The following is a 230,686-nucleotide window of genomic DNA, read 5'->3' as shown; positions in this document are numbered from 1 at the left end:
CCGGCACGGACCGAAGGCGGTGCTCGACGACGAGACGTTGGCGATCGTGTTCCCGTCGACCGACCCCTACACGCGCGGCTACGACCTCGACATCGTGCGGGAACTCCGCTCGGCGCTCGGGGCCGAGCGCGTCCTCACCGTCGGCGCGCTGCCCGGCGAGGACGTCGACGGCATCGCGCTGCCGGGCCTCGAGACGATCGACGACGGGTTCCTCGCGCTCGTCGACATCGTCGCGGCGCAGATCCTCGCGTTGTCGTTCGCGCTCCAGGTCGGCACGACGCCGGACAACCCGTTCCCCGGCGGCGGTGTGAACCGCGTCGTGCAGGGCGTGCGCATCCACCCGCTCGCTCCCGTCGCGGACGAGCGCTGACGTGGCCCACTGGCTCGGGGTCGACGGCGGCGGGACCAAGACCGCGTTCGTGCTGCTCGGCGACGACGGCGCGGAGCAGGGCGTCGTCGAGGGATCGAGCAGCTACCACCTCGAACACGGCATGGACCGCGTCGAGCAGGTGCTCGTCGAGGGCGTCGCCGCCGTCACCGCCCAGGCCGGCATCACGCCCGCCGACGTCGACCACGCGTTCTTCGCGCTCCCCGGGCACGGTGAGTCGAGCCACGACACCCCGCTGCTCGACCGGCTCCCCGCGGTCGCGCTCGGACACGACCGCTACCGGTGCGGCAACGACACCGTCGCCGGGTGGGCGGGGTCGCTCGGCGGTGAGGACGGCGTGAACATCGTCGCCGGCACGGGCAGCATCACGTACGGCGAGCGGCGTGGGCACGGCGTCCGCGTGGGCGGATGGGGCGAACTGTTCAGCGACGAGGGCTCGGCGTACTGGATCGGTCTGGAGGCCCTCACCGCGTTCAGCAGGATGAGTGACGGTCGGGCGCCGCGCACCCTCCTGCACGAGCGGATCCGCACGGTCGCCGAGGTCGAGGACGACCTCGACCTCGTCGACGTCGTGTTCCGTCAGTGGGGCCGAAGCCGCGGTCGCATCGCCGCACTCGCACCGACGGTCACGCGAGCGGCGGAGGACGGGGACGCGACCGCCACCGCGATCCTCGACCGAGCGGCGACCGAACTCGTCGAGCTCGTCGAGGCGACGGCGCGGCAGCTCGGCTTCGCCGCGGGGGAGTCCGTGCCCGTCTCGTGGTCGGGCGGGGTGTTCCATGCGGAGGCTGTCCGGTCACGGTTCGCGGCCCTCCTCGACGCGAGCGTGACGGCGTACGACCTCCGTGCGCCCCGGTTCTCGTCCCACGTCGGGGCAGCGCTCTACGCGGCCAAGACCGCCGGCCATCCGCTCGACCCCGCCGCGCTGGCGCGACTGGCCCCCGCGGGCATGCCATCCTGAGAGGCGTTCGAACGCAGCACGGCGCCCATCGCCGACGAAGGAGTCAAGACACGTGATCGCAGGCATCGAGACGGGCGGGACGAAGGTCATCTGCGGGGTGGTCTCCGAGGACGACCCCCAGCGGCTGCTCAGCACGACCCGGATCCCCACGACCACGCCCGACGAGACCACCACCGCGATCAACGCCTTCCTCGACGAGGCCGAGGCGTCGTCGTCCGAGCCGGTCACCGCGCTCGGGGTGGCGTCGTTCGGCCCCGTCAACGTCGACCCCGCCGAGGACCGCTGGGGCTGGGTCACCGGGACGCCCAAGCCGGGATGGGCGGACCAGGACCTGCTCGGACGGATCCCCCTGGCCTCCCGGGTCCCCACCGTGATCATGGCCGACGTGGGCAGCGCGGCCCTCGGCGAAGCGACCTGGGGCGCGGGGCGCGACGTCGACCGCGTCGGGTACGCGACGTTTGGGACCGGCGTGGGCGTCGGCCTCGCGCTCGGCGGCCGACTGCTGCACGGCAACGGCTACCCCGAGATGGGGCACGTCATCGTCCGCAAGCACCCGCAGGACGACTTCGTCGGCAGCTGCCCGTTCCACGGCGACTGCCTCGAGGGGCTCGCGTCCGGGCCGGCCGTGCTCGGCCGATGGGGACACGACGCCTCCTCGTTCACCGACCCCGAGGAGCAGGCCCTCGCCTACGAGATGCTCGGCTCCTACATCGCGCAGCTCGCCCTCACGGCGGCGATCACCGCCGGCGTGCAGCGCTTCGTCGTCGGCGGCGGGGTGCTCAAGTCCCCGGGGCTGTTCGATGCCGTGCGGGCGCAGCTGCCGATCCTGTCCGGTGGGCCCGGCGCGGGGCACGCCGCGTCGCTCGACGCACCGGACTTCCTGGCGCAGCCGGCGCTCGGGGACCACTCGGGCGTGCTCGGGGCCGTCGCGGCGGCGCTGACGCTCGAGCGCTGACCCGATCCCGGGTGACTGAGTGCCTGGACGACGACTGCGCGCCTGGACGACGACTGCGCCGTCGCGACGACAGCGCAGTCATCGTCCACGCGCGCCCTTCCGGAAGCCTCGCGCCCGCCCCAAGCGCGCTACGGCCGGTAGTCGCCCCGTCGTCGGTACAGTGCCGCGGCGGACTCGTCGGCGAACGGCTTCACGCCGTGCATCCCGCCGACCGTCTTCGCGGCGGTGCTGAGCAGCCACGCTGCCGTTCGTGCTGCGATGGTGATGATCCGCATGCTGACTGCTCCCTCGTGGTGATCGCGAGGCTAGCCCCTCCCGCGTGCTCCCGTCACGGTCCATCGCGGGCGTTGAGCCGCAGTACGGACGACGAGCCGCGCCGATGCGCGGCGCACTGTCCGGAACCCGGTTCGGTCGCGGCGTCAGCGCCGCCGGAGCGCCCGCACCGCTGCGACGACGAGGCAGACCACCGCCGCGAGGACGAGCAGGAGCGCCAGGGTCGCCAGCGCGTTGTCGACCTGGACCGCATCGACGAGGGGCGGGCGGCTGGTGTACCGGACGGCACCGCCCTCGCGCGACGCATGGACGCGCAGGACGAGGACCGCGGTGCCCGCGAGGACCAGGAGCACCGCCGCCGCCGCGAGGAGACGGGCCAGCGGGCGTCGACGTCGGGACACCCGACGAGTCAACCAGAGGTCAACGCCTGGGCACGGCCGCGAGCCGCCGGAACCCCTCGTCGAGCGACACCGCGGGCGTCCACCCGAGGTCGGCCCGGGTCCGCCGCTGGTCGAACCAGTGCGAGGTCGACAGCTGCTCGGCCAGGAACCGCGTCATCGGCGGCTCGTCGCGCCCGGGCCGGACGCGCCACAGCGCCTCGACGGCGGACCCCGCGACCCGGGCGAGCCCCGCCGGCACGTGCAGCGTCGGCGCCGGCACGCCCGACGCCCGACAGATCCCCGCCAGGAGTTCCGCCACCGGGCGTGGCTCGCCGTTCGTGACGACGTACGCGTTGCCGTGGACGTCCTCGGCCCGGTCGAGTGCGGCCACCATGGCGCTCGCCGCGTTGTCGACGTACGTCGTGTCGATCAGGGCCGCCCCGGCGTCGAGCAGCGGCAGCCGCCCCGCCCGGGCGCGCTCGACGATCCGGCCGACGAGCTGGGTGTCGCCCGGACCCCACACCAGGTGCGGGCGCACCGCGACGACGGCGAACCCGGGAGCGTCGGCCGCCAGCGCAGCGAGCTCGGCCTGCGCCTTCGTGCGGGCGTAGTCCCCACGTGCGCGGAACGGATCGGCGGGCGCGGCGTCGTCCCCGACGATCGAGGCGCCGGCGTGCGCCACCGAGGGCGAGGACACGAACACGAACCGGGACGCCCCCGCCGAGCGGGCCGCGGCGAGCAACGTCCGCGTCCCCTCGACGTTGACGCGCGCGAAGTCCGCGGGGTCGCCCGCGAGCGACACCTTCGCCGCGAGGTGCACGACCGCGTCGGTGTCGGCGACGGCCGCCTCGGCGTCGGCGGCCGACGTCAGGGAGCCGAGCCGGTCCTCCAGGCCGAGGACGCCGGACGGGCGCCGCTGGAAGGTGTGCACCGTGTGACCGGCGTCGCGGACCGCGGCGGCCACGGCGCGGCCGAGGAACCCGCTCGCGCCCGTCACGAGGACCCTCACGGTCGCACCATCCGGCCCCCCGCGAGCACGCCGGCGGCCCAGCGCGCCACGCGCGTGCGGTCGATCTTCGAGTTGTGTCGGATGTCGGTCGGGAGGCGCGGCACGACCAGCACCGCCGCCACCGGCGCGTCGACGGTCGCCCGGACCCGCTCCGCGAGCGCGGGGTCGGCCAGGTGCGGCCGTCGCGCCGCCGGGGTGGTCTCGACGACGGCCACGACCTGCTGCGTCCCGGCGGGGCCGACGCCGACGACGGCCGCGCGGTCGACCTCCGGCACGGACTCGATGCGCTGCTCCGGTCCGACGGGGGTGACGACGCCCGACGCGGTGGCGACGACGTGGGGGAGCCGCCCCTCGACCCAGAGGCGTCCGTCGGCGTCGAGGTGTCCGACGTCGCCGGTGCGGTGCCAGCGACGGTCCGTGCTCACCTGCCGTCGCGCCGCGAGGTCGGTCAGCCACAGCCGGTCGTAGTGGTCCTTGCCGTGCGGCGCAGCGAGGACGATCTCGCCGGTGACCTCCGGTGTCGTGCCGAGGGGACCCGTCGCCGCGCCGAGGTCGTCGAGGGGTGCGATGCGCACGGCGACACCGGCGGCGGGCCTCCCGACGCACACACCCCCACCGGTCCCGGCCCCGGTCCCCCTTCCGCGAGATCGCAGTCCTTGCCGTTCTGACCCCTGCGACACCGGCGACAACTGCGATCTCGCCGGCGTGTGGGCGGGGCCCACCGCGGCGGCTCGGATGCCCGCGAGGTCGATGTCCGTCATGAGCAGCCCCTCGGTCATGCCGTACGGCGTGTGGGCACTCGCGGCGGGCATCAGCCGGGCGGCCTCGGCGAGGAGCGGTTCGGGCACGGGAGCGCCCGCGGACAGGAACAGGCGGACGCGTCCGAGCGCGGCGTGGTCCTCGGCGGTCAGCGCACCGGCCGTGGCGACGACGTTCGCCAGCGCGGCGGGCGACAGGAACACGACGACGCCCTCGCCGCTGGGCTCGGTCCGGCCGGTCCCTTCGGTCCCCCCGGTTCCTTCCGCCGAGATCGCAGTCGTTGCCGTTCCCGACCCGGTCTGAGCGGCAACGACTGCGATCTCGCGGAGGGGCGGGGCGGCGGCGGCGGCCGCAGCGGCGACCGCGCGAGCCGTCAGGGTGCCGGGCGCCGTGACGTCCATGTCGGGCGTCACCGACCGGGCGCCGAGCGCGGGTCCGAGCAGGGCGAACGGCGCGAACCCCGCCACGAGCCCGGTGCCGACGCCGACGCCGTACTGCGTCGCGAGGGCGTCCCGGACGGCGGCGAGCTGCGCGTGCGTGTAGACGACGCCCTTCGCGGGTCCGGTCGATCCCGAGGTGAACAGCACCGCGGCCGTGTCCGTCGGTGCGGGTGCCGCCGGCAGTGCGACCCCGGCACGGAGCCGGGCCGCGCCCCGCGAAGCGAGCCCCGCCAGCGTGTGCTCGACCCCGAGGGCGACACGGGGTGCCGGGGGGACCGAGGGCGTGGCGATGCGTCGACCCGGCCAGCCGAGCGCGCGGGCGGCGGTGAGCCCGGGGAGCGCGCCGACGAGCCAGTCGGGTCTGGCGCCACGCACCGCCCGCGTGAGCCCGCGGACTCCGAGGCCGGCGTCGGCGACGACGACGACCGCCCCGATGCGGACACAGGCGTAGAGCACGGCGGTCAGGTCGGCGCCCGGCGTCACGAGGAGGGACACGCGGTCGCCGCGCTGCACCCCGGCGTCGGCCAGGCCGGCGGCGATCTCGCGGACGCGACGGCTCAGGAGCCGCCAGCTGACGGAGCGCGGGGGACGGCCGCCGCCGGGCGCCATCTCGACGAGGGCCACGTCGTCGGCGTCGGCGAGTTCGTCGAGGGCCGCCCACACGGGGCGGCTCACGTCGGCATCGGCCCGGAGGCCCGCACCGGCGTCGGTGTCGGCATCGGCATCGGCATCGGCCGGGAGGCCCGCACCGACCTCGGTGGGCACGTGCCCCTCGGGCAGACGGTCGCCGAGCCACGCGAGGACGGCCCCGGCGACGTCGACGTCCTCCGGCAGCAGGTGTCCGGCGCCCTCGAAGCGGTGCACGTCGGCGTGCGGCATCCGCGTCGCCAGGTCGTCGAGGTAGCGCTCGAGGAACACCGGGTCGCGCGGGCCCCACAGCACGAGGGCGGGGACGCCGAGCGCGCGGACGCCCTCGGCGATCCGGTCGAGTTCGACGGCGCTCGGGTGGCGGTCGTCGACGGGGATGTCCGCCACGAACCCGCCGATGCCGCCCCGTCGGTCGGCTCCGCGGTACGGCGAACGGTAGGCGTCGCGCACGGGAGCGGGGAGCGGCGGGTGGGCGATCGCGAGCGTCGTCTCGAGGAACCCGGGTGTCAGGACCGTCGCGCGCCCGAGCACGGACGGCCGCAGGGCGAGCCGGAGCGGCGCGGGGATCGGGGCGTCGGCGGGTTGGTGCACGGCGGTGTTGCACACGACGACGCCGGCGAGCAGATCGGGGTGGTCCACGGCCCAGCCGAGGGACACGACGCCGCCCCAGTCGTGTCCGAGGGTGACGACGGGACCGGTGAGGCCGAGTTCGTCGGTGAGGGCGCCGAGGTCCGCGACGCGCTGCGCGAGTCCGCGGGGCACACCGCTCCGCTCCGAGTACCCCATGTCGAGCTGGTCGACGGCGACCACGCGCCAGGCCGGACCGCCGGCCCGGGCGGTCTCGGTCGCGGCGGTGAGGACGCTGCGCCAGAGGTACGACCAGGTCGGGTTCCCGTGGACGCAGAGGACGGTGCCGACGGGCTCGACCCCGAGCTCGGCGAGCTGTCCCGCGTTGTCGAGCACGTGCCAGGTGCGCGTGGCGGGTGACGGGCCTCCCGGCGCGTGCTCGGGCCCGACCGCGGGGGTCGCGACGAGGCGCGACCAGGCGGGGTCGAGTCCGGGGAGGTGCGGGGGGAGCGCGGCGGGCGCGGTCGCCGCGGCGGCGCGCGGCAGGCCGGACCTCACCAGTCGATCTCCATCATGGCGGTGTTGAGGCCGGAGCCGACGCCGCCGAGCAGGACGCGGTCGCCGCGCCGCACGTTGCCGGCCTGGACCTCTTCGGCCAGGGTGATCGGGATCGACGCCGGACCGACGTTGCCGTACCGCGAGTAGGTCACGGGGACGCGGTCGCGGTCGATGTCGATCGCCTCGACGATCGCCTTCATGTGGATGTCCGACACCTGGTGGAAGATGTAGCGGTCCATGCCGCCCCAACTCCAGTCGCGCTTGGCCTCGTTCCAGGCGGACACGACGAGCTCGACGCCGCCGCGGAGCAGGGCCTTGGCGTCGGTGAACATGCCGTCCACGCTGCCGACGCAGAGGTCGTACCACTGGGTCGCGGCTCGGGTGACGCCGCCGTGGATGCGGTGCCCCTCCGGGTGGACGTCCATCGGGCCGAGCACGGCGGCCGCGGCACCGGACCCGAGGGTGAGGCTCGCGAACTCGCTCATGAAGTCCTTGCGGTTCCGACCGCCCTCGCTCAGTCGCGCGATCGTGTTGAGCTGGACCTGGTCGGCGTCCTCGCCGTCGATGACGACCGCGTACTGGATCTGACCGGAGTCGATCATGCCCGCGGCGACGCTCATCGCGTTGACGAACCCGAGGCACGCGTTCGCGATGTCGAAGTTGATCGCGGACGTCGGCAGCCCGAGCCCGTGGTGCAGGCGGACCGCGACGCTCGGCTCGAGGTGCGGGCGGGTCACCGACGTGTTGATGAGCAGCCCGACCTGGTCCGGGCGGACCCCGGCCTCGGCGAGCGCCCGGCGGGCGGCGTCGATCGCGGCCTCGTCGAAGCTCTGCTCGGGGCCCCAGTTCCGACGCTCCTTGACGCCCGCGACCCGCTCGAGCAGGCCCTTCGGGAGGCGGAGGCGTCGGAGCACGGGGTGGAGGCGCTCCTCGATGTCCGCGGACGTCGTGACGCGATCGGCGATCGTGGTGGCGACGGCGAGCAGGCCGACGTTCTCGTGACGGGTGGTGGCGTTGCCGGGGGCGGGGAGGTCGGCCCGGCGCGTCTCTGGGGTGGCTGCGGGGCGGTCTGTGACGGTTGACACCTCATCAATGATGCACCCCTCCCGCTGGGCGGTGTGCGCGTCGACGGTCGTCACAGCGCGCGGAGCTTCTCCAGGAGGGGACCGGCGGCCTCGTCGAGGAACCGGTCCTGACCCTCGTCGCCGACCTGGACGATCGCGATGTCGGTGAAACCGGCGTCGAGGAACGGCCGCACGCTCTCGGCGAGTCGGTCGAGGTCGGGGCCGCACGCGATCGACTCCGCGACGTCCTCGGGACGCACGAACTGGCTGGCGCTGTCGAACGACGCGGGGGTGGGCAGGTCCGCGTTGACGTGCCAGCCGCCAGCGAACCAGCGGAACAGGTCGTGTGCCCGCGCGACCGCGGCGTCCTCGTCGGGGTCCCAGCAGATCGGGATCTGGCCGATCTTGCGTGACGGGGCGCCCTGGTGGTGCTCGTTCCACCCCTGCACGAGCTCGGGCACGGGATCGGTGGTGATCATGTGGTCGCCGAGGGGCGCGAACCGCTCGATGCCCTTCGCGCCGGACACCGCGACGCCGATCGGGACCCCGCCGTCCGGGACGTCCCAGAGCTTCGCCTGGTCGACGCGGAAGTGCGTGCCCTCCCACGTCACGACGTCACCGGACTCGAGCGCGCGGATGATGTGGATGGCCTCCTCGAGCATGTCCTGTCGTTCGCCGACCGCGGGCCAGCGTTCCCCGACGATGTGCTCGTTGAGGTTCTCGCCGGCACCGAGCCCGAGCGTGAACCGGCCCTCGGACAGGATCTGGAGCGTCGCGGCCTTCTGGGCGACCACGGCCGGGTGGTACCGGATCGTCGGGCAGGTCACGTAGGTCATGAGCTCGACCGTGCTCGTCACCTGCGCCACGGCGCCGAGCACGGTCCAGGCGTAGGGGGCGTGCCCCATGCTCTCGAGCCAGGGGAAGGCGTGGTCGCTCGACACCTCGAAGTCGTACCCGACGTCCTCGGCCTTCTGCGCGTACCGGACGAGTTCGCGGGGGCCGCTCTGCTCGGTCATCAGGGTGTAGCCGAAGTTCGTCATCAGGGTGCTCCTCGTCAAGGGTGTCCGGCTTCCTCGTCTACGCCTCGACGGCCGCGAGCGCGCATCCTGCCGCCGCGGATCGGGTGCCGCGGGTGCTCCGCGGGGCCGGGATCGGGGAAACACCGCCGACACGGCCCGGACACCCCACCGACACGCCGCCCGCGTAGCGTGCAGGGATGAGTGCAGAGCTGACGCTGGGCGCCGAGGAAGAGCTCCACCTCATCGACCTGCAGACAGGGCGGTTGTCCGCCAAGGCCCCCCAGCTCCTCCCGGGCCTGCCGCCCGACCGGTACGGTGCCGAGCTGCAGCGGACGACGATCGAGACGAACGTGCCGGTGGTGCGGGACCTCGCGGACCTCCGGACCGAGATCGTCCGGCTCCGGACGGACCTGACGGCGGCGATCGCCCCGCACGGGCTCGCGATCGGGAGCGTCGGGACGGCACCGCGCTCGGAGTTCGCCGACTTCGAGCTGACGTCGACCGGCCGGTACGGGCGCATGCAGGAGCAGTACCGGATGCTCGTCGACGAGCAGCTCATCTGCGGGCTGCAGATCCACGTCGGCGTGAGCGACCGCGACCTGGCGGTGCAGATCGCCCAGCGGGTCGCCCCCGCGCTGCCGGTGCTGCTCGCCCTGAGCGCGAGCAGCCCGTACTGGAACGGCCAGGACACCGGGTACGCGAGCATCCGCAGCATCATCTGGCAGCGCTGGCCCACCGCGGGGTCGTTCGGCCGGATGACGAGTGCGGCCGAGTACGACCGGATGCTGCAGGACCTCATCGCGAGCGGGGTGATCGCCGACTCCAAGATGGCGTACTTCGACGTCCGGCCGTCCTCGCACGCCCCGACGCTCGAGCTGCGGGTGTGCGACGCGACGCCGATCGTCGACGATGCCGTGCTCATCGCGGGCCTGTTCCGCGCCGCGGTCCGCCACGCCGAGCAGGACATCGAGCGCGGTGACGAGTGGCGCCCCCGCCGGGAACCCCTGCACCGGGCGGCGATGTGGCAGGCGGCCCGTGGCGGCCTGTCGGGCGAGCTCGTCGGGCTCGGCGAACACCCCGAGCGGCTCCCGGCCCACGTGGCGGTGCGGCAGCTCGTCGACCGCCTCCGTCCGCAGCTCGAGGAGCTCGGGGACTGGGGCCTGGTCGGGACGCTCGTCGAGGAGACCCTGGCCCGCGGCAACTCGGCGGACCGGCAGCGCACGGCGTACGCCGAACGCGGGGAGCTCGACGACGTCGTCGACCTGGTGGTCCGCGAGTCCCGGAGCGATCCCGACGTCGGCGCCGACGAGCGCGCGGTCGCCATCCCCGGCTACCACGTGCGCGCTGGCGACGAGGCGGTCGGTCCGGGCGCCTTCCCGCGCCCGGTCTTCCGCGACCTCGCCGGGTACCTCCGTGGGTGGGACGACGACGAGGCGCTCGCCCGGTGCGCCGCTCGCGACGCGTGGACGGAGCGGGAGCAGCTCGGGTTCGTCGTCGGTGGTGCCCGGCAGCCGTTCCACTGCGACCTCGTCCCGCGCATCGTCAACCCGTACGAGTGGGGCCAGCTGCAGCGCGGGCTGACGCAACGGGCACGCGCGATCGAGGCGTTCCTCCAGGACGCGTACGGCGATCGGCGGATCGTCGCCGACGGTGTGCTCCGCGAGTCCGACGTCGTCGGCGCGGCCGGGTGGCGCGATGAGGCCACGCGGCTGCCGGCGGGCACGGTCCGGGCCGCGGTGCAGGGGTTCGACGTCGTCCGCAACGAGTTCGGCGGATGGCGGGTCCTCGAGGACAACGTCCGCTCACCGAGCGGTGTGGCGTACGCGCTCGCGGTGCGGCGGCTCATCGACGACGTCCTGCCGGACGCGCCTCGCCCGACGGGGCTCCGGGACGCACGGAGCGTCCTGCCGCTGCTGCGCGCGACCCTGGCCGCCCCGGCACGCGCCCGCGGCGTCGCGGACCCGACGCTCGCGGTGCTGACGAGCGGGCCGTCGAGCGCGGCCTGGTACGAACACCACACGCTCGCGGACGAGGCCGGCATGCTGCTGCTCACCCCCGACGACGTCGCCGTCCGGGAGGACCGGGTCGTCGAGCGATCGACCGGTCGCGTCGTCGACGCCCTCCTGATCCGCATCGACGGCGAGGTGGTCGACATGACGAACGACGCCGACCCGGACCTCGGCGAGCACGTCGTCGCGGTGGCCGCCGCGGGGGACGTGTTCCTCGCGAACGGCCCGGGCAACGGTCTGGCCGACGACAAGTCGATGTACGTCTCGGTGCCCGACCTCATCTGGTACTACCTCGACGAGCGACCGCTGCTCGAGTCCGTGCCGACGTACCGGACGCGGGACGAGTCGGAGCGTCTCACCGTCCTCGAGCGCGTCGGCGAGCTCGTGACGAAGCCCGTCGACGGCGAGGGCGGCCGCGGTGTGCTCATCGGACCGAGCGCCAGCGCGGAGGAGGTCGCCGACCGGCGGATCGCCATCGCCGCCGCTCCCCAGGCGTGGGTGGCGCAGGAGGTCGTCCAGCTGTCCTCGCACCCGACGCTCACGCCCGCCGGGCTCGAACCCCGGCACGTCGACCTCCGCGCGTTCGTGTACCTCACGGGGACCGGAGCGGACGAGGCGCACCTCGCCGACGTCGCGCTGACCCGGGTGGCGCCCGAGGGCAGCATGGTCGTCAACTCGTCCCGGGGCGGCGGAGCGAAGGACACGTGGATCGTGGGAGGGGACTGACATGTGCGGACTCGCGGGAGAGCTCCGGTTCGACGGCCGTCCGGCGGACGTCGGCGTCGTCGCCACGATGTCCGCCTGCCAGGCCCACCGCGGCCCCGACGGCGACGGGCTGTGGGCACGGGGGCCGGTCGTGCTCGGGCACCGGCGCCTGTCGATCGTCGACCTGTCGTCGGCCGGCGCCCAGCCCATGGTCGACGCGGCGCTCGGGCTCACCATCGTGTTCAACGGGATGGTCTACAACTACCCGCAGCTGCGCGAACAGCTCCGGGCCGCGGGCCACACGTTCGCGTCGACGTCGGACACCGAGGTCGTGCTCAAGGCGTACGCCGAGTGGGGCACCGCGTTCGTGGACCGGTTCCTCGGCATGTTCGCGGTCGCGATCTGGGAACACCGCTCGGGGCGGCTCGTGCTCGCCCGCGACCGGCTCGGCATCAAGCCGATGTACGTGTCGCACACGCGGGACCGCATCCGGTTCGCATCGACGCTGCCGGCGCTCCTCCGCGGCGGCGAGGCCGCCGGCGCGGACACCGACACGTCGATCGACCGAGTCGCCCTCGCCTCGTACATGACGTTCCACTCGGTCGTCCCCGCTCCGCGGACGATCATCGCGGGCATCGAGAAGCTCCCGCCCGCGACCGTCCGGGTGGTCGAGCCGGACGGGTCCGCGCGCGACACCCGGTACTGGGAGCCGTCGTTCACCCGGGACCCCGCACGGGCGGACTGGACGCCGGAGGACTGGCAGGAGGCCCTCGTCGCGCACCTGCGGACCGCCGTCGAACGGCGCATGGTCGCCGACGTCCCGGTGGGCGTGCTCCTCTCGGGTGGGATCGACTCGTCGCTCGTCGTGGCGCTCCTCGCCGAGGCCGGCCAGCACGACCTCGCCACGTACAGCATCGGGTTCGAGTCCGCCGGGGGCGAGTCCGGCGACGAGTTCGCGTACTCGTCCGCCGTCGCGCGGGCGTTCGGAACGGACCACCACCGCATCCCGATCGCCTCGGACGCCCTGCTGCCCGGGATCGACGGCGCGGTCGCCGCGATGAGCGAGCCCATGGTGTCGCACGACTGCGTCGCGTTCTACCTGCTCGGACAGGAGGTCTCGAAGACGATCAAGGTCGTGCAGTCGGGGCAGGGCGCGGACGAGGTCCTCGGCGGGTACGACTGGTACCCGCCGCTCGCCGGGGTCCCGCGGAACGAGGCCGCGGAGGCGTACAAGCGCGTGTTCATGGACCGCCGCTGGCCGGCCCTGCGACGCCTGCTGCGGCCCGAGTGGCTGCCCGACGAGGACACCCCGAGCGCGTTCGTCGACGCCGCGTTCGCCCACCCCGGCGCCGAGGACTCGGTCGACGCCGCGCTTCGCATCGACACGACGGTCATGCTCGTCGACGACCCCGTCAAGCGTGTCGACACCATGACGATGGCGTGGGGCCTCGAGGCGCGGGTCCCGTTCCTCGACCACGAGTTCGTCGAGTTCGCCGCCACGATCCCCACCGAGCTCAAGCTCGCGGACGGCGGCAAGGGTGTCATGAAGCGCGCTGCGCGGGGGATCGTGCCGGACGCCGTGATCGACCGGCCGAAGGGGTACTTCCCGGTGCCGGCGATCCGGCAACTCGAGGGGCCGTACCTCGACCGCGTGCGGGACGCCCTCACCGACCCCGCGGCCCTCGAGCGCGGGATCTTCGACGAGGCGAGCGTCGCGGCGATGCTCGCCGACCCGAACACCACCCGCACGACGCTCGGCTCGAACGCCCTGTGGCAACTCGCGCTGCTCGAGATGTGGCTCCAGACACAGGGGATCCGATGACCGACGTGACCGATCTCGTCGGCGTCGCGCACGCCGTGGCGCTCGGCGACGCCCTGACCGACGCGTGGGGTTCATGGGGTCCGACGATGACCCGTGATGCCCGACGCGTCGCGTTCGTCAGCGACCGGCACGGCACCCCCGAGGTGTTCGTGCAGGACGTCGTGGTCGACGGCCCTCCGCCCGAGGCCCGGCGGATCCCGCTGTCGGACGACCCCGTCGTCGCCGTGACCTGGTCCGCCGACAGCGCGTGGCTCGCGGTCGCGGTGGCCACGGACGGCGGGGTGAAGCAGCAGGTGTGGGTGGTCCGGCCGGACGGCTCCGACGCCCAGCAGATCGCGGGCTCCCGGTACCAGCACGCCGAGCTCGGCCCGTGGAGCCGGAGCGGGCACCGCGTCGTCGTCACGCTGCCCTCGACGGAGCCGGAGCAGCCCGCCCGCGCGTACCTCGTCGACCCGGCGACCGGGCAGCGGGACGACCTGGCGGTGGGGGAGCTCATCCACATCCTCGACCTGTCCGTCGAGGAACGCCTCGTCGTCCTCCGTGACGGTCAGCGGGGCGAGGAGTTCGTGGTGGTGGTCGACCGCCTGACGGACGAGGACCACCCGCTCCTCACACCACCGCACGAGGGCTCCGCCGAGATCGCGCTGCTCCGCCCCGCACCCGCGAGCGGCACCAGTCCGCTCGTCGCCTACATCGCCACCGAGGCCGGACTCCCGCGCCGTCAGCTCCTCGCAATGCCGCTCGGGCCGCACGGATGGCGGGGCGAGGCCAGCGTCCTCGTCGGGCGGGACGACGCCGACCTCGAGTACCTCGACGCGGACGACGCCGGACGCACCTTGCTGCTCGGCTGGAACGTCGCGGGGCGGACGGAACTCGACCTCGTCGACACGGCCACGGCCTCCCGGACGACCGTGCCGGACCTGCCGGGCGCCGTCGTGACCGACCCGGTGCTGAGCCGCGACGGCCGGAGCGTCGTCCTCGCGGTCGAGGGACCGACCCGTCCCCGCGAGCTGTGGCGGCTCGACACCGCCGCACTCACCTGGACCCGGGTGACGGCGGTGCCCGAGCTGCCGGCCGTGCCGCTCGTCGAGCCGACCCTCGAGACCTTCCACGCCCGCGACGGCCTGCCGATCACCGGGTGGCTGTACCGGGTCCCGGCGGCGGCGCGCGACGCCTCCCGGTCCGCCGAGGTCGACGGCGTCCCCCTCGCACCGGCCGGACCCGCGATGCTCCACCTGCACGGCGGACCGGAGTCGCAGGAACGGCCGACGTTCTCACCCCAGCACCAGGCCATGGTCGCCGCGGGCATCACGGTGTTCGCGCCGAACATCCGCGGCTCGAGCGGATCGGGCCGCGAGTTCGTGCACGCCGACGACCGCGAGCGCCGGTGGATGGCGCTCGCCGACGTCGTCGACGCGGCCCGGTTCCTCGCCGACGCGGGCGTGGCGGACCCGGCGCGCATCGCCGTGACGGGCCGGTCGTACGGCGGGTACGCGACCCTCGCCTCCCTGGCGTTCACGCCGGACGTGTTCGCGGCTGGGGTGGACGTGTGCGGCATGTCCGACTTCGCCACGTTCTACCGCGACACGGAGCCGTGGATCGCCTCCGCCGCCGCGACGAAGTACGGCCACCCGGTCGACGACGCCGACCTGCTGCACGCGCTCTCGCCGATGCGGGCCGTCGACGACGTCCGCGCGCCGTTGCTCGTCGTGCACGGCGAACTCGACACGAACGTGCCGATCGGCGAGGCGCACCAGGTCGTCGCCGCGCTGCGGGAGCGGGGCCGCCCGGTGTCGTACCTCGAGCTCGCCGGGGAGGGGCACGAGTACCGGCGGCGGGAGTCGCGACGGACGCTCGTCGCGACGATGGTCCGGTTCCTGGCCGACGTGCTCGGCGCCGGCTGACGCTGTGGCCCACCGCCGCCACCGGTGGTTGGCTGTGAGGGTCGGGTCGGGAGGCCCGGACCGCCGCACCCGGAGCGGGTGCGGCCGACACGACGACCGGGAGGACCAGCACGTGTTCGAGATCGCCGACCGGATCCTCGCCCGACTCGACGCAGGCGAGGCCGTCGCCGTCGCGACCGCCGTGGGCGTGGACGGGAGCGCGCCCCGCGGCGCCGGGACCTCGATGGCCGTCACCGTCGACGGCACCGTGATCGGGAGCATCTCCGGGGGCTGTGTCGAGGGCGCCGTCTACGAGATGTGCGAGCGGGTCCTCGCGTCCGGCGTCGCGGAACTCGAGTCGTTCGGCCACGACGACCACCCGTTCGCGATCGGCCTGGCCTGCGGTGGACGGGTCGAGGTCCTCGCGACCCGGCTCACGCGCGACGACCTGGTCGCCGTCGACGCCCTGCGCCGAGCCGCGGCCGGGCGTCCTGCCCGCGTGACGCGGGTCCTCGAGGGTCCCCGGCTCGGAGCGATCGTGGCCCGGCCGGACGAGTGCTCGGACGTCCGGAGCGCCACCGAGCGCAACGAGCCGGCACCGCGCATGGTCGTCGTCGGCGCGGTCGAGTTCGCGGTCGCACTCACCAACGCGGCGTCGACCCTCGGTTACCGGGTGACGGTCTGCGACCCCCGCCCGGTGTTCGCGACCCCGGAACGGTTCCCCGCCGCGGCCGAGGTGGTGGTCGCCTGGCCTCCGACGTGGCTCGCGTCCGCGGGGCTGGACGCCGACACCGCGGTCGTGGTCGTGAGCCACGACGACCGGTTCGACGCCGAGGTCGTCGCGCTCGCCCTCGAGCGGGGCGCCGGGTACGTCGGGGCCATGGGATCGCGGCGCACGCACGAGCGGCGGATGCAGGAACTCGCAGGGCTGGGCGTGACGGACGTCGCACGACTGCGGTCGCCGATCGGCCTGGACCTCGGTGCGGAGACCCCGGAGGAGGTCGCCGTGTCGATCCTCGCCGAGGTGCTCGCAACGAGGAACGCCACCAGCGCCCGGCCGCTCCGGGAGCGCTCCGGGAACATCCACCCGGCGCGGGCGGCGTCCACCGCGTCCTGACCCGGTCGGCGTCAGGCCCGCGAGGGCAGCGCCCCGACGAGCTTGTCCGGCTGCACGGGCAGGGAGCGGATGCGGACACCGGTTGCGTGCCACACGGCGTTGGTGACGGCGGCCGCGGCCCCGACGATCCCGATCTCGCCGATCCCCTTGCCGCCCATCGGCGCGAGGTGGTCGTCGCGTTCGTCGAGCCACTCGACGTGCAGGTCCTCGACGTCGGCGTTGGCCGCCACGTGGTAGGTCGCCAGGTCGTGGTTGCCGTAGTCCCCGAGCACGGGATCGAGCAGGCCGTGCTCGTGCAGGGCCATCGACAGGCCCATGGTCATGCCGCCGACGAACTGCGATCGGGCGGTGCGGGGATTCATGATCCGTCCCGCCGCGAACACCCCGACCATGCGGGGGACCACGACCTCACCCGAGTCCAGGTCGACCCGCGCCTCGACGAACTGCGCGCCGAACGCCTGACGGACGTACGGGCCCATGGCGGCGACGTCCTCGGTGGTGTCGACCACCACCTCCAGGCCCTCGGGCGGCACCGGCTGACCCTCGTCGAGCAGCGCGGTGAGGTGGCGGCACGCCTTCGTGACGGCCCACCCCCAGGACGCCGTGCCGGACGAGCCGCCCGCGACGGACGCGACGGGCAGGTCGCTGTCCGCGATGCTGATGTCGATCGCCTCGACGGGGACCTCCAGCGCGTCGGCGGCGATCTGCGCCATCACCGTGCGCGCGCCGGTGCCGATGTCCGTCGCGTTGACACCGATCGCGTAGCGTCCGCCGGGCAGCGCCGTCGCCCGGGCACCGCTCTGCTGGGCCATCGCGGGGTACGACGACGCAGCCACACCGGTGCCGACGAGCCATCGGCCCTCGCGTCGAACGCCGGGCCGTGGGTCGCGGCCGTCCCACCCGAACAGCTCGGCGCCCCGGCGCAGGCAGGCGACGAGGTTCCGGCTGCTGAAGGGCTGCCCGGACTCCGGGTCGACCTCCGGGTCGTTGCGCACGCGGAGCTCGACGGGGTCGATCCCCGCGGCGATCGCGAGTTCGTCCATCGCGGACTCGAGTGCGTACATGCCGGGGCACTCGCCCGGGGCCCGCATCCACCGCGGTGTCGGGACGTCGAGGCCTGCGAGGCGGTGCGTGACGAGCATGTTCGGGGCCCCGTACATGTGCCGGGTGACCTCGCCGGTCTGCTCCGCGAACTCCTGGATGCTCGACGTGTGCGAGTACGCCTGGTGCGACACCGCCGTCAGTTGGCCGTCGGTGTCGAGCCCGAGCCGCATGCGCGAGATCGTCGGCGTGCGGTAGCCCGCGATCGCGAACATCATCTGCCGCGTGTAGGCGATCTTGACGGGTCGACCCGTCACCATCGCCGCCATGACGGCGAGCGGGACGTTCGGCCGTGGGGATCCCTTCGACCCGAACCCGCCGCCGACGTGTTCGGCCCGGACGCGTACGGACGAGGGGTCGAGCCCGAACAGCGCGACGATCGTCGACTGGTCGGGGCTCGTGCCCTGCGACGCGTCGACCACGTCCAACCGGCCGTCGTGCCAGTGCGCGGTGGTCGCGTGCGGTTCCATCGGGTTGTTGAAGAGCGCGGGCGTCCGGTACGTCGCGTCGATGCTCGTGGCCGCCGTGGCGAGGGCGGCGTCGACGTCCCCCTCGCTCGAGTCGGTGGCGAACCCCGCGTTCACCTGCTCGGGCGCGTAGAGCTTCGGGTGGTCCTCGGTGAGGACGACGTCCATGCCCTCCTCGGCGTACTCGGGCACGAACCGGGCTGCCGCCTCGCGGGCGGTCTCGAGGGTCTCGGCCACGACGAGGGCGACCACCTGGCCCCGGTACGCGATCCGGTCGGACTGCAGCACGAGCAACTCGGCGTCGTCCGACTCCTGCAGGCGCGGCGCGTCCTCGTGGGTGAGCACCGTGACCACACCGGGCATGGCGCGGACCTCGTCGGCGTTCGTGGCGACGATCCGACCCGTCACGACGGAGGCCTGCACCGGCCAGGCGTAGAGGACGTCGTCCTCCGGCCCCTGCTCGAAGGCGTACCGCGCGATGCCGGTGGTCTTCTCCCGCCCCTCGAGGCGGGCGAGGGGAGCCCCGATCGCGGTCACGCCGCGGCCTCGCCGGTGTCCGCCGCGCGACCGTTCGTCGGGCCGGCGGCGTCGTCGACGCCCGTGAGTTCGGCGAGGACGCCGACGACGAGCCGCCGCAGCAGCGGGACCTTGAACGCGTTCTGGTCGGTCGGGGTCGCGGCGGCCAGCTCGGCGTCGGCAGCCGCGGCGAACGCCGACAGGGTCACGGGGCCGCCCCGCAACGCGTCCTCGGCGGCGGAGGCGCGCCACGGCTTGTGCGACGCGGCACCGAACGCGATCCGGACGTCGCGGACGACGTCGCCGTCGACGTCGATCGCGGCCGCGACGGAGGCGAGTGCGAAGGCGTAGGACCGGCGGTCGCGGGCCTTGCGGTACGTCGAGTGGGCGGCGAACGGCAGCGCGGGGATCGTCACGGCGGTGATGACCGCCCCGATCGGCAGGTTCGTGTCACGCTCCGGCTCGTCGCCGGGGAGCCGGTAGAAGTCGCCGATCCGGAGCGAGGACGGCCCCTCCGTGGTCGTGAAGTGCACGGTCGCGTCGAGTGCGGTGAGCGCCACGGCCATGTCGCCGGGGTGCGTCGCGATGCACGAGTGGGACGTGCCGAGCACGGCGAGTTCGCGCGACAGGCCCTCGATCGCCGGACAGCCCGTGCCCGGCTCGCGCTTGTTGCACGGCTTGCTCACGTCGTTGAAGTACACGCACCGGGTCCGCTGGAGGAGGTTGCCGGCGGTGGTCGCCCGGTTCCGGAGCTGTCCGGACGCCCCGGCGAGGAGTGCGCGGCTCAACACCGGGAAGCGCGTACGGACGGCCGGATGCGCGGCGAGGTCGGCGTTGAGCACGCCCGCGCCGATGGTGAGCGAGCCGTCGGGCTCCTCCACGACGTCCGTCAGACCGAGGTGGGACACGTCGACCAGGCGATCGGGCCGCTCGACGCCGAGCTTCATGAGGTCGACCAGGTTCGTGCCGCCGGCGAGGGGCTTGGCCGTCGGCTCCGCCGCGAGTCGCCGGACCGCGTCGTCGACGTCCGTCGCGCGCTCGTAGTCGAACGTCTTCATCGTGCAGCCCCTGTCGTCTCGTCACGCCGCTGCGTGCCGTCGGTGTCGTCGGTCTCGGTGTGCACGTGCACCGCGTCGGCGGCGTCGGCGTCGTGGACCGCCGCCACGATGTTGACGTACGCACCGCAGCGGCAGATGTTGCCGCTCATCCGTTCCCTGATCTCGGCGTCATCGAGGACGATCTCGTCGGCCGCGAGGTCGGTGGTGACGTGGCTCGGCATCCCCGCACGGGCCTCGCGGAGCGCGCCGATGGTCGAGCAGATCTGGCCCGGCGTGCAGTACCCGCACTGGTACGCGTCGCGCTCGAGGAAGGCCACCTGCACCGGATGGAGATCGTCACCGTCCGCGAGTCCCTCGATGGTCGTCACGGCGCTGCCCTCCGCCGCGACCGCGAGCACGAGGCAGCTGTTCACCCGGCGGCCGTCGAGGAGCACCGTGCACGCGCCGCACTGGCCGTGGTCGCAGCCCTTCTTCGAGCCGATGAGGTCGAGTCGCTCGCGGAGCACGTCGAGCAACGACGTGCGGTTGTCCACCACCAGCGGGCGGTCCTCGCCGTTGATCCGCAGCGTCACCGCCGTCGTGGGTACTGCATCCCGCACCGAAGCGTCCATGGGTGGAACGTACCCATGGTCGGCTGGTGTGTCCGGAGGCAGGAGCGTTCCTGTGGACGGAGTACCGTCGGCTCGTCCCTGAGGAGGAGTCCATGCGCCTGACCGAGCAGCAGCGGTCGTACCTCGACGCCGTGCGTGCCGTGTGCGCCGAGCTCGTCCCGGACGAGGAGGCCCGCCGCCGCCTCTCGCGCGACGACACCGCGCTCAACGCCCCCGAGGCCTTCGCGCTGTTCGCCGACCGGGGTCTGCTCGGGGTGTCGCTGCCCGTGGCCGACGGTGGCGGCGGACGGACGTTCACCGAGGAGTGCCTGCTCCTCGAGGAGACGGCGCGCGCGGGCGTGCCGCTCACGGCCTACTCGACGGCGTTGACCGCCGCGCAGAGCTACCTCAAGTGGGGCGACGCCGACCAGCGCCGGACCATCGTGACCTCGATCGTCTCCGGGCATGCCGAGTCGGTCACGTTCACCGAGCCCGAGGCGGGGTCGGACCTGGCGGCGGCGACGACCCGCGCCTCCCGGGACGGCGACGACTGGGTGCTCGACGGCCGCAAGACGTGGATCTCGTTCGCGCACCTGGCGCGCCACCTGCTCGTGCTCGCCCGGACGGACGACAGCGGTGTCCGGCACGACGGGCTGACGCTGTTCATGGTCCCCGCCGACGCCCCGGGTGTGACGGTGCGCCCGATCGAGACGATGGGCGCCCACATGGTGAACGACGTGTTCCTGTCGGGCGTGCGCGTGCCGTCGTCCGCGGTGGTGGGGACACGCGGTGAGGCGTGGCGACACATCGGCCGCGGCCTGGCGGTCGAGCGCGTCATCATCGCCGCCATGAGCGTCGGGGCGGCCCAGCGGGCGCTCGACCAGCTCGTCGCGCACGTCACGACGCGCGAGCAGTTCGGGGCGCCGCTGTCGCGGAAGCAGGCGGTGCGGCACCGCATCGCCGACCTCGCGTCCGACGTCGCGGTGTGTCGCGCGTACGTGTACGAGATCGCCGACCGTGTCGACGCGGGCGAGGAGGACCGGCTCAACACCGAGGCGTCGATGGCGAAGCTGCGCGCCACCGAGACGTACAAGCACACGACGCTCGAGGCCGTGCAGCTCATGGGTGGATCCGGGTACGGCTCGGCCGCGGGCATGGAGCAGCAGCTGCGGACCGCGGTCGCCACGACGATCTACGGCGGCGCGAACGAGGTGCAGCGCGAGATCATCGGGCGCGGGCTGGGACTCTGACCCGCGTCTCCGCGGCCGGCACGGGCCCTCGACCCGGGATCGGCGTTCGTCCTCGCCGTCCACAGGGCGGGCGTCGGTCGTGCGGTCCACAGGCCCGACCGGGAGGCCCGGAGCGGCTCCGCCACATGGCCAGGCTCGGTCCCATGACCGATCAGAACGCACTCGAAACGCTCCGTGACCGCCCCGTCCACACCGACGCGGACGTGCTCGCACTCGTCCGGGCGCTGCTCCTGCCCGTCGTCCGCCGACAGTGCTGGCTGTTGTTCCTGGGCGAGGACGCCGTGCCGGTGCAGGTGCTCGTGCCCATCGACGACCTCCCCGCCGCTCCCGAGCCCGACGGCGTGGCGCAGTTCGCGCAGGCCATGGGCGAGATCGTGCCCGACGTCGGCGCCACCCAGGTGATCGTGGCGTGGGAACGGCCTGGCTCGTCCGCACCCCGCGATCGCGACCGGGCGTGGGCCGAGGCCGTCACGGTCGCCTTCGCTCGAGCCGCGGTGCCGCTGCGCGCGCAGGTGCTCGTGTCCGACGACGGCGTGGCGCTCCTCCCGGCACTCGGCGCGGTCGCGGCATGACACCCCCGGTGGCGGAAGGCTCCCGGTGGCGGCAGGCTCCCTGCGGCTGCAGGCTGCCGGGTGGCCGCTCCCGGGCGGCGCGAGTAGACGGGGGCACATGGCCAGCACCCGCCCGCAGGGCCTGGTCCCGGTGGTCCCGGGACCCGGTCAGGAGTCCGTCTGGGACTACCCGCGCCCACCGCGGGTCGAGTCGACCGCCGAACACGTCGTGGTCCGGCTCGGCGGCGTCGTCGTCGCCGACACGAGGGATGCCGTCCGCGTGCTCGAGACGAGCCATCCACCCGTGTACTACCTCCCGCTGTCCGGGTTCGCCCCCGGCGCCCTCACCCCGGCGGAGGGCGTGAGCATGTGTGAGTTCAAGGGCCGGGCCGGATACCTCGACCTGCACGGGGGCGGCCGGACGGCGCCACGCGCGGCCTGGCGCTACCCGAGTCCCTGGGCCGGGTACGAGGTCCTCGCCGACCGGGTCGCCGTCTACCCGGGGGCCGTGGACGAATGCGAGGTCGACGGGGAACGGGTGGAGCCACAGCCGGGCGACTTCTACGGTGGCTGGGTGACGTCCCGCGTGGTGGGCCCGTTCAAGGGGGCCCCGGGCACGCTCGGGTGGTGACCGCCGTGGGCTACTGCGGCGCGACCTCGGGGACGTCCTCGCCGGTCAGGCGTTCGACGATCTGCACCGCCCCGGACCAGTACCGGGCGTAGTGGTCCGGGTCGGCGTTCACCTGCACGGCGTGTGCGGCCTGGGTCGGGGTCATCGTCTTCCACCCCGGGATGCTCACGAGCTTCCGGAAGAACATCGTCGCTGCCGTGTACGGGTCCATGCGCTGGGCGTACGTCCCCCACGCGCCGTTGTCCCGCTGCTGGAACAGGCCCCTGCTGTCCGGACCGGCCGCGTCCCCGTGGTCGAGGTCCACGAGCCCTGACTCGCCCATCGCCGTCATCACCCCGACGGCCTGGGTGTGCGGGCCGATGCCGAGCGACTGAGCGGCCTCGATGACGTACGCGGCGTTGACGAGGCGGTCCTGACAGTAGCCCGCGACCGGGCCCCGGGGGACCACCATGCCGCCGACGGTCTTCGCGGGCACCGCGGGGCACGTGATCGCCGTCGCCGTGGTCCCGGCACCGACGAGCCCGTGCAGGGAGTTCACCGCCATGACGACGAGCACCACGATCCCGATCGCCGCCGCGACGACGCCGGCGCCGAAGACCGAGACGACCCCGACGGCCACGCGACGTCCGAACCCGCCCGGGGCAGCGCTGGTGCGCCGCGGTCGTCGGCGCGCCCGCGTCGAGCGGCCCGTGGTCCGGCGACCGCCGGTCGCACCGGCGCGAGCCGTGCTGCCCTGTCCCGTGCTGCGCTCTCCCGTGCTGCGCTGTCCCGTGCTGCGCTGGCCCGTGCTGCGCTGGCCCGTGCTGCGCTGTCCTGTGCGGTCGAGCACGGCGTCGCGGACGGGGCTGGGCGCGGTCGGGATCACGGGGCGGGCGGACCTTCCGGGAGCGGACGCGACGGGGTTCGGTCGCGGGCGGACGGGCATGACAGTAAGTGATCCTCCCGTGCGTCACCCGAAGCGACATGCCCCCGTCCGGGGCGACGTCACGATCGACGTCGGGGCCCACGCGCCCGGTAGCGTTGCCCCGGGAGGCTCGATGGACGACGACGTGCGTGATCGCGCGCTGGGGTCGGTGCTCGCCGCCGCATGCGGTGACGCTCTCGGCGCCGGCTACGAGTTCGGACCGCCGCTCGCCCAGGACGCGCCCGTGCGCATGCGGGGTGGCGGACCCACGGGCACCGCGCCGGGGGAATGGACCGACGACACCGCGATGGGGATCCCCGTGCTCGAGGCCCTCGCGCGCGGCGATCGCCTCGACGACGCCCGGACGCTCGGACGCATCGTGGCGGAGTGGGCCGACTGGGCGCAGGACGCTCCCGACGCCGGTGTCCAGACCCGCGCGGTGTTCGCCGAGCTCGACGCCAACACCGAGGCCGCTGCCCGCGCCGCCGCACTCGCGGTGCACCAGGCGAACGGCCGGTCCGCTGGCAACGGGTCGCTCATGCGGACCGGGCCCGTCGCGCTCGCGTACCTCGGAGACGGCACGAAGCGGGAACTCGCCGCGGCGGCCCGACGGGTCTCGGAACTGACGCACCACGAGGACGACGCCGCTGACGCCTGCGTGCTCTGGACGGCCGCGATCCGCCGCGCGGTCCGGAAGGGCCACGTCGACGTCCGGACGGGGATCCCGCTCCTGCCGCGAGCACGCCGCGCCCGGTGGCTCGCGCTCCTCGACGAGGCCGAGCAGTCGAACCCGGCGGACTTCGCCGACCGGAACGGCTGGGTCGTGGCGGCGCTCCAGGGGGCCGTCTCCGCCGTCACCCGCGGCAGCGACCTCGTCGACGTCCTCGAGCGCGCGGTCCGGGGCGGGAACGACACCGACACCGTCGCGGCGATCGCGGGCAGCCTCGCCGGCGCCCGGTACGGGGCGGGCGCCCTGCCCGACGAGTGGCTCGCGGTGGTGCACGGCTGGCCCGGCAAGCGCATCGACTGGCTCCGGACCCTGACCGCGCGGGCGCTCGCGACCACGCACTGACCGGTTCCCGAGACTCGGTGGACCGGTTCCGGTCGTCGTCCGGTGCCCGCTGCCGGGCCCTGCGACGGTGCCGGCGCGCGGGGTACGGGTCTCGTCCGCCGATCGTCCGACCACTGCCGGAACCCCACGCGCTATGGACGAGCTGTGAGCGGCAGGGTAGGGTCGCACCACCCGAACACGACCCCCGACCCGAAACGGGAGGTTCTGCCCATGCACGACGCCCACCCAGGCGCCGCGATGGTTCCGGACCGCGCTGCCCCGACGCGCACCGGAACCGACGAGGACACCACCATGTCCGAGCGCAGCGCGACCACGCTGTCCTCGACGACCGCCGGCGGCGCGCCTCGATCGTCCGTCGGCGCCGCGCCCGACGACCGACACCCGGCCGTCGCGATCGCGCCGCCGGCCGAGTCCTCGCGGCAGGGCGAGCTCATGCCCGAGCATTCCCTGCTCGAACGCTGGGCCCGCACCGCAGCCAGGTGGCCGGACGAGATCGCGCTGTCCGACGAGCACACGACGGTGACCTACCGGCAGGCCGACGAGATCAGCCGCGCCCTCGGCGCACTCCTCGACGAGCGCCTCCGGCCGGACGACCACAGCGCGGCCGGCGTCGGCCCCGTGCCCGGTGACGGGCCGGTGCCGGTCGGGATCATGGCCAGCCAGACGAGCGGCGGCGTGCTCGGCGTCCTCGGTCTCGCGTTCGCCGGCCGGCTGCTCGTCGTCCTCGACGCCCATCTGCCAGAGGCACGGATCCGGCACGTCATCGCGCTCGCGGGCATCACCGAGATCGTCGCGGACGAGGCGCACCGCGCGCTCGCGGCGACGCTCGTGGCGGGCCCGGCCGCGGTCCTCCCGCTCGACCCGATGCTCGACGAGGCCCAGTCGATCGCCGCAGCGGGCGGGCCGATCCGGGTCGTGCCCGCCGCCCTCGAACGCGGCGGCACGGACGGCTTCAACATCGTGTTCACGTCCGGCTCGACGGGCGCGCCGAAGGGCGTCGTGACGAGCCACCGAGCCATGCTCGCGGACGTCACCGGCTACCGCGAGCGCCTCGGGCTCGCTCCCGGCGAGCGCTCCGCCGTCGTGCTGCCCGTCGGGTTCGCCGCGGGGTTCGCCATGGCGTTCGGCACGATCCACTCGGGTGCCGAGGCGCACCTGCTCGACGCGCGTGACGCCGGGGTGCTCGGACTCGTCGACCGCATCGCGGAGCGCGGCATCACCGTGTTGCAGAGCACCCCGCACCTCGCCCGGACGATCGCCGACGCGCTCGGACCCGACGACGACCGGCTCCGCGGGCTCCGGGTGTTCGCCACCGTCGGTGAGGCCGTGACGGGGACGGACGTCGCGGCGGTACGACCGCTGTTCGGCCCGACGACGTCGTTCTTCAACTTCACCGGGTCGAGCGAGACCGCGTCGCTCGCCTTCAACGAGATCGCGCCGGGCGATCCGGTGCCCGAGGGGAGCATCCCGGCGGGCGAGCCGGCGTTCGACAAGGAGATCCGGATCCTCCGCGAGGACGGCACCACCGCGGCGGTCGGCGAGACCGGGCAGTTGCTGTGCGTGTCCGACGCGGTGACCCCGGGGTACTGGGGCGCGTACGAGCAGACGGCGCTCCGTGCCGGGATCGCCGAGGACGGCCGGGCCACCTGGAAGCAGGGCGACCTCGCGCGGATCGACGAGGACGGCAAACTCACGCTCCTCGGTCGGGCCGACGACGCGGTCAAGGTCCGCGGGTACCTCGTCGAGCCGAGCGAGATCGAGGCCGCCATCCGCCGCATCGACACGGTCCAGGAGGCCGTGGTCACCGCGATCGTGCAACCCGGGGCATCCACGCGCCTCGTCGCCTACGTCGTCGGTCGAGCCGGGCGGCGCACGGCGTCGCCCGCTGCGATCCGACGTGCCCTGCGTGCCGAACTCCCCGCCTACATGGTGCCCGGGACGATCGTGCCGATGGTGGCGCTGCCGCGGAACGAGCGCGGCAAGGTCGACCGCGCCGAGCTCCCGCCGCCCCCGGCCGCCGGGACCGGAGACGACGCCGGTGGGGGCGACGGCGCGGTCGCCACGATGGACGAGACCACCCACGACCAGTGGGAACTCGCCGTCGGGCAGATCTGGGCCGAGGTCCTCGGGCTGCCCGCCGTCGCGCCGGAGGACGACTTCGCGTCGCTCGGCGGGGACTCCCTGGCCGCGGAGGAGATGCTCGCCGCCGTGTCCGACCGGATCGGTGTCGAGGTGCGGTCCGCCGAGATCCTCGAGCATCCGACCCTGGCGGACTTCGCGCGGCGGGTCCGTGCCGGGACCAGAGCCGTGCCGAGCCACCCCGACGTCGTCAAGCTGACGAGTGGCGGCGGTGCGCCCGTGTTCTGCTTCCCCGGTGCCGGCGCCCTCGGCCTGACGTTCGTGCCCCTGGCCCGGCACCTGGCCGACCACGACGTGTACGTGTTCCAGCAGCACGGCCTCGAGCGGCGCAGTCTGCCGGACTGGAGCGTCCCCGCGGCGGCGCGTCGGTTCATCGAACTCATGCGCGTGGTCCAGCCGCACGGCCCGTACCGGCTCATCGGGCACTCGCTCGGCGGCCTGATCGCCCTCGAGATCGCGACGACCCTCGCCGAGAACGGGGAGACCGTCGAGCACGTCGTGCTCCTGGACACCTACCTGCCGCGGAGCACGGCGGAGCAGGGCGCGCTCGAGTTCGCTCGACTGCCGGAGCGCGAGCACGGGTCGCGGGTGCTCAACGCGGTGCGCCGCGGCGCGGAACAACAGCTCCGCAGGGTCCTGCCGGGTGGACTCCCGCAGGTCAAGCGGGTGTCCCGCCGGCTCCGCGCCTACACGGCCGGGGTCGTCCGGTACCGGGGACAGGACCACTTCGACGCGTTCTTCGACCAGGCCTCGGTGATGGTCCGCCGGCACCGGGTGCGCCCGTACGACGGCAGGGTCACGTTCGTGTTCGCCGACGGCAACCCGGACGGGCCGGACTCGTGGCGCCCCTACCTGCGCGGCGAGATGCGGTTCCCCCGGCTCGCGAGCGAACACAGTTCCCTGCTCCGCGAACCCCACGTGACCGAACTCGCGGCGATGCTCCACGACGTCACGGGGATCTGACCGCACGGTCACGGCACCGGCGGCGGGGATACGATCCCGGGCATGGAAAAGCCCGAGGAGCCGTACGACTTCGCCGACCAGAACGCCAAGCTCATCGTCCTCGAGGCGCTGTGCTACGACCTCGACGTCCTCGAACCGTACGCGGGTGCGGCGCACGAGGACGCCGAGGACGAGGACGAGGTCGTCGAGGGCTCCGGGCAGCTCGCCCGCGAGTACTACGAGGACCTCGAGGTCCTGCCCTCGCAGCTCGCGCTGGTGACGCAGCTGACCGTCGACGGGGACCTGCAGATCTACGGCGACGTCGATCCCGACTGGAGCGGGGACGACGACCGCCACGACCCGCTGACCTGGAGCGACATCGTGGAGTTGCCGGCGCTCGAGACCGTGTGGACGTCCGCGCCGTTGCCCGCGCACGTCGACGCCGAGCTCCGGGCCAAGGGCGTGACGATCGAGACCACGTAGGTCGGCGGTGTCGGGGGTGTCCGGCAGGGTGTCGGCATGAGCGGCATCGACACGTGGATCCAGGTCGTCGGGACCGTCGTCGCGCTGCTCGGCGTGGTCGTGTCGTGGGTGTACACCGCGCGGCAGCAGCAGCGTGACGCCCGGACCGCCGAGCGTGCCCGTCGAGCTGCCGAGCAGGACCGGCTCGCCGCCGCCGCGAGCGCCGAACGGGCCGAGCGCACCTCGGCGCTGTCCATCGACACCCTCGAGCGCATCGCCGGCGCGCTCGAACGCCTGGCACGACCGAGCGGGGGTCCGCCGTCCACGCCCGCTCCGTCGGACGCCGGCCGGGAGGCCCGTGCCGCGTCGGTCCCTCCGGCTCCGTCCGTCTCGTGGCGGATCGCGTCGGCGCCGGACGGCGGTGCCGTCCTCCGGAACACCGGCACGGCGAGCGCGTTCGACGTGCGTCTGACGGCGGACCCGACCATGCCGGTCGTCGGGTCCGAGCCGCCGGCGGACCTCGCCGCGGGGGAGTCCCTCGCGTTCCGGGCCGTCCCCGACGCCGCGACGCGGGACCGGACCCTGACGGTGACGTGGCGGGCGACACCGGACGGGCCGACGTCCCGATGGCGGTACCCGTTCCTCCCGGCCGACGGTGCGAGCGGAGGCGACGTGTCCGCGAGCCGTCCCGCGCCCTGATCCGGGCCGGCTCAGCGGACGGCTGCGGAGAACGCGGCGAGCTGGTCCGTGAACTGTCGTGCGCCGCCCTGGGCGGGGTGGCGGACGGCGACCGCGTCGATGCCGGCGGTGGCGAGCGCTCCCTGGGCCTTCCGCCCCACGGCGACGACGTGGTCGATGCGCAGCGCCTCGAGCAGCGCGAGCGTCGCGGGAGCGCCGGCTCGGACCTCGGCCGGTCGGGGCGTCCGGTTCGTGCGTCGGTCGGGCGCGGCGAACGGGTGGTGCGGGTACACCGGCCACGCGACGGGCAGCGGCCCCGCCCAGTCCCGGAGCGCGGCCCAGACCACCCGCGAGGAGGCCTCCCACGGCGCGGTCGGCGCCGGCGGTCGCGCGAAGCCGTCACCCTCGGCGGCCCCGGTCACGATCCCCGGGCGCGCGTCGAGTTCCCGCACGCTGACGAACGGCAGGCCCGTGTTCGTCATGCCCCGCCAGCCGGGGGCCTCGGCGACGAGCAGCACGGTCGATCCGGCGTCGGCGAGCAGCCGCAGGTACCGGTCGAGGTTGCCGCGTCGGAGCGTGCCCTCTGCCGACGCGTCGTACAACGCCTCGGCGTCGTCGGGCACCGGGACCGCGTCGAGCGCCGACCAGAACGCGGCGAGGTCGAGGGGCATGTCCCCATCCTGCCGCTCGCACCATCGGCCGAGCACGACCGTCGCGGTCCTTGACGTCCGACCGCGAGCCCGAATACGGTGCTGCCGCGCGCTGACACGAGCACGACGAACCCGGCCGCACCGCCGCGGCCGAATCCGGAAGGACCCCCGATGCCTCAGGACGACCCCCACGGCCCGGCCGAGACGGAGCACACCCGCGTCGGCGACCAGAGCGTTCGACACCGTCGCGAGTTCGATGCATCCGCGAGCGCGGTGCAACGCGCCCACACCGATCCCGAGCGCTTCGTCCGGTGGATGGGGCCCCACGGCACCACCGTCCGGCTCGACCGGTTCGACGCGGTGACCGGTGGTGCGTTCCGCTACGTCGTCGAGGCGGCGAACGGCGACGGCTGGGCCTTCCGTGGCTCGTACCACGAGGTCGTACCGGGTCGCATCGTCCACACGTGGGAGTACGAGGGCGAGAGCGGGGTGACGCTCGAGACCCTGCGGTTCGTGGACCTCGAGGGCGGGCGATCCGCGCTCGAGATCACCTCGACCCACGCCTCGAAGGAGGCCTGCGACGCCGTCCTCGCGAGCGGGATCGACGCCGGGATGGACGAGGACTTCGAGCGGATCGACGAGCTCCTCGCCGGTCAGGGGTAGCACGGGCCGTCCGCGGTCAGTCCTCGCAGGCCGTGCCGTCGCCGTCGCGGTCGAGCTGGCGCGAGTACCCCGGGTCGCCGACGTGGAGCGGTGCCGCACCGGCTGCCCGGACCGCCGCACAGTTCGCGAAGCTCGGTGCCGGCGTCGGACCGGCAGGTGTCGCAGCCGGCGCTCCGGGAGCCGCAGGAGTCGCCGGAGCCGGGGCGACGGCGGCGCCGCCCGACCCGCTTGCGGCGGCCGTGCCTCCCGGTCGGGCCGAGAACGCCGTGCGGACCGCGGGCTGCATCGGGCAGGTCGCCAGGATCCGGGCGATCGCGTCGTGTTCGGCTGGGGTGACCCAGAGTCCGTACGCGGCCTTCACCGCGACCTGCCGGGCCACGTAGGAGCACCGGAACGCGACGACGTGCGGCAGCCATGTGGCGGCATCACCGGACCCCTTCTGCTCGTTCGACGGCCCGTCGACCGCCAGGAGGTTGCCCGGGTCGTTCGCCAGGTCCTCCCGAGCCTCCTGGTCGAGCTGCTGCGCGCCCGTCTGCCAGGCGTCCTCGAGCGCCACGACGTGGTCGATCTGCACGGCGGCCGAGGTCGTCGCGCCGCGCGTGAACCGGATCGCCGCTCCCGTGTAGGGCGACACGAGGGTGCCGGACAGCACCCGGCAGCCTCCCGGGCGCTCGACGTCCGTGAGATCGCGCGCCAGGACGTCGTCGCGGGTGTCACATCCGTCGTGGTCGCGGTCGAGCCAGGCGGTGCCGAAGTCGCCGACGCGGTCGTACCCGGTCGCCGCGGCGCGGCCCTTGACGGGCAGCGTCGCCAGGAGGGCGGCGGCGGTGCCCGTCGCCGCCGTGGAGGGGGTGTCGGCGGCACCCGGGGCGGTCCCCGCGCTCGCGGCAGCGCTCACGCTCACCGCGCCGGGGCCGGCAGCAGCGGTGCCGGCCCCGCCGATGCCGCCGGTGCCGGAGCCGGGAGGCACGCCGCCGCTCACCGCCGAGCACCCGGTCAGCAGGCACAGGGCCCCGGCGACGAGCGCCGCCCGGACGGCTCGCCGGAGCACGGCGCTCACGCGGACGCGGAGCGCCGGCGCTCCTCGACGCGCGCGATCACCGACCGGTAGGTCTCGACGAGCCCCTCGGCGGACCGCTCCCAGCTGAGCCGCTCCGCGCGCTCCCGCCCCGCCGCGGCGAGCTGGTCCGCGAGCGCCGGATCGGTCAGGACGGTCGCGATGACGCCCGCCCAGACCTCCGGGTCGCGCGACTCCACGACGACGCCGGTCTCACCGTCCACGACCGCCTCGCGCAGGCCACCCGCGGCGGCGGCGACCACGGGCACGCCGGACGCGGAGCCCTCGAGCGCGACGAGACCGTACGTCTCGGAGTGCGACGGCACGAGCACGAGTCCCGCGTTGCGGAACAGCATCGCCAGGTCCGGGCGCGACTGCGGACCGACGAACCGGACCCGGTCCCCGATGCCGAGTCGATCCGCGAGCGCGCGGAGCTCCTCGACGTATCCGGTCGCCTCGCTCGACGCATCGCCCGCGATCACCAGGTCCGGCCGAACGGCCTCGGGAACGGCGGCGACCGCGGCGATCGCCAGGTCGAGGCCCTTGAGGGGCTGCACCCGCGCGGCCGCGACGACGTAGCGGGGGCGGTCGTGGGCGGCGGCGCGGGTCGCGGCGCTCGCCGGACGGAACACGGAGCCGTCGACGCCGGGTGGCACGATGACCACCCGATCCGCTGCGGCGCCGAGCCGGGAGCGGACGGTGTCGGCCTCGGCCTCGCTGATCGCGACGACGGCGTCCGACTCGCGCGCCAGGAACGCCTCGCCCTCCATCCGGCCCGCCGACTCGGGGCGCTCGCCCTCGGACAGCGGAGTCGCTGCGTCGGCGGCGATCGAGTGGAAGGACTGCACGTGGGGGACCCCGCGCTCCCGAGCCACCGGCAGCGCGGCCATGCCCGAGAACCAGTGGTGCGCGTGGAACACGTCGTACGGGCCGAGCTCCGCCAGTCCCGCCCGGAACGGGTCGATGAAGGCGTCGTGTTCGCCCTTCGGGACCGGCTGTGCGGGCCCGGCCGACAGGAACCGGAGGCACACGCCCGCGACGATCTCGACGGAGTCCGGCTGCGTCGGTGACGACCGGCGGGTGACGATCTCGACCCGATGCCCGAGGTCCGCGAGCGCCTCGGCCTGGTGTCGCACGACGACGTTCATCCCACCGACCTCGCCGGAACCGGGCTCGTCCCCGGGGGAGGTGTGCAGCGACACGAGCGCGATCCGGAGCGGGGTGGCGGGGGTGTCGGTCACCGCGTCAGCCTACTGGCGAGCGGCATCACGCCCCGTCCTGCTTCCCACCTCATCGAGATCGCAGTCGTTGCCGCTTCGATCCCCATTGAAGCGACACCGGCTGCGATCTCGTGACCCTCGTACGGGGGGTGGTTGTCCCCCTTTCGCGGGACGACACTTGTCCCGCGCGATGACGAGCATGGGGGTGGTGATGTCCTGGAAGACGATGTCCCGACGGGTGAGGGCGACCGTCGCGACGGCCGGAGCAGCGGTCCTGCTGGTGGTCGGTGCGGGGTGTGCTGCAGCGACGTCCGAGCCGCACGCCGTCGCATCCTCGACAGCGTCCACCGTGCAGCACGAGCACGAGCGCGAACACCGGGTCGCTTCCTCGAGCCCGACGCCGACTCCGATCGTCACGACGAAGCTCGTCACCACGACCGCGGCGATCCCGTTCGCTTCGACGACGCTCGACGACGCGACGCGGGCCAAGGGCACCTCGGTGATCACGACCACGGGCGTCAACGGAGTCCGGACCACGACCTACCGCGTCACGTACACGGACGGCGTCGAGACCGGGCGCGCAGAGGTCAGCCAGGTCGTGACGACACCGCCCGTGACTCAGGTGACCTCCGTGGGCACGTACGTCGCACCGGCACCGGCACCGGCACCGGCACCGGCACCCGCCCCGGCGCAGAGCGCGGTTATCACTCCGGGTGCCTACTGCTCGTCGAGTCAGGTCGGGCAGGTCGCTCAGTCGGCCTCCGGGACGTCGTACCGGTGCGGCGGCCACGGTGCGGACGCTCGAGGTGACTACCACTGGAACACCATCCCCTGACGCCGCCCAGTCAAGGGGGCCGGACTGCCAGACGGGCGGTCGGGCCGCTCCGAAGCCCACCCGCCTCCGGAGCCCACGGAGGTCGCGGTCGTTGCCGCTTCGACCGGACCCGGAGCGACACCTTCTGCGATCTCGCGGGAGGACCGAGCGGACGCGGGGCAGGGCGAGCGGGCCGCGGTCGGCCTGGGGCTGCGCTCAGTCCTGACGCGAGTACCCGTGGAGGTCCTCCTGGGCCCCGTTGACCCACAGTCGCCAGCCGTCGGGCGTGGTCACGAGGACGGTCCGGTTGTATGCCTCGTCGACCACGTCCGCCTCGTACCCGCCGGCGCGGAGACGTGCGGCGAGTGCGTCGAGGTCGCCGCGGTGCTCGAACGACAGCTCGGTGCGGCCGTCCTCCCCGTGGTGCAGGGCCGCGAGGCCGCCGTCGTCCGCGGTGAAGTCCGCCCATCCGCCGCCGTCGGCCGCGATCCGGGGTCGGAGACCCCCCGCACGGAACACGCGTGCGGCGTCCGCGACCGACGACGCGTACCGGATGGGCATGACGCTGGTCGCGCCGCCGGCGGCTGCACGGTCCGCGGTGGTGATGGTAACGGGAGCACCGGCGACGTCGACGGCGAGCAGCTCCCCGCCGGCGGCGAGCGTGGTGGTCCGGACCGCGACTCCGGTGCCCTCGAGCGAGCGCCGCACTGCCGGGAGGTCCGCCACCAGCACCTGCAGATCGACCCGTCCGTCGTCGGCCGACCCGTCATCGAGGCCGCGGATGGCGAGGACCCCGTCGCCGTCGAACTCCGTCCAGTCGCCGTCGACGGGGGCATCGTGCCGTCGGAGCCCGAGCGCCGTCGCGAGGTCGTGCCATGCGGCGGGGTGGGCGGTGTACAGGATGCTGCGGATGGTCGTCATGGCCGTTCCCCCTCCGTCGGGGCGGCCTCGGCACCCGACAGGTACGTGGACATCACGTGTTCGACGAGCGACGAGAGCGAGACCCCCTCGTCGATGGCGCGGTGCTTGAGCTCGCGGACGAGTTCGGCCGGCAGGTACACGTTGAACTGCACCTTGTTCCCGCTGGTGGCTACCATGCTAGCAATCTAGACCGAGACGAGCCGGGTGTCCATGGTGCCGGTCGGGCGACGGCGACCGAGGCCCGCCGGGCGACGGCCCGCCGACTCGATGGAAGCGGTCTGGACGGGCGGGACCGGAGCGACGCCGGTGTGCGGGCCGGTGCCGCGCCTCCCGGCCGGCCGGCGTAGGTTGCACGGATGGCGAGCAACGCGACGGTGCTGACGGTGCCCGGACCGGCCGGTGACCGCGAGGTCCGGATCTCGAGTCCGGAACGCGTGCTGTGGCCGCAGCTCGGGCTGACGAAGCTCGACCTCGCGCACTACCTCGTCACCGTGGGCGACGCGTTCGTGCGCGCGAACGGGGACAGGCCGGTGTCGCTCCAGCGGTTCCCCGAGGGCGTCGACGGCGAGCAGTTCTTCTCGAAGAACCCGCCGAAGGGCGCACCCGCTTTCGTGCGCGCCGTCACCGTGACCTACCCGAGCGCCCGCGCACACCCGCAGATGATCATCGACGAGCCCGCCGCGGCGGTGTGGGCGGCGCAGATGAACACCGTCGTGTTCCACCCGTGGGCGTCACGGGCCGAGCGGAGCGACTTCCCGGACCAGCTGCGGATCGACCTCGACCCGCAGCCGGGCACCGACTTCCACGACGCCGTCCCCGCCGCGCTCGAGCTGCGGAAGGTCCTCGACGAAGCGGGGTTGACCGCGTGGATCAAGACCTCGGGGAACCGCGGCCTGCACGTGTACGCGCCGATCGAGCCCGAGTGGGAGTTCCTCGACGTGCGGCACGCGGTGATCGCCGCCGCCCGCGAGCTCGAACGGCGGATGCCGGAGCAGGTGACGACCGCGTGGTGGAAGGAAGAGCGCGGCGAGCGGATCTTCGTCGACTTCAACCAGGCGAACCGGGATCGGACGATCGCCGGTGCCTACAGCCCCCGAGCACTCCCGCACGCGTCCGTCTCGACCCCGCTCCGATGGGAGGAACTGTCGGAGACCGACCCGCGGACACACACGGTGCGCACGATCCCGGAGCGACTCCGCGCCGTCGGTGACCCGTGGGAGGACATGCACGCGCAGCCCGCCCGCATCGACGCGTTGCTGGCGTGGTGGGAGCGGGACCTCGCTGCCGGTCTGGGCGAGATGCCGTTCCCGCCCGACTACCCGAAGATGCCGGGGGAGCCGCCCCGCGTGCAGCCGTCGCGGGCGCGCAAGCAGCAGGCCTGACGCGCGCCCCGGCCGAGATCGCAGAACGCGCCGCGTCTCCGCGCCGAGAATGCAGAACGCGCCGCTGCACCCGGAGGTGAGCGGCGCGTTGTGCGATCTGGGCTGCGGCCGATCAGTTCCTACAGGCCGAGCGCTGCCTCGTCGCGTGCGGTGCGCCCGTCCTCGGTTCGCTTGGTCTGCGTCGGGAGGCCCGCGCTCGCCGTGTGGAGGCGGGTCAAGCGCGACCACGTCCCGCGGTGCGCGTCGCTGATGCCGTCGATGCCGTTCATGCTGCCATTCCTTCCGTGCCGAAGAGCGTGGTCATGTGCTCGATGAGGTGCTGCTTCGCGAGGTCGAGCGTCGCGAAGTCCCCGACGTAGCGCCCGAAGGTGTCCATCGCGTAGTGGTGCGCGCCGTGCTGGTCGATGGTGCCGCCGAAGTACCCGGCGTGCGTCGCGACCCAGAGGCCCTCGTCCGCGAGGGCCCAGGTGGTCGTCGGTGCCGGAGCGGCGGCGCGCTCGATGAGCGGCGTGACGATGGCGGGGGCGTTCACGCGCCGAGCCCGAGGGTGACGAGCGCGAGGCTCGCGACGGTGACGCTGACGATGCCGGTCACGGTCGCGCTGGCGACGAGTGCGCGCTGGTGCCGCGCCTCCCGGATCTCCGTGAACGGGCTGCGCTGCGCCGTGTGACGGACGGGGAGGAGATGCGTGCTCATGGTGGTCCTGTTCTCGAAGGGCGGTGCCCGGGAACTCGTTCGGTTCGGAGACTATCTCCGACCTGGAACAACTGTGGCACGGAGTTACTAGTTCGCCTAACTATGGAGGAGAACTGTGCGGAATTCGGACAGTCGGTTTGTTTCCCCCGGGGCCAGGCGACTCGGTGGGCCCTGATCGGCGTCCTCGACCCGCTGATCGTCGCATCGCTGGGTGAACCCTGCACCTCCTCATGGGGACAGCCGCGTGAACGGGACAGTCCGGTCGGGAACCGCGGGTCAGGGTGGCCAGGCGACCCAGAGCGCCCAGATCGCGATCGGCTGGACCGCGATGCCGACGACCAACGTCGCCGTCGCGCGACGCGGTGAGGCGGACAGCGCAGGGGTCCCGAGCACCGGGGACAGCGGCAGCAACATGCGGAAGGTGCTCTGCTGCGGCAGGAACACCGCGACCAGGTACGCGACGTACGCGACGACGAACGCCCCGATCCCGACGCCGAGTGCACGACTCCGGAACGCCAGACACCAGCCGACGGCGACGAGGAGCAGTACGACGATCGGCACGCCCCAGCCGCCGACGAGCCGTTCCGCGAACAGGAACCACGGCGTCAGCGGGCGGAACACCGCGGCGGCGTCCCCGATGTAGTCCCGCCACCAGGCGGTCTCCGTGGCCACGTAGCCGTCGCCGCGGCCGGTGACGAGCGTCACGACGACCGGCCACGCGAGTCCTGCCGCCGCGGTCACGAGACCGGACGCGACCACCGCGAGGTGCGTCCGGAGCGGCAGCGGCCGTCGACGCACGAGTGACGCCACCCACACCGCCGCGAGGGCGACCGGCACCGCGAGGGCACCGGGGTGCGTGAACGCCGCGGCCACCGCGAACGGCATCGCCACGAGCGGCCGGCCCCGGAGCACCGCCAGGAGTGCGGCGAACACGAGCGCGAGGAACAGGGACTCGGCGTACGCGACCTGGAACAGGAACCCGAGCGGTCCGAACGCGAAGAACAGCGCGCCCCACATCGCCGGACGGCTGCCGAACCGCTCCGCGAGCAGCCGGTGCAGGACGACCGTGGCCGCGCCGCCCGCCACCACCGACACGGTCACCGCGGCCGGTGCGTATCCGAGCGAGGTCAGCGACATGAGCGCGCGCACCACGGCCGGGTACACCGGGAGGAACGCCCACACGCTCTTCTGCACAGCACCGCCCGTCACGGGCAGGTCCGACGGGTAGCCGTGCAGGGCGATCCGCCGGTACCAGGCGCCGTCCCAGGCCGTGAGGAACCCGCCGAACCCGCCTGGAGCCCGGAGGGTCGCGTGTGCGTCGTGGACGCCGCCGCTCACGATCCAGGCGGTGAGCAGCAGGCCGGTCGCGAGCACCCGCGACACCGCGTAGCCGCCGAGCACGACGAGGGTCGCCGCGCCCGGACGCGGGATCGTGAGCCGTCCGGGCGCGCGGTCGGACCACAGGCCGTCGCGGCCACGCGGACGTCCCCGCTCGACGAGGTCCCAAGCGCCCACGGGATCAGCGCAGCACGCTGCTGAGGTCGTAGGCGATCGGCTGCTCGAGCTGCTCGAAGGTGCAGGACCGCGCGTTCCGGTCGGGCCGCCACCGGTCGAACTGCACCGTGTGGCGGAACCGGTCGCCCTCCATCTGGTCGTACCGCACCTCGACGACGCGCTCCGGCTCGAGCTCGACGAACGAGGTGTCGCGCCCCGAGGCGAACCGGCTGCGTTCGGTGGCGCCGGTGACGGGCCTCCCGTCCGCGTCCCGCCGGACCAGCGGATCCAGTTCGGTGACGAGTTCCCGCCGTCGGGCGTCCGAGAAGGCGGAGACGCCGCCGACCATGCGCAGCTCGCCGTCCGCGTCGTACAGGCCGAGCAGCAGGGACCCCACGCCCTCGCCCGACTTGTGGACGCGGTAGCCGACCACGACGACGTCGGCGGTGCGGTGGTGCTTCGCCTTGAGCATCGTGCGCTTGTTCGGCGCGTACGGCCCGGCGAGGGGCTTCGCGACGACACCGTCGAGTCCCGCCCCCTCGAACTCGACCAGCCAGCGGCGGGCCTCCTCGACGTCGAGCGTGCGCTGGGACACGAACAGCGGGTCCTCGAACGCGCGACCGAGTTCCTCGAGTGCCACGCGGCGCTCGGCGAACGGCAGGTCCCGCAGGTCCCGGTCCTCGAACGCGAGCAGGTCGAACGCCACGAAGGCAGCGGGGGTCTCGACCGAGAGCTTCCGGATCCGGGACGCGGCGGGGTGGATCCGCTGCGTCAGGGCGTCCCAGTCCAGCCGCTCCGCGCCCGGTTCGCCGGTCCGCACGACGATCTCGCCGTCGAGCACGCACGGCCCCGGCAGCTGGTCACGGAACACCGCCACGAGCTCCGGGAAGTACCGGGTGAGCGTCTTCGACCCGCGGCTGCCGATCTCGACGTCCGTGCCGTCGTGGTATACGATCCCGCGGAAGCCGTCCCACTTCGGCTCGTAGCTGAGGCCCCCGGGCACGGCGTCCGCGGCGGGGACGTCCGGGACGGCCTTGGCGAGCATCGGGGCGACGGGGTCCGCGGCGGTGGGGAGGGCCATCGACCCATCCAACGCCCCGCGGCCGGGAGGCTGCCGTCAGCGTCGACGGGCGTCGGCGGCGCTGCTTGCCGTCGACGCCGCTGACGGCCGCGGCGGAGCCGTCAGTCCTGGGAGGACGTCACACCGCGCTGCTCCTCGGCGAGCATCGACACGATCCGGTCGCGCAGCACGTTCTTGCGGACCTTGCCGACCGGGGTCATCGGGAGCTCGTCGATCACCACGAGGCGCTCCGGCAGCTTCTGCACGGCGATCTGCTTGCTCCGGAGGAAGTCGGTCAGGTCGGACAACGAGGGCTCGTCGTGACCGGGGGCGACCACCACGAAGGCGCACGAGCGCTCGCCGAGCCGCGGGTCCGGCATCGCGACGACGGCGACGGTGCGGACCGCGGGGTGCTCGCCGAGCAGGTCCTCGACCTCGCGCGACGAGATGTTGATGCCGCCGCGGATGATGATGTCCTTGATGCGGCCGCTCACCCGCACGAAGCCGTCCGCGTCCATCACGCCGAGATCGCCCGAGCACGAGAACCCGTCGGGCGTGAACAGCGCGGCGGTCTGCTCCGGATCGCGGTAGTACCCGAGCATGTGGGACGGGCCCTGGTACGCGATGTCGCCGCTCGTGCCGGCGGGGACCTCGACGCCGTTCTCGTCGACCACCTTCACGACGGAGTCCGCGAGGGCCCGGCCGTCCGAGAGCACGGACTTCTCGGGGGCGTCCTCGGGTGCGCACAACGCGGTCGTCATGTTCTCGCTCCGCCCGTAGAGGCTGAGGATCTGGCACGACGGGAACATCGCGCGCGCGGACTGCACGACGGCACCCGGGATCGGCGCGCCGGCACACACCCAGTACCGCATCGAGCTGAGGTCGTGGCGCTCCGGGTCGAACGCCTCCATCACGGTCGTCAGGAACGTCGTCGACGTCACGGTGATCGTGCAGCCGTACTCGCGGATGCGCTCGATGCCCTCGTCCGGCGCCCAGACGGGCATGAAGTGGGTGCCGCCCCCCACCATGAGCGGCATGAGGAGGCCCGTGATGAGCCCGGTGGAGTGGCTCACGGGCGACGGGTTGAACATCACGTCGCCCTCGTCGACGTGCAGGCGCTCGTTGAGCAGGCGTGCGGCCGCGTGGATGGTGTTGAAGGTGTGGAAGCAGCCCTTCGGGCGGCTCGTGGTGCCCGAGGTGTAGACGACGAGGCAGCCATCGTCGGGGCCCGCGGTGTCACCGAGCGACGCGTCGAGCTCGTCGAGGTCGCCCTCGGCCGCCAGCGACGCGAGGTCGATCGCGCCGTCGAGCGCGTCCGGGTACTCGGCCCGGGCGACGACGACGTGGTCGAGGGTCGGGATCCGGTCCTTGAGCGCGGTGAACATGGCGAGGTGGTCGAAGCGGTGGAACACGTGCGGGCCGATCACGACCTTCGCCTCGGAGTGCTCGAGGACGTAGCCGACCTCGTCGTGTCGGAAGATCGGCATCGTGGGGACGAGGATCGCGCCGAGCCGCGAGAGCGCGACGACGATCGTGGCGAACTCCGCCCAGTTCGGCATCTGCACGACGACGCGGTCGCCCCGTTCCACGCCGAGGCCGCGCAGGCCGACGGCGAGGCGGATGGCGTCCTCGCGGAGCTGCCCGTACGTCAGCGTGAGCGTGCCGTCGGTGACGAACGTCCGCTCCGGGTGGGCGTCGGCACGGTCGCGGACGATGTCGATGAGGACCCCGTCCTGCCAGTCGCCGTTCGCGTAGTACCGCTCGACCTGCTCCGCCGTGTAGTTCCCGAGGGCGCTGCTCGCTGACATCGTGCTCCTGTTCCAACGTGGTGCCGCTGCTGGTTCGGAGACGGGTCGGGTCCGGATCGGGTTCGCACGGGACGCTCGGTCGTGGTCCGGCTCATCTTCGGCCGTTCGTCAGGCTAACAGCAGGGTGCGCCAATGTCCGACGGCCCTAGACTCGCCTGCGACGCGGGGTGCCTCCATCGAGCGAGGCTGAGAACAGACCCGTCGAACCTGATCTGGTTAGTACTAGCGAAGGGACGTCATCCGTGGCATCTCCATCTGTCCCACTCGACCCGTCGGCGCTCGCAGCGGCGTTGGACGGTCTCCGCGACCGCCCGCCACTCGTGCAGTGCCTGACGAACATCGTCGTCGCACAGTGGACGGCGAACGTGCTGCTCGCGGTCGGCGCCGCGCCCGCCATGGTCGACAACCCGGAGGAGGCCGGGCCGTTCGCCGGGGCCGCGGGCGGCGTGCTCGTGAACCTCGGCACCCCGCAGGAGCCGACCGTCGAGGCGATGACGGCGGCGGTGCTCAGCGCCGCGGAGCACGGGACGCCGTGGGTCCTCGACCCGGTCGCCGCGGGCGGGCTGGGATGGCGCACGGGCGTCGCCATGGACCTGCTCGAGCACCGGCCCTCCATCGTGCGCGGGAACGCATCGGAGATCATGGCGCTCGCGGGCGGCGCGGGCGGCAAGGGCGTGGACGCGACCGACAGCCCGGAGGCGGCGCTCGGGTCGGCGGAGGAGGTCGCCCGCCGCTTCCACACGGTCGTCGCGGTGAGCGGACCCACCGACCACCTCACGGACGGCGACCGGACCGTCCGACTCCGCAACGGGCACCCCTGGATGACGCAGGTCACCGGGGTCGGCTGCGCACTGGGGGCGCTGATGGCCGCGTTCGCGGCGACGGGATCCGAACCGCTGCTCGCCGCGTCCGCGGCGACGGCGGTGCTCACCGTCGCCGCGGAGCAGGCCGCCCCGCTCAGCCGCGGGCCGGGCACCTTCGCCGTGCAGTTGCTCGACCAGCTCGCCTCGATCACGTCGGCCGAGGTCGCGGACCGGGTCCGGCTCGTGTGAGCGGCTCCCGGTCGTCCGACCTGTCCCTCTACCTCGTCACCGACACGCGGATGTGCGGGGTGAGGGGTGTCGCCGACACCGTCCAGGAGGCCGTGGGCGCCGGCGTCACGGCCGTGCAGCTCCGAGACCACGATGCATCCGACGACGAGTTCGTCGCGATGGGCCGCGCGGTCGTCGCCGCCGTCGGCGGGCGGGTCCCCGTGCTCGTCGACGACCGGGTCGCACTCGTGCGCGCCATCGGAGCCGACGGCGCGCACGTGGGGCAGTCCGACCTGCACCCGGTGCTGGCACGACGTCTGCTCGGACCGAGCGCACTCATCGGGCTCTCCGCCCAGACCGTCGCCCACGTGCACGCCGCGGAGGCGATGGGGCCGGGCGTCATCGACTACCTCGGCGTCGGTCCGGTGTGGCCGCAGAGCACCAAGCCGGACGCCGCCGAGCCCTGCGGACTCGACGGATTGCGTGCCGTGGTCGATGCCAGCCCCTGGCCGTGCGTCGCCATCGGCGGTGTCGACGTCGCGCGTGCGCCGTCGGTCCGGGCCAGCGGTGCGGCGGGGATGGCCGTGGTCAGTGCGATCTGCGGCCGCTCCGACGTCGCGGCAGCCACGTCCGCGCTCAGAGCTGCCTGGGGGAGTGGTGCCCGATGAGGCCACCGGTCGCCCTGAGCATCGCCGGCAGTGACCCGTCCGGCGGGGCGGGGATCCAGGCGGACCTGAAGACCTTCAGCGCGCTCGGCGCGTACGGAACGACCGTTCTGACCGCCTTGACCGCGCAGAGCACCACCGGCGTGTACGGCGTGCACGAGGTGCCCTCGTCCTTCGTCGCCGAGCAGCTGCGTGTGCTCACCGACGACGTCCGCGTCGACGCGGTGAAGATCGGCATGCTCGCCACCGCCGGGACCATCGACGTGGTCGCCGCGTTCCTCCGGGTGCCACCGTGCGACGTCGTCGTGCTCGACCCGGTGATGGTCGCCACGAGCGGTGACCTCCTGCTCCGTCCCGACGCGGTCCACGCCATGACGGAGCTCCTGCCGCTCGTCTCGCTCGTCACGCCGAACATCCCGGAGGCCGCGGCGCTGCTCGCGACGGCGCCCGCCACGTCCGTCGACGCGATGCGCGACCAGGCACGCGAACTCGTGCGCCGCGGTGCTCGTCGCGTGCTCCTCAAGGGCGGACACCTCGACACCGGTGACGAGGTGGTCGACGTCCTCGCCGATGCGTCGGGGGTCGAGTGCCTCCGGAGCCCGAGGATCCCGACGGAGAACACCCACGGCACGGGGTGCAGCCTGTCCTCGGCGGTCGCGGCACTGCGGCCGCGACGGGGTTCGTGGGCGGAGGCGGTCCGTGACGGCCGGTCCTGGCTGCAGGACGCGCTCGCGGGCGCCGACGTGCTCGACGTCGGACAGGGCCACGGCCCTGTCCACCACTTCGTGCACCTGTGGGACGAGCGATGAGCTTCACGGACGAGGTCTGGGAGACCGTGGCGCCGATCCGCGATGCGGTGGACGCGCTCCCGTTCCTCGTGGCGCTCGAGCGCGGTTCCCTCCCGAGGGCGACGTTCCTCCACTACCTCGAGCAGGACGCGGCGTACCTGGGGGCGTACGCGAGGGTCCTGGCCGCCGCGGCGACTCGAGCCGACGCCGCCGCTGACCTCGCCTTCTGGAGCAACGCCGCCGCGAACGCGGTCGCCGTCGAGCGGCAGCTGCACGCCTCGCACGGTGTGGACGGCTCCTCGGTGGCCCCGTCACCGACCTGCGTCGCGTACACGTCGTACCTGCTGTCGCTCACGGCGTCGTCGTCGTACCCGGTGATCGTCGCGGGTGTGCTGCCGTGCTTCTGGCTCTACGACGACGTCGGACGCCGGTTGCGGCACCGCGTGGGCGACCTCGACGGCCATCCGTACGGGGACTGGATCGGGACCTACGGGGATCCGGGCTTCGCCGCGGTCACCGCCGAGGCCCGCGACGTGGTCGACCGTGCCGCGGATGCAGCCTCCGCCCACCAGGTCGAGCAGATGCGACAGGCCTTCACCACGGCGTCGCGCTACGAGTGGATGTTCTGGGACGCCGCGTGGCGGCACGAGGTGTGGCCGGTGTGACGGGCGTCGCGGCGGATGGCTGCAGCCGGCGCGGCACCGACGGGGGGCGACTCGTGCGGCGCGGCCGCTCGCGCGCGCCGCGTCAGGTCAGCGGCTCGGTGCGCGCGGCGTCCGCGGCCCTCAGGAAGGCCCTGACCTTGCCCGTACCCGCGTAGTACGGGTCGCCGTCCCCGCGCTCGTGGCGGCGGCGGCTGTACTCGTAGAGCACCGCGAGTTTCCAGTTCGCGAGCACGACGTACCACCGGAGGTGGTCGAGGGGAGCGCCGGTCGCATCGGCGTACCGCGCCACGAGCGTGCGAGCGTCGGGGAACCCGGGCGCACTGCTCGCCGCGCCGAGTTCCTGCACGGGCGTCGACGGGCCCCCGGGCCCGGACCAGGACGCGACGAGGTACCCGAGGTCCACGAGGGGATCGCCGACGGCGGCGAGCTCCCAGTCGAGCACGGCCGCGACCCGCGGGGCGTCCGGCGCGAGCAGCAGGTTCCCGAGTCGGTAGTCGTTGTGCACCAACGCGGCCCCCGACTCGGCCGGCGCGTGCTCGACCAACCACGCGTCGACGTCGGCGAAGGCGTCGGGCGGGGAGCCGTCGGGCTCGGCGACGAGTCGTGCGAGGCGGTCCCGCTGCCGGAGGTTCGCGCCGTCGGGTCGGCCGCGGAGCCCGAGCGTGTCCCACGGCAGGCGGTGCAGCGCGGCCAGCCGGTCCACGAGGTCGTCGGCGAGTGCGGCGCGGGCGGCGGGTGTCGACAGCCCCTCGGGCAGGTCCGTCGTGACCACCGGACCCGCCACGTACGACATGGCGAAGCACGGCACGTCGAGCACCGTGCCGGCGTCGGCCGTCGCGAGCACGCGCGGCACGGGTACCGATCCGCCGGCGTTGCTGCCCACCGCCGCGATCACGCGGGCCTCGCGGAGGACGTCGTTCGCGCCGGGGGGCGTCGGCGGTGGGGGTGGGCGTCGGACCACGACGCGCTGCCCGGCGTCGTCCTCGACGAGCCAGGTGACGTTGGCGTGGCCGTCGCCGATCGGCCGCACCGACACGCGCGAGTCGGTCAGACCGGCGTCGGCGAGCCACCGCCCGAGGGCCGCGGTCGTCGTCGCGTCGACGGCGGTCCCGGTTCCCGCGCCGGTGGTCCCGGCGGTCGCACCGTCGCTCACGCGTCGTCCCCACGCAGGTGGGCGAAGTAGTCCGTCGGCCACTCGACCTCGAACTGCCCAGCGCCCCGCTCGCCGTCGATGCGCGCCACGCACCCGCCCTCGAGCACGGTCGTCCCGGTCCGCTCGTCGGGCAGGTGCAGCACGCCGAAGACGTCGAGGTCGAGCGTCGTCGTGCCGCCCTCGACGTCGTGCAGGACCGCGTGGAGTCGGCGTTGCTCGTACCCAGCGCCGTAGGTCGTGTCGTCCTCGATGCGCGACACGGGCACCGGCCGGCCGTCCCGCAGGACGTACCCGGCGAACCCCCACCGCCCGGCGGCGATCCACGTCCACCCGTTCACCGCGCGCCCGGAGGGCGTGTACGCCACGAGCCACTTCCAGTGCTGGGGCGCACGCCAGTCCCGCAGGCCCCACGAGTGGTCGCGGTGCCCGATCGGCCCGAGCTCGAACGCGTGGTCGTCCGCGCGCACATGGCCACGGACGGCACCGGTCTGCTCGATGCGGTCCTCCGCGAACCAGGACGGCAGGCCGTCGGGGGCGTCGCGGAAGCTGAAGGCCTCGTGCAGGGCCGTGAACGTCAGGTCGAGCTCGATGCGGTCCGTCCGCACGACGACGTCAGCCGTGCGCAGCGGATCCCGGTGCCGGACCGTGAGACCGCCGACGGTGAAGTCGTCGAGGTCCATCGCCTCGGCCACGCGCCCGCCGCCGAACTCGCGCACGGTCGGCGCGGTGTCGCCCCACACCGCCACGTTGTAACCCGCCGCCCCTGTGCCCGTGACGAACAGGTACACCTGCACCGCCAGTCGTTCCTCGGGCAGCACCGTCTGGTAGAAGACGCTGTCCCGCATGCGCGCCCCGGGTGCCGGTCGGTGCCGCAGGTCATCCGTCGGCAGCAACGCTCCGGAGGCCCGGAGCACGTCCGCCCCGTCGCTCGCCGCAGCGCTCACGCCCGGTCCCCGAACGCCTGCCGGACCGCGACCTCGTACGACGGGGTCTCCCCGGCCCTCCCGAGCGATCGCTTGCCGATGCGCGTGCCACGGCGGTCGGGGGCCGCGTACGCCGTGGCGAGTGCGACGGCCTCGGCCTGCAACGCGGCCACGGCGTCGTCGGCGGTCGTGTCGACGATCCGGTCGAGCAGCCCGATCGCCAGGGCTTCGTCCGAACGGACGACCCGACCGGTGAACGCCAGCTCGGCGGCCATGCCGGGGCCGACGACGCGGGGGAGCATCCACGACGTCCCGAGCTCGCCGATCGAGAAGCCGACCTTGACGAACGCCGCGTTGAAGGAGGCACGCCGCACACCGAGCCGCACGTCGGCCGCGAGCGCCAGGGACAGGCCACCGCCGGACGCAGCGCCGTTCACCGCGGCGACGACCGGGAACGGCAGGTCGTGGAGCGCCTGGACGGCCTCGCTCGCGGTGTCCTCGATGTCGAGGAACGCCGGGACCGTCGTCGCGCGCAGGGCCGGGAGCGCGGCGAGGTCGTACCCGGCGCAGAACGCGCGGTCGCCGGCGCCCGTGAGCACGAGCGCGCGCGTGCCGTCGCGCCGCAGGTGCCGCGCGGCCTCCCCGATCTCGCGGAAGACGTCGGCGTCCACGGCGTTCATCCGCGTGGCGTTGTCGATGACCAGGCGGCTGACACCGGCGTCGAGGTGCTCGAGACGGATGCCCTGCCAGGGGTGCGCGTGTCCGGAGCCGGTCGCGCCGCTGCCGGGCGTGCCGTTTCCGTCCGGGACCGTCGGCAGGCCCGTGCTGTCACCAGCGACGGTGCTGCCGGTCGTGCGTTCGGTGGAGTTCGGCGTCATCGGTTCGAGAACGACGCCTGGCGCTTCTCGAGGAACGCCTCGAGCGCTTCCGCCATGTCGGAGGTCCGGGTGAGCAGGGTCTGGCCGCGGTTCTCGAGCTCGAGCGCCGCGTCGTACGACGGGACCTCGAGGTTGGCCTGCATCGCGCGCTTCGACAGTCGGACGCCCGCGGGGGAGTTCGCGGCGATCGTCCGCGCCAGCTCGAGCGCGGCGGCGTCGACGTCCGGCACGACCCGGTTCACGAGACGCAGGGCGGCGGCCTCGTCGGCGTCGACCGCGCGGGCGGTGAACGCGAGGTCCGCCGCGACCGCGGGACCCACCAGCCGGGGGAGCAGCCACGACACGCCGTACTCGCCGGCGGAGGTGCCGAGTGCGGTGAACGACGCCTGGAACACCGCGTCGGGTCCGGCGAGCCGGATGTCGGCGACGAGTGCGAGTGCCAGACCCGTCCCGGCGGCCGGTCCGGCCACGGCGGCGACCACGGGCACGCGGAGGGCGCGGATCGCCGCGAGTGCGTCCGCGGTGCGCTCCTGTCGGTCGAGGTCGTCCGGGACGGTCGCGTCCGTGCGGTCCGCGGACTCGGCGACGTCGTACCCCAGGCTGAACGCGGATCCCGAGGCGCCGATCACCAGGACCCGGACGTCGACGTCGGCACGGACCGCGTCCGCCAGGTCCTCGAGCGCCTGGACCATCGCGACGTCCAGCGCGTTGCCGGCGTCGGGTCGGTCGAGTGTGGCGACGACGACGCCCGGCGCGGGGCGCTCGACGCGGACGGGCGCGGGATCGGATCCAGGGCTGCTCACGGGTCGAGACTAGCCCGGCCACGGGAGGCCCGAACGGGGGCGCGGCGCCCCTGTGGACAGCGGCTTAGGGTGTCCACATGCGCAGACGTCGGGGTGGCATCGTCGGGATCGTGCTCGTGGTGGCGTACGCGGCGCTCCGCTTCGGGTTCCTCGCGTACCGGGAGCACGAGGACGGCATGTCGACCGTCGGGATCGTCGAGAGCCTCCTCGTCATCGCGCTCGGGGTGTTCGTCCTCATCGAGGTGGTCCTCGCCGTGCAGCACGCCCGCACCCGCGCCCGTGAGCGGGTGCTCGCCGAGCGGCACCCCGGTGCGTTCACGGCCCCCGTCCTCGTCAAGCGCGGCACCGCGGCCGAGGTCGACCGCGCCGCGGGCCTCCTCGGCGTGCGACCCGAGCGGCGGGCGCCGCGGAGCGCGGCGGGGACGCTCGTCGCCGACCAGCACGGGATCGGCCTGTACGTCGGTGGCGGGACGCCGACGCTCCTCCTCGGGGTCCCGCGCGCCGCGGTCGGTCAGGTGGGCACGGGGACCACGTCCTCCGCCAACCGCTACGGCGTCGGCACGGTCGAGGCGCTCCGGGTCGTGGTCGACAGCGGCGGACGCTGGACGACCGTGGACCTCCCGGTGTACCGGCGGGTGGTCGGGTTCTCGGTGGCGCTCCACGACGACGCACTGCGCGAGGTCGTCCGCTCGGTCGCCGCGGCGGCGCAGGTGCCGCTCGACGCCCAGGTGCGCGGCTGACCCGTCCTCGAGCCCTGCGTCGAGGCCCGTGTCGCGGCGGCGTCAGGCCGGTCGGATCTCGTCCGACCGCCCGAGCAACCGTGCGTGGAACGCGGTCTGGGCGAGCGCGGACGCGAGCAGGTACCCGGTCATCGACGCGATGCCCCCACGGAACGGCACGTGCGCGGCGACCTCGAACAGCGTGGGACGGTCGAGCGTGTCGAGTGCCGCGGCGACGTGCTCGCCCCGTTCCCGCCGGTGGTCGGCGAGCGTCGCGGCCCGGGCCCGCACGTCGCGGAACCGGTACTCGTGTCCGGGGCACACCTCGAGCTCCGCGAGGTCGGCGAGTCGGTCGAGCGACGCCAGGTAGTCCTCGAGCGGGTTCGTGTCCGTCCGACCCCCGAGCCCCAGCCCGGAGTTGATCCGCGGGAGCACGTGGTCGCCGGTGAACAGGAGTCCGTCCGGCGCGTCGACGAAGCACAGGTGTCCGGTCGTGTGGCCCGGCGTCCACAGGGCCCGGAGTTCGCGCCCCGCGACCGGCAGGACGTCCCCGTCCTCCACGAGCAGGTCCGCCTCGACGTCCGGGAGGCGCCGCCCCGTTCCCCAGGCCCGCACCAGGCCGGCGCGCAGCGGCTCCGGCACGCCCCAGCGTGCGATGTCCTCGTCGTCCCGCCGACGGTCCTCGTCCTGGTGGCGGATCGCTCGCGCCTCCGCCGGGTGCATCGCGACCCGCGCGCCGGAGGCGTTCCGGACGGCCGCCGCCGCGCCGAGGTGGTCGACGTGCAGGTGCGTCACGGCGACGAGTCCGACGTCGTCGAGGGTCCGACCGATCGTGGCGAGGCCGTCCCGGAGCACCGCGAGCGTCGGCTCGGTGCCCCAGCCCGGGTCCACGACGACGAGCGACCCGTCGGCGGCCTCGAGCACGTACGTGAGCGTGGAGTCGGGGATGCCCGCGGCGAACGGGATCGCGAGGGTCCAGACGCCGTCCCGGACCTGCTCGACGGGCGGCAGGGTGCCCGCGGCGAACGCCTCGGCCTGCAGGGTGCTGACGGGGGTGGGCGGACTGGTGGGCGCCGGGGTCGTCACGAGGGCAGCCTAACGACGGGCCGCCGGCGCGATGGCGATCCTCCACAGCCGGCTCGCAGCCGTTCTGATCCACGGCATAGGGATCGCCGAGGAACCATACGCGCTCGCTCGGCATCCTCGACCCATGACCAGTCACCCGGCGACCCTGATCGACCGACCCGACCATCCCGCGGAGAGGAGGACCGCGGAACGACGCAGTGCGATCGTCCGACTCTTCCTCGGCGACCGCGCGGACGCGGCCTGGCTCCGTCCGGCGTTCTGGGCGCTGCTGCTCCTGACCGCCGTCTTGTACTTGTGGGACATCACGGTGTCCGGCTCCGCGAACAGCTTCTACGCCGCGGCGGTGCAGGCGGGCTCCGAGAGCTGGAAGTCCTGGTTCTTCGGGTCGCTCGACACTGCTGACTTCATCACCGTCGACAAGCCCCCTGCGTCCCTGTGGGTGATGGGACTCTCGGCGCGCATCTTCGGCTTCTCGAGCGCGAGCATGCTCGTGCCCGAGGCGCTCATGGCCGTCGCCTCCGTCGCGTTGACCTGGGGGGTGGTCCGTCGGACCCTCGCGCGACTCGGTGGCACGACGGCGAACGTCGGCGCGCTGCTCGCCGGGTTCGTCCTGGCGATGACCCCGGCCGCGGCGCTCATCTTCCGCTTCGACAACCCGGACGCCCTGCTCGTGCTGCTCATGACGGCCGCCGCGTACTGCACCGTCCGGGCCCTGCCCCGCGGGAGCTGGCGGTGGTTCGCGCTCGCCGGCGTCGCGCTCGGGTTCGCGTTCCTGACCAAGATGCTCCAGGGTCTGCTCGTCATGCCGGCCCTCGGACTCGTCTACGTGTTCGCGGCCCAGGCGAGCTGGCGCAAGCGCATCGTCGGCGCCGTCATCGGGATGGTGTCCCTCGTCGTCGCGGCGGGGTGGTGGGTGCTCACGGTGGCCCTCTGGCCAGCCGACGCGCGCCCGTACATCGGCGGATCGACCGACAACACCGTGCTCGACCTCGTGTTCGGCTACAACGGCCTCGGGCGGATCTTCGGCGGTGACGGCAACGGCGGCGGTGGCGGCGGCGGGATGACCGGGGGCGCGGCCGGTTCGTCGTTCGGCGGATCGACGGGCCTCGAGCGGCTGTTCTCGTCCGAGATGGGGCTCGAGATCTCGTGGCTCCTCCCCGCGGCGCTCCTCGCGCTCGTCCTCGGCCTCGTGGCCGCTGGACGGCGTCCTCCGGCCGATCCGGCCCGCGCCGGGCTCGTGCTCTGGGGTGGATGGCTCCTGCTGACCGGGCTCGTGTTCAGCTACATGTCCGGCACGATCCACCCCTACTACACGGTCGCGCTCGCTCCGGCGATCGCGGGTCTGGTGGGCACCGGCGGGGCGATGCTCTGGGCACGTCGCCGGTCGGCGCTCGGGACGCTCGGGCTCGCGGCCATGATCGTGATCACCGCGTCTTGGAGTTGGGCGCTCCTGGGTGAGAACGCGACCTGGGTGCCGTGGCTGCGGTGGGTCGTCCTCGTCGGCGGATTCCTGTCAGCCGGCGCCGTGGCAGTGGGGACCGTGCCGACTCTGCGCCGGCTCGTGGCGGTCGGCGTTCTCGCAGGCACGTTGTTCGGCCTCACCGGCACGACGGCGTACGCCGTGGCGACCACGACGGTCGGCCACACGGGATCGATCCCGATCGTCGGTCCTGCGGGGAGCGGATCCTCGGGGACGGGCGGCGCCGCGGGCGGCATGGGCGGGGGCATGCCCGGTGGTACCGGTGGCCCCGGAGGCTCCTCCAGCGACTCCACCACCGGTTCCGGTGCCGGGACGGGCATGCCGCCCGTTGGGTCCGGAGGATCGGACTCGGACGCGACGACGGGGCAGCCGCCCGCCGGTGCGCCGGGGAGTTCGTCGGGCACGAGCGGCACGAGCGACGGGGGTGGCCGAGCGGCGGATGCCGGCAACATGGGCGGCGGGAGCCAGACCACCTCGACCGCGCTGCAGAAGCTCCTCGAGGCGTCCGACGCCAAGTGGGCGGCGGCCGTGAACGGATCGCAGTCCGCAGCGCAGCTCGAGCTCGACACCGACCAGGCCGTCATGGCCATCGGCGGTTGGTCGAGCGACCCGACACCGACGCTCGCGCAGTTCAAGGCATGGGTGAAGGAGGGCAAGGTCGGCTACTACATCGTCTCGAGCGGCATGGGCGGCGGCATGGGCGGCGGTCCGGGCGGTAGCTCCGCAGCGGACACGAGCGGCAGCGCTGGCGACACGAGCGGCAGCGCTGGCGACACGAGCGGCAGCGCTGGCGACACGAGCGGCAGCGTCGACGGCGATGACGGCGGAGCTGGCGGCGGGATGCCGGGCGGCCAGTCGACCAGCACGGCGAGCGCGATCCAGGCTTGGGTCGAGGCGCATTACACGGCGAAGACGGTCGGGGGCCAGACGGTCTACGACCTCAGCGGCGACTAGGCTCACCGCGATGAGCAGCGCTCCCCTCACGAGGACCGACGGCACGCCCGTCCGGGTGCTCGTCGTGGACGACGAGGTCGCCCTCGCCCAGGCGATCGGCCTCGCGTTCACGGCCGACGGCTGGTCCACGCACGCGGTGCACCGCGGCCGCGACGTCCTGTTCGCAGCCCGGGAGTTCCAGCCGGACGTGGTGGTGCTCGACGTCATGCTGCCCGACATCGACGGCTTCGAGGTCCTGTCCCGGCTCCGGGACGCCCGCGATGACGCCCGCGTGTTGTTCCTCACCGCCAAGGACGCCCACGAGGACCGGATCGCCGGACTCACGGGCGGTGGGGACGACTACCTCACGAAGCCGTTCGGCATCGAGGAGTTGCTGGTCCGTGCGCGGATCCTCGCCCGGACGTCGTCGCGTGTGGTCGCCGACGGGGGGCCGGCTCGGCTCGTCGTCGAGGACCTGGAGCTCGACGAGGACACGCACGCGGTCACCCGCGGTGGCGAGGGCATCGACCTCACGGCGACCGAGTTCGAGCTCCTGCGGTACATGATGCGGAACGCACGACGGGTCCTCACCCGGGATCGCATCCTCACGAACGTCTGGGGGATGGACTTCGGGGCGTCGTCGAACCTCGTGGACATGTACGTGTCGTACCTGCGACGCAAGGTGGACGCCGGGCGCGAGCCGCTCCTCCAGACCGTACGGGGCACCGGGTACGTCCTCCGTCCGCCGACGTGAGGGCGTCCGGGGCCGGGAGTCCGCGGAAGGACCGGACGCACTCGCTGCGGTGGCGGATCGTCCTCATCGTGGCGCTGCTCCTGACGGTCACGAACGTCGTCGTCGGCGTCGTGACCGTCGTGGCGTTCCGTGGGTACCTGTTCGGGCGCCTGGACGACGACCTGACGACCGCGTCCCAGCGCGCGCTCGACGCGCAGAGCGACCTCCCGTCGCCGCCGCCGGACGGGCGCAACCCGCCCCCGGGCGTCACCGGCACCGATCCAGACCACGACTTCATCGGCGCACCAGGCCAGTCCGCGGACACGGTCGTCGCCGTGTCCCGGAAGGGAGCGTTCGTCATCGCCGGGTACACCGACGCGACGGGTGAGCAGCACCGTCTCGGCACCGCTGCGAAGGCGGCGCTCGCTCGGGTGCCGCGTGACGGCGATCCGGTCACGCGCGAGCTCGGCTCCCTCGGTGCCTACCGAGTGCTCGCCACCAGGTCGGACGGCGCGGTGTTCATCACGGCGCTCCCCGTGGGCGGCATCACGGCGGCGATCGCGCGGCTCGTCCTGGTCATCGCGATCGTCGCGGTGCTCGGGGTCGTGGTCGCTGCCTGGGCCGGGGCGATGCTCGTGCGTCGCGCGATGCGTCCGCTCTCGCGAGTCGCCGCCACCGCTTCGGCCGTCACCGCCCTCGATCTCGACAGCGGCGACGAGGGCATCCCCATCCGGGTCTCCGACGAGGACATCGGCGTCAGTCGCGAGGTCCGCCAGGTCGGCACGGCGCTGAACAGCCTGCTCGGGCACGTGTCGGAGGCCCTCGCCGTGCGGGATCGCGCCGAGACCCGCGTGCGCGCGTTCGTGGCGGACGCCTCCCACGAGCTACGGACGCCGCTCGCGACCATCCGGGCGTACGCGGAGCTGACGGGATCTGAACCCGCGTCGCCCGCGGTGCACCGGAACACCGAGCGGATCCGAGCCGAGGCGGTGCGCATGGGTGACCTCGTCGAGGAGCTCTTGCTGCTCGCTCGGCTCGACTCGACCGTGCCGCCCGTCCGGGAGCCCGTCGACCTGTCCGCACTCGCCGTCGAGACGACGATGGACGCCCGTGCGGCCGGGCCGGAGCACCGATGGGCGCTCGACCTCCACGACGAGCCGGTGGTGGTCATCGGCGACCCGGTCCAGCTGCGTCGGGTGGTCGTCAACCTCCTTGCGAACGCGCGGATCCACACGCCAGCGGGGACACACGTCGCGGTCTCGGTGCACCGGGACGAGCGTGACGGAGCCGGTGCCCGCGCTCGGCTCGCCGTCGCGAACGACGGTCCTCCGATCTCAGCGGCGTCCCTGCCGACGCTGTTCGACCGGTTCAGCCGGGGTGACGCCTCGCGGTCGCGGTCGACGGGCACGACGGGGCTCGGTCTGTCGATCGTGCAGGCCGTTGCCCTCGCGCACGGCGGTTCGGTCTCGGTGACGAGTGGCCCGACCCGGACGGAGTTCGTCGTGTCGCTGCCGCTCGACGTCGCCGCCAGCTGAGGTCGCGCCGACCTCCTCGGCGACGCCTCGGTCGTTCTTACGGCGACCACAGGCCCCGGAAGCGCTTCCTCCATCCCCGCTCCGCACGCTGTCTGGCATGAGCGCACCGACGGACACCATCGACATCGACATCGTGGTGCCCTGCTACAACGAGCAGGGCACCCTCGCCGCGCACATCCGGCGGCTCCACAGCTTCCTCAGCGCTGAACCACTCGTGGCCGGGCCGGGACGGACGTGGCGGATCACCATCGCGGACAACGCCTCGACGGACGACACCGCCCGGATCGCGGACGACCTCGCCGCGATCCTGCCGCGGGTCGTCGCCGTGCACCTGCCGCTCAAGGGCCGCGGGCGCGCGCTCAAAGCGGTGTGGTCCGCTTCACCGGCCGAGGTCCTCGTCTACGTCGACGAGGATCTCTCCACCGACCTGGCGGCGCTCGGCCCACTCGTCGCGCCACTGCTGTCGGGCCACTCGGACCTCGCCATCGGAACTCGCTTGGTCGGGTCGTCGCGGGTCGTCCGGGGCGGCAAGCGGGAGTTCATCTCGCGCTCGTACAACGCGTTGCTCCGGACCGCCATGGGGGTGTCGTTCTCCGATGCCCAGTGCGGCTTCAAGGCGATCCGCCGCGACGTCGCTGCGCGTCTGCTGCCCCTCGTCCGTGACGACGCCTGGTTCTTCGACACCGAACTCCTCGTCCTCGCCGAGCACGCGAGACTGCGGATCCACGAGGTCCCCGTGGACTGGGTGGACGACGTCAACTCGTCGGTGGACATCACCGCGACCGCGCGGGAGGACCTCCGTGGAATGCTCCGCGTCGGCCGGGATCTCGCTCGTGGGCGATTGCCGCTCGCCGAGGTGTACGACGCCGTCGGGCGCCATCCGTTCACGACCCCGACGATCGGCTTGTTCGCGCAGGTGCTCCGGTTCGGCGCGGTGGGCGTGGCCTCGACCCTCGCATTCGCCCTGCTCTACGTCGTCCTGCAGCCGGCGCTCGGCGCTCAGGTCGCCGATTTCGTGGCGCTGATGGTCACCGCGATCGGCAACACGACTGTGAACCGCCGGTTCACGTTCGGCGTCCGGGGAGCGGCGGGTGCCGGGCGACACCAGGTACAGGGGCTCGTCGTGTTCGGCGTCGCCTGGCTCATCACCGCCGGGTCGCTGGCCGGACTCCACGCGACGGCCCCGCATGCCGGAAGCGGGACCGAGGTCGTCGTCCTGACGGTCGCGAACCTCGTCGCGACCGGGATGCGGTTCGTGCTGTTCAAGCTCTGGGTGTTCCGAGGGCGGCGCCGACAACCCGCCGATGGAGTCGAGCGCCCCGCGTCCGACGTCGCCACACGTCCGATGAGGGCCGTCGGCGACGAATCCGCGCCAGCCGCCACCTCGTCCGTCCCGTTCCAGCAGGTGCGGCCCTGACGACGTCCGCTCCTCAGGGGCGCTCCCACATCTCGAACATCCGACCACCAGAACCAGGACCAGGCATCATGACGACCACGTCAGCCGGCTCGAGCCGCCCCGCGATCAGCGCCGCCACCGACCGCGCCGCCACCGACCGCACCACCACCGTCTCCCGCGCATCGCGCCGACCCCTCCTCCTCCGAGCATCGGCCTCGGTCGGCGTGCTCGCCCTCGTGGCTGCCCTGACGGCCTGTTCGTCATCGAACGGCACCGACCAGACCGCCACGGGGGCGTCGACCGCGGGTGGCACGAGCGTCGCCGGCCGGGGCATCGGCGGGATGGTCCGCGGGACGATCGCCTCGGTCGGCTCGGGAACGCTCGCGGTCACGACGACGTCGGACACATCCGACACGACGACCCTGACCTACTCGTCCTCGACCACGATCGAACAGCTCGTCGATGCGTCGCTGTCCGACGTCAGCAAGGGCGTCTGCGTGAGCGCGTCATCGATGCCGGCGTCGGGCTCGTCGGGCTCGGGCACCTCCTCCGACACCGTGACCGCGTCGACGGTCACGGTCTCGACCGCGGTCGACGGTGCCTGCACGACCGGCACTGCCCCCGGCGGTGCACCGGGTGGTTCCGCCCCGGGTGGTACCGGGGCGGGCTCAACGGACACAACGGCCCCGAGCGGCGCGCCGACCGGGGGACCGGGAGGAGCGGGCGGACCAGGCGGGGGATCCGGCGGTTCCGGCATGGGCGGTGTGGTCTCGGGCCTCGTCACGAAGGTCTCGGGGTCGACGATCACCGTCCGGACGACGGGCGCGTCCGGTGCATCATCGACGTCGACGATCTCGGTCGACGCGGACACGACCTACATGAGGACGGCGTCGGCGACGTCGTCGGCGTTCGCCGTCGGTGAGTGCGTGCAGGCCTCGTCCTCGTCCTCGTCGTCATCCGGCTCGTCGATCGCCGCGACGACCATCACCGTCTCCGCCGCCAGCTCGGCCGGCTGCACCACGCGACCGGGTGCCGGCTCCGACTCCGGCTCCGGCTCCGGCTCGAGCGACGGCGACTCCTGACGCCGGTCCTCGGTGCAGCGAGGCGGCTCCTGAGGTCCGACCTCAGGCCAGCGTCGACCCGAGTCGGGCGAGCTCGCGCTCGGCGTCCGCGAACTCGGCGCGGGCACGCTCCCGGTACGGCGCGAGCGCGGGGACGGTCTCGGCGAGGGTCGTGCTCGCGGTGACGGTGTGGACGTCCATCCCGAGTGCGGTCCCGAGGATGAGCTCGAGCACGGGCGTTCCGTGGTCCCAGCCCTCGGTCGGGGTCCCCGCGTCGTAGGCGCCACCGCGGGTGACGACCACCACGGCGGGACGCCCGGCGAGCGGGCCGGTCGACCCGGCGTCCGGCACGAGCACCCCGGGCAGGTGCACCCGGTCGATCCAGGTCTTCAGGGTCGACGGCAGCGAGTAGTTGTAGAGCGGCGCCCCGACGAGCAGGACGTCCGCGGCGAGCAGCTCGTCGACGACGGACTGCAGGAGCTCCTGCGATCCGGCGGGGACGTCCGCGCCGGGCCGGCGTTCCGCGGCCGGCCAGTGCAACGCCGATGCCTCGAGGTGGGGGAGCGGGTGCACGTGCAGGTCCCGGTACGTGACGGTGTGGTCGGCACCACGAGCCCGCCAGGCGTCCGCGAACACCGCGGTCAGGGCACGGGACCGCGACGCGGCGAGGTCGGCGGACGAGTCGAGGTGCAGGAGCGTGGGCATGGTCGCCACGCTATCCGGCGGCCGGGTCGGACGGGGGTGGTGTGGTCGGCGCGGACGGACGGAGGACGTACTCGAAGGCGGCGCGAGCGCGGTCGGCGTCCGGCGGCTCGCCCGAGATGAGGTCGGCGTACGAGAACGACTCCGAGATCCGGACGAGCAGCGATGCCACCTCGCGTGCCGACAGTGGCGCGGGATCGAAGCGCGCCGCGGCCGATTCCTCGTCGATCAGGGTGGCGACGACCGCGACGAGCCGGCGCTGCACGTCGCTGTCCGTGGTCGTGAGCAGTCGCAGCGCGCGCGAGGGCTCCCGCGTCAGGAACACGCGGAAGTACGGCGCCTCGATGAGGTCGGCCGTGAACCGGGTCAGCACGCCGACGATCCGGGCGGCACCGGTGGTGGTCACGGCGCGGTCGGCCGCGTCGAGCGTCGGCACGGCCAGGGACCACAGCACCTCGGACAGCAGCTGGTCCCGGTTGCCGACCCAGCGGAACAGGCTCGTGCGGTCGACGCCGAGCTCGGCGGCCAGGCGGCCCATGTCGATCCGCTCGCCGTCCACGAACCGGTGTCGCGCGGAACGGAACGCGCGGAGGGCGTCGGGATGGGCCTCCAGACGGGCGGAGAGGGTGCTCGGGACGAGCGCCGTGCCGTGCTGGCCGAGCCGCGCCTCCCGCATACCGTCCACCACCGGAGCCTACGCGTGTTGCAACGTTCCCCAGAACGATGCACCATGGGGGTCATGTCAACGATGACCCCCGCCGCCGCTGCATCGCTCGACACGACCGAGCGCGTGCAGCGGGCCCACCTCGAGGCCGACTTCTACCGCTTCCAGGACGACCTGACCGACGTCGAGCGCGAACGCGTCCTGGCGCTCCGCGCGTTCATGGAGGACCGGGTCGCGCCGATCGCCGACCGCACGTGGGCGGACGCGGAGTTCCCGACGCACCTCATCCGGCCGCTCGCCGAGACCGGGGTACTCGGATCCGGGATCCCGCTCGTCGCCCGGTTCGAGAACTCGGCGGTGTACCGGGGGTGGGCGGCCCTCGAGATGGGCCGGGTCGACGCGGGCATGGCGACCTTCGTCGGCGTGCAGTCCGGCCTCGCCATGAACGCCATCGCCGTCGCGGGCAGCGAGGACCAGCAGCGCGCGTGGCTGCCGCGCATGGCCACCGGCGAACTCGTCGGTGCGTTCGGCCTGACGGAACCGCTCTCGGGGTCGGACTCGGCCCGCGGTCTCCGCACCACGGCCCGACGCGAGGGCGACACCTGGGTCCTCGACGGCGAGAAGCGTTGGATCGGCAACGCGACGTTCGCCGACGTCGTCGTGATCTGGGCCAAGGACGTGGCCGACGGGCAGGTCAAGGGATTCCTCGTGACCACGGACTCGCCGGGGTTCACCGCCACGAAGATCGAGGACAAGATCTCGCTCCGGACGGTGCAGAACGCCGACATCGTGCTCCGCGACGTGCGTGTCCCCGAGGAGCGGCGGCTGCAGCGTGCCCGGTCGTTCCGGGACACCGCGGCGGTGCTCCGGCTCACCCGGTGCGAGGTCGCGTGGCAGGCGATCGGCATCGCCGTCGGTGCGTACGAGGCCGCCCTCCGGTACGCGCGGGAGCGCGAGCAGTTCGGCAAGCCGATCGCGCGGCACCAGCTGGTGCAGGACCTCCTGGTCCGCTCGGTCGGCAACATCACGGCGTCGATCGCGCTGTGCACCCAGGCGTCGGCGCTGCAGGACCGCGGCGATCACCGCGACGAGTTCTCCGCGCTGGCCAAGGCGTTCGCGACGGCGCGGATGCGCGAGACCGTCGGCTGGTGTCGCGAGGTCCTCGGCGGCAACGGCATCGTCCTGGGCGCGGGCGTCGCGCGGTCCTTCGCCGACGCCGAGGCAATCTACTCGTACGAAGGCACCCGCGAGATGAACACGCTCATCGTGGGACGTGCGATCACGGGGCACGCCGCATTCGTGTGACCGCTGCCGCCCGGCGTCCTCACCCGAGCAGTTCCGGCCGCTCCCAGGCCTCGCCGAGCACGTGCTGGGCGAGGAACGCGAACACCGTCTCGTACCAGACCTTCGCGTGCTGCGGCGTGAGGATCCAGTGGTTCTCGTTCGGGAAGTACAGGAACCGGTGCGGCATGGTGCCGTCGGGGTCGGCGTGGTGCTCGGCCAGCTCCGACCAGAGCCGCAGCCCCTCGCCGATCGGCACGCGGTAGTCCTTGTCGCCGTGGATCACGAGCATCGGTGTCGTGATCGCGTCCACGGACCGGTGCGGGTCGTTCTCGGCCATGCCCTCGGCCGTGAAGATGGACTGCCAGTAGTACGACGCGTCGGTGGTGCCGGCGAACTGGTCGAGCGCCCAGAGACTCGCGTGCGTGACGATCGCGTCGAAGCGGTCGGTGTGCCCGGCGACCCAGTTCGCCATGTAGCCGCCGAAGGAGCCACCCATGGCCGCGGTCCGGGTCTCGTCGACGTCGGGCCGCGCCACGACGGCGTCGGTGATGGCGAGGAGGTCGGTGTAGGGCGCCTGCCCCCAGGCGTTCCAGCCGCGCGCGATGAACTCGAGGCCGTACCCGGTGGACAGCGCCGGGTCGGGCAGCAGGACCGCGTAGCCCCGCGCCGCGGCGACCATCGGACTCCATCGCCAGCTCCAGGCGTTCCAGCTGCTGAGCGGTCCACCGTGGATCCACAGCAGGAACGGCGCGGGCGCGTCCGCAGACGCGCCCGGCGGCAGGACGAGCCAGCCGCGCACGCGCGTGCCGTCCGCGGTCGTCGTCTCGACCTCCTCGACGCGGCCCGGCACCGCGGGCAGTGGCGCGGGGGTCGGCAGGGCGGTCACGGTGCCGTCGGGGTCGATCCGGACCGGGTGCAGCGGCCCCGCCCAGGAGGACCGGAGCGCGACGACGACGCCAGTCGCCCGGTCCACTGCCACGCCGCTGTACGCGTGCTCGTCCGTGGTGCGCTGTTCGACGGCGCTCCCGTCGAGCGGGATCCGGAACACCGGCGCGCGGCCGTCCTGGTCCGCGGTGGCGATGAGGGCGCGGTCGTCGGCGTCGAACACGAACTCGTTCGCCCAACGGTCCCACTCCGTCGCGATGCGTCGGGCGTGGCCGCCGTCGAGGTCGGCCACCCAGATCTCACGGTCGGCGGGCCCGGCCGGGGTGTCCCGCGGGGCGCGCACCCAAGCGATCGTCGTGCCGTCGTGGCTGACGGCCGGCATCTCGTGGAACACGTCCGGCTCGTCGAACAGCGTGGTGCGCTCGCCGGTCTCGGTGTCGATCGCGACGAGCACGGCCCGGGCACCGCGCTGCTCGTGCACCGTGAGGGCCGCCACGAGCGTGCGGCCGTCCGGTGTCAGCGCCTGCCCGGCCGTGTCGGCGGAGCGCCCGGGGAACGGCGTGAGGTCGCGCGGGCGCGGGAGCTCCGCGGGGTACTCGGCGGTGACGGCGACCGGTGCGTCGGCCACCGCGACCTCGTCCGGGGCTGCGGTGCCCGGTGCGACGGGAGCGTCGAGGGTCTCGTGCAGGTCGTCGAGGTCGAGCGCCAACAGGTGCGGCTCGTCGGGTCCGAGGTCGTGGTCCCAGAAGCGGACCGGGTGGGTCTCGTGCAGGATCGCCGCGACGGCGTGCTCCTTCCGGGCCGCGCGGAGTTCGGCGTCGCGTTCGAGCAGGCGCCCCTCGGCGTCGTTCGCACCCGGGAGCAGCCCCGCGCTGATGACCACGGTGTCGGCCTCCCGCGCGGTCGCCGCGATGCCCGCACCACCGGCGAGTCGCGTGACCGCCCGGGCCTCGCCGCCGGCGGCGGGCAGGAGCCACACCTGACCGGCCTCGGTGTCCTTCGCGGCGTCGGCGTCCGGACGGGCGGAGACGAACAGGACGTCGCCGTTCCGGGTGAACGCGACGCCGCCCTCGCCCTTCGCCGAGCGGGTGAGCCGCACCGGCACGCCCTCGCCCGACGTCGGCACGGACCAGATCGAGCGGGTGTACCCGGTCCGGTCGTGGTCGAGCGTGCTCACCGTGAGCGCCACGCGCGTGCCGTCCGGCGACAGCGCGATGCCGTCGACACGGGGGAGCGCCACGAAGGCGTCGAGGTCGGAGAACGGTGTGGCGTCGTCGTCGTTCGGCATCCACCCACGCTATCGGAGGGCGGCGACACGGCCTCGGAGTCGGCCGATCCGACAGAGCGTCAGCCGACCGATCGCTCAGCCGACCCAGAGGTCGCGGACGCGCGCGGCCACGGCAGCCGCCTGCGCCCGACCGGCGTGCGCGGCGGGGGCCCGGGTCGACAGCGCCAGGACGTTCGTGCCGTAGGCGGCCTGGCTCGTGGCGTCCGCGACGACCACCTCGACGGCCGAACCGTCGTGCCGCAGACCGGCCACTGCGCGGTCGAGCCACGGACCGGTCGGGCTCGGGTCCTCCGCACGGCAGGCGATGACGAGCACGCGCTCGTACCCCGCCGCGGCGTCCGCGTTCGTCCCCGAGCGGGCGCCACCGTCGACGTACGGGCGGCCGTCGACGGTCACCGGGGACCACACGAGGGGCACGGAGCAGCTCGCCGCGATCGCGCGGGTCAACGGGACGCCGTCAGCGGCGGTGAGCACCCGGAACGACCCGTCGGTCGCGTCGACGGTGGTGATGCCGAGGGGCGCGTCCGGCCACGTGTCGGCGGGGAACGTCGCGCGGAACGAGGCGATGCGTTCCTCCTGGCTCTGTCCCGACGTCACGGTGCGCGCGAGGCGACCGATGCGGGCGCGAGCGTCCTGGTCGCCCGTGGCGCCCTGGAGCGCGGCCACGAACTGCGCGCCGATCGCGGCCCAGTCGGGCGAGGCCGGTTCCTCGTAGTCCCACGGCACGTCATCGACCTGCTGACCGTAGGCGTCCGCGACGCCACCCGTCCGGAGCAGGGTGCCCACGACGCTGCCGGCGCTCGTCCCGACCACGAGATCGGCGTCGGCGAGCGGGATCCCGGCCTCGAGCAGCCCGCTCAGGAGCCCGAGCTCCCACGCGATGCCGGCGACGCCACCTCCGCCCAGGACGATCGCGGTGTGCTGTGGGCGGTCGGTCAGGTCCGGCAGGTCGGTCACCCCTCTTGCCTACCGCATCGTCCTCGGGGAGTCCGGAGCGTCGACCGGCGGGCGCGTGCCGGAGAGCGTGAGTACGTTCGGCGACACCGGCCCGCGTGGTGCGGGCCCGTCGACACCAGGGAGGAACTCCATGCGTCATCCGGGAACCACGGCGGCGACCACCGCAACGACCCTGCTCCGCGTCGCCCTCGGGGCGGTGCTCGTCGCGCACGGTTCGCAGAAGCTCTTCGGGGCGTTCGGCGGTGGTGGCATCGAGGGCACCGCGCAGGGCATGCACGCGATGGGCTTCCGGCCGGCGAAACCGCACGCCGTGCTCGCTGGGCTCGGTGAGGCGGGGTCGGGAGCGGCCCTCGTGCTGGGGCTCGGGACCCCCGTGGCCGGTGCCGGCGCGGCGACGACCATGGGCACGGCGGCGAGCATCCACGTGCCGAACGGGTTCTTCAACGCCGACGGCGGGTTCGAGTTCCCCGCGTTCCTGGGATTCGCCGCGTCGATGTTCGCGCTCGGTGGGCCGGGAGCGGTCTCCCTCGACCACGCGACCGGGCACGTGTTCGACCGCCCGTGGATGCGCGGCCTGGCCCTGGCAGCCGTCCCGGTCGCGATCGCCGTGCAGGTCACGCGCCGGAAGCGGGCGCTCGCGGCGGACCCGACCGAGCCTCCGGCGGAGAGCACGGCCGAGACGCCGGAGGCGGCGGGGTCCTCGGACCCCGAGGAGGGCTGACCGCGCCCCGCCTCACTCGGGCTGGACGTCGATGAGCACCTTGCCGACCGCGTCGTGCTCGACCGCGTCGTGCGCGTCGGCCGTCCGCTCGAGCGGGAACCGCGTGATCGGGAGGCCGTGCTCCTCGCCGACGGGCAGCGCCCCGTCGCGCAGGGCCGCGGTGACGTCCTCGACCGCCGCGCGGAGCGCCACCTCGCCCATCGTGTAGAGCAGGACGAACTGGTACCGCGCGTTCAGGGCCATGTTCGGCCGGACCTGCAGCGTGGCCTCGTCGCCGCCGTTGTTCGCGTACATCGCGATGACACCGCGGGTGGCGAGCACCTGCGCGTCGAGGTCGGCGTTCTGCGGGATGGCCACCTCCACCACGATGTCGACGCCGTCCGGCGCGAACGCCCGGACCTGGTCCGCGGCGTCGTCGTCGTGGTAGTCGACGGTCGCGTGGGCGCCGGCCGCGGTCGCGAGTGCTGCCTTCGCGGGGCTGCTGATCGTCGAGACGACACGGGCACCGGACCAGGCGGCGAGCTGGATGGCGGCGTGCCCGACGGCACCCGCGCCACCGGCGACGAGCACGGTCCGTCCCGCGAGCGCCCCGTGACCGAGACGCGTCGGCCCGTCCTCGTGCACGGTGAGCGCGCGGTGCGCGGTCAGTGCGGGGACCCCGAGCGACGCGGCCACGTCCCAGTCGACGCCGTCGGGCAACGCCGCGACACGCTCCCGTGGCAGGACGGTGTACTCCTGCGCGGTGCCCGTCGGACGCTGCTGCGCGGAGAGGAAGGTCCAGACACGGTCACCGACCACCAGGCCGTCGACACCGTCGCCGAGGGCGTCGACCACGCCCGCGCCGTCCTGGTTGGGGGTGACCTCGGGGAACGGCAACCGAGACCCGTCCGTGCCGCCGCGCCGCGACTTCCAGTCGGTCGGGTTCACGCCGGAACGGACCACCCGGACGCGGACCTCGCCCGGGCCGGGCTCGGGGACGTCCCGCTCGACGAGCTCGAGGACGGAGGGGTCACCGGTGTGGGTGTAGACGATCGATCGCATACCGGCAGGCAACCACGCGGACGCGCCCGGTGTTCCGGTGGACCCCGGGTCGACCGTCAGCGTTCGTCGTACGCCGCGCGGGCCGCGAGGACGTCGTCCATGTGGCCGGTCGCCCAGTCCTCGAGCCCGGCGAGCACGGTCCGGAGCGACCACCCGGCATCGGTCAGGGCGTACTCGACGTGCGGCGGGATCTCCGGGAACACCGTGCGCGTGACGAGGCCGTCCCGCTCGAGCGCCCGCAGCGTCTGCGTCAGCATCTTCTGCGACACGCCGTCGACCCGCCCCGCGATCGCGGAGTACCGCCGTGGCCCGTCGACGAGCGCCCCGAGCGTGAGGACGGTCCACCGGTCACCGATGCGGTCGAGCAGTTGCCGGGTGGGGCAGTCCCGCGCGTACGGGCTGTACGCCTCGTACCGTGGTGCGTCCGTCGTGGTCATCGTCCCCGCTCCTCGCCGTGCACGCGTGAGGTGCCCGCTTCCCCGAAGAGAGTAACGCCCTGAGGGTGCGGTTCCAGACGGGTACACGACGGACGGGAGGGACGGGGCGGCTCCGCCCGTCCCTCCCGTCCGTCGGCCCCCTAGTGCTGGCCGACGATGGCCGGGAGCGGCAGGTGGTGCCGCAGGCGGACCTCCAGGTGCAGCCCGCCCCGTCGAGCGAGCACGACCGCGATGACCGCGGCGGCGATCGCGGGCACCCCACCCGCGACGACCATGCCGACGTGCGCACCGAAGCGGTCGACGATCTGCCCCATGACCGGCCCGCCGATCGCCTGGCCGCCGAGCAGGACGAGCACGTACAGCGACATCACACGGCCGCGGATCCCGATGTTCGACGACATCTGGACGAGTGAGTTCGACGCCGTCTGGAACAGCAGCTGCGCCATCCCGACCGCGACGAGGATGAGCGCGAACGGCGCGATCATCGGCGCGGCGCCGGCGAGGACGAGGAGCAGCCCCGTGATGCCGACGCCGCCGACGATGGTCCGCAGTCGTACCACCGCACGCCGCGTCGACAGGAGCGCGCCGGTCAGCGCGCCGATCGCGACCATCGAGTTGAACACGCCGTAGCCGCCAGCCCCGACGTGGTAGACGTCCGAGGCGAACGCGGACAGGAGCACCGGCATGGTCAGCGCGAACACCGAGAAGAACGCGACGAGCACCACGGGCACGATGATCGTCGGCTTCCGGATGGCGTAGCGGAGGCCCTCCTGCAGCTGGCCCTTCGACGGCGGCACGGCCGGCATCCGGTGGAGTTCGGAGACGCGGAGGAACCCCAGGGTCACCACGACCGCCGCGCAGGCGATGCCGTTGATGCCGAACGACCAGCCGGCCCCGACCGCGACGAGCAGGATGCCGGAGAGCGCCGGGCCGATCATGCCGCCGAGCTGGAACACCGACGAGTTGACGCTGATCGCGTTCCGGAGGTGCTCCTGTCCGACGATCTCGGTGACGAACACCTGCCGCGCCGGATTGTCGATCACGGTGACGAGCCCGACGACGAACGCGATCACCCAGATGTGCCAGGCCTGCACGACCCCCGCGAGCGTCAGCGCGGCCAGCACGCCGCTGAGCAGCGCGAACGACGCCTGCGTGAGCATCATCAGCGCGCGCTTCGAGTAGCGGTCCACGATGACGCCGCCGAACAGCCCGAACAGGAGCATCGGGGCGAACTGCATCGCGACGGTGATCCCGACGTCGGCCACGGAGTGCGTGAGCTGGAGCACGAGCCAGTCCTGCGCGACGCGCTGCATCCACCCGGCGGTCATCGCGACCAGGTTCGTCGCCGTGAAGAGCCGGAAGTTCGGTACCGACAGGGCGATGAGGGTGTGTCGCCACGGCGGGCGGGTCGCCAGGACGGGGAGCGGCTCCGTCGGCGGGTAGAGGGTGGACGAGGACGAGGGGGCGCTCACGGTTCTGGGGCTCCGGCGATCGGTGGCGAATGCTGTTCATCTTCGAAACTAATCGCCGGCACCCATTGCCGAGGGCTATCGTCCCTATCAATCCATTGCGTTCCGTGATGACCATCGCCGCGACCACCGGGGGAACTGTTGCTCGATCCGATCCTGCTCCGCACGTTCCTGACGCTCGCGGAGACCCTGAGCTTCACGCAGGCCGCGGGCCGGCTCGGCATCAGCCAACCCACGGTCAGCCAGCACGTCCGGAAGCTCGAGACCGCGGTGTCCCGGACCCTCCTCGTCCGGGACACGCGGGGCGTGGCGCTCACGGACAACGGCGACGCCATGGCCGGTTTCGCGCGCACGATCCTCGCCGCACACGGGCAGGCCGATGCGTACTTCTCGGGCCAGGCGAACCGCGGGCGCCTGCGCTTCGGGGCGGCCGACGACCTCGCGATCACCCAGCTGCCCCGCATCCTCCGCGACTTCCGGCGGCTCCACCCGCACATCAACCTCGAGCTCACGGTCAACCAGTCGGGTCCGCTGCTCCGGCGGCTCAAGGCCGGTCAGCTCGACCTCGTGTTCATCAAGCAGACCGCCGGGCAGCCCGCCGAGGGCACGCGCGTCGCGAGCGACCAGATGGTGTGGATGGCCCAGGACGGCATCGCGCTCGAGCCGAACGAACCCGTGCCGCTCATCGCCTACCAGGCGCCGAGCATCAGTCGCCAGATGGCCATCGACGCGCTCGAGGCCGTCGGCCGCACGTGGCGGATCACGTGCAACACGCGCGACGTCAACGGCGTGCTCGCGGCGGTCCGAGCGGGCATCGGGGTGGCGGTGTTCCCGCACTCCCTCATCCCGGCCGATCTCGTCAAGGTGTCCCAGCGGCTGGTGTTGCCGGACCTCCCGGCCGTCGACTACGTCCTCATGGCGAACCCGGCCGCCGGTCGCGGGCCCGTCGACGCGTTGACGAACGCGATCCTCAGCCGCGGCGTGATCCGCGCGGTCTGACCCGCGCGGTCCGGTCGTCCGGTCGGGTCCGCGGCGTCACCAGGTGACGGACGTCGCGCTGCCGGTCCCGGTCATCGTGCCGAGGTCCGGCAGGTGCAGCCCGAGGGTCGGCGCGAGCGCGCTCGCGAGGCCTGCGAGCAGCACGGCGCTGCCAGCGATGCCGAACACGAGTCCGACGAGCGAGAGCAGACGGGTCCACGACGCAGCTGCCCGTGCCCGCAGCACCATCACGGCCAGACCGATCGCGAGGCCGCCGAGCACGAGGGCCACGACGTGCACCTGACCCGCGACGAGCAGGAACCAGGCACCGACCGCGAGCGTCGCGAGGCCGGCGACCACCGCGAGTGCGGCGGCGGTGCCGGGGCTGACGGCCGGGCGTCCGTCCGGCCCGTCGGTCCGGGAGGCCCGTGCCGCGTCGGTCCGGGAGGCCCGCCGCGGGTCGTCGGTCCGGGAGACCCGCCGCGGGTCGTCGGTCCGGGCCCCGGCCCGGCGGGGCGCGCCGGCGTCGGATCCGTGCGGTTCTCGGCTCCCGACGGGGGCTGCGCGGTGGAGGCCGTGCGCTCGCTCGGTCCGGGCGCCGCGGCGACCGGATCGACCACGTCGACCGGCGAGGGACACGGCCGAGGCGGCGGAGCGAGCGAACACGACCGGCTCGTCGTTGCCCTCGCTGCCCCGGTGGTCCGACGTCTGCGCGGCCGTCGCCGCGGGCTGCTCGGCGGCGCCGACGGCCGGAGCAGGCTGCTCCGGGGCGGTGCGTGCGGCGGCCGTCTGCTTCTGGGCGGCGCGCTCTGCCGTCGCGGTCTGCTTCTGGGCGGCGCGCTCTGCGGCGGCGGTCTGCTTCTGGGCGGCGCGCTCTGCGGCGGCCGTCTGCTTCTGCGCGGCGCGCTCTGCGGCCGCGGTCTGCTTCTGCGCTGCCCGTTCCGCTGCCGCGGCCTGCTTCTCGGCAGCGGCGGCACGACGCCGGTCCCGCGCGGTCGGGGCCGGGGGTGCCGGAGCCGGGAAGGGCGACGCCGGAGCGGCGGGGTCGACGGTGTCCGGCGTCACGAGGCTCATCGTCCCGGGCGGGATCGGTGCGGCCTGCGGTGCGGCAGCGCCCGTCGGAGTCGCCCACGCCGGTGCGACCGGCGTCCCCGGGACGGGCCTGGGGGCCCCGACGGGTCGGGGCAGGTCCTCGTCGACGGGGCCTCCGACCACGAGGTACTCGAGCCCGGGCACCGAGAACCGCGGCTGACCCGGCCGGGGTTCGACAGGCCCTTCGGCGGCGTCAGTCGTCCGTCGTTCCGTCGGCTGCGGCGCGACGGCGCTCGGCCCACCCGGGGTCGCCACGATCGGTGACCCGGACGTGGCGGGGCGGACGGCACCCGCGATGCCGACGCCGGGCCTCCCGGGATCCGGGACCGGGACCTGGCCCGGGACGCGACCCGATGCGGTCCGGCCGGTGGGACCGGCGTGCGGCTCGCCGGTGGGGAGCGGGGACGTGACGTGAGCGTCCGCCTCCGATGCGGTTGCGGAGCCGTGCCCGGCAACGGTCGCGGTGAGGGATGCCGCGAGGTCGGGTACGGGCGGCGCGGTCGGGTCGGAGGTGCCCGGACGGACGGTCGCCGCGATCCGCGACGCCGTGCCGGACGCCGCGTGACGGCGGGCCGCCTCGATCGCTCCGGTGTCGACCGTGGGGGAGAGCGGCGCGGGGGGCAGGGGGGCTCGCGCGGTCCGCGGACGACGAAGCGGATCAGCAGGAACCGTGCGCGCGGCGGGAACGGGCGTCGTCGCACCCTCCGTCACGGGGCGTCCGGTCGCCACGGCGGGGCGATCAGCCGCGGCGACGGGCCGTGTGACGCCCGGTTCGGCGGGCGCGGCGGTCTGCGGAGCCGGGACGGGTGCCACGGGCGTCGGTGGTGCGGTCACCCACGCCGGGAGGCCACGCGTCCCGGTCGCTGGCGGAGGGGTCGGCACGTCCGGCGTCGACGCCTGGTCCGGCGTCGCGCCCGGCATGCGGTGCTGGCCCACGCGTGCTCCCTCTCGATGGTCCGTCCTACTGTTCTAGTGCGCGGCGCCCGTTCCCGGACGCCCCAGTGCGGGTGACGCCGGTAGCGTCTGCGGCATGGCAGACATCGAACACCGTCCTCTCGGTCCCTCCGGCCTGGTCGTCTCGACCGTCGGGCTCGGCTGCAACAACTTCGGCAGACCAGGCACCGCCACCGAGACGCAGGAGGGCACGGACGCCGTCGTCCACGCTGCGCTCGACGCCGGAGTCACCCTGTTCGACACCGCGGACATCTACGGCGGCGAGCCCGGCCGGAGCGAGTCGATGATGGGCAGGTCCCTCGCCGGTCGTCGCGACGAGGTCGTGCTCGCGACGAAGTTCGGCAGCGACATGCGCGGTGCGAACGGGCCCGACTGGGGCGTCCGTGGCTCGCGTCGGTACGTCCGGCTCGCCGTCGAGGCGTCGTTGCGTCGACTCGGCACGGACTGGATCGACCTGTACCAGATGCACGTCCCCGACCCGATCACGCCGATCGAGGAGACCCTGTCGGTGCTCGACGACCTCGTGCGCGAGGGCAAGATCCGCTACATCGGGCACTCGAACTTCGCCGGGTGGCAGATCGCCGAGGCCGAGCTCACCGCCTCCATCGCCGGCACCACGTCGTTCGTGTCGGCCCAGAACGAGTACAGCCCGCTCGCTCGTGGTGCCGAGGCCGAGGTCCTGCCGGCGGTGCGGGCGTACGCGCTCGGGTTCCTGCCGTACTTCCCGCTCGCCAACGGCCTGCTCACCGGCAAGTACACCCGACGCGGCGGCGGCCCGGCGGACGCCCGGATCACGAACATCAAGCCGCAGCTGCTCGACGACGCCCCGTGGGACGTCATCGAGGAGTACCAGCGCTTCTGCGAGGCCAGGGGCGTGACCATGCTCCAGGCGACGTTCGCGTGGCTGCTGGCCCAGCCCGGACTCACGAGCGTCATCGCGGGTGCGACCAAGCCGGAGCAGATCGCCCAGAACGTCGACGCCGGTTCCGCCTGGACCCCGTCCGAGGACGACCTCGCCGAGATGACGCTGGTGTTCGAGGGGGTCTGACCCGAGCGCCGGCGTACAGCGGCTGGGCGTTCCTGCGCCGTCCGCGCGTAGCGTCCGGGACATGGCAGGCAACCGCCCCGGACGATCCATCCACGACCTGACCGCGGCCGCGTGGTTCGGCGGCTCCCTCATGGGTGCCATCGGGCTCAACGGCGCCGCGGCCCGAGCCGAGGACCCGGAGGAACGGACCCGTCTCACCACCATCGGGTGGCGGCGCTGGGGGCCGATCCAGACGGGCGCCGTCGTGCTGCACCTGCTCGCCGACCTCGACGTGACCGCGCACAACGCGCCGCGGAGCGCGGTCCAGCACGGCATGCACCGCATCAACACCTACAAGGCCGTCGTGACCCTGGTCGGCGCGGGTGTGACGCTGTGGACGGCCGTCGTCGGCAACCGCTACGGCAAGCTCGTCGAGGCGGACGCGCGCAAGGGGCAGCCGGCGGCCGGGGCCACGGAGCCGGCGCCTGGCACGTCACCCGAGCTCGCGCGCGTGCAGCGGAAGCTCCAGCGCCTGCAGTGGCTCCAGGCGATCTTCGGCGGTTGGATCATCGTGGTCGGTGCCAAGGAGGGCGAGATGCAGCGCCCCCACAACGTCGCGAAGGGCGTGGTGCGCAAGGCGCTCCGCCGCCGCTGACCCGCCCGGCCGCGCCGGGCGGCCCGCCCGGCCGGCCCCGCGCCCCCCTTCGCCGAGATCGCAGAAGATGCCGCTCCGACCCAGGTCAGAGCGGCATCTTCTGCGATCTCGGCGGGTGTGCCGGGGGGTGGGGGCCGCGACCGCCAGTGGCCGCGACCGCCAGCGGCCGCGGCCGCCGGCCCGGACTCACATGTCGCGGTAACGCTTCGCGTCCGCGACCGCCAGCTCGAGGTCGATCGCGGCGTACGGCTTGACGTACCCGGGGGTGTCGCGCTGGATGCGCCAGCCCTCGCTCAGACGTCCGATGTCCACGGCGTCGAACCCGAACTCGTCGATCAGGTCGCCCACGGCCTGCTTCGCCTCGTCGTCGTCACCGGCCACGACGAGGGCACGGCGCCCCTCGGTACCGCGCGGGGTCCCCGCGGTGGTCAGGTCGGCCGCGGCGATGTGGTTGAAGGCCTTGACGACGTGCGACTGCGGCAGGTGGTGCTGGAGCAGTTCCGACACCGTGGTCGTCTCCTCGTCGAGGGCCGCGATCTGCCCGTCCCGCTGCGGGTAGTAGTTGTTCGTGTCGATCACGACCTTGCCGACGAGGGGCTCGACGGGGATGGTCTCGATCGCGGCGAGCGGCGTGGTCACGACGACGACGTCGCCCTTGGTCGCTGCGTCCTCCGGGGTCCCGGCGGTCGCGTGCGGTCCGAGTTCGTCGACGAGGTCCGACAGGGTCTCGGGGCCGCGCGAGTTGCTCATCACGACGTCGTAGCCGTTCTGCACGGCGAGCCGGGCGAGCTGCGAACCGATGTTCCCTGATCCGATGAATCCGATGGTGGTCATGGATCGAGTGTGCTCCGGTCGGACGCGCGATGGTCAGCGCACGTCCGGGCAGCGCGCGGGGGTGGCGGGCAGGATGGCACGATGGCGCACGAGTTCCGCAACGAGACCGACCGCGACCGCTACGCGCTCTACGTGGACGGGGCCCTGGTCAGCGTGCTCGACTACCGGGTAAACGGCGACTCGATCGCGTTCCCGCACACGTACACGGTGCCCGCGCATCGGGGTCACGGCTACGCGGGTGAGCTCGTCGAGCAGGCCGTCGCCGACGTCGAGGCCACGAGCACCCGCCGGATCGTCCCGATGTGCTGGTTCGTCGGTCAGTGGTTCGAGGACCACCCGGACAAGGCCGACCTGCTCTCCCGATGACCCCACGATGTGGACCGCCTGGTGATCCCGGCGCCTCGGCAGTAGTGTCCCGCCGAGGCGGTCGTCCGACGTCGTGACCGCCGGAGAGGACACTCCCGTGCAGCGAATCGTCCCGTTCCTCTGGTTCGACGACCAGGCCGAGGAGGCCGTCACCTTCTACACGGGCCTGTTCCCGGACGCCCGCATCGACTCGATCGGCCGATGGCCGGACGGCACGCCCGACGCGGGCAAGGCGCTGGTGGTCGAGTTCACGCTCTTCGGGCAGCGATGGCGAGCGATGAACGGCGGACCGGGGCACCCGCACTCCGATGCGATCTCGTTCCAGGTCGACTGCGACACGCAGGACGAGGTCGACCGGCTCTGGGACGCGTTCACGAGCGACGGCGGCCACGAGGTGGCGTGCGGGTGGTGCACGGACCGGTGGGGCGTCGCGTGGCAGGTCACGCCCGTCCGACTCGCCGAGCTCCTCGCGGACCCCGTTCCCGGACGGCGGACCCGCGCCATGCTCGCCATGCAGGACATGGTGAAGCTCGACATCGCCGCGCTCGAAGCAGCCGCCGACGGACGCGGAGGCGCGGGGACCGCGGGCTGAACCTCGCTCCGAACCGGGGGTGCTCAGGCAGCGACGACCTGCTCCTCCTCCAGTCGGGAGACCTCGCGTTCGCGGGCGATCCGGGTCCGTCGGGCGACGAGTCCGTGCACGACGAGCACCAGGAGCACGGCGGTGGCCAGCCAGAGCGCCAACACGAGGGCGCTGCGGCCGAGGGATGCCGCGGGGAAGTACTGCAGGTCCTGTGCCGCTTGCAGCCAGGCCGCGCCGCTCCAGAAGGTGTGGAGTCCCGCGAACAGCCCGGGCTGGAACGCCGGCTGGAAGATCCCGCCCGACGACGTGAAGTTGAGCATCACGAACAGCATCGTGAGGATCGGCGTGGTCCACCGGCCGAGCATCGGGTGGAGTCCGACACCGAGCGCGATGATGACGAGGTCGTACATCCAGGCGAACAGGAAGATCGGCCACGCATGGTGCGTGATCACGCCGTAGACGGGACCGGCGATGACGACGCCGATCCCCGCGACGACCCCGGCGGTCGCGACGCCGATGACCGCCGTCCAGAGCAGGCGGAGCCGCCCGGAGAACGCGGCGACCGCGATCGCGCTCGAGTACCCGCCGACGCTGAGTGCGACCAGCAGGAAGAAGAGTCCCTGGCCCGTCGCGTCCTCGTCGTGCACGGCGACGACGTCGACCACGTGGAACGGCAGGTGCTGCTGGTAGGCGATGGGCACGAAGATCCGCTCGGCAGCGGTCGCGGTGGTGTCCGACGCGGCGGTGGACACGTAGAGGGTGGCGCTCGTCGACCCCGGCGCGTACACGGCCGCCAGATCACGGTCGCGGATCGCCGCACGCGCATGCGCGGGGTCCTGCACCACGTGGGCGACGAGCGCGCCGTCGGACCGGTCGGTGACGGTCTGTGCGAACACCTGGGTCGCGGCTCCCGTGCCGACGACCCCGACGGGCAGGTCCTTCGGGGTCGGGGCGTGGAATGCGCCGAGGTAGGCCAGGCCCATCCCCGCGGCGAGGAACAGTGGGACGAGGATGTGGGAGGCGAACGACAGCAGGAGCCGACCGAGCCCGGCGGGACGGAGCATGGACGGCTCGTGCGCGGGCGCGCTGCCGGCGTGGCGGTCGGCGGCGTGACCGGGCGTCGGCCGCTCGGTCAGGCGACGGACGGGTAGCAAGTTGTTCTTTGCAACATCGGACACGTGTTGCACTGTACAACTTCGATCCCCGGTCCGCTAGCGTGTCGCGTACACGACGCGGTGCACCGCGCACGCTGGCACGTTCGCGGAGCGGGTCGCGGCGGACGCGACGACAGGGAGGGACTCGTCGATGGAGCAGGGAACCGATCGGCTTCGTGCCGCCGAGATCACCCGGGCCTACCGGGAACTCGCGCGGATCACCCGGCGCGCCGCGGTCCGCGCCCGAGGTCCCGAAGCCGCGCTCAGCATCGTCGATCACTCGCTGGTCGACTTCGTCGCCCAGCACTACGGGTGTATGGCGATCGACATCGCGCGGTACCTGCGGCTCAACCGGTCGACGATCTCGCGCCAGTTGTCGGGCCTCCTGGCCGCCGGCCTGATCGAGCAGGTCGACGGGGGCACCGGGAACGCGAAGCCGCTCGCGGTGACGGCGGCCGGCGAGGCGGCGCTGGAACGCTCCGTCCGCGTGCACCGCGAGAGCCTGGAGGAACGGCTGGCGTCGTGGTCCGACGACGACGTCGCGCTGCTCGCCGGTCTGCTCGAGCGCCTCAACGCCGCGGAGACCGAGGATCCCGTGCCGGTTCCCGACATCGACGACGACGACCTGCCGGGCGCCGCGGCCCCGATGGAGGCCTGACGTGCCCACCCGCCTCGTGTTCCTGTCCGACACCCACCTGCCCCGGCGCGCGAAGGACCTCCCGCCGGCGCTCTGGGCAGCGATCGAGGACGCCGACCTCGTGGTGCACGCGGGGGACTGGGTGGACCTGGCGACCGTCGACCGGATCGCAGCCCGGGCTCGACGGCTCGTCGCGGTGCGCGGCAACAACGACGTCGAACCGGGGTTCGCGGACCGGCTGCCACTCGTCGCACACGAGCACGTCGAGGGCCTGCGGTTCGCGGTCGTGCACGAGACCGGGGCCGCGGCGGGACGCGACGCCCGGATGGCGCAGCGGTTCCCCGACGTCGACGTCCTCGTGTTCGGGCACTCGCACATCCCCTGGGACTCCACCGCGTCGAGCGGGCTCCGACTGCTCAACCCCGGATCGCCGACGGACCGGCGACGACAGCCCGACCACACGTGGATGACCGCGGTGGTCGACGGTCGCGACCTCGCGGTCGAACTCGTGCGCCTCCCACCGGTCCCGCGGGAGCGCTGAGGCCGCGGCGCGACCCGACTGGCCGTGCGGTGTGCCGACGTGGGACGCTGGGGCGATGACGGACGACCGGCACGACGAGCGCGCGGTGCCCGCGGAGGCCGCGCCGTCCCTCCCGCCGGGGCCGCCGCCCGGCCCCCGGGACCCGGGCGACGCGTGGGCGTACGGGCCGGACGGTCAGAAGGCGTGGGGGCTGTTCGGCGCCGCGGGGCTGCTCGTCGACGACGGTGCGGGCCGCGTCCTGCTGCAGCACCGTGTCGAGTGGAGCCACCACGGCGGGACCTGGGGCATCCCGGGTGGTGCGCGACACCAGGGTGAGGACGCGGTCACCGGAGCGCTCCGCGAGTCCGCGGAGGAAGCCGGTGTCCCCGCCGCCGCGCTCCGGATCCGCCACACCTCCGTGCTCGACCTCGGGTTCTGGACCTACACGACGGTGGTGGCACGCGCCGTCCACCCGTTCCGGGCCGAGGTCGGCGACCGCGAGAGCCTCGCCCTCGACTGGGTGCCGGTCGACGACGTCGAGGGGCTGCCCCTGCACCCCGGGTTCGGCGCGAGCTGGCCGGCCCTCCGCGGTGTGCTCGTGACCGAGCCCGTGGTCGTCGTCGACGCCGCGAACGTCGTCGGCAGCGTGCCGGACGGCTGGTGGCGGGACCGCGCCGGCGCCGCCGAGCGACTCGTGGACGCGATCGGCGCGCTCGCCGCGTCGGGACTGGCCGCTGCGGAACTCGGACTCGGTGCCGGTCGGTGGTGGCCGCGGTGGTCGGTCGTCCTCGAGGGAGATGCGCGTGCCGCCCGGACCGACGGCCCCGAGGTCGAGGTCGTCCGCGCGACCGGCGCGGGTGACGACGCGATCGTCGAGTCCGTGCACCGGGCGATCGCGAGAGCGGCCGGTCCGGTCGTCGTCGTGACGGCCGACCGCGGGCTGCGAGCGCGCGTCGAGGCCCTCGGAGCGTCGGTGACGGGGCCGTCCTGGCTCCGAGCGCTGACCGCTAGCTGATCGCACCGCCCGCGACGGCCAGGTCGGGTGCCGGGTCCAGCGCGGCGCGGACCGCTGCGGCGAGTCCGGTGACGAGCACGTCGAGCGACACCGTCCGGACGGCGTCGTCCGCCTCGCGCAGGGTCTCGGGCGTCGCGGGCACGTGCACGAACCCGGAGCGCACCCCGGCCCCGGCCAACGCCTGCAGCGCGTAGAACACGTGGTTGCACACGTACGCGCCGGCCGTGGCGGACAGCGCGGCCGGTGCGCCCGCCGCGCGTGCGGCGGCGACCATGCGCTTGACCGGGAGCGTCGTGAAGTACGCGGCCGGGCCTCCCGGCAGGACGGGCACGTCCACGGGCTGCGCGCCGTCGGCGTCCGGGATCCGGGCGTCGTCGAGGTTGACGGCGACCCGCTCGGGCGTGATCGCGCTGCGCCCCTCGGCGAGCCCGACCGCGACCACGACGTCCGGCGTCACCCGCTCGACGGCGTCACGGAGTGCGTCGACCGAGCGTCCGAACGCGACGGGCAGCAGGACGGCCTCGACGCGTTCCGGACCCGTCCAGGTCGCGGCGACGCGCTCGACGGCGTCCCAGGACGGGTTGCGGGTCGCGTCCGCGAACGGCTCGAACCCGGTCAGGAGGATCGTGGTCACGCCCGCGACCCTAACCCAGGTGCGCCGTGGGGTCGTCCGGTCCGACGCCCGCGGCCGCGGCGGGCAGGTGGCGGCGCGACGAGACGCCCACGAGCACCCACGCCACGAGACCGAGGCCGACGACCACGAGCAGGATCGCCGTCACCGGCGCGACGGCGGCCACCGCGGCGATCACGGCCGGGGCGAGGAACCCCGCGTACGCGACCGCGTAGAACACGCCGGTGAGGCCCGCGAGGTCCCGACTCGACGCGATCCGCTGCACCTCGAGCAGGCTCGACACCAGGGCGATGCCCATGCCGGCACCGACGACCGCGTTCGCCACGAGCCCGATCCAGACCGAGTCGGCCGCGATCGCGAGCGCGACGACCGCGATGCCGACGGTCATCACGAGCACGGCGACGACGAGCCCGCGCGCGCTCGACACGGAGTGCACCCGTGCGGCGATCGGTTGGACCGCACTCGACACCCCGAGCGCGACGACCGTCGCGGCGGTCGCGAAGACGAGCCCCCAGCGTCCGGTCGCGTCGTGCAACTGGGTGGGCAGGTAGCCGTACGCGATCGCGGCGGACGCGAACACGAGCGGGGCCGACACCATGACCACGCGGACGAAGCGCCGGTGTCCGGCCGACGGCACGCGGAGCTGCCGCCACCAGGGCCCGGTGACGCCGCCGGACGTGTGGGTCTCGGGTGCGCGCAGCACGACGACGAGGAACGGGACCGCGACGGCGATGTGCACGAGGAACGGCAGGACCTCGGGGACCGGGCCCCACTGGGCCATGCAGCCGGCGACGAGTGCGCCGCTGCCGGATCCGAGGGTGAAGGCGAGCGATGCCCGTCGTGCACCCGATCCGGCGTCCGCCGCCGGGTCGTACCGGCCCTGGGACAGTTCCTTCACCCAGCTGTTCCCGACGGCCATGGCGATGCCCACGGTGATCCCGGAGCACAGTCGCCCGGCCGCGAGGTACCCCGCGCCGAACGGACCGAGGGCCAGGAGGCCGCTGCCGACGAGCGCCGCCGTGACCCCGACGAGCATGAGGGGGCGGCGTCCGTGCCGGTCGGAGAGCGACCCGGCGACGAGCAGTGCCGGTGCGAGACCGAGGACGTACACGCCGAGGAACGCGTTGACGAGGAGCGTCGAGTAGTGCGCACGCTCCTGGTACATGAGCAGCAGCGGGCTGAACTGGTTGCCGCCCCACGAGCAGACGAAGACGGCGCCCCACACCGCGAGCCACGGCCGCACCCGTGCTGCCCGCCGGCTCGTGGCACCGGTCCGGCCGGGAGGCCCGGTCCGCTGCAACGGGACCGCTCCCGTCGACGTGTCCACGCTCACAGCGCGCCCCGGTGCCCGGCGACGTGGTCGCGGAGCACCTCGGCGTAGCGGGCGGCGTCGCCGGCGGCGACGGCCCGCGCCAGTGCGCGGTGCTGGTCGAGCGCCGGGTGGAGCTGCTCGGGACGGACCCGGATGAGCTGGTGCCGGAGGCGTTGCTGGCGGTCGTGGAGGAGGCGGGTGAAGTGCACCGCGACGGGGTTCTCCGCGGCCGCGACGACCGCGGTGTGGAACGCGTCGTCGGCGTCGACGAAGCGGTCCACGTCGTGTTCCGCGATCGCGTCGGCCTGGTCGCGCAGGAGGTCGTCGAGCACGGGCACGAGGTCCGGACGCGGGCCACCGCGGAGTGCTCGGGTCGCCGCGGACGCCTCGACCGCTTCCCGCATCTCGAGGACGTCGGCGGACTCGCTCGGGGACATGGGGCGGACGACGGCGCCCTTCCGGGATTCGAGCGTGAGCAGTTGCTCCGCGGCGAGCCGGAGGAACGCCTCGTGCACCGGGGTCCGGCTGATGCCGAGCTCCTGGCAGACGACCCCCTCGCTGAGGAGGGCACCGCCAGGGAGTTCACCGCGGATGATCCGCTGCTTCGTGTGCTCGTAGGCGCGCTCCGCGGACGACATGTGTCGATCGTACGTCTTGCATGCAAGTGTCCGTGCAGCTTGTCCGAGGAGCATGTGAACATCGCGTTTCCGGCCCGGACTCCCGAGGTGCCACCGCGTAGATTGACGGGACGGCGTCGACGGCGACGTCCGACTGGAGGGACCGCCATGGAGAGGATCACGCGAGCCGAGGACCGTGTCCACCGCCCCGCTGGGCCCTGGACACCGACCGTGCACCGGCTGCTCGCACACCTCCACGAGCGCGGGTTCGTGGAGGCGCCGGAGCCGATCGCGCTCGGTGCGGCGCTCGAGACCGTGTCGTTCATCCCCGGTCTCGCGGGTGAGTACCCCTGGACCGACGACGTCGCGTCCGAGGCCGCGCTCGTCACCGCGGCCCGGCTGCTGCGCAACTACCACGACGCCGCTGCCACCTACGCGGTGGCGGCGGACGACGTGTGGTCCCAAGCCGACCGTGCTCCTGTCGAGACGATCTGCCACGGCGACTTCGCCCCGTACAACTGCGTGTTCGACGGCCGGGCCGCGGTCGGGATCATCGACTTCGACACGGCCCACCCCGGGCCGCGGGTGTGGGACGTCGCGTCGGCGGTCTACCGGTTCGCGCCGCTGACGACCGGGGACACCCCCGTGACGCGTCTCGACGACCAGCTCGCCCGTGCGGCCGAGTTCTGCCGCGCCTACGACCTCGACGCGTCCAGCCGAGCGGGGCTCGTCGAGGCCGTGGTCGCGGGCCTCGTCGCCCTCGTGACGACCATCGAGTCCGAGGCCGCCGCCGGGGACCCGAAGTTCGCCCGGGACCTGGCGGCGGGCCACGCCGAGCTCTACCGCGCCGACGTCGCCTACATCGAGCACCACGCCGACGCCATCCGGCACGCCGTGGCCTGAGCAGGGCTCACGCGGGCGGCACCACACCGGCACGCAGCCCGCGCCCAGCGGGAGCACGGCGAGCCCACGGCGAACACGGGGCGTCCTCCGCGCGGCGAGCCGGTAGTGTTCCACCGCCATGAGCGACAGCCCTGCCGACGCCACCCCGTACGAGGTGCTCGGCGTCCCCGCCTCCGCCGACGACGACACCCTCCGGCGCGCCTACCGCCGGGCTGCCCGCGAGACCCATCCGGACCTCGGCGGGGACCCGCGCTCGTTCCGCCTGTTGCAAGAGGCGTGGGAACGCGTCGGCACCCCCGAGGCGCGCCGGGCGTACGACGCCGGAGCCTCCCGTTCGGCGATCGCCGGGCACGGACCCGCCGGCGACCCCGCGGGGCGTCCGGCCTCGGGCCGTGACGCCTACGCGCCGCCCGCCGCGCGCCGCGACTCCCGCCCACGTGCCCGGTCCTTCGGGCACCCCGGCGGACTGTCGCGCGAGGTCTTCCTCGCCGCCGAGCGCGAGTGGGTCGGGCTCGGCGACCCGATCGAGGACCCGTACGACCCGGCACTCGTCCGCTCCGCCCCTCGCCACATCCGCCGTCTCCTGGCCGAGGCGCTCGCCGAGGAGGCGACCGCGGCGATCGTCGCCGACCTCGGGATCGGTGTGACGGTGTGGCACGACCTCGACGCCGGGCCCGAGGGCAAGCTGGACCACGTCGTCCTCACGACGAGCGGACTCTGGGCGCTCGAGTCCATCGACTGGGGTGCTCCCGTCCGCATCGAGCACGGCGAGGTCGTCGGCGCGACCCTCGCGCCGGGGGAGCGCCCGGTGCGCGAACTCGTCCGGGCTGCGCGCACGGTCCAGAAGGCGACCCGCGTCCGGTTCACGGGCCGGCTCCTGGTCGTCCCGGACTCCGCGGTCGACGACGACGTCCGGCTCGTGGGGCCGGCACGCAGACCGACCGCGTTCGTCGTGCGGCGGAGCGCCCTGGCCGGCGTGTTGCTCGGCCCCGGTGCCGAGACGGGATCGGTCGACGTGTTCGAGCTCCGCGCGCGGCTCCAGGAGACGGTCCGCTTCGTCTGACCGTGCTCGTCGTCGGACCGCGAGCGCCGAGCGCCGAGCCGAGACGCGGCTTCAGTACCCGCGCAGCTTCTCGAGGTCGCGGCGCTCCCGCCCGGTCGGTCGACCCGCTCCGCGGTCCCGCACCGGCAACCAGGCCGTCTCCTCGCGCGGCGGCGGTGGGGGCGTCCGGTCCTCCAGACACGTGGCGGCCACCGGTGCCCCGACGCGCTTGACGACGATCCCGCGCACGACGACGATCCGTTCGACCCCGTTGCTCCGCAACCGCACCTCGTCGCCGATCCCGACCGACTGCGCTGCCTTGACGCGCTCGCCGTTCACCCGGACGTGCCCGGCACGGCAGGCAGCGGTGGCGGCGGAGCGGGTCTTCGTCAGCCGCACCGCCCACAACCAGCTGTCGACGCGGGCGCGGTCCATGCGCGACAGCCTATGCGGAACGCCCCGGTCCTACCATGAGTGCCGTGGACGACGACCCCGACGGCCAGGCCGACCCTGCCGACCACGCGGGGTCCGCTGCGCGTGACGACGTCCGCCGCGCGGACGCCCACCGCCGCCGGGCGCTCGCCCTCCTCGCCACCGCCCCGATCGGCACGCGCCTGGTGGTGCGCGCCCACCACGGCGACGGTGCGCGGGACGCCCTCGGCACCCTGGTCGCACGCACCGACACGATCTGCACGGTGCGCACCCGCCGCGAGGACGTCGACATCGCCCTCGCCACCGTCGTCGCCGCCCGTCCGGTGCCACCGCCGCCGCCGCCCCGCGAGCGCCGACGCGCGTCCTGAGCGCGCCGCCCGCGCGCCTCGTCGAGCGGGGGACCCGACGCCCGTACCGTGAACGGCATGGTCCCCGCACCACAGGCACCGAACCCGGCACCGGCCCCGTCATCGGTGGGCCCGTCGTCGGTGGCCCCGTCGTCGCCGGACGTGAGCTCGTCGGCCGGGATGCCGGCGCCGTCGCCCGGCCGGTCGACGCCGGGTCGCCGCGAGCACGCGGACACCGTGACCGACCGCACCGCCCGCGTCAGCATCACGCGCCCCGCGTCCTGGGCGACCGTGCACGCCGCCGACGCGGACCTCCGGACGACCGGTGACGGCGTCACCGTGACCGTGCGCTCCCGCCCCAGCGACAACGGCATCGCGGACGAGACCGCCGCGCTGGTCGCTCGGCTGCCCGGCTCGGTCGACGGCGTGCTCGTCGTCGGGTGCGACCCGTGGGGGAGCGCGGGGGCGCCGGCCCGCCTCGTCGAGTACCACCGCCCCGCTCCGCCGCTGGAGGCCGCCGCCGCGACGGACCGCCCCGCGGTCGGCGAGTCGGACGGCACCGAGCACGGACACGAACCGCACCGGCCCGTTCCCGCCCTCGGCCACCGCGCCCCCGACCGCACGGGCGTCTTCGTGTCGCACCTGCTCGTCACCACCGGTCGGCACCGCATCGACGTCGTCGCCGAGCGCCCGCTCGCGGTCCTCGACGCCACCGACGACGTCGTCGCCCGCGTGCTCGAGTCCGTCCGCGTCGTCAACCCCGCGCCGGCCGCAGCCCACCCGCCACGCGTGCTCGAGGACGTCCCGGTCCCCGTGCGCCCGACGCTCGCCCCGTTCGGTGTGCCGGTGGACGCCGAGGCGCTCGCGGCGCTGCAGGGCATGGCGGGCCGCCGTTGGAACCCCGCGGTCCTCCGGTCGCCCGGCGGTCGCGCGCTCATCGACCAGGGGCTCGTCGGCCGCTTCGGCACCGTCCCGTCACTGACGAGCGCGGTGCTCGCGCCCTGGGAAGCCGGCGTCGACCCCGTCACGCTCGAGCAGCAGCGGGAGGACGGGCCCGTCACCCGGCTCCGCTGGTGGCGCGGCGACGCCGCCGTGACCGTGCTGGACGGGACCGAGGAGGCCGGCTTCCGCATCGGCAGCGTCGACGACGCCACGCTCCTGGCGCTCGCGGCCGGGAGGCTCGGGGTGACCCCGTCCTGGACCTTCGCCTTCGCGACGCCGCGGCTCCCGGCCGCGGTCCTGGACCGCCGGGTCGAGGACCCGACGGCCCGCCCCGACCTGCCCGCGGCGGTCCGCACGGCCGATCCGGTGCTCGCGCGGTTCTGGGACGCCCCGTGGACCGTGTCGCACCTCCGGGTGCCGACGCGGCCGCGTCCCGTCACGGTGGTCCACGCCGCGGGCGTCGGCTTCGCGCGCATCGGACGGGCGACGGCCGAGGGGACCGCGATCCGGGTCGAGGCGTCCGCGAACGTCCACCGTCTGCTCGTCCGCACGGTCCTGGCGGGCTGACCCCGGTCCTCCCGGACGTCCCGCGTCAGGCGGCCGGACCGGCGACGAGCGTCGCGGTGACCGTTCCCGCCGTGCCGTCGGCGGCGGTGTACCCGACGGTGACCGAGTCCCCCACGGCGTGTGCCTGGATGAGCTCGGTGAGCTGATCGGCACCGGTCACGGCGGTGCCGTCGATGCTCGTGATCGTGTCGCCCGCGGCGAGCCCGGCGTTCTCGGCCGGGGACCCGGACACGACGCCCTGCAGCGTGACACCGGAGCCGGTGGTCGGATTCGTCGACGAGACCTCCGCGCCGAGGAAGGCCGGGGTCCCGATGACGATCGTCGAGGTCGCGGTGCCGGACAGGATCCGTTCGGCGATGCTCTTGGCCGTCGCGATCGGGATCGCGTACCCGGTGACGTCGCTCGTGCCCGACGACGCGGCGGTGGTCATCCCGACGACCTCGCCCTCGGAGTCGAGCAGCGGGCCGCCCGAGTCGCCGGACACGACGTCGGCCGCGACCTCGATGAGACCGGTGAGCGACTCCGTGCCGGTGCCGGACTCGCTCTGCACGGTGATGTCCTGGTCGAGCGCGGTCACGGAGCCCTTCGCGGCGACGAGTTCGCCCTGGCCCTCCGCGTTCCCGACGTCGGTCACGGTGTCGCCGACGGCCAGGTCGTCGTCGTCGTCGAGTGTCGCGGTGGTGAGGTCCGACGCCCCGCGCAGCTCGAGCACGGCGACGTCGTCGGTCTTGTCGGTGCCGACGACGTCCGCCGTGTAGGTCTTGCCGGTGGACTCGACGGTCACCTCGATGCTCGTGGCGTCCTCGACGACGTGGTTGTTCGTCAGGATCTCGCCGTCGGAGGAGATGATCATCCCGGTGCCGGCGGCCTGCGACGAGGAGTCGTAGTCGAGCGTCGTGTCGATCGTCACGATCCCGGCCTTCTGCGAGTCGGTGGCCGCGGTCTGGGCGCTGTCGGTGGATCCACTCGACCCCGTACCGCTCGACCCGGAACCGCTCGATCCGCTCGACGAGCCGTCGCCCGGGACGGACCAGCCGCCACCGATGCCGCCGCTGTCCGACGATCCGTTGCTCGAGGACCCGCTCGACTGGCTCGAGGTCGTGGTCCCCGTGTCCCGGGAGGCCAGGCCGAAGGCGGTGCCGCCCGCGGCGCTGACGATCGCGAGGGTGGCGACACCCGCCCCGACCATGAGGCCGACGCGGCGGCGCTTCGGCTTCGCTCCCGCGGTCGGGTCGGTGGCGCCCGCCGTGGCCCCGACGAGGTAGGGGCCGTGGCCGTCGTGCGTGTACGTGTAGGGGCCGGAGCCGTCCGGCGCGTAGAGGTAGGGGCCCGATCCGTCGAACGCGTAGGCGGACCGCAACGTGCTCGGGTCGACGTGCGGTGCCGCTGCGGGAGCCGGCGTGCCGATGGGCTGCGTGGTGTCGCGCGGGGCGTCCCCGTCGCGCTCGTCGTCGGCGGGGGTGGTGGGGTGCTCGGTCATTGGTCTCTCCGGTGGCTCGTCCGACAGCCGGTGGGGCGTCGATGCGTCCAGTACAGGACCCGATCCGATGAGTGGCCTATGAGCGGCGTGGACAGCGGCTCCGCACTCCCTCGGGAACGGCTGCGGCGCCGTCCCCGTCGCCACCGCGCCCGCCGTTCGACCGCAGGGGAGCCGGACTAGGCTTGCGCCGATGTCCCCGACCGCTCGTCCGCGCCGAGCGCGCCTCGTCGGGACGACTGCCGTGTCCCTGGTGGTGCTCGCCGCGGCGTGCGTGCTCAGCGTCATGGTCGGCGCGCGTCCGATCGATCCGCTGACGGTCGTCACGGTGCTCCTGCACCCCGGCCGGACGGACGAGATCACGCTCATCGTCGTCGGCGAGCGGGTGCCCCGGACGGCGCTCGGACTCGTCGCCGGAGCCGCGCTCGGCGTGGCGGGCGCGGTGATGCAGGGTGTCACCCGCAACCCGCTCGCGGATCCGGGCATCCTCGGCATCAACGCCGGCGCCGCACTCGCGGTGGTCGTCGGGACGACGGTGTTCGGGATCGCGGGCACGGCGGCGACGCTGCCGTTCGCCTTCGTCGGCGCCGCCGTCGCGGCCGTCGTGGTGTACGGGATCGCATCGGCCGGGAGGCGCGGGCCGACCCCGGTGGGCCTCGCTCTGTCCGGTGCCGTGGTCGCCGCCGCACTCGGGTCGGTCACGACCGCGGTCCTCCTGACGCGCCAGTCGGCACTCGACCGCATCCGCTTCTGGCAGGTGGGTTCGCTGGCGACGGGGGACCTGCACGTCGTCGCTGTCGTCGCCGTGCCGGTCGTCGTCGGCCTGGCCATCGCCATGACCCTCGGCCGGTCACTCGACACGCTCGCCCTCGGGGACGAGCTCGCGGCGTCCCTCGGGCAGCGGGTCGTCGTGGCGCGGGCACTCGGCGCGCTCGCCACGGTCCTCCTCGCGGGCGCGGCGACGGCGGCGATCGGACCCGTCGGGTTCGTCGGGCTCGCGGTGCCGCACGCCGTCCGCCGTGTCACCGGTCCGGCGAACCGGTGGACCCTGCCGTTGTCCGCGATCGTGGCCCCGGCCCTCCTGCTCGTCGCCGACGTCATCGGTCGTGTCGTCGCCTTCCCAGGCGAGGTCCAGGTCGGCATCGTGACGGCGGTGATCGGCGCTCCCGTGTTCATCGCGCTCGTCCGGAGCAGGGCGGTGCGGGACCTGTGAGCGTGTCGACCCGGACCCCTCGGCGACCACGGGGCACCGATGCCGGACTGCGGCGCGAGCTCCTCGTGCTCGCGGGGGCCCTCGTGCTCGTCGTGGTGCTCGCCGTCGCCGCGCTCGGCCTCGGCGAGATCGCGATCTCCCCGGGTGCGGTCCTCGCCGCGCTCGTCGGACGCGCGGACCGCGTGACGGACTTCGTCATCACCGAGCTCCGCGGGCCCCGGCTGCTGGCGGCGGTCCTCGTCGGCGCGAGCCTCGGCACCGCCGGCGGCATCGTGCAGAGCGTCGTGCGGAACCCGATCGCGAGCCCCGACGTCATCGGGATCACCTCGGGCGCGAGCGCGTCGGGCATCACGGCCATCGCGCTGTTCGCCGCCTCGGGGCTCACCCTGTTCTCGGTCGTCGTCGTCGGTGCCGTCCTCGTGACGGTCGTCATCGCCGCGCTGAGCTGGCGCGGCGGGATCGGGGACAACCGGCTCGTCCTCGTCGGCGTCGGCGTCGCGGCGATCGCCGTGAGCGTCACGGGGTGGATGCTCACGCGCGGGAACGTGCAGGACGCCGCCGTCGCGCTCGTGTGGCTCACGGGCAGCCTCAACGCGGTCGACCCCACGGTGCTCGCGGTGCTCGCGGTGGCGTTCGTCGTGCTGTTCGTCCTCGCCCTCCTCCAGTCGCCGCGGCTCGGGGTGCTCACCCTCGGGGACGACGTCGCGGCGTCGTTGGGGCTGCCGCCGGACCGGGCCAAGGTGCTGCTCGTCCTCACCGCGGTCGGCCTGAGCGCCTCGGCGGTGGCGGCAGCGGGCCCGGTGTCGTTCGTCGCGCTCATGGCCGCGCCGATCGCCCGTCGTCTCGTCGGTCGTGGTCGCGTCGCCCTCGCTCCCGCCGCGGCGGTGGGGGCCGTCATCGTGCAGGCGAGCGACCTCGTGGCGCAGTTCGCGATCCCCGGGGTGGCGGTGCCCGTCGGCGTCGTCACGGGCATCGTCGGCGCGCCGTACCTGCTCTGGCTGATCGCGCGCGGGCGCTGACCGCGCCCGCCCGTTCCAGGCTGCTCCACGCCGACCGAGCGGGACCTCCCGGCGGTCCCGCCGTGTGCAGGACGTGTGTGGACCGTGCGGTCGCTCCACAGGAGTGAAAGGGCGTTCGCGGTGCCGCGCGTTTCCGATACGCTGGTCCGCCAGAAGGAGGTCCACGATGGCAGGTCCAACGGGTCCGCGCGACGGCGCCGCACGATCCGATGCGCCCGAGCGGCGCGTCGACACCACCCTGACCTTCAGCATGGACATGGGGGCGGCGCTCACACCGGAGAACGGTGTCTCGACCGAGGAGATCGACGCGATCGGCGCGCTGCCGTCCGGGTCGGCGCTGCTCGTCGTCCGCCGCGGGCCGAACGCCGGGGCTCGGTTCCTGCTCGACTCCGACGTCACGACGGCCGGCCGACACCCCGACGCCGACATCTTCCTCGACGACGTCACGGTGTCGCGCAAGCACGCCGAGTTCCTCCGGCACGGTACGAGCTTCAGCGTCAAGGACCTCGGATCGCTCAACGGCACCTACTTCGACGGCGTCCGCATCGACGAGGCCCTGCTCGCCGACGGCGCCGAGGTGCAGGTCGGCAAGTTCCGCCTCACCTTCTACGCGTCCCGCGTCGACATCGCGCGCCTGGCGACCGCGTAGTGCCGGCGCGGAGCGCTGCCGCCCGGTCGACGGCCGCGGGTCCCGACCTGCTCACGATCGGGCAGGTGCTCGCGCGGTTGAAGCCCGAGTTCCCGGACCTGTCGAACTCCAAACTCCGGTTCCTCGAGGAACGCGAGCTCGTGACGCCGATCCGGACCGAGAGCGGATACCGCAAGTTCTCGCCCGCCGACGTCCAGCGGCTCCGGATCGTCCTGGGCCTGCAGCGAGACCACTACCTGCCGCTCAAGGTCATCAAGGAGTACCTGGCCGACCTCGACGCCGGGCGCGACCCGGTCCTGCCGGGTGGTGCCGACGGCCCGCGGCCCTCGATCCTCGGCACCGAGCGGCGGTACACGCGCGACGAGCTCGTCCGCGCGGCCGGCGCGACCCCGATGCTCGTGTCGGACGCCGTGTCCGCGTCGCTGCTGCCGGCCGTCGAGCACTACGGCGAGGACGCCGTCACCGTCGTCAAGGCGCTCGTGGAGCTGCAGCGCACCGGCATCGAGCCACGGCATCTCCGCACGTTCCGGGCGTCGGCGGAGCGCGAACTCGGTCTCATCGAGTCGGCGCTCATGCCCGTCCGGCGCCGGTCCGACGCCACCTCACGCGCCAAGGCGGCGGAGCTCGCCCGCGAGATCGCAGGGCAACTCGAGGTCGTCCGGTCGAGCCTCATCCGGGCTGCGATCGGGCGGTTCGACGCCTCGTGAGCACGGGGCCCGAACGTGGACAGCCGGTGTCGGTCGGGCTTATCCTCGACACGCCGAACTCCCCGGTGCGGATGTCCCGCGACGACCGGGTCCGACTCGCTAGCGTGGACCTCGGCACAACTCTCAACCGATCGTTGAATGTTCGGTTGCGGGCCGGAACGTCGTGGAAGGCAGTCTGATGAGTGGGAACGAAACGCCCCGGACCCCCGGGGACGCACCGTCCGACGCAGCCGTGGACACGCCCGACGGCGAGCTGACCCGCTACGACCTCGGCCTGCTGTTCACCGACGGCATGCCCGAGCGCGACGAGTCCAACGGCTACCGCGGCACCGTCGCCGCCCGGGCCGCGGGCATCAGCTACCGCCAGCTCGACTACTGGGCGCGGACCGGCCTCGTCGAGCCGACCATCCGTGGCGCGGCGGGGTCCGGTTCGCAGCGGCTCTACGGCTTCCGCGACATCCTCGTGCTCAAACTCGTCAAGCGCCTGCTCGACACCGGCATCTCGTTGCAGCAGATCCGCACCGCGGTGAACCAGCTCCGCGAGTCGGGGGTGAACGACCTGGCACAGACGACCCTGATGTCCGATGGGGCGTCCGTGTACCTCTGCACCTCGAACGACGAGGTCATCGACCTGGTCTCCCGAGGGCAGGGTGTCTTCGGCATCGCGGTCGGCAAGGTCCTGCGCGAGGTCGAGACGAGTCTCGTGGAACTCGACTCGACGCCGGCGGCCGACCCGAGCGACGAACTCGCGGCGCGCCGGGCCTCCCGGGCCTCCTGACCCGCGCGGCCTCCCGGGTCTCCTGCCCCGCGCGGTCTCCCGGGTCTCGTGACCCGCGCGTCCGACGCGTCACACGGCGCAGCGCACACGGCAGGCGACACGGGGACGCCGCGCCTCGGCCGGCTCAGGCCTGCGCGACCCCCTCGGCGTACTCGCCGATCTTGCCCGTCCGCATGATCCGCTCGAGCAGCAGGTCGAAGTTCCGTGCCATCTCCTGGGCGGACTCGCCCGGCCACACGTGCAGCGGCTTCGCGGCACCCTGGGCCTGCTGCAGTGACGTCCGTTCGGGCAGCTGGGGCGACAGCACGAGCGGGCCGAACATGTCGCGGAGCTCCTTGATGCGGAACTGGTGCTCGAGCGACTGCACGCGGGCACGGTTGACGATGATGCCGAGCGGCTGGAGGCGCGGGGAGAGTCCGCGGCGGATCTCCTCGATGGCGCGCAGTGCGCGGTCGGCCGCCGCGACGGAGAACAGCCCCGGCTCGGTGACGACGGACACGCGGTCCGAGGCGGCCCACGCCGTGCGGGTCAGGGCGTTGAGCGAGGGAGCGCAGTCGATGAGCACGAGGTCGTAGTCGGCCTCGACGTTGGCGAGGGCCTCCTCGAGCTTCCAGATGTCCCGGATCGAGGGGTGCGGACCGTCGAAGTTGATGGCCGAGGGGGAGCCGACCATGACGTCGATCTTGCCCTGGCGTCCCTTGGTCCACCCGGACGGGGCGATCGCCTGACGGACGATCTTCTCCTTCGGGTTCTCGAGCACGTCGGCGACGTTGAGGTGGCCGACGAGCGAGATGTCGAGCCCCGTGGAGACGTCCGACTGGGGGTCGAGGTCGACCACGAGCGTGCGGAGTCCCTTGGCGAACGCGGCGGACGTCAGGCCGAGGGTCACGGTCGTCTTGCCGACGCCTCCTTTGAGGGAGCTGACGCTGAGTACATGCACGTCGAGACACGATAGCCCCACTAGGGTTGAACCACCTCAAGATCCGCCGTGCTCGACGGCCGATCGCGCCGTCCGCCCGGGCACCACGACGACGCCCGGGTGCATGCCGAAAGGGCAGCCCGTGTTCCGCAAGATCCTGGTCGCGAACCGAGGCGAGATCGCCATCCGGGCGTTCCGCGCCGCGTACGAGCTCGGTGCCCGGACGGTCGCCGTCTACCCCTACGAGGACCGGAACTCCGAGCACCGGCTCAAGGCGGACGAGGCGTACCAGATCGGCGAGCCCGGTCACCCGGTCCGGGCCTACCTCGACGTCGCCGAGATCGTCCGCGTCGCCCGCGAGTGCGGCGCGGACGCGATCTACCCCGGGTACGGCTTCCTGTCCGAGAACCCGGAGCTGGCGGCCGCTGCGGCAGCGGCCGGCATCACGTTCATCGGCCCGGGCGAGCGCGTGCTCGAGATGGCCGGCAACAAGGTCACGGCCAAGGAACACGCCGTCGCGGCGGGGGTGCCCGTCCTCGCCAGCACGCCGGCCTCCCGCGACGTCGACGAGCTCGTGCGCGGCGCCGAGGCCATCGGATTCCCGGTGTTCGCCAAGGCCGTCGCCGGTGGCGGTGGCCGGGGGATGCGCCGTGTCGCCCGTCCCGAGGACCTCCGTCCCGCCCTCGAGGAGGCCATGCGCGAGGCCGACAGTGCGTTCGGCGACCCGACGATGTTCCTCGAGCAGGCCGTGCTCCGGCCCCGGCACATCGAGGTCCAGATCCTCGCGGACGCCACCGGCGACGAGGCCGGGACCATCCACCTGTTCGAGCGCGACTGCTCGGTGCAGCGCCGGAACCAGAAGGTCATCGAGATCGCGCCGGCGCCGGACCTCGACCCCGCGGTGGCGGCAGCGCTGCACCGGGACGCCGTCGCCTTCGCCCGGTCGATCGGCTACGTGAACGCGGGCACGGTCGAGTTCCTGCTCGACACGGTCGGCGAGCGCGCCGGGCGGCACGTCTTCATCGAGATGAACCCCCGCATCCAGGTCGAGCACACCGTGACCGAGGAGGTCACCGACGTCGACCTCGTCCAGGCGCAGATGCGGATCGCGGCGGGCGAGACGCTGGCGGACCTGGGACTGTCGCAGGAGGACGTGGCGGTGCACGGGGCTGCCCTGCAGTGCCGCATCACGACCGAGGACCCGTCGCAGGGGTTCCGCCCGGACACCGGCCGGATCACGACCTACCGGAGCCCGGGTGGCGCGGGGGTCCGCCTCGACGGCGGCACGGTGTCGACCGGCGCGCAGATCAGCCCGCACTTCGACTCGATGCTCGCCAAGATGACGTGCCGCGGGCGGTCGTTCCCCGCCGCGGTCGCCCGGGCCCGTCGTGCGCTCGCCGAGTTCCGCATCCGCGGCGTGAGCACGAACATCCCGTTCCTCCAGGCCGTCCTGGAGGACCCGGACTTCGCCCGCGGTGACGTCAGCACGTCGTTCATCGAGGAGCGCCCGCAGCTGCTCGGCGGCCACGTCTCGCGGGACCGTGGCACCAAGGTGCTGGCGTGGCTCGCGGACGTCACCGTCAACCAGCCGAACGGGCCGGGCACGGGTGCCCTCGACCCGGCGGTGAAGCTCCCGCGTGTGGACCTGGGACAGGAGCCGCCCGCCGGGCAGCGGCAGCGCCTCCTCGCCCTCGGTCCGGCGCGCTGGGCGGAAGCCCTGCGCGCGCAGACGGCCCTGGCCGTCACCGAGACGACCATGCGCGACGCCCACCAGTCCCTGCTCGCGACCCGCGTCCGCAGCACGGACCTCGTCGCGGTCGCGCCGTACGTCGCGCGGCTCACCCCGGAACTGCTCAGCATCGAGGCCTGGGGCGGCGCGACGTACGACGTCGCCCTGCGGTTCCTCGGCGAGGACCCGTGGGAACGGCTCGCGGCCCTCCGTGCGGCGATGCCGAACATCCCGATCCAGATGCTCCTCCGCGGCCGCAACACGGTCGGCTACACGCCGTACCCGACCGAGGTCACCGAGGGTTTCGTCGCCGAGGCCGCGGCGACGGGCGTCGACGTCTTCCGCGTGTTCGACGCCCTCAACGACGTCGCGCAGATGCGACCCGCCCTGGAGGCCGTGCTCGCGACCGGCACGGCCGTCGCCGAGGCCGCGCTCTGCTACACGGCCGACCTGCTCGACCCGGCGGAGGACCTCTACACGCTCGACTACTACCTGCGCCTCGCGGAGCAGATGGTGGCGGCGGGTGCGCACGTGATCGGGATCAAGGACATGGCGGGCCTCCTCCGTGCCGGTGCTGCCGACCGCCTCGTGACGGCCCTGCGGGAGCGGTTCGACCAGCCGGTCCACGTGCACACGCACGACACCGCCGGCGGGCAGCTGGCGACCCTCCTGGCGGCGAGCCGCGCCGGAGCGGACGCCGTCGACGTCGCGGCCGCGCCCATGGCGGGCACCACGAGCCAGCCGAGCATGTCGGCGCTCGTGGCGGCGCTGGCGCACACGGAGCGCGACACCGGGCTCGCACTGCGGGCGGTGAGCGACCTCGAGCCCTACTGGGAGGCCGTCCGCCGCGTCTACCGGCCGTTCGAGTCGGGCCTCCCGGGTCCCACCGGTCGGGTGTACGTGCACGAGATCCCGGGCGGGCAGCTGTCGAACCTCCGGCAGCAGGCGATCGCGCTCGGCCTCGGCGACCGGTTCGAGGAGGTCGAGGACCAGTACGCCGCGGCCAACCGGATCCTGGGACGCCCGACCAAGGTGACCCCGTCCTCCAAGGTGGTGGGCGACCTCGCACTCCAGCTCGCGGCGGTCGGCGCCGACCCCGCCGACTTCGAGCAGCACCCCGAGCGGTACGACGTGCCGGACTCGGTCGTGGGGTTCATGGCGGGCGAGCTCGGGGACCTGCCCGGCGGCTGGCCGGAGCCGTTCCGCAGCAAGGTGCTCGCCGGGCGCGAGGTCCACCTCACGACGACGCCGATCTCGGACGAGGACGCCGCGGTGCTCGCCGAGCCGGGCCGGGCGCGGCAGGCGGCCCTGAACCGGCTCCTGTTCCCGGGTCCGACCGACGAGTTCCACCGTGTCCGGGACCAGTACGGCGACCTCTCGGGCGTGGGGACCGCCGACTACCTGTACGGGCTCAAGCAGGGGCGGGAGCACGTCGTGTCGATCGCCCGGGGCGTCACGCTCCACGTCGGCCTCGAGGCCATCGGCGACGCCGACGAGCGCGGCATGCGCACGGTCATGACCACCCTGAACGGGCAGCTCCGCCCCGTGTACGTCCGTGACCGGTCGGTCGCGGTGGAGTCGAAGGCCGCCGAGAAGGCCGATCGCGACGACCCGGGTCAGGTCGCGGCACCGTTCTCCGGTGTCGTGACGCTCAAGGTGCAGCCCGGCGACCGCGTCGAGGCGGGGCAGGCCGTGGCGAGCATCGAGGCGATGAAGATGGAGGCGGCGATCACGACGCCCCGTGCGGGAACGGTGACACGGCTGGCCGTCCCGGTGACCCAACAGGTCGACGCCGGGGACCTCCTGGTGGTGGTCGCCTGATGACGGTCCGACCCATCCGGTTGTTCGGCGACCCCGTGCTGCGGTCACCGGCCGACCCGGTCCGGATCGGCGCGGACGGCGTCGCGGACCTCGTGCAGGACCTCCTCGACACGGTGCGGGTGCCGGGCCGTGCCGGCGTGGCCGCGCCGCAGATCGGCGTCGGACTGCGCGCCTTCAGCGTCAACGTCGACGGTTTCGTCGGCTACGTGCTCAACCCGGAGCTCGTCGAGACCCGTGGCGAGCCCGAGCTCATGGACGAGGGATGCCTCTCGGTGCCCGGCCTGGCGTACCCGACCCGACGGTTCCCGTACGCGCGGGTGCGGGGCCTCGACGTCGACGGCGCCGAGGTCGTGCTCGAGGGTGAGGGGCTCATGGCGGAGGCGCTGCAGCACGAGACGGACCACCTCGACGGCACCGTCTACGTCATGACGCTCGATCCGGAGACACGACGACGTGCGCTCCGCGACATCCGCGGGCAGGATTGGTTCTGACCGGGGCGCACATCGCTCCCGACGCGGGCACCCCCGTTCACGGGGTGGACGCGGATCAGGTTCCCTGGTCACCGTGGACCCGGACGCAGAGAGGGCGTCCGCCGACAGGATCAGGGGACAGCGATGTCATCATCAGGAACACGTCTCGTCCGTGCGCGCTCGCGCCGCGGACGACTGACCGCCCTCGGGGTGGTCCTCACGGTCGTCGCCGCGCCGCTCGCGGTGGTGACGGTCAGTGCTGCGGCACCGGCACACGCCGCGACCGAGCCGGTGGTGGGGGAGTCCCCGGACTACGCGTCCGAGACCTTCCAGGACCCGTGGGACTTCAGCGACGCGGCCGACTACAACACCGACCTCAGCGGGCCCGGCACCTACAAGGTGGCCAACGGGCAGCTGTCGATGAACTACGGCACCGGGGGCTTCATCTCGCTCGTCGACACGGTGAGCGGCAGCTTGGCCTACGGGCGGGACGGTGCCGCGGCGCCGATCAACACGTCGCGCTACCAGCGCCTGTCGTTCGAGATGAACACGTCGTCGGCCGGTTCGGGCAAGGGCATCGTCTACTGGTACACCTGCCGCGAGAAGACGAGCAGCTGCCTCGGCGGGACCACCTTCAACGTCACGGCGGGCGACCACGTGTACGACATCCCGCTCAACGGGACGTCGAACCAGGGCAGCAAGATCCCGTGGACGAGCGCGAAGGTGGTCGCACTCCGCGTCCAGCCCATCGTCACGAACGCGGCGCACCCCACGGTGTCGGCGACCCTGAACTGGGTGCGCCTGCACGGCGGCACGACGGCGCAGGCCGCGATGCCGGCCGGCGACCACGGCACCTACCGGGTCGAGCCGATGCCCGAGCCGGTGGTGGACAGCCCCAGCCCGGCGGACGGCAAGGACCTCGCCACGGTCCAGCGGGGCAAGCCGTGGGAGTTCACCTCGTCGGCGAACGCGTCGGGCGTCACGCTGCAGAACGCGCGGCTCATCCACTACGGCAGCGACGGTCTGACGGCGCAGAACCAGGGGCCGAACCAGGGCGACCCGCAGGTCCACCTGCCCGTCCAGAAGTTCAGCGCGAACCAGTACCACTACCTCACCTTCGACCTGACCTACGACGGCGGGTTCTCACTGGCGAGCGCTGCGGGCGGCGGCAAGATGGCGCGCGTCATCTGGTACGGCGCGAGCACGTCGACGCCGCAGATCGGCAACGACATCCTGACGTTCTCCGGGGCGAACGCCCGTGAGGTCGCGATCGACATGACCGCGGTGAACCCCCTCGACGAGACCGCCCTCAACCCGAAGGTCGGGTGGGCCGGCCAGGTGATCACCGGGTTCCGGTTCGACCCGAACGAGGACAAGGGTGCCGCGGTCTGGCACCTCAAGTCGATCCACCTGCGGAACACGCCGGCCGCGACCGGCAGCACGACGGTCAAGTTCCACGACGCGGCGTGGGTCGCCGGCACGACGGCCGACGTCAAGGTCGGCACGAGCGCGAACGGTTCCGGTTACACGACGATCGCGTCCGGCGTCCCGGTGCAGCAGGGTACGAACGCCACGACCTTCTCGCTCGGCTCGATGGCCGCGGGGACCTACCACGTCGAGGTCGTGCTCCACCACCCGAACAGCGGGAACGCACTGGCGTTCTCGTCCGCGCCGGTCATCATGTCCAAGGCCGCCGCGTCGGGCTCGACCGTCTCGGCCACCCCGAAGGGCAGCTTCGACACCCTCACGGCGACGAGCGGCGGGGCCACGGCACGCGGGTGGGCATGGGACCCGGACCAGACCTCGAGCACGGAGGTCCGGCTGTACGACCAGACCTCCGGGTCGAAGTACCTGGGAAGCGTGACGACCTCCATCGCCCGGTCCGACGTGGCGCGTGCGGTGGCGGGAGCCCCGGCGAACACCGGGTGGAGCACGACGGTCTCGCTGGCGAAGGGCACCCACAAGGTGTGCGCGTACGCGATCAACCAGGGCGGTGGGTCGAACCCGACGCTCGGATGCAAGTCCGTGACGGTCGGCTGAACCGCGACCACACACGAACGCCCCGCCGGTGCTCCGGCGGGGCGTTCGTCGTCGGGTCGGGTCAGTACCCGCGGTGCCGGTGCTCCACGACCGGCACCGCGGTGGTCTGCACCGCGGAGCCCGAGTAGATGTGCTCGACGTCGGCGGCGTGGTCGAAGAGCACCCGGTCCCGCTTGACGGTGAGCTTCGGCGTGAGGTGCCCGGAGGCCTCCGTGAACTCGGCGTCCAGGATCGTGAACGAGCGGATCGACTCGGCGCGGGACACGCGCTGGTTCGCGGCGTCGATCGCGTGCTGCACGGCCGTGTGGACACGTGCGTCGTGGGCGGCGCTCCGGGGGGTGAGCGCGGGGACGATCCCGTTCGCCGCGCACCAGCCGGGCAGCATCTCGCGGTCCAGGGTGACGAGCGCCGCGACGAACGGCTTGCCCTCGCCCACGACGACGACCTGCGCGACGAGCGGGTGCTCGCGCACGGCGTCCTCGAGCGGGGCGGGTGCGACGTTCTTGCCGCTAGCGGTGACGATGAGCTCCTTCGCTCGCCCGGTGACGGTCAGGACGCCGTGCTCGTCGAGCGTCCCGAGGTCACCGGTGCGGAACCAGCCGTCGACGAACGCCTGCTCGGTGGCGTCGGGGCGGTTCCAGTACCGGTCGAACACGTCGACGCCACGGACGAGGATCTCGCCGTCGTCGGCGATCCGCACCTCGACGCCGGGGAGGGCGCGGCCGACGGACCCGATGCGGATCTCCGCCGCCCGGTTGACGGTCGCCGGTGCGGTCGTCTCGGTCAGGCCGTAGCCCTCGAGCACGAGCACCCCGACGGACCGGAAGAAGTGGGCCAGGCGGGGCGACAGCGGTGCCGACCCACTGATCGCGTACCGCACCCGACCGCCGAGCGCTTCGCGGAGCTTCGCGTAGACGAGCCGGTCGAACAGCCGGAACCGCAGGCGGAGGCCGAGCGGGACCGTCCCGGTGGCGAGCGCCTCGGAGTGCTCGACCGCGGTGTCGGCCGCCAGCCGGAACACCCGGCCGCGTCCGCCGACGGCCGCCTTCTGCTCGGCCGCGTTGTAGATCTTCTCGAACACGCGCGGGACAGCGAGCAGGAACGTCGGCCGGAACGTGGCGACCGCGTGCATGAGGTCCTTGGTGTCCGGCTCGTGACCGACGAGCACACCGGTCCCGATCGACATGACGGCGATGAACCGCGCGAACACGTGCGCCATGGGGATGAACAGCAGTGTCGAGGCGCCCTCCTCGACGACGTCCGCCATCGCCTCCGCCGCACCCTCGACGAGCGTCGTGAAGTTGTCGTGACGGAGGACGCAGCCCTTCGGCCGACCCGTCGTGCCGGAGGTGTAGATGATGGTCGCGTCGTCGTGCGCGGACACCGCGTCGAGGCGGGCGTCCAGCTCGGCGTCGGTCACCGGTTCGCCGAGTCGCGCCAGGTCGTCGAGCCCGCCGCCGTCGATGGTCCAGTGCTGCGCGAGACGTGGGAGGTCCGGGGCGACGCCCGCCACACGGCGTGCGTGCTCCTCGCTCTCGACGACGATCGCGACGGACTCGGAGTCCTGGAGGATGTACCGGACCTGGTCGGGCGAGCTCGTCTCGTAGACGGGCACCGACACGAGACCCGCGTGCCAGATCGCGAAGTCGACGATGGTCCACTCCGACCGCGTGCGGGACAGCACGGCGACGTGGGTGCCCGGCTCGAGTCCCGCGGCGACGAGGCCCTTGGCGACGGCGCGGACGCGGGCGAGGACGCTCGCAGCGCTCATCGGCACCCACCGTTCCCCGTGCCGCTGGGCGAGGAGTCCGCGATCGGGCGTCGCCGCGGCCCGTTCGACGAGGATCCGGGCGGCGGAGCCGTGCCCGGCGTCCGCGTGGGTCTGGTCGGTCCCCTCGGGTGAGGTTCGGTGATCGTGCACGGCAACTCCCTCGTCGACCGTCGATGCTGATCCGCCTCGTCGTCGAGCCGGACGCGCTCAGCATAGGACCCACGCCCCCGCGCGAGTCCAGTGTCCACACCGGGTAGGGTCGATGTTCGTGCATGCCATCGGAATCGACATCGGGGGCACGAAGATCGCGGGCGCGGTCGTCTCCGAACTCGGCGAGATCGTCGCGGAGGACCGGGTCCCCACCAACGCCGCGGACCCCACCGCCATGCTCGACGACGTCGTCTCGATGGTCGAACGCCTCCGCGCGGAGCACGCGATCGAGGCCGTCGGTGTCGCGGCTCCCGGGTTCATCGACGCCTCGCAGTCGATCGTCTACTACACGCCGAACATCCGGTGGCGGAACGAGCCGCTGCGGCAGCGGCTGCAGGAACGCCTCGGCGACGTGCACATCACCGTCGACAACGACGCCAACGCCGCGGGCTGGGCGGAGTTCCGCTTCGGTGCCGGCCGCCTCGTCAGCGACATGACGATGCTCACGATCGGCACCGGTGTCGGTGGGGCGATCGTCACCGAGGACCGCTTGTTCCGCGGCGGCTTCGGCACCGGCGGCGAGATCGGCCACCTCCGCATCGTCCCGAACGGGCTCCCGTGCGGCTGTGGCGCGCGCGGGTGCATCGAGCAGTACGGCTCGGGTCGGGCGCTGCAGCGGATGGCGAACGACGTCGCGGACGCCGGTGGGATCGGTGTCGCCCTCGCCGAGGCCCGCGACGCCAACGGCGGCACGCTGGACGGGCAGATCGTCGGCGACCTCATCCTCGCCGACGACCCGGGGGCCCTCGCGGCGCTCCGTCGACTCGGACGACACCTCGGCGAGGCGTGCGCGTCGTTGTCGGCCGTGCTCGACCCGCAGCTGTTCGTGTTCGGGGGTGGGGTCGCGAGCGCGGGGGACCGCCTGCTCGAACCGATCCGCCAGGCGTACCTGAACAACCTGCCCGCGCGGGGTTACCATCCGGAGCCGGACTTCGTCATCGCGGAGCTCGTGAACGACGCGGGTGTCGTCGGTGCCGCGGACCTGGCGCGGATCCACGCGCGGACCGCCTGACCGCTCGACCGGACCGAGGACGCGACGATGCTCTACTGGGTGCTCAAGAACCTGCTCATCGGACCACTGCTCACGGCGGTGTTCCGCCCGTGGGTCGTCGGGCGTGAGCACGTTCCGGCGACGGGTCCCGTCATCTTCGCCAGCAACCACGTGTCGTTCATCGACTCCGTGATCCTGCCGGTCGTGCTCGACCGCCGGATCTCGTTCCTCGCCAAGAGCGACTACTTCACCGGTCGTGGGATCAAGGGCTGGGCCACGAAGACCGCCTTCGGCGCGCTCGGCCAGCTGCCCATCGACCGATCGGGCGGCAAGGCGAGTGAGGCCTCCCTGCGGACGGGCCTCGGCGTGCTGGCGCGCGGGGAGCAGCTCGGCATCTACCCGGAGGGCACGCGCAGCCCGGACGGGCGCCTCTACCGCGGCCGCACGGGCGTCGCCCGCATGGTGCTCGAGGGGCGCGTCCCGGTCGTCCCGGTCGCCATGGTCGGCACGCGCGAGGTCATGGCGATCGGTCAGCACGTGCCGAAGATCAAGCGCGTCGGGGTCGTCTTCGGCGAGCCCCTCGACTTCTCCCGCTTCACGGGCCTGGAGTCGGACCGCTTCATCCTCCGCAGCGTGACCGACGAGATCATGCACGAGCTCCGACGCCTGAGCCACCAGGAGTACGCCGACGTGTACGCGTCGAGCGTCAAGGAGCGCGGCGCAGCGGCCCTCCGGTCCACGGGGCAGCGCGTCGGTTCCACCGCTGGGGAACAGGGCGCCACGCTTCCACGTTAGGCTCAGTCAGTCCGCACGCCCCGACCGGTGTGGACAGCCCTGCCCGACGTGGCATCGAGCCACACAACCACGAGGGAATCGAAGTGTTCGAGTCGACCGACATCGTCGCCCTGCAGGATCCGGACGTGATCGAGGGGCTCGACTATTGGCGGACGCTCCCGATCAAGCAGCAGCCGGCGTGGCCGGACCCCGTCGCGGCTGAGGCCGCATCGGCCGAGATCGCGACCTTCCCGCCGCTCGTGTTCGCCGGCGAGGTCGACGTGCTGCGCGACCGGCTCGCGGCGGCGGCTCGGGGTCAGGCCTTCCTCCTCCAGGGCGGTGACTGCGCCGAGACGTTCGCCGGTGCGACCGCCGACGCCATCCGCAACCGGGTGAAGACGATCCTGCAGATGGCCGTCGTCCTGACGTACGGCGCCTCCACGCCCGTCATCAAGATGGGACGCATGGCGGGGCAGTTCGCCAAGCCGCGGTCGAGCGACTTCGAGACCCGCGGTGACGTCACCCTGCCCGCCTACCGCGGCGACATCATCAACGGCTACGACTTCACGCCGGAGTCCCGGCAGGCGGATCCCCAGCGTCTCGTGCGGGGGTACCACACCGCGGCGTCGACCCTGAACCTCATCCGCGCCTTCACGCAGGGCGGGTTCGCCGACCTCCGACAGGTGCACAGCTGGAACAAGGGCTTCGCCGAGAACCCGGCGAACGCGCGGTACGAGCACCTGGCCCGCGAGATCGACCGCGCCATCCGGTTCATGGAGGCCGCGGGCGCGGACTTCGACGAACTCAAGCACGTCGAGTTCTACGCGTCCCACGAGGGCCTCCTCATGGACTACGAGCGCCCGATGACGCGTATCGACTCCCGGTCCGGTCTGCCGTACGACACCTCCGGCCACTTCGTGTGGATCGGGGAGCGCACGCGCGACATCGACGGCGCGCACGTCGACTTCCTGTCGCGGGTTCGGAACCCGATCGGCGTGAAGCTCGGGCCGTCGACCTCGGCCTCCGACATGGAGGCGCTCATCGACAAGCTCGACCCCGAGCGCGAGCCGGGCCGCCTGACGTTCATCACGCGCATGGGTGCGGGCCTCGTCCGCGAGAAGCTCCCGCCCCTGCTCGAGGCGATCAAGGGCATGGACGCCAACCCGCTCTGGGTCTCCGACCCGATGCACGGCAACGGCCTCACGACGCCGACCGGCTACAAGACGCGGCGTTTCGACGACGTCGTGGACGAGGTCCGCGGTTTCTTCGAGGCCCACCGCGCGGTCGGGACCTACCCGGGCGGCATCCACGTCGAACTCACGGGCGACGACGTCACCGAGTGCCTCGGTGGGTCCGAGCACATCGACGAGGAGACCCTCGCCACCCGGTACGAGTCGCTCTGTGACCCGCGCCTCAACCACATGCAGTCGCTCGAGCTCGCGTTCCTCGTGGCCGAGGAGCTGAGCGCGGCACCGCGGTCCTGACGGTCCCCCGGGACGGACGGGAGGCACGGCACCGGACCGGTGTCGTGCCTCCCGTCCGTCCGGCCCCCGGTCGCGTCAGCCGAGGCCGGACGGCGCGCACCGGTCACTGCTCGTAGTCGAGCGTGATCGTGTCGCCCTTGTGCACGGTGGAGCCGGGGGCCGGGTCGGTCGCGGACACCGGCAGCGACGACTTCCAGTCGTAGAACGAGCACAGCACGTTCGTGCAGTCCGGGTAGGACACGCGCAGGCCGAGGGCCTGGAGGGTCGACGCGGCCTGGTCGATCGGCTTCTTCCGGACGTCGGGGAGCGTGATCGGGACGGGGCCCTTCGACACCACGAGCTGCACCGTGGAACCCTTGACCACGGGGTCGGCCGGGAGGATCGCCTTGATGACGTCGCCGGTGGGGACGTCGTCGCTGTACTGGCCGGGCGCCTGGCCGGCGTCGAGCCCGACCGCCTCGAGCGCGGCGGTGGCCGCGTCGCTCGACTTGCCGACGACGTCCGGCACGGCGCCGAGCGACACCGTGAGGCGGACGGGCATCCGCTCGCCGTACTGGTGGACGGTGGTCAGGTCGACGTCGTCGCCGGCCTCGGTCGTGCCGGTCGCGGCGAGGACGGTGCCCGCGGCAGCGGATCCGTCGAACCGGTAGCGCAGCTGCTCGAGTGTGAAGTGCGGGGCGAGTTCGCTCCGCACGGTCGCGACCGGCTGTCCGACGATCGCGGGCAGCACGATGGGACGGGGCCCGGACGAGACGAGGATCCGGATCGTCGTCCCGCGCGTCACGATGCGCCGGGCGTCCGGCGCGGTCGCCGAGACGGCGCCCGCGTGGACGACCGCGTCGGGGCGCGCACCGGTGCTCGACGCGGCGTGCAGTCCCCGCTCCTCGATCAGGCGGCGTGCCTGGGAGACGCTCTTGCCGGCGACCTCCGGCACGCGCACGTTGCCGCCGGGCCCGGGTCCGAACCACCACGCGACGACCCCGACGACGAGTGCCACCACGACCACGACGGCGAGGAGGACCCACCCGCGGCGACGGCGCCGGGCGGTCGTGTGCGCGAGGCGTCCCGCGGCGGGAGCGAGAGCGGTCTCGAGCGACTCGCTCGCCGTCGGTGGGAACCGGGGCGCCGACGTCGTCGAGCGCTGCGGACCGATCGGGCTCCGGGGCGGAGCGAGCGGACCACGCGGACCGAGCATCGTGGTGTCCGCGGGCGCGGCGTCGAGCGGCAGGACGGTGGTGGTGCCGGCGGGGTGGAGCACGGACGTCGCGCGAGGGTCGCTCATCCGCTCGTCGATGCCCGCGAGGCCGTCGAGCATCGCGCGGGCGTCGCGCGGCCGTTCATCGGGGTCGCGCGCGGTGGCCCAGCGGACGACGTCGTCGAGTTCGGGCGGCACCGCCGGGTTGCTCGCGCTCGGGGCCGGGACCGTGTCGTTCGCGTGCTGGTACGCGATCTGCATCGGCTGGTCGCCCTTGTACGGCTGCTCGCCCGTGAGCATCTCGTACAGCATGATGCCGACGGCGTAGATGTCGCTCCGGGTGTCCGCCACTCCGCGCGTGACGAGTTCGGGGGAGAGGTACGCGATGGTCCCGAGCAGGGCCGCACCGGTGGCGGTGTTCGCCGTCGCGGCGCGCGCGAGGCCGAAGTCGCCGAGCTTGATCCGGCCGTCGTCCGCGAGGAGGACGTTCTCGGGCTTGAGGTCACGGTGCACGATGCCCGCCCGGTGCGCGGACGCGAGCCCGGCGAGGACGGCGCGGAGGATGTCGAGCGCCTGGTCGCTCGTGAGCGCCCGGTGCTCCTGCAGGAGGTCACGGAGCGTGATGCCCGGGATGTACTCCATGACGATGTAGGTGCAGTCGGTCTCCTGCCCCTGGTCGAACACGCCCACGACGTTCGGGTGGGACAGACGGGCGGCGGACCGGGCCTCCTGGATGAAGCGTCCGCGGAACGCGGCGTCGTCCGCCAGGTGACCGTGCATGATCTTGATCGCGACGCGGCGCTCCAGACGGACGTCCGTGGCGAGGTACACGGTGGCCATGCCACCGCGGGCGATGCGCGACCGGACGCGGTACCGCTGGTCGATCATCCGACCGATCATCGGATCCGTCGCGGCGTTCATGGTCACGGTCGGCATTCTACGAATCGGGCGTCGGACCACCGCCGCTGACGCACCGACCGTGATGCAATCTCGATCTGGAGGAGGAGGCGGTGCTCACGGACGACCGGTCCCGCCTCCGACCTGGCGGCCGGATCCGGTGTCAGAGGGTGGCGAGCCACGCGGTCGCGGGCTTCTCCCACTGGCCGTACGCCTTCGGGTACGCCGAGTTCTGCACGGCCTGGGCCGCGTCCGTGACCGACATCGACTGCCAGCCGGGGACGTCGAGGAGACCGGCCGTCGTGCCGGCGTTCGGGTTGTGCGGACCGCCGAAGAACAGCCTCGCCGCGTACGTCGGGTCCATGAGCTCGGACGCGGATCCCCAGCCCTGGCTCGGCCGCTGCTGGAACAGTCCGATCGAATCGCGGTCCCCGTGGTCGAGGTCGCGGAGCCCGGACTCCTGCATCGCGGCCGCGAGCGCGACGACGAGGCCCCGCTCGGGAACCCCCAGGGCGCGGCCGACGCGGACGATGGTCTCGGCGTTGGCCCGCATCTCGTTCGTCAGGCCGACACCGCTCGACGCCGGCACGACGAGGGTGCTCCCGGCGTAGATCGTGCTCGTGTAGGTCAGGCCGTTCGCGGCGAGCAGGTCGGCGACCGAGACGGCGTGCGCCGACGCGATCGTGGCCAGGGTGTCACCGGCGTGGATGTGCACGGTCGTCGCGCTGCTGACCGCCGGTGCCGCGGTGCTGGTCCCGGCGTTCGTCGTCACCGCGACCGTCGAGGTGGTGGTCGCCGACGGCACCCGGAGCGTCTGCCCCGGGTAGATGACACTCGTGGCCGACAACTGGTTGGCGGCGAGCAGCGCGTTCGTGGAGACACCGAGCCGCGCCGCGATGCCGGTCGCCGTGTCGCCCGACACCACGTGGTAGGTCGAGGTCCCGCCGGTCCGGCCGGTCGCGGTCGACCCCGACCGCAGCGTCAGGGTCTGCCCCGGGTGGATGATCGCGTTCCAGCTCAGGCCGTTCGCGCTGAGGACGTCGCGCGGCGAGAGCCCGTACCGGGCCGCGATCGCACTGACCGTGTCGCCCTGGACCACGGTGTACGAGGCCGGCGCCTCGGTGATGGCGGCGACGGTCGTGACCGTCGGGGTCGAGGTGGCGACCGCGGTGCCGAACACCGGGTGGTCGGTCTCGACGCGGTCGGGCGCGGCGCGGCGCGTGTGGTCACCCTCGTGCTTCTCCTCGGGGCGATGGCGCTGGTCCAGGTGTCCGGCGGCCACCGGTCCGGTCAGGCCGGCGGCGACGGCGATCGTGCCGGCGAGGACGATCGGCATCGTCGCGAATCGGGCTGCGCGCGGGCGCCGTGCGGCGGCGTCGTCGGTGTCCACGGTGATCACTCTCCTCGGGGGCCGCGGCGGGGGTGCCGTGCTGCTTCGGCCGGGTGCCGCGCCGCGGGTGCTCCGTCGCGCCGCGGCAAGGTCCGCACCACCGTGGCACGGATCGTCACGCGAGTCAATCAACGAGACGGATGTGACTGGTGTGACTCACGTGCCCCTCGCCCCCGTTCGAGGACCGCGGGGGATTCTGGCACCATGGCAGCGTGACTGACGCACTGACGGACGACGCCCTGTCCGAGCGCTGGCTGACCGTGCCCGACCTCGTGGAGCTGCTCGGTGTGAGCCCGGGCCGGGTCCACCGGCTGTTCGAGCAGCGCACCCTGCTCCCCGCGCGGGTCGACGGTGTGCTCCGTGTCCCGGTCGAGTTCCTCGACGGTGCGGAGCCGTTGCCGGAGCTCCGCGGCACGCTCATCGTGCTCGGCGACAACGGCTTCAGCGACGACGAGGCCGTGCGCTGGATGCTCACGACCGAGGAGTCGATCGGTGTCCCGCCCATCGCAGCGCTCCGGGCCGGACGCAAGGCCGAGGTGCGCCGGGTCGCGCAGTCCCTGCTCTGACCGGCCGCGATGGTCGGCGAGGCGCGGCGAGGCGCGGCGGGTCGTCGCGGCGCAGCGGGTCGCCGAGGCGCAGCGGGTCGTCGAGCCGCGACCAGTCGCCGAGTCGGGGTGGTCCTCAGGCGACGCGCTGGGCGACCGTGTCCGCCAGGGCGACGAGCTGCTCCCGCGCCGACGGCGTGAGCGGCGCCGCCGCGAGCGCGGCCTTCGCCCGGGCGACGTGCCGCTCGATCGACCGCTCGACGGCGGCGACGGCGCCGGACTCGGTGAGGGTCGCCCGGAGCATCGTGATCTGGTCCTCGTCGAGCTCGGGATCGCCGAGCAACTCGTCGACGAGCTGCCGGGCGCCCGTGGGCAGGGCCTTCCGTGCGGTCGCGATGAGCACCGTCCGCTTGCCCTCGCGCAGGTCGTCACCGGCGGGCTTGCCCGTGACCTCGGGGTCGCCGAACACGCCGAGCAGGTCGTCGCGCAGCTGGTACGCGACGCCCAGGGGGAGGCCGAAGGCCCGCAACCCCTCGAGCTGGCGGTCGTCCGCGCCGGCGATGAGTCCGCCGATGGCGAGCGGCGCCTCGACCGAGTACTTCGCCGACTTGAACACGATGACCCGCTGGGCGCGGACGAGCAGGTCGGCCTCGTCGACGGTCGGCCACGCGGTCTCCTCGTGGATGTCGAGGTACTGCCCCGCGGTGACGTCGAGTCGCATCGCGTGGAACTCCTGACGGACCAGGCGCGCACGGCCGGGCTCGAGCAGGGCCAGGGCTTCGTCGAACACGCTGTCGGACAGCGAGAGCAGGAGGTCGCCCATGAGCAGCGCGCTGTTCGTGCCGTACGCGGCGCTGTCGCCGATCCATCCGTGCTCTGCGTGCAGGCGCTCGAAGCGACGGTGGGCTGCGGGGCGGCCGCGCCGCGTGTCCGAGCGGTCCATGATGTCGTCGTGCACGAGGGCCGCCGCGTGGAACACCTCGAGGGCCGCGGCCGCGGTGACGACGGCCTCCGCGGTGGTCTGACGGGATCCCGCGGCGAGCGGGTCGAACGAGCCCGACCGGCCGGCGACGGACTGCCAGCCCCAGTAGCAGAAGAGGGCACGGAACCGCTTGCCGCCGGCGAGCAGATCGCGCGAGAAGTCGCTGAACGGCGCGAGGTCGGGACTGATCGCCGCGAGCCGCGTGCGCTGCTCCGTGAGCGCGCGTCCGATGCGATCCGAGACGAGATCCACTAACCGCGTACTCTCAGCCACCCTCCTTACCTTAGTGGGTGGCTGAGGCATAGAATCGGCCCACTGAACCAGCGTCGATCCCAGGGATGAGGGACTTGAGATGCCACTCTCGGAGCAAGAGCAGCGACTCCTCGAGGAGATGGAGCGCAGCCTCTACCAGAACGACTCCGACTTCGTGGCCCGCGTCACCAAGCGGCAGGGGCGGCCGACCTACACCTCGATCACGCTCGGTGTCCTCGGGGCACTCGTCGGGGTCGGCGTCGTCGTGCTGGGCCTCGCGCTCCGGCAGCCCGTGATCGGCGTGGTCGGCTTCGTGCTCATGCTCGCGGGCGTCCTCTTCGCACTGCGTCCCGGTGTCGGCTCGCGTGCCGGCCGGCCGGCCGGTCGTCCGACCGCCAAGGGCGGCGCCGGCGGCTCGTTCATGGACCGCATGAACGAGCGCTGGGACAAGCGCAACCAGGAGCAGTAGCCGCTCCCGTCCACCTGCACCACCACAGCGGGGTCGACCTTCGGGTCGGCCCCGCTGTCGCGTTCCCGGGCGACAGCCGTCGATGGTCCGACGACACACCGCGGCCCTCCACCCCCTCCACTCCGCTCCACACGATCCCCCCACTTCCCTCCACCCCCACTCCGCCCGGGAGGAACGGCGCCGGATCCGCATGTGCGCGGGCGTTCCGCAGTGCTCCAGCCCGCCGCGACGCCGCCTTCTCGCCCCCAGAACGGGGGCTCGGGGGCCTCCCAGGGGCGCCGTTCCGTTGCTCGGTGGTGGGTGGTGGAGTAAAGTGGAGGAACGAGGTGGTCGTTGGAGCAGAGGGGGTCGGCCGTGCTGCTCGGTACGTACGCTCCGAAGCTCGACGAGAAAGGGCGCGTCATCCTCCCCGCCAAGTTCCGTGACGAGCTGTCCGACGGCATCGTCATGACGCGCGGACAAGAACGGTGCGTCGTGGTCTTCAGCCAGCAGGAGTTCGCCGCGCTGCACGACCGCATCCGGCAGGCACCGATGACGAACAAGCGCACTCGCGACTACATGCGCCTGTTCCTCTCCGGGGCGAGCGCGGAACAGCCCGACAAGCAGAACCGCGTGACCATCCCCCAGAACCTCCGCGAGTACGCGGGCCTCGAGCGCGACCTGACCGTGATCGGCGCGGGTGACCGAGCCGAGATCTGGTCCACCCCCGCGTGGGAGGCCTACTACGCCGCGAGCGAGGCCGACTTCGCCGAGAACGACGAGGAGGTGATCCCGGGCGTCTTCTGACCCGCGGACCCGGACTCCCAGCCATGCGCCCTGACACACCTTCCCCGGTGTCAGGTCGGGATGGATGGGGATCCGGATCCACGGTCCAGGAAGCGGGGGCGACATGACAGCATCCGACGGCGGGACCTTCCCGCACACACCGGTCCTCCTCGAGCGCATCGTCGAGCTCTTCACGCCGACGCTCGAGGGGTCCGGCAAGGTCCTCGTGGACGCCACGCTCGGCATGGGCGGTCACTCGGCCGCACTGCTCGCGCGCTTCCCGGAGCTCACCCTCGTCGGCCTCGACCGCGACACGGACGCCCTCGGGATCGCGGGGGAGCGCCTCGCGCCCTTCGGTGACCGTGTCCACCTCGTGCACACCGTGTACGACGAGCTGCCCGCAGCCGTCGCGTCCGTCGGGATCGACGCCGTCGACGGCGTGCTGTTCGACCTCGGCGTCTCGTCCCTGCAGCTCGACCGGGCGGAGCGCGGCTTCGCCTACAGCAAGGACGCGCCGCTCGACATGCGCATGGACCGCACCGCCGGCCCCACCGCCGCCGACGTCCTGGCCGAGTACGACGAGCGCGCGCTCCGCCGGATCTTCACGGTGTACGGCGAGGAGAAACTGGCGGCGCGGTACGCCCGGGCCATCGTCGCGCGCCGGACCGAGCGCCCGTTCGAGCGGTCGGCGGACCTGGTCGAGGTGCTCACCGCCGCCACCCCGGTCGCGGTGCAGCGGCAGGGCCACCCCGCGAAACGGGTGTTCCAGGCCCTCCGGATCGAGGTCAACCAGGAGCTCGCGGTGCTCGAGCGCGCGATCCCGGCCGCGCTCGACGCCCTGCGCGTCGGCGGCCGGATCGTCGTCGAGGCCTACCAGTCGCTCGAGGACCGCATCGTCAAGCGCGCGCTCGCCGAGCGGACGCGGTCGAGCGCACCCGCGGGCCTCCCGGTCGAGCTGCCCGAGCACCGCCCGACCTTCACCGCCGTCGTCAAGGGCGCCGAGCTGGCCGACGAGGCCGAACGCGCCGCCAACCCCCGAGCCACCCCCGTGCGACTCCGCGCGGCCGAGCGAATCCGGAAGTGACATGACCACGAACCTCGCCCTCGCGGCCGGCATCGCGGCCGAGCCCCGCCCCGACCACCGCCGTGCCCGCCCAGAACTCGTCGAGGTCACGGCGACCCGCGCGCAGCGTCGGGCACGACCGCGGATCGTCGCCGCCTTCGTGGCGGTCGCCGCACTCGCGGCGCTCCTGCTCGCGCAGCTCGGCATCAGCATGGTCCTGAGCAAGGGCGCCTACCAGCTCGACGCGTTGCAGTCGACGCAGACGGACCTGAGCCGGTCGCAGCAGCAGCTCGACGAGCAGCTGTCCGTCCTCCGTTCGCCGCAGAACCTCGCTCGGAACGCCCAGGCGCTCGGGATGATCGCGAACTCGTCGCCCGTGTACCTCGACCCGAAGACGGGCGTGGTGTACGGCACGCCGACGCCGGCAGCGGCGACCGACTCGACCGCGGCCACCACGACGAACCAGGTGCCGAACGCGTTGCTCGACGGCACCGCGGTCGTCGCGAAGCACGGGGACACGGCCACGAGCGCGGAGCAGCCGACGACCCACACCACCACGACCGGCTCGGCGACCGGTGCGTCGGGCTCCGATGCTGGGAAGAGCAGCGGCGCCAGCGCGTCGGGCCAGGGTTCCTCGGACTCGTCCGTATCGTCGGACGCGGCCGAGCTCCAGGCGCCCCAGACGCGCTGACCGTCGCCCTCGGTCCGGAAGGACGCAGTGTGAGGAAGACCCTCCAGAACCGACGCATCCGCTACAGCGTCGTGATGGTGGCGATCATGGCACTCGTCGCGGTGTTCGTCGTCCGCCTCGTCGACATCCAGGTCGTGCAGGCGGCCGAGCTCGACAAGGCCTCCGTCGCCAAGCGGAGCATCCCGGTGACGCTGTACGGCACCCGCGGGTCGATCGTCGACCGCGACGGCACGCCCCTGGCGGACAGCGTCACGCGCTACAACATCACGACGGCGCCCCGCATCGTCGACGCGTTCCAGGGCAAGCTCGGCGGGACCCGGATCAAGCACGTCTCGATCGCGCAGGCGCTCCAGGCGCTCGCGACGGCGTCCGGTGGCGACGTCCCCACCATGAAGCGCGCCATCGCGGCCGCCCCGAACTCCGACTTCGCCTACCTCGTCAAGGGGTTGGACGTCGGGCACTACCGCGCGGTCGAAGCGCTCGGCATCCCCTGGATCTACCCCGAGAAGCAAGCATCGCGGACCTACCCGAACGGGGCCGCCGCCGGCAACCTCACCGGGTTCATGGGCACGGACGGGGCGCAGGCGGGGCTCGAGCTGGCGTACGACAAGTGCCTCGCGGCGACGAACGGGTCCGAGACCTACGAGCGCGGCGAGGACGGCGTCCAGTTGCCGGGCAGCACGGTCACGACGAAGCAGGCGAAGAACGGCGGGACCGTCGAGACGACCATCGACGAGGACCTGCAGTACATGGCGCAGCAGGACATCGCCCAGCAGGCGCAGGCCCTCGGAGCGCAGTCGGCCACCGCGACGGTCGTCCAGGTCGGAACCGGGGAGATCCGCGCGATCGCGGACTGGCCGAGCGTCGACCCGAACGACGTGGACGCGACGAAGGACACGGGGTCGTTCGGCTCGCGGGCGCTCACCGCGACCTACGAGCCGGGGTCGACGATCAAGGCGGCGATCGCGGCGGCCCTCCTCGACACCGGCAAGGCGACGCCGCTCACCCCGGAGTCGGTCCCGTACTCGCGGACCTTCCCGTGGGGCGGCAAGATCTCGGACGCCGAGTACCACGGCACCGAGAACCTGACCCTGACCGGGATCCTCGCCCAGTCGTCGAACGTCGGCATCACCGAGGCGGGGCAGGTGCTCAGCGCCCAGCAGCGGTACGACTACATGCGCAAGTTCGGCCTGTTCGAGTCGCAGTCCGGGATCGCCTTCCCGGGGCAGCCGACCTGGCCCGACGCCGCGTCACCCTCGTGGGACCCGCAGACGAACATGAACTCGATGTTCGGCCAGGGGATCTCGACCACCGCGCTGCAGGTCGCGAGCATCTACCAGACGCTCGCGAACGGCGGGGAGCGGATCCCGCTGCACTTCGTCTCGGGGTGCGAGCAGGCCGACGGCACCGTCACCGACAAGCCCGACGTCACGCCGACGCGCGTGGTGTCCACCTCGGCGGCCGACCAGGTCGTGCAGATGCTGCAGAGCACCCTGACCGACCACGCGGGCACGCTCGCCGGCATGCAGCCCATCTCGGGCTACAACGTGGCCGCCAAGACCGGGACCGCCGAGGTCGCCGTGGCGAACGGTGGCGGGTACGGCAGCGACCGCATCATCTCGGTGGCCGGAATGGCACCTGCCGAGGACCCCCAGTATGTTGTCACGGTGACGTTCACGAAGCCGGGGCCGGGACATCGGTTCTCCAGCTCCGCCGCTCCGGCGTTCCACACCCTCATGTCCCAGGTGCTCGAGAAGTACCGCGTCACCCCCTCCACGACGGCGGAGAAGACCTACCCGTCCACGTGGTGAGGAAGAAGGAGCACGTGTCCGCTCGGATCCCTCCGGTCCTCCGTCCCGAACACCCGGCCGCACGCCCGCTCGCCGAACTCGTCAACGCGTTCGGCCTGCGCGTCGTCGGTTCGTCGGACGGCATCGAGGTCACCGGCGTGACCCTCAGCGCCGCCGAGGTGCAGCCGGGGGACGTCTTCGTCGGCGTCCACGGAGCGCACCGTCACGGGGCCGAGTTCGCGGCTGACGCTGCCGAGCGTGGTGCCGTCGCGGTGATGACGGACGACGCCGGGGTGGCCCTGGCGGCACCGAGCGGTCTCCCCGTGATCGTCGTCGAGGACCCGCGCGCGGCGCTCGGAGACGTGTCCGCGTGGGTGTACCGCACGACGCAGGACGCCGAGGACCTGCCGCAGCTCTTCGCCGTGACCGGCACGAACGGCAAGACGAGCACCGCCTACCTGCTCGAGGCGGTCCTCGGGCAGCTCGGGCTCGTCACGGGACTCAGCTCGACCGCGGAGCGGCACATCGGGCAGCTCAGCGTGACGAGCCGCCTCACGACGCCGGAGGCGAGCGAGATGCACGCGCTCCTCGCCCGGATGCGTGAGAGCGAGGTGCGCGCGGTCGCCGTCGAGGTGAGCGCCCAGGCCCTCAGCCGACACCGGGTCGACGGCATCGTGTTCGACGTCGTCGCGTTCACGAACCTCAGCCACGACCACCTCGACGACTACGCCGACATGGAGGAGTACTTCCAGGCGAAGCTGCCCCTGTTCCAACCCGAACACGGGCGTCGGGGCGTCGTCTCGCTCGACTCGGAGTGGGGGGCGCGCGTGGTCGCCGAGTCCCGGATCCCGGTCACGACGATCACGGTCCGACCCGAGGTCGAGGCCGAGTGGCGCGTGGAGATCACCGAGGCCGCTGCCGCGTACACCGAGTTCCGGCTCACCGGCCCCGAGGGCCGGTGGTTGACCACCCGCGTCCCGCTCATCGGGTGGCACATGGCCGCGAACGCCGCACTGGCGATCGTCATGCTGGTCGAAGGCGGGTTCGAGCTCGGCGCCATCGAGCAGGCCCTCCGCCACGAGGACGGCACGAGCGGTATCGACGCGTACCTCCCCGGCCGCACCGAGCGGGTCTCCGGCGACGAGGGACCCAGCGTCTACGTCGACTTCGGGCACAGCCCCGACGCCTTCCTCAACACCCTCGCCGCGGTCCGGCAGTTCACGCCCGGCAACGTGATCATGCTCTTCGGCGCGGACGGCGACCGGGACACGACGAAGCGGGCGGACATGGCCCGCGTGGCCGCGGCGGGCAGCGACGTGCTCGTCGTCACCGACCACCACCCGCGATTCGAGGACCCGGCGTCGATCCGCAAGACGCTCGTCGACGCCGCACGCGAGGCCTACCCGGACCACGAGCTGTACGAGGTCACGCCGCCCGAGGCCGCCATCCGGCACGCCGTGTCGCTCGCCGGCGAGGGCGACTCGATCCTCTGGGCGGGACCGGGACACCAGGACTACCGCGACATCCGCGGGGTCCGGACGGAGTACTCCGCCCGTGACGAAGCACGCGCCGCCCTCCGTGAGGCCGGCTGGACCCCGGGGGAGGCCCGCCGGTGATCGCGCTCACCCTCGCCGAGGTCGCCGCGGCGGTGGACGGCGAACTCGTCGCCGGCGCGCCCGAGCGGGTCATCGAGGGCTCCGTCGAGACGGACTCCCGGCTCGTCGGGCCCGGGTCGGTGTTCTTCGCCCTCGCCGGCGAGACGACCGACGGCCACCTGTTCGTCCCCGCAGCGGTGTCGGCGGGGGCGGCGCTCGTGATCACCGAGCGCGTCACGGCGACCGAGGTGGCGGGCCGGCCGGACGCCGACGTCGCCCAGATCGTCGTCGCGGACGGCTACGGCGCGTTGGCCGCGCTCGCGCACGAGGTCGTCGCCCGGGTCCGCGCCGGCGGCCGCCTGCGGGTGGTGGGCATCACCGGCTCGAACGGCAAGACGAGCACCAAGAACATGCTGCGCACGATCCTGTCCCGGCACGGCGAGACCGTCGCACCCGAGGGCTCGTTCAACAACCACGTCGGCGCGCCGATCTCGATGCTGCGACTCACGCACGACACGCGGTTCCTCGTCGTCGAGATGGGCGCGAGCGGTGTCGGGCACATCGCGAAGCTCGTCCGCATCGCCGAGCCGGACGTCGGGGTCGTCCTCAAGGTCGGACTCGCGCACGCGGGCGAGTTCGGCGGGATCGAGGCGACCCAGCGCGCGAAGTCCGAGATGGTGACCGACCTGCCGTCGACCGCGACCGCCGTGCTCAACATCGACGACGACCGCGTTGCCTCGATGCGCGCGCTGACAGCCGCACGGGTCGTCGGCTTCGGCACCTCCCCGGACGCCGCGTACCGCATCGGGGACCTGACGAGCGACCGGCACGGCACCGCGTTCACGCTGACCCGTCGGAGCACGGATGCGTCGGCGGTGCCGGGAGGCCCGAACCAGGCCGAGGAGACCGTCACCGTCCGCCTCGCCATCCTCGGCGAGCACCACGCCATGAACGCCACGGCCGCGCTCGCGGTCGCCGCCGAGTGGGGTGTCCCGCTCGCCGACGGTGCCGAGGCGCTCGCCACGATGACGCGCGCCGAGCGGTGGCGGATGGAGCTCCTCCACGGCGGCCCGGAGGGCGTCACGGTCGTGAACGACGCGTACAACGCCTCGCCGGACTCGATGGCCGCCGCGCTCCGGACGCTCGCGCAGATCGCCCGTCCGGGCGAGCGCACCGTCGCGGTGCTCGGCGAGATGGCCGAGCTCGGCGAGTACTCCGTCGAGGAGCACGACCGCATCGGACGGCTCGTCGTCCGCCTCGGCATCGGGCAGCTCCTGGTCGTCGGGCCCGGAGCGCTCCCCATCCACCAGGCCGCCTCCCTCGAGGGATCGTGGGACGGCGAGTCGGTCTACGTCGAGGACGCCGAGGACGCCGTCCGTACCCTGCAGGACATGCTCCGCCCCGGCGACGTCGTCCTGGTCAAGTCCTCGAAGTCCGCCGGTCTCCGACACCTCGGTGACCGCATCGGAGGTGTTCCGGCATGATCGCACTGCTCATCGCCGCGGCGGTGTCGCTCGTGTTCACGTTGCTGCTCACCCCGCTGTTCATCAAGCTCTTCCACCGACTCGGGTGGGGGCAGTTCATCCGCGACGACGGTCCGCAGTCCCACCACACCAAGCGCGGGACGGCCACCATGGGCGGGATCGTCCTGATCCTCGGGTCCGTCATCGGGTACTTCGTGGGGCACCTCGCCGGCCGCGACACCGTGACCCTGTCCGGGATGCTCGTGCTGTTCCTCATGGTGGGGCTCGGCGTGGTCGGGTTCGTGGACGACTTCCTCAAGGTGCGTCGGCAGCGGAGCCTCGGGCTCGGCGGCTGGGCGAAGGTGCTGGGGCAGGTCATCGTGGGCGTGATCTTCGCGACGGTCGCCCTCGTCGTGCCGAACGCGCACGGACAGTACCCGGCGTCCAAGATGATCTCGGCCGTACGGGACATCCCGTGGCTCGACTTCATGGCCCTCGGCACCGTCATCGGGACCGTGCTCTACCTCGCGTGGATCGTGTTCCTCACGGTGTCCACGTCCAACGGTGTCAACGTCGCCGACGGGCTGGACGGGCTGGCGACCGGGTCGAGCATCCTCGCGATCGCGTCCTACATCTTCATCGGCTTCTGGCAGTACAACCAGGAGTGCGGCGGAGCGCGACTCGACGACAGCGTCGTGCACGCGTGTTACCGGGTGACGAACCCGCTCGACCTGGCGGTCGTGGCCGCGTCGATCTGCGGCGGGCTCATCGGGTTCCTCTGGTACAACACGTCGCCGGCGCAGATCTTCCTCGGTGACACCGGCTCGCTCGGCCTCGGGGGCGCCCTCGCCGCGCTCGCGATCCTCAGCCGGACGGAGCTGCTGCTCGTCCTCATCGGCGGCCTGTTCTTCATCGTCACCGGCTCGGTCATCCTGCAGCGGGCCTACTTCAAGATCACCCACGGCAAGCGCATCTTCCTGATGAGTCCGCTGCACCACCACTTCGAGCTCAAGGGCTGGGCCGAGGTCACGGTCGTCGTGCGGTTCTGGATCATCGCCGGACTCTGTGTCGCCGCCGGCGTCGGGCTGTTCTACCTCGAGTGGATCACGAGAGCCAACGCATGACACGACCCACCCGGGCCTCCCGGCTCGACGGTCTGACCAGCTGGCACGCCACCGGATGGCGTGGGCTCCGCGTGGCGGTGCTCGGGCTCGGCGCCACCGGGTTCTCGGTCGCCGACACCCTCGTCGAACTCGGCAGCGAGGTCACCGTGTGGTCCGAGGACGCCCCGGAGGACCGCGTCGAGCTGCTCGGCGTGATCGGCGCGCGGTTCGTGCGGACCTCCCTGGCGACCGTGCCGGACGAGCTCGTCGTCGCCGCCCCGGACCTCGTCGTCGCGTCACCCGGGTTGCCGCCGTCGAACCCGACGCTCGCCTGGGCCGTCGAGCACAGCACGGTCTGGGGCGACATCGAACTCGCCTGGCGCGTCCGCGACAAGGTGGTGCGTCCGAGCGGACCCGCGCCGTGGGTGCTCATCACCGGGACGAACGGCAAGACGACCACGACGCAGCTCACCCAGGCGATGTACGCGGCCGGGGGCTGGCGTGCCGCGGCCTGCGGCAACATCGGCGTCCCCGTGCTCGACGTCGTCCGCGACCCGGACGGGTACGACGTGCTCGTCGTCGAGCTCTCGAGCCACCAGCTGCACAGCATGCCGACGACCGGACCGGGCGCCGTCGTGCCCCTCGCGTCCACGTGCCTCAACCTCGCCGACGACCACCTCGAGTGGCACGGATCCGCCGCGGCCTACCGGGACGCCAAGGCGAAGGTCTACGCGAACACCGTCGTCGCGTGCGTCTACAACGTCGTCGACGAGGCCACGCGGCGCATGGTCGAGGACGCCGACGTCGTCGAGGGGTGCCGTGCCGTCGGGTTCACCCCGGGCGTCCCGGCGCCGGGCGACGTCGGGGTGGTCGAGGACGTGCTGTGCGACCGTGCGTTCCTCGACGACCGGCGGAACGCCGCGCTCGAACTGGCCGCGCAGGCGGACCTCGAGCTCGCCGGCCTCGCGTCGCCGCACATGACGATGAACGTGCTCGCGGCGGCGGCGCTCGCCCGCGCCGGTGGTGTGACGCCCGCCGACATCCGTCAGGCGGTCCGGGGGTTCCGTCCCGACCACCACCGCACGGAGCTCGTGGCGGTCGCCGACGGCGTGCGCTGGGTCGACGACTCCAAGGCGACGAACCCCCACGCTGCAACGGCGTCCCTCGCGGCCTTCGAGGACGTGGTGTGGATCGTCGGCGGCCTGTTCAAGGGCGTCGACGTCGACGACCTCGTGGCCCGGTTCGGACCCGAGGTGCGTGCGGCCGTCGTGATCGGGACGGACCGCGCACCGGTGCTCGCGGCATTCGCACGACACGCGCCCGATGTGCCCCTCGTCGAGGTCCTCGCATCGGACACTGAGCAGGTCATGCCCGAGGCGGTCCGGCATGCCGCCGCGGTCGCACGACCCGGCGACACGGTCCTCCTCGCCCCGGCTGCCGCGTCGTTCGACCAGTTCGGCTCCTACGCGGACCGGGGGCGCCGGTTCGCGGCGGCCGTCCACGAGCACCTGGGAGGAGACGCCGATGGCGAACCCGCCGACGACCGTCCGCACGGGGACGACCCGGACCGGGGGCGGTGACCGGTCTGCCGGTGCGGCCGCTCGACGCGCGAACGGGGCCGTGGTCGCGGTCCGCCAGCTGTTCGTCGCCGAGACGGGCGCGTTCTACACGATCCTCGGGGTGACCCTGTTCCTCGTCGTGTTCGGCGTGGTCATGGTCCTGTCCTCGTCGAGCGTCGAGCAGTACGCGGCCACGAAGGACTTCTTCGGGGCCTTCACGCGACAGGGCATGTACGCCGTGATCGGCGTCCCGCTCATGCTCGTCGCATCGCGGCTGTCGGTGCGCTTCTGGCGGAAGTGGGCGATGCGGATCGTCGTCGCGGGCCTGATCGTGCAGGCGCTCGTCGTGCTCACACCGCTCGGGTACTCGATCCAGGGCAACCGGAACTGGATCCGGATCGGCTCCTTCACAGCGCAGCCGTCCGAGATCCTCAAGCTCGCCCTCGCGCTCGGCATCGGTGCGATCATCTACGCCAAGCGGGACAAGCTCGACGACTGGCGCGAGGTCTTCATCCCCGTGGGGCTCGCGGCGCTCGGCTCGATCGGGCTCGTCCTCGTCGGCAAGGACCTCGGGACCGCGATCATCATGATGCTGCTCGTGTTCGGTGCGCTGTTCATCGGCGGCGCCCGCCTGCGGCACCTCGGGGTGGGTGTGCTCGCGATCGCGGTGGTCGTCCCGTTCCTCACGATGTCATCGAGTTCGCGGTCGTCCCGGATCAGCGCCTGGTTGTCGGGCTGCACGAACTCGAACCAGTACCAGGACCTCTGCTGGCAGCCCGTGCACGGCATGTGGGCGCTCGCGTCCGGCGGGGTGTTCGGTGTCGGCCTCGGCAACTCGAAGCTCAAGTGGTCGTGGCTGCCCGAGGCGGACAACGACTTCATCTTCGCGATCATCGGCGAGGAGCTCGGGCTCATCGGCGCGATCGTCGTGCTCGTCCTCTTCGTGGTCCTCGCAATCGGGTTCGTCAAGGTGATCCGGACCTCCCGCGACCCGTTCGTGCGGACGGTGACCGGCGCGGTGATGGTGTGGATCGTCGGGCAGGCACTCGTCAACATCGCCGTGGTGCTCGGCCTCCTGCCCGTGCTCGGCGTGCCGTTGCCGTTGATATCCGCGGGTGGCTCGGCGCTCATCATGACGCTCGTCGCGATCGGCGTCGTCCTGTCCTTCGCCCGCGTGGCTCCGGACGCCGACACCGCAGTACCCGTGGACGGGCACCTCGTCGCGGCGCAGCGATCCGCGGCGGCCGCGGCGGCGCGTGCCGGCCGGGTCGCGAACCCCGGACGGGGTGCTCGGTGAGCCGCTTCCTCTTCGCGGGCGGAGGCACGGCGGGGCACGTCAACCCGCTCCTCGCCGTCGCCGACCGGCTGCGCGAGCGTCGTCCGGACGACGACGTGCTCGTGCTCGGCACGGCCGAGGGCCTGGAGGCGCGGCTCGTCCCCCTGCGCGGCTACGAGTTGGCGACCATCCCGCGCCTGCCGTTCCCGCGCCGTCCGAACGCGGCGGCTGTCCGGTTCCCCGGCGCCTTCCGGCGCACCGTGGCCCACACCGAGGCCCTGATCCGGGATCGCGGCATCGACGCCGTGTTCGGCGTCGGCGGGTACGCCGCCGCGCCGGCCTACATCGCCGCACGGCGGACGGGCGTCCCGCTCGTGGTGCACGAGGCGAACGCCCGTGCGGGGCTCGCCAACCGCCTCGCCGCGCGCTTCACCGACCACGTCGGCACCACGTTCTCGAACACGCGCCTCCCGCACGCCCGCCTCGTCGGCATGCCGCTCCGGCGCGAGATCGAGACGCTCGACCGACGCGCCGCCCGCGCCGAGGGGCTGGCCGCGTTCGGTCTCGACCCCGCGCGCCCGGTGCTGCTCGTGACCGGAGGCTCTTCCGGCGCGCGACGGATCAACGAGACCGTCCACCGCGCCGCGGCCGCCGTGCTCGGGGTGGGGTGGCAGATCCTGCACATCGTGGGCGCGAAGTCCGACATCGGCCCCTCGTCGCTCGAGGGGTACCACGTCCTGCAGTACTGCGACCGCATGGACCTCGCCATGGCCGCCGCGGACTTCGTGGTCTCCCGATCGGGCGCGGGGATGGTCTGCGAGCTCACCGCCGTCGGCCTGCCGAGCGTGCTCGTGCCGTATCCTGTCGGCAACGGCGAGCAGCGGCTGAACGCCCGCGACGTCGTCGAGGCCGGCGGCGCGGTCCTGGTGGCGGACGAGGCGTTCCTGCCCGAGTGGGTGACGTTCGACCTGCTCGGGATCCTCCAGGACCGGGCGCGGATCGCGGACATGGCGGTGCGCGCGGGCAGCGTCGGACACCGCGACGGCGCCGATCGCATGACGGACCTCGTGATCGACGCGCTCCGCGGGCGCGGCGCGGGACGGACGGAGGAACCATGACCATCAAGCCCGACCTGTCGCAACCGATCCCCGACGACTTCGGCACCGTGCACTTCATCGGCATCGGCGGTTCCGGCATGAGCGGCATCGCACGGATGTTCCTCGCCGCCGGGCACCGGGTCACCGGGTCGGACTCCCGGGAGTCCGCGACGACGGGACGCATGCGCGAACTCGGTGCCGACGTCCGCATCGGCCACGACGCCGCGAACGTCGGTGACGCCGACACGGTCGTCGTCACGAGTGCGTTGTGGCCCGACAACCCGGAACTCCTGGAGGCCCGGCGTCGCGGTCTGCCGGTCATGCACCGGTCGCAGGCCCTCGCAGCGCTCATCGCGGGCCGGCGGCTCGTCGCGGTCGCGGGCGCGCACGGCAAGACGACGTCGACCGGCATGATCGTCACGGCCCTGGTGGAGCTCGGCCTCGACCCGAACTTCGTCAACGGCGGCGTCATCCAGTCCCTCGGTGTCAGCTCGGGCAGCGGTGCGAGTGACACCTTCGTCGTCGAGGCGGACGAGTCCGACGGCTCGTTCCTGCTCTACGACACCGCGATCGCCCTCGTCACCAACGTCGACGCCGACCACCTCGACCACTACGGCAGTGAGGACGCGTTCATCGACGCGTTCGTGACGTTCGCCTCGCGCGCGTCCGAGCGGGTGGTGATCTCGAGCGACGACGCCGGAGCGCGACGCGTCACGGCCGGTGTCCGGGCGACCGCGCACGCACCGTCCATCGTCACGTTCGGTGAGGCCGACGACGCCGACGTCCGCGTGACCGATGTCGTCGAGACCGCCGGCGTGCAGGCCGTGGTCCACGTCGCGGGCGTCGCACACCCCCTGGCGCTGCGGGTACCCGGGCGGCACAACGCGATCAACGCGGCGGGGGCCGTGGCCGTGCTCGTCGGGCTCGGGGTCGACGCGGCGGACGCCGTCCGTGGCGTCGAGGCCTTCGGGGGGACGGAGCGGCGGTTCGAACTGCACGGCACCGAGCGCGGCGTCCGCGTCTACGACGACTACGCGCACCACCCGACCGAGGTCGCGGTGGCGCTGCGCGCCGCGAGGAGCGTCGTCGGCGAGGGCCGCGTCATCGCGATCCACCAGCCGCACCTGTACTCCCGCACACGGCTCATGGCCGGGGACTTCGCCCGCGTCTACGAGGAGCTCGCGGACCACACGGTCGTGCTCGACGTGTACGGCGCCCGTGAGGACCCGGAGCCCGGGGTGACCGGAGCGCTCGTGCAGGAGCGGTTCACCGACCAGTCGCGCGTCGACTACCTGCCGGACTGGTCCGAGGCGGCGGCCCGTGCCGCCGACCTCGCCGAGGACGGCGACATCGTCATGACGCTGAGCTGTGGCGACGTCTACCGGATCATCCCGCAGGTGCTCGCCGACCTGCACGGCGGCCGAGTCGCGGCGGAGGCCCCGGCACGGTGAAGCGTCCCGAGGGGTTCGACCCGGGCTCGCTGCCGGTCCCGGAGCGTCCGGCGCCGCCGCATGAGGACCGTGCCGCGTCGGACACGGACGCGAGCGCTCGCGGTGGTGCGACACCGGGTGGTGCGACACCGGGTGGTGCGACGCCGGGTGGTGCGACGCCGGGTGGTGCGCCGTCGGATGGTGCGCGGAGCCTCCTGACCGGTGCGACGGGTCAGCGGCTCGGCGCGGGCATCACCGCACTGGCCAGCCGGTTCCGTGCTCTGAGCCCGGACGAGGACTTCGTCGACCCCGTGGCGCAGGAGCGCGCCGCCGCGCGTGCCGCACGGGCCGCCGAGGCCGCCGAGGATCCCGACGGCGACCACGAGCGGCCGCTGGGCGCGGGCGTCCGCGCCGCCGAGACCGCTCGCGAGGCCCGCCGCCGTCGGCGTCTGGTGGAGCGCCAGGAGGTCCGTCGGTTCACGCGGCGGAGCCGCCACCGGCGTGCAGCGTGGCTCACATCCGGCGCGGTGCTGCTCGTGCTCGTGCTGTCGGTCGTCGTGGCCGTGTACTCACCGCTCATGGCGCTCCGGACGATCGAGGTGCGGGGCACCGACCGGGTCGACCGGCAGCAGGTGCTCCACGCGGTGGACGGCCAGCTCGGCACGCCGCTCGCCCGGATCGACTTCGGTGCCATCAAGCGGCAGCTCGCCGGGTTCCCGCTCATCGCGAGCTACGTGACCGAGGAGGCTCCGCCGCACACGCTCGTCATCACGGTGACCGAACGCGAGCCGATCGTGGCGGTGAAGACCGGGTCCGGGTACGACCTCGTCGACCCCGCGGGCATCGTCGTCGAGTCCGACCCGAAACAGCCCGCCGGGATGCCGCTCGCGGCGGTGCAGCCGTCCCAGCTCGGCAGCACGGCCTTCCGGTCGATGACCGAGGTCGTGCTGGCGCTGCCCACCTCGGTGCGCTCCACGGTGACGCAGGTGACCGCGAGCACGTCGGACGACGTGACGCTCACCCTGCACTCCGGTGCGAAGGTCGTCTGGGGGAGTCCCGACGACTCCGCCGCGAAGGCCCGGCTCCTCGCGGCACTGATGACGTCGCAGGCGCCCTCGGGCAAGGTGGAGTACGACGTCTCGGCGCCCGACAACGGGATCGTGCGGCAGCAGCGATCCGCGGGATGATGGGCGTGCACGCCGATTCGCGGGTCGCTCCTGCGACACGCGGCGTGGCGTCGTCCCTCGTTCGGAGGGGCACCCCTAGCGTCGTCAGCAGTACCCATACCAGCAAAATCCCTGAACTTCAACCAGAGGTTGAGGCTTGCTCTCGGAGAGCACTACCGGAGGCCGGACCAACGTGACCACGAACCACAACTACCTCGCCGTCATCAAGGTGGTCGGCGTCGGCGGCGGCGGCGTGAACGCCGTCAACCGCATGATCGAACTGGGTCTCCGCGGTGTCGAGTTCATCGCGATCAACACGGACGCCCAGGCGCTCCTGCTCAGCGACGCCGACGTCAAGCTCGACGTCGGCCGCGAGATCACCCGTGGGCTCGGTGCTGGTGCCGACCCGGAGGTCGGCCGTCGCGCCGCCGAGGACCACGCGGAGGAGATCGAGGAGGCCCTCGCCGGCGCCGACATGGTGTTCGTCACCGCGGGTGAGGGCGGTGGCACCGGGACGGGCGGCGCGCCGGTCGTCGCGCGCATCGCGAAGTCGATCGGTGCGCTCACCATCGGTGTCGTCACGAAGCCGTTCGGGTTCGAGGGCAAGCGCCGTCAGGCGCAGGCCGAGAACGGCGTCGCCACGCTCAAGGACGAGGTCGACACGCTCATCGTCGTGCCGAACGACCGCCTGCTCGAGATCAGCGACCGCGGTATCAGCATGGTCGAGGCGTTCGCGACCGCCGACCAGGTGCTCCTTGCCGGTGTCCAGGGCATCACCGACCTCATCACGACCCCGGGACTCATCAACCTCGACTTCGCCGACGTCAAGAGCGTCATGCAGGGGGCCGGGTCGGCACTCATGGGCATCGGTTCCTCACGCGGCGCGGACCGTGCGATCAAGGCCGCCGAGCTCGCGGTCGCGTCGCCCCTCCTCGAGGCCTCGATCGACGGCGCGCACGGCGTGCTGCTCTCGATCCAGGGTGGGTCGAACCTCGGCATCTTCGAGATCAACGACGCCGCCCGCCTGGTGCAGGAGGCCGTCCATCCCGAGGCGAACATCATCTTCGGTGCGGTCATCGACGACACCCTCGGCGACGAGGTCCGGGTCACGGTCATCGCCGCGGGCTTCGACGGCGGGGAGCCGTCCGGGCAGCAGCAGAAGGACCGCCGGTCGAGCTACGTCGACCCGGACACGACCGCCCCGGTCGCGGCGAGCCACGCGCACGACGAGACCGCTCCGGTCGCCTCCTGGGCGACGCAGGAGCACGAGCCGCCCGTGCAGCGCGCAGCCGACCCGGCGTTCGACGACGACGACGACGAGCTCGACGTCCCCGACTTCCTGAAGTGAGTCGGGTGGACGGGGCCGAGCCGCCCCTCCCGTCCGGGGAACCCGGTCTGGAGGAACGGCTCGGCTCCGTCCGCAACGGCATCGCCGACGCCGCGCGAGCCGCGGGGCGCGGCGTCGACGAGCTGACGCTCGTCGTCGTCACGAAGTACCACCCGGCTGCACTCGTCCGGTCCCTGGCCGCACTCGGCGTCACCGACGTGGGGGAGAACCGGCACCAGGAGGCGCAGGCCAAGGCGGCCGAGCTCGCCGACCTGTCGCTGCGCTGGCACTTCGTGGGCCAGCTCCAGAGCAAGAAGGCGCGGCAGGTCCGTCGCTACGCGGACGTCGTGCAGTCGCTCGACCGGGCCAGTGTCGTCGACGCGCTCGCACCGACGGAGGGCGAGCCGCACCCGCGGGTGATCGACGGCTTCGTCCAGGTGAACCTGACCACCGATCCCGCACGCGGTGGCGCTCAGCCGTCCGAGGTCGACGCACTCGTCGAGCAGGTGCTGGCATCCGGCGGCGTCCGCCTGCGCGGCGTCATGGCCGTCGCTCCGCTCGACGAGGAGCCCCGTCGGGCGTTCGCCCGGCTCCGCGCGATCTCCGAGCGCGTGCGTGCGGTGGCGCCGTCGGCGACCGCGATCTCCGCCGGCATGAGCGGCGACTACCCCGACGCCGTGCTCGAGGGCGCGACACACCTTCGGATCGGGACGGCAATCACCGGAAACCGCCCGGCTCCTCGTTAATCTCGCACTGGACACGCACGAGCACCCACCACCCGGAGGAACCATGGCCCACCCGCTGCGCAAGACGATGGTGTACCTCGGCCTCGCCGACGAGGACGTCGAGTACGACGAGCCGGCCGCCCAGGCCGCGCCCTCCCAGCCGACCGCGGTCGCGACCCAGCCCGTCGTCCAGGCGGCTCCGCCCGCGCCCACCCAGTCACCCGTCGCGTCCGTCGCGACCCAGAACCAGCAGCGCGCGCAGGTGACCCCGCTCCGACGCGCCCACGCACAGAAGGCGACCCCGGTCCAGGAAATGAACGAGATCCTCACCGTCCACCCCCGCGAGTACAAGGACGCGCAGTCCATCGCCGAGAGCTTCCGCGACGGCATCCCCGTGATCATCAACCTCACCCAGATGACCGAGGGCGACGCGCGTCGCATGATCGACTTCGCGAGTGGCCTGTCGCTCGGCCTCTACGGCAAGATCGAGCGCGTCACGAGCAAGGTGTTCCTGCTGTCGCCGGCGCACGTCGCGGTGAGCGGCGAGCCCGCTGAGGTAGAGTCCGACATCGAGGCGTCCTTCTTCGCCCAGTCCTGAGGACCGCTCCCCGCGCATCCTCCGCCGGGTCCACACCGGCCCCGGCGCCCGCCCCGACCGAGCGAGTTGATCAGCCCCGATGGTGTCCCTCGTCGCGAGCATCCTGCACCTGCTGCTCCTGATCTACTTCTTCATGATGTGGGCGCGGTTCGTGCTCGACCTGCTGCGGACCTTCAACCGGTCCTGGCGGCCCCGGGGTGCCGTGCTCGTCATCGCCGAGGTCGTGTTCGGGGCCACCGACCCGCCCATCCGCGCCGTCCGACGGGTGCTCCCGCCGATGCGCATGGGCGCGGTCGCGCTCGACTTCGGGTGGAGCATCGTGATGCTCCTCGTGATCATCCTGATGGGTGTCACGGAGCGCTTCGCCATCGCCTGACCGCGCGTCCGACCCGCGCCACACCGGGCGCCGCAGGGGGTGCGGCCGACCGGCGGTGTACGGTGGTCGGGACCCGATGCGCGTCATGCGCGCATCCGCACCGGAGGTCACGGCTGGTAGGTTCGGTCGTGACCGTTCGGTTCCACACGATCAGCAGTTCTATTGAGGTGACGGCAATGGCTTTGACGCCGGAAGACGTAGTCAACAAGCGGTTCCAGCCGACGAAGTTCCGCGAGGGCTACGACCAGGACGAGGTCGACGACTTCCTCGACGAGGTCGTCGTGGAACTGCGTCGTCTCGGGCAGGAGAACGAGGAGCTGCGCCAGCGCCTCAGCGCTGCCGAGGCCCGCGCCGCCGAGACGCCCGCGCCGGCCCCGCAGCCGGAGCCGACCCCGGAGCCGGCGCCCGTCGCCGCCGCGCCGGAGCCGACCCCCGCTCCGGCGCCCGTCGCCGCCGCCGCCCCCACGACGACCACGACCGACGACGAGACCGAAGGCACCTCGAGCCTCCTGCAGCTCGCCCGTCGCCTGCACGAGGAGCACGTCCGCGAGGGCGTCGAGAAGCGTGACGCCCTCATCGCCGAGGGTCACGCCACCGCCGCGCGTCTCGTCTCCGAGGCCGAGGCGCAGCAGCGCCAGATCCTCGCCGACGCGGAGCAGCAGCAGCGGCAGCGTGTGTCGACCTACGAGCAGGAGCGCAAGCAGCTCGAAGGTCGCATCGAGGAGCTCCGCACGTTCGAGCGTGAGTACCGCGCGCAGCTCAAGAACTACATCCAGGGCCAGCTGCAGGAACTCGACAGCGCGAGCAACGAGCAGCCCAGCGGGTTCCAGCCCGCGCCGGCGTCGGCGCAGGGCTTCGGGTCCAACTGACGTTGCCCCAGCCCCACCCGGCTGCACCAGCCGAACGTCCGGCGAAGGTCAGTGTCCGCGCGATCGCGGCACTGGCCTTCGCCGCTGTCTGCGTCTACGCACTCGACCAGGTCGTCAAGGCCCTCGTCGTCGCCCACCTGACCTACGGCGCGACCGTGCCGGTGCTCGGCGGGCTCCTGCAGCTGCACTACGTCACGAACCCCGGCGCCGCGTTCTCGTTCGCCACGGGTCAGACCTGGATCTTCTCGATCGTCGCCGCCGCGGTGGTCGTCGCGATCGTGATCACGGCGCGGCGCATCCGCTCCCTCTGGTGGGCCGTGCTCTTCGGCATGTTGCTCGGCGGTGCCCTCGGGAACCTGACGGACCGCCTGACGCGGCCGCCGGGCTTCGGGCGCGGCCAGGTGGTCGACTTCATCTACACCCCGTGGATGATGCCGGCGATCTACAACATCGCCGATTCGTTCATCTGCATCAGCATGGCGATCTTCGTCGTGCTCACGCTGCTCGGCGTGAACCTCGACGGCACGCGGACGCCGTCCAAGCGGACCCAGGCCGCCCGCGCCGGCGCCGACGACCGTGCCGGCACGGACGACCGGGAGGCCCAGGGGCGCGTCCCCGGGGCGGCGCCGGCCACGGACGGGGGAGCCACCGCGGTCACGAGCGAGGCGACGTCCGCCGTGGGGGCCGCACCCGACGCGACCGCGGGCGGACCGGCGGACGGGGACCGGGCCTCCAGGCCGTCGCTCGGGCACGACGCGACGTGAGCGAGTCGCGCAGCCTGCCCGTGCCTGACGGGCTCGCGGGCGAGCGTGTCGACGCGGCCATCGCCAAACTGCTGGGGTTCAGCCGGTCGTTCGCCGCGGACGTCGTCGCCGCCGGCGGCGTCCGGGTCGACGGGGTCGTCGTCGACAAGTCGGACCGCCTGCACGCCGACAGCTGGCTCGAGGTCGAGTGGTCGCCGAAGGAGTCGCCGCGGGTCGTCCCGATGGCGGTGCCCGGCATGACGATCGTGTACGACGACGAGGACATCGTGGTCGTGGACAAGCCGGTCGGTGTCGCGGCGCACCCGTCGCCGGGCTGGGACGGGCCGACGGTGCCCGGCGGCCTCGCGGCGGCGGGGTTCACGATCGCGACCTCGGGTGCGGCGGAACGCGCGGGCATCGTGCACCGGCTCGACGTCGGGACGAGCGGCCTCATGGTCGTGGCCAAGACGGAGCTGGCGTACACGGCGCTCAAGCGCGCGTTCAAGGAGCGGACGGTCGACAAGGTCTACCACGCGCTCGTGCAGGGGCATCCCGATCCCACCTCCGGCACCATCGACGCCCCCATCGGCCGCCACCCCTCGAGCGACTGGAAGTTCGCGGTCGTCGCGGACGGCAAGCCCAGCGTGACGCACTACGAGACCCTCGAGGCGTTCCGTGCGGCGACACTGCTCGAGGTCCACCTGGAGACCGGCCGGACCCACCAGATCCGCGTCCACATGGCGGCCACCCGGCACCCGTGCGTCGGGGACACGACGTACGGCGCCGACCCGGTGCTCAGCGCGGAACTCGGGCTGACGCGGCAGTGGCTCGACGCCGTCCGGCTCGGCTTCGAGCACCCCCGCACGGGCGTCTGGGTCGAGTTCGAGGCGGCGTACCCGGACGACCTGCGACACGCCCTGGAACTCGTCCGCGAGGGCTGAACCCGCGCGGCCCGACCACGCGATGTCGTCCGTGCCCGTTACGATTCCCGGACCAGGTCAGAGCATCGATCGCCGGAGGTTCCGTGGCGGACAGCGACTCCTTCGTCCACCTGCACGTGCACAGCGAGTACTCCATGCTCGACGGCGCGGCGCGGATCGGACAGCTCGTCGGCGAGACCGCCGCGCAGGGCATGCCGGCGGTCGCCGTGACGGACCACGGCAACATGTTCGGCGCGTTCGACTTCTGGAAGACGGCTCGTGGTGCCGGGGTCAAGCCCATCATCGGGACCGAGGCCTACATCACGCCCGGCACCCACCGGAGCGACAAGACCCGGATCCGATGGGGCGACGGCGGCGGCGACGACGTCTCCGGTGCCGGCGCGTACACGCACATGACGCTGCTCGCCGAGACCACCGAGGGCATGCACAACCTCTTCCGGTTGTCCTCCCGCGCCTCGATCGAGGGCTACTACTTCAAGCCGCGCATGGACCGCGAGCTCCTGTCGACGTACGCCAAGGGCCTCATCGCGACCACCGGGTGCCCCTCGGGCGAGGTCCAGACGCGGCTGCGCCTGGGGCAGTACGACGAGGCCGTCCGGGCCGCGGCCGACTACCGTGACATCTTCGGCGCCGACAACTACTTCTGCGAGATCATGGACCACGGGCTCGGCATCGAGCGTCGGATCATGACGGACCTGATCCGCCTCGCGAAGGACCTCGGCCTCCCGCTCGTCGCCACGAACGACCTGCACTACACGCACGCGGGCGACGCCACCTCGCACGCGGCGCTGCTCTGCGTGCAGTCCGGGTCGACGCTGAACGACCCGAACCGGTTCAAGTTCGACGCCGACGAGTTCTACCTCAAGACCCCGGCACAGATGCGGCACCTGTTCCGCGACCACCCGGACGCCTGCGACAACACCCTGGCGATCGCCGAGCGGTGCGACGTCGAGTTCGACACCTCGGCGAACTACATGCCGCGGTTCCCGACGCCCGAGGGCGAGAACGAGGAGTCCTGGTTCGTCAAGGAGGTCGAGAAGGGGCTGCACTACCGCTACCCGGACGGCATCCCGGACGCCGTGCGGAAGCGGGCCGACTACGAGGTCGGCATCATCACGCAGATGGGGTTCCCGGGGTACTTCCTCGTCGTCGCGGACTTCATCAACTGGTCGAAGGACAACGGCATCCGCGTCGGGCCGGGCCGCGGTTCCGGTGCCGGGTCCATGGCCGCCTACGCCATGCGCATCACGGACCTCGACCCACTGGCACACGGTCTGATCTTCGAGCGGTTCCTCAACCCGGACCGCGTCTCGATGCCCGACTTCGACGTCGACTTCGACGACCGTCGCCGCGGTGAGGCGATCAAGTACGTCACCGAGAAGTACGGCGACGAGCGCGTCGCGCAGATCGTCACGTACGGCACGATCAAGGCGAAGCAGGCCCTCAAGGACTCCTCGCGCGTCCTGGGGTTCCCGTTCGGCATGGGCGAGAAGCTCACGAAGGCGATGCCGCCGCCCGTGATGGGCAAGGACATCCCGCTCACGGGCATCTTCGACCGCGACCACCCGCGCTACAAGGAGGCCGCGGACGTCCGCGCCGTCGTCGAGTCGGACCCCGAGGCCCGGACGGTCTTCGACACCGCCCTGGGGCTCGAGGGCCTGAAGCGACAGTGGGGTGTGCACGCGGCCGGCGTGATCATGTCGAGCGATCCGCTCATCGACATCATCCCGATCATGAAGCGCGAGCAGGACGGCCAGATCGTCACGCAGTTCGACTACCCGGCTGCGGAGTCGCTCGGGCTGATCAAGATGGACTTCCTGGGGCTCCGCAACCTCACGATCATCAGCGACGCCATCGACAACATCAAGATGAACCGGGGGACCGACCTCGACCTCGAGTCGCTCACCCTCGACGACCCCGAGGCCTACGCGCTGCTGCAGCGCGGTGACACGCTCGGCGTCTTCCAGCTCGACGGCGGTCCGATGCGTGGGCTCCTCCGGCTCATGCGCCCCGACAACTTCGAGGACATCTCCGCGCTCATCGCGCTGTACCGCCCGGGGCCGATGGGTGCGAACTCGCACACGAACTACGCCCTGCGCAAGAACGGCGAGCAGGAGATCACGCCCATCCACCCGGAGCTCGCCGAGCCCCTCGCCGACATCCTCGACACGACCTACGGCCTGATCATCTACCAGGAGCAGGTCATGGCGATCGCGCAGCGGGTGGCCGGATTCTCGCTCGGTCAGGCCGACATCCTGCGGCGGGCGATGGGCAAGAAGAAGAAGTCCGAGCTCGACAAGCAGTACGCGGGCTTCGAGCAGGGCATGAAGGACAACGGCTACTCCGACGCGGCCATCAAGACGCTGTGGGACATCCTGTTGCCCTTCTCCGACTACGCGTTCAACAAGGCGCACTCGGCGGCGTACGGGGTCGTGTCCTACTGGACGGCGTACCTCAAGGCGCACTACCCGGCGGAGTACATGGCGGCGCTGCTGACCAGCGTCGGCGACGCCCGCGACAAGCTCGCGCTGTACCTCAACGAGTGTCGGCGCATGGGCATCAAGGTCATGCCGCCCGACGTCAACGAGTCGATCGGGTTCTTCGCCGCCGTCGGCGAGGACATCCGGTTCGGCATGGGCGCCGTGCGCAACGTCGGCTTCAACGTCGTCGACGCGATCGTGGAGGCCCGTGGGCAGAAGGGGCGCTTCGAGTCCTTCCACGACTTCCTCCGCAAGATCCCGATCACCGCCGCGAACAAGCGCACCGTGGAGTCCCTCATCAAGGCCGGTGCGTTCGACTCGCTCGGTGACACCCGGCGTGCGCTCGTCGAGATCCACGAGGGTGCGGTCGAGGCCGCGGTCAAGATCAAGCGCGACGAGGCGAACGGCAACGTCGGGTTCGACTTCGACAGCTTGTTCGCGGAGGTCGCCGAGACCGCCGCGCCCGTGTCACAGGTGCCCGAGCGGCCGGAGTGGTCGAAGCGTGACAAGCTCGCCTTCGAGCGCGACATGCTCGGTCTCTACGTGTCCGACCACCCGCTCGCCGGCCTCGAGGTCGAGCTCGCCAAGCACGCGTCGATGTCGATCGCCGACATCGTCGCGGCCGAGGACCACATCGACGGCGAGACCGTGACGGTCGCCGGACTCCTGACGAGCGTGCAGCACCGGGTGTCGAAGAACTCGGGCAACCCGTACGGCATCGTGCAGATCGAGGACTTCGCCGGCGAGATCGGCGTCATGTTCCTCGGCAAGACCTACCAGGAGTTCGGCCCGATGCTCCAGGCGGACGCCATCGTCGTCCTGCGGGGTCGGGTGAGCGTGCGCGACGACGGCAAGAGCCTGCACGCGGTGAGCATGTTCGCGCCGAACGTCGGCGACGCCATGGGCTCGGGGCCGCTCACGCTGTCGTTGCCGGAACGGCGTGCGACGACCGAGACCGTCTCCGAGCTGGCGAAGGTGCTCGGCCGTCATCACGGGGACACCGAGGTGCGACTCCGGCTCCTCAAGGAGGACGCCGCGCGCACCTTCGAGATCCCGTTCCCGGTCGCGTTGACGCCGGATCTCTTCGGCGAGCTGAAGAGCCTGCTCGGACCGTCCTGTCTCGTGTGACCTGCGCCGTCGGTGACCGGGTCGGCCTCGGTAGGCTGGGCTGGCCATGATGCGACGAATCGACCTCCGCGGCGGACTGCCGGACCGCGCCGAACTCCTCCGACTGATGCCGCGGGCCGCGGGTGACGTCGCGAGTGCGACGACCGCGGCGCGTGACCTGGTGGACGACGTCCGTGACCGCGGTGCCGCCGCGCTCCGCGAGCAGGCGGAGCGGTTCGACGGGGGCGCGCCCGGCGCCGTCCGCGTGGGAGCGGCAGCGATCGGCGCAGCAGTGGCCGGACTCGACCCGGTGGTCCGGAACGCGCTCGACGAGGCCATCCGGCGCGTCCGTGCGGCGAGCACCGCCCAGGTGCCCCAGGCCGCGATCACCACGCTCGCCGACGGAGCCGAGGTCCACCAGCGGTGGCGCCCCGTGCGTCGGGTCGGCCTCTACGTGCCGGGCGGCAAGGCCGTGTACCCGTCGAGCGTGGTCATGAACGTCGTGCCGGCCCAGGTGGCCGGGGTGCGGTCGATCGCCCTCGTGTCCCCGCCCCAACGCGACCACGGACACGGCGTGCACCCGACGATCCTGGGGGCCGCGGGCCTCCTGGGCGTCGACGAGGTCTACGCGATGGGCGGTGCGGGTGCGATCGGGGCACTCGCGCACGGTGTGCCGGAGATCGGGCTCGAGCCGGTCGACCTCGTGACCGGTCCCGGCAACAACTACGTCGCGGCGGCGAAGCGGCTCGTCCGCGGCCTCGTCGGCATCGACGCCGAGGCCGGCGCGACCGAGATCCTCGTCATCGCCGACGCCTCCGCCGACGCCGAGTACGTCGCCGCCGACCTGGTGAGCCAGGCCGAGCACGACGAGCAGGCGGGCAGCGTCCTCGTGACGACGTCCGAGGCCCTGGCCGACGCGGTCGACGCCGCGATCCCGGCACAGCTCGCCCGGCTGGCCACCGCGGACCGCGTGCGCGTGGCGCTCGGCGGCCCGCAGTCGGCCGTCGTGCTCGTCGGCTCGCTGACGGACGCCGCCGCGGTCAGCAACGCGTACGGACCGGAACACCTCGAGATCCAGACGGAGGACGACGACGCCGTGCTCGCGGAGATCGACAGCGCCGGTGCGGTGTTCGTCGGGCCGTCCGCTCCGGTCAGTCTCGGCGACTACCTCGCGGGGTCGAACCACGTGCTCCCGACGGGCGGGCAGGCCCGGTTCGGCGCCGGCCTCTCGGCGGCGACGTTCCTGCGCCCGCAGCAGATCGTGCGCTACGACGCGGAGGCCCTCGCCGAAGTCGGTCCGCGCATCGTGGCGTTGGCCGAGGCGGAGCAGCTGCCGGCGCACGGGGCCGCCGTGGCCGCACGCCTCGCCCGCTCCTGACCACCCGGTACGATCGTCTGCGACATGTTCTGCCCCTTCTGCCGCCACCCGGACTCGCGCGTCGTCGACTCCCGGACCAGTGACGACGGCACGTCGATCCGCCGTCGTCGCCAGTGCCCGAACTGCGGGCGCCGGTTCTCGACCACCGAGACCGCGAGCCTCAACGTGGTCAAGCGCAACGGGGTGCTCGAGCCGTTCAGCCGCGAGAAGATCATCTCGGGCGTCCGCAAGGCGTGCCAAGGTCGCCCCGTCACCGACGCCGACCTCGCCGTGCTCGCCCAGCGCGTCGAGGAGATCGTCCGTTCGTCCGGTGCGAGCCAGATCGACGCGAACGACATCGGGCTCGCGATCCTCGATCCGCTCCGCGAGCTCGACGAGGTCGCGTACCTGCGCTTCGCCAGCGTCTACCAGGCGTTCGAGTCGCTCGACGACTTCGACGACGCCATCAAGCAACTGCGCATCGACCACCACGCCGACGCCGACGCCGACGCGGCGGCGGGCCGCAGCGCGACGAGCGCCGGATGAGCGGCGTCGCCGAAGTCCTCCTCCGGGCCGGGTACAAGGTCGTGTTCCGGGTGGTGTTCGCCCGGATGGACCCAGAACGCGCGCACCACCTGGCCTTCGGCGTGATCCGTGTCCTGCCCCGGCTCCCCGTGCTCGCGGGACTGGCCGAGCGCTACGGACGGCCCGGTGCCGCAGACGGCGTCACGACGATGGGCATCCACTTCCCGTCGCGCTTCGGGATGGCGGCGGGGTTCGACAAGGACGCCAAGGGCGTCATCGGGCTCGGGCTCCTGGGGTTCGGGCACGTCGAGGTCGGCACGCTCACCGCCCGACCGCAGCCCGGGAACGAACGGCCCCGGTTGTTCCGGCTCGTCGCCGACCGAGCGCTCGTGAACCGGATGGGGTTCAACAACGGCGGTGCCGCGCGGGCCGCCCGGCGCCTCGAACGCGCGCGTCGCTTCCCGGGCCGCCCCGTCATCGGTGTCAACATCGGCAAGAGCAGGGTCGTCCCGGTGGCCGAAGCCGTCGACGACTACCTCGAGTCGACCCGCATGCTCGCGCCGTTCGCCGACTACCTCGCCGTGAACGTCAGCTCGCCGAACACCCCTGGGCTCCGCGGTCTGCAGGAGATCGACCAACTCCGGCCGCTGCTCTCGGCCGTGCACGGCGCTGCCCGGGGCGTGCCGACGCTCGTGAAGATCGCACCGGACCTGACTGACGAGCAGATCGACGCGATCGCGGCACTCGCGGTGGAGCTCGGGCTCGCGGGTGTCATCGCGACCAACACGACGGTCGAACGCACGGGGCTGCGCGCCGCCGAGGACGTCGCCGCCGCCCTCGGCGTGGGTGGTCTCTCGGGCGCGCCGCTCGCGGAGCGGTCCCTCGCGGTCCTGCGTCGCGTGCGCGCTGCGGTACCGGACGACTTCTGCGTGATCGCGGTCGGCGGGGTGACGACCGAGGCCGACGTCGAGGCCCGCATCGAGGCCGGCGCGACGCTCGTGCAGGGCTACACGGCGTTCCTCTACGAGGGACCGACGTGGGCCATGCGCATCAACCGACTGCGTCGGCGTCGCCACCGGCGTGCGGCGCGGCGCGCGGCTGCCGCGGCGCGCGCCTGATCGGCCGCAGGAACGACGGGAGGCCCGGTGCGAGCGTGCACCGGGCCTCCCGTCCGTCCGGTCGTCAGACGGGGTACTGACCGCGCTTGACCTGCGGCTTCGGCAGTCGGAGGAACCGCATCTGGAACTGGCGGGTCACCACGTAGAGGAACGTGCCACGCTGCAGCGACCCCGACCCCCACTTCGCGGTGATGCGACGGCGCAGCGCGAGGAACGTGACGACGGCGTCGAGCAGGAACAGCGCGACGAAGAGCCAGATGAGGACGAACGCGATGCCCTCGATCGCCGTCACGGCCAGCGAGACGATGAGGAACACCGCCATGAGGGGGAGCATCACCTCGCCGACGCTCCATCGGGCGTCGACGTAGTCGCGGACGTACCGGCGCTGCTCACCGCGGTCCTTGGCCGGGAGGTAGCGCTCCTCGCCGTTCGCCAGACCGACGCGAGCACGCTCGCGGTCGTCCGTCAGGCGTGCCCGCGCGGCCTTGCGGTCCGCCGGGGTCGCGCCGACGATCGGGCGCCGGTTCGCGGCCTCACGCTCCCGACGGCTCGGGGTGGGTCGCCCCTTGCCCCGGGCGGGGGCGCCCGCCGCGAGGAGTTCCTCGTCGGACGGGTTGACCGTCGTGTTCGTCTTGGGTTGCGCCTTGGCCACGGTGTCCTCGATCGTTGCTCGGACTGACAAGATTACCCGCATGACCGACTCCGCACAGCACGCGCCCGAGACCGATCCGACCCTGCTCGCCGCGCTGCGCGACGCGGTCCAGGGCGGCCTGCCGACCACCATCGCCGACCTGTCGGCGCTCATCCGGATCCCCTCCGTGTCGTGGTCCGCGTTCGACCCGTCCGCGGTCCAGGCGAGTGCCGAGGCCGTGGCCGACCTCGCGCGCTCCACGGGCGTGTTCGAGGACGTCCGGGTCGTCCGCTCCGCGATCGCGGGCGCCGAGGGCGAGGGCGCCGACGCGACGGCCGGAACGGACGGGGGCGCGGCGCTCGGACAGCCGGCGGTGCTCGCGGTGCGGCGCGCGCGGAACGGCCGACCGACCGTGATGCTGTACGCGCACCACGACGTCCAGCCGCAGGGTGACGAGGCGCTGTGGGAGACGCCGCCGTTCGAGCCGACCCTCCGCGGGGAGCGTCTGCACGGGCGGGGCGCTTCGGACGACAAGGCCGGCGTGATGACGCACATCGCGTCGCTGCGCGCCCTGCGTGCGGTCGTCGACGACGCCGACCTCGACCTCGGCATCGTCCTCTTCGTCGAGGGCGAGGAGGAGTTCGGGTCGCGCTCGTTCACCACGTTCCTCCGCGAGCAGCGCGAGCACCTCGCGGCCGACGTGATCGTCGTCGCGGACAGTGACAACTGGTCCACCGACGTCCCGGCGATCACGGTGAGCCTGCGCGGCAACGTGACCTTCCGCTTGACGGTGACGACGCTCGAGCACGCGTCGCACAGCGGGATGTTCGGCGGTGCCGTGCCGGACGCGATGATGCCCATGGTGCGCCTCCTCGCGTCGCTCCACGACGACGCCGGCACCGTGGCGGTGCCCGGGCTCACGCGGTACGACGGTCCGGTGCCCGCGCGGAGCGAGGAGCAACTCGCGGCCGAGGCGGCGTTCGTCGACGGCGTCCGGCCCGTGGGGGAGGGCCCGCTGCTCGGCCGCATGTGGTCCGGGCCCTCGGTGACCGTCACGGGCATGGACGTGCCGAGCGTGGCGAACGCGTCGAACACGCTCCTGCCGACGGTCTCCGCGCGGGTCTCCATCCGGGTCGCCCCCGGGCAGTCGGCGACCGACGCCTTCGCGGCCGTGGAGGCGCACATCCGGGCCAACACCCCGTTCGGCGCGCGGGTCGACATCACCGACGTCGACACCGGCGACGGGTTCCTCGTCGACACGAGCGGCTGGGCCGTGCGCGAGGCCCGGACGGCCATGACCGAGGGGTGGGGTGCGCAGCCGGTCGAGCAGGGGATCGGCGGCTCGATCCCGTTCGTGTCGGACCTCGCCGCCGAGTTCCCCGCCGCGCAGATCCTCGTCACCGGCGTCGAGGACCCGGACACCCGCGCGCACAGCCCGAACGAGTCGCAGCACCTGGGCGTCCTGCACCGCGCGATCGCCGCCGAGACGATCCTGCTGGCCCGCCTCGGCACCCGCTCCGTCTGAGCGGCCCGCCGTCGGGCCTCCCGTCCGGTCCGCACGACCCGGGAGGCCCGACCCGGTGTACGGCGTCGGTGCGCGCGCCTACAATCGGAACGAGCCGCGGTGACCTGCACCGCGCGGAGGGAGACGGCGATGACCGACACCACCACGACGATCGAGAAGCCGGCCGCGGCACCGTCCCACGGCGTGCTGCTGTCCGACGCGGCCGCGGCGAAGGTCGCGAGCCTGCTCGAGCAAGAGGGCCGCGACGATCTCCGGCTCCGTCTGGCCGTCCAGCCGGGCGGCTGCTCGGGCCTCATCTACCAGCTGTACTTCGACGAGCGCCTGCTCGAGGGTGACGCCACCGCCGAGTTCGACGGGGTCGAGGTGGTGGTGGACCGGATGAGCGTGCCCTACCTCGACGGTGCGACCATCGACTTCGAGGACACCATCCAGAAGCAGGGTTTCACCATCGACAACCCGAACGCGCAGGGCAGCTGCGCGTGCGGCGACAGCTTCCACTGACCAGCACCGATCGCGGCGCACGCAGGGCACCGGCCCTGCCGGGGCACCGCGGCGAGCGAGGGACGACCGGGCGACCGGCGTCCCTCGTGCTGCGTTGGGCGACACCTGTGGGCTTCCGAAGCCGCCCGCGAGCGTGTCGCGTGTGCACGTCGGCACCCTGGCTGCGAGTAAGCTAGGAGTGTTCCACCCAGTCTGGGAACGAGCCCTGCGTCGAGCTGATTCGATGCGGTCACGTCCCGACAACCGTCTTCGCGAGAGGTAACAGTGCGTTCGAATCGCCGTATACGTTGGGCGGCCATCCCGGTGGCCGTCGGTCTGGTCATCGCACTGGCCGGTTGCACGCAGCAGCAGCTGAACGGCTGGCTGCCGGGCACCGAGCACACGCGGGACACGACCAACCACACGAGTGCGACGGTCGGCCTCTGGGTGACGAGCTGGATCGTCCTCCTCGCGGTCGGTCTCATCACCTGGGGCCTGATCATCTGGGCCGCGGTGGTCTACCGCCGCCGCAAGGGCCAGACCGGCCTCCCGGTGCAGCTCCGGTACAACATGCCGATCGAGATCTTCTACACGATCGTGCCGCTCATCCTGGTGCTCGGCTTCTTCGCCTTCACCGCCAAGGACCAGGCCGCGATCGAGAAGCCGTTCGCACACCCCGACGCCACCATCCACGTGTACGCCAAGCGCTGGGCGTGGGACTTCAACTACATCGACCAGAACGACGCCAAGAAGTCGGTCTACTACCAGGGCATCCAGGCCCAGGAAGAAGACAACGGCACCGGCGACATCAAGACCAACCAGCTGCCGACCCTCTACCTGCCCAAGGGCAAGAAGGTCGAGATCGAGCTGTCCTCGCGCGACGTGGACCACTCGTTCTGGGTCGTCGACTTCCTCTACAAGAAGGACACGATCCCCGGCCGGACCAACTACGAGTACTTCATCCCGGAGAAGACCGGCACCTACCAGGGCAAGTGTGCCGAGCTCTGCGGCGAGTACCACTCGCTCATGCTCTTCCAGGTGAAGGTCGTGTCGCCGGCGAAGTACCAGGCGTACCTGGCGTCCCTCCGCGACCAGGGCAAGGTCGGTCTGCTCGGCAACGAGTACAACACCGACTCGAACCAGCCGAACAACGTGGCGCCCGCGCAGGCCGCCGGTACCGAGAAGTAAGGCTCGCTCCATGACCACTTCCGCATTCGTCGGCCAGTCGGCCCCGACCTCGACGCCGGACTTCGCGGCCTCGCGGGTGGGCCGCAAGGGCAACATCATCGTCAACTGGATCACGTCGACGGACCACAAGACGATCGGGTACATGTACCTGATCGCCTCGTTCCTGTACTTCCTGCTGGCGGGGGTCATGGCGCTCGTGATCCGTGCGCAGCTCTTCGAGCCCGGCCTGCACGTCGTGGCGACGAAGGAGCAGTACAACCAGCTGTTCACGATGCACGGCACGATCATGCTGCTGCTGTTCGCGACGCCGCTGTTCTCCGGGTTCGCGAACGCGATCATGCCGCTGCAGATCGGCGCGCCCGACGTCGCCTTCCCGCGCCTCAACGGCTTCGCGTTCTGGCTGTACTTCTTCGGCGGCCTCATCGCGGTCGGCGGGTTCCTCACGCCGCAGGGTGCCGCCTCGTTCGGATGGTTCGCCTACGCGCCGTTGTCGGACACCACGTTCACACCAGGTCTCGGCGGGACGTTGTGGGTCTTCGGCCTGGGCCTGACCGGCTTCTCGACGATCCTCGGTGCCGTGAACTTCATCACGACGATCATCACGATGCGCGCGCCGGGCATGACCATGTTCCGCATGTCGATCTTCACCTGGAACACCCTCATCACCGCGCTGCTCGTGCTGATGGCGTTCCCGGTGCTCGCCGCGGCGCTGTTCGGACTCGGCCTCGACCGTGTGTTCGGTGCGCAGGTGTTCAACCCTGCCAACGGTGGTGCGCTGCTCTGGCAGCACCTGTTCTGGTTCTTCGGCCACCCCGAGGTCTACATCATCGCGCTGCCGTTCTTCGGCATCGTGTCCGAGGTCTTCCCGGTCTTCAGCCGGAAGCCGATCTTCGGCTACAAGACGCTCGTCTACGCCACGATCACCATCGCGGCCCTGTCGGTGACGGTGTGGGCGCACCACATGTACGTCACCGGCGGCGTGCTCCTGCCGTGGTTCTCGCTCATGACGATGCTCATCGCGGTCCCGACCGGCGTGAAGATCTTCAACTGGGTCGGCACGATGTGGCGCGGCTCGGTCACGTTCGAGACGCCCATCCTCTGGGCCATCGGGTTCCTCGTGACGTTCACCTTCGGTGGCCTCACGGGCGTGATCCTCGCCTCGCCGCCGCTCGACTTCCACGTGTCCGACTCGTACTTCGTCGTCGCGCACTTCCACTACGTGGTGTTCGGCACGGTCGTGTTCGCGATGTTCTCGGGCTTCTACTTCTGGTGGCCCAAGTGGACCGGGAAGATGCTCAACGAGCGCCTCGGCAAGATCCACTTCTGGCTGCTGTTCATCGGGTTCCACACGACGTTCCTCATCCAGCACTGGCTCGGCGTCATCGGCATGCCCCGTCGCTACGCCACGTACCTGCCGCAGGACGGCTTCACCTGGATGAACCAGCTGTCGACCATCGGCGCGATGATCCTCGGCGTCTCGTTCCTGCCGTTCATCTACAACGTCTACGTCACCGCGCGGCACGCGCCCAGCGTCGCCGTGAACGACCCGTGGGGCTACGGCCGCTCGCTCGAGTGGGCGACCTCCTGCCCGCCGCCGCGGCACAACTTCACCTCGATCCCGCGCATCCGGTCGGAGTCGCCGGCGTTCGATCTGAACCACCCCGAGGCGGGGATCCCGATCGGTGTCGGTCCGGCGATGGACGCTCCGGACGCGCAGACGCACGACGCGGCGACAGGCAAGACCCGGAACCCGAACCAGACCGACCAGAAGTTCTGAGGAACCATGCGCGCTAGTACCAACCTGTTCTGGATCCTCGCGATCTTCTTCTTCGTGGCGGACGCGGCGTACACGATCTGGGGCATCCTCGCCACCAACCAGATCGAGTGGGTGGGCACGGTCTCGATCGGTCTCACCGGGATCCTGGGGGTGTTCATCGCCTTCTACCTGGGCCGGACGTTCGCAGCGCAGGACGGCGTACTGCCCGAGGACCGCACCGACGCGAACATCGAGGACGGTGACGCCGAACTCGGTCACTTCAGCCCCTGGTCCTACTGGCCGATCACGCTCGCGGCCGCGGCGGCGATCTGCTTCCTCGGCGTCGCAGCCGGGTGGTGGATCTTCGCCATCGGCGCCTCCATCGGGATCGTGGCGCTCGTCGGCTGGACCTACGAGTACTACCGCGGCAACTTCGGACACTGATCCGCACCTGACGCTCATCGGGCGGCACCCTCACCGGTGCCGCCCGACGTGCGTCCGGGCCGATCCCGACCGGTCCGATCGGACGCGGTCGACACCCGCACATCCATCCGAAAGGAGTCACCCCTGGTGACCGACAAGCGCACTCTCATCGTCTTCGGCGCAACCGGCGACCTCGCCGCCCGGCTGCTGCTCCCCGGCCTCGGGACGTTCCTCCAGAGCGCCCGTTCCGTCCCCGTCAAGCTCATCGGCACGGGCCGGAGCGCCCGCTCGGAGGAAGCCTGGACCAAGGTCGTCAAGGACGCCTTCGATTCGCAGCACGTCTCGGGGCCCGAGGTCGACGCGACGCTCGAGTCGACGGTCTTCATGCAGGGCGACCCGAAGGACCCGGCCCACCTCAAGGCCATGCTCGACGCCGCCGAGGGCGAGCCGGTGTTGTACTTCGCGCTGCCGCCGCAGATCGCGTCGGACATCTGCGACGCCCTGGCGGAGCTCGAACTCCCCGAGGGCACGACCCTGGCGTTCGAGAAGCCGTTCGGCACGGACGTCGAATCGGCTCGGGCGCTGAACGAGACCGTCCTCCAGCTCGTCCCCGAGGAGCGCGTGCACCGCACCGACCACTTCCTCGGCCGGTCGACCGTGCTCAACATCATCGGTCTGCGGTTCGCCAACCGGATGTTCGAGCCGATCTGGAACGCGGACAACATCGAGAAGGTCGAGATCCTCTACGACGAGACCCTCGGCCTCGAGGGCCGCGCGCAGTACTACGACGACGCCGGTGCGCTCGTCGACATGATCCAGAGCCACCTGCTCCAGATCCTCGCGCTCGTCACGATGGACGCGCCCGCTGCGGTTGACGCCGTCGAGCTGCGGTCGTCGCTCGCCCGGGTGCTGCGGTCGACCCACCTCGTCGACGACGACCCGCTCAAGGCGAGCCGGCGTGCGCGCTACGTCGCGGGCACGATCGACGGCAAGGAGCTGCCGTCGTACGCGGACGAGGACGGCGTCGACCCCGAGCGCCAGACCGAGACCCTCGCCGAGATCAACGTCGAGGTCGACACCGCCCGCTGGCAGGGCGTGCCCTTCACGCTTCGTTCGGGCAAGGCGCTCGGTGCGAGCTGTAAGGAGGTCCTCGTCACCTTCAAGCCGGTGCCGCGACTCCCGTCCGGCCTCGAGGGACAGCCGGTGTCGGACACGCTGCGCATCGTCCTCAACCCGGACGAGATCGAGCTGAGCCTGTCGGCGAACGGTGGGGGCAACCCGTTCGAGATGGGGCAGATCGTCCTGTCGTCGTCGTTCGACAGTGGCGAGCTCACGCCCTACGGTGAGGTCCTGAGCGGGATCTTCCACGACGACCCGCTGCTGTCGATCCGCGGCGACGTCGCGGTCCGCTGCTGGGAGATCGTCCAGCCCGTCGTGGACGCCTGGAAGCGTCGCGAGGTCCCGCTCGACGACTACCGTGCCGGCTCGCGTGGCCCCGCCGACTGGGAGTCCTCGTCCTGATCCCCTGACGTCGATCGTCGTCCGACGCGACCGCGGCTTCGCCCACACCGGTGGTGCTGCGGGTGGTGCCGTCGTTCTGGGCCTCCCGGGTGCGGATGCCGGGCCCGGCCTCGCCGCGCGCCCGGCGGATCGCGTCGGCGGCGGTGACGAGGGTCAGGTGCGACAGCGCTTGGGGTGTGTTGCCGATCTGCCGGCCGTGCTCGACGTCGTACTCCTCCGAGAGCATCCCGACGTCGTTCGCGAACCCGACGAGCGTGTCCATGAGGCGTTCGGCGTCCTCGATCCGGCCCGACGCCGCGTACTGCTCGACGAGCCAGAACGAGCAGGCGAGGAACGGGTGCTCCGATCCAGACAGGCCGTCGAAGCCCGCGGTGGTGCGGTACCGGAGCAGCAGTCCGTCGGGTCCGGTGCGGAGGTCGTGCTCGATCGCGGCGACGGTGCCGAGCATGCGGGGGTCGTCGGGCTTGCAGAAACCGATCTGGGGGAGGACGAGCAGCGAGGCGTCCACCTCGTCGGTGTCGTAGTGCTGCCGGAAGGTGTTCCGCACCGGGTCGTAGCCCTGCGTCTCGATCTCCTCGCGGACCCGGTCACGGAACCCGCGCCAGCGCTCGACCGGCCCCTCGAGTCCGAACTCCTCGACGGCGGCGACACCGCGGTCGAACGCGGCCCAGATCATCGCGCGTGAGTGCGTGAAGTGGCGGCGCGGCCCACGCATCTCCCAGATGCCGTTGTCGGGGTCCTGCCAGTGCTCCTCGACGTAGGCCAGGAGTGCGCGCTGCAGCGACCAGCTGTCCGCGTTCTCCTCGACGCCGAGCTCGCGTGCGTCGTGCAGCGCCGCCAGGACCTCGCCGAAGACGTCGCCCTGATACTGCGTGTAGGCGCCGTTGCCGACGCGGACCGGGCGGGAGTCCTCGTACCCCGCGAGGTGGTCGAGGGTGCGCTCCGGGAGTTCCCGCTCGCCGGCGAGGCCGTACATGATCTGGACGTCGGCGGGGTCACCGGCGATCGCGCGGAGCAACCAGTGCTTCCAGCCGTCCGCCTCGTCGCGGAACCCGTGCGCGAGGAGCGCCGCGAGCGTCAGCGACGCGTCGCGCAGCCACACGTACCGGTAGTCCCAGTTGCGTTCGCCGCCCGGGTCCTCCGGGAGGCTCGTGGTCGCTGCCGCGGCGATCCCGCGGGTGTCCTCGTGCGTCAGCGCACGGAGCACGAGCAACGAGCGGTGCACGGCGTCGGCGTAGCGGCCATCGGTGGCGTCGCCGGCGGCCCAGTGGCGCCACCAGCCGACGGTCTCGTCGAGGACGGCGTCGACCTGCGGGGGCGTCGGCGGCTCACGATGGGACGGGTACCAGGTCAGCGTGAGGTCGACCGTGCTGCCGGCCTCGACGGTGAACCGGCTCTCGTGACGGTGGCCCTCCGCATGGAGGCGCGGTCCACGGACGACGATCGAGTCCGGCCCCGCGGTGGCGAGCAGGACGTGCGCGTCGTCGTGGCCGATCTGCCGCATCCACGGCACCGTCGCTCCGTAGCCGTACCGGATCCGCAGTTCCTGCCGCATCGCCACCGATCCGCGCACCCCGCGGACCCGTCGCACGAGGTCGGCGCGCCGGTCCCCGGACGGCATGAACTCGGTCACCTCGACGACGCCGGTGGAGGTCGTCCAGGTCGTCACGAGGACGAACGTGTCGTCGAGGTAGCGGCGTGTGGCGGTCGCGGTGTCGTCGTCCGGTCGGAGCAGCCAGCGACCGTCGTCCTCGTCGCCGAGGAGCGCGGCGAACGCGGACGCGCTGTCGAACCGGGGCAGACACAGCCAGTCGATGCTGCCATCCCGGCCGACGAGCGCTGCGGTGTGGCAGTCGCCGATGAGTGCGTAGTCCTCGATGTGGAGCGCCATCGGTCCAGCCTGTCACCCTGCGGGTCCCGCGTCCGGCGGGAGGGAGTCGGCTGTGCACTCCCGCAGGGGAGCCGGTGTCCGGACGTCCGGATCGGCACGCCGACACGGGTCAGCGCCGGGTGATCCCGACGTCGGCGAGTGCCTCCCAGAGCCCGGCGCCGTCCGGGGCGTAGACCCACGGAGCGGCCGAATTGCGGCTGCGTTCCTGAGCCCGGGAGCGTCCGCCGGCGAGCACGGCCTCGCTCGTCGAGAGCTGGCGGATCGCGACCCCGGAGACCTTGCCCTCGTGCTCCGCCACGAACTCGCCGTACAGCTCCTCGTCGTGCTGGCCGTCGTCGCCGACGAGCAGCCATCGGACGTCCGGGAAGTCGGCGGCGAGCCGTCGGAGGTTCTCCTGCTTGTGGAGCCGTCCGCTGCGGAAGAAGCGGTCGTGCGTCGGACCCCAGTCCGTGAGGAGCAGGGCGCCGGGCGGGTACATGTTGCGAGTGAGGAACCGGTTGAGCGTCGGCGCGACGTTCCAGGCGCCGGTCGACAGGTAGACCACCGGAGCGCCCGGGTGCTGACCCAGGATCCGCTCGTACAGCACGGACATCCCGGGGACGGGGCGGCGGGCGTGCTCCGTGAGGACGAACGAGTTCCATGCCGCCAGGAACGGGCGGGGGAGGCTCGTCACCATGATCGTGTCGTCGACGTCCGAGACGACGCCGAAGCGGGTCGACGGATCCACGACGAACACCGGCGCGTGGACGGGACGCGAACCGCCAGCGGCGAGCGTGACGGTCTGCCAGCCGGGCTCGAGGTCGAGCGGGACACGCGTGTCGACCACGCCGCCCCGGTCGGCCTGCACGCGGTGCGTGGCACCACCGGCGGTGACGGTGACCTCGACGTCATCGACGGCCACGCTCGTGAAGCTGCGCCAACCGCGGACGCCCTCGTAGCTGGCGTCGGAGGCGAGGCCACGCCGCGTGAGCAGGACCCGACAGAGGACCCGGACCCATCCCGGCGCCCCGTACCCGGTGTACGGGACGACCGTCGGCACGAGACCGCGAGCACGTGCCCGCCGCTCCCGGAACTCCTGGACCGCGTCCTCGACGCGGGCGGCGCGGTGCAGGATCGGGTCGACCAGCGCGGCATCCGGCATCGTCCGATCGGGCATCGCACCATCATTCCACGCCCCGGTGGGCGCCGGTCGGTCGGCCGACCCTCTGCCGAGTCGCCGCCGCCATCGGCCGCGGTCGGGTGATGTCATGACGCCGCGCACGGGGACGCGGGTGATCCGTCGGTCGGTGCGTGCACCGTGCCGGTCGCGTCGCCCCTCCCGTCCTGCCCTGGCCGGACGGGCGTCCCACGACACGCGTTGCCTCCGAGGAGTCGAAACGCAGCGTCGACCCAGGCGCTCGGTGCGACCATTGTGACCGTCACATCAACACGTCGGCGGGTCCGTCGCCCGTCGCGGCGCGGACGCCCGTTCGTCCCGCCGCCATCGGCCGCTCGGGCCGTCGACCAGCATCGCGTTCGCGCGAGGAGGAGAACACGTGCTCGTCACCGAGGTATCGAACGCACTGCCGGGGGGATCATCACTGCTCAGGAACGAGCCGGTCCAAGCCCGCAGTTCGGCGCGCCTCGCCGGGCTCCTCGACGCTGCGGCCGCGGTGATCGACGAGATCGGGCTCGAGCGCCTGACGACCGCCATGGTCGCCGAGCGGGCCGGAGCCTCGATCGGGACGGTCTACCGGTACTTCCCGGATCGCATCGCGGTCGTGGAGGCGCTCGCGATCCGGTGCGCCCAACGGCTCGCCGAGCGGTTCGTCTCGTCGATCGACGCGAGCGGCGCGACGACGTGGGAGCAGGGCGCGGACGCGCTCATCGACATGACGGTCGAGATGTACCGTACGGAGCCGGGGTTCCGTGCGGTCCGCTTCGGTGACGTCACCGAGGGCGACGACGGCACCGAGGACCGGATGTCCCAACTGGGCGGCGCGGTCGCCGTCATCTTCCGCGAGCGCTTCGGGTTCCCGGACTCCGAGCGGATGAGTCGGGCGTGGACCGTCCTGACCGAGGCCGGGCACGCGGTCCTCGCCCGCGCACACCGGGTGCCCGGTGCCGGGGACGCCGCACTCGTCGAGGAGTTCCGGGCGATGTCCCGCGCGTACCTGCGATCGGTCCTCGCCGACGCCTGACCCGGGGCCACCGGACGACGCCCGCTCCCGCTCTCGGGGGCGGGCGTCGTCGTCCGCCACGTCACGATTCGTCATCGTCCCGACGCGAGCGTCGGCGGACCCGGGTACGCTCCTGACCGTCCGTACCCCTCCGGTGCGGTGCGCTCGTACCCCGCTCGATCGGTCGATCCGGCGGAGCAGGGCGTCGGATGTCCGCGTACGCAATCCGTGATTGCCCATCGCGCCGAAGCATGCTTCAGTACGTGGGCGGGACGACCTCCACCCATCGGCGGGAGATCGACGGGCACGCGTCCACCAGACGCACCCAGGAACCGGAAGGGCCAAGCATCCATGATCGAGTTCCGATCGGTGCGCAAGCAGTACCCGGACGGCACCACCGCAGTCGAGCACTTCGACCTGGTGATCCCGTCCCGGACCACGACGGTCTTCGTCGGGTCGAGCGGCTGCGGCAAGACCACCCTGCTCCGGATGATCAACCGCATGGTGGACCCGACCGCGGGCAGTGTCGAGATCGACGGCGAGGACGTCGCGGCGGTCCCGCCGGTCGGACTCCGCCGCCGCATCGGGTACGTGATGCAGAACAGCGGACTCCTGCCGCACCGGAAGGTCGTCGACAACATCGCGACCGTGCCGCTGCTGACCGGTGTCCCCAAGGCCCGCGCACGGGAGCGTGCGCTCGAGCTCATGGACACCGTCGGACTCGACCGCGGCCTCGCCGACCGGTACCCCTCGCAGCTCTCGGGGGGTCAGCAGCAGCGTGTCGGGGTCGCCCGTGGCCTCGCCGTCGACCCGAACATCCTCCTCATGGACGAGCCGTTCGGCGCGGTCGACCCCCTCGTGCGGACGGATCTGCAGAACGAGCTCATCCGGCTCCAACGAGAACTCGGCAAGACCGTCGTGTTCGTGACCCACGACATCGACGAGGCCTTCCGCTTGGGCGACCAGGTCGTCATCCTCCGCAAGGGCGGGGTGATCGCGCAACAGGGAACGCCGGCCGAGATCATGTCGTCGCCCGCCGATGACTTCGTCGCCGACTTCGTCGGTGCCGGTCGCGGCCGCCGCGCCCTCCGCATCGAGCAGACACCCGGTGGTCCCATGGTGGTCGACGCCGACGGTCGTGCCGCCGGTGTGCTCACCGGACCCGTCCCATCCGTCTCCGAGGCCGCCGCGTACCCCGCGGCGGGTGCTGCGGCGCAGGGTGGGAGCGCGTCGTGACCTGGGTGTGGTCGAACCTCGACATCATCTGGTCGGACACGCTGGCGCACCTGGCGACCGCATTGCCGGCGATCGTCGTCAGCTTCCTCCTGTCGATCCCCATCGGGTGGCTCGTCGTCAAACTGCGCAGCCCCTCGACGGACGGCGGGGCGCCCCGGAGGCTCGCCCGGGGGACCGGCGGCGGCATCGTCGCCGTCGCCAGCCTGCTCTACGCGATCCCGTCCCTCCCGTTGTTCATCGCGCTGCCGGCGGTGATCGGCACCGACCTGCAGGACCCCGTCAACATCGTCGTCGCGCTGACGCTGTACGGGCTCGCGCTCATGGTGCGGTCGACGGCCGACGCGCTGTCGTCCGTCGACCCGGCCACGCAGGCAGCCGCCGTCGCCATGGGGTACTCGCCGGTGCAGCGGTTCTTCCGGGTCGACCTGCCGCTCGCGGGACCGGTGCTGCTCGCCGGCCTCCGGGTCGTCTCGGTGTCGACGATCTCGCTGACGACGGTCGGCGCGGTGCTCGGGGTGCAGAGCCTCGGGTCGCTGTTCACGGACGGCATCCAGCGCACGATCCCCGAGGAGATCGGGTCCGGGATCGTCATGGTCCTGGTCCTGGCGTTCGTGCTCGACGGCCTGCTCGTGCTGCTCGGGCGGTTGGTGCTCCCATGGACCCGGTCCATGCCCCGCGCCACGCGACGGCGCGCCGCCCGATCCACCGCACCGGTCGCGGAGGTGACCTCGTGATCATCGGCCAGGCGTTCGCGTGGGTGTTCGACCCCACCAACTACCCCGGACCCACCGGCATCCCGACGCGCCTCTGGGAACACGTGTGGATCACGCTCCTCGCGGTCGGGATCGCCGCGGTCATCGCGATCCCGATCGGGTTCGCGATCGGACACACCGGTCGCGCGCGGAGCGTGGCGATCGCCCTCTCCGGCGGCATCCGTGCGTTGCCGACGCTCGGCGTGCTGACGCTGCTCGGCATCGCGCTCGGCGTCGGACTGTCCGCCCCGCTCATCGCCCTGGTCGTGCTCGCGATCCCGTCGGTGCTCGCCGGCGCCTACGCGGGCATCGAGGCCGTCGACCCGGTGACCGTGGACGCGGCCCGTGCCATGGGCATGACCGAGTGGCAGATCCTCTGGAAGGTCGAGATCCCGCTCGGCCTGCCGCTGCTCATCGGGGGCATCCGGGCCGCGGTCCTCCAGGTCGTCGCGACGGCGACCCTCGCGGCATACGTCGGGGCCGGCGGTCTCGGCGGCTACCTGTTCCTCGGCCTCAAGATCCAGGACTACGCGGAGATGCTCGGCTCGTCGATCCTCGTGATCGCACTCGCCATCGTCTTCGAGATCCTCTTCGCCGGGTTCCAGCGGGCGGTGGTGCCCGCGGGCGTCGCCGGCCGTTCGGGCTCGCGTTCCCGGGTGACGCACGCGTCCTCCCACAATCCCCTCCCGGAAGGAAACCCCTCGTGACCACAGCAACCAGACTCCGCCTCGGCATCGCGGCCGCACTGGCCGTCGGCGCCGTCGCGGCGCTCACCGGCTGCTCCTCGAGCAGCCCCATCGCGGGCAGCAGCGCGTCGTCCGCCGCCGGGTCCTCGACCATCGTCGTGGGCTCGCAGCAGTACTACTCGAACGAGATCATCGCCGAGCTGTACTCGCAGGTGCTCGAGCACGACGGCTACGACGTGAAGCGGAACTTCAACATCGGGCAACGTGAGGTCTACCTGCCGCAGATGCAGAAGGGCGCGATCGACGTCATGCCCGAGTACAGCGGCAACCTGCTCCAGTACTACGACAAGAAGTCCACGGCGTCGAGCCCCGCGGAGATCGCCGCGGGTCTGAAGTCCGCCCTGCCGAGCGGGATCCGTGCGCTCCCCGCAGCGGCGGCGACGGACCAGGACAGCTACACGGTCACCAAGCAGTTCTCGCAGCAGAACCACGTGACCAGCCTGGCCGACCTGAAGGACGTCTCCACGAAGCTGACCGTCGGGGGGAACTCCGAGTTCCAGACCCGTCCCTACGGGCCGAACGGCCTCAAGTCCACCTACGGTGCCACCGTCGGGTTCACCGCGATCGAGGACTCGGGCGGCGCGCTCACCGTCAAGGCGCTCAAGGACGGCACGGTGCAGCTCGCCGACATCTACAGCGCCGACCCGAGCATCAAGGCGAACGACTTCGTCACCCTCAAGGACCCGAAGCACCTGATCCTGCCGCAGAACGTGACGCCGATCGTCTCGAAGAAGGTGACCGGCAAGGCCGCCACCGACATCGAGAAGGTCGACAAGGCCCTGACCACGTCCGCGCTGATCCAGCTCAACACCGAGAGCACCGTGGACAAGGAGAAGTCGGCGCAGATCGCCAAGAAGTTCCTCAACGACAAGGGACTGCTCTGAGCACAGCGGCGCACTGACCACCGACACGGGGACGGACGCCGGGCGAGTGCCCGGCATCCGTCCCCGTGCGGCGTGCGGCCCGGCTCGGTTCGGTACCCTTGATCGTCGGTCACCCGCTCGTGTGCGGTGACCCGTCCCTCCCGACCGAATGAGAGTTCCGTGACCATCGAGCAACACGTCGAGGACCCGCACGCCTACGACCCCCGGCGCATCCAGGACAAGTGGCAGCGCATCTGGTCGGACCTCGGGCTCTTCACGACGGACCCGGAGGACCGCCGCCCGCGCAAGTACATCCTCGAGATGTTCCCGTACCCGTCCGGAGACCTGCACATGGGTCACGCCGAGAACTGGGCACTCGGCGACTTCGTCGCCCGGTACTGGCGGCAGCAGGGCTTCAACGTGCTGCACCCGATCGGGTGGGACTCGTTCGGCCTGCCCGCCGAGAACGCGGCCATCAAGCGCGGGATCGACCCCCGCGCCTGGACGTACGCGAACATCGAACAACAGAAGGCCTCGTTCAAGCGCTACGCCCCGTCCTTCGACTGGACGCGCGAGCTGCACACGTCGGACCCCGAGTACTACAAGTGGAACCAGTGGTTGTTCCTCAAGATGTACGAGAAGGGCCTGGCGTACCGGAAGGACAGCTGGGTCAACTGGGACCCGGTGGACCAGACCGTCCTGGCGAACGAGCAGGTGTTGCCGGACGGCACGTCCGACCGCTCGGGCGCCGTGGTCGTCAAGAAGAAATTGACGCAGTGGTACTTCCGGATCACGGACTACGCGGACCGGTTGCTCGATGACCTCAACCAGCTCGAGGGCACCTGGCCGGCGAAGGTCATCGCCATGCAGCGCAACTGGATCGGTCGATCCGTCGGCGCCGACGTCGACTTCGTGATCGAGGGGCGGGACGAACCCGTCACCGTCTTCACGACGCGACCCGACACGGTCTTCGGCGTCACGTTCCTCGTCGTCGCCCCGGACAGTGACCTCGCCGCCGAACTCGTCGCGTCGTCGGACGACGCGACGCAGGCGGCCTTCGCCGAGTACCTGACCGAGACCCAGGCGACGAGCGAGATCGACCGGCAGAACGCCGACCGGCCGAAGACCGGTGTCCCGCTCAACCGGTTCGCCCTGCATCCGGTCACGGGGGAGCGCCTGCCCATCTGGGCGGCCGACTACGTGCTCGCGGACTACGGCCACGGTGCGGTCATGGCGGTGCCGGCCCACGACCAACGCGACCTCGACTTCGCACGCGTGTTCGGCCTCCCGGTCAAGGTGGTCGTCGACACGAACGCGGCCGTCACCGGTGCCCTCCCGGTGATCCCCGAGGGCGCGACCCTCGAGGACTTCGACCTGCCGCCACTCGACCCGGCATCGACCGGTGTCGCGCTGACCGGACAGGGGCGGATGATCGCGTCCGGTCCGCTCGACGGCATGAGCAAGCAGCACGCGATCCAGGCTGCGATCCGGCTGCTCTCGGAGAAGGGCACCGGTCGCGCCGCCAAGACGTACCGACTGCGCGACTGGCTCATCTCCCGCCAGCGGTACTGGGGCACGCCGATCCCGATCATCCACGGCGACGACGGCACCGAGTACCCGGTGCCCGAGGACCAGCTCCCCGTGCTGCTCCCGCCGAGCGAGGGACTCGACCTCAAGCCGAAGGGCACGAGCCCGCTCGGCGGCGCCGAGGACTGGGTGAACGTGCCGAACCCGGTGGACGGCACTCCTGCCAAGCGCGACGCCGACACGATGGACACCTTCGTGGACTCGTCGTGGTACTTCCTGCGGTTCCTGAGCCCGAACGACGACACCCAGGCGTTCGACCCGGCCGAGGCGCGCAAGTGGGCGCCCGTCGACCAGTACATCGGCGGCGTCGAGCACGCGATCCTGCACCTGCTCTACGCGCGGTTCGTCACGAAGGTCCTGTTCGACCTCGGGTACATCGACTTCACCGAGCCCTTCAACGCGCTGCTCAACCAGGGCATGGTGCTGTCCGGCGGGTCGAAGATGTCGAAGTCGAAGGGCGGCGTCAGCCTCGGGGACGAGCTCGACGCGCACGGGGTCGACGCCATCCGTCTGGTGATGGGCTTCGCCGGTCCGCCGGAGGACGACATCAACTGGGAGGACGTCTCGCCCGCCGCGAGCGCGCGCTTCCTCGCTCGCGCCTACCGCCTGGCGGTGGACGTGACGTCGGCTCCGAACGCGGTGTGGGCCGAGGGCGACCGTGCGCTGCGCCGCGTCACCCACCGGTTCCTCGCCGACGCGCCCGGTCTCATGGAGTCCTTCAAGTTCAACGTCGTCATCGCGCGGCTCATGGACCTGGTCAACGTCACGCGCAAGGCCATCGACTCGGGTGTCGGGCCGGCAGACCCCGCGGTGCGCGAGGCCACCGAGACCGTCGCGCTCGGTCTGAGTGTCTTCGCGCCGTACACCGGCGAGGAGATGTGGGAGCGGCTCGGGTACGAGCCGTCGGTGGCGACACACGGTTGGCGGAAGGCCGATCCCACCCTGCTCGTGCAGGAGAGCGTCACGGCGGTCGTGCAGGTCAACGGCAAGGTGCGCGACACGTTCGAGGTGCCGCCGTCGATCGACGCGGACGCCCTGGAGGCGCTGGCCCGGTCCTCCGCATCGGTGCAGCGGTTCATCGGTGAGCGCGAGATCGTCAAGGTGATCGTCCGCGCGCCGAAGCTGGTCAACATCGCGATCCGGGGCTGACTGCCCTCCGCGCCCACTCCTCCACAATGGCCCCGCTGGGGCGTCCCGACACAGGACGCACCGGCGGGGCCGTTCGGCGTCGGGAGCGCCCCTAGCGTCGGAGCATGACGGGAGACGAGTTCGACGACACCGCACCGGTCCGCACCTGGATCCGGCCGCGCGCCCTCGTGGTCGTCGCCATCGCCGTGACGGTCGTGGCGCTCGTGCTGTTGGCGGTGGGCGCACTGACCGACCACGCCACGACGGTCCAGCGCTCCGCCGATGCGGTCTCGGTGTCGGCGCCCGCCACGGCGTCCACGGGAGTGGTCCCCCCAGCGGCGACGCCCGCGACCGTCGTCGTCCACGTGCTCGGGGCCGTCGCCACGCCGGGCCTCGTCGAGCTCCCGGTCGGTGCCCGCGTCGACGACGCGGTCACCGAGGCCGGCGGGGCGGCCGACCACGCAGACCTGAGCCGGGTGAACCTCGCCCGGCCGCTGGTGGACGGCGAGCAACTGTACGTGCCGCGTGACGGCGAGGACGACGTCCCCGAGGCTCCGGGACCCGTCGTGGGGGGCGGGAGTGCGTCCGTCGGTGGTGGGGAGGGCCCGACCCTGGTGGACCTCAACACCGCCGATGCCACCGCCCTGGAGACCCTGCCCGGCATCGGACCGGCGCTCGCCGACCGGATCGTCGCGTGGCGGACCGAGCACGGTCGGTTCTCGAGCGTCGAGGACCTGCTCGACGTCAGCGGGATCGGTGACGCGACCTTCGCGGACCTCCGGGACCGGGTGCGGGTGTGATGTCGCTCGGTGCGCCACGTCCCGATCTCCGCCTCGTCGTGCCGGTGGCCGTGGCCTGGGTGGTCGCGGTGGTCCTGGTCGCCAGTCCCGCGCACGCGGTCCCGGTCGCCGTGGCCGCGGGAGTCGCCGCGGCCACAGCGGTCCTGGTCGTCCTCCAGGCGGTCCGTCGCGGGCGGGCGGGCCCGCCACCCCGAGCGCACAGCGGACCGCTCGGCGTCGTCGGCCTCGTCGCGCCCACCCTGCTGCTCGTGGCCCTCGTCGCGGTCGCCGTCGACGTGCGTGACGCCGTCCGGCGTCCGGAAGCCATCCGAGCGATCGACGACGGGGCGGCCGTGGTCGCCGAGGTCGTGCTCGAGCGCGACGGCGAACCGGGTGTGCGAACGGTCCCCGGGCGCCTCGTCCGGATGGAACACCGCGCGGGTGGCGAGACGAGCACGACCACCGGCCTCCGCGTCCCCGCCCGCGTGGTCCTCGCGGAGCCGGGCTCGACGGAGCACGGCCCGGGTGCCAGCGACGTCGCCGTCCCACTCGTCGCGGGTGCCACGGTGCGTGTGCAGGCGGAGCTGGTCGCCGGGGCGCCGGGTGCGATCGCGTCCGTCCTGCTCTTCACCCGGGGCGACCCCGAGGTCGTCCACGCTCCCGCGGCGCTGCTCCTGGCCAGCACGATCGCCCGCCGCGCGTTCGCCGAGGTCACCGGGAGACTGCCCGGCCCCGGATCCGGCCTGTTGCGCGGGCTCGCGATCGGGGACCGGAGCGGTATCGACGACCGGACCGCGGATGCGATGGAGGTGACCGCACTGACGCACCTCACCGCCGTCTCCGGCTCGAACTGCGCGGTGCTCGTCGGACTCGTGATGCTCGTCGGCCGGGCCGCACGCGCCCCGCGACTGGCGCGTGTCGTGGTCTCGGTCGTCGTGCTCGGCGCATTCGTCCTGCTCGTGCGGCCGGATCCGAGCATCGTGCGCGCGACGATCATGGCGGTCGTCGTGCTCGTCGTGCACCTGCGTGGACGACCCGTGCAGGGCGCACCGCTCGTGGCGCTGGCGACCATCGGCATGCTCGTCGTCGACCCGTGGCTCGCCCGGTCCTTCGGGTTCGCGCTCTCCGTCCTGGCCACCGCGGGGGTCGTGGTGGTCGCCCCGGTCCTGGCGTCGCGTCTCGCCGGACGACTCGGACCCGTGGTCGCGGCGTCGCTCGCGGTACCGGTCGCGGCGCAGGCCGCGTGCTGGCCCGTCACCGTGGTGCTCGCGCCGTCCATCCCGACGTACGCCGTGCTCACGAACCTGGTCACGGAGCCGTTGGCTCCCGTCGCGACCGTCCTCGGGCTGGCGGCGTGCGCGCTCGCGCCCATCTGGTCGACCGGTGCCTGGTTCCTCGCGGCCGCCGCGTGGGCACCCGCCGCGGTCATCGCCGTCGTCGCGCGGGCGGCCGCGGCACTCCCGTTCGCGGTGGTCCCCTGGCCGGCCGGCCCGTTCGGCGCCGCGACGGCCGCACTGGTGAGCGCGGCGGTCGTGGCGGCCGTGTTCGTGCGCCGTGCTGCACGGGCGGTCCCCGTGGCCGCGGCGGTGGTGGTCGGGGTGATCGGCGTCTCGGTCGTCGTCGTGCCCGACGCCGTCGTCCGGGGGAGCGTCCCCGCCGACTGGTCGCTCGCGGCCTGCGACGTCGGCCAGGGCGACGCGGTCCTGGTGCGGCGGGACGACGCGGTCGCGCTCGTCGACACGGGCGACGAGCCGGAGCGGCTCGAGCGCTGCCTCGACCTGCTGGGGATCGACCGGATCGACCTCTTCGTGGCCTCGCACTACGACCGCGACCACGTGGGTGCGGTCGGGGTGGTAGCCGACCGTGTCGGGACCGCCCTCGTCGGCCCGCTCGGCCGCGCGGCGGACGCCGACGTCGTCGCCACCCTGCGGCGCGCGGGTGCCGACGTGGTCACGGCGGGCGCAGGCACCGCCGGCACGCTCGGGGATCTGCCGTGGCGGGTGGTGTGGCCCCCTCCGTCGACCACCGAGGGCGGGAACGACGCGAGCGTCACGGTCCTGTTCGAGCCGTCCCGGCGTTGCTCCGACTGCCTGTCGTCGCTGTTCCTCGGCGACCTCGGCGAGGCGGCGCAGCGACGGCTGCTCGCCATGGTGACGGCAGCCGGAGGCTGGCCACCCGTCGACGTCGTCAAGGTCGCGCACCACGGCTCCGCCGACCAGGACCCGGCGCTGTACCGAGCGGTGTCGGCTCGGGTGGGCATCGTGAGCGTGGGTGCCGACAACCCCTACGGGCATCCCACCGACCGCGCGCTCGCGATGTTGGAGGCAGCGGGCACGGCGGCGCTCCGCACCGATCAGAACGGCACGATCGTGCTCTCGGCGTCGGGCGGCGACCTCCGGGTCTGGCGCGAGCGGCCCGACCGAGGCGATCCCACTACGGGGGTGTCGCCGGTCGCCCGTACACTGCTGGAGGTCGGTCGGGTCGGAGCCCGGCGTGGACCGGGTCGGGCACGGTCGGGTCCACCAACGTCCCGAGCGGGAGGCACACCATGGCGGCGAAGAGACCAGCGCGCGCAGCCGCGGCGATCGACCAGGTCCCGTGGTCGGCGATCCGGCCGGCACCGGTCGTCCTCGTGACGGGACCCGAGACCTTCCTCGCCGAACGAGCGATCACCTCGCTGCGCGATCTCCTGCTCGCCGAGGACCCCGCACTCGAGGTCCACGATGTCGAGGCCGACCAGTACGCGCCTGGGCTGCTCGCGACCCTCGCCAGCCCCTCGCTGTTCGGCGAACCCCGCCTCCTGCGCGTCGTCCAGGTCGAGAAGTGCACGGACGCGTTCATCACCGAGACCCTCTCCTACCTCCAGGCCCCGGCCGACGACGTCACGCTCGTGCTCCGGCATGGCGGCGGCGTCCGCGGGAAGAAACTGCTCGACGCGATCCGTGGCGGCACCGGCGGCGGGATCGAGGTCCAGTGCGACGAACTGAAGAAGGAGACCGACCGGATCGACTTCGTCCAGGCCGAGTTCCGCGCCGCGCGCCGGAAGATCAGCCCGTCCGCGGTCCGCACCCTCGTCGCGGCGTTCGCGGACGACCTCGCCGAACTCGCTGCCGCCTGTCGTCAGCTGCTCGCCGACGACGACCAGGAGATCACGGACCGGACGGTGGACCGGTACTACGGCGGCCGGGTCGAGACGAACGCCTTCAAGGTGGCCGACATCGCGCTCGCCGGTCGATCGGGGCCGGCCGTCGTGCAGCTCCGGCACGCCCTGGCGACCGGCGAGGCCCCCGTGCCGATCGTCGCGGCGTTCGCGAGCAAGATCCGCACGATGGCGAAGGTCAGTTCCTTCCGCGGGTCGAGCGGGCAGGCGGCATCGGCGCTCGGGCTGGCACCGTGGCAGGTGCAGCGGGCGCAGCGAGACGTCCAGGGCTGGAGCGAGGCCGGCCTCGCGAACGCGATCCTCAGCATCGCGGCCGCCGACACGGCGGTGAAGGGCGGGTCCCGCGACGCCCACTACGCGCTCGAGGTGATGGTCCGCGTCATCGCCCGCCGCGGTGAGGGGACCTGACCGGGGCGGGCATGGTCCGCCGGGTGCTGATCCCGTAGGCCGGATCCGCCGGGTGCCGACCCCTGCGCAGTGCGGACCCCTGCGCAGTGCCGACCCCTGCGCCGTGCTGACCCCCAAGCCCGAGCTGCGCCGCGCCGGACACGCGGAACGCCCCCGGCACCGAGGTGTCGGGGGCGTTCTGCGAGGTGCGGCTCGGCCAGCGCTCAGATCAGAGCGCGGCGACCTTCTTCGAGATCGCGGACTTGCGGTTCGCGGCCTGGTTCTTGTGGATGACGCCCTTGCTCACGGCCTTGTCGAGCTTCTTCGTCGCGACGACGAGGGCGGCGGTGGCCTTGTCCTTGTCGCCGGCGGCGATGGCCTCGTTCGTGTGGCGGATGTACGTCTTGAGCTCGCTCTTGTAGGCCTTGTTGCGCTCCTGGGCCTTCAGGTTGGTCTTGATGCGCTTCATCTGCGACTTGATGTTCGCCATGCGGTTCTGCTTTCTGTGTGTCTCGGACGGGTGAACGCGATCACAGGGATAGAGGGTCCGATCGCGGATCGCGCTCCACCTGTGGGAGATGGAACACGCAAGCCAGCGAGCAATGTTACCAGGACCACGAGGAGCGATCAACGCGCCACCCCTCGACTAGCGTTGCGCCATGCCATCGCTCGCGCCGCACATCAGCACCGTGCCCGACTCCGGCATCCGGCGGATCTACGAGCAGGCTCTGCTCCTCGACGACGCCATCATGCTCGTGGTCGGCGAGCCCGACGTGCCCGTGGCCCGGCACATCGGCGACGCGGCGCGACGCGCGTGGACCGAGGACCGGACCAACTACACGCCGAACGGCGGGATCGCGCCACTGCGGCGGGCCCTCCAGGAGAAGCTGTCCCGCGAGAACCGGATCGACGCCGAGATCGAGCAGGTCTGGGTGACGGTCGGGGCGACCCAGGCCCTGCACCAGGCGATGGCACTGCTGCTCGCGCCGGGCGACGAGGTCCTCGTGCCGGACCCCGGCTACACGACCTTCACCATGAACGCCCACATGCTCGGTGCGGTCCCGGTGCCGTACGAGCTCGCACCGGCGCACGGGTTCGAGCCGGACCTCGACGCCCTCGAGGCGAGCGTGACCGACCGCACGCGCGTGCTCCTGCTCAACTCGCCGTCGAACCCGCTCGGGTCGGTGGTCGGCGCGGAGACCGTGCAGCGGCTGCTCGCCTTCGCCCGTCGGCACGACCTCTGGGTCATCAGTGACGAGGTCTACGAGTACTTCACGTTCGGCGCCCGCCATGTCAGTCCCGCGTCCCTCGACGAGGACGACCGGGTGTTCAGCGTGTTCTCCCTGAGCAAGACGTACGCGATGACCGGCGTGCGCGTCGGGTACCTCGTCACGCCGAGGGGCATGGCGGGGACCATGCGGACGGTGCAGGAGGCCACGGTGAGCTGTGTCGCCGAACCCGACCAGTTCGCGGCCCTCGCGGCCATCGTCGGGGACCACTCGGCCGTCCAGGAGGCCCGTGACCACTACCGCGCGAACCTCGAGGTGGCGCGAGAGGTCCTCGACGCGAAGGGCATCACGTACAACGACCCCGAGGGCGCGTTCTACCTGTGGATCGACGTCGCGCACGCGACCGACGGGGACGTCGCGGCATGGGCGGAGCGGTTCCTGCTGACGGAGCGCGTCGCGGTGGCGCCGGGCAGCGCGTTCGGGAGGGCCGGTGAGGGGTGGATCCGCGTGTGCCTGGCCGCGGACCCCGCGGTGCTCCGCGAGGGTCTCCGTCGTCTCCCGGACCCGCGCTGACGACCCTGCCGGCAGGGTCGCTCCCGTCCTCGCCGCGGTCGCCGCGGCCGGGTCTGGCCGCATCGGTCGGCTGCGCGTGGAACAATCGACCGATCCACCGCTCGACCTCAGAGGAACCGTGAGCCCACAAGCATCCGCACCACTCGAACCCGCGTCGACGGCGGCCGGGGCGATCCGCAACTTCTGCATCATCGCCCACATCGACCACGGCAAGTCGACGCTGGCCGACCGCATGTTGCAGATCACCGGCGTCGTCGAGGAGCGTGCGATGCGGGCGCAGTACCTCGACCGGATGGACATCGAGCGCGAGCGCGGGATCACCATCAAGTCGCAGGCCGTGCGCATGCCGTGGGAGCGTGACGGCCAGACGTTCGCCCTGAACATGATCGACACTCCGGGCCACGTCGACTTCTCGTACGAGGTGTCGCGGTCGCTCGCCGCGTGCGAGGGCGCGATCCTGCTCGTCGACGCCGCCCAGGGGATCGAGGCGCAGACCCTGGCCAACCTGTACCTCGCGCTCGAGAACGACCTCGAGATCATCCCGGTCCTCAACAAAATCGACCTGCCCGCCGCGGAGCCGGACAAGTACGCCGCCGAGCTGGCGCAGCTCATCGGCGGCGACCCGGCCGACGTCCTGCGCGTGAGCGGCAAGACCGGCGTGGGCGTGGCGGAGCTGCTCGACCGGGTCGTCGAACGCATCCCGGCGCCGGTCGGTCGCCCGGACGCCGAGCCGCGGGCGATGATCTTCGACTCGGTCTACGACAGCTACCGCGGTGTCGTCACCTACGTGCGCATGGTCGACGGGCGGATCAGCCCCCGCGAGAAGATCCAGATGATGTCGACCCGCACCACCCACGAGATCCTCGAGATCGGGGTGTCGAGCCCGGAGCCGGTACCGACGAAGGGCCTGGCGGTCGGCGAGGTCGGGTACCTCATCACCGGCGTCAAGGACGTCCGGCAGTCCAAGGTCGGCGACACCGTCACGAGCGCCGCGAGGCCCGCCACGGAGGCGCTGGCCGGGTACACCGACCCGAAGCCGATGGTGTTCTCGGGGCTGTACCCGATCGACGGCAGCGATTACCCGGACCTGCGCGAGGCACTCGACAAGCTGAAGCTGTCCGACGCCGCACTCGTCTACGAACCCGAGACCTCGGTCGCGCTCGGCTTCGGGTTCCGCTGCGGGTTCCTCGGGCTGTTGCACCTCGAGATCATCACGGAGCGGCTGTCCCGCGAGTTCGGACTCGACCTCATCACCACCGCGCCGAGTGTGGTCTACGAGGTCACGACCGAGGACAAGAAGACCGTCGAGGTCACGAACCCGTCGGAGTTCCCGTCGGGCAAGATCGCCAGCGTCAAGGAGCCCGTCGTCCGCGCGGCGATCCTGGCGCCGAAGGACTACGTGGGCGCGATCATGGACCTGTGCCAGTCGCGCCGCGGCACGATGCTCGGCATGGAGTACCTCGGCGAGGACCGCGTCGAGCTCCGGTACTCGATGCCGCTCGGTGAGATCGTGTTCGACTTCTTCGACCAGTTGAAGAGCCGCACGCAGGGGTACGCGAGCCTCGACTACGAGCCCATGGGGGACCAGGAGGCCGACCTCGTCAAGGTGGACATCCTGCTCCAGGGAGACCAGGTCGACGCCTTCAGCGCGATCGTCCACCGGGACAAGGCGTACGCGTACGGCGTGCTCATGACCGGTCGCCTGCGCGAACTCATCCCGCGGCAGCAGTTCGAGGTCCCGATCCAGGCCGCGATCGGTGCGCGCATCATCGCGCGCGAATCGATCCGTGCCATGCGCAAGGACGTCCTGGCGAAGTGCTACGGCGGTGACATCACCCGCAAGCGCAAGCTCCTCGAGAAGCAGAAGGAGGGCAAGAAGCGCATGAAGATGGTGGGTCGCGTCGAGGTCCCGCAAGAGGCGTTCATCGCTGCGCTCTCCGGTGACACCGAGGCCAAGGACGCCAAGAAGAAGTGACCGCCGACGGTCCGGGGAGCGCCCACGCCGCACGTGCCGGTGCTGACCGCGACGCCCTGACCTACGCGCCCGAGGGCGGATCGCTCGCCCCCGACCTGGTGACGGCCCCGCCAGCGGGGTACCGCGCACGGCAGGACGCCGCGCGGATCGGGCGCGGTCGTGCCTGCCACGACCGCACGGTCGACGCCGTGCTCCGCTGGGAGATCCAGGAGCGCGTCGGGATCCGGGTGGAACCGGAGGTCCGGGAGACCCAGGACCACCGGGAGACCCAGGACCACCGGGAGACCCAGGACCACCGGGAGACCCAGGACCACCGGGAGGCCCGGGAGGACCCGGACGGTCCGCACGACCCGTCCCGACCCGGGCGACCGCACCCGCGCCTCCGCGCCGGAGACCGTGCTGTCCTGCACATCCGCGCGTACGGCGTCACCACCCACGCGCCGGTCCGCGCCGTCCGCGTGGTCGACGAGGAGACCCGCGGCGGCTTCGCCTACGGCACCCGTCGCGGGCACCCCGAGTCGGGCGAGGTCGCGTTCCTCGTCGAGCACCGTCCCGATGACACGGTCTGGCTCGTCGTGCGGTCGTTCTCACGACCGGCGAACCGACTGTGGGCGCTGCTCTGGCCGTTCGTGCAGTGGAAGTCGCGGCGCACGACGGCGCGCTACCTGCGGGTCCTCGCCGGGGGGAACGACCCCACGCTCGGTACGATGGGCGGATGAGCACCCGCGGCAGCCACCGCCCCACCGCCCTGACCTACGGCGCCGTCGGGGCGACCCAGGCGCCGGACCTCATGACCTACCCGCCCGAGGGGTTCACGCCGAGCGAGTCCCGCACGCGCATCGGCCACGGCGACCAGCGGTTCGAGACGGCGTGGGTCCAGACCCTGACCTGGCAGATCCAGGAGCGCAGCGGCATCCGGGTCCGCGTGGAGGACGTCCCCGACGACGACGAGGTCGGCTACACCCCCGTCGAGTTCGACGACGAGGGTCGTCCGGTCACAGCGGCCTCGATCGGCGGCGGGACGACCGAGCGGTTCGCGCCGGACGGCACGCCGTTGCTGACCGCGGGGACGACCGCGACGCTGACGATCCACGCGTACGGGCGGGTCGTGCACGCCCCGGTCCGCGTCGTCTCGGTGATCGACGAACCGGACCGCAAGGGCTTCGCGTACGGCACGCTCGAGGGCCACCCGGTGTCGGGCGAGGAGTCCTTCGTCGTCGAGCGCACCACGGACGGCTCGGTGTGGCTGCAGGTGCGGCAGTTCTCGCAGCCGTCGTCGCGCGGGTGGCGGTTCCTCGGCCCGTTCCTCCGACGCCAGCAGCGGCGACTCGCCCAGGCCTACCTGCAGGCGTTGCTCGGTTCCGACTGACGATCGCGCGCCGGGCCGTTCAGACCAGGGGCCGGAGCGCGGCGACGGCGTCCAGCAGGGTGTCGGCACCCTCCGCGCAGTCCGCGACGACCGCGACCGCGCTCGTCCTGCCGAGCTCGTCGACGTCGTGCACGCCGGTGGCGACCGCGATGAACGGGATGCCCGCCGCGTCGGCGGCGGTGCCGTCGCGGGGCGTGTCCCCGATGACCACCACCCGGTTCCCGCGGAGGTCCGCGGCCGCCCGGCGCGTCAGCGCCTGCCGCTCGACGTCCTCGTCCCCGAAGTACGAGTGCGCCCAGTCGAACGCGTCCGGGTCGAACCCGGCGCTGGCGAGCTTGAGGCGAGCCCGACCCGCGGAGTTCCCGGTGAGCAGCGCGGAGCGCCAGCCACGATCGGTCATGCGTTGCAGCAGGGCCATCACACCCGGCGCGGGCGTCCGCCGCTCACCCGACCGGTAGCGCTCCTCGGACAGGCGTTGCAGGTGTCCGCGGACGGTCTCGGACAGCTCCGGGTCGAGCCCGTGGGCCCGGAGGGCCTCGAGGATGATCCCGGCGTCGGTCCGGCCGTGCTGGTGTCCGACGAGCTGCTCGAGGTCCCGGCCCACGGTGCGCTCGAGCGCGAGGTGGTACAGGCTCCCGGGGACGGCGGCGTTCTCGACGAGGGTCCCGTCGACGTCCCAGAGGACGATGGTGCCGACGACGCTGTCGGCGCTGGGTTCCGGGTCCGTGCTCCCGGAGGTGGTGCTGTCGTGCATGGGACCATCATGGCGACCCCGTACCGGCCGCGCGACCGGTGGTGTGACCCGGGGACGGCGGCACGGTGGGACAATGGAGTCCGTGCCCAGCGCCCTGCCGATCGCCGATCCCGCCCCCGCGGACGGCCTGATCGTCCCCTCGGCGGACGCGGGAGGCGTCCCGTTCGGCGTCTACGTGCACGTGCCGTTCTGCCGTGTCCGCTGCGGGTACTGCGACTTCAACACCTACACCGCGTCGGAGCTGCGGGGCGTCCGGCGCGACGACTACGCGGGTCACGCGGTCCAGGAGATCCGGTTCGCGGCGTCCGTCCTCGACCGGTCGGGCGTCCCGCGTCGGCCGGTGTCCACGGTGTTCTTCGGCGGTGGGACCCCGACGATGCTGCCGGCGGACGACCTCGTGATGATCCTCCGCGCGATCGACGACACCTGGGGGATCCTCCCGGGTGCCGAGGTCACGACCGAGGCGAACCCGGACTCGGTCGACGCGGAGTCCCTGGCGACGCTGCGCCGCGGCGGGTTCTCGCGCGTGAGCTTCGGCATGCAGTCCGCGGTGCCCCACGTGCTCACCACGCTCGACCGGACGCACGACCCGGAGCGGGTCCCGCTCGTGGTGGACGCGGCGCGGGCGGAGGGGCTCGACGTCAGCCTCGACCTCATCTACTCGACGCCGGGGGAGTCACTCGACGACTGGCGCCGTTCGCTCGACGCGGCGATCGCGTACGGGCCGGACCACCTGTCGGCCTACGCGCTCATCGTCGAGGACGGCACGGCCATGGGGCGCGCCGTCGCGAAGGGGCTCCTGCCGGCGCCGGACGACGACCTGGCCGCCGACATGTACGAGGAGGCCGACGCACGTCTCGGCGCCGCCGGGTACAGCTGGTACGAGGTCTCGAACTGGGCCCGCGGTGCCGAGCACGCGAGCCGCCACAACCTGTCCTACTGGAAGGGCCACGACTGGTGGGGCGTGGGTCCGGGGGCGCACTCGGCCGTCGCCGGCACCCGATGGTGGAACGTCAAGCACCCGGCCGCGTACGCCGCGCGCGTGCTCGGGGGCGAATCACCGGCGGCCGGCCGCGAGACGCTCGACGACGAGACCCGGTACGTCGAGCGCGTCCTGCTCGCTGCGCGCGTGCGCGGCGAGCTGGCCACCGCGGAGCTCCGTCCCGAGGCGCGTGGGCGCGTCGCCGGGCTCATCGCGCGCGGACTCGTCGACGGCCGCGCCGCGCTGTCCGGGAGGCTCGACCTCACGCTGCGCGGGCGCCTGCTGGCCGACGCCGTGGTGCGGGAGCTGTTGGACTGACGGACCGCCGGGGGAGCGGCGGGCTGCTGGCGGGCCTCCCGGCCGTGTCCGCCGGCAGGTGACCGACGGTGGTCGTCAGGCGCGGATGAACTCGATGCTGAGCGGGTAGCGGTAGAACTGCCCGGCGTTGGCGCGCACGGCCGCGATGACGCCGAACACGACCTGGATCACGGCGACGGCGAACAGGATGAGGACGCCGATGCCGAGCCACGACGTGATGACGCCGACCGCGTACGCGATCGCCATCGTGATGTGGAAGTTCAACGCGACCCGCGTGTGCTCGCGGACGAACGGTCCCCGGTCGCGCAGCACGAGGTACCCGACCAGCGGGACGACGAACTGGAAGAAGATCCCGCCGACGTGCACGAGGGTCGCCCAGAGGCGCTGGTCCTCGGGGCGCATCGGCTGCGGCGGCTGGTAGTGCCCCCACTGCTGTCCCCACTGCGGGTCCGGCTGCTGTCCGTAGGGCGGCGTCGTGCTCATGCCGGAAGCGTAACGGCTCGCTGTGACCGGTTCGAGGCCCGGTCGGTCGGAGGTTCGGCGTAGGATCAGCAGTCGGACCCGGAGAGTGCCAGCTCTGTGGCACGGCGGACGGTGCGACCACCGCCGGACCCTCCGGGCGCACATCGCGCACGAGTGGCAGGAGGGAGGGCGCGTCATGGTGTCGGAACGCAGTCTCGAGGTGCTCAAGGCCATCGTGCGCGACTACGTCGCGTCCCGCGAGCCCGTCGGGTCCCGCTCCATCGTCGAGCGGCACGCGTTCGGGGTGTCGTCGGCGACGATCCGGAACGACATGGCCGCCCTCGAGGAAGAACAGCTCATCGTCGCCCCGCACACGTCGTCGGGGCGGGTGCCCACCGACAAGGGCTACCGCGTGTTCGTCAACCACCTGACCGAGGCCCGCCCGCTGTCGAGCGCCCAGCGGCACGCGATCGAGACCTTCCTCGGGCGGTCGAACGACCTCGACGAGGTCCTCGGTCGCACGGTGCGTCTGCTCAGCCAGCTCACGAACCAGGTCGCGCTCGTGCAGTACCCCTCGATGATCCGCGCCCGGGTACGGCACGTCGAACTCGTCCGGCTCAGCGAGACCCGGTTCATGAGCGTGCTCATCACGGACACCGCACGCGTCGAGCAGCGCATCCTCGAGACCGATCTCCGCGTCGAGGACGACGCCCTCACCGAACTCCGCGCCGTGCTCGGCTCCGCGGCCGTCGGGCTGCTGCTGCAGGACGTCCCCCGGGTGCTGCTCGGCATCCCCGAACGCGTGCGCCCCGAGCTGCAGGGACTCGCCGCCGTCGTGGTCGCGGCACTCGTCGAGCAGGTCCGCGCGAACCGCCAGGACCGGCTCGTCATGGCGGGCGCGGCGAACCTCGCGAAGAGCGAGGACGACTTCGCCGGCGGTCTGTTCCCCGTGCTCGAGGCGATCGAGGAACAGGTGACCCTGCTCCGGCTCTTCGGCGAGATGCAGCTCGACGCGGTCGCCGTCGCCGCGAGCATCGGCGAGGAGAACGCCGCGTACCTCGGCACCGCCGGGGGACTCGACGCGACGAGCATCGTGGCCGGTGGGTACACCGCGGCCGGGGGCGAGGTCGCCCGGCTCGGCGTGCTCGGCCCGACCCGCATGGACTACGGCACGAACATGGCCGCCGTCCGGGCGGTGGCCAGGTACCTCTCGGGGCTCCTGGCCGACAATTGACCATCCGTCCGGACCGCCGGTCGTCCCGGATCGGGACCACCGTGCGGCGGACGCCGACCACTCCGACAGACTGAGGTGCTGTGGCAGACCACTACGAGGTCCTCGGCGTCGCACGCGACGCCGCCGACGCGGACATCAAGAAGGCGTACCGACGCCTGGCCCGGGAACTCCACCCGGACGTCAACCCGAGCCCGGAGGCGGCAGAGCGGTTCAAGGACATCACCCACGCCTACGACGTCCTCAGTGACCCGGAGCAGCGGCGCCGCTACGACGCCGGTCCGCAGGACGGCACCTTCGGCGGCGGAGCCGGTGGCTTCGGCGACATCTTCGACGCCTTCTTCGGTGGTGGCGGTGGCGGATTCGGTGCGCGCGGCACAGGGCCACGGTCGCGCGCCGAGCGCGGCCAGGACGCCCTGCTGCGTGTCGAGGTCGACCTCGAGGAGGTCGTGTTCGGCACGCACAAGGACATCGAGGTCGACACGGCCGTGCTGTGCGAGACCTGCGGCGGCTCGTGCAGCGCGCCCGGGACCCACCCGGTGACCTGCGACATCTGCGGGGGCACCGGGCACGTGCAACGGACCGTCCGGTCGCTCCTCGGCAACGTGGTCACGAGCGCGCCCTGCGGCACCTGCCGCGGGTACGGGACCGTGATCCCGAACCCGTGCCCGACCTGCCAGGGCCAGGGCCGCGTGCGCGCCCGCCGGACGCTCCCCGTCGACATCCCCGCGGGCGTCGACTCCGGTCTGCGGCTGCAGATGCCCGGTCAGGGCGAGGTCGGGCCGGCGGGCGGACCTTCGGGCGACCTGTACCTCGAGGTCAAGGTGCGGCACCACGACGTGTACAGCCGCGACGGTGACGACCTCCTCGCGACACTCGAGGTGCAGATGACCGACGCGATCCTCGGCACGACGACGACCATCGACGGGCTCGACGGCCCGGTCGAGCTCGAGATCCGGCCGGGGGTGCAGAGCGCCGACGTCCTGACGATCAAGGACCGCGGGGTGACGCGACTGCGCGGTGGGGGTCGGGGCGACCTGCGCGTCGGCGTCCAGGTCGTCACGCCGACGAAGCTCTCGCACAAGGAACGCGGTCTCGTCGAACAACTCGCCAAGTCCCGGAAGGCGCCGGCGCCGCAGCTCGCCCGGTTCCAGCAGGGGCTCTTCGGCAAGCTCCGTGACCGCTTCTTCACCTTCTGATCCGTGGCGTCCCTGTACCTGGTCGACGACCTCGCCGGCGTCCGTCCCGGCGACGTCGTGTCGCTCGACGGTGCCGAGGGTCGGCACGCCGTCACGGTCGCGCGGATCCGCCAGGGCGAGGCGCTGCGGATCGGGGACGGTCGGGGCACCGTCGTCAGCGGCGCGGTGGCGGAGGTCGGCCGCGACGCGCTGACGCTCGCGGTCCGGTCCGTGGACGTCGAACCTGAGGGCTCGCCACGGCTCGTGCTCGTCCAGGCACTCGCGAAGGGCGGCCGTGACGAGATGGCGGTCCAGGCGGCGACCGAGATCGGCGTCGACGGCGTGGTGCCCTGGTCGGCCGCACGGAGCGTGTCCCGCTGGGAGGGTCCGAAGACCGAGAAGGGCCGTGCCCGCTGGGGCGCGATCGTCCGCGAGGCCGCGAAACAGTCGCTCCGGGCCCGGGTCCCCGACGTCGGACCGCTCGTCACGACCGCGACCCTGGCCGACGGGGCGGGCCTCCCGCCCTCGACGACGGTCCTCGTGCTCGATCCGCTCGCGGAGCAGCCGCTCAGTTCGGTGGCCGTTCCCGAGGGCGCGGGGGCGATCGCACTCGTCGTCGGTCCCGAGGGCGGCATCGCGGACACCGAGTTCGACCGCCTCACCGACGCGGGCGCCACGCGGGTCCGGCTCGGTGCGTCGGTCCTCCGCACGAGCACCGCGGGGCCCGCGGCGCTCGCCGTGCTCCAGGCGCGGCTCGGCCGCTGGTGACGGCTGTCACCGTCGGGGCGCCCGGCGCAGCGCAAGCCCAGCGCGAACAGCTCGGAACGGTGTCGCCAGCACGCCCTACGATGGAGCGATGAGCACCTCGCCGAGCGTCTTCTCGCGGATCGTCGCGCGCGAGATCCCCGCCACCGTCGTCGCCGAGGACGACCGCCTCATCGCGATCGAGGACATCGCTCCGAAGGCGCCCGTCCACGTGCTCGTCGTCCCGAAGACCGAGCAGTACGCCACCGTGGCGGAGCTCGCGGCCGGCGACCCGTCGCTGCTCGCGGACCTCGTCGCGATGGCCCAGCGCGTCGCCGACGAGCGTGCGGGGGGCCAGTTCCGTCTCGTGTTCAACTCCGGTGCGTCCGCCGGACAGACCGTGTTCCACGTCCACGCCCACGTCCTCGCGGGCGACCTCCAGGAAGGCACCCTTGCCGGTTAGCAGCACCGCACACCCCGCATCCTCGTCCGACGAGCCCGAGGTCACCGTCGACCTCGCCGTGGACGGCATCGCCATGGTGCAACTCCTCGGGCCGCAGGACCGCCTGCTCCGGACGGTCGAGCGGCAGTACCCGACCGTCCGCGTGCTGGTCCGCGGCAACGAGGTCAGCCTCACCGGTCCGGAGCGCGACGTCGCACACGCCCGTGTCCTCGTCGACGAGCTCATCACCATGGTGCGTCGCGGCCAGGACATCGGACAGGCGGACGTCGCCACCTCCGCCCGCGTCATCGAGGACGACCGCCGGCCGACCGACCTGTTCGGCACCCCCATCGTGCAGAGCCGCGGCAAGTCCGTCCGGCCCAAGACGGACGGCCAGCGCGCCTACGTCGACGCGATCGACGAGAACACGATCACGTTCGGCATCGGACCGGCCGGCACGGGCAAGACCTACCTCGCCATGGCGAAGGCCGTGCGGGCGCTGCAGCGACGTGAGGTCAACCGGATCATCCTGACCCGCCCGGCGGTGGAGGCCGGCGAGAAGCTCGGGTTCCTGCCCGGCACGCTCACCGACAAGATCGACCCGTACCTCCGGCCGCTGTACGACGCCCTCAACGAGATGATGGACCCCGAGCTGGTCCCGAAGCTCCTGGCGTCCGGCACGGTCGAGGTCGCACCGCTCGCGTACATGCGTGGTCGCACGCTCAACGACTCGTTCGTGGTCCTCGACGAGGCGCAGAACACGACGCCCGAGCAGATGAAGATGTTCCTCACCCGGCTCGGCTTCGGCTCGAAGATGGTCGTCACCGGCGACATCACGCAGGTCGACCTGCCCGCGCAGGTGAGCGGTCTGCGGCTCGTGACCCAGATCCTCGACCAGGTCGACGACATCCACTTCGCGCGCCTGACGAGTGACGACGTCGTCCGTCACACGCTCGTCGGCCGCATCGTGGACGCCTACTCGCGCTACGACGAGGAGCGCCTCGCCGAGCAGGCGGGCGACCGACCGGGCGGTCGTGGCACTGCGTACCGGGGCAACCCCGACGGGACGAACCGCTCGGAGCGCCGTGGGCGACCGCCGCAGGACCGCCAGCAGAGCCCGTACCCGACCAGCGCCCGAGGAGGCAGCCGGTGAGCATCGAGCTGAACAACGAGTCCGGCGTCGAGGTCGACGAGGACGCCGTCCAACGTCTCGCGGCCTTCGCGCTCGATGCCATGCATGTCCACGCCGACGCCGAGCTCGCGATCGTGCTCGTGGACGAGGGCGCGATGGAACAGCTGCACGTCCAGTGGATGGACGAGCCCGGCCCGACCGACGTCCTGAGCTTCCCGATGGACGAACTCCGGCCGGGCACCGAGGACGACCCGACACCTCCCGGACTCCTCGGCGACATCGTGTTGTGTCCCCAGGTCGCGGCGGAGCAGGCGCGGACGGCCGGTCACTCGACGCTCGACGAACTCCTCCTCCTCACCTGCCACGGTGTGCTGCACCTGCTCGGCTTCGACCACGCCGAGCCGGACGAGAAGGCCGAGATGTTCGGGTTGCAGGGCGAGATCCTCAGCGCCTTCGCGGCGCAGCGTCGAGGCCGGTGACCCCGGTGCTCCTGGTCGCCGTGCTGCTCGCGGTGGCGGCCGCACTGGTCGTGCTCGGCGGTCTGCTCGCCGCCTCGGACGCCGCGTTGTCGGTGATGTCCCGAGCGGACCTCGACGAGATCGCCGAGCACAGCCGGTACCGCCGGGCCGTCGAGGCCATCTCGGACGACCCGGGAGCGCACCTCAACGCCCTCAACTTCTTCCGCGTCCTCGCCGAGACGGCGGCGGCCGTGCTCGTCACGGTCGCGCTCGTGCGCGTCTTCGCGGTCTGGTGGGTCGCGCTGCTCGTCTCGGCGGCGGTCATGACGGCCGTCTCCTTCGTCCTCGTGGGGTCGAGTCCGCGGAGCGTCGGCCGTGCCCACGCCGGCCAGCTCATCGCGTGGACGGGCGGCCTCGTGCACGCGGTCCGCATCGTGCTCGGGCCGCTCGCGACCGTCCTCGTCGCGATCGGGGACCGCGTGACCCCGGGGCGGAGCGGAGGGTCGAGCGTCGCGACGGAGGAGCAGCTGCTCAGCATCGTCGACGAGGCGGCCGAGAGCAACGTGCTCGAGGCGGACGACCGCGAGCTCATCCACTCGGTGTTCGAGTTCAGCGACACGCTCGTCCGCGAGGTCATGGTCCCGCGCACGGACATGACGACCGTCGACGTCGACGACACCCTCGCCACCGTGATGGAGCGGTCGCTGCGGTCGGGGGTGTCCCGCATGCCGGTCATCGGCCGTGACAGCGACGACGTCCTCGGGGTCGTCCACCTGCGCGACGTCGCCCGCGCCCTGTACGAGCGCGCGGGATCCGCCACCGCTGACGTCACGACCGTGTTGCGTCCCGCCGAGTTCGTGCCGGAGTCGAAACCGGCGGACGAGACCCTGCGGTTCATGCAGGCGGTGAAGAACCACCTGCTCCTCGTGGTGGACGAGTACGGCGGCGTCGCGGGACTCGTCACCATGGAGGACCTCATCGAGGAACTCGTGGGAGACATCTCGGACGAGTACGACCGCACCGTCGTGGACCGCACCGAGATCCGCCCGGGCGTCTGGCGCATCTCGGCACGGCTTCCGGTCGACGAGCTCGGCGACCTCTTCGGGATGGAGCTCGACGACGACGACGTCGACACGGCGGGTGGCCTGCTCGTCAAGGAGCTCGGCCAGCTGGCCACCGCGGGGGACACCGTCACGGTGTCCGGCGTCGAGCTCACCGCGGAGCGGGTGGAAGGCCGACGTCGCGACCTGGTCACCCTGCTCGTCGAGCGGGCACCGACGCCGGACGACGCCCCGGCACTCGACGACGAACCGACCCCCACGACGACGGGACACCACACCGCATGACCACCACCGGATCCACCAGCGATGCCGCCGGGACCCCCTTCCGGGCCGGGTTCGTCTCGTTCGTCGGCCGCCCGAACGTGGGCAAGTCGACCCTGACGAACGCCCTCGTCGGCGAGAAGGTCGCCATCACCTCCTCGAAGCCCCAGACCACCCGACGCGCGATCCGCGGCGTCGTGCACCGGCCCGACGGGCAGGTCGTCATCGTCGACACGCCCGGGGTCCACCGGCCCCGGACGCTGCTCGGGGAGCGCCTCAACGACCTCGTGCAGGCGACCCTCGGTGACGTCGACGTCATCGGGTTCTGCGTGCCCGCGAACGAGCCGATCGGTCCCGGCGACCGGTTCATCAACGCGCAGCTCGACGCCCACCCGCGCGCGCGCACGATCGCGATCGTCACGAAGACCGACCGCGCCTCACGTGAGCAGGTGGCGGCGCAACTGCTCGCGGTGTCCGAACTGCGCGACTGGGACGCGATCGTGCCGACGTCGGGGATCCGCGGCACCCAGCTCGACGAACTCCTGGACGAGGTCGTGCGGCTGCTGCCGGAGTCGCCCGCGCTCTACGACGCCGAGACCGTGACCGAGGAGACCGCGAGCGACCGCGTCGCCGAGCTCGTCCGCGAGGCCGCGCTCGAGGGCGTCCGCGACGAACTGCCGCACTCCCTCGCGGTGGTGATCGACGACATGGTCGAGCGGGACGACGAGGACGACGACACGCTCGACGTGTACGTGAACCTCTTCGTCGAGCGGGACAGCCAGAAGGCGATCGTCATCGGGCGCGGGGGTGAACGCCTGCGGGACGTCGGCTCCCGGGCGCGCGCGGAGATCGAGCGGCTCCTCGGGCGACACGTCTACTTGAACATCCGGGTGAAGGTCGCCAAGGAGTGGCAGCGCGACCCCAAGCAGCTCGGTCGTCTCGGGTTCTGATCGCCAGTCCGGCGTCATCCGATCGGATGACGCCGGAGCGCCTCGCGGGGGACTTCCCGGACGGCGGGTGCGTGGCGCCGGTCAGCGGCCGTAGCGTTGTCGGCGTGTTCCGGACCATGCTGCGCAGCCAGATGGCGTTCGACGTCGTGCTGGCGCTCGTCGCGGCGGTCGTCGCGGTCCTGGGCGGCGACCGGTGGTCGGGTCTGACCTGGCTGCTCGGCGGGTTGTTCGGACTCGCCCTGGCGCTCCGACGACTCGCGCCCGGGCGTGGGCTCGCCATCGCGTGGGTGGGCGCACTCGTCCAGATGTACGTCAGCGCGAACGTCGCCGTCGCCGACCTCATGATCCCCGGTGTGCTCTACGGGACGGCCCTCTACGGCTCACCCCGGGTGCGTCGGTTCGGCCTCACGTCGGCGCTGGTGGGGTCCGTGGTCGGCGCGCTGTACCTGACGGTCAAGGAGTACCTCCAGCGATACGACCTCGTCGGCTCGCTCATCGAGCACCCCACGCAGCTCGTGCGCGAGGCGGCGCAGGGCACGGGCTACTTCGTCGTCATCGTGGCGTTGCTCGTCCTGCCGTGGCTCGCGGGCGCGGTGGCCCGCGCCCGCGGCGTGGCGCGCGTCAGTCTCGAGGCCCAACTCCTCGCCGAGCGCGACGCGGCCCGTTCGGACCGAGCCGTGGCGGTCGAGCAGGAACGGGTGCGCATCGCCCGCGAGATGCACGACATCGTGGCGCACTCGCTCGCGGTCGTGATCGCGCAGGCCGACGGCGCCCGCTACGCGATGCGGTCCTCCCCGGAGAGCGCGGACGCCGCGCTGGCGACGATCGGCGCGACCGCCCGCCGTGCCCTCGGCGACGTCCGTGAGCTCCTCGGCGCACTGCGGCACGACGAGGCGCCGGGTCCGACGCCGGCCCTCGACGACATCGAGCAGCTCGTGCGGGACATGCGGCAGGTCGGCCTGGACGTCCAGGTCGAGCGCGCGGGCGAACCCGAGCACCTGCCCACCACATCGCAGCTCGCCGTCTACCGCGTCGTGCAAGAGGGCCTGACGAACGCGTTGAAGCACGGCGACCGGAGCGGACCCGTCCGACTCGCGCTGCGGTACGCTCCCGACCACGTCGAGGTCGCCGTGGCGAACCGGCTCCCGCCCGAGGGCCACGGCGGCCAGGGCGTCGGGCACGGTCTGGTCGGGATGCGGGAGCGCGCGGCGCTGTCCGGCGGGACGATGTCCGCGGGGCCGACCAACGGTGAGTTCCGGGTGGCCGTCCGGCTGCCCACCGCCGGGAGCACCGGGGCCGTCCCGCTGCCCCGACATGGCCGAGAGGAAGGCGCACGATGACCGCACCGATCCGGGTCGCTCTGGTCGACGACCAGGCGCTGTTCCGCACGGGCATCACGATGCTCGTCGAGTCGCAACCCGACCTGCTGTTCGTCGGTGAGGCGGGCGACGGCGCCGCCGGGGTCGAGCTCGTCCGACGGACGCGGCCCGACGTCGTGCTCATGGACGTCCGGATGCCGGTCATGGACGGCATCACGGCGACCGCCCGCATCGTCGAGGCGCGTGCCGAGGGTGCCGGCCCGCAGGTGCTCGTGCTCACGACCTTCGACTTCGACGAGGCGGCGGCGCGGGCGATCCGTGCCGGTGCGAGCGGCTTCGTGCTCAAGGACGCCGACCCGGAGTTCCTGCTCGCGGCGATCCGGACCGTGCACGCAGGAACGACGGTGTTCGCGGCGGCGGCCACGCGCGACCTGTTGCGCCGGTTCCAGGAACGGTCCGCCCCGCCGGCCCCTCCGGCTGCCTTCGCCGACCTGACCCCGCGGGAACGCGAGGTCTTCGACCTCGCCGCGCGTGGGTTGAGCAACGCGGAGATCGCCCGGCACGAGTTCGTCAGCGAGGCGACCGTGAAGACCCACGTCTCCCGTGTCCTCGGGAAGCTCGGGCTCCGCGACCGCGTGCGCCTCGTCGTGTTCGCGCACGAGCACGGCCTGGTCCCTCGAGACCCGTCGGATCAGCCGCGAGGATGACGGGCGCGCGCCGCGGGACGGACGCGCGCCGGGCCTCCCGGCCGCCAGGCTCGGAGGCATGAACGAACCGATCATCCGTCTGGAACACGTCCGGAAGCAGTACGGCAGCGACGGCCGCGCGGTGGTCGCGCTCGACGACGTCAGCGTCACGATCGCCGCTGGTGCGTTCACGGCGGTGATGGGTCCCTCGGGCTCCGGCAAGTCGACGCTGATGCACGTCGCCGCGGGCCTCGACTCGGTCTCGAGTGGCCGGGTCGTGGTGGACGGCACCGACCTCACGACCCTCGACGACCGCGGACTCACCGACCTGCGCCGACGCCGCCTCGGGTTCGTGTTCCAGTCCTTCAACCTCGTCCCCACGCTCGACGTCCTCGAGAACATCGAGCTGCCGTTCCTGCTCGGAGGCCGCCGTCCGACCGCCGAGGAGCGGGACTTCATCGACCACCTCGTCGGTCGCCTCGGCCTGGCGGATCGACTCGACCACCGACCCCACGAGCTGTCGGGCGGCCAGCAGCAGCGCGTGGCGATCGCGCGCGCGCTCGCCACCCGTCCCGCCGTCGTCGTCGCGGACGAGCCGACCGGAGCCCTCGATTCCCGCACCGGGAGGGACGTCCTCGCGATCCTCCGCGGTGCCGTCGGCGAGTGGGGACAGAGCGTCGTCATGGTGACGCACGACGCCGTCGCGGCCGCCAACGCGGACCGCATCCTGTTCCTCGCCGACGGACGGGTGGTCGGGGACCGGCCGTCCATGACGCCGGCGGAGATCTCGACGACGATGCTCGGGATGGAGGCCGCGGCATGAGCTCGACCAGCGGTACGGACGCGGCCATCGCGTCCCGGACGCCACGGCCGCTCCGACGCGCGACCCGACGGCCGACGGCTCGAGGACTCGACACGCTGCGCGCCTTCCGCCCGACGCTGCTCGTCGCGGCGCTCGCCTCGATGTTCGGGACGGTGCTCGTCATCACGCCCGGTGTGGTCGCCGACGCACTGCGCGCCATCGGGCTCGAGGACGTCGGCTCGGTCCAGGCGGTGCTGTCGGTGGTCGGGTGGGTGTTCCTCGCGGTCGCCGTCTACGTCGGCTCGATCGTCACCGCGAACACCTGCAGCACGATCATCGCCGGGCAGACGCGGGTCCTCGCCCTGCAGCGGCTCGTCGGGGCGACCGGGGCGGCCCTCCGGCGTGGCATCGGTCGGTCGGGGGTCCTGGTCGGCGTGGTGGGCGCGCTCCTCGGCGGTGTCCTGGGCGTGGGGGCCGCCGCCGTCGTCGTCGCGATGCTGCGTGCCCGACACTTCCTGCCGGACACCGCGTACGACCTCGTGCCCGCGGGCATCGTGCTCCCGGTCGGCGCGGTGGTCGTCGCGACCTGGGCGGCGTTCCGGGCGGGGAGCCGGCGCGTGCTCGCCGTGACGCCCCTGCAGGCGCTGTCGAACACGGTCGAACCCACCGCCGCCGACCTCCGCGCCGGTCGTGGTCGCCGCGCGGTCGCGATCACGCTGCTCGTCGTGGGCGCGGCGTCCATGCTCCTCGCCGTCGCGCTCGGCGGCGTCACCGTGCTCGCCGTGCTGCCGGGCACATTCGGCGCGTTCGTCTCGTTCTCGGGCGTCGTCGTCGGTGCACCGCTCGTCATGCCGCCGGTCCTCGCGTTGGCCGGACGGATCGGATCCCGTGACCCGGTCGTGCTGCTCGCGGGGCGGAACGCGCTCCGCGCCCCGGGACGCACCGCACGCGCGGTGATCGGACTCGTGATCGGCGTGACGCTGCTCGTCACGTTCGCGGTCGCGCTCGGGATCCTCCAGCACGTCTCGGCGCTCTCGGTGCGGGAACTCGGTGGCGGCTCCGCGGCGTCCGCGGCGACCATCCGCTCCGAGGACCACTTCTTCGCCCAGCTCAACGCGGTCGTCAGCGCACTCGTCGGGTTCTCCGGCGTCCTCGCCGCGGTGGGTGTCGTCAACGCCCTGGCGCTCGGGGTCGTGCAGCGGCGCCGCGAGCTCGGCCTCCTCCGCGTGCTCGGCCTGACCGCGTCACAGGTCCGGCGCATGATCGTGACCGAGGCCGTCCAGATGGTCGCTGCCGCCGTCGTCACCGGACTGGTGCTCGGCGTCGTCTACGGCTGGCTGGCGGCGCGGACGCTGCTCGGAACGCTGCACTTCCCGCTGACGCCCGTCCTGCCACCGGTGACCGTGGCGGTGGTGGTGGGCGGCGCGCTCCTCCTCGCCGTCGTGGCGACCGTCGCTCCGGTGCGTCGGGCGATGCGGGTGACACCGCGTGAGGCCCTCGCGGTCGATTGAGGGGTGGGGCCTCCCGGTCGCGGCCACCTGGGCGTCATCGCCCACGGTGGCCGCTGCGGTGCTACCGTGGGTGCCGATGCACGCTGCACTCCTCCTCCTTCGCCGCCGCGACGAGGCCTGACCACCGGCCCCCCTCGTCGCGGAGTCCGTCGTCGGCCGACACGAGACCAGCAACGAAGCGAGTGACCACCATGCAGAACACGCAGCGCCCCTCCGGGATGCCGATCCACAAGTACGTCCCCTTCTCCGAGCAGATCACGGTCGACCTGCCGGACCGCACCTGGCCGACGAAGCAGATCACCGAGGCACCCCGCTGGTGCGCGGTCGACCTGCGTGACGGCAACCAGGCCCTCATCGACCCGATGGACGCCGACCGCAAGCGGGCGATGTTCGACCTGCTCGTGCGCATGGGCTACAAGGAGATCGAGGTCGGGTTCCCCAGCGCCTCGCAGACCGACTTCGACTTCGTCCGCAGTCTGATCGACGAAGGCGCGATCCCGGACGACGTGACGATCCAGGTCCTGACGCAGGCCCGCGAGCATCTCATCGCCCGCACGTACGAGGCGATCGACGGGGCGAAGCAGGCCATCGTCCACCTGTACAACTCGACGAGCGTCGTGCAGCGTGACGTCGTCTTCCGGACCGACGTCCAGGGTGTCGTCGACATCGCGCTCGAGGGCGCCCGGATGTGCAAGGCGGCCGAGGCCACGCTCCGTCACGGCACCACGGTGTACTACGAGTACTCGCCGGAGTCGTACACGGGCACCGAGCTCGAGGTCGCGCTGCGCATCTGCAACGAGGTGCTCGAGGTCCTCGAGCCGACACCGGAGCGCAAGGTCGTCATCAACCTGCCCGCCACCGTCGAGATGGCGACGCCGAACGTCTACGCCGACTCGATCGAGTGGATGTCGCGGCACCTGAACCACCGGCAGAACGTGATCCTGTCGCTCCACCCGCACAACGACCGCGGCACCGCCGTCGCCGCGGCCGAGCTCGGGTACATGGCCGGTGCCGACCGGATCGAGGGCTGCCTGTTCGGCAACGGGGAGCGGACGGGCAACGTGGACCTCGTCGCGCTCGGCATGAACCTGTTCACGCAGGGCATCGACCCGATGATCGACTTCTCGGACATCGACCAGGTCAAGCGCACGGTCGAGTACTGCAACCAGCTGCCCGTGCCCGAGCGACAGCCCTGGGCGGGCGACCTCGTGTACACCGCGTTCAGCGGGTCGCACCAGGACGCCATCAAGAAGGGGCTCGAGGCCATGGCGGCCCGGGCCGAGGCAGCGGGCAGCAGCGTCGACGACATGGTCTGGGCGGTGCCGTACCTGCCCGTCGACCCGAAGGACATCGGCCGGAGCTACGAAGCGGTCATCCGCGTGAACTCCCAGTCCGGCAAGGGTGGTGTCGCGTACCTGCTCAAGCAGGACCACGCCCTGGACCTGCCGCGCAGGCTGCAGATCGAGTTCTCCGGCGTGGTGCAGCGGCGGACCGATGCCGAGGGCGGCGAGTTCACGTCCGAGGCGATCTGGGAGCTGTTCAGCGACGAGTACCTGCCGGCGCCCGCCGAGGACGACAAGTGGGGCCGCTACGAGCTCACGAAGACGGCGACGTCGAGCGACTTCGGTGGGACGACGCAGCTCACCGTGACGATGCGCGTCGACGACGGCGGGGTGGACGCCCAGGCGGTCGGGACCGGCCCGATCGACGCGTTCATCCGGATCCTCGCCGACCAGGGCGTCGCGGTGACGCTGTACGACTACGTCGAGCACACCATGAGCGCCTCCGGTGACGCCAAGGCCGCCGCGTACGTCGAGCTCGACGTCGATGGCTCCCGCCTGTGGGGCGTCGGCATCGACGCCGACATCGCGACCGCCTCGCTCAAGGCGATCGTGTCGGCCGTCAACCGCGCGGTGCGCGCCGGTGCCGTCGCCGGGGAGGCCGTGCTCGCGTCCGCCTGACGCCCTGCGTCGGCGCCGTCGGAGGCCCTGCGCCAGCGCGCGGTCGGAGGCCCTGCGCCAGCGCCGTCGGAGGCCCGTGGGATCATGGTCCGGTGCCCCTGTACCGTGACGAGTGCGTCGTCCTCCGCACCCACAAGCTGGGTGAGGCGGACCGCATCGTCACCATGCTGAGCCGGCAGCACGGCAAGGTCCGCGCCGTGGCGAAGGGCGTCCGGCGCACCGCGAGCAAGTTCGGTGCGCGCCTCGAGCCGTTCATGGTCGTCGACGCGCAGTTCTACGAGGGCCGGTCGCTCGACATCGTGACGCAGGCCGAGTCGATCGGGTCGTACGGGGCGCAGATCGTCGCCGACTACGGCAGCTACACGGCCGCGAGCGCCATGGTCGAGACCGCCGACCGGCTGAGCGACGCCGATGCGGGCCTGCAGCAGTACCTGCTCCTCGTCGGGGCGCTCCGGTCGCTGTCCCGGCAGGAGCACGCGTCGAGCCTGACCCTCGACTCGTACCTGCTCCGCGCGATGAGCATCGCGGGATGGGCCCCGAGCTTCCGGGACTGCGCCGTCACCGGCGATCCCGGCCCGCACTCGGCGTTCGTCGTGCAGCTCGGCGGGGTCGTCGCGGACCGCGCGGCGCCGCCGGGCTCGCCACGGCTCGATCCCGTGACGCTCGGCCTGCTCGGTGCGCTGCTCGCCGGGGACTGGGCGACGGCCGACGCGGCGGACGAGCGGACGCGCTCCCGGGCCTCCGGCGTGGTCGCGGCGTACGCGCAGTGGCACCTGGAACGATCGTTGCGCTCCCTCCCGCACGTCGACCGGAGTGAGCACCCCGTTCCGGTGACCCCCGGATCGGCCGCAGGACGAGCAGAAGGAACCCCGATCGCATGAGCCCCCGCCGATCCGTGCCAGCGGAACCGTTCCGACCGCTGGACTGGACCGGTGAACAGCCGCCGTCCCTCCCGGCCGGCGCGGTCCCGGAGCACGTCGCCGTCGTCATGGACGGCAACGGGCGATGGGCGAACGAGCGCGGCCTGACCCGAATCGAGGGGCACCGCGCAGGCGAGGCGTCGTTGCTCGACGTCGTCGCGGGTGCGGTCCAGATCGGCGTGAAGCACCTGTCGGCGTACGCGTTCTCGACCGAGAACTGGAAGCGGTCGCCGGACGAGGTGCGGTTCCTCATGGGGTTCAACCGCGAGGTCCTGCACCGCCGTCGAGACCAGCTGAACGAGTGGGGCGTCCGCGTGCGCTGGGCCGGACGCAAGCCGCGGCTGTGGCGGAGCGTCATCGACGAGCTGCAGTACGCGGAGCGGATGACCGCGCACAACGACCGGCTGACGCTGACGATGTGCGTCAACTACGGGGGCCGGACCGAGATCGCCGACGCCGTCCGGAGCATCGCCGACGACGTGGCCGCGGGTCGGATGCGGCCCGCCCAGGTCACGGAGAAGGCGATCGCCCGTCGGCTCTACACGCCGGAGATGCCCGACGTCGACCTGTTCGTCCGGAGCTCGGGGGAGCAGCGGACGAGCAACTTCCTGCTCTGGCAGTCGGCGTACGCCGAGATGGTGTTCCTCGACCGCCTGTGGCCGGACTTCCGCCGGCAGGACCTCTGGGACGCCATCCAGTTGTACGCCTCCCGCGACCGCCGGTTCGGCGGGGCCGTGGACGCGCCGACGCCGCGCGCCTGAAGCGCGAGCGACCCGGTCGACCAGCCCCGCACCGCGGCGCGGGACCGGTCGACCTGCCGGATCGTGGCTGCGTCAGACGACGGTCGAGTGGTACCCGGATGCGACGAGCTGCTCACCCCGGAGGGTGAGGACGGCGCTCGAGTGCTCGCTGCCGTCCGCATCGTCCTTGCCCGGAGCCGGGCCGGTCCAGGTCACGTCGATCGCGGCGCCCGACACGGCGATGCTGTGCAGCGACACGATGTTGTGCGAGAGCTGCTCGGGGGCGTAGACGGACACGAACCGGAGCGTCGAGCCGCCCGTCCACCGCCACACGCCGACCACCTCGGGCCAGGGCACTCCACCGGCGTCGCAGTACAGGCCCGCGACGACGTCGTGACTCCCGGCGCCCTCGAGTGCGCCGACGCTCGTCAGCGCTGCCTCGGGGCGGCCCGTGCCGACGAGGTAGGAGAGCGCCACGGTCCCGGCGTGGCCCGCCTGGGCGGGCAGCGTGCCGTGCACGAGGGTCCCGGCGGTGTGCCGGCACAGTGCGGGGACGGGTGCGTCCTGGAGCATCGCGACGAGCGCGGCACTGCTCGGTGTACTCGGAGCGGCGGCAGCGGCGGCAGCGGCCGCCGCGGCGGACGTCGAGGCCGAGGCGGCGGACGCCGAGGCCGCTGCAGCGGCCTCGGCGGCGGACGGCGCCGGCGTCGCGTGCGGGTTGGACGTGGTCGCGGGCGCCGACGGGGTCGACGTCGCGCTCGCGGTCGTTCTCGTCGTGGAGCGGTGTGCGACTGCGGTCCCCTCGGGCCGGGTCGCGGCCGCGCTGCAGCCGGTGATCGTGAGCGCGGCGGTGACGCCGATCGCGATCGTGGTCCCCCAAGCGAGCGCACGGCTGCTGCCGCCACGCACGCGGTGTGTTGTCATCGGATCTCGTCCTGTCGTTCGTGGTGTTTGCTGACGGATCGTCAACTGGACATGACGGTACGCATTCCCCGACGACCTGGCGTACCGGTCCGGTCACGGTCCGCTCGGTGTCGGCTGTGGGCGCTGAGCGCCCGCACAGGCGGAGTGCCGCCGGTAGCATTGCCCGGTACGTCACCGCACCGGGCGTCCAGCTCGGCGACCTCTGGAGCACCCTTTGGCACAGCCCTCCCGTCTCGACAACGTCATCGCCCTCGCGAAACGTCGTGGCTTCGTCTTCCAGTCCGGCGAGATCTACGGCGGATCGCGGTCGGCGTGGGACTACGGGCCCCTCGGCGTCGAGCTCAAGGAGAACATCAAGCGCCAGTGGTGGCAGCGGTTCGTCCGTGGCCGTGGGGACATGGTGGGCCTCGACTCCGCGGTGATCCTGCCCCGCAAGGTGTGGGAGGCCTCGGGTCACGTCGCGACCTTCACGGACCCGCTCGTCGAGTGCCTGCACTGCCACCACCGGTTCCGGCAGGACCACCTGGTGGACGCGTTCGTCGCGAAGAAGGACCGGCAGCCCGAGGGCGGCATGGCCGAGATCGCCTGCCCGAACTGCGGCACGCGCGGCCAGTGGACCGAGCCGCAGAACTTCTCGGGGATGCTCAAGACCTACCTCGGGCCGGTCGACAACGAGGAGGGCCTGAACTTCCTCCGGCCGGAGACCGCGCAGGGCATCTTCGTCGACTTCGCGCAGGTCGTCACCACGAGCCGGATGAAGCCCCCGTTCGGCATCGGCCAGGTCGGCAAGGCGTTCCGCAACGAGATCACGCCCGGCAACTTCATCTTCCGGACGCGTGAGTTCGAGCAGATGGAGATCGAGTACTTCGTGCCCCCGGCCGAGGCCGCCGAGTGGTACGAGCGCTGGATCACGGACGCCGTCGCCTGGTACACCGACCTGGGCATCGACCCGGAGCACCTGCGCCGCTTCGACGTGCCGGACGGCGAGCGGGCGCACTACTCCGACGCCACCGCGGACATCGAGTACCGCTTCGGCTTCGTGTCGGGGGAGTGGGGCGAGCTCATGGGCGTCGCGAACCGCACCGACTTCGACCTGACGAACCACATCGACGCGTCGGGCCAGGACCTCCGGTACTTCGACCAGGCGTCCGGCGAGCGGTACACCCCGTACGTCATCGAACCGTCGTTCGGACTCACCCGCGCCCTCATGGCGTTCCTGCTCGACGCCTACCACGAGGACGAGGCCCCGAACGCCAAGGGCGGCGTCGACAAGCGCACGGTCCTGCGCCTGGACCCCCGTCTCGCCCCGGTCAAGGCCGCCGTGCTGCCGCTGTCGCGCAACGAGCAGCTGTCGCCCGTCGCGCGCGGCCTCGCCGACGACCTCCGACAGTTGTGGAACGTCGACTTCGACGACGCCGGGGCGATCGGCCGTCGGTACCGCCGGCACGACGAGATCGGCACCCCGTTCTGCATCACCGTCGACTTCGACACGCTCGAGGACCGCGCCGTCACCGTCCGCGAGCGCGACACGATGGGGCAGGAGCGCGTGGCGCTCGACCAGCTCCAGGGGTACCTCGGGTCACGCCTCGTCGGCGCGTAGTCGACCGGCCGCCCCGGCCCTCCCGACCGCGGGAATGCGGCCGGGAGGGCCGTGGTTGCGCCCGTCATGAGCGAAACCGTGAAGGTCGATGTCTGGTCCGACATCGCCTGCCCCTGGTGTTACATCGGCAAGCGCAGGTTCGAGGCGGGTGCGGCGGCCTTCACGGCCGGGTCCGCGGAGGCCACCGGGATCGAGATCGAGTACCACTCGTTCGAGCTCAGCCCGGACACCCCGGTCGACTTCGAGGGCAGCGAGGCGGAGTTCCTGGCGCGCCACAAGGGGCTGCCGGTCGCGCAGGCGCAGCAGATGATCGACACGGTGACGGGGATCGCGGCCGGGGTCGGCCTCGAGTACCACTACGACACGCTCCACCACACGAACACGGTGAAGGCGCACCAGGTGATCCACCTCGCCAAGACCAAGGGCCTGCAGCTGCCCATGGTCGAGCGCATGTTCGCCGCCTACTTCGTGGAGGGTCGCCACGTCGGGCACGACGACGACCTGGCGGACCTCGGTGCCGAGGTCGGTCTCGACCGTGACGAGGTCCTCGCCGTCCTCCGGGACGACGCGCAGCTCGACGCCGTGCGTGCCGACCAGGCGCAGGCGCAGGCGTTCGGCATCACGGGCGTCCCGTTCTTCGTCATCGACGGCAAGTACGGCGTCTCGGGCGCCCAGGATCCCGCCACCTTCACGCAGGTGCTCGAGCAGGTGGTCGCGATGCGGACCGCGGACGACGTCGCCGCGACGACGGCGCGGGCAGCTGACGACGCGGACGCCGACGCGGCGGTCGTCGCCGAGGGCGCACGATGAGCGCGCTGCCGGGTCTCGACGGACGGGAGGCGGTGCAGCGACCGGTCCCGCTCCTCCCGACTGGTGGTGGGCTGGTGGCGCTCGACCTGGCCGGAGGCGCGCCGGTCTGCGAGGGCGACGTCTGCTTCGTGCCGGGTGCCGAGGGCGCCTGGACCGAGGTCCCTGACTAGACCGCCGACGCGCCATCACGGGCGCGAGATCGCACTCGTTGCCGTTCTGGGCGCGGGACAGCGGCAACGACTGCGATCTCGCGGAACGGGGCCGGGGCGGGTCAGGAGCGCTGCGGTTCCTCGTCGGTGATGTCGGCGAGGACGGCGCCGTAGGCGGCGACGAGCGCGTCCGCGTCGACGAAGGCGCTCGCGCCGTGGCGACCGCTGCCCATCGCGACGCGGCGGCCGGCGATCCGCTCGTCGGCGTACACCGGCCACGGCGTCGTGCTGCCGATCGGCGTGATCGTGCCGCGTTCGTAGCCGGTGGCCTCGAGCGCGGTACCCGCGTCGGGCATCGACAGCTTGTTGACACCGACGACCGCGCGGAGCTTCTTCCAGGCGATGCTGCGGCCGCCCGGCACGAGCGCGAACAGGTACCCGCCGTCGTGCCGCTTGACCACGAGCGACTTGACGATGTCACCGGGCTGGATGCCGAGCGCGGCCGCGGCCTCCCCGAGCGAGGCGGACGGGCCCCGCTCCACGATCTCGACCTCGAGCCCACGTGCGTCGGCGTCGGCGGCGAAGCGGTCGGGGCCGTCCATGGCGGTCGTCATGCCCGAGACGCTAACAGGGGGATCCGGCGCGGCGCTCCGACACCGAGCATCTGGGACAATGGAGGACGATGACGATCACGAGTGCACCCGCAGCGCCCCTGCGCATCGGCCCCATCGAGGTCGCGGCGCCGGTCGTGCTCGCCCCCATGGCGGGGATCACCAACATGGCGTACCGCCGCCTCTGCCGCGAGTACGGCGCCGGACTGTACGTGTGCGAGATGATCACGTCGCGGGCGCTCGTCGAGCGGACCCCGGTGTCGATGCAGCTCATCCAGCACCACGAGTCCGAGACCCCGCGGTCGATCCAGCTGTACGGCGTCGAGCCGAACACGGTCGCCGAGGCGGCGACCATGCTCGTCGCGGAGGACCGCGCCGACCACATCGACCTGAACTTCGGGTGCCCCGTGCCGAAGGTCACCCGCAAGGGCGGCGGAGCCGCACTGCCGTGGAAACTCGAGCTGTTCCGCGAGCTCGTGACCAAGACGGTCCGCGCCGCTGGCGACGTGCCGGTCACGGTCAAGATGCGCAAGGGGATCGACGCGGACCACCTGACGTACCTCGACGCCGCGCGGATCGCGCGGGACGCCGGTGTCGCGGCGATCTCGCTCCACGCCCGGACGGCGAACGAGCACTACTCGGGCCAGGCGGACTGGTCGGCGATCGCGACCCTCAAGGAGACGATCACCGACCTGCCGGTACTCGGGAACGGTGACATCTGGTCGGCGGCGGACGCGCTGCGCATGGTCGACGAGACCGGGTGCGACGGCGTCGTCGTCGGTCGCGGGTGCCTCGGTCGCCCCTGGCTGTTCGGCGACCTGGCGGCGGCCTTCCGCGGCGAGGACGTCCGGGCGATGCCCTCGCTCGGTGAGGTCGCGGTCGCGTTCCGGCGGCACGCGGAACTCCTCGTCGAGTTCCTCGAGTCCGAGGAGCACGGTTGCCGCGACATCCGGAAGCACGTCGCCTGGTACTTCAAGGGCTACCCGATCGGCGGTGAGGTCCGATCCGCACTCGCGATGGCGTCGAGTCTGCAGGAGATCGACGACCTCCTCGGCCGACTCGACTGGTCCGCTCCCTACCCGGGTGCCGACGTCGAGGGCCCACGGGGTCGCGCGGGACACCCGAAGAAGACCGCGCTGCCGGACCGATGGCTCGAGAGCCGCGACGTCGACGCGGAGTTCCGGCAGGTCCTCGCCGCGGCCGAGCTGCACCACTCGGGCGGCTGATGGACTCCCTGACGGGGCACGGCGGGTTGGCGAGCTACGGCCCCGCCGACGCCGAGCGGTGGCTGCCCGAGGAACACTCGAGCCGACGGAGCGACTTCGCCCGTGACCGCGCCCGCCTGCTGCACTCGAGCGCGCTCCGGCGGCTCGCGGCCAAGACGCAGGTGCTCAGCCCGACCACCGGCCTCGACTTCGCCCGCAACCGCCTGACGCACTCGCTCGAGGTCGCCCAGGTCGGACGGGAGCTCGCGGACAGCCTCGGGCTCGACCCGGACGTCGTGGACACCGCGTGCCTGGCCCACGACATCGGACACCCGCCGTTCGGCCACAACGGCGAGACCGCGATCAACGCCTGGGCGGCGGACATCGGCGGGTTCGAGGGCAACGCGCAGACGCTCCGGCTCCTCACGCGCATCGAGCCGAAGCTCTACGGCGAGGACGGCCGGCCCTACGGACTGAACCTGACGCGGGCGAGCCTCGACGCGAGCTGCAAGTACCCGTGGCCAGCGGCGCAGGGCGTGATCGAGCCGTCGTCGGGCCGGCGGAAGTTCGGGTTCTACGACGACGACGTCGACGCGTTCACGTGGCTCCGCTCGGGCGCACCACGGCGGCAGCGGTGCATCGAGGCCCAGGTCATGGACCTGTCCGACGACATCGCGTACTCGGTGCACGACTTCGAGGACGCCGTCGTGGCCGGGTTCATCGACGTGGCCGCCCTCGGAGACCGCGTCGGCGAGAACGACATCGTGTCCGCCATGCACGCCTGGGTCGGCGACACCCTGAGCCGGGACGAACTCCTCGAGGCGTTCGACCGCCTGCGGTCCCTGTCGCTGTGGATGACCTCGTACGACGGCTCCCGCGTCGCGCAGGCCCGGCTGAAGAACCTGACGAGCCAGTTCATCGGCCGGTTCGCGCGCACCGCGACCCAGGCGACGCGGGCCTCCTACGCCTCGGGCAGTCTGGTCCGGTTCGCGGCGAGCGTCGTCGTCCCGCCCGAGATCATCGGCGAGATCGCGGTGCTCAAGGGCATCGTCGCGGCCTTCGTCATGACGCAGGGCGACCGGCAGCCCGTGTACGAACGCCAGCGGGCGGTGCTCACCGAACTCCTCGACGCGCTCGTCGCGGCGGAGGACCGCGAGCTCGAGCCCGGGTTCGCCGCGGACTGGCGGGCGGCCACCGACGACGCCGGCCGGCGTCGAGCCGTCGTGGACCAGGTCGCGAGCCTGACCGACCAGGGCGCGCTCGCATGGCACAAGCGCCTCGTCGCGGGCGTGCGCGAGACCGTGCACATCGCGGTCTGAACCCGGTCCCGCGGCGCGGGGCCTGTCCACCCCCCGACGCCGGGTCCGCAGTCGGGGTCGGCGCCGCCGCGTAGGATCGTCGCGTGGCGGGACTCATCACGCGGGACGACATCGACGAGGTGCGTCAGCGTGTGAACATCGCCGACGTCGTGGGGGACTACGTGACGCTGAAGTCCGCCGGCGTCGGTTCCCTCAAGGGACTCTGCCCGTTCCACGACGAGCGGAGCCCCTCGTTCCACGTGCGGCCCCAGGTCGGTCGGTACCACTGCTTCGGGTGCGGCGAGGACGGCGACGTCTACAGCTTCCTCATGAAGATGGACCACACGACGTTCCAGGAGGCCGTCGAGCGGATGGCCGCCAAGATCGGCTTCACGCTCCACTACGAGGACGGCGACGGCCCCCGCACCGACCACAACACGCGTGCCCGCCTGCTCGCCGCGAACGAGGCCGCGGCCACCTGGTTCATCGAGCAGCTCACGACGCCGGGTGCCGAACCCGCCCGGCGGTTCCTCGGCGAACGCGGGTTCGACCCCGCCGCGGCGGCGCGGTTCGGCATCGGGTTCGCCCCGAAGTCGTACGACGCCCTCCGGGACCACCTGCGCGGACGGGGGTTCAGCCTCGAGGAGATCGTCACCGCCGGCCTCGTCAGCCAGGGCGATCGTTCCCCGTACGACCGCTTCCGCGGACGGCTCATCTGGCCCATCCGCGACGTGACGGGAGCCACCATCGGCTTCGGCGCGCGGCGGCTGCTCGACGACGACAAGGGGCCGAAGTACCTCAACACCCCCGAGACGCCCGTGTACCACAAGAGCCAGGTGCTCTACGGGCTCGACCTCGCCCGCCGTGACATCTCGAAGAGCAAGCAGGTCGTCATCGTCGAGGGCTACACCGACGTCATGGCGTGCCACCTCGCGGGTGTGACGACGGCCGTCGCGACCTGTGGCACGGCGTTCGGGGTCGACCACATCAAGGTGCTCCGCCCCATGCTCGGCGACGTGTCCGGACGCGACCCGTCGGCCACGGGCGAGGTGGTGTTCACCTTCGACCCCGACGAGGCCGGACAACGTGCCGCCTCCCGTGCCTTCGCCGAGGAACAGCGGTTCGCCGCGCAGACGTTCGTCGCGGTCGCCCCGGGCGGACTCGACCCGTGCGACCTCCGCCTCGCTCGGGGTGACGACGCGATCCGTCGGCTCGTCGCCGGGCGACGCCCGATGTTCGAGTTCATGATCCGGCGGACGCTGGACGGCCACGACCTCGAGACGGTCGAGGGGCGCGTGGCAGCGCTGCGGGCCGCGGCTCCCGTGCTCGCCGGCATCCGGGACCGCGCGATGACGCAGGGCTACGTCCGCGAACTCGCCGGCTGGCTCGGCATGGACATCGGTGAGGTCCGCAGCGCCGTCGAGACCGCGCGGCGCCGGCAGGGCACCTCCGGTGACGCTGCCGGGCCCGGACGATCCGCCGCGGCGGGGTCCCGGTACGCCGATGACACCGGGGCAGTCCGCGGTGCCGACCGCCGCACGGGAGCAGCGTTCGGCGCGGCCGGGGCCCGTGCGCTCGCGGCGGGTGGCACGGGCGGCACCGGTGCCCCGACCCCGGACGACGCCCCGACCGCGACGCTCCGCGCGCTCCCGAACGACCCGATCACGCGCATGGAGCGCGACGCCGTCATGGCGATGGTCCAGCAGCCCGAACGGGTCGGTGCCACGCTCGTCGGGCTCACGGCGGGTGCGGTGTTCACGGCCCCGGTGCTCGCGGTCGTGCGGGACGCCGTCGTGGCGAACGGGGACGCACTCGGTGGACCGGGGTGGCTCGACCGAGTGCTCGGCGACGTGCCCGGGCCGTTCGCCCCGTTCGTCCAGGAACTCGCCGTCGCGCCGCTGCCCGCCCGTACGGACGAGGACCTGGCGTTGTACTGCCGCAGCATCGTCGTGGCCCTCGTCGAACGGGACCTGCTCGCCCGGAAGGCGTCCCTGCTCGGACAGCTCCAGCGCACCGACCCGCACGAGCAGGCCGATCGCCGCGCCGAGCTCCAGCGGCAGCTCGTCGCGATCGACGCGCAGCGGATGCGGCTCAAAGCGGACGCCGAGTCGGCTTGACGCCGCGCGCCGAATCGCGCCGCCGCTCGCCGACTCGCGCCGACGGGCGCCGGAGCACGCTTCCGTCCGGCCGGACGGTATTACGACGGTGTAAACAAACGTCCCCCGATTCGTCCTCCAGGTGGCGGGGGTGCCAATCTTGAGTGTCCTCGCGCGCCCAGCAGATCCACACGCGCGACCGAGGACTCCTGCATCCATGACAGAGAGGCATACGGACATGGCTTCCGTGACCAAGCTGGGCAAGCGCGCCGCCGTGCTCGCCGGAGGGGCCCTGGCGACGACGCTCGTGCTCACCGGCTGTGCGGGCGGCGGCTCGTCCTCGAACCTGAACGGCCTGATCGTCGGCACGAGCGACAGCATCGTCTCGCTGGACCCGGCCGGGTCGTACGACACCGGGTCCTTCGTGGTCCAGAACCAGGTGTTCCCGTTCCTCATGAACACGCCGTCGGGCAGCCCGGACGTCAAGCCGGACATCGCGACCAAGGGCACCTTCACGAACCCGACGACCTACACGGTCACCCTCAAGAAGGGCCTCGAGTTCGCGAACGGGCACAAGCTCACCTCGAGCGACGTCAAGTTCTCGTTCGACCGCGAGGTCAAGATCAACAACGCGAACGGCCCGCAGTCGCTGCTCGCCAACATGAAGAGCATCTCGACCCCGAACGCGACGACGGTCGTGTTCCACCTGAACCACGCCGACCAGACCTGGCCGCAGGTGCTGTCGAGCCCGGCCGGCCCCATCGTCGACGAGCAGGTGTTCTCGGCGACCAAGCTGACGCCGGCGTCGAAGATCGTCTCCGGCGACGCCTTCGCGGGACAGTACAAGATCACGTCGTACAAGCAGAACGACCTCATCCAGTACGCCCGCAACGACAAGTACGACGGCGTGCTCGGCAAGGCGAAGACCGACCAGGTCACGGCGCAGTACTTCACCAAGGAGACCGACCTCAAGCTCGCGGTGCAGAAGGGCGACGTCGACGTGGCGTACCGCTCCTTCACGCCGACCGACGTCACGAACCTGGCGAAGAAGAAGAACCTCAAGGTCACCTACGGCCCGGGCGGCGAGCTCCGCTACGTCGTGTTCAACTTCAACACGCAGCCGTTCGGCGCGACGACGAGCGAGAAGGACCCGGCCAAGGCCCTCGCGGTCCGCAAGGCCGTCGCCGACGTCGTGGACCGCAACGCCCTGGCCAAGCAGGTCTACGACAACACCTACACGCCGGCGTACTCGATGGTGCCGGACGGCCTGACCGGTGCGACCACGCCGTTCAAGACGCTCTACGGCGACGGCAACGGCGGCCCGGACGTCCAGAAGGCGAAGAAGACCCTCGCCGACGCGGGTGTGACCGGCAAGGTGACGCTCAACATCCAGTACGCGCCGGACCACTACGGCGAGGCGAGCGACGACGAGTACGCGCTCCTCAAGACCCAGCTCGAGAACTCGGGCCTGTTCGACGTCAACATCCAGTCGACGCTGTACACGACCTACTCGGCCGAGCGCGTGAAGGACGCCTACCCGGAGTACCAGCTCGGCTGGTTCCCGGACTTCTCGGACGCGGACAACTACCTGTCGCCGTTCTTCACGAAGGACAACTTCGTGCAGAACCACTACGACGACCCGACGATCCAGAAGCTGATCGCGCAGGAGCAGGCGGAGTCCGACAAGACGAAGCGTGCGGACATCATCGGTCAGGCGCAGCAGCGTGAGGCCGAGCAGATCTCGACCCTGCCCCTCCTCCAGGGCAAGCAGGTCGCCGTCGCGAGCAAGGACGTCAAGGGCCTCGTGCTCGACCCCTCGTTCAAGTTCCGGTACGGGACGCTCACCAAGTAATCTCGGCACCACGTGCAGGGGGCGCTCCGACCGGGGCGCCCCCTCTCGTTGCCCGGCCGGGAGGACCGGGGCGACCCCGGTACGGTCCGCACGCCGACGAGGCGGGCGCGAACCGTCCCTCCCGACCGGCACCGGACAGAAAGGCACACAGCACTCGTGACCGTGACCAACGCGGACCCCGTGGCGGCGGAGCCGACGAAGGCGACCGCCGCTCGTCGCTCGGCCGGCGGGGGAGGGCTCGGACGGTACGTCCTCGTCCGGTTCCTCCTCATCTTCCCGACCGTCTTCATCCTCGTGACGCTCGTGTTCTTCCTCATGCGCGTCATCGGGAACCCGATCGTCGCCTCGGTGGGAGGGCGCCTGACGCCCGAGCAGCTGCAGGCGCGGTTGCACGCCGCGGGCTACGACCGTCCGGTGATCGTGCAGTACCTGCAGTACCTCGGACAGATCGTCCGCGGCGACTTCGGCACGACGGTCACGGACCACCGGCCGATCAGCCAGATCATCCTCGAGTACGGCGGCGCCACGGTCGAGCTCGTGTTCTACGCGCTCATCATCGCGCTCGTGCTCGGCATCCCGCTCGGCATGCTCGCCGCGTACATGCGCGACAAGTGGCCGGACGTCCTCCTGCGCGCCCTGGCGATCCTGACGTACGCGACCCCCGTGTTCTTCGGCGGTCTGCTGCTCAAGCTCGTGTTCTCGATCTGGCTCGGGTGGCTGCCGCTCGGCGACCGCGCCTCGACCCGGGTCGAACTCGCGCTGAACAACGTGCCCGGTGCCACGGGCATTTACCTGATCGACGCGCTCCGGACCGGCAACGGCGTCATCATCGGCGACGTCCTGCAGCACGCGGTGCTGCCGGCGTTCACGCTCGGGCTGCTGACGGCGGGCATCTTCCTGCGCCTCGTCCGCGCGAACATGATCGGCTCCCTCGGGTCCGACTACGTCGACGCCGCCCGGTCGCGCGGTGTCCGCGAGTCCCGGCTCGTGCGCACGCACGCCTTCCGGCCGGCCCTCGTGCCGATCATCACCGTCATGGGGCTGCAGATCGCCATGCTCCTCGGCGGGTCCGTGCTCACCGAGACGACCTTCGGGTGGCGGGGACTCGGGTTCGAGCTCCAGCAGTACCTGTCCGCGCGCGACTTCGTCGCCGTGCAGGGGATCGTCGCGGTCCTCGCCGTCATCGTCGCCGTCACGAACTTCGTCGTCGACGTGGTCGCGGCGCTCATCGACCCGAGAGTGAGGTACTGAGATGTCCGACGTGGCCCTCCTCGACCGCCGCGAGGCCTGGTGGAAGCGCCTGCCGATCGTCGAACAGCTCCGGCGGAGCGTCGGCTGGCAGCGGGCGATGCTCGTCACCGGAGTCGTCATCTGCGCGCTGTTCCTGCTCGTCGCCCTCTTCGCGCCGCTCATCGCGCCGTACGGGTTCGCGCAGTTGCAGGACGGCGCGGGCCATCCGTTCCCACGCACCGGCGCCCCGAGCAGCACGCACGTCTGGGGCACGACCGTCGGTGGGTTCGACGTGTTCAGCCGGGTGGTGTTCGGCGCCCGCACCGCGGTCCTCGTGGTCGTCGTCGCGGTCGTGATCTCCATCGTCGTCGGCGTCCTGCTCGGCATGGTCTCCGGGTACATCGGCGGCTGGCTCGACCGGGTGCTCGTGGTCGTCGCCGACGCCGTGTACGCGTTCCCGTCCCTCCTGCTCGCGATCGTCGTGTCGATCGTGATCTCCGGCGGTCAGTCGAGCTACGCGGGCGGCATCGTCTCGGCAGGCATCTCGATCACGGTCGTGTACGTGCCGCAGTACTTCCGCGTCATCCGTGCCGAGGCCGTCCGGCTCAAGGGCGAGGCGTTCGTGGAGTCGGCCCGCGTCGTGGGCACGAACCCGTGGCGCATCATGACGCGCCACGTGCTCCGCAACGCGACGCGCAGCCTGCCGCTCATCCTGACGCTCAACGCGTCGGACGCGATCCTGACGCTCGCGAGCCTCGGGTTCCTCGGCTTCGGCATCGGCCCGACCGCGGGCTCGGAGTGGGGGTACGACCTCAACCGCGCCCTGTCCGACACCGCGAGCGGGATCTGGTGGACGGGTGTCTACCCGGGCATCGCGATCGTGCTGCTCGTGCTCGGGGTCACCTTCATCGGCGAGAGCCTCAACGACATCTCCGACCCCCGCCTCCGTGCGCGCCGCCGCGCGAAGCAGCGGGTCACCGAGCGGCCGGTCCCGGCCGCGGCCACGGAAGGAGCGGGCGCATGACGGACGCGACGAACGAGGCGGGCGCCGCGCCGCGCCTCCAGAACGGTCGGAGCACCGGGGAGGCGGTGGCGACCGTCGACGACCTGTCGGTCACCTTCGCCACGGACAACGGTGCGGTCGCCGCGGTCGACCACGTGTCGATCGACGTGCGGCCGGGTGAGGTCCTGGCCCTGGTCGGCGAGTCCGGGTCCGGCAAGTCGGTGACGGCCCGGAGCATGCTGCGCCTGCTCCCGGAGACCGCCACCGTGTCGGGTGCGGTCGTGCTCGGCGGCGACGACGTCGTGCGCGTCTCGTCGCAGCGGCTCCGGGAACTCCGCGGCACCGCGGGCGCGATGGTGTTCCAGGAGCCGTCGACCGCGCTGAACCCCGTGTTCACGGTCGGATGGCAGATCGCCGAGGGCATCCGTGCCCACGGTGGGGTCTCGAAGCACGAGGCCCGGAAGCGCGCCATCGAGTACCTGCGCCGCGTCGGGATCCCCGACCCCGAGCAGCGGGTCGACCACTACCCGCACCAGTTCTCCGGCGGTCAGAAGCAGCGCGTCGTCATCGCCATGGCCCTCGTCCTCGAGCCGAGCGTGATCATCGCGGACGAGCCGACGACGGCCCTCGACGTCACCGTGCAGGCGGAGATCCTCGACCTGCTCCGGCGCTGCCGCGACGAGTTCGGTGCCGCCATCGTCCTCATCACCCACAACATGGGCGTGGTCGCCGACCTCGCGGACCGGGTGGCCGTGATGTACCAGGGCGAGGTCGTCGAGGAGGCCGACGTACGGACGCTGTTCGCCGCGCCGACCGCCGACTACACGAAGCGCCTGCTCGCGGCCGTGCCGCGGCTGTCGGCCGCGACGACGAGCGACCGGCGGGCGCTGGTCGACGAGTCCGTCGCGCCGGTCGTGCGGGCTCGCGGTCTCGAGATCGAGTACCCGGGGCGGCTCGGATCGCCCGCGTTCCGCGCCGTCAAGGGCGTCGACCTGGCGATCCGCCCCGGCGAGGTCCTGGGACTCGTGGGCGAGTCGGGGTCCGGCAAGACGACCATCGGCCGGGCGATCGCGGGCCTCACGCGCGTGACCGGCGGGTCCCTCGAGGTGCTCGGTACCGAGATGCTCGGCTACCGCGAGCGCGACTTCAAGCCCCGTCGCAAGGAGATCGGGTTCGTGTTCCAGGACCCCGCGACGAGCTTCAACCCGCTGCTGACGATCGCGGAGGCCGTGGCCGAGCCGCTCGTCGTGCACGGTGAGGCCCGGTCCCCGCGCGCCGCCCGCGCACGGGTCGACGAACTGCTCGAGGCCGTCCAGCTGCCCCGGGCGTACGGCGAGCGGTTCCCGCACGAGCTCTCGGGCGGTCAGCGGCAGCGCGCGTCGCTCGCGCGGTCGCTCGCGCTGCGGCCGAAGCTGCTCATCGCCGACGAACCGACGAGTGCGCTCGACGTGTCCGTGCAGGCCCGCGTGCTCGAACTGTTCCTCGAGCTCCAGCAGGACCTCGGGTTCGCGTCGTTGTTCATCAGCCACGACCTCGCCGTCGTCGGCGCGCTGTCCGACCGGATCGCCGTGCTGTACCGCGGCGACCTCGTCGAGGAGGGCACCGCGGCCGAGGTCCTCGGCGCGCCCCGGCATCCGTACACCCAGCGCCTCCTCGCGTCCCTGCCGGTGCCGGACCCGGCGGAGCAGGCGGAGCGACGGCGTACCCTGGAGCAGCTGGCGGCGCAGTGATCGACGGCTCCCGCGATCAGGAAGGGGACGCATGGTCGGGGTGAACGGTCCCGCGGTCATCGCGGACGACGTGTCGATCGAGTACCGCGGCACCGGTGCGGCCCGGCCGGTCCGTGCCGTCGACGGCGTCAGCCTCACGGTGCAGCAGGGCGAGATCCTCGCCGTGCTCGGTGGTTCCGGGTCGGGCAAGTCGACCCTCGCCGCGGCGATCGCCGGACAGGTGGGGGACCCGCGCGAGGGCGAGGCGTCGGCCCGTCGGCACATCGTCGGCGGCGAGCTCACCGTGCTCGGACAGGGCCTGCGTCGGCTCGGCACGCACTCGCGGCGCCGCACCCGGCTGACCGGCACGATCGGCTACCTGAGTCAGGACGCGGCCGACCACCTGAGCCCGGACCTGACCGTCGGCGAGGCGATCGCCGAGCCGGTGTACGCGCGGGACCGACGGTTCGACCGCAAGGTCGCCGGCCTCATGGTCGCGCGCCTCGTCGACGCCGTGCACCTGCCACTCGGCATCATGCGCTCGCACACGTGGGAGCTCTCGAGCGGGCAGCGGCAGCGCGTCGCCCTCGCCCGGGCGCTCGTGCTCGAGCCGCAGCTCCTCGTGGCCGACGAGCCCGCGCGGGGCGTCGACGTCCTCGTCCGCCAGTCCGTGCTCGAGGCCCTCGCGACCATCCAGCGCGCCCTCGGGTTCTCGGCGGTCGTCGTCTCGAGCGACGTCCGGGAGGCCCGTGCCCTGGCCGACCGCGTCGCCGTGCTCCGCGAGGGGCGGCTCGTCGGGCTCGGCACCTTCGACGAGGTGTTCGACGCGCCACTCGACCCCTACGTCAAGACCCTCGCCGCGACCGCCGCACGGCCCGTCAAGCGGGCCAAGCCGACCTCGCGTCGGATGGCACCCCCGATCGAGACGGCCGTCGCGGCCACGACCACCGAAGGAACCGTGTGAGCACCAACGAACGGCAGCAAGCGACCCGCGGCCACCGCGCCGTCGTGACCGATGCCGGGCGGCCCCTCCCGGGACCGGTCCCGAGCCCGGGCCCGGTCGCGGTCCTCCCGGCCCCGGCGGACCTGCACGTCGCCGCGGTGGAGGCGGCGGGCGGCTCCGTCGCGCCGGCCTCGGCGGACACGCGGGGCATCGTCTGGCTCGACGCGCGCGACGCGCAGGGCCTGGCGGACGCACTCGCGGCCTCACCCGGCGTGACGTGGGTCCAGCTGCCGTTCGCCGGCGTCGACGCCTTCGCCGACCTCATCGCGGACCACGGCGACCACGTGCTCTTCACGAGCGCGAAGGGTGCCTACGCGGAGCCGGTGGCCGAGCACGCGCTCGCCCTGACGCTCGCGACGCTCCGCGTGCTGCCGAAGCGCGCCCGGGCGACGAGCTGGGCGACCGAGCCCGAGGGCGTGTCGCTGTACGGACGGAACGTCGTCGTCATCGGTGCGGGCGGGATCGCCCTCGAGTACATCCGGTTGCTCGCCCCGTTCGACACCGAGGTCACCGTCGTCCGACGGTCCTCGGAGCCCGTGCCCGGAGCGGCGCGCACCGTCACCGTCGACCACATCGACGAGGTCCTGCCGGATGCCGACGTCGTGATGATCGCCGCCGCGATGACGTCCGGCACCGCGCGACTGCTCGACGCCGACCGCCTGGCGCGCATGCGTCCCTCGGTCCGGATCGTGAACATCGCCCGTGGCGGACTCGTCGACACCGACGCGCTGCTCGCCGCGCTGCGGAGCGGGCAGGTCGCCGGCGCGGGCCTCGACGTCACCGATCCCGAACCGCTGCCCGACGGCCACCCCCTGTGGGACGAGCCGGGCGTGGTCATCACGCCCCACCAGGCAGACACCCCGGACATGGTGGCGCCGCTGCTCGCCGAACGGATCCGCGTGAACACCGCGGCGTTCCTCAGCGGTGACGGCACCGGGTTCATCGGGGTCGTCGATCCGGCTGCCGGGTACTGAACGCAGGTGCCGGCGGCCCGGCGCCGGCCCGGCTCGCTGTTCCTCGTCGACTCGGCGGGAACGACAACGGCCCCCCGCAGATGCGGAGGGCCGTTGTCGTGGATCGCTCCCCGACTTGGACTCGAACCAAGAACCTGCCGGTTAACAGCCGGCTGCTCTGCCAATTGAGCTATCGAGGAATGCTGCTGAACAGCGGGTACGAGCATACCAGCACTCCGGGCTCGCCACGACCACGGGGCCGCATCCCGGGCGCGTCACGCTTCGAGCTGACACCGGTGCGGTCACGTCGGATGCCCGTCCGCACCAGGAGACCCTGTTAGCGTTCTCAGGTGCGGATCGTCCGGAGGAGCGCGGCGGCGGCGACGGCGCTCGGGCTGGCGCTCGCGTCGCTGCTGGCCCTGGACGCGTGCACGACGAACGAGCCGGCCGCGCCGCCCACCGCGGGCGCGCGGCCGTCGACCGCGAGCCCGCAGGCACCCGGCCCGGCATCGGGATCCCCGAGGACCGCAGCAGGCGCGGGAGCGTCAGCGGACACGGGGGCCTCGTCGGACACCGCTCCGGGCACGGGCACGGGCGCGGGGGCGGGTACGGACAGCGTCGGCGCGAGCCCCGTCGTGTTCGCCTTCCGCTGCCGGACCACGACGACCAGGAGCGCGACGGACGGCGTCCCCGACGACGACTCCGGCGACGTCACGCTCTTCACCACCTACGCCGCCGCATGGGAGGCCCGGAGCCGCTCCTGCACCGCCGTGCGGATCGCCGGGTCGGTGCCGTCCGACCAACAGCGCGCCGCCGTGGCGGCGGCGGGCGGGGCGCTCGGGCTCCGCGCGCTCGCGGGCCGGTGCGCAGAGGTCGGGACCGGTCCCTTCGACGGCAGGGTGGCCTCCCGACATGCGTTGCTCGAGGCCCGTGCCGTCGTCCTCTACTGCCCGGGGCACCCGCAGATCGCGCGCGTGCGCGCCGCCATCGCCGCGGTCGAGGGCTGAGGGCTGAGGGCTCAGCCTTCCGGGTGGTCGCGACCGGGGAGCCAGGACTTGCCCGGCACCCCCCAGCTCTGCTTGCGCACCGCCTTGAGTGCGGCCTTGCCGTACGGGTGGGACAACCGGTCGGCGTAGAGCACGCCGTCCAGGTGGTCGTACTCGTGCTGGAAGACGCGGGCGAGCCAGCCGTGCGCCTCGATCTCGTACGGGGTGCCGTCGACGTCCTGCGCGCGGAGGATGGCGCCCTCGGCCCGACGGAGCGGGAACCGCTCGCCCGGGATGGACAGGCAGCCCTCGGACTCCTCGTCCTCGTCGAGGTCCGCGTGGGTCTCCGGGACGAGGGGCGACGTCCACAGCACGGGGTTCACCGCCGCGCCCCGCCAGAGCTCGCCGTCGTCGTCCGTCCACGAGAACACGAACAGACGCTTGGCGACCCCGACCTGCGGCCCGGCCAGCCCGACGCCCGGAGCGAGGTCCATGGTGGCGTACATGTCGTCGACGAGCGCACGGAGTCCGTCGTCGAAGGTGGTGACCTCGGTCGCAGGAGCGTGGAGCACGGGATCGCCCGTGATGCGGATCGGGAGGACGGCCATTCGTCCAGGCTATCGGCCAGCCGAGCGGTAGCCTCGACCCCGTGGCGCCGGACCTCGTCGATCTCACCGATCGCATCAACATGACGCCGTTCCAGGCGCTCATGATCCCGGTGGCCCTCGTCGGCAGCGTCTTCCTGTCGCTCGGCGCGCACTTCCAGAGCGCCGGCGTGCACCGCGTCGAGGCGCGCATCGGCAGGCAGTCCGGCGGCCTGTCGGTCCGGCACGTGCTCGCGCTCGTCGGCAGTGGATCGTGGGTGCTCGGCACCCTCATGCTCGGGTGCGCCGTGGTCCTCCAACTCGTCAGCATCACCTTCGCGCCGCTCATCGTCGTGCAGCCACTCGGGGCCGTCGCCCTCGTCATCACGACGTGGTTCTCGACACGCTCCTCGGGCGTCCCGCTCGACGCACCCTCGCGTCGGGCCGTGTGGACCTGCATCGTCGGCGTCGGGATCTTCGTGGGGATCGCCGCGCTCGTCGGACACGAGACGCCGATCTCGCACAGTCAGCTCGTGACGGTGCTCGTCGTCCTCGCCGTCGTGCTGGCGATCGTGCTGCTGTCCTTCCGGCTCGTCCGCAGGCGGCGCAACCCCCTGTACTTCATCGTCGGGGCCGGGATCCTCTACGGCTTCGTCGCCACGCTCGCCAAGGTGACGCTGAACCGTGTGGTGAACGGCACGTTCGACTGGGTGACCGCCGTCGCGATCGCGGGGGTGATCGTCGCCGCGGTACTCGGCGGCTACTTCGTCCAGAACGCCTACGCCAGCGGATCGCCGGACCTCGTGATCGCCGGCCTGACGGTCATCGACCCGATCGTCGCCGTGGGGATCGGCATCGTCGTCCTGCGCGAGGCCACCGGTGCGCCGTGGTTCGCCGTGGCCGGGTTCCTCCTCGCCGCGGCGATCGCGATCACGGGCGTGTTCCAGTTGGCGAAACACCACCCCGAGGCGCGACGCTGAGCGTCGCCCGACGCATCGGGCCCGGCCATGGTCTGTACCGATGCGCAGGACCGGGCCGACCCGCCGACGCCCGGTGGGGGCGTGCGCGGCGAGGCGTGCGGTAGCGTCGGAGGCCAGCCGAGCATGAGACGAGAGGACGACGCGCCCCGTGCCAGGACAGGACGAATCGACGACCACCCCCAGCGGGCGACCGGAGCGGCTCCGCATCCTCCTCGCCGCCGACACCTTCCCACCGGACGTCAACGGCGCCGCGGTGTTCTGCGAACGACTCGCGATCGGCCTCGCCGAGCGCGGGCACGAGGTGCAGGTCGTCGCGCCCGCCGTCAACCGCCACCACGGGACGCACGACGAGGAACACGGCGGCGTCACCTTCGTGGTGCACCGGCTCTTCTCGATGAAGTGGCCGCTCCACTCCTGGCTCCGGTTCGCGTGGCCCTGGACCGTGCGCCGGAACACCGCCCCAATCCTCGACGCGTTCAAGCCCGACGCACTGCACATCCAGTCCCACATCGTGATCGGCCGTGGCATCGCGCGCGAGGCCAAGGCACGCGGCATCCGCGTCATCGCCACGAACCACTTCATGCCCGAGAACCTGCTCGAGTACGCACCGTTCGGACGGTGGACGCTGCCGATCGCCCTCAAGATCGCGTGGGCGGACGCGGCCAGGACGTACCGACTCGCCGACGCGGTCACGACGCCCACCCGGAAGGCGGCGGCCTACCTGCAGGCCGCGATCAAGGCACAGCAGGTGCTCGCGATCTCGTGCGGCATCGACGCATCCCGGTACACCTCGCGTGACCTCCGACCGCCACGGAACGAGATCGTGTTCGTCGGCCGCGTGGCGCCCGAGAAGCAGCTCGACGTGCTGGTGCGTGCCCTGCCCCTCATCCCCGCCGAGCTCGAGGCGACGATCCGCATCGTGGGCGGCGGCGAGATGATCCCGCGGCTGTCCTCGCTCGCCGAGGAACTCGGGGTGGCGGACCGCGTCGTGTTCACCGGGTACCAGTCGGACGAGGACCTCCGGGCAGCGCTGACGAACGCCACCGTCTTCGCGATGCCCTCGACCGCCGAGTTGCAGAGCATCGCCTCGCTCGAGGCGATGGCCTCCGGACTGCCGGTCGTCGCAGCGGATGCGATGGCCCTGCCGCACCTCATCGACGGCAACGGGTACCTGTTCCGTCCGGGCGACCCGCAGGACCTGGCGGACAAGCTCACCGCCGTGCTCGCAGCGCCCGACGACGAGTACCTCCGCATGAAGCGGCAGAGCCTCGACATGATCGTCGACCACGACATCAACCGCACCCTGTCGACGTTCGAGGCGCTGTATCGTGGTGAGCCGGTGCCCGATGGCCCCGGCGCGGGGCGGTAGCCAAGCTGGTCAAGGCAGTCGGCTCATAACCGAACGATCCGCGGGTTCGAGTCCCGCCCGCCCCACCGCCGCCTCCGCCGCGGCGCGTCCGGTCGGTGGTCGTCCTCGGAGCACGCCGCTCGCCCGAGTCGTCCCGCTCGCGTCGGTGCCGGTCGGTAGGGTCAGGGCATGAGGAAACGCGTCGCCGAGACGTCGCAGACGCACGCCCCGAGCCCCGACGTCACGTTCGAGCTGCACCGTGGCGCGACGGGCGTCCGGGTCAACGCGTTCCGTATCGGGTTCATGGGGGGCATCGGCGTCCTCGTCGCGCTCCTCGCCGCGATCCTCCTGCGCGAGCTCTCCACCGTGCTCGTCTACATCGGCGTCGCGGTGTTCGTCGCCCTCGGCCTCGACCCCGTCGTCAACTGGCTCGAACGCATCATCCCGCGGTGGCTCGCGGTCACCGTGGTCGTGCTCGGCGTCATCGGCGCCTTCGTCGGGATCCTGTTCGCGATCGTCCCCGTCATCGTCGACCAGGCCACGAACCTCGTGCAGTCGTTCCCGGACTTCGTGCAGGGGCTGTCGCAGCAGGACTGGGTCCAGGACCTGTCGCGGCAGCTGAACGGCTCGATCAACATCGACGACGCGCTCGGATCGGCGAGCAAGTACGTCGAGGACCCGGGCAACCTCCTCAGCGTCGGCGGCGGACTGCTCGCCGTCGGGACCGGCATCGTCTCGGGGCTGACCGGCGCGGTGATCGTGCTCATCCTCATGCTGTACTTCCTCGCGTCCATGCGGTCGATCAAGCGCATGACGTACCGCTTCGTGCCGGCGTCGCGTCGCGCGAACTTCGCCGACGTCACCGAGCAGATCACCCGGTCCGTCGGTCGCTACGTGGTCGGGCAGATCGCCGAGGCCGTCCTCAACGGCGTGCTGAGCCTCGTGTTCCTCCTGATCATCCGCGCGCCGCTGCCCGTGCTCCTGGCGACGTTCGCGTTCCTCGGCGCGCTGGTCCCGCTCGTGGGCACCCTCGGGGCCGCGATCGTGATCTGTCTGATCTGCCTCTTCGCATCACCCCTCACCGCGCTCGTCGCCGCGATCTACTACCTCGTGTACATGCAGGTGGAGGCCTACGTGATCGCCCCGCGGATCATGTCGCGGGCCGTGCAGGTCCCCGGTGCCCTCGTGGTCATCGCCGCGGTGGCGGGTGGCACGATCGGGGGTGTCCTCGGCGCGCTCGTGGCCGTGCCCGTCGCCGCGTCGGTGATCATCATCGTGCAAGAGGTCATCTACCCCCGGCAGGACCAGCTGTGACGACCGCGGACGGCGACCGACGCGACGGTGGCGATCCGGCCCTCCAGGCGCTGCGTGCCGAGCGCGAGCGGTGGGTGCGGAGTCCACGGGGGCCGCTCGCCCTGGTCAACAGCCAGACCGTCACGGTGCCGCAGCCCGTGTGGCCGGTCCCCGGGACGTGGGCGCCCGCGATCGGTGGGCTCAGCGTCACCGCGACGGCCGATGCCGGGGTCGTCGTGGACGACGTGCTCGTCGACGGGACGGTGCACGTCGCCGGCGACGACGCCGTCGTGGCCTCGGCCGTCCGGTTCGCCGACGGCACCTCCGGCTCCGTCGCCGCGACCACCGCCGGCCACGCACTCCGGGTGTGGGATCCGGCCTCGCCGGCGATCGCCCGCTTCGGGCACATCGGTGTGTTCCCCGTGTCGACGGCGTGGGTGCGGACCGGCGTGTGGCAGCCCGGCGACCGGGAGGGCCGGGGCAGCGTCACCGACGCGGCCGGCGCCCCGCTCCCCGTCGCGGGGACCCTCCGGATCCGGATCGGCGTCGAGGACCGCGCGCTCGTCGTCGTCCGTGCGGGGGACCGGCTCCAGCTCGTGTTCCAGGACGCCACCTCGGGGGAGCGGTCCTACTCGATGGGCCGGTTCCTGTTCCTCGACGATCCCGGTGCGGCCGGTCCGATCACGGTGGACTTCAACCGTGCCGTGCTGCCGCCGTGCGCGTTCTCGTACCAGTACGCGTGCCCGGTCCCGCCGCCCGAGAACCGCCTGCCCGTGCCCGTCGAGGCCGGGGAGACCCACGGGTACGACGCCGACGGCGCCGTCCTGCACTGAGGGCCGCCGCCGACGCGCGCAGCACACTGGCGTTCCCAGCGGTGCCCGTGCATAATGAGCACGTCCCTCGGACGTCACAATCGCATATCGAATCGGTTCCGTCTGCGGAGGCAGGCGTGGTCGTGAGCCTCCGGGTCCAGGTCGATGGGGAAGTCGCACCTGATGATCGGAGGAATCGTGACCCCAGGAACCGTGACGGCCGGACGTCCGGCCACGAGGGGTGTGCTCTACGTGCACTCCTCACCTCGCGCGCTCTGCCCGCACGTCGAATGGGCGGCAGGTCGCGCCATGAACCGCGCCGTGAACTTCTCGTGGCTCGACCAGCCCGTGCTCGAAGGCGCCCGGCGCACCGAGTACACCTGGACGGGTCCGGTGGGCACCGGTGCGGCGATCGCGTCCGCGCTCCGGGGTTGGGAGCACCTGCGGTACGAGGTCACCGAGGACGCGACCGAGCAGTCCGACGGCGGCCGGTGGATGCACACGCCGGACCTCGGCGTGTTCTACGCGCAGACGGACGCTGCCGGCAACGTGGTCGTCCCCGAGGACCGGGTCCGGTACGCCATGGAGCTGGCGGGCAGCAACGCGCTCGAGCTGCACCGCGAGTTACGCCTCGCGCTCGGGCAGGCGTGGGACGACGAGCTCGAGCCGTTCCGGTACGCCGGTGAGGACAACCCCGTCGTCTGGTTGCACCGCGTCGGCTGACCGGCCGCGGATCGTCAGGACACGACACAGGGCCGGGAGCAGACGCTCCCGGCCCTGCGTCGTGTCGCCCGGGCGCGCGGTCAGACGGTCCGGAACGCGACGACCGCGTTGTGGCCGCCGAACCCGAACGAGTTGCTGATCGCGAGCAGGTCGCCGTCCCCGAGCGTGCGTGGCTCGCGGACGACGTCCATGACGATCTCCGGGTCCTGCTCCGTCAGGTTGATGGTGGGCGGTGCGACGCGGTTCGCGAGCGCGAGGACCGTGAACACCGCCTCGATCGCACCCGCACCGCCGAGCAGGTGCCCGGTCGACGCCTTCGTGGCGGACACGGCGATGCCGTCGAGGTGCTCCCCGAACACGCGACGCATCGCGCGGTACTCGGCGACGTCGCCGACCGGGGTGCTCGTGGCGTGCGCGTTCACGTGGACGACGTCCTCTCGCGCGGCACCGGCGTGCTCGAGCGCCTGGATGACCGCGCGGGCGGCCGCGCTGCCCTCGGGGTCGGGGGCGGTGATGTGGAAGGCGTCGGAGGTGATGCCGCCACCGGCGACCTCGGCGTAGATCCGGGCGCCTCGGGCCTCGGCGTGCTCCTTGGTCTCGAGGATGAGCGCCGCTGCGCCGTCCCCGAGCACGAAGCCGTCGCGCGTGACATCGTAGGGCCGGGAGGCCGTGGCCGGGTCGTCGTTCCGGCGGGACAGCGCCTGCATGGCCGCGAACGCCCCGAGGGGCATCGGGTGCAGCGCCGCCTCGGACCCACCGGCGATGACGATGTCGGCGTCACCGGTCGCGACGTGGCGGTAGGCCTCGACCAGGGACTCGGTGCTCGACGCGCAGGCCGAGATGTAGGTGCGGGCACCGCCGCGGGCGCCGAACGCCATCTCGATCGCGGCGGCCGGACCGTTCGCCATGAGCATCGGCACGGTCATGGGGAGCATCCGCCGGGGACCGCGCTCGCGCAGGGTGTCCCACGCGTCCAGCAGCGTGTTGACGCCGCCGATCCCCGTCGCCCAGTCGACGATGAGGCGCTCGGGGACGACGGCTTCGTCGTCGATGCCCGCGTCCGACCAGGCCTCGCGCGCGGCGATGAGCGCGAGCTGCGAACCCGGGTCGAGCCGCTTGACCTCTTGGCGGGTCAGCTGGTCGCCGATGAAGCGGCGGGCCTGCCCGGCGAAGTGGACGGGCAGGTCGTAGCGCTCGACCCAGTCCTCCTCGATGGCGGTGATGCCCGACTCGCCCGCGAGCAGGGCATCCCACGTGGCGGGGGCGGTCGCGGCGAGCGGCGAGATGGCGCCGATCCCCGTGACGACGACGGTGTGCTTGGTGGTCATGGACGACGGTCTTTCTGCAGGACGGACGGTGCGACGGGCGGCGCGACGGGCACCAGGACACGTCGTGGCCCGGACCCGAGGGGATCCGGACCACGACGGGTCAGGCGGTGGTCAGCCCTGCGCCTTGACGATGTAGTTCACGGCGTCACCGACGGTCTTGAGGTTCTTGACCTCTTCGTCCGGGATCTTCACGTCGAACTTCTCCTCGGCGTTGACGACGATCGTCATCATCGAGATGGAGTCGATGTCGAGGTCGTCGGTGAACGACTTGTCCATCTGCACGGTGTCGGTCGCGATGCCGGTCTCGTCGTTGATGAGCTCGGCCAGGCCGGCCAGGACTTCTTCGGTGGACGCTGCCATTGTTCTTCTCCTTGAGGGGGTGTCGATGACCGTGGACAAGCCTAGGGCACGCCGGGTCTGGGGGTTCGGGAGCGCCGCAGGCGGCACGCCGGGTGGAACGGTCAGGGGAGCACGACGACCTGCGCGCCGAACACGAGTCCGGCGCCGAAGCCGATCTGCAGGGCGAGACCGCCGTGGAGGTCCGGGTGTTCCTCGAGCAGGCGGTGTGTCGCGAGGGGGATGCTCGCGGCCGACGTGTTGCCGGTCGTCGTGATGTCGCGGCCGATCACCACGCGCTCCGGGAGCCCGAGCTGCTTGGCGAACTCGTCGATGATCCGCATGTTCGCCTGGTGCGGTACGAACGCGGCGAGGTCCGAGGCCTCCACGCCGGCGACCTCGAGCGCGCGCTTGGCGACCTTGACCATCTCCCACACCGCCCAGCGGAAGACCGTCTGGCCCTCCTGACGGATGGTGGGTTGCTCGCCGCCCGCGCGCCACTCGGAGAACGTGCTCGTCATGCGGATGGCGTCCCACTTGGAGCCGTCGGATCCCCAGACCGTCGGCGCGATGCCCGGGGTGTCGCTCGGCCCGACCACGGCCGCGCCGGCGCCGTCGCCGAGCAGGAACGAGATCGAACGGTCCGTGGGGTCGACGATCTCGCTCAGCTTCTCGGCCCCGACGACGAGCACGTGGTCGGCGACGCCCGTCTTGACGAAGGAGTCGGCCTGGGCGATGCCGTACGCGTAGCCGGCGCACGCGGCGCTGATGTCGTAGGCGGCGGCGGGCGCGGCGCCGATGCGCTCGGCGAGGAGCGACGCCATCGACGGCGTCGCGACGGTGTTCGTGACGGTGGAGACGAGCACGACGCCGATCTGGTCCGCCGTGATCCCGGCGGCCGCGATCGCCTCGCGGGACGCCGCCTCGGCGAGGTCCACGGCCTGGACGCCGTCACCGGCCCGCGCACGGGTGACGATGCCGGTGCGCTGGCGGATCCACTCGTCCGACGAGTCGATCGGCCCGACGAGGTCGTCGTTCGGGACCGCGTGCTCGCCCCGGGCCGCCCCGATGCCGAGGATGCGGGTGAAGGCGTGACCGGTCCGCTGGGCGAGCATCGGGCGCGACGGCGCCGGGTCGAGGACGCCCTCGTCCGCGCTCACGCGGCCGCTCCCGCCGACTCGAGCAGGTCGATCGCGGCGGGGAGGTCCTCGGGCGACTTCACCGCGACGGCCGGCGTGCCGCGCATGGCCCGCTTGGCGAGCCCGACGAGCGCACCGGCCGGCGCGAGTTCGACGATGCCGGTGACCCCGGCGGCGACGAACGAGTCCATGACGGCGTCCCAGTGCACCGGGTTCGCGATCTGCCGCACCATGAGGTCCACGAAGCGGCGGCCGTCGTCGACACGGGAGCCGTCCGCGTTGGTCCAGATCGGGAGGGTCGGGTCGGCCACCGAGGCCGCTGCGGCGAGCGGGGCCACGCGGTCGACCGCGGGGGCCATGAAGTCCGTGTGGAACGCACCGGCGACGCTGAGGGGGACGACCCGGGCCTTGGCGGGCGGCTCCGCGGCGAACGCGGCCAGCGCCTCGACGCGACCGGCGACGACGGTCTGACCGCCGCCGTTGTGGTTGGCGGCGCTGAGCCCGGCCGCCTCGATCGCGGCGGGGAGGGCCTCCTGGTCGCCGCCCAGGACGGCGCTCATGCCGGTCGGCGTGCGGGTGGCGGCGTCGGCCATGGCGCGTCCGCGTTCGGCGACGAGCGCGACGGCGTCCGAGGGGGCGAGCACACCCGCGATCGCGGCGGCGGTGAACTCGCCGACGGAGTGCCCGGCGACGCCGCCGACGAGGGTCCGGCGCCCGTCGGCGAGCAGCGCGTCCGCGGTCACGAGTCCCGCGGCGACGATGAGGGGCTGCGCGAGGGCGGTGTCGCGGATGGTGTCGGCGTCGCTCGTCGTTCCGTGCGCGACGAGGTCGACGCCGATCGCGTCCGACCACGCGGCGACCCGGTCACGGACGGCCGGGTCCTCCAGCCACGGGGCGAGGAATCCGGGGGTCTGCGAGCCCTGTCCGGGGGCGACGACGACGATCACCGGACAATCCTCCCCGGCGTGCAGGGGCACGCGTGTGTGCGGACCGTCACAGAAATCGGGTCCGACATTGTGGGACCCGAACGAAGGGACCCGCCCTGGTGACCGGGACGGTGTCGGTCAGCGCCGTGGCGGTCGGCGTCGTCGCTGGCCCGTGGACTCCGACATCGCCCCGATGATGAGCGCCGACTGCACGATGAGCGCGTCGCGGGCGTGGGTGGCGTCCCACCCGATGACGTCGGCCACCCGGCGGAGCCGGTAGCGGACCGTGTTCGGGTGGACGAACAGCTCCCGCGCCGTTGCCTCGAGGCTGCGTCCCGTGTCGAGGTAGCACCAGAGGGTCTGCAGGAGTTCGCCCGACTGGTCCTTGAGCGGCGTGTAGATCCGCTGGACGAGCGCCGTCCGCGCCAGGGGATCGCCCGCGAGGGCACGCTCGGGCAGCAGGTCGTCGGCCAGCACGGGTCGGGGCGCGCCCCGCCAGGCACGGGCCACCGCGAAGCCGGCGAGGGCGGCCTTGGCGCTCGTCGAGGCGTCGACGACACCCGGGACCTCGTTGCCGAGGACCAGGTGTCCGTCGCCGAAGGACGGTGCGAGGGCCTCGGCGATGGTCGTGAACGAGGTCGGGTCCTCACCCTCGGGTGTGTCGTCCCGGGGCGTGGCCCGGCCGATCACGACGACGAGGCGCGCCCCCTGCACACCGATCAGGACGTCCGCGTCGAGGTGCCGGGCGGTCCGACGGATCGTGTCCACCTCGAGCTGCGGCGGCGCGGTGCCGACGAGCACCGCGACCTCGCCGTGCCCGTGCCAGCCGAGCGCGGCGATCCGGCTCGGCAGCTCGTCGTCGTACTCGCCCGACAGGATCGAGTCGACGACGAGGGCCTCGAGTCGGGCGTCCCACAGCCCGCGTGCCTCCGCGGCCCGGGCGTAGACGTCCGCCGCGGCGAACGCGATCTCGCGGGAGTACAGGAGGATGGCCTCCTGCAGGCCGTCGTCGCCGTCCTTCACGCGGTCCTCGACGACCTCGACCACGACGCGGATGAGTTGGAGCGTCTGCTGCAGGCTCACCGACCGGAGCAGTTCGCGCGGTGCCGCGCCGAAGACGTCGGCCGCGATCCACGGAGTGGCCGCGGGGTCCTCGAACCAGGCGATGAACGACGTGATGCCCGCCTGTGCGACCAGGCCGACGGCCGACCGGCGGCCGGGCGGCATCTCGCCGTACCAGGGGAGCGTGTCCTCGAGACGCTTGATGGTCGCGCTCGCGAGTTCGCCCGACACCTGGCGGAGCCAGGCGAGCGTCCGTCCCCGGTCGCCCGCCCGGCCCAGGGCATCGGCGCGCAGTGCGCTCACGGGCGGGTCAGCTCTCGCCGCCCGCGCTGCCGGTCGTGCCGGCCGTGACGTCCCACAGGCGGTACTTGTCGATCGCCTGACGGACCACCGACGGATCCATCTCACCGCGACGCACGAGCTGCTGCAGTGTCCGCACGACCACCGACGGGCCGTCGATCAGGAAGACCCGACGCGCGGCGGCACGGGTGTCCGAGAAGCCGAAGCCGTCGGCTCCGAGCGTCGCGTAGTCGCTCGGGACGAACTCGCGGATCTGGTCGGGAACCGCGTGCGACCAGTCGCTCACGGCGACGACGGGGCCGTGCGTGCCCTGGAGCTTCTCGGTGACGAAGGGCGTGCGCGGCTGCTCCTCGGGGTGGAGGAAGGCGTCCGATGCGGCGGCGAGGCCGTCACGACGGAGCTCGTTCCAGCTCGTGACGCTCCAGACGTCGGCGGAGACGCCCCAGTCCTGGGCCAGCAGCTGCTGGGCCTCGAGGATCCACGGCACGGCGACACCGGACGCGAGCAGCTGCGCCTTCGGGCCGTCGTGCTCGGCGCCCTTGAGCAGGTACATGCCGCGCACGATGCCGTCGACGTCGACGTGCTCCGGCTCCGCCGGCTGGACGAGCGGCTCGTTGTACACCGTGAGGTAGTACATGACGTTCGGGTCGGCGTGCTTCGGCGAGCCGTCCTCGTTCGTGCCGTACATGCGGTCGAGTCCGGACTGCACGATGTGTGCGATCTCGTACCCGTACGCGGGGTCGTACGCGACCACGGCCGGGTTCGTCGACGCCAGGAGCAGCGAGTGGCCGTCGGCGTGCTGCAGACCCTCACCCGTCAGCGTCGTGCGGCCCGCGGTGGCGCCGATGAGGAACCCGCGCGCCATCTGGTCGCCAGCGGCCCACAGGGCGTCGCCGGTGCGCTGGAACCCGAACATCGAGTAGAAGACGTAGACCGGGATGAGCGGCTCACCCTGCGTCGAGTAGGACGTGCCGACCGCGGTGAAGGCCGCGAGGGCTCCCGCTTCGTTGATCCCGACGTGGATGATCTGTCCCTGCGGGCTCTCCTTGTAGGCGAGGAGGAGCTCGCGGTCGACCGAGGTGTAGTGCTGGCCGTTCGGGTTGTAGATCTTCGCGGTCGGGAAGTACGCGTCCATGCCGAACGTGCGGGCCTCGTCCGGGATGATCGGCACGACGCGGTCGCCGAAGTCGGGCGAGCGGAGCAGGTCCTTGAGCAGGCGGGCGAACGCCATGGTCGTCGCGACCTCTTGCTTGCCCGAGCCCTTCTTGGCGATGGCGTACCGGCCGTCGTCCGGCAGCGTCACCTGCGTGTACCTGGTCCGGCGCTCCGGGACGTACCCGCCGAGGGCACGCCGACGCTCGTGCATGTACTGCACGGCCTCGTCGTCGTGTCCGGGGTGGTAGTACGGCGGCAGGTAGGGGTTCTCGTCGAGCTGCGCGTCCGACACGGGGATCCGCATCTCGTCGCGGAACTGCTTGAGGTTGTCGAGCGTCAGCTTCTTCATCTGGTGGGTCGCGTTGCGGCCCTCGAAGCTCGGACCGAGTCCGTAGCCCTTGACCGTCTTGGCCAGGATGACGGTCGGCTGGCCCTTGTGCTCGGAGGCCGCCTTGAACGCCGCGTACACCTTGCGGTAGTCGTGGCCGCCGCGCTTGAGGTTCCAGATCTGGTCGTCCGTGTAGTCCTCGACGAGTGCGAGCGCCTTCGGGTCGCGTCCGAAGAAGTTCTCGCGGACGTACGCGCCGTTCTCGGCCTTGTACGTCTGGTAGTCACCGTCGGGGGTGCGGTTCATCAGGTTGAGGAGCGCGCCCTCGGTGTCGCGGGCGAGGAGGTCGTCCCACTCGCGACCCCAGACGACCTTGATGACGTTCCAGCCCGCACCGCGGAAGAACGCCTCGAGCTCCTGGATGATCTTGCCGTTGCCGCGCACCGGGCCGTCGAGGCGCTGGAGGTTGCAGTTGATGACGAAGTTCAGGTTGTCGAGGCCGTCGTTCGCCGCGACCTGCAGCTGGCCCCGGGACTCGACCTCGTCCATCTCGCCGTCGCCGAGGAACGCCCACACCTGCTGCTCCGAGGCGTCCTTGATGCCGCGGTTCGTCAGGTACTTGGCCTGCTGCGCCTGGTAGATCGCGTTGATCGGCCCGATGCCCATCGAGACCGTCGGGAACTGCCAGAACGAGGGCATGAGACGCGGGTGCGGGTACGACGACAGTCCGCCGCCCTGGTGCGAGTGCTCCTGCCGGAAGCCGTCGAGCTGGTCCTCGCTGAGACGGCCCTCCAGGTACGCCCGGGCGTACATGCCGGGGGAGGCGTGGCCCTGGAAGAAGACCTGGTCGCCGCCGGACGGGTGGTCCTGCGCGCGGAAGAAGTGGTTGTAGCCGACCTCGTACAGGGCGGCGCTCGACGCGTAGGTCGAGATGTGGCCGCCGACCGCGACACCGGGGCGCTGGGCGCGGTGCACCGTGATGGCGGCGTTCCAGCGGATCCAGCGGCGGTAGCGGCGCTCGAGGTCCTCGTCGCCCGGGAACTCCGGCTCGTTCTCGGGCGCGATCGTGTTGACGTAGTCGGTGGTCGGGACCATCGGCACGCCCAGGTGGAGCTCGCGCGAGCGTTGCAGCAGGCTGAGCATGACCTCGCGCCCCCGGCCGTGGCCGTTCGCGGCGACCAGGCCGTCGAGGGACTCACGCCACTCGGCGGTCTCCTCCGGGTCCTGGTCCTGGGTGTCGGCACCCGCGATCCATGGCTGACGCTGGGGGTCCTGGTCGTTCACCGTCACCGTTGACCTCGTTCGTTCGTGGTGGACATGTCGATGCATCCGTCGCCGGGTCACGACGCGTGGATGGGCGAGACCACTCTAGTTCCCGCGTCCGACGCGCTCGCGCGGCTCGGTGCCAGCGCACGCGCATCGGGCACCGCGCTTGCGTTCGCGTGCCGTCGGCGTAGGATCTCACGTCGTGCGCGCGCCCGCCCGGGTGTGCGCGTGATGCAGCCGGGACCCATGCCGTCCCGCGACCGGGGCAGACCCAGAGAGAAGCACGCCAGATGGCACTCGAGATCGGTTCCCTCGCTCCCGACTTCGAACTGCCGGACCAGCGCGGCGAGCACGTCCGCCTCAGCGACTTCCGCGGGGTGCGTCCGGTGGCGCTCGTGTTCTTCCCGCTCGCGTTCTCCTCGACCTGCACGAGCGAGCTCTGCGCGCTCCGCGACAACATCGCGATGTTCGCCGACCACCGCGTCGAGCTCATCGGCATCAGCGTCGACTCGAAGGCCACGCTCCGCTCGTTCGCCGACTCGAACGGGTACGACTTCACGCTGCTCGCGGACTTCTGGCCGCACGGTGCGGTCAGCAAGGAGTACGGGGTCTTCCTCGAGAAGAAGGGCTTCGCGAACCGCGCGACGTTCGTCATCGACACCGACGGTCGGATCCGCGCCTCGATCATCACCGAGCCGGGGCTCGCACGCGACGTCAGCGAGTACCGAGCCGCGCTCGATCGCCTGACGCCCGCACCCGCCGCCGCCTGAGCCCTGCGGCGAGGGGCCCTGCGGCGAGGGGCCGTGCGGCGAGGGGCCGTGCGCCGAGGGGCCGTGCCGACCCGGCACGGCCCCTCGGTCGTCAGACGCCCACGGCCTGCCGGACGGACGGGTCCTGGACGAAGGCCGCAACGGCGGTGGCGAGCACGGCCTCCGTGGCCGCCTCGCGCGTCGCGGCACCGAACATCGCATGGTCGGCCTCCGGGAGCTCCACGACCCGGAGCGTCCCGGGCAGATGCGCGAGCCGGTGGGCTGCCGTGGCGCCGCCCCGTGCCCGGAAGACCGCGCCGTCGCCCGGACCGAGCACGAGGGTCACGTCGGTGCCGGCCGCGAGCGGCGCGCGGACGACGGGTTCGACGAACTGCAGGTGTCCACGCCGGGCCAGCGCCAACGCCACGCGGTACGGCAGGTGCCGCTTGACGGCGGCGACGAGCGCTTCGCGGCGTGTGCGGACGTGGGGCCGTGCCTCCGCGTCCTCGGCCGCGACGGCACCCGGTGCTGCGGGGCGGGACCGGTAGTCCGCCTGGCTGAGGCCGACCACGAACCCGGCACGGCCTGCGGCGGCCCGGAGGCCCAACCACCCGCCGACCGAGAGTCCGACGATCCCGACCCGGTCGGCCGGGAGCGCGAGGTGGTCGAGGACGTGGCTGACGTCGTCGATCCACTCCTGGGTGAAGAGCAGGCTCGGCTCGTCGGCGGCGACGAGTCCGGTCTCGCCCGTGCCCCGACGGTCGACACGGACGGACCGGATGCCGGCCGCGGCGAGTCGTCGAGCGAGGGCGACCTGCAGGCGCGTGACGCCGATGCGGTGTTCGGACGAACCGTTGAGCAGCACCACGGTCGGGGCGTCGTCGCCGTGCCGCGGCCTGGTGTCGACGGCGAAGAGGTGGTCCGGTCCGATGCGGACGAGGTGTTCCTCGACGTCCTGGTCGACGACCGCCCGCTCGGTCGGGACGAGCTCCATCGGCGCCGGGACGGGCTCGGGCGGCACACGGCGGGTCACCCACTCGCCGACGGCGTCGACGCTCGCGGCGGGGATGCGCGCGGAGAGGCTCGACACGCCGAGGAGCGCCTCGTGCCCGTCGACCCGCACGATGTCGATCCCGTCCCGGTCGTACCCGGCCGGGACACGGCGGTCCCCGTCGTTCCGCACCGCCACGAGCACGGGCATGCGGTCGGCCGGTCCGGTCGGGTACCCGAGGGCCCCGATCGCCGCTGCCTGGTCGGCGGGGATGTCCGCACCCACCACGGTGACCGTGCCGTCGTGGGCGGTGGTGACCGCCGATCCGGGTCTGGTGTCGATCCCCGCCACCGAGACCGCGGCGAGTGCCCGTGCCGCGCGGAGCCAGGAGCGTCCGGACCGCGGCGGGTCCCAGAGCACGAGCCCCGCGGCGTCCGGGTCGTCGTCGGCGGCCGCGACCGCGACGAGGGCCCCGGACGCGAGGCCGACGTACACGATTCGGGTGCAGCCGGCGGTGCGCAGCGCCTCCGCCGCGAGCCGTGCGCCGTCACGATGGGACGTCGCGGTCGCGGCGACGACGGAGTCCCCGCTGCCGGGGTGGTCGTAGCGCACGGAGGCGATGCCGTGGTCCGCGAGTCGCGCGGCGAGGAGGCGTTCGGTCCGGTAGGCGAGGACGTGCTCGTGCCCGAACGGTGGGCAGACGACGACCCCGGTGGAACCGGGCCGGGTGGGGCGTTCGACGGTCGCGAGCACGGCCCCACCGCCGAGCCACGTGTCGAGCGCCGGCATCAGCGCAGCGACAGCTGGTCGAGCGTCGAGACCGGCCAGTCGGCGAGCGAGGTCCCGAACGTGCGGAAGAGGGCGAGCGTGATCCGCTCCATGCCGAACGCGATGCACGACGTGTGGGCGACGGTGCCGTCCGCGGTCGTGATCCCGAAGGGTGCGCCGAAGTGGTCGGCCGCACTGTTCGCACTGGCGATCGCGGTGCCGTCGGAGAGCCCTGGGTAGATCGGGACGGTGACCTCGATCTTCAGCTCGTCGGTGAGCTGGTTCGCGGCGAGGAACTTGCCGGCGCGGCCGAAGAAGGGGTCGTTCGCGGGGACGCGGGTGACGTCGAGCCCGAGGGCGGCGAGCATCGCGGCCTGGCGCTCGCTCCACGTGTTGCGGAAGGTCCTGGCGTCGTCCTCGCCGCCCACGTAGACGAACTCGTGCATGCGGAACGACTGGAGCCGCATCGGGTCGTCGGAGGGCTCGTGGCGGAACGTGTACCCGACGACGTCGAACACGCGACCGTCGACCTGCTGGCCCGCCAGGTGGTCGTAGAGCGGGTGGCACACGGCGGACACGAGCATGGTCTCGCCGGGGTGCAGGAACCGGTCCCAGTCCTCGCCCGCGGCACGCGCGGCGAGGAGCGCGGCGTGGTCGCGGTCGGAGCCCGTGAACGTGTGGATGGCACCCGTGAGCTGCGGGAACGAGGCCACGTAGTCGGTGCGCTCGAAGGCGGACCGGGCGATGACCGGGGCGAAGCGGATCCGCTCCGGGGCGAGCTCGGCGAACCCGAGCGTAATGTACCGGTCGACGGCGTCGACGACGTCGTCGAACGTGCCGTTGCGGCCGAAGAGGCCGGGCTCCCCGGCGGGGACGAGGAGGCCGGCGTCGACGAGCTCGTCGCGGAACGCGAGGCGGGCGGCGTCGAGGTCGGTGGTCTGCGGTGCTGTTGTCGTGTCGGTCACGGGTTCGACCTTCCGTTGCTGATGGTTGCGATCTTGGCGTTGTGGTGCAGGATGCGGTCGTTGCCGACCATGAGGGCGGTGCCGTGCGCGTCGCGCACGATCCGGCCCAGGCTCGACGGGTCTCCGAGCCGGTACCCCGCGATGCCCGTGATCACGAGCGCGCGGGAGACGATGTCGAGCACGGCTTCGCTCGCCGTGACCTTGAGGCCGTTGACCCAGCGGGCCGTCGCCACGGACTCGAGCACGGCGGGCTCGTTCGCCGCCGCCTCCCACCGTCGCGCGGACGCCTCGATCGTGTCGGCCAGGGACTGCACGCGCAGCTCGACCTCGGCGAGGCGGAGTGCTGCGGGCGGGGTGGTGCCGAGGGCCTTGCGGGCGGCGCGACGGACCGACGCGCGGGCGGTCTCGGTGGCGCTCCGGGCCATGCCGAGCCAGGCCGCGGCCCAGAGCACGTGCGACACCGGCGTCATGGTCTGCGCCGACATCTCGGCGAAGGGCTGGGCGAGCAGGTGGTCCGCGTCGACCTCGGCGGTCAGCGAGAACCCCTCGCTCGCTGTGCCGCGGAGGCCGAGGGTGTCCCAGCCGCTCCGACGCACGAGTTCGGTGCGCTCGGCCGGGCAGACCACGAGCACCTGGTCGGACGGCGGGCTGTCCGGGGTCCGGCGCGCGGTGGCGAGCACCGCGCTGGCATGGAGACCGTAGGAGATGACCGGGGCCTCCTTGGCGAGACGCACGCCGCAGGTGGTGGCCTCGACCGAGCAGCCGCTCGATCCGGTGTCGCCGCCGGTCGTGATCTCGGTCGTGGCCGACGCGATGAGGGCGCCCTCGTCCCGGACCCGGGCGAGGAGCCGGGCGGCGGCGACGCTCGTGCCGCCGTGGCGGACGAGCGTGGCGACCTGCCCGACGTGCATCGCGAACACCATGGCCGTGGAGGCGCAGGCACCGCCGAGGACGGTGGCGACGTCGGCGAGTTCCGTGAGCGTGGCGCCCTCGCCGCCCAGATCGACCGGGAGGACCGCTGCGAGCAGTCCGAGTCGGCGCAGCGCCGCCACGGACTCGCTCGGGAACCGTCCTTCGGCGTCGATCCGGTCCGCCCACTCGGCGGCGACACCCGCGGCCTCGACCGCGCGGTCGTGCAGGGAGACGACGTCCGTGGCGCGGACGTCGGGGAGGACCGTCACGCTGCCACCGCCTGAGCGCGGACGACCGCCTCGATCGACGCGATCGTGGCGAAGGTGCTGCGGGTGAGCGCCTCGTCGGGGAACTCGATGTCGCACTCCTCCTCGACGGCCAGCATGACCGTGATGGTCGCGTGTGACGTCAAGCCGACCTGGTACAGGTCGTCGGTGTCGAGGACCTGGGCGACGGGGACGGAGAGGTGGCCGTGGCGCTCGAGGACCTCGCGGATGATCGTGGACATTGGCTGGTGTTCCTTCCCCCGGATGACGGAGACGGCGGTCGCGGCGGCGAATCCGCCCTCGTGGGTGAGCGAGACGCTCACGGACTGGAGCCGTTCGCGGACCGATCGGTCACGGGCGGCGCGGTGGAGCCGGACGACGGGTGCGCCGCTCGGCAGGCTGAGGATCTCGACGTCGTGCGGCAGCACCGGCTCGTCGGGAGCCGGGCGGAGCAGCTTGACCACGGCCTCCTTGCCGGCGAAGCGCGCGGCGACGCGGTGCGGCTCGTCGTGGCACTGGAGCCGCTCCCTGGGCGACAGGATGCGGTCGAGGTAGCGGTCGCCGAACCGGTCGATGCTCGCGGCGACCGTCTGCACGGCGATCATGTCCGTGCCGACCCGGATGCGGGGGCTCATGCGGACGCTCCGTAGTGCTCGAGGACCCGGTCGACGTGCCGGTCCATGTCGAGTTCCTCGGCGCGACGGGTCGCTCCCGCGCGGAGTGCGGCGCGGAGCGCGCGGTCGTCGACGAGTCGTTCGATCGCGCCCCGGAGCGCGGCGGCGGTGGGCGGCACGACGAGGCCGCTGTCGCCGTCCACGACGAGCGGGGGTGACGCCGTGGTCGTGGTGAGGACGGGCACCCCGGCGAGCAGGGCCTCGGCCACGACGATCGGGAAGTTCTCGGCCCACCGGCTCGGCATCACGAGCAGGTCGGTCTCGGCGAGGGCGCGGGCCCGCCCGGCCTCGTCGAGCCAACCGGCAGCGACCACCGCGTCGGCCGCCGACACGGCGTCGCGCAGGGGGCCGTCACCGCCGACGGTGAGCGTGGCGCCCGGGACGCCGGCGCCCCACGCCTCGAGCAGCAGCGGGATCCCCTTGTGCTCGGCGAGCTTGCCGAGGAACAGGACGCGGAGCACGTCGGACTCGCTCCGCGGCGGGGCGTCCCGGGGCGCCGACCAGCCGTGCGGCAGCACCGTGCTCCGGTGGGCGTCGAGTCGGAAACCGCGTTCCGCGTGCCGGTCGCGCGTGCGCTCGCTGGGGAAGATGAGCGTCGCGTCGCGCGGGATGGCAGCGGCGACGACGCGCGATCGGAGCCCCTGGACCCGACCGACGTGGTCGATCGGGGCGTCGCCGCGCGTCAGGGACGCCGACGTGTGGACGAGCGTGAAGTCGTGCGCGGTGTGCACCACCCGCGGACCGGCGAGCCGGAACGGTGCGGCCCCGAACCCGGAGAACCGGTGGACGTGCACGGCGTCGAACCCGCCGTCCTCGAGGAAACGGGTGATGGCCGTCGGACGGAGGGAGTCGCGCAGCTCGGCCGCGTGGAACCGGACCCGGGCGAGGCGGCCCGTGCCCTGGCGGTCCGGCGAGTAGGGACGGCGTCCGGGCACGACGACGAGCCGTGCGCCCGTCGCGGCCACGAGGGCGCGGGCGCCGTCGTCGACCCATCCGGTGACGACGGTGACGTCGTGCCCGCGCCGGACCTGTGCTCCGGCGAGTGCGAGGCAGTACTGTTCGGCGCCGCCCAGCGGACTGAGCAGGGAGCTGGACACATGTGCGATCCTCATGCCGCGCCTCCCGCCCGGACCAGGCGCGTCACCGCGTCGTGGAGGAGCGTGGCGCTGCGGTCCCACGAGAACCGGTCGCGGATCGTCGCGGCCCGGCGGGCGCGCTCGTCGGCGGGGGTCGGCCCGGTGAGCGCGGCGGCGAGCCCGTCGCGGATCGCGTCGGTCGAGGTCGGGTCCACGTAGGTGGCGTCGTCACCGCACACCCAGCGCAGGGCCGGCACGTCCGAGACGAGGACGTCCGATCCGGCGGCGAACGCCTCGACGGCGGGGAGGCCGAAGCCCTCGTCGAGGCTCGGGAACGCCACCAGCGCGGCGTGGGCGTAGAGGCGGGCGAGCTCGGCGTCGTCGACGTACCCGAGGCGGAGCGCCCCACGGTCGTCCGCGTCGGTGCGCGCGTAGATCGCGCTCCCGCCGCCGACCATCACGAGGGGGTGCGTCGTCCGCAGGGCCTCCGGGAGCGCGGCGTGCGCGGCGACGAGCCGGGCGGTGTTCTTGCGCGGGTCGTCACTGCCCACGGCGAGCACGTACCGTCCGGCGGCCTCACGCGCACCGGCGGACTCGGGCACCGGGAGGCCGGGGCGGAACGGGTCCGCGGGCGCGTTCGGCACCGTGACGACCGGGGTGCCCGGGCCGAGCAGGGCCCGGACGCGCCCCGCGATGGGCTCGCTCACCGCGACCACGAGGGCGGCCGAGCGGAGCTGGGTCCGCAGCACCGGCGCGTGCGTCGCGACGTACCGCCGGCTGAACCACTCCGGGTGGTCGAGGACGAACAGGTCGTGCACGACGACGACGTGCCGGGCCGCGAGCGCGGGACCGCGGCTCGTCAGCGTGAGCAGGTACTCGTCGGCGGACCGGCCGACGCCAGCGGACTGGGCTCGGGCCCAGGCGGCGATCGGACGGTCCCCACCGGTGCCGGCCGCGGTCTCGCGGACGTCCGGGAGGCCCGACAGCCGATCCGCGATCTCGGTCGCGTACCGCTGCTGCCCCGTCACCCGCTGCGTGCGGAAGGCGCCGTTCACGACGATGCGGGCGCCGACGGGGGAGCGCCGACCGCGGCGGCCGGTACGCGGCCCGCGGCCGGGGACCGGCACCGCGAGGAGGGGCTCGTCGTCGAGGTCGTGCTCGGACCGCCGCGCACCGGGGCGGAGCGGGGCCGACGCCGTGTCGGCCGGCTCGTCCCTCGCGACGGCGGTCACGCCGTGCCGGGTCACCGACCAGGCCGGGGCGGACGTCGCGGCCGCGGCGATCGGCACGCCGGAGCCCGCCGTGACGAGCGCCGCCGCCGTGCCACCGGCGAGGACCGGGAGCATCCAGTCCCGCACCTCGTCGGCGAACCGCTCGGCGCCGAAGTCCCGCGCCCGTCGGCGACAGGCGTCGGGGTCGACCGTGACGGCACGGTCGACGGCGGCCGCGAGTTCGTGCGCGCCGAGGCCGGACGCCACCGCGCCCGTGACGCCGTCGACGACCGACTCGGTCGCGCCGCCGGTCGGTCCGACGACGACCGGGACGCCGAGCGCCATCGCCTCGACCGGCATGATGCCGAAGTCCTCGACGGCCGGGAACACGTACACGGCCGCCTGCGCCATCACGGCCCGGAGCAGCCGGTCGGACGGGTCGAGCACGAACCGGACGGGCACACGCGCCGCCGCGGCGTGGGCCTCGAGCGCCGCCTGCTCCGGGCCGCCCCCGCCGAGCACGACGGGACGCCCGGCGGCCTCGCCGGCCGCGATCACGAGGTCGAGTCGCTTGTAGGGAATGAACCGGGAGGCACCGAGTACGTAACCGGCCGGTAAGGCGTCGAGGACGCGGCGTTCGTCGTCGTCGAGCAGGGCCCGCCAGTCGGACACGGCCTGGAGGTCGGCGACCTCGACCGGCGGGTGGATCACGCGGGAGTCCTTGCCCCAGGTGTCGCGGATGCGGCCCTGCACGAAGGCGCTGTTCGCCGCGATGTTCCGATGGGCCGCAGCGCGGCGCCGATCGGTCACGCGGAGCGGCACGGCGGCGATCCGGCTCGCGAGCCCGTTCCCGCGGCCGTCGAACTCCGGGGTCCAGACGTACCGGGCGGGCGTGTGCACGTACGCGAAGTGCCGGTCGGCGGGCACGGCCGAGTGGGCGACGACCTGGTGCGAGAACGCGTGCGAGCTCGACAGCACCCAGTCGTACCCCTCGGCGCGGAGCCGACGCCACACGGCGGGCATCGCGGGGAGCGCCAGGGCCTTGCGACCGCGGAGCGGGGTGCGAGCGAGGAGGCTCTCGGTGACCCGTCCGGCTGCGAAGCGGTCGGGCGCCTCGTTCCAGAGGCAGAACACGTCCGCGTCCGGGTACATGCGGGCGAAGGCGTCGAGGACCTTCTCGGACCCGCCGGAACGGCCGATCCACTCGTGGACGATGAGTCCGGGCATGACTCGTCGTTCCTTCCTAGTAGGCGCCGTCGGAACCGACGACGGCACGAGCAGTGCGCCAGAGGATCCCGAGGTCGAGGGCGAGGGACCAGTTCTCGACGTAGTCGAGGTCGAGGCGGATGGCTTCCTGCCACGACAGGCGGGAGCGGCCGCTCACCTGCCAGAGGCCGGTCATGCCGGGGCGCACCTTGAGACGTCGGTGTGCGCTGGCGTCGTAGAGGGCGATCTCGGCGGGCCGCTGGGGACGGGGACCGACGAGGCTCATGTCGCCGCGGAGGACGTTGACGAGCTGGGGCAGCTCGTCGATGGAGTACCGGCGGATGAACGCCCCGATCCGGGTCAGCCGGGGGTCGTCCGCGATCTTGAACAGGGGCCGGTCGCTGGTGCCCTGCGCGGCCAGGAGCTTGTGCAGGTGGGCGTCGGCGTCGGTCACCATCGAGCGGAACTTGAGGATGTCGAATGCCCGGTGCCCGGCGCCGATCCGCTCCTGCCGGTAGAACACCGGGCCGGCGCTCGTGGTCCGGACCGCGATCGCGACGACGAGGAGGAGCGGCGAGAGCGCCGCGAGCAACAGGAGGGAGCCCACGACGTCCGTCGCCCGCTTCACCACGCGCTGCGGCCCGGTGTAGGTGGGCGCGGCGACGTGCAGCACGGACAGACCCGCGATGCGTTCGCTCCGGAGCCGCCCGGTCGCGACGTCGACGATGGTCGGGGCGACGACGAGTTCGCAGGCGCGGTGTTCGAGGTCCCAGCTGAGCTTCCGGACCCGGTCCGCGGTCAGGGCGTCGGCCCCGGTCACGAGGACGAGGTCCGCCCCGGTCGCGTCGAGCGCCTCGGCGACGCGCACGGGGAGGTCGACGTCGAGGGCGTCGGGCGCGGGCACGACCGATGCGACGACGTCCCACCCGGCGGCGACACGGCTGGTGAGGTGTGCGGTGGCCTCGGCGATGCCGGCGGGGGAGCCGACGAGGACGATCCGGCGGCGCAGGCGGCCCGCGAGTCGTTCGCGTCGGATCCACCGCACCCAGGACAGCCGGGCCACGAGGAGGAGGACGACCCCCGCGGCGACGGCCCAGGGGAGGCCGACGCCACGGAGGTCGATCCCGGTGGACCACGATGCGAGGGCGAGGGTCGCGACGGACGCAGCCGTCGCGGTGAGGATCGCCCCCACACCGTGGTTCCCGTTGCCGAGCCCGAGGAGGCCACGTCGCTCGAACACCGCGAGCCACACGATCCAGACCACGGCGACACCTGCGAGCAGGGCGATGCGGGAGATCGTGGAGCGGGAGAGGTCGGGTACGAGCATCGAGGCTCCGAGTGCCGCCACGACGAGCACGGCGTCCGTCAGACCCACCACGGCACGGAGCCGTTCGGCGGACCGGTCGGGCACCGCAACGGCGTGCGGGGCATCCGTCCAGATGGGGGATTCAGCGGTGGGCGCGTCCGGGTCGGGGTTGCCGGGCGCGTCGAACACTGCATTCGACATGGGTGAGCCTGCTCTTCGGGTCAACAGGTGACCGACGGCGATCCGTTCGGGGACGACGATCGCCGACGCACTCGTCGTCTTCGGGAACGACGGGTCCGCGGTCGTGTTCGGGGCACGACGCGGTTGAGCAGTCGGAGGGTCGATCCTGGCCGGGTAACCGAGGGTCGAGCGGATTCGGGTTCCGCGTGCTGGTCACGATATTGCCCCGGCTCGCGAGCGTCAAGCAACCGTGACGGGATTCCTGACCCGGACGGGCGTCCAGCGGCGTGTCGCCGTCGGTCAGCCGACCGGCGTCGGGTGGAGGGCGCGGCGCAGTCGGTACCCCCGGATCGCCATGGCACGGCGGAGGAACCGGGCCAGGGCGTCCTGGAGGCGCCACGCGCGGAACACGCCGGCGACTCGGTACGCGATCCGGATGATCGACTCGGATGTCCCGGGCGTGTCGCGGTCGCCGATGTGCTGCTGGATCCGCCCGAGGCGCCCGTGGGTGGCCGGCACGACGACGAGGTCACCGAGCTGGCCGGGGAGTTCCGGCCACAGGTCCTCGAGATCCGCGACGGCCTCGCCGCGCACGACGCACTCGGCGACGAACGCGTCGATGCCCCGGGTGTGCAGGTGCCGAGCCGCGGCACGCTCGTCGAAGCCGGCGCCCGCGCCGATGGCCGCGAGCCGGAGCCCGAGGTCGAGGTCCTCGTTGTAGCCGAGCTCCACCGGCGGCCGGTACGCCTCGGCCTCGCGGTAGAGGTCGCGGGGGATGCTCGCATTGCCACCCCAGAAGGACGTCAGCAGCGTCATGGCGTCCCCGGTGCGCCAGACCGCGACCTGGTTCTCGTAGTCGCGGGCGTAGATGCGGGTCGCCGCCTCGTCGCGGCCCCGACGGGGTGTCAGACGCACGGGCATGTAGCCGAGCAGGGCGCTGCGGGGGTGCTCCGCGTGGAAGGCCCGGTGGCGTTCGACCAGCCCCTCGAGCGGCAGGACGTCGTCGTCGGCGACGAGCACGACGTCGCAGGTGGCGGCCTCGAGCCCGACCGAGCGCGCGATCGACCTCCCGCGGTTCTCGGGGAGCGTGATGAGGCGCATGCGGGGGTCCGCCGTCGCCCGGGCGAGCGCGGCCTCCGCCCCGTCGTGCGGGCCGTCGAGCACGACGACGAGCTCGTCGAGGTCCTGTCGGAGCCAGTGGTCGAGCATGTCGGACAGGCGGTCGAGGCGTCGGTAGGACGGGACGACGACGGAGATGGTCGGGAGGTGCGACATTCGGGTCTCGCGTTTCTCGGGTTCGGGTCAGGGTCGGCGCACGAGCCGGACGGGTACTGGACATCGGCGCTGAGCGTCGCTATTGTCGCAGCCACGACGAGCCAGTCAACCCGCTGACGCCGACCCGAACCGGCGTCACGACCACGGTGCCCCGGACCCCGAACCCAGGGCACGACTCGCGGCGAGGACCCGAAACCCCGCAGCCTGACGTCGAGCGAACCGACGGTGGCGTACCCGAACGCCCGGCTCCATACCCGAACGGCGCCCACCCATGCCCATTCGTGAGCGGCTCCACGACCAACTCGACCTGGTCGTGGTCCTCGGTCCCGTCCGTGAGGACGTCATCGACGCCCTGCCCGACGCCCTCCACCGACACCTGATCAGCGACGACGGCAGCGAGCTCCGTCGCGCCTACCGTCCGGACCGGGCCTGGGGGCACGTCTCCCGCCGCGCCGCCGACTCGCTCGCGGACGACGTCCTCGACGTCGCCGTCGACGGCCTGGAACCGGCCGAGATGGCGACGCACCTCCTCGACGCCGGCTACGCGGTCCTCCCGATCCGGATGCTCGTGTCCGGCGGACTGATCGCGGTCCTCGTGCCGCACGACCTCTTCGACGGCGCCTCCAGCGGCCACCACATCCGGCGCGTGCTCGCGATCGCCGCGGGTGAGCCGGAGGGGCGCACCGTGCGCCCGCCGACCCGGCGGCCGTTGGCCGCCACCATGCGGGTCGCGGGGCTCGACCGTCCCGGCCCGCTCCGTCTCGCCCGGGCGGCCCGGCGGGACGCGGAGCGACAGGTGCCACCCGACCCCCAGGTACCCGGCGGGCTCGCCGTCGACCGTGCACGGCGCCTCCGCGGGTTCCGCACCGTCCAGCTCGACGAACAGGAACTGCGCACGCTCGACGCCCGTGCGGTCGACGGAGCCGGGCGCCGCACCACGCGCGGCATGAAGCTGTCGGCCGCCGTGCTCGACGCCATCGCCGACGCCGTCCCGCCGACGACCGACTTCACCATCCGGATGAACGTCGACCTCCGTCGCTGGGCGCCCCGCGGCGAGCGGGTCCAGGGCCCGTTCTCGACGTCGTACCCGATCGGTCGGCTCCGGACGATGCGACGCGACGCGGCTTCGGTGCACGAGCAGGTCCGCCGGGCGATCGAGACGCGGGCACCGCTCGCGGCCCTCGTCGGCGACGTCGTCGGCCTGGTCCGCGACCGCGTGCGACACCCCTTCCCGATCCCGTCCGGCGACGTCATCCGCACGCAGTTCGACGTCGCCCTCTCCGTCTTCCCCTCACTCATCCCGGACGCCGTCTGGCGACCGGGTGCGACCCCGCTCCTGGGCACGATCCTCGTGCACCCGGGGCACGTCGCGAACCCGTACGTCCAGATGTCGCTGGTCGGGTCCGAGGCCTCGATCGCCCTCTGGGACGAGACCGGGATCATCGACCAGGACCGATTCGAACAGTCGCTCCGAGCCGCCGTCACCCCGGCCGCTCGGGTGCGAGAGGAGCACCACGCATGATGAGCGCACCCGACGCGGTCCGCACCGTCCTCCGGCACTGGGCACTCGTGCTCGTCGCCGTCGTCCTCGGCGTCGTGGGCGGTTCCGTCTACAGCGCCACCGCGAGCCCGACGTACAGTTCGTCGTCGCAGGTGCTCGTGACGATCCGCTCGAGCGGCAGCACGACGGACCGCCTACAGGGCGCGTCGTACATCAGCCAGGTCCTGCCGACCTACACGTCGGCGATCACGAGCTCGTCGGTGCTGGAGCCCGTCATCCAACAGCTCCACCTGTCGACCGGGGTCGCCGCCCTCGCGAAGGACGTCTCGGCGACCGCGGGGACCGACACGGCGATCATCACCGTCACGGCGGACGCGGGCAGCCCGCGCGCCGCCCGTGCGCTCGCCGCGGCGGTCACGAACCGGTTCATCCAGGTCGCACCCGACCTGCTCTCACCCACGAGCGCGGCGGGTACCAGCACCGCCACGGCCGGGGCGTCCGGGGACACGACGCCCGCGGACCTCCGGCTCTCGACCGTCAGCGTGCCGACCACCCCGACCGGTCCGACCAGCCCCGGGCGACTCGTCGTGGTCCTCCTCGGGCTCGTGGCCGGGTTGATCGTCGGGATCGGCATCGCGCTCGCGCTCGGCGCGGCCGACCGTCGGGTCCGGAGCGCCGAGCAGGCCGCCGCGATCGCCGACGCACCGGTCATCGGACGGCTCCCGCGCCTCCCGGCCCGCGCCTGGCACGACCGGTCGTCGGTCCCCGCGTGGACGGAGGCCGTCCGTGACCTCCGCGAGTCGCTCCTCGCCCGGGCAGGCGACCGGCCCACCATCACGTTCCTCGGGAGCACGACGGGCGAGGGCGTGACGACCGTCGTCGCCGACGTGGCGACGGCGTTCGCCCGTGCCGGTGTCCCGACGACGGTGCTCGACATGGACCTCCGGTCGTCCGACCTCCAGGCCGGACTCGCGGTGCGCGGAGAGCGCGGCCTCGTGGACGTCGTGAACGGCCGTGCCGAGTTGTCGGACGTCCTGCTCCGCCCGGCGTCGCTCCCCGCGTTGAGCGTCGTCCCCGGCGGCCGCGGGTCCGATGCGGGCGACGTGTTCACCGCCCGGAACCTGCAGCCGGTCGTGGACCATCTGCACGGCAGCGCCGAGGTCGTCCTCGTCGACACGCCGCCGGCGAACGGCTTCAGTGAGGCCCTCGCGGCCGCCCGCATCGCCACCGCCGTGGTGCTCGTCGTCGGCATCGGCGAGGTCACCACGCCGACGTTGAGCGCCGTGGTGGAGCGGCTCTGGACGAGCGGGCAGGAGGTCCTCGGCGTCGTGGCGGTCCGGGTCCCCGCTCACGTCCGGGTCCCGTCCGCGCACGCGGCGGCCCGCCGGTCCATCGCGGCGACCGCACCGTCCGGGGCATGAGCACGAGCGAGGCCCTGCGCTCCCGTCGCCGCGGAGCAACCGTCGTGGGCGTCGGCAGCGTGGCCGCCGTCGGCCTCGGCGCCGCCGCCGTGGCGCAACCCGCCGCGATCGTGCTCCTCGTGGCGCTGCCGCTCGTCGCGCTCGTACCCGCGGTGGCGGTCTGCTTCGCCGCCGCGGCCGACGGGGTGACCCTGCCGCTGCTGCTCACGGTGCACAGCGCCACCGCGGTGAACATGGCCGTCCTCGGTGCGACGATCCTCGCGGCACTGGTCGCCGTCCTCCGTGGGCGGATCGACCGACGCGTCGGGTGGCCGGTGCTCGGCATGGTGGCCCTCGTCCTGCCCGCGACCGTCCTCGCGGTGTTCGAGTTGCCGTCCGCGCAGTGGCTCAGCGGCCTGCGGTACGTGTTCATCCCCCTGCTCGTCGCCCTGTTGGCATCGACGATGACGGCGCGCACGGTCCGGACGGTGCTCCGGGTGCTCACCACGCTGCTCGCCGTCAACGCCGTCGTCTCGGGCATCGAGTCCGCGCTCGGGTCCGACCGGCTCCTGGCGCTGACCGGCCTGTCCTACGGCACGAACATCCGCAACATCGGCACCACGCTCCGCGCCATGGGGACGTTCGGCACGAACTACCAGCTCGGCGCGTTCGCCGGGGTGCTCGGCGCGGTCGCGCTGCTCTGGTGGGGGACCCTCGAGGACGCCCGACGCGACCGCGTGTGGCGGATCGTCGCGATCGCGTCCGGGGTCGCGTGCCTCGTGTTCAGCACCTACCGCACGGGCATCGTCGTGTTCGTGGTCGCGATCGCGGCCGCCGTGTTCCTGACCCGCGGCGTCGTCGCCGGATGGGTCCGCGTCGCAGCGGCCGTCGGGGGTCTCCTCGCGGTGATCGGGTTCCTGGCCGTCGGCCTCGGGAACGCGGGGAGTCTCCTGGAGCGCTTCGCGGTCTGGGGACAGCTCCTCGCCGCGTCACCGCGGTTCTTCGGACGCGGACTGGGATTCGCCGGTGCCGCGTCGCAGGCGAAGGGCTCCGCGCTCCAGGTCTTCACCGACGACTACTACATCTCGATGTGGCTCCAGTTCGGCGTGGGCGGCGTGCTCGCCATCGTCCTGTTCCTGGCGGTCGCGGTCGCGCTGTACCGTGCCGGCCGCCGCGGCAACCGCCGCGCCGCGCTCGCCGTGACGATCTGGATCGGCGTCCTCGTCGGGTTCTTCTTCGTCGAGCTCTGGGAGTACACGTCCGCCATGTCGATCGTCATGCTCGTCCTCGGCGCATCGGGCTCACACGCCCGCGCCGTCGACACCGGGCCCGTCACCGTTCCCGCACCCCGTCCATCCAGGAGGCCGTTGTGAACACCACCGAGACCGACGGACGCACCCGCCGGGAGGCCCGGGTCGACAGCGAGGGCGTCGGTCGCCGCATCCGCACCTTCGGCTGGTTCTTCGCGACCGTCGTGGTGTCCGGGGCGTCGAGCATCGTCACCATCCCCGTGATCGTCACCCTCACGAGCGCCCACTCCTGGGCCGCGGTCGCGCTGGGGCAGGCCGTCGGGTCGTCCCTCAGCGTCCTGACGATGTTCGGGTGGGGCATCACCGGGCCCGCCCGCATCGCGATGATGCCGCGGAGCGAGCACGCCGTCGCCTACTGGGACTCCATCGTCGCCCGCTTGATCGTGCTCGTCCCCGTCCTCGCCATCACGGTCGGCGTGACGTGGGTCATCGCGCCGACCGCGCACCTGGCCGCCGTCGTCGCCGGCGTGGCGATGGCGGCGGGCGGACTCTCCGGCACGTGGGCCCTCATCGGCCGACGCGAGCCCGTGGCGCTGTTCTGGGCCGACACCGTGCCGCGCGTGGTCGGGACGGTCCTCGGGGTCGGCGCGCTCGCCCTGGGCGGTGGGCTCATCGCCTTCTCGGCGCTGCAGCTCGCCGGCGCACTCGCCGCGTTCGTCATCGTGTCCGTGCGACTCCTCGGCGGAGTGCGGCGGCCCGCGGGCGGGGTCCACGACGCGGCCGGCGCGTGGCGGGTCATCCGCGAACAGCGCCACGGCGTCGCCGTCGCCGTCGCCGTCGCCGCGTACTACCCGCTCGTGCTCGTGATCGTCGCGCGGTTCATCCCGGCGCAGCTCCCGCTGTACGCGCTCAACGAGAAGCTCCTGCGGTTCGCGACGATGGCGATGCAGCCGGTGCATCAGTACATGCAGGCCGCGGTCCCGTCCCAGCAGGGACGTGCCCTCGTCCGCGCCCTCCGGCGCTCGCTCGCCGCGATCCTCGTCATCTCGGTGCTGGCCTGGGTGGTCTACACCGTGCTGCTGCCCGTCGCGAGCGGTCTGCTCACCGCGGGCCAGGTCCAGGTGCCCGCGTTCGCGGGACTCATGCTCGGCGCGTTCATGGGCTTCAGCGTCCTCGGGAGCTACATGACGAGCGTCGCGCTCGTGGCCGTCGACCGCGTCGGCGTCATCAGCCGCGGTTCCCTCATCGGGTTCGGCGCCGGGCTCCTCGCCGTCCTGCTCACCGCGCTCATCGGCGCGGCGGACGCCCTCGCCGCGGGGTTCGTCGTGACGGGGATCGTCACCGTCCTGTACCAGACCACCGTGTTCGTGCGGGCGATGCCGCGGCACGCGGACGTCCAGTCCGACATCGTGCTGCTCGACGCCCCCGAGCCCACCGAGCCCGCCGCACCGGGCCTCCCGCCTGCCGGATCCGGGGCCGTCGCCCCGATCGTCGTGCCGGAGGTCTGATGGCGGCACACGCTCCCGGCGACGGGGCGCACCGCCCGACGAGGGCACGCCGCCGCCACCGATGGGCGTACCTCGTCGCGGGCGGGGTGGCCCTCGTCGTGCTCGTCGGCGTCGGCGCCGTGTGGGTGCACCGGACGTCCGGCGCGGCGTCGACCCTGTCGGCCTGCGGTGACCACGGCTCCGTCCCGGCGGACGACGCGGCCGCCCCGTCGGCGTCGGCCTCGGCGCCGAGCGCGCAGGTGCGGTCCGGCACGGCCGTCGACAGCTCGACCCGCGCCTCCCGGGACGCCCTGCGGCGGATGGGGGGACTCGGGTTCACCCAGGGCGACCAGCCGATGACCCTCGGCTCGGCGCGGCTGACGACGCTGTTCCGCGGGATCGCCGCCACGGGCGCGACGATCGTCCGGCTCGACCTGAACTGGGCGGCGATCGAGCCGTCCGGTCCGGACTCGTACGACTTCACCCACACGCTCGCCGTCTACCGGGCGGCGACGGCGCACGGCCTCACGGTGCTCCCGGTCCTCACCGGCGTGCCGGGGTGGGCGAGTTCGGCGCCCGGCGGATGCGGGCCGGCTTTCGCGGCCTTCATGGACCGTGCCTCGCCCCCGATGCTCGCAGCCGGGGTGCGTGCCGTCGAGATCGGCAACGAGGTGAACATCACCGGGATGTCACCGCAGGCGTACACCCGCGACCTGCTCGTCCCGGGTGCCCGTGCCTTCCGTGCCGCCGCGATCACCGCGGGCGTCACGGTCGGCGTGATCTCCACCGGCCTCGCCCCGGGCAAGACCGGCGGCGGCACGTGGTCTCCACCCGACTTCCTCCGTGGCGTCTACGCGGCCGGAGGCGGTCCGTACCTCGACGCGGTGGGAATGCACCCGTACTCCTGGCCCGACCCGCCGACCGCGGACGTCGCGTGGAACTGGCTCCGGGGTGCGACGGACGTGCGCGCCGTCATGGTGGCGAACGGCGACGCCGACAAGGCCATGTGGGCCACCGAGTTCGGGTTCCCGACGAACAGCGATCGCGGCGTCTCGGACGCGCAGCAGGCGAGGTACCTGGCGGTCGGGGCGCGGATCTGGGGCGCCCGTGCGTGGGCCGGCCCGATCGTCATCTACTCGTACCAGGACCTCGACACCGGCGCCCGCGACCCCGAGGACAACTTCGGGGTCCGCGACACCGACGGGACCGCGAAGCCCGCGTACGACGTGGTGCGGGACCTCGCCGCGGCTGCAGCTGCCCAGGGCGAGGGGTAGGGCGGGTGTCGACGGAGGACCGGTCCGCGCAGCCTCACGGGACCCGAGCGCTCGGTACACTGGGCCTGCCGCTCCGGCGGCGGGGGCCTTTAGCTCAGTTGGTAGAGCGCCACGTTTACACCGTGGACGTCGTCGGTTCGAGCCCGGCAGGGCCCACCTCGACAGCCCGCGTCCGTGGGACCCGTCCGATCGGTCCGCACGCTGCGGACGAGCCCGCGCCGAAGCGACGCGGGAGTCAGGAGTCATCCGTGGGAACGGACATCCGGTTCCGAGTCGGCCACGACGAGCGCGAGTGGGACGCCCTCGTCGCGGCGAGTCCGGGCGCCACCGCATTCCACGACTGGTCGTGGCTCCGGATGCAGACCGACCTCCACGGTTGGCGGTTCGAGCCCCTGGTCGTCGAGCACCGCGGCCGTGCGGTCGGCGTGTTCCCCGTCCTGCTGCGGTCGCCCAGCAGAGCGCGACCCGCGGATCCGCCGTTCCCCTTCGTCGGACCGCTCGTGCCCGAGGCGCTCCTGGCGAGCACGTTGCGCCAGTTCCGACGCTGGCAGCTCGTGCACCGGGTGCCGGTCGTCCGGTTCGACTTCGGGCCCGGCGTCGCGGCGGCCGGCGAAGCAGCACTGGTCGGCAACGGATCCGAGTGGAGCGCCGACCGCACGTTCGTCATCGACCTGGTCGGTTCCTCGCCCGAGTCCCTGGTGGCCGGCATGAAACGCGGCGCGCGCCAGGCCCTCCGCGCGGCCGGACGTCACGCGGTGGAGGTCAGACCCGCGCTGCCCGACGAGGTCACGACGTTGCTGCCGCGGGTCCTGAGCGAGTCCTACGAGAGCCGGGGCGTGCCCTCGCCCTATCCCTCGGAGATCGGCGAGCGCGTCGCACGCTGGGCAGCGGACCGGTCCGACGTCTACCTCTCCACCGCACTCGTCGCGGGGGAACCGGTCGGTGTGCTCGTCGCGCTGGGGAGCCACGACGTGGTGACGGGATGGGCGGGTGGAACGCTCCGAGCGCACCGCGCCGTCAACCCGAGCACCGTGCTCTACCACGACATGCTCCAGTGGTCCCTCGCCCGGGGCCACAGCGCGGTCGACCTCGTCGGCTACGTCGACCTGGGCGTGAGCAGGTTCAAGATGTCGCTCGGGGCCGTCGAGCGGCCCTACGTCAACGCCGTCTCGTCGCCGGTGCCGCGCTTCGTGCGATACGCCGTCGCCCGGGTCCGGGACCGTGGCACGGCGGCCGGCCCGCGCTGACACCGCCTCTCCCGGTCAGCCGGCCGCGATCGCCGGTGCCGGTGCGTCACCGGTCTGCTCCGACGAGCGGCGACGCCAGTGGGCGGGGGAGACGCCCACCGCACGCTTGAACGCGGTGCTGAAGGCGCTCTCCGAGCCGTAGCCGAGCTCCGCGGCCAGGGCACCGACGCGGACGTCGGGGTCGCGGAGCGCCCGTTGCGCGAGCAGCATCCGCCACCGTGACAGGTACGCGAGGGGTGGGATGCCGGCGACCGACCGGAACCGCTCGGCGAAGGTCGTGCGGGACATCCCGGCGGCACGTGCGAGCTCGGCGAGGCCCCAGGACCGGCCGGGGTGATCGTGCATGAGTCGGAGCGCGGGCGCGAGCGGTTCGTCGGCGAGCAGGCGGAACCACCCGACGGGCGGACGCTCCTGCTCCAGGTACGCGCGGAGGACCTCCAGGAGGATGAGTTGCGCGTTCTGACGGATGGCGAACGCGGACCCCAGGCGTCCACTCGATGCCTCGCGGAACAGTTGCGCCACCAGGGTGGCGAGTCGGGCGGCCGGGGGCGCCGAGGCGCGGACGTGCACGAGACCGGGCAGCGCGGTCCGGAACAGCGCCTGCCCGGCCGGGTTGACCTGGATCCACCCGCCGACGAGGACGTCGTCCGTGGAGAGGTCGGCCGCGGCCAACGCCATGGAGTCGAAGCGCGCGTCGGGGACGAACTCCGCGGGCGGTCCGTCGCCGACGCCACCCCGGATCTCCAGGTGCGTCCGGTGGTTCAGCAGGACGACGTCACCGGGGCCCAGTTCGACGGGCCCGATCGGTCCTCCGGGTCCGTCGACGACGATGCGAGCGGAACCGGCGACGAGCGCGACGAGCTTGAGCGGCCGCCTGATCGTCCCGTGGGACGTCCACGAACCGCGGACCGCGAAGCCACCGGTCATCAGGCCGCGGACCTCGACCTGGTCGAAGACGTCGGACAGGGCGTCGCTCTGCGGGGAGTGGACCATGGTCCGTACTCTGCCGCATGAGAACAGGACGCGCGATGATTCCGCGTCCGATCCTCGACGATGAGACTGAGGGCATGACCTCGCAGCAGATCCCCCTCGGGACGCCGTTCACCGCAGCCTCCACCGCAACCGACGTCCTCCG

General features: G+C 72.6%; 207 protein-coding genes, 3 tRNA genes, 1 pseudogene and 1 riboswitch (2 of these 212 running past the window's edge). Of the genes and pseudogenes, 140 read left to right on the top strand and 71 right to left on the bottom strand.

Features of this window, described 5'->3' with window-relative positions; all coding sequences use genetic code 11:
- The 3 genes in view from DEI86_RS02085 to DEI86_RS02075 are tightly spaced (at most 52 nt apart) and all read left to right on the top strand, a layout consistent with a single transcriptional unit that may run on beyond the window.
- A protein-coding gene (locus DEI86_RS02085; protein WP_111048681.1) for an SIS domain-containing protein crosses the window boundary here: on the top strand, window positions 1-370 show its 3' end. Its footprint begins 794 nt before the window's first position; 370 of the gene's 1,164 nt are visible here — the last part of the coding sequence; its start codon lies beyond the left edge, outside the window; the stop codon is at window positions 368-370.
- Window position 371: 1 nt separating this feature from the next.
- Window positions 372-1,349 carry an N-acetylglucosamine kinase gene (locus DEI86_RS02080; RefSeq protein ID WP_111048680.1) on the top strand — a complete coding sequence of 326 codons (978 nt, stop codon included), beginning with the start codon at window positions 372-374 and terminating at the stop codon, window positions 1,347-1,349.
- A 52-nt stretch (window positions 1,350-1,401) separates the two neighbouring features.
- The gene (locus DEI86_RS02075; protein ID WP_181434674.1) at window positions 1,402-2,304 is read left to right on the top strand and encodes an ROK family protein; all 903 of its coding nucleotides are present in this window, start codon (window positions 1,402-1,404) and stop codon (window positions 2,302-2,304) included.
- Between the two features lie 128 nt (window positions 2,305-2,432).
- Here the strand turns inward: DEI86_RS02075 and DEI86_RS16425 are convergent, their stop codons facing one another.
- The 6 genes from DEI86_RS16425 to DEI86_RS02050 all read right to left on the bottom strand — a co-directional run bounded on the left by DEI86_RS16425 (window position 2,433) and on the right by DEI86_RS02050 (window position 9,042).
- Complete coding sequence (locus DEI86_RS16425) at window positions 2,433-2,579, bottom strand: hypothetical protein (RefSeq protein ID WP_181439672.1); 147 nt, start codon at window positions 2,577-2,579, stop codon at window positions 2,433-2,435.
- A 144-nt stretch (window positions 2,580-2,723) separates the two neighbouring features.
- Entirely contained in the window at window positions 2,724-2,978 is a 255-nt protein-coding gene (locus DEI86_RS02070; RefSeq protein WP_111008555.1) for a hypothetical protein, read from the bottom strand.
- Window positions 2,979-2,997: 19 nt separating this feature from the next.
- Window positions 2,998-3,966, bottom strand: coding sequence for an NAD(P)-dependent oxidoreductase (locus tag DEI86_RS02065; RefSeq protein ID WP_111048678.1), 969 nt, complete (start codon window positions 3,964-3,966; stop codon window positions 2,998-3,000).
- Window positions 3,963-6,938 (bottom strand): alpha/beta fold hydrolase, encoded by a 2,976-nt coding sequence (locus tag DEI86_RS02060; RefSeq protein WP_258376436.1) that lies wholly within the window; start codon window positions 6,936-6,938, stop codon window positions 3,963-3,965. Before DEI86_RS02060 ends, DEI86_RS02065 begins: the two co-directional genes overlap by 4 nt.
- A complete protein-coding gene (locus DEI86_RS02055; RefSeq protein WP_258370104.1) occupies window positions 6,935-7,924 on the bottom strand; it encodes a 3-oxoacyl-ACP synthase III in 990 nt (329 codons plus the stop codon). Before DEI86_RS02055 ends, DEI86_RS02060 begins: the two co-directional genes overlap by 4 nt.
- A 149-nt stretch (window positions 7,925-8,073) precedes the next feature.
- Window positions 8,074-9,042, bottom strand: coding sequence for a TIGR03557 family F420-dependent LLM class oxidoreductase (locus DEI86_RS02050; protein WP_111048677.1), 969 nt, complete (start codon window positions 9,040-9,042; stop codon window positions 8,074-8,076).
- Between the two features lie 176 nt (window positions 9,043-9,218).
- Here DEI86_RS02050 and DEI86_RS02045 point away from each other — a divergent pair, with 176 nt between their 5' ends.
- From DEI86_RS02045 to DEI86_RS02030, 4 genes are all read left to right on the top strand, one after another.
- On the top strand, window positions 9,219-11,756 hold the full coding sequence (locus DEI86_RS02045) for a carboxylate--amine ligase/circularly permuted type 2 ATP-grasp protein (protein ID WP_111048676.1): 2,538 nt from the start codon (window positions 9,219-9,221) through the stop codon (window positions 11,754-11,756).
- A gap of 1 nt (window position 11,757) precedes the next feature.
- On the top strand, window positions 11,758-13,557 hold the full coding sequence (locus DEI86_RS02040; RefSeq protein ID WP_111048675.1) for an N-acetylglutaminylglutamine amidotransferase: 1,800 nt from the start codon (window positions 11,758-11,760) through the stop codon (window positions 13,555-13,557).
- Window positions 13,554-15,461 carry a S9 family peptidase gene (locus DEI86_RS02035; protein WP_111048674.1) on the top strand — a complete coding sequence of 636 codons (1,908 nt, stop codon included), beginning with the start codon at window positions 13,554-13,556 and terminating at the stop codon, window positions 15,459-15,461. The genes DEI86_RS02040 and DEI86_RS02035 overlap by 4 nt, the downstream gene beginning before the upstream one ends.
- A gap of 112 nt (window positions 15,462-15,573) precedes the next feature.
- Complete coding sequence (locus tag DEI86_RS02030) at window positions 15,574-16,557, top strand: XdhC family protein (RefSeq protein ID WP_258370084.1); 984 nt, start codon at window positions 15,574-15,576, stop codon at window positions 16,555-16,557.
- 11 nt (window positions 16,558-16,568) lie between these two features.
- On the opposite strand, the gene DEI86_RS02025 is transcribed toward DEI86_RS02030, so the two are convergent.
- The 3 genes from DEI86_RS02025 to DEI86_RS02015 are packed head-to-tail and all read right to left on the bottom strand — an operon-like array spanning window position 16,569 to window position 20,310.
- Window positions 16,569-18,662: a xanthine dehydrogenase family protein molybdopterin-binding subunit gene (locus tag DEI86_RS02025; RefSeq protein ID WP_111048673.1), complete on the bottom strand. Its 2,094-nt coding sequence runs from the start codon at window positions 18,660-18,662 to the stop codon at window positions 16,569-16,571.
- Window positions 18,659-19,699: a xanthine dehydrogenase family protein subunit M gene (locus DEI86_RS02020; RefSeq protein ID WP_111036070.1), complete on the bottom strand. Its 1,041-nt coding sequence runs from the start codon at window positions 19,697-19,699 to the stop codon at window positions 18,659-18,661. The genes DEI86_RS02025 and DEI86_RS02020 overlap by 4 nt, the downstream gene beginning before the upstream one ends.
- Complete coding sequence (locus tag DEI86_RS02015; protein WP_111008562.1) at window positions 19,696-20,310, bottom strand: 2Fe-2S iron-sulfur cluster-binding protein; 615 nt, start codon at window positions 20,308-20,310, stop codon at window positions 19,696-19,698. The genes DEI86_RS02020 and DEI86_RS02015 overlap by 4 nt, the downstream gene beginning before the upstream one ends.
- A 92-nt stretch (window positions 20,311-20,402) precedes the next feature.
- Here DEI86_RS02015 and DEI86_RS02010 point away from each other — a divergent pair, with 92 nt between their 5' ends.
- From DEI86_RS02010 to DEI86_RS02000, 3 genes are all read left to right on the top strand, one after another.
- The gene (locus DEI86_RS02010) at window positions 20,403-21,539 is read left to right on the top strand and encodes an acyl-CoA dehydrogenase family protein (RefSeq protein ID WP_111048672.1); all 1,137 of its coding nucleotides are present in this window, start codon (window positions 20,403-20,405) and stop codon (window positions 21,537-21,539) included.
- A gap of 143 nt (window positions 21,540-21,682) precedes the next feature.
- The gene (locus DEI86_RS02005) at window positions 21,683-22,111 is read left to right on the top strand and encodes a hypothetical protein (RefSeq protein ID WP_111012686.1); all 429 of its coding nucleotides are present in this window, start codon (window positions 21,683-21,685) and stop codon (window positions 22,109-22,111) included.
- A gap of 97 nt (window positions 22,112-22,208) precedes the next feature.
- On the top strand, window positions 22,209-22,721 hold the full coding sequence (locus tag DEI86_RS02000; protein WP_111048671.1) for a DUF427 domain-containing protein: 513 nt from the start codon (window positions 22,209-22,211) through the stop codon (window positions 22,719-22,721).
- 10 nt (window positions 22,722-22,731) lie between these two features.
- Here DEI86_RS02000 and DEI86_RS16420 read toward each other — a convergent pair whose 3' ends face one another.
- Window positions 22,732-23,646 carry a hypothetical protein gene (locus tag DEI86_RS16420; RefSeq protein ID WP_181439671.1) on the bottom strand — a complete coding sequence of 305 codons (915 nt, stop codon included), beginning with the start codon at window positions 23,644-23,646 and terminating at the stop codon, window positions 22,732-22,734.
- A 112-nt stretch (window positions 23,647-23,758) separates the two neighbouring features.
- Here DEI86_RS16420 and DEI86_RS16415 point away from each other — a divergent pair, with 112 nt between their 5' ends.
- The 4 genes from DEI86_RS16415 (at window position 23,759) to DEI86_RS01975 (ending at window position 28,939) form a co-directional block, all read left to right on the top strand.
- Window positions 23,759-24,697 (top strand): ADP-ribosylglycohydrolase family protein, encoded by a 939-nt coding sequence (locus DEI86_RS16415; RefSeq protein ID WP_181439670.1) that lies wholly within the window; start codon window positions 23,759-23,761, stop codon window positions 24,695-24,697.
- A gap of 291 nt (window positions 24,698-24,988) precedes the next feature.
- Complete coding sequence (locus DEI86_RS01985; RefSeq protein WP_181439669.1) at window positions 24,989-27,799, top strand: non-ribosomal peptide synthetase; 2,811 nt, start codon at window positions 24,989-24,991, stop codon at window positions 27,797-27,799.
- A gap of 42 nt (window positions 27,800-27,841) precedes the next feature.
- Complete coding sequence (locus tag DEI86_RS01980; protein WP_111048667.1) at window positions 27,842-28,261, top strand: DUF6892 domain-containing protein; 420 nt, start codon at window positions 27,842-27,844, stop codon at window positions 28,259-28,261.
- A 36-nt stretch (window positions 28,262-28,297) separates the two neighbouring features.
- Window positions 28,298-28,939, top strand: a complete 642-nt coding sequence (locus tag DEI86_RS01975) for a hypothetical protein (RefSeq protein WP_111048666.1) — start codon at window positions 28,298-28,300, stop codon at window positions 28,937-28,939.
- 11 nt (window positions 28,940-28,950) lie between these two features.
- Here the strand turns inward: DEI86_RS01975 and DEI86_RS01970 are convergent, their stop codons facing one another.
- Window positions 28,951-29,589, bottom strand: coding sequence for a uracil-DNA glycosylase (locus tag DEI86_RS01970; protein WP_111048665.1), 639 nt, complete (start codon window positions 29,587-29,589; stop codon window positions 28,951-28,953).
- 150 nt (window positions 29,590-29,739) lie between these two features.
- On the opposite strand from DEI86_RS01970, the gene DEI86_RS01965 reads away from it, so the two are divergent.
- The gene (locus DEI86_RS01965) at window positions 29,740-30,231 is read left to right on the top strand and encodes an SRPBCC domain-containing protein (protein ID WP_111048664.1); all 492 of its coding nucleotides are present in this window, start codon (window positions 29,740-29,742) and stop codon (window positions 30,229-30,231) included.
- A gap of 16 nt (window positions 30,232-30,247) precedes the next feature.
- Here the strand turns inward: DEI86_RS01965 and DEI86_RS01960 are convergent, their stop codons facing one another.
- Together DEI86_RS01960 and DEI86_RS01955 are read right to left on the bottom strand one after the other, a co-directional pair.
- Complete coding sequence (locus tag DEI86_RS01960) at window positions 30,248-31,291, bottom strand: DUF1524 domain-containing protein (RefSeq protein WP_111048663.1); 1,044 nt, start codon at window positions 31,289-31,291, stop codon at window positions 30,248-30,250.
- Window positions 31,288-32,529 carry a glycosyltransferase gene (locus DEI86_RS01955; RefSeq protein WP_258376435.1) on the bottom strand — a complete coding sequence of 414 codons (1,242 nt, stop codon included), beginning with the start codon at window positions 32,527-32,529 and terminating at the stop codon, window positions 31,288-31,290. Before DEI86_RS01955 ends, DEI86_RS01960 begins: the two co-directional genes overlap by 4 nt.
- Window positions 32,530-32,719: 190 nt before the next feature.
- Between DEI86_RS01955 and DEI86_RS01950 the strand changes: the two genes are divergently transcribed.
- Window positions 32,720-33,343, top strand: a complete 624-nt coding sequence (locus tag DEI86_RS01950) for a G5 domain-containing protein (protein ID WP_258376434.1) — start codon at window positions 32,720-32,722, stop codon at window positions 33,341-33,343.
- A 195-nt stretch (window positions 33,344-33,538) separates the two neighbouring features.
- Here the strand turns inward: DEI86_RS01950 and DEI86_RS01945 are convergent, their stop codons facing one another.
- On the bottom strand, window positions 33,539-34,243 hold the full coding sequence (locus tag DEI86_RS01945; RefSeq protein ID WP_111048662.1) for a hypothetical protein: 705 nt from the start codon (window positions 34,241-34,243) through the stop codon (window positions 33,539-33,541).
- Window positions 34,240-34,419 (bottom strand): CopG family transcriptional regulator, encoded by a 180-nt coding sequence (locus tag DEI86_RS01940; protein WP_111048661.1) that lies wholly within the window; start codon window positions 34,417-34,419, stop codon window positions 34,240-34,242. The genes DEI86_RS01945 and DEI86_RS01940 overlap by 4 nt, the downstream gene beginning before the upstream one ends.
- A gap of 180 nt (window positions 34,420-34,599) precedes the next feature.
- Here DEI86_RS01940 and ligD point away from each other — a divergent pair, with 180 nt between their 5' ends.
- Window positions 34,600-35,625, top strand: coding sequence for a non-homologous end-joining DNA ligase (gene ligD / locus DEI86_RS01935; protein WP_111048660.1), 1,026 nt, complete (start codon window positions 34,600-34,602; stop codon window positions 35,623-35,625).
- Between the two features lie 119 nt (window positions 35,626-35,744).
- Here ligD and DEI86_RS16410 read toward each other — a convergent pair whose 3' ends face one another.
- The 6 genes from DEI86_RS16410 to DEI86_RS01915 all read right to left on the bottom strand — a co-directional run bounded on the left by DEI86_RS16410 (window position 35,745) and on the right by DEI86_RS01915 (window position 40,683).
- The gene (locus tag DEI86_RS16410) at window positions 35,745-35,894 is read right to left on the bottom strand and encodes a hypothetical protein (RefSeq protein WP_181434667.1); all 150 of its coding nucleotides are present in this window, start codon (window positions 35,892-35,894) and stop codon (window positions 35,745-35,747) included.
- The gene (locus DEI86_RS01930; protein WP_111026843.1) at window positions 35,891-36,157 is read right to left on the bottom strand and encodes a hypothetical protein; all 267 of its coding nucleotides are present in this window, start codon (window positions 36,155-36,157) and stop codon (window positions 35,891-35,893) included. Before DEI86_RS01930 ends, DEI86_RS16410 begins: the two co-directional genes overlap by 4 nt.
- Window positions 36,154-36,321: a hypothetical protein gene (locus DEI86_RS16405; protein ID WP_181434666.1), complete on the bottom strand. Its 168-nt coding sequence runs from the start codon at window positions 36,319-36,321 to the stop codon at window positions 36,154-36,156. The genes DEI86_RS01930 and DEI86_RS16405 overlap by 4 nt, the downstream gene beginning before the upstream one ends.
- Before the next feature lie 276 nt (window positions 36,322-36,597).
- Window positions 36,598-37,836, bottom strand: a complete 1,239-nt coding sequence (locus DEI86_RS01925) for a hypothetical protein (protein ID WP_111048659.1) — start codon at window positions 37,834-37,836, stop codon at window positions 36,598-36,600.
- A 4-nt stretch (window positions 37,837-37,840) separates the two neighbouring features.
- A complete protein-coding gene (locus tag DEI86_RS01920) occupies window positions 37,841-38,896 on the bottom strand; it encodes an ATP-dependent DNA ligase (protein ID WP_111012673.1) in 1,056 nt (351 codons plus the stop codon).
- Window positions 38,897-38,997: 101 nt separating this feature from the next.
- Window positions 38,998-40,683 carry an AMP-binding protein gene (locus DEI86_RS01915; RefSeq protein ID WP_111048658.1) on the bottom strand — a complete coding sequence of 562 codons (1,686 nt, stop codon included), beginning with the start codon at window positions 40,681-40,683 and terminating at the stop codon, window positions 38,998-39,000.
- A 153-nt stretch (window positions 40,684-40,836) separates the two neighbouring features.
- Window positions 40,837-40,934: riboswitch (TPP riboswitch) on the top strand.
- Here DEI86_RS01915 and thiM point away from each other — a divergent pair.
- The 4 genes from thiM to DEI86_RS01895 all read left to right on the top strand — a co-directional run bounded on the left by thiM (window position 40,926) and on the right by DEI86_RS01895 (window position 43,832).
- Window positions 40,926-41,735, top strand: coding sequence for a hydroxyethylthiazole kinase (thiM, locus tag DEI86_RS01910; RefSeq protein ID WP_111036082.1), 810 nt, complete (start codon window positions 40,926-40,928; stop codon window positions 41,733-41,735). Its footprint overlaps the riboswitch before it by 9 nt.
- Window positions 41,732-42,382 (top strand): thiamine phosphate synthase, encoded by a 651-nt coding sequence (thiE, locus tag DEI86_RS01905; RefSeq protein WP_375334612.1) that lies wholly within the window; start codon window positions 41,732-41,734, stop codon window positions 42,380-42,382. The genes thiM and thiE overlap by 4 nt, the downstream gene beginning before the upstream one ends.
- Complete coding sequence (gene thiD / locus DEI86_RS01900; protein ID WP_111048657.1) at window positions 42,379-43,188, top strand: bifunctional hydroxymethylpyrimidine kinase/phosphomethylpyrimidine kinase; 810 nt, start codon at window positions 42,379-42,381, stop codon at window positions 43,186-43,188. The genes thiE and thiD overlap by 4 nt, the downstream gene beginning before the upstream one ends.
- Window positions 43,185-43,832 (top strand): TenA family protein, encoded by a 648-nt coding sequence (locus DEI86_RS01895; protein ID WP_111048656.1) that lies wholly within the window; start codon window positions 43,185-43,187, stop codon window positions 43,830-43,832. The genes thiD and DEI86_RS01895 overlap by 4 nt, the downstream gene beginning before the upstream one ends.
- An 82-nt stretch (window positions 43,833-43,914) precedes the next feature.
- Here the strand turns inward: DEI86_RS01895 and DEI86_RS01890 are convergent, their stop codons facing one another.
- From DEI86_RS01890 to DEI86_RS01875, 4 genes are read right to left on the bottom strand one after another with little or no spacing between them, the layout of a single operon-like run.
- On the bottom strand, window positions 43,915-44,985 hold the full coding sequence (locus DEI86_RS01890) for a phosphotransferase family protein (RefSeq protein ID WP_111048655.1): 1,071 nt from the start codon (window positions 44,983-44,985) through the stop codon (window positions 43,915-43,917).
- Complete coding sequence (locus tag DEI86_RS01885; RefSeq protein ID WP_111048654.1) at window positions 44,982-45,929, bottom strand: hypothetical protein; 948 nt, start codon at window positions 45,927-45,929, stop codon at window positions 44,982-44,984. The genes DEI86_RS01890 and DEI86_RS01885 overlap by 4 nt, the downstream gene beginning before the upstream one ends.
- Window positions 45,926-46,786, bottom strand: a complete 861-nt coding sequence (locus tag DEI86_RS01880) for an enoyl-CoA hydratase/isomerase family protein (protein WP_111048653.1) — start codon at window positions 46,784-46,786, stop codon at window positions 45,926-45,928. Before DEI86_RS01880 ends, DEI86_RS01885 begins: the two co-directional genes overlap by 4 nt.
- The gene (locus tag DEI86_RS01875) at window positions 46,783-47,589 is read right to left on the bottom strand and encodes an enoyl-CoA hydratase/isomerase family protein (RefSeq protein WP_111048652.1); all 807 of its coding nucleotides are present in this window, start codon (window positions 47,587-47,589) and stop codon (window positions 46,783-46,785) included. Before DEI86_RS01875 ends, DEI86_RS01880 begins: the two co-directional genes overlap by 4 nt.
- A gap of 77 nt (window positions 47,590-47,666) precedes the next feature.
- Here DEI86_RS01875 and DEI86_RS01870 point away from each other — a divergent pair, with 77 nt between their 5' ends.
- The gene (locus DEI86_RS01870) at window positions 47,667-48,329 is read left to right on the top strand and encodes a hypothetical protein (protein ID WP_111048651.1); all 663 of its coding nucleotides are present in this window, start codon (window positions 47,667-47,669) and stop codon (window positions 48,327-48,329) included.
- A gap of 42 nt (window positions 48,330-48,371) precedes the next feature.
- Here the strand turns inward: DEI86_RS01870 and DEI86_RS01865 are convergent, their stop codons facing one another.
- Window positions 48,372-49,394 (bottom strand): MBL fold metallo-hydrolase, encoded by a 1,023-nt coding sequence (locus tag DEI86_RS01865; RefSeq protein ID WP_111048650.1) that lies wholly within the window; start codon window positions 49,392-49,394, stop codon window positions 48,372-48,374.
- A 124-nt stretch (window positions 49,395-49,518) separates the two neighbouring features.
- Between DEI86_RS01865 and DEI86_RS01860 the strand changes: the two genes are divergently transcribed.
- The 5 genes from DEI86_RS01860 to DEI86_RS01840 all read left to right on the top strand — a co-directional run bounded on the left by DEI86_RS01860 (window position 49,519) and on the right by DEI86_RS01840 (window position 56,553).
- The gene (locus DEI86_RS01860) at window positions 49,519-51,828 is read left to right on the top strand and encodes a glycosyltransferase family 39 protein (RefSeq protein WP_111048649.1); all 2,310 of its coding nucleotides are present in this window, start codon (window positions 49,519-49,521) and stop codon (window positions 51,826-51,828) included.
- 10 nt (window positions 51,829-51,838) lie between these two features.
- A complete protein-coding gene (locus DEI86_RS01855; protein WP_111012661.1) occupies window positions 51,839-52,561 on the top strand; it encodes a response regulator transcription factor in 723 nt (240 codons plus the stop codon).
- Window positions 52,558-54,075, top strand: coding sequence for a cell wall metabolism sensor histidine kinase WalK (locus DEI86_RS01850; protein ID WP_111048648.1), 1,518 nt, complete (start codon window positions 52,558-52,560; stop codon window positions 54,073-54,075). The genes DEI86_RS01855 and DEI86_RS01850 overlap by 4 nt, the downstream gene beginning before the upstream one ends.
- A 97-nt stretch (window positions 54,076-54,172) precedes the next feature.
- Entirely contained in the window at window positions 54,173-55,492 is a 1,320-nt protein-coding gene (locus tag DEI86_RS01845; RefSeq protein ID WP_111048647.1) for a bifunctional glycosyltransferase family 2/GtrA family protein, read from the top strand.
- 68 nt (window positions 55,493-55,560) lie between these two features.
- Entirely contained in the window at window positions 55,561-56,553 is a 993-nt protein-coding gene (locus DEI86_RS01840; RefSeq protein ID WP_111048646.1) for a hypothetical protein, read from the top strand.
- A gap of 42 nt (window positions 56,554-56,595) precedes the next feature.
- On the opposite strand, the gene DEI86_RS01835 is transcribed toward DEI86_RS01840, so the two are convergent.
- Window positions 56,596-57,237: an FMN-dependent NADH-azoreductase gene (locus tag DEI86_RS01835; RefSeq protein ID WP_111012869.1), complete on the bottom strand. Its 642-nt coding sequence runs from the start codon at window positions 57,235-57,237 to the stop codon at window positions 56,596-56,598.
- Window positions 57,238-57,247: 10 nt separating this feature from the next.
- A complete protein-coding gene (locus tag DEI86_RS01830; protein WP_181439681.1) occupies window positions 57,248-57,910 on the bottom strand; it encodes a QsdR family transcriptional regulator in 663 nt (220 codons plus the stop codon).
- Between the two features lie 72 nt (window positions 57,911-57,982).
- On the opposite strand from DEI86_RS01830, the gene DEI86_RS01825 reads away from it, so the two are divergent.
- The gene (locus DEI86_RS01825) at window positions 57,983-59,203 is read left to right on the top strand and encodes an acyl-CoA dehydrogenase family protein (protein WP_111048738.1); all 1,221 of its coding nucleotides are present in this window, start codon (window positions 57,983-57,985) and stop codon (window positions 59,201-59,203) included.
- Window positions 59,204-59,222: 19 nt separating this feature from the next.
- On the opposite strand, the gene DEI86_RS01820 is transcribed toward DEI86_RS01825, so the two are convergent.
- A complete protein-coding gene (locus DEI86_RS01820) occupies window positions 59,223-61,355 on the bottom strand; it encodes a prolyl oligopeptidase family serine peptidase (protein ID WP_111048645.1) in 2,133 nt (710 codons plus the stop codon).
- 75 nt (window positions 61,356-61,430) lie between these two features.
- Window positions 61,431-62,312: a patatin-like phospholipase family protein gene (locus tag DEI86_RS01815; RefSeq protein ID WP_258376433.1), complete on the bottom strand. Its 882-nt coding sequence runs from the start codon at window positions 62,310-62,312 to the stop codon at window positions 61,431-61,433.
- Window positions 62,313-62,442: 130 nt separating this feature from the next.
- Between DEI86_RS01815 and DEI86_RS01810 the strand changes: the two genes are divergently transcribed.
- Window positions 62,443-63,033 (top strand): DoxX family protein, encoded by a 591-nt coding sequence (locus DEI86_RS01810; RefSeq protein WP_111012655.1) that lies wholly within the window; start codon window positions 62,443-62,445, stop codon window positions 63,031-63,033.
- 12 nt (window positions 63,034-63,045) lie between these two features.
- On the opposite strand, the gene DEI86_RS01805 is transcribed toward DEI86_RS01810, so the two are convergent.
- The 3 genes from DEI86_RS01805 to DEI86_RS01795 form a co-directional block, all read right to left on the bottom strand.
- Window positions 63,046-64,074: an NADPH:quinone reductase gene (locus DEI86_RS01805; protein ID WP_111012654.1), complete on the bottom strand. Its 1,029-nt coding sequence runs from the start codon at window positions 64,072-64,074 to the stop codon at window positions 63,046-63,048.
- 56 nt (window positions 64,075-64,130) lie between these two features.
- On the bottom strand, window positions 64,131-64,511 hold the full coding sequence (locus DEI86_RS01800) for a helix-turn-helix domain-containing protein (protein ID WP_111012653.1): 381 nt from the start codon (window positions 64,509-64,511) through the stop codon (window positions 64,131-64,133).
- A 140-nt stretch (window positions 64,512-64,651) separates the two neighbouring features.
- Complete coding sequence (locus DEI86_RS01795) at window positions 64,652-65,983, bottom strand: MFS transporter (RefSeq protein ID WP_111008595.1); 1,332 nt, start codon at window positions 65,981-65,983, stop codon at window positions 64,652-64,654.
- A 138-nt stretch (window positions 65,984-66,121) separates the two neighbouring features.
- On the opposite strand from DEI86_RS01795, the gene DEI86_RS01790 reads away from it, so the two are divergent.
- Window positions 66,122-66,979 (top strand): LysR family transcriptional regulator, encoded by an 858-nt coding sequence (locus tag DEI86_RS01790; protein ID WP_111048644.1) that lies wholly within the window; start codon window positions 66,122-66,124, stop codon window positions 66,977-66,979.
- A gap of 36 nt (window positions 66,980-67,015) precedes the next feature.
- Here DEI86_RS01790 and DEI86_RS16275 read toward each other — a convergent pair whose 3' ends face one another.
- Window positions 67,016-68,194 (bottom strand): hypothetical protein, encoded by a 1,179-nt coding sequence (locus DEI86_RS16275; protein ID WP_146244847.1) that lies wholly within the window; start codon window positions 68,192-68,194, stop codon window positions 67,016-67,018.
- Window positions 68,195-69,080: 886 nt separating this feature from the next.
- On the opposite strand from DEI86_RS16275, the gene DEI86_RS01780 reads away from it, so the two are divergent.
- Complete coding sequence (locus tag DEI86_RS01780; protein WP_111012651.1) at window positions 69,081-70,052, top strand: aldo/keto reductase; 972 nt, start codon at window positions 69,081-69,083, stop codon at window positions 70,050-70,052.
- Between the two features lie 61 nt (window positions 70,053-70,113).
- On the top strand, window positions 70,114-70,686 hold the full coding sequence (locus DEI86_RS01775; RefSeq protein WP_111048642.1) for a hypothetical protein: 573 nt from the start codon (window positions 70,114-70,116) through the stop codon (window positions 70,684-70,686).
- A 186-nt stretch (window positions 70,687-70,872) separates the two neighbouring features.
- On the opposite strand, the gene DEI86_RS01770 is transcribed toward DEI86_RS01775, so the two are convergent.
- The gene (locus tag DEI86_RS01770) at window positions 70,873-71,520 is read right to left on the bottom strand and encodes an NADPH-dependent F420 reductase (RefSeq protein ID WP_111012649.1); all 648 of its coding nucleotides are present in this window, start codon (window positions 71,518-71,520) and stop codon (window positions 70,873-70,875) included.
- 81 nt (window positions 71,521-71,601) lie between these two features.
- Here DEI86_RS01770 and DEI86_RS01765 point away from each other — a divergent pair, with 81 nt between their 5' ends.
- Together DEI86_RS01765 and DEI86_RS01760 are read left to right on the top strand one after the other, a co-directional pair.
- Window positions 71,602-71,886 (top strand): GNAT family N-acetyltransferase, encoded by a 285-nt coding sequence (locus DEI86_RS01765; protein WP_111008601.1) that lies wholly within the window; start codon window positions 71,602-71,604, stop codon window positions 71,884-71,886.
- Between the two features lie 97 nt (window positions 71,887-71,983).
- Complete coding sequence (locus tag DEI86_RS01760) at window positions 71,984-72,478, top strand: VOC family protein (protein WP_111048641.1); 495 nt, start codon at window positions 71,984-71,986, stop codon at window positions 72,476-72,478.
- 23 nt (window positions 72,479-72,501) lie between these two features.
- Here the strand turns inward: DEI86_RS01760 and DEI86_RS01755 are convergent, their stop codons facing one another.
- The gene (locus DEI86_RS01755) at window positions 72,502-73,647 is read right to left on the bottom strand and encodes a hypothetical protein (RefSeq protein ID WP_146244846.1); all 1,146 of its coding nucleotides are present in this window, start codon (window positions 73,645-73,647) and stop codon (window positions 72,502-72,504) included.
- Window positions 73,648-73,774: 127 nt separating this feature from the next.
- On the opposite strand from DEI86_RS01755, the gene DEI86_RS01750 reads away from it, so the two are divergent.
- The 3 genes from DEI86_RS01750 to DEI86_RS01740 are packed head-to-tail and all read left to right on the top strand — an operon-like array spanning window position 73,775 to window position 75,795.
- Entirely contained in the window at window positions 73,775-74,281 is a 507-nt protein-coding gene (locus DEI86_RS01750; protein ID WP_111012646.1) for a MarR family winged helix-turn-helix transcriptional regulator, read from the top strand.
- 1 nt (window position 74,282) lies between these two features.
- A complete protein-coding gene (locus tag DEI86_RS01745; RefSeq protein WP_111008605.1) occupies window positions 74,283-74,801 on the top strand; it encodes a metallophosphoesterase in 519 nt (172 codons plus the stop codon).
- A gap of 55 nt (window positions 74,802-74,856) precedes the next feature.
- Entirely contained in the window at window positions 74,857-75,795 is a 939-nt protein-coding gene (locus tag DEI86_RS01740) for an NUDIX hydrolase (RefSeq protein WP_111008606.1), read from the top strand.
- Here the strand turns inward: DEI86_RS01740 and pcp are convergent.
- From pcp to DEI86_RS01725, 3 genes are read right to left on the bottom strand one after another with little or no spacing between them, the layout of a single operon-like run.
- Window positions 75,788-76,429, bottom strand: a complete 642-nt coding sequence (gene pcp / locus DEI86_RS01735; RefSeq protein WP_111048639.1) for a pyroglutamyl-peptidase I — start codon at window positions 76,427-76,429, stop codon at window positions 75,788-75,790. The two genes, DEI86_RS01740 and pcp, sit on opposite strands and share 8 nt — an antisense overlap.
- A gap of 10 nt (window positions 76,430-76,439) precedes the next feature.
- The gene (locus DEI86_RS01730; RefSeq protein WP_220037237.1) at window positions 76,440-77,753 is read right to left on the bottom strand and encodes an MFS transporter; all 1,314 of its coding nucleotides are present in this window, start codon (window positions 77,751-77,753) and stop codon (window positions 76,440-76,442) included.
- Between the two features lie 2 nt (window positions 77,754-77,755).
- Window positions 77,756-78,376, bottom strand: coding sequence for a GntR family transcriptional regulator (locus DEI86_RS01725; protein WP_181434657.1), 621 nt, complete (start codon window positions 78,374-78,376; stop codon window positions 77,756-77,758).
- Window positions 78,377-78,523: 147 nt separating this feature from the next.
- Here DEI86_RS01725 and DEI86_RS01720 point away from each other — a divergent pair, with 147 nt between their 5' ends.
- Together DEI86_RS01720 and DEI86_RS01715 are read left to right on the top strand one after the other, a co-directional pair.
- Window positions 78,524-79,258, top strand: a complete 735-nt coding sequence (locus tag DEI86_RS01720; RefSeq protein ID WP_111048637.1) for a phosphotransferase — start codon at window positions 78,524-78,526, stop codon at window positions 79,256-79,258.
- Window positions 79,259-79,376: 118 nt separating this feature from the next.
- Window positions 79,377-80,321, top strand: coding sequence for a DnaJ domain-containing protein (locus DEI86_RS01715; RefSeq protein WP_111048636.1), 945 nt, complete (start codon window positions 79,377-79,379; stop codon window positions 80,319-80,321).
- Between the two features lie 51 nt (window positions 80,322-80,372).
- On the opposite strand, the gene DEI86_RS01710 is transcribed toward DEI86_RS01715, so the two are convergent.
- Complete coding sequence (locus DEI86_RS01710) at window positions 80,373-80,735, bottom strand: RNA-binding S4 domain-containing protein (protein ID WP_111048635.1); 363 nt, start codon at window positions 80,733-80,735, stop codon at window positions 80,373-80,375.
- A gap of 44 nt (window positions 80,736-80,779) precedes the next feature.
- On the opposite strand from DEI86_RS01710, the gene DEI86_RS16775 reads away from it, so the two are divergent.
- Entirely contained in the window at window positions 80,780-81,100 is a 321-nt protein-coding gene (locus tag DEI86_RS16775; RefSeq protein WP_258374976.1) for a hypothetical protein, read from the top strand.
- A gap of 57 nt (window positions 81,101-81,157) precedes the next feature.
- Complete coding sequence (locus tag DEI86_RS01700; RefSeq protein WP_146244845.1) at window positions 81,158-82,588, top strand: hypothetical protein; 1,431 nt, start codon at window positions 81,158-81,160, stop codon at window positions 82,586-82,588.
- Window positions 82,589-82,613: 25 nt separating this feature from the next.
- On the opposite strand, the gene DEI86_RS01695 is transcribed toward DEI86_RS01700, so the two are convergent.
- Window positions 82,614-84,068: a S1C family serine protease gene (locus tag DEI86_RS01695; protein WP_258376432.1), complete on the bottom strand. Its 1,455-nt coding sequence runs from the start codon at window positions 84,066-84,068 to the stop codon at window positions 82,614-82,616.
- Between the two features lie 190 nt (window positions 84,069-84,258).
- Between DEI86_RS01695 and DEI86_RS01690 the strand changes: the two genes are divergently transcribed.
- The 5 genes from DEI86_RS01690 (at window position 84,259) to DEI86_RS01670 (ending at window position 88,431) form a co-directional block, all read left to right on the top strand.
- Window positions 84,259-85,278, top strand: coding sequence for an iron ABC transporter permease (locus DEI86_RS01690; protein ID WP_111048633.1), 1,020 nt, complete (start codon window positions 84,259-84,261; stop codon window positions 85,276-85,278).
- On the top strand, window positions 85,275-86,297 hold the full coding sequence (locus DEI86_RS01685) for an iron chelate uptake ABC transporter family permease subunit (protein WP_258371981.1): 1,023 nt from the start codon (window positions 85,275-85,277) through the stop codon (window positions 86,295-86,297). Before DEI86_RS01690 ends, DEI86_RS01685 begins: the two co-directional genes overlap by 4 nt.
- A 166-nt stretch (window positions 86,298-86,463) precedes the next feature.
- Window positions 86,464-86,946, top strand: coding sequence for an FHA domain-containing protein (locus DEI86_RS01680; RefSeq protein ID WP_111008615.1), 483 nt, complete (start codon window positions 86,464-86,466; stop codon window positions 86,944-86,946).
- Window positions 86,946-87,653 (top strand): MerR family transcriptional regulator, encoded by a 708-nt coding sequence (locus DEI86_RS01675; protein WP_111008616.1) that lies wholly within the window; start codon window positions 86,946-86,948, stop codon window positions 87,651-87,653. The genes DEI86_RS01680 and DEI86_RS01675 overlap by 1 nt, the downstream gene beginning before the upstream one ends.
- 292 nt (window positions 87,654-87,945) lie before the next feature.
- Window positions 87,946-88,431 (top strand): MerR family transcriptional regulator, encoded by a 486-nt coding sequence (locus tag DEI86_RS01670; protein ID WP_258368453.1) that lies wholly within the window; start codon window positions 87,946-87,948, stop codon window positions 88,429-88,431.
- A 124-nt stretch (window positions 88,432-88,555) separates the two neighbouring features.
- Here DEI86_RS01670 and DEI86_RS01665 read toward each other — a convergent pair whose 3' ends face one another.
- Window positions 88,556-89,371 carry a ParA family protein gene (locus DEI86_RS01665; protein WP_111012636.1) on the bottom strand — a complete coding sequence of 272 codons (816 nt, stop codon included), beginning with the start codon at window positions 89,369-89,371 and terminating at the stop codon, window positions 88,556-88,558.
- A gap of 121 nt (window positions 89,372-89,492) precedes the next feature.
- Here DEI86_RS01665 and DEI86_RS01660 point away from each other — a divergent pair, with 121 nt between their 5' ends.
- The 3 genes from DEI86_RS01660 (at window position 89,493) to DEI86_RS01650 (ending at window position 95,410) form a co-directional block, all read left to right on the top strand.
- Window positions 89,493-92,900, top strand: a complete 3,408-nt coding sequence (locus tag DEI86_RS01660; RefSeq protein WP_111048632.1) for a pyruvate carboxylase — start codon at window positions 89,493-89,495, stop codon at window positions 92,898-92,900.
- Window positions 92,900-93,391: a peptide deformylase gene (locus DEI86_RS01655; RefSeq protein WP_111008620.1), complete on the top strand. Its 492-nt coding sequence runs from the start codon at window positions 92,900-92,902 to the stop codon at window positions 93,389-93,391. The genes DEI86_RS01660 and DEI86_RS01655 overlap by 1 nt, the downstream gene beginning before the upstream one ends.
- A 123-nt stretch (window positions 93,392-93,514) precedes the next feature.
- Entirely contained in the window at window positions 93,515-95,410 is a 1,896-nt protein-coding gene (locus DEI86_RS01650; RefSeq protein ID WP_146244844.1) for a hypothetical protein, read from the top strand.
- Window positions 95,411-95,471: 61 nt separating this feature from the next.
- Here DEI86_RS01650 and DEI86_RS01645 read toward each other — a convergent pair whose 3' ends face one another.
- On the bottom strand, window positions 95,472-97,331 hold the full coding sequence (locus tag DEI86_RS01645; protein WP_111048630.1) for a long-chain fatty acid--CoA ligase: 1,860 nt from the start codon (window positions 97,329-97,331) through the stop codon (window positions 95,472-95,474).
- Window positions 97,332-97,449: 118 nt separating this feature from the next.
- Here DEI86_RS01645 and DEI86_RS01640 point away from each other — a divergent pair, with 118 nt between their 5' ends.
- From DEI86_RS01640 to DEI86_RS01630, 3 genes are all read left to right on the top strand, one after another.
- A complete protein-coding gene (locus DEI86_RS01640) occupies window positions 97,450-98,403 on the top strand; it encodes an ROK family glucokinase (RefSeq protein ID WP_111008926.1) in 954 nt (317 codons plus the stop codon).
- A gap of 27 nt (window positions 98,404-98,430) precedes the next feature.
- Entirely contained in the window at window positions 98,431-99,177 is a 747-nt protein-coding gene (locus DEI86_RS01635; protein ID WP_111008623.1) for a 1-acyl-sn-glycerol-3-phosphate acyltransferase, read from the top strand.
- Between the two features lie 125 nt (window positions 99,178-99,302).
- The gene (locus DEI86_RS01630; protein ID WP_111008927.1) at window positions 99,303-100,640 is read left to right on the top strand and encodes a class II 3-deoxy-7-phosphoheptulonate synthase; all 1,338 of its coding nucleotides are present in this window, start codon (window positions 99,303-99,305) and stop codon (window positions 100,638-100,640) included.
- Between the two features lie 103 nt (window positions 100,641-100,743).
- Here the strand turns inward: DEI86_RS01630 and pknB are convergent, their stop codons facing one another.
- A complete protein-coding gene (gene pknB / locus DEI86_RS01625; RefSeq protein WP_258376442.1) occupies window positions 100,744-102,756 on the bottom strand; it encodes a Stk1 family PASTA domain-containing Ser/Thr kinase in 2,013 nt (670 codons plus the stop codon).
- A gap of 139 nt (window positions 102,757-102,895) precedes the next feature.
- Entirely contained in the window at window positions 102,896-104,122 is a 1,227-nt protein-coding gene (locus tag DEI86_RS01620; protein ID WP_146242844.1) for a LysM peptidoglycan-binding domain-containing protein, read from the bottom strand.
- 212 nt (window positions 104,123-104,334) lie between these two features.
- Here DEI86_RS01620 and DEI86_RS01615 point away from each other — a divergent pair, with 212 nt between their 5' ends.
- Window positions 104,335-104,688 (top strand): Rv2175c family DNA-binding protein, encoded by a 354-nt coding sequence (locus tag DEI86_RS01615; RefSeq protein WP_258368399.1) that lies wholly within the window; start codon window positions 104,335-104,337, stop codon window positions 104,686-104,688.
- A 115-nt stretch (window positions 104,689-104,803) separates the two neighbouring features.
- Here DEI86_RS01615 and DEI86_RS01610 read toward each other — a convergent pair whose 3' ends face one another.
- Window positions 104,804-105,922: a polyprenyl synthetase family protein gene (locus DEI86_RS01610; protein WP_375342159.1), complete on the bottom strand. Its 1,119-nt coding sequence runs from the start codon at window positions 105,920-105,922 to the stop codon at window positions 104,804-104,806.
- Between the two features lie 79 nt (window positions 105,923-106,001).
- Here DEI86_RS01610 and DEI86_RS01605 point away from each other — a divergent pair, with 79 nt between their 5' ends.
- The 24 genes from DEI86_RS01605 to DEI86_RS01490 all read left to right on the top strand — a co-directional run bounded on the left by DEI86_RS01605 (window position 106,002) and on the right by DEI86_RS01490 (window position 133,534).
- Window positions 106,002-106,370, top strand: a complete 369-nt coding sequence (locus tag DEI86_RS01605; RefSeq protein ID WP_111012632.1) for a DUF3040 domain-containing protein — start codon at window positions 106,002-106,004, stop codon at window positions 106,368-106,370.
- Window positions 106,371-106,724: 354 nt separating this feature from the next.
- On the top strand, window positions 106,725-107,156 hold the full coding sequence (gene mraZ / locus DEI86_RS01600; RefSeq protein ID WP_111008627.1) for a division/cell wall cluster transcriptional repressor MraZ: 432 nt from the start codon (window positions 106,725-106,727) through the stop codon (window positions 107,154-107,156).
- Window positions 107,157-107,259: 103 nt separating this feature from the next.
- A complete protein-coding gene (gene rsmH / locus DEI86_RS01595; protein WP_111008628.1) occupies window positions 107,260-108,219 on the top strand; it encodes a 16S rRNA (cytosine(1402)-N(4))-methyltransferase RsmH in 960 nt (319 codons plus the stop codon).
- Between the two features lies 1 nt (window position 108,220).
- Complete coding sequence (locus DEI86_RS01590; protein ID WP_111036776.1) at window positions 108,221-108,889, top strand: hypothetical protein; 669 nt, start codon at window positions 108,221-108,223, stop codon at window positions 108,887-108,889.
- 29 nt (window positions 108,890-108,918) lie between these two features.
- Window positions 108,919-110,700 carry a penicillin-binding protein 2 gene (locus tag DEI86_RS01585; protein WP_258370075.1) on the top strand — a complete coding sequence of 594 codons (1,782 nt, stop codon included), beginning with the start codon at window positions 108,919-108,921 and terminating at the stop codon, window positions 110,698-110,700.
- 14 nt (window positions 110,701-110,714) lie between these two features.
- Window positions 110,715-112,295, top strand: a complete 1,581-nt coding sequence (locus DEI86_RS01580) for a Mur ligase family protein (RefSeq protein WP_111048733.1) — start codon at window positions 110,715-110,717, stop codon at window positions 112,293-112,295.
- Entirely contained in the window at window positions 112,292-113,758 is a 1,467-nt protein-coding gene (gene murF, locus DEI86_RS01575) for a UDP-N-acetylmuramoyl-tripeptide--D-alanyl-D-alanine ligase (RefSeq protein ID WP_111048628.1), read from the top strand. Before DEI86_RS01580 ends, murF begins: the two co-directional genes overlap by 4 nt.
- Window positions 113,755-114,861, top strand: coding sequence for a phospho-N-acetylmuramoyl-pentapeptide-transferase (gene mraY, locus DEI86_RS01570; protein WP_111008631.1), 1,107 nt, complete (start codon window positions 113,755-113,757; stop codon window positions 114,859-114,861). The genes murF and mraY overlap by 4 nt, the downstream gene beginning before the upstream one ends.
- On the top strand, window positions 114,858-116,420 hold the full coding sequence (murD, locus tag DEI86_RS01565) for a UDP-N-acetylmuramoyl-L-alanine--D-glutamate ligase (RefSeq protein ID WP_111048627.1): 1,563 nt from the start codon (window positions 114,858-114,860) through the stop codon (window positions 116,418-116,420). Before mraY ends, murD begins: the two co-directional genes overlap by 4 nt.
- Window positions 116,365-117,696: a putative lipid II flippase FtsW gene (gene ftsW, locus DEI86_RS01560; RefSeq protein ID WP_111048626.1), complete on the top strand. Its 1,332-nt coding sequence runs from the start codon at window positions 116,365-116,367 to the stop codon at window positions 117,694-117,696. Before murD ends, ftsW begins: the two co-directional genes overlap by 56 nt.
- Entirely contained in the window at window positions 117,693-118,793 is a 1,101-nt protein-coding gene (locus tag DEI86_RS01555) for a glycosyltransferase (RefSeq protein ID WP_111048625.1), read from the top strand. The genes ftsW and DEI86_RS01555 overlap by 4 nt, the downstream gene beginning before the upstream one ends.
- Window positions 118,790-120,223 (top strand): UDP-N-acetylmuramate--L-alanine ligase, encoded by a 1,434-nt coding sequence (murC, locus tag DEI86_RS01550; protein WP_111008635.1) that lies wholly within the window; start codon window positions 118,790-118,792, stop codon window positions 120,221-120,223. Before DEI86_RS01555 ends, murC begins: the two co-directional genes overlap by 4 nt.
- The gene (locus tag DEI86_RS01545) at window positions 120,220-121,389 is read left to right on the top strand and encodes an FtsQ-type POTRA domain-containing protein (RefSeq protein ID WP_111048624.1); all 1,170 of its coding nucleotides are present in this window, start codon (window positions 120,220-120,222) and stop codon (window positions 121,387-121,389) included. Before murC ends, DEI86_RS01545 begins: the two co-directional genes overlap by 4 nt.
- 172 nt (window positions 121,390-121,561) lie before the next feature.
- The gene (gene ftsZ, locus DEI86_RS01540; RefSeq protein WP_111008637.1) at window positions 121,562-122,716 is read left to right on the top strand and encodes a cell division protein FtsZ; all 1,155 of its coding nucleotides are present in this window, start codon (window positions 121,562-121,564) and stop codon (window positions 122,714-122,716) included.
- Window positions 122,713-123,441, top strand: a complete 729-nt coding sequence (locus DEI86_RS01535; RefSeq protein ID WP_258368404.1) for a YggS family pyridoxal phosphate-dependent enzyme — start codon at window positions 122,713-122,715, stop codon at window positions 123,439-123,441. Before ftsZ ends, DEI86_RS01535 begins: the two co-directional genes overlap by 4 nt.
- A 43-nt stretch (window positions 123,442-123,484) precedes the next feature.
- On the top strand, window positions 123,485-124,018 hold the full coding sequence (locus DEI86_RS01530) for a cell division protein SepF (RefSeq protein WP_111048623.1): 534 nt from the start codon (window positions 123,485-123,487) through the stop codon (window positions 124,016-124,018).
- Window positions 124,019-124,097: 79 nt separating this feature from the next.
- Window positions 124,098-124,394, top strand: a complete 297-nt coding sequence (locus DEI86_RS01525; RefSeq protein ID WP_111012624.1) for a YggT family protein — start codon at window positions 124,098-124,100, stop codon at window positions 124,392-124,394.
- Between the two features lie 176 nt (window positions 124,395-124,570).
- Window positions 124,571-125,263, top strand: a complete 693-nt coding sequence (locus DEI86_RS01520) for a DivIVA domain-containing protein (RefSeq protein ID WP_111008641.1) — start codon at window positions 124,571-124,573, stop codon at window positions 125,261-125,263.
- Between the two features lie 2 nt (window positions 125,264-125,265).
- Window positions 125,266-126,027, top strand: coding sequence for a signal peptidase II (gene lspA, locus DEI86_RS01515; protein WP_258370074.1), 762 nt, complete (start codon window positions 125,266-125,268; stop codon window positions 126,025-126,027).
- A complete protein-coding gene (locus DEI86_RS01510; RefSeq protein WP_111008642.1) occupies window positions 126,024-126,947 on the top strand; it encodes an RluA family pseudouridine synthase in 924 nt (307 codons plus the stop codon). Before lspA ends, DEI86_RS01510 begins: the two co-directional genes overlap by 4 nt.
- Window positions 126,948-127,081: 134 nt before the next feature.
- Window positions 127,082-130,555 carry a DNA polymerase III subunit alpha gene (gene dnaE, locus DEI86_RS01505; RefSeq protein ID WP_375342161.1) on the top strand — a complete coding sequence of 1,158 codons (3,474 nt, stop codon included), beginning with the start codon at window positions 127,082-127,084 and terminating at the stop codon, window positions 130,553-130,555.
- 46 nt (window positions 130,556-130,601) lie between these two features.
- Window positions 130,602-131,912, top strand: a complete 1,311-nt coding sequence (hisD, locus tag DEI86_RS01500) for a histidinol dehydrogenase (protein ID WP_111012622.1) — start codon at window positions 130,602-130,604, stop codon at window positions 131,910-131,912.
- A 24-nt stretch (window positions 131,913-131,936) separates the two neighbouring features.
- Window positions 131,937-132,437: a transcriptional regulator NrdR gene (gene nrdR, locus DEI86_RS01495; protein ID WP_111012621.1), complete on the top strand. Its 501-nt coding sequence runs from the start codon at window positions 131,937-131,939 to the stop codon at window positions 132,435-132,437.
- Entirely contained in the window at window positions 132,434-133,534 is a 1,101-nt protein-coding gene (locus DEI86_RS01490) for a quinone-dependent dihydroorotate dehydrogenase (protein WP_111012620.1), read from the top strand. The genes nrdR and DEI86_RS01490 overlap by 4 nt, the downstream gene beginning before the upstream one ends.
- Before the next feature lie 64 nt (window positions 133,535-133,598).
- On the opposite strand, the gene DEI86_RS01485 is transcribed toward DEI86_RS01490, so the two are convergent.
- Entirely contained in the window at window positions 133,599-134,216 is a 618-nt protein-coding gene (locus DEI86_RS01485) for a DUF3043 domain-containing protein (RefSeq protein ID WP_258368406.1), read from the bottom strand.
- Between the two features lie 10 nt (window positions 134,217-134,226).
- Between DEI86_RS01485 and DEI86_RS01480 the strand changes: the two genes are divergently transcribed.
- From DEI86_RS01480 to DEI86_RS01455, 6 genes are all read left to right on the top strand, one after another.
- Window positions 134,227-135,690: a dipeptidase gene (locus tag DEI86_RS01480; RefSeq protein WP_111012619.1), complete on the top strand. Its 1,464-nt coding sequence runs from the start codon at window positions 134,227-134,229 to the stop codon at window positions 135,688-135,690.
- Between the two features lie 129 nt (window positions 135,691-135,819).
- Window positions 135,820-136,191, top strand: coding sequence for an iron-sulfur cluster assembly accessory protein (locus DEI86_RS01475; RefSeq protein ID WP_111008933.1), 372 nt, complete (start codon window positions 135,820-135,822; stop codon window positions 136,189-136,191).
- A 264-nt stretch (window positions 136,192-136,455) separates the two neighbouring features.
- Window positions 136,456-137,358, top strand: a complete 903-nt coding sequence (coxB, locus tag DEI86_RS01470) for a cytochrome c oxidase subunit II (protein ID WP_111008649.1) — start codon at window positions 136,456-136,458, stop codon at window positions 137,356-137,358.
- 10 nt (window positions 137,359-137,368) lie between these two features.
- Window positions 137,369-139,135, top strand: a complete 1,767-nt coding sequence (ctaD, locus tag DEI86_RS01465; protein ID WP_111012618.1) for a cytochrome c oxidase subunit I — start codon at window positions 137,369-137,371, stop codon at window positions 139,133-139,135.
- Window positions 139,136-139,141: 6 nt separating this feature from the next.
- The gene (locus DEI86_RS01460; RefSeq protein WP_111008651.1) at window positions 139,142-139,558 is read left to right on the top strand and encodes a cytochrome c oxidase subunit 4; all 417 of its coding nucleotides are present in this window, start codon (window positions 139,142-139,144) and stop codon (window positions 139,556-139,558) included.
- 123 nt (window positions 139,559-139,681) lie between these two features.
- Window positions 139,682-141,058, top strand: coding sequence for a glucose-6-phosphate dehydrogenase (locus tag DEI86_RS01455; RefSeq protein ID WP_111048732.1), 1,377 nt, complete (start codon window positions 139,682-139,684; stop codon window positions 141,056-141,058).
- A gap of 148 nt (window positions 141,059-141,206) precedes the next feature.
- Here the strand turns inward: DEI86_RS01455 and DEI86_RS01450 are convergent.
- Together DEI86_RS01450 and DEI86_RS01445 are read right to left on the bottom strand one after the other, a co-directional pair.
- Window positions 141,207-142,949 (bottom strand): annotated as a pseudogene (locus DEI86_RS01450) (glycoside hydrolase family 15 protein); the annotation flags it as partial.
- Window positions 142,950-143,058: 109 nt separating this feature from the next.
- Window positions 143,059-144,105, bottom strand: a complete 1,047-nt coding sequence (locus DEI86_RS01445; RefSeq protein WP_111008653.1) for an App1 family protein — start codon at window positions 144,103-144,105, stop codon at window positions 143,059-143,061.
- Window positions 144,106-144,484: 379 nt separating this feature from the next.
- On the opposite strand from DEI86_RS01445, the gene DEI86_RS01440 reads away from it, so the two are divergent.
- The 9 genes from DEI86_RS01440 (at window position 144,485) to holA (ending at window position 155,767) form a co-directional block, all read left to right on the top strand.
- Window positions 144,485-145,129, top strand: coding sequence for a TetR/AcrR family transcriptional regulator (locus DEI86_RS01440; protein WP_181434655.1), 645 nt, complete (start codon window positions 144,485-144,487; stop codon window positions 145,127-145,129).
- A 330-nt stretch (window positions 145,130-145,459) separates the two neighbouring features.
- On the top strand, window positions 145,460-146,344 hold the full coding sequence (locus DEI86_RS01435) for an ABC transporter ATP-binding protein (RefSeq protein WP_111048622.1): 885 nt from the start codon (window positions 145,460-145,462) through the stop codon (window positions 146,342-146,344).
- Window positions 146,341-147,078 carry an ABC transporter permease gene (locus tag DEI86_RS01430; protein ID WP_111008656.1) on the top strand — a complete coding sequence of 246 codons (738 nt, stop codon included), beginning with the start codon at window positions 146,341-146,343 and terminating at the stop codon, window positions 147,076-147,078. Before DEI86_RS01435 ends, DEI86_RS01430 begins: the two co-directional genes overlap by 4 nt.
- Window positions 147,075-147,803 carry an ABC transporter permease gene (locus tag DEI86_RS01425; RefSeq protein WP_111012858.1) on the top strand — a complete coding sequence of 243 codons (729 nt, stop codon included), beginning with the start codon at window positions 147,075-147,077 and terminating at the stop codon, window positions 147,801-147,803. The genes DEI86_RS01430 and DEI86_RS01425 overlap by 4 nt, the downstream gene beginning before the upstream one ends.
- Window positions 147,800-148,726 carry an ABC transporter substrate-binding protein gene (locus DEI86_RS01420; RefSeq protein WP_111048621.1) on the top strand — a complete coding sequence of 309 codons (927 nt, stop codon included), beginning with the start codon at window positions 147,800-147,802 and terminating at the stop codon, window positions 148,724-148,726. The genes DEI86_RS01425 and DEI86_RS01420 overlap by 4 nt, the downstream gene beginning before the upstream one ends.
- Before the next feature lie 159 nt (window positions 148,727-148,885).
- On the top strand, window positions 148,886-151,441 hold the full coding sequence (gene leuS / locus DEI86_RS01415) for a leucine--tRNA ligase (protein WP_111012612.1): 2,556 nt from the start codon (window positions 148,886-148,888) through the stop codon (window positions 151,439-151,441).
- A gap of 104 nt (window positions 151,442-151,545) precedes the next feature.
- Entirely contained in the window at window positions 151,546-152,220 is a 675-nt protein-coding gene (locus DEI86_RS01410) for a ComEA family DNA-binding protein (protein WP_111008659.1), read from the top strand.
- Window positions 152,220-154,835 (top strand): ComEC/Rec2 family competence protein, encoded by a 2,616-nt coding sequence (locus tag DEI86_RS01405; protein ID WP_146244843.1) that lies wholly within the window; start codon window positions 152,220-152,222, stop codon window positions 154,833-154,835. The genes DEI86_RS01410 and DEI86_RS01405 overlap by 1 nt, the downstream gene beginning before the upstream one ends.
- Window positions 154,748-155,767 carry a DNA polymerase III subunit delta gene (gene holA / locus DEI86_RS01400; RefSeq protein ID WP_111048619.1) on the top strand — a complete coding sequence of 340 codons (1,020 nt, stop codon included), beginning with the start codon at window positions 154,748-154,750 and terminating at the stop codon, window positions 155,765-155,767. The genes DEI86_RS01405 and holA overlap by 88 nt, the downstream gene beginning before the upstream one ends.
- A gap of 208 nt (window positions 155,768-155,975) precedes the next feature.
- Here holA and rpsT read toward each other — a convergent pair whose 3' ends face one another.
- Complete coding sequence (rpsT, locus tag DEI86_RS01395) at window positions 155,976-156,236, bottom strand: 30S ribosomal protein S20 (protein ID WP_111008662.1); 261 nt, start codon at window positions 156,234-156,236, stop codon at window positions 155,976-155,978.
- Between the two features lie 169 nt (window positions 156,237-156,405).
- On the opposite strand from rpsT, the gene DEI86_RS01390 reads away from it, so the two are divergent.
- The 4 genes from DEI86_RS01390 (at window position 156,406) to DEI86_RS01375 (ending at window position 160,892) form a co-directional block, all read left to right on the top strand.
- Window positions 156,406-157,548: a pyridoxal phosphate-dependent aminotransferase gene (locus DEI86_RS01390; protein ID WP_111048618.1), complete on the top strand. Its 1,143-nt coding sequence runs from the start codon at window positions 156,406-156,408 to the stop codon at window positions 157,546-157,548.
- Window positions 157,549-157,666: 118 nt separating this feature from the next.
- On the top strand, window positions 157,667-159,523 hold the full coding sequence (gene lepA, locus DEI86_RS01385; RefSeq protein ID WP_111048617.1) for a translation elongation factor 4: 1,857 nt from the start codon (window positions 157,667-157,669) through the stop codon (window positions 159,521-159,523).
- A complete protein-coding gene (locus DEI86_RS01380) occupies window positions 159,520-160,242 on the top strand; it encodes a DUF1990 family protein (RefSeq protein WP_220038479.1) in 723 nt (240 codons plus the stop codon). Before lepA ends, DEI86_RS01380 begins: the two co-directional genes overlap by 4 nt.
- Complete coding sequence (locus tag DEI86_RS01375; RefSeq protein WP_111048616.1) at window positions 160,239-160,892, top strand: DUF1990 family protein; 654 nt, start codon at window positions 160,239-160,241, stop codon at window positions 160,890-160,892. Before DEI86_RS01380 ends, DEI86_RS01375 begins: the two co-directional genes overlap by 4 nt.
- A 19-nt stretch (window positions 160,893-160,911) precedes the next feature.
- On the opposite strand, the gene DEI86_RS01370 is transcribed toward DEI86_RS01375, so the two are convergent.
- Entirely contained in the window at window positions 160,912-161,646 is a 735-nt protein-coding gene (locus DEI86_RS01370) for an HAD family hydrolase (RefSeq protein WP_111048615.1), read from the bottom strand.
- A gap of 82 nt (window positions 161,647-161,728) precedes the next feature.
- Here DEI86_RS01370 and hemW point away from each other — a divergent pair, with 82 nt between their 5' ends.
- Window positions 161,729-162,946 (top strand): radical SAM family heme chaperone HemW, encoded by a 1,218-nt coding sequence (gene hemW / locus DEI86_RS01365; protein WP_181439668.1) that lies wholly within the window; start codon window positions 161,729-161,731, stop codon window positions 162,944-162,946.
- 75 nt (window positions 162,947-163,021) lie between these two features.
- On the opposite strand, the gene DEI86_RS01360 is transcribed toward hemW, so the two are convergent.
- A complete protein-coding gene (locus tag DEI86_RS01360) occupies window positions 163,022-163,429 on the bottom strand; it encodes a DUF4870 domain-containing protein (protein ID WP_111048613.1) in 408 nt (135 codons plus the stop codon).
- Window positions 163,430-163,604: 175 nt separating this feature from the next.
- On the opposite strand from DEI86_RS01360, the gene hrcA reads away from it, so the two are divergent.
- The 15 genes from hrcA to DEI86_RS01285 all read left to right on the top strand — a co-directional run bounded on the left by hrcA (window position 163,605) and on the right by DEI86_RS01285 (window position 178,825).
- Window positions 163,605-164,642 carry a heat-inducible transcriptional repressor HrcA gene (gene hrcA, locus DEI86_RS01355; RefSeq protein ID WP_111008670.1) on the top strand — a complete coding sequence of 346 codons (1,038 nt, stop codon included), beginning with the start codon at window positions 163,605-163,607 and terminating at the stop codon, window positions 164,640-164,642.
- 80 nt (window positions 164,643-164,722) lie between these two features.
- Window positions 164,723-165,838, top strand: coding sequence for a molecular chaperone DnaJ (dnaJ, locus tag DEI86_RS01350; protein ID WP_111048612.1), 1,116 nt, complete (start codon window positions 164,723-164,725; stop codon window positions 165,836-165,838).
- A gap of 3 nt (window positions 165,839-165,841) precedes the next feature.
- A complete protein-coding gene (locus DEI86_RS01345; protein ID WP_111008672.1) occupies window positions 165,842-166,585 on the top strand; it encodes a 16S rRNA (uracil(1498)-N(3))-methyltransferase in 744 nt (247 codons plus the stop codon).
- A gap of 88 nt (window positions 166,586-166,673) precedes the next feature.
- Window positions 166,674-167,024 carry a histidine triad nucleotide-binding protein gene (locus DEI86_RS01340; RefSeq protein ID WP_111008673.1) on the top strand — a complete coding sequence of 117 codons (351 nt, stop codon included), beginning with the start codon at window positions 166,674-166,676 and terminating at the stop codon, window positions 167,022-167,024.
- Window positions 167,014-168,156: a PhoH family protein gene (locus tag DEI86_RS01335; RefSeq protein WP_111048611.1), complete on the top strand. Its 1,143-nt coding sequence runs from the start codon at window positions 167,014-167,016 to the stop codon at window positions 168,154-168,156. The genes DEI86_RS01340 and DEI86_RS01335 overlap by 11 nt, the downstream gene beginning before the upstream one ends.
- Window positions 168,153-168,614 carry an rRNA maturation RNase YbeY gene (ybeY, locus tag DEI86_RS01330; protein ID WP_111008674.1) on the top strand — a complete coding sequence of 154 codons (462 nt, stop codon included), beginning with the start codon at window positions 168,153-168,155 and terminating at the stop codon, window positions 168,612-168,614. The genes DEI86_RS01335 and ybeY overlap by 4 nt, the downstream gene beginning before the upstream one ends.
- A complete protein-coding gene (locus DEI86_RS01325; RefSeq protein WP_258368410.1) occupies window positions 168,611-169,939 on the top strand; it encodes a hemolysin family protein in 1,329 nt (442 codons plus the stop codon). Before ybeY ends, DEI86_RS01325 begins: the two co-directional genes overlap by 4 nt.
- The gene (gene era, locus DEI86_RS01320) at window positions 169,936-170,865 is read left to right on the top strand and encodes a GTPase Era (protein ID WP_111008675.1); all 930 of its coding nucleotides are present in this window, start codon (window positions 169,936-169,938) and stop codon (window positions 170,863-170,865) included. Before DEI86_RS01325 ends, era begins: the two co-directional genes overlap by 4 nt.
- 104 nt (window positions 170,866-170,969) lie before the next feature.
- Complete coding sequence (locus tag DEI86_RS01315) at window positions 170,970-172,205, top strand: sensor histidine kinase (RefSeq protein WP_181439667.1); 1,236 nt, start codon at window positions 170,970-170,972, stop codon at window positions 172,203-172,205.
- Window positions 172,202-172,891 (top strand): response regulator transcription factor, encoded by a 690-nt coding sequence (locus tag DEI86_RS01310; RefSeq protein WP_111048609.1) that lies wholly within the window; start codon window positions 172,202-172,204, stop codon window positions 172,889-172,891. The genes DEI86_RS01315 and DEI86_RS01310 overlap by 4 nt, the downstream gene beginning before the upstream one ends.
- A 58-nt stretch (window positions 172,892-172,949) precedes the next feature.
- Window positions 172,950-173,693, top strand: coding sequence for an ABC transporter ATP-binding protein (locus DEI86_RS01305; RefSeq protein ID WP_111008677.1), 744 nt, complete (start codon window positions 172,950-172,952; stop codon window positions 173,691-173,693).
- Window positions 173,690-175,183 carry an ABC transporter permease gene (locus tag DEI86_RS01300; protein WP_111048608.1) on the top strand — a complete coding sequence of 498 codons (1,494 nt, stop codon included), beginning with the start codon at window positions 173,690-173,692 and terminating at the stop codon, window positions 175,181-175,183. Before DEI86_RS01305 ends, DEI86_RS01300 begins: the two co-directional genes overlap by 4 nt.
- Before the next feature lie 191 nt (window positions 175,184-175,374).
- Complete coding sequence (leuA, locus tag DEI86_RS01295) at window positions 175,375-177,144, top strand: 2-isopropylmalate synthase (protein WP_111048730.1); 1,770 nt, start codon at window positions 175,375-175,377, stop codon at window positions 177,142-177,144.
- Between the two features lie 92 nt (window positions 177,145-177,236).
- Window positions 177,237-178,025 carry a DNA repair protein RecO gene (recO, locus tag DEI86_RS01290; protein WP_111036753.1) on the top strand — a complete coding sequence of 263 codons (789 nt, stop codon included), beginning with the start codon at window positions 177,237-177,239 and terminating at the stop codon, window positions 178,023-178,025.
- Window positions 178,022-178,825 (top strand): isoprenyl transferase, encoded by an 804-nt coding sequence (locus DEI86_RS01285; RefSeq protein ID WP_111012598.1) that lies wholly within the window; start codon window positions 178,022-178,024, stop codon window positions 178,823-178,825. Before recO ends, DEI86_RS01285 begins: the two co-directional genes overlap by 4 nt.
- 72 nt (window positions 178,826-178,897) lie before the next feature.
- Here DEI86_RS01285 and DEI86_RS01280 read toward each other — a convergent pair whose 3' ends face one another.
- A complete protein-coding gene (locus DEI86_RS01280; RefSeq protein WP_146244842.1) occupies window positions 178,898-179,728 on the bottom strand; it encodes a hypothetical protein in 831 nt (276 codons plus the stop codon).
- 214 nt (window positions 179,729-179,942) lie between these two features.
- Here DEI86_RS01280 and DEI86_RS01275 point away from each other — a divergent pair, with 214 nt between their 5' ends.
- The 3 genes from DEI86_RS01275 to DEI86_RS16400 all read left to right on the top strand — a co-directional run bounded on the left by DEI86_RS01275 (window position 179,943) and on the right by DEI86_RS16400 (window position 182,308).
- Window positions 179,943-181,328, top strand: a complete 1,386-nt coding sequence (locus tag DEI86_RS01275) for a glycine--tRNA ligase (RefSeq protein WP_111008682.1) — start codon at window positions 179,943-179,945, stop codon at window positions 181,326-181,328.
- Between the two features lie 66 nt (window positions 181,329-181,394).
- Window positions 181,395-182,138 (top strand): DsbA family protein, encoded by a 744-nt coding sequence (locus DEI86_RS01270; protein ID WP_111048606.1) that lies wholly within the window; start codon window positions 181,395-181,397, stop codon window positions 182,136-182,138.
- Complete coding sequence (locus DEI86_RS16400; RefSeq protein WP_181434648.1) at window positions 182,135-182,308, top strand: hypothetical protein; 174 nt, start codon at window positions 182,135-182,137, stop codon at window positions 182,306-182,308. Before DEI86_RS01270 ends, DEI86_RS16400 begins: the two co-directional genes overlap by 4 nt.
- Before the next feature lie 101 nt (window positions 182,309-182,409).
- Here the strand turns inward: DEI86_RS16400 and DEI86_RS01265 are convergent, their stop codons facing one another.
- Entirely contained in the window at window positions 182,410-182,901 is a 492-nt protein-coding gene (locus tag DEI86_RS01265; RefSeq protein ID WP_111048605.1) for an aminoacyl-tRNA deacylase, read from the bottom strand.
- A 68-nt stretch (window positions 182,902-182,969) separates the two neighbouring features.
- Between DEI86_RS01265 and dusB the strand changes: the two genes are divergently transcribed.
- The 9 genes from dusB to DEI86_RS01220 all read left to right on the top strand — a co-directional run bounded on the left by dusB (window position 182,970) and on the right by DEI86_RS01220 (window position 195,268).
- Window positions 182,970-184,124: a tRNA dihydrouridine synthase DusB gene (dusB, locus tag DEI86_RS01260; protein WP_111048604.1), complete on the top strand. Its 1,155-nt coding sequence runs from the start codon at window positions 182,970-182,972 to the stop codon at window positions 184,122-184,124.
- Entirely contained in the window at window positions 184,124-185,422 is a 1,299-nt protein-coding gene (locus tag DEI86_RS01255; RefSeq protein WP_111048603.1) for a deoxyguanosinetriphosphate triphosphohydrolase, read from the top strand. The genes dusB and DEI86_RS01255 overlap by 1 nt, the downstream gene beginning before the upstream one ends.
- Window positions 185,423-185,505: 83 nt before the next feature.
- Window positions 185,506-187,518: a DNA primase gene (dnaG, locus tag DEI86_RS01250; RefSeq protein ID WP_111048602.1), complete on the top strand. Its 2,013-nt coding sequence runs from the start codon at window positions 185,506-185,508 to the stop codon at window positions 187,516-187,518.
- Window positions 187,519-187,735: 217 nt separating this feature from the next.
- A complete protein-coding gene (locus DEI86_RS01245) occupies window positions 187,736-189,349 on the top strand; it encodes an ABC transporter substrate-binding protein (RefSeq protein WP_111036746.1) in 1,614 nt (537 codons plus the stop codon).
- 156 nt (window positions 189,350-189,505) lie between these two features.
- Window positions 189,506-190,600, top strand: coding sequence for an ABC transporter permease (locus DEI86_RS01240; protein WP_375334748.1), 1,095 nt, complete (start codon window positions 189,506-189,508; stop codon window positions 190,598-190,600).
- 1 nt (window position 190,601) lies between these two features.
- Complete coding sequence (locus DEI86_RS01235) at window positions 190,602-191,603, top strand: ABC transporter permease (RefSeq protein WP_111008689.1); 1,002 nt, start codon at window positions 190,602-190,604, stop codon at window positions 191,601-191,603.
- Entirely contained in the window at window positions 191,600-193,312 is a 1,713-nt protein-coding gene (locus tag DEI86_RS01230; RefSeq protein WP_111012589.1) for an ABC transporter ATP-binding protein, read from the top strand. Before DEI86_RS01235 ends, DEI86_RS01230 begins: the two co-directional genes overlap by 4 nt.
- Before the next feature lie 31 nt (window positions 193,313-193,343).
- Complete coding sequence (locus DEI86_RS01225) at window positions 193,344-194,255, top strand: ATP-binding cassette domain-containing protein (protein ID WP_111036744.1); 912 nt, start codon at window positions 193,344-193,346, stop codon at window positions 194,253-194,255.
- The gene (locus tag DEI86_RS01220; protein WP_111048601.1) at window positions 194,252-195,268 is read left to right on the top strand and encodes a D-isomer specific 2-hydroxyacid dehydrogenase family protein; all 1,017 of its coding nucleotides are present in this window, start codon (window positions 194,252-194,254) and stop codon (window positions 195,266-195,268) included. The genes DEI86_RS01225 and DEI86_RS01220 overlap by 4 nt, the downstream gene beginning before the upstream one ends.
- 106 nt (window positions 195,269-195,374) lie before the next feature.
- Here DEI86_RS01220 and DEI86_RS01215 read toward each other — a convergent pair.
- Window positions 195,375-195,447 (bottom strand) — tRNA-Asn (locus tag DEI86_RS01215).
- Between the two features lie 150 nt (window positions 195,448-195,597).
- Between DEI86_RS01215 and DEI86_RS01210 the strand changes: the two genes are divergently transcribed.
- Entirely contained in the window at window positions 195,598-196,254 is a 657-nt protein-coding gene (locus DEI86_RS01210; protein WP_111048600.1) for a hypothetical protein, read from the top strand.
- A gap of 11 nt (window positions 196,255-196,265) precedes the next feature.
- Here the strand turns inward: DEI86_RS01210 and def are convergent, their stop codons facing one another.
- Window positions 196,266-196,841 carry a peptide deformylase gene (gene def / locus DEI86_RS01205; RefSeq protein WP_111048599.1) on the bottom strand — a complete coding sequence of 192 codons (576 nt, stop codon included), beginning with the start codon at window positions 196,839-196,841 and terminating at the stop codon, window positions 196,266-196,268.
- Between the two features lie 41 nt (window positions 196,842-196,882).
- On the opposite strand from def, the gene DEI86_RS01200 reads away from it, so the two are divergent.
- The 6 genes from DEI86_RS01200 (at window position 196,883) to DEI86_RS01175 (ending at window position 201,973) form a co-directional block, all read left to right on the top strand.
- Complete coding sequence (locus DEI86_RS01200) at window positions 196,883-197,797, top strand: multidrug DMT transporter permease (protein WP_258372037.1); 915 nt, start codon at window positions 196,883-196,885, stop codon at window positions 197,795-197,797.
- A 148-nt stretch (window positions 197,798-197,945) separates the two neighbouring features.
- On the top strand, window positions 197,946-199,166 hold the full coding sequence (locus DEI86_RS01195; RefSeq protein ID WP_111048598.1) for a glycosyltransferase: 1,221 nt from the start codon (window positions 197,946-197,948) through the stop codon (window positions 199,164-199,166).
- Window positions 199,157-199,231, top strand: a tRNA-Ile gene (locus DEI86_RS01190). Before DEI86_RS01195 ends, DEI86_RS01190 begins: the two co-directional genes overlap by 10 nt.
- Window positions 199,232-199,334: 103 nt before the next feature.
- A complete protein-coding gene (locus tag DEI86_RS01185) occupies window positions 199,335-200,459 on the top strand; it encodes an AI-2E family transporter (RefSeq protein WP_111036739.1) in 1,125 nt (374 codons plus the stop codon).
- Window positions 200,456-201,271, top strand: coding sequence for a DUF1684 domain-containing protein (locus DEI86_RS01180; RefSeq protein WP_111048597.1), 816 nt, complete (start codon window positions 200,456-200,458; stop codon window positions 201,269-201,271). Before DEI86_RS01185 ends, DEI86_RS01180 begins: the two co-directional genes overlap by 4 nt.
- A gap of 162 nt (window positions 201,272-201,433) precedes the next feature.
- Window positions 201,434-201,973: a DUF3145 domain-containing protein gene (locus DEI86_RS01175; protein ID WP_258370070.1), complete on the top strand. Its 540-nt coding sequence runs from the start codon at window positions 201,434-201,436 to the stop codon at window positions 201,971-201,973.
- Between the two features lie 80 nt (window positions 201,974-202,053).
- On the opposite strand, the gene DEI86_RS01170 is transcribed toward DEI86_RS01175, so the two are convergent.
- From DEI86_RS01170 to aceE, 6 genes are all read right to left on the bottom strand, one after another.
- Window positions 202,054-203,301 (bottom strand): beta-ketoacyl synthase, encoded by a 1,248-nt coding sequence (locus DEI86_RS01170; protein WP_111048596.1) that lies wholly within the window; start codon window positions 203,299-203,301, stop codon window positions 202,054-202,056.
- A gap of 111 nt (window positions 203,302-203,412) precedes the next feature.
- Window positions 203,413-203,661, bottom strand: a complete 249-nt coding sequence (locus DEI86_RS01165; RefSeq protein WP_111008700.1) for an acyl carrier protein — start codon at window positions 203,659-203,661, stop codon at window positions 203,413-203,415.
- Between the two features lie 101 nt (window positions 203,662-203,762).
- Complete coding sequence (locus DEI86_RS01160; protein WP_111048729.1) at window positions 203,763-204,752, bottom strand: beta-ketoacyl-ACP synthase III; 990 nt, start codon at window positions 204,750-204,752, stop codon at window positions 203,763-203,765.
- Between the two features lie 41 nt (window positions 204,753-204,793).
- On the bottom strand, window positions 204,794-205,723 hold the full coding sequence (locus tag DEI86_RS01155; RefSeq protein ID WP_111048595.1) for an ACP S-malonyltransferase: 930 nt from the start codon (window positions 205,721-205,723) through the stop codon (window positions 204,794-204,796).
- Window positions 205,724-205,840: 117 nt separating this feature from the next.
- Entirely contained in the window at window positions 205,841-207,058 is a 1,218-nt protein-coding gene (locus DEI86_RS01150; protein WP_181434699.1) for a CdaR family transcriptional regulator, read from the bottom strand.
- Window positions 207,059-207,074: 16 nt separating this feature from the next.
- On the bottom strand, window positions 207,075-209,837 hold the full coding sequence (gene aceE / locus DEI86_RS01145) for a pyruvate dehydrogenase (acetyl-transferring), homodimeric type (RefSeq protein ID WP_375334625.1): 2,763 nt from the start codon (window positions 209,835-209,837) through the stop codon (window positions 207,075-207,077).
- Between the two features lie 266 nt (window positions 209,838-210,103).
- Between aceE and DEI86_RS01140 the strand changes: the two genes are divergently transcribed.
- The gene (locus DEI86_RS01140) at window positions 210,104-210,583 is read left to right on the top strand and encodes a peroxiredoxin (RefSeq protein WP_111008703.1); all 480 of its coding nucleotides are present in this window, start codon (window positions 210,104-210,106) and stop codon (window positions 210,581-210,583) included.
- Window positions 210,584-210,674: 91 nt separating this feature from the next.
- Here the strand turns inward: DEI86_RS01140 and DEI86_RS01135 are convergent, their stop codons facing one another.
- The 8 genes from DEI86_RS01135 to DEI86_RS01100 all read right to left on the bottom strand — a co-directional run bounded on the left by DEI86_RS01135 (window position 210,675) and on the right by DEI86_RS01100 (window position 221,392).
- Window positions 210,675-212,342 (bottom strand): alpha/beta hydrolase, encoded by a 1,668-nt coding sequence (locus DEI86_RS01135; RefSeq protein ID WP_111048594.1) that lies wholly within the window; start codon window positions 212,340-212,342, stop codon window positions 210,675-210,677.
- Window positions 212,342-213,286, bottom strand: a complete 945-nt coding sequence (locus DEI86_RS01130; protein ID WP_111012569.1) for an amino acid--[acyl-carrier-protein] ligase — start codon at window positions 213,284-213,286, stop codon at window positions 212,342-212,344. Before DEI86_RS01130 ends, DEI86_RS01135 begins: the two co-directional genes overlap by 1 nt.
- Window positions 213,283-214,467: an acyl-CoA dehydrogenase family protein gene (locus tag DEI86_RS01125; protein ID WP_220038478.1), complete on the bottom strand. Its 1,185-nt coding sequence runs from the start codon at window positions 214,465-214,467 to the stop codon at window positions 213,283-213,285. The genes DEI86_RS01130 and DEI86_RS01125 overlap by 4 nt, the downstream gene beginning before the upstream one ends.
- Window positions 214,464-215,099, bottom strand: coding sequence for an acyl carrier protein (locus tag DEI86_RS01120; protein ID WP_111036732.1), 636 nt, complete (start codon window positions 215,097-215,099; stop codon window positions 214,464-214,466). The genes DEI86_RS01125 and DEI86_RS01120 overlap by 4 nt, the downstream gene beginning before the upstream one ends.
- On the bottom strand, window positions 215,096-216,235 hold the full coding sequence (locus DEI86_RS01115; protein WP_181435184.1) for a glycosyltransferase: 1,140 nt from the start codon (window positions 216,233-216,235) through the stop codon (window positions 215,096-215,098). The genes DEI86_RS01120 and DEI86_RS01115 overlap by 4 nt, the downstream gene beginning before the upstream one ends.
- Before the next feature lie 11 nt (window positions 216,236-216,246).
- A complete protein-coding gene (locus DEI86_RS01110; RefSeq protein WP_111048593.1) occupies window positions 216,247-218,652 on the bottom strand; it encodes a glycosyltransferase in 2,406 nt (801 codons plus the stop codon).
- 16 nt (window positions 218,653-218,668) lie between these two features.
- Window positions 218,669-220,138, bottom strand: coding sequence for a sugar transferase (locus DEI86_RS01105; RefSeq protein WP_111048592.1), 1,470 nt, complete (start codon window positions 220,136-220,138; stop codon window positions 218,669-218,671).
- Window positions 220,139-220,417: 279 nt separating this feature from the next.
- Entirely contained in the window at window positions 220,418-221,392 is a 975-nt protein-coding gene (locus DEI86_RS01100) for a glycosyltransferase (RefSeq protein WP_111012565.1), read from the bottom strand.
- A 271-nt stretch (window positions 221,393-221,663) separates the two neighbouring features.
- On the opposite strand from DEI86_RS01100, the gene DEI86_RS01095 reads away from it, so the two are divergent.
- The 7 genes from DEI86_RS01095 (at window position 221,664) to DEI86_RS01065 (ending at window position 229,551) form a co-directional block, all read left to right on the top strand.
- Window positions 221,664-222,914: a hypothetical protein gene (locus DEI86_RS01095; RefSeq protein ID WP_111008711.1), complete on the top strand. Its 1,251-nt coding sequence runs from the start codon at window positions 221,664-221,666 to the stop codon at window positions 222,912-222,914.
- Window positions 222,911-224,314 (top strand): Wzz/FepE/Etk N-terminal domain-containing protein, encoded by a 1,404-nt coding sequence (locus DEI86_RS01090; RefSeq protein WP_111008712.1) that lies wholly within the window; start codon window positions 222,911-222,913, stop codon window positions 224,312-224,314. Before DEI86_RS01095 ends, DEI86_RS01090 begins: the two co-directional genes overlap by 4 nt.
- Window positions 224,311-225,666 (top strand): hypothetical protein, encoded by a 1,356-nt coding sequence (locus tag DEI86_RS01085; protein ID WP_111036729.1) that lies wholly within the window; start codon window positions 224,311-224,313, stop codon window positions 225,664-225,666. Before DEI86_RS01090 ends, DEI86_RS01085 begins: the two co-directional genes overlap by 4 nt.
- Window positions 225,663-227,051, top strand: a complete 1,389-nt coding sequence (locus tag DEI86_RS01080; RefSeq protein ID WP_111008714.1) for a hypothetical protein — start codon at window positions 225,663-225,665, stop codon at window positions 227,049-227,051. Before DEI86_RS01085 ends, DEI86_RS01080 begins: the two co-directional genes overlap by 4 nt.
- A complete protein-coding gene (locus DEI86_RS01075; RefSeq protein WP_111048591.1) occupies window positions 227,051-228,304 on the top strand; it encodes a hypothetical protein in 1,254 nt (417 codons plus the stop codon). Before DEI86_RS01080 ends, DEI86_RS01075 begins: the two co-directional genes overlap by 1 nt.
- Window positions 228,305-228,387: 83 nt before the next feature.
- A tRNA-Val gene (locus DEI86_RS01070) sits at window positions 228,388-228,460 on the top strand.
- 92 nt (window positions 228,461-228,552) lie between these two features.
- On the top strand, window positions 228,553-229,551 hold the full coding sequence (locus DEI86_RS01065) for a GNAT family N-acetyltransferase (RefSeq protein WP_111048590.1): 999 nt from the start codon (window positions 228,553-228,555) through the stop codon (window positions 229,549-229,551).
- Window positions 229,552-229,566: 15 nt separating this feature from the next.
- On the opposite strand, the gene DEI86_RS01060 is transcribed toward DEI86_RS01065, so the two are convergent.
- On the bottom strand, window positions 229,567-230,544 hold the full coding sequence (locus DEI86_RS01060; protein WP_111048589.1) for an AraC family transcriptional regulator: 978 nt from the start codon (window positions 230,542-230,544) through the stop codon (window positions 229,567-229,569).
- Between the two features lie 74 nt (window positions 230,545-230,618).
- On the opposite strand from DEI86_RS01060, the gene DEI86_RS01055 reads away from it, so the two are divergent.
- Window positions 230,619-230,686 carry the 5' portion of an SDR family NAD(P)-dependent oxidoreductase gene (locus tag DEI86_RS01055; RefSeq protein ID WP_111048727.1) on the top strand. It continues 910 nt past the right edge of the window, so the window shows 68 of its 978 coding nt (coding positions 1-68); its start codon is at window positions 230,619-230,621; its stop codon lies beyond the right edge, outside the window.

It is taken from the genome of Curtobacterium sp. MCBD17_028, from assembly GCF_003234875.1.
Taxonomy (GTDB): domain Bacteria; phylum Actinomycetota; class Actinomycetes; order Actinomycetales; family Microbacteriaceae; genus Curtobacterium.
This window is presented reverse-complemented; position numbering and strand designations above follow the sequence as displayed.

Coding starts and splice junctions, on each gene's coding strand:
- DEI86_RS01095 (WP_111008711.1), top strand. CDS start 221,664: ATGCCCATTCGTGAGCGGCTCCACGACCAACTCGACCTGGTCGTGGTC.
- hisD (WP_111012622.1), top strand. CDS start 130,602: ATGATGCGACGAATCGACCTCCGCGGCGGACTGCCGGACCGCGCCGAA.
- ctaD (WP_111012618.1), top strand. CDS start 137,369: ATGACCACTTCCGCATTCGTCGGCCAGTCGGCCCCGACCTCGACGCCG.
- DEI86_RS01690 (WP_111048633.1), top strand. CDS start 84,259: ATGTCCCCGACCGCTCGTCCGCGCCGAGCGCGCCTCGTCGGGACGACT.
- rpsT (WP_111008662.1), bottom strand. CDS start 156,236: ATGGCGAACATCAAGTCGCAGATGAAGCGCATCAAGACCAACCTGAAG.
- DEI86_RS01170 (WP_111048596.1), bottom strand. CDS start 203,301: ATGACCACCAAGCACACCGTCGTCGTCACGGGGATCGGCGCCATCTCG.
- dusB (WP_111048604.1), top strand. CDS start 182,970: ATGACGATCACGAGTGCACCCGCAGCGCCCCTGCGCATCGGCCCCATC.
- DEI86_RS01605 (WP_111012632.1), top strand. CDS start 106,002: ATGCCACTCTCGGAGCAAGAGCAGCGACTCCTCGAGGAGATGGAGCGC.
- pknB (WP_258376442.1), bottom strand. CDS start 102,756: ATGAACGCCGCGACGGATCCGATGATCGGTCGGATGATCGACCAGCGG.
- DEI86_RS01945 (WP_111048662.1), bottom strand. CDS start 34,243: ATGACGACCATCCGCAGCATCCTGTACACCGCCCACCCCGCCGCATGG.
- DEI86_RS01390 (WP_111048618.1), top strand. CDS start 156,406: ATGCCATCGCTCGCGCCGCACATCAGCACCGTGCCCGACTCCGGCATC.
- DEI86_RS01075 (WP_111048591.1), top strand. CDS start 227,051: ATGGCGGCACACGCTCCCGGCGACGGGGCGCACCGCCCGACGAGGGCA.
- holA (WP_111048619.1), top strand. CDS start 154,748: ATGGCGGCGAAGAGACCAGCGCGCGCAGCCGCGGCGATCGACCAGGTC.
- DEI86_RS01530 (WP_111048623.1), top strand. CDS start 123,485: ATGGCCCACCCGCTGCGCAAGACGATGGTGTACCTCGGCCTCGCCGAC.
- DEI86_RS01370 (WP_111048615.1), bottom strand. CDS start 161,646: ATGCACGACAGCACCACCTCCGGGAGCACGGACCCGGAACCCAGCGCC.
- DEI86_RS01410 (WP_111008659.1), top strand. CDS start 151,546: ATGACGGGAGACGAGTTCGACGACACCGCACCGGTCCGCACCTGGATC.
- DEI86_RS01965 (WP_111048664.1), top strand. CDS start 29,740: ATGCCTCAGGACGACCCCCACGGCCCGGCCGAGACGGAGCACACCCGC.
- DEI86_RS01235 (WP_111008689.1), top strand. CDS start 190,602: ATGTCCGACGTGGCCCTCCTCGACCGCCGCGAGGCCTGGTGGAAGCGC.
- DEI86_RS01920 (WP_111012673.1), bottom strand. CDS start 38,896: ATGGCCCTCCCCACCGCCGCGGACCCCGTCGCCCCGATGCTCGCCAAG.
- DEI86_RS01740 (WP_111008606.1), top strand. CDS start 74,857: ATGACGGACGACCGGCACGACGAGCGCGCGGTGCCCGCGGAGGCCGCG.
- DEI86_RS01950 (WP_258376434.1), top strand. CDS start 32,720: ATGTCCTGGAAGACGATGTCCCGACGGGTGAGGGCGACCGTCGCGACG.
- DEI86_RS01405 (WP_146244843.1), top strand. CDS start 152,220: ATGTCGCTCGGTGCGCCACGTCCCGATCTCCGCCTCGTCGTGCCGGTG.
- DEI86_RS01670 (WP_258368453.1), top strand. CDS start 87,946: ATGCCCGAGCGCGACGAGTCCAACGGCTACCGCGGCACCGTCGCCGCC.
- ftsW (WP_111048626.1), top strand. CDS start 116,365: ATGGCGAACCCGCCGACGACCGTCCGCACGGGGACGACCCGGACCGGG.
- DEI86_RS01650 (WP_146244844.1), top strand. CDS start 93,515: ATGTCATCATCAGGAACACGTCTCGTCCGTGCGCGCTCGCGCCGCGGA.
- DEI86_RS01460 (WP_111008651.1), top strand. CDS start 139,142: ATGCGCGCTAGTACCAACCTGTTCTGGATCCTCGCGATCTTCTTCTTC.
- DEI86_RS01590 (WP_111036776.1), top strand. CDS start 108,221: ATGACCACGAACCTCGCCCTCGCGGCCGGCATCGCGGCCGAGCCCCGC.
- DEI86_RS16410 (WP_181434667.1), bottom strand. CDS start 35,894: ATGAACGGCATCGACGGCATCAGCGACGCGCACCGCGGGACGTGGTCG.
- DEI86_RS02045 (WP_111048676.1), top strand. CDS start 9,219: ATGAGTGCAGAGCTGACGCTGGGCGCCGAGGAAGAGCTCCACCTCATC.
- DEI86_RS01985 (WP_181439669.1), top strand. CDS start 24,989: ATGTCCGAGCGCAGCGCGACCACGCTGTCCTCGACGACCGCCGGCGGC.
- DEI86_RS01860 (WP_111048649.1), top strand. CDS start 49,519: ATGACCAGTCACCCGGCGACCCTGATCGACCGACCCGACCATCCCGCG.
- DEI86_RS01185 (WP_111036739.1), top strand. CDS start 199,335: ATGAGGAAACGCGTCGCCGAGACGTCGCAGACGCACGCCCCGAGCCCC.
- DEI86_RS02035 (WP_111048674.1), top strand. CDS start 13,554: ATGACCGACGTGACCGATCTCGTCGGCGTCGCGCACGCCGTGGCGCTC.
- DEI86_RS01230 (WP_111012589.1), top strand. CDS start 191,600: ATGACGGACGCGACGAACGAGGCGGGCGCCGCGCCGCGCCTCCAGAAC.
- DEI86_RS02020 (WP_111036070.1), bottom strand. CDS start 19,699: ATGAAGACGTTCGACTACGAGCGCGCGACGGACGTCGACGACGCGGTC.
- DEI86_RS01975 (WP_111048666.1), top strand. CDS start 28,298: ATGAGCGGCATCGACACGTGGATCCAGGTCGTCGGGACCGTCGTCGCG.
- DEI86_RS01800 (WP_111012653.1), bottom strand. CDS start 64,511: ATGACCACGACGGACGCACCACGGTACGAGGCGTACAGCCCGTACGCG.
- DEI86_RS01445 (WP_111008653.1), bottom strand. CDS start 144,105: ATGCCCGATCGGACGATGCCGGATGCCGCGCTGGTCGACCCGATCCTG.
- DEI86_RS01805 (WP_111012654.1), bottom strand. CDS start 64,074: ATGCGATCGATCGTCTACACCCACACCGGTGACCCCTCCGTCCTCGAG.
- DEI86_RS02005 (WP_111012686.1), top strand. CDS start 21,683: ATGACCGATCAGAACGCACTCGAAACGCTCCGTGACCGCCCCGTCCAC.
- DEI86_RS01160 (WP_111048729.1), bottom strand. CDS start 204,752: ATGCTCGCCCAGCGGACCGGTCACGCCTTCACCCGCATCCTCGGCATC.
- DEI86_RS01870 (WP_111048651.1), top strand. CDS start 47,667: ATGCGCAGACGTCGGGGTGGCATCGTCGGGATCGTGCTCGTGGTGGCG.
- DEI86_RS01480 (WP_111012619.1), top strand. CDS start 134,227: ATGACCGACTCCGCACAGCACGCGCCCGAGACCGATCCGACCCTGCTC.
- DEI86_RS01825 (WP_111048738.1), top strand. CDS start 57,983: ATGACCCCCGCCGCCGCTGCATCGCTCGACACGACCGAGCGCGTGCAG.
- DEI86_RS02000 (WP_111048671.1), top strand. CDS start 22,209: ATGGCCAGCACCCGCCCGCAGGGCCTGGTCCCGGTGGTCCCGGGACCC.
- DEI86_RS01110 (WP_111048593.1), bottom strand. CDS start 218,652: ATGCCCGGACTCATCGTCCACGAGTGGATCGGCCGTTCCGGCGGGTCC.
- DEI86_RS01820 (WP_111048645.1), bottom strand. CDS start 61,355: ATGCCGAACGACGACGACGCCACACCGTTCTCCGACCTCGACGCCTTC.
- DEI86_RS01525 (WP_111012624.1), top strand. CDS start 124,098: ATGGTGTCCCTCGTCGCGAGCATCCTGCACCTGCTGCTCCTGATCTAC.
- era (WP_111008675.1), top strand. CDS start 169,936: ATGACCACCACCGGATCCACCAGCGATGCCGCCGGGACCCCCTTCCGG.
- mraY (WP_111008631.1), top strand. CDS start 113,755: ATGATCGCACTGCTCATCGCCGCGGCGGTGTCGCTCGTGTTCACGTTG.
- DEI86_RS01970 (WP_111048665.1), bottom strand. CDS start 29,589: ATGCCCCTCGACCTCGCCGCGTTCTGGTCGGCGCTCGACGCGGTCCCG.
- DEI86_RS01090 (WP_111008712.1), top strand. CDS start 222,911: ATGATGAGCGCACCCGACGCGGTCCGCACCGTCCTCCGGCACTGGGCA.
- DEI86_RS01475 (WP_111008933.1), top strand. CDS start 135,820: ATGACCGACACCACCACGACGATCGAGAAGCCGGCCGCGGCACCGTCC.
- DEI86_RS01305 (WP_111008677.1), top strand. CDS start 172,950: ATGAACGAACCGATCATCCGTCTGGAACACGTCCGGAAGCAGTACGGC.
- DEI86_RS01360 (WP_111048613.1), bottom strand. CDS start 163,429: ATGAGCACGACGCCGCCCTACGGACAGCAGCCGGACCCGCAGTGGGGA.
- DEI86_RS01285 (WP_111012598.1), top strand. CDS start 178,022: ATGAGCCCCCGCCGATCCGTGCCAGCGGAACCGTTCCGACCGCTGGAC.
- DEI86_RS01680 (WP_111008615.1), top strand. CDS start 86,464: ATGGCAGGTCCAACGGGTCCGCGCGACGGCGCCGCACGATCCGATGCG.
- DEI86_RS02015 (WP_111008562.1), bottom strand. CDS start 20,310: ATGGACGCTTCGGTGCGGGATGCAGTACCCACGACGGCGGTGACGCTG.
- DEI86_RS01780 (WP_111012651.1), top strand. CDS start 69,081: ATGGCAGACATCGAACACCGTCCTCTCGGTCCCTCCGGCCTGGTCGTC.
- DEI86_RS16425 (WP_181439672.1), bottom strand. CDS start 2,579: ATGCGGATCATCACCATCGCAGCACGAACGGCAGCGTGGCTGCTCAGC.
- DEI86_RS01750 (WP_111012646.1), top strand. CDS start 73,775: ATGGAGCAGGGAACCGATCGGCTTCGTGCCGCCGAGATCACCCGGGCC.
- DEI86_RS01175 (WP_258370070.1), top strand. CDS start 201,434: ATGATCGGAGGAATCGTGACCCCAGGAACCGTGACGGCCGGACGTCCG.
- DEI86_RS01265 (WP_111048605.1), bottom strand. CDS start 182,901: ATGACGACCGCCATGGACGGCCCCGACCGCTTCGCCGCCGACGCCGAC.
- ligD (WP_111048660.1), top strand. CDS start 34,600: ATGGCGAGCAACGCGACGGTGCTGACGGTGCCCGGACCGGCCGGTGAC.
- DEI86_RS01165 (WP_111008700.1), bottom strand. CDS start 203,661: ATGGCAGCGTCCACCGAAGAAGTCCTGGCCGGCCTGGCCGAGCTCATC.
- murD (WP_111048627.1), top strand. CDS start 114,858: ATGACACGACCCACCCGGGCCTCCCGGCTCGACGGTCTGACCAGCTGG.
- DEI86_RS01710 (WP_111048635.1), bottom strand. CDS start 80,735: ATGGACCGCGCCCGCGTCGACAGCTGGTTGTGGGCGGTGCGGCTGACG.
- DEI86_RS01635 (WP_111008623.1), top strand. CDS start 98,431: ATGCTCTACTGGGTGCTCAAGAACCTGCTCATCGGACCACTGCTCACG.
- DEI86_RS01120 (WP_111036732.1), bottom strand. CDS start 215,099: ATGAGCCCCCGCATCCGGGTCGGCACGGACATGATCGCCGTGCAGACG.
- murC (WP_111008635.1), top strand. CDS start 118,790: ATGACCATCAAGCCCGACCTGTCGCAACCGATCCCCGACGACTTCGGC.
- DEI86_RS01490 (WP_111012620.1), top strand. CDS start 132,434: ATGAGCGGCGTCGCCGAAGTCCTCCTCCGGGCCGGGTACAAGGTCGTG.
- DEI86_RS01280 (WP_146244842.1), bottom strand. CDS start 179,728: ATGACAACACACCGCGTGCGTGGCGGCAGCAGCCGTGCGCTCGCTTGG.
- DEI86_RS01225 (WP_111036744.1), top strand. CDS start 193,344: ATGGTCGGGGTGAACGGTCCCGCGGTCATCGCGGACGACGTGTCGATC.
- thiD (WP_111048657.1), top strand. CDS start 42,379: ATGAGGCCACCGGTCGCCCTGAGCATCGCCGGCAGTGACCCGTCCGGC.
- dnaE (WP_375342161.1), top strand. CDS start 127,082: ATGCTCGACGGCGCGGCGCGGATCGGACAGCTCGTCGGCGAGACCGCC.
- DEI86_RS01980 (WP_111048667.1), top strand. CDS start 27,842: ATGGAAAAGCCCGAGGAGCCGTACGACTTCGCCGACCAGAACGCCAAG.
- def (WP_111048599.1), bottom strand. CDS start 196,841: ATGGCCGTCCTCCCGATCCGCATCACGGGCGATCCCGTGCTCCACGCT.
- DEI86_RS01520 (WP_111008641.1), top strand. CDS start 124,571: ATGGCTTTGACGCCGGAAGACGTAGTCAACAAGCGGTTCCAGCCGACG.
- DEI86_RS01100 (WP_111012565.1), bottom strand. CDS start 221,392: ATGTCGCACCTCCCGACCATCTCCGTCGTCGTCCCGTCCTACCGACGC.
- DEI86_RS01375 (WP_111048616.1), top strand. CDS start 160,239: ATGAGCACCCGCGGCAGCCACCGCCCCACCGCCCTGACCTACGGCGCC.
- DEI86_RS01715 (WP_111048636.1), top strand. CDS start 79,377: ATGAGCGACAGCCCTGCCGACGCCACCCCGTACGAGGTGCTCGGCGTC.
- DEI86_RS02010 (WP_111048672.1), top strand. CDS start 20,403: ATGCGCCTGACCGAGCAGCAGCGGTCGTACCTCGACGCCGTGCGTGCC.
- DEI86_RS01060 (WP_111048589.1), bottom strand. CDS start 230,544: ATGGTCCACTCCCCGCAGAGCGACGCCCTGTCCGACGTCTTCGACCAG.
- DEI86_RS01655 (WP_111008620.1), top strand. CDS start 92,900: ATGACGGTCCGACCCATCCGGTTGTTCGGCGACCCCGTGCTGCGGTCA.
- DEI86_RS01880 (WP_111048653.1), bottom strand. CDS start 46,786: ATGACGCCGAACTCCACCGAACGCACGACCGGCAGCACCGTCGCTGGT.
- DEI86_RS01940 (WP_111048661.1), bottom strand. CDS start 34,419: ATGGTAGCCACCAGCGGGAACAAGGTGCAGTTCAACGTGTACCTGCCG.
- DEI86_RS01810 (WP_111012655.1), top strand. CDS start 62,443: ATGCGTCATCCGGGAACCACGGCGGCGACCACCGCAACGACCCTGCTC.
- DEI86_RS01765 (WP_111008601.1), top strand. CDS start 71,602: ATGGCGCACGAGTTCCGCAACGAGACCGACCGCGACCGCTACGCGCTC.
- DEI86_RS01770 (WP_111012649.1), bottom strand. CDS start 71,520: ATGACCACCATCGGATTCATCGGATCAGGGAACATCGGTTCGCAGCTC.
- DEI86_RS01105 (WP_111048592.1), bottom strand. CDS start 220,138: ATGTCGAATGCAGTGTTCGACGCGCCCGGCAACCCCGACCCGGACGCG.
- DEI86_RS01835 (WP_111012869.1), bottom strand. CDS start 57,237: ATGCCCACGCTCCTGCACCTCGACTCGTCCGCCGACCTCGCCGCGTCG.
- DEI86_RS16400 (WP_181434648.1), top strand. CDS start 182,135: ATGAGCGCGCTGCCGGGTCTCGACGGACGGGAGGCGGTGCAGCGACCG.
- DEI86_RS01140 (WP_111008703.1), top strand. CDS start 210,104: ATGGCACTCGAGATCGGTTCCCTCGCTCCCGACTTCGAACTGCCGGAC.
- DEI86_RS01775 (WP_111048642.1), top strand. CDS start 70,114: ATGGCAGGCAACCGCCCCGGACGATCCATCCACGACCTGACCGCGGCC.
- DEI86_RS01720 (WP_111048637.1), top strand. CDS start 78,524: ATGGAGAGGATCACGCGAGCCGAGGACCGTGTCCACCGCCCCGCTGGG.
- DEI86_RS01830 (WP_181439681.1), bottom strand. CDS start 57,910: ATGCGGGAGGCGCGGCTCGGCCAGCACGGCACGGCGCTCGTCCCGAGC.
- DEI86_RS02040 (WP_111048675.1), top strand. CDS start 11,758: ATGTGCGGACTCGCGGGAGAGCTCCGGTTCGACGGCCGTCCGGCGGAC.
- DEI86_RS01255 (WP_111048603.1), top strand. CDS start 184,124: ATGGACTCCCTGACGGGGCACGGCGGGTTGGCGAGCTACGGCCCCGCC.
- DEI86_RS16405 (WP_181434666.1), bottom strand. CDS start 36,321: ATGAGCACGCATCTCCTCCCCGTCCGTCACACGGCGCAGCGCAGCCCG.
- DEI86_RS01845 (WP_111048647.1), top strand. CDS start 54,173: ATGAGCGCACCGACGGACACCATCGACATCGACATCGTGGTGCCCTGC.
- DEI86_RS01135 (WP_111048594.1), bottom strand. CDS start 212,342: ATGCCGGCGCTCGACACGTGGCTCGGCGGTGGGGCCGTGCTCGCGACC.
- DEI86_RS01310 (WP_111048609.1), top strand. CDS start 172,202: ATGACCGCACCGATCCGGGTCGCTCTGGTCGACGACCAGGCGCTGTTC.
- rsmH (WP_111008628.1), top strand. CDS start 107,260: ATGACAGCATCCGACGGCGGGACCTTCCCGCACACACCGGTCCTCCTC.
- DEI86_RS01340 (WP_111008673.1), top strand. CDS start 166,674: ATGAGCACCTCGCCGAGCGTCTTCTCGCGGATCGTCGCGCGCGAGATC.
- DEI86_RS01435 (WP_111048622.1), top strand. CDS start 145,460: ATGATCGAGTTCCGATCGGTGCGCAAGCAGTACCCGGACGGCACCACC.
- DEI86_RS01300 (WP_111048608.1), top strand. CDS start 173,690: ATGAGCTCGACCAGCGGTACGGACGCGGCCATCGCGTCCCGGACGCCA.
- DEI86_RS02050 (WP_111048677.1), bottom strand. CDS start 9,042: ATGACGAACTTCGGCTACACCCTGATGACCGAGCAGAGCGGCCCCCGC.
- hrcA (WP_111008670.1), top strand. CDS start 163,605: ATGGTGTCGGAACGCAGTCTCGAGGTGCTCAAGGCCATCGTGCGCGAC.
- DEI86_RS01855 (WP_111012661.1), top strand. CDS start 51,839: ATGAGCAGCGCTCCCCTCACGAGGACCGACGGCACGCCCGTCCGGGTG.
- DEI86_RS01725 (WP_181434657.1), bottom strand. CDS start 78,376: ATGTCGTCCGCGGAGCGCGCCTACGAGCACACGAAGCAGCGGATCATC.
- DEI86_RS01695 (WP_258376432.1), bottom strand. CDS start 84,068: ATGACCGAGCACCCCACCACCCCCGCCGACGACGAGCGCGACGGGGAC.
- DEI86_RS01245 (WP_111036746.1), top strand. CDS start 187,736: ATGGCTTCCGTGACCAAGCTGGGCAAGCGCGCCGCCGTGCTCGCCGGA.
- DEI86_RS01085 (WP_111036729.1), top strand. CDS start 224,311: ATGAGCACGAGCGAGGCCCTGCGCTCCCGTCGCCGCGGAGCAACCGTC.
- nrdR (WP_111012621.1), top strand. CDS start 131,937: ATGTTCTGCCCCTTCTGCCGCCACCCGGACTCGCGCGTCGTCGACTCC.
- DEI86_RS01270 (WP_111048606.1), top strand. CDS start 181,395: ATGAGCGAAACCGTGAAGGTCGATGTCTGGTCCGACATCGCCTGCCCC.
- DEI86_RS01700 (WP_146244845.1), top strand. CDS start 81,158: ATGGTCCCCGCACCACAGGCACCGAACCCGGCACCGGCCCCGTCATCG.
- DEI86_RS01895 (WP_111048656.1), top strand. CDS start 43,185: ATGAGCTTCACGGACGAGGTCTGGGAGACCGTGGCGCCGATCCGCGAT.
- DEI86_RS01840 (WP_111048646.1), top strand. CDS start 55,561: ATGACGACCACGTCAGCCGGCTCGAGCCGCCCCGCGATCAGCGCCGCC.
- DEI86_RS16415 (WP_181439670.1), top strand. CDS start 23,759: ATGGACGACGACGTGCGTGATCGCGCGCTGGGGTCGGTGCTCGCCGCC.
- leuA (WP_111048730.1), top strand. CDS start 175,375: ATGCAGAACACGCAGCGCCCCTCCGGGATGCCGATCCACAAGTACGTC.
- DEI86_RS16420 (WP_181439671.1), bottom strand. CDS start 23,646: ATGCCCGTCCGCCCGCGACCGAACCCCGTCGCGTCCGCTCCCGGAAGG.
- DEI86_RS01915 (WP_111048658.1), bottom strand. CDS start 40,683: ATGTCAGCGAGCAGCGCCCTCGGGAACTACACGGCGGAGCAGGTCGAG.